This is a genomic window from Candidatus Pseudomonas phytovorans, from assembly GCA_029202525.1.
GTDB classification, from domain to species: Bacteria; Pseudomonadota; Gammaproteobacteria; order Pseudomonadales; family Pseudomonadaceae; genus Aquipseudomonas; species Aquipseudomonas phytovorans.
Genome location: CP119325.1, coordinates 2,259,643 through 2,490,328, shown reverse-complemented (window position 1 = coordinate 2,490,328; position 230,686 = coordinate 2,259,643). Strand labels below are relative to the sequence as shown.

Below are 230,686 nucleotides of genomic sequence, written 5' to 3'. Positions count from 1 at the left end.
GCCTGGGTTGGACCTGGCCGCTGGTTACACCTACGTGCACATCGAGGATGATGACGGCAACAAGACGCGTCGCTATGTACCAAGCCACAGCCTGCGTGGCAGTGTCACCTATCGCCTGCCCAGCCTGCCCCAGGCCCGAATCGGCACGCGCGTTCAATGGCAGAGTGCAACGCAGGCCGATGGCAACAGCCGGGTACGCCAGCAGGCCTACGCGCTGGCCGATCTGATGGGCAGCTACGAATTCGACGAACACTGGAGTGCGTCGTTGAACCTGAACAACGTATTCGACCGCAAGTATCTGCTGTCGCTGTACCAATCGGCGGGGTCGACCAACTATGGGGCACCGCGCAACCTCACGGCTTCGGTAACCTGGAAATACTGATCTGGGGTTGTGATGGGCCGAAGACCGCGCTGTATGGCACCGGCTGCGCCGGTGTTCGCGGGCATGCCCGCTCCCACAGGGATCGCGTCAGCTTTAAGATTTTGAGCAAGACCGTTGCTCCCACAAGTTCGCCTGCGCCTATGAGAGCAGTGCAACCTCTGTGGGAGCGGGCGCGCCCGCGAAGAGGCCAGTACAGGCTATTGCATAGGCGGCTGCTGCGCGGTATGGCGGCTCCACTCCAGCAGCAGGCTGTAACCGACTGCCAACAAGGTCGGCCCGATGAACAGGCCAATGAAACCGAAAGCCAGCAAGCCACCGAACACACCCAGCAACACGATCACCAGCGGCAGGTTGCCGCCGCGGCTGATCAGGTACGGCTTGAGCACGTTGTCCACGCCGCTGATGATGAAGGTACCCCAGATACCCAGGAACACCGCCATACCGTACTCACCCTTCCACACCAGCCACCCCGTGGCCGGGATCCAGGCCAGTGGCGGGCCCATGGGGATCAGGCTGAGCATGAAGGTCACCAGGCCAAGTACGATTGCGCCGGGCACCCCGGCAATCAGGAAGCCGATCAATGCCAACAGCCCCTGCGCAGCCGCCGTACCAATCACACCATTGACCACCCGCTGCACGGTACCGGCCACCAGTTCCAGGTAGTATTCGGCACGGTCGCCCATCAAGCGGTGCAACAAGCGCAACACGAACGCCGCCAGGCGGGGCCCGTCGCGGTAAAAGAAGAAAACGAACACCAGGCTCAGGGTCAGTTCCAGCACACCGCTGCCGATCTGTGCACTGCGCGCCAGCAGCCAGTTGCCCACCTGCCCGAAATAGGGCTTGGCCGAGGCAAGCAGGGCCGCGCCCTGCTGGTCCAGCGACTGCCACCAATTGACCAGGCGCTCGCCAACAAACGGAATGCCACCCAGCCAGTCCGGCGCTGCGGGCAGGCCGTCGACCTGCACGTCACGCACAAACGCCGTGGCATCGCGAATGTGATCGGCCAGGTTGAAACCCAGCCACACCAGCGGCAGGGCCACGATCAGGATCCAGGCAATGGTCAACAGGCTGGCAGCCAGGGTTTCACGCCCGCCTAGCACACGCGTCAGCAGGCGCATCAACGGCCAGCTGGCAAAAGCCAGGATAGCCCCCCACAGCAGCGCCGAAATGAACGGCGCCATCACCCACAGGCCGGCACCCAGCAACGCCAACAGCAGAATCTGGACCAGCAGGCGATCATTGTTAACCATGGTGATGCTCGTTCAACGGATCAATTCAAGGTGCAGGCCGTCTGTAGGTGCACTGCCAACCTCAAGGCGACCATTGCGCACACCGGCCTTGACCAGCGCCTCGCGCCAGGCTTCGGCCTGGGCGCCACTGAGGCTGGCGCGCAAGGTGCTGTCGAGGTTCAGGCTGCGGGCCAGCAGGTTCACCCACGTGTCTTGCGGCGCAGCAAGGTCAGGGTAGTCGAGCTTGCCGGTGTCGCGCATTTCGCGCAGCACTGTGGCGGCGGTGGGTAGCAGTTCACCCAGCGGGCTGCCGGCGACGAACTCTTCAACATGCAGGTAGGCGCGACGGTTGCCGCGGGTGACGCTGTAAAGCGCGACCAGCGTGTCGGCCTCTTCCGCCGAGCGGCGCAGCAGGATGAACGCCTGCTGCTCGTCGCCACCGTTGAGGCGGGCATTGGCGAACACATCGTTGGCCCACAGGCTGGCCTCGCCACAATCGCGGCCCTGGCACCAGAACAACGGGTAACCCCCGTCGCGCTGCAGGGCTTCGCGGGCACTGGTGAAGGCTTCACGGGCAGTGCGTTCGACCGGCAGTTCGTAGGTGACCGAACTGACCTGGCCGCGGCTCTCGACCTTGTCCTCGACCCGCAGGCGGCCACTGATCTTGCGCAGCGGGCCCATGGGGTAGACACGCTCCTGCTCCACGGCCGGGCGCTGGTCGACTACAGTTGCGTCCACCGGCACCGGCAGGCTGCCGGCCCACAATAAAGGGCTGGCCAGCGCCAGGCAGGCGACGACGGTATTACGGATGGCAGCAGGCGCGCTCATTGGCGGACCAGGGGGCGCGCTGCGCCGAGTTCAAGCTCCAGGATGTCTGGCAGTTGCATGGTTGTCTCCCTGTTCAACCCGCCAAGCCTCGACACTTGTCCGATGCAAGTCAAGCAAAGCCCAAGAACCGATTGATACAGTCTGCGACAAGGGCCGCGCCCTGCTCATCATTCAGGTGCAGGTGGTGGCCACCTGGCAGCGTCGCCTGCTCAAAGGGTAGCTGCTCCAGCAACGCGGCGTGGCGCGCCAGCATACCGTCGGCGGCCACCACCAACAGTGCCGGGCAACTCACCCGGCGTACATAGGCCATGGCCTGGGCTTCGCTCAAGCGCACCGGCGATGGCAGGGTGAGGCGGCTGTCACTGCGCCAGCTGTAGCCACCCGGCACCGGCATCAGGCCGCGTTGCGCCAGCAATTCGGCCGCCTCACGGCTGACCGCGACCATGCCTTTCATCCGGGCATGCACGCCTTCTTCCAGCGTTGCGTACACCGACTTGCGCTTGCCATCCAGCCGCAGCTGGGCTTGCAGTGCCATCCCCAGGCGCTCGCCTGCGTCCTGCTCGGCACCGGTCGGCGGGATGACGCCATCGATCAAAACCAGGTGGCTGACCCGGTCGGGCAAGGCTCCGGCCAGTTGTACCGAAATGATTGCGCCCAGCGAATGGCCCAGCAGGGCGAAACGCTGCCAACCCAGCTGCTCGGCAACCCGCAGCACGTCGTGGGCATAGTCGGCCAGGGCATAACCGGCGCCAGGCGGGCGGTGCTCCGAGTAACCGTGCCCGGCCAGGTCCAGGGCGACGATGCGCAGGCCCTTCAGTTGTGGCGCGAGGCGGGCGAAGCTGTTGGCGTTATCCAGCCAGCCGTGCAGGGCAATTACCGGCAGCCCGTCCTCGGGGCCGAACAGGTGAGCAGCCAGTTCGATATGGCCCAGGCTCAGGCGAACTTCCTCCACCTGCGCGCTCATGCCTGGCTCCAGCGGTCGAACAGGCCCTTGATCAGGCTGGCGGTGTCAGTCGGGCGCTCCAGCGGGAACATGTGCCCGCCGGGCACACTGTGGTATTCGCCCTTGGGCATGCCACGCACCGCGAAGGTGTGGTGACGGCGAATGACATTGCTGCGCTCGCCACGCACCATGGCCAGCGGCACCTGCAACTGCCGCGCGGGGGCGGGACTGGTGTGCGGGATGCTGCGGTAGATACTGATTTCAGTGGCAGGATCGAAGCGCAACTGCAGCCCCTGCTCCATCGCCTGCAGGCCATGCTCTACATAGGCTTCGAGGCAGTCGGGGTCAAAATGGCGAAACAGTGATTTGCCGGCAAAATAGTCCCGTGCACTGTCGCGGTCATTGAAGACTTCGCGGCGCCCGAGGGTGCGGCCAGCCGGGGTAATGCGGTCAATAAAGCCGAAACGCTTGGCGGTGCGCAGCAGCCACTGATCGGCACGGGTGAGCACCGGCGAGTCGAGCATCACCACGCCGCGGTAGTACTCGGGACGGCGCAAGGCAGCGTGCAGGTGCAGTACACCGCCGAGCGAATGCCCGACACCCCAGACGGGTTGGTCCTGCTGCGCCAGGTGATGCAACAGCTCATCTACCAGGCTCTGCCAGTTATCGTCCACCGGAAAGCGCGGGTCGTGACCGTGCTGGGCCAGGTGCTGTACCTGATAGTCCGGCGCCAGGGCAGCGAACAGCTTGCCATAGGTGGCCGAGGGGAAACCGTTGGCATGAGCGAAGAAGATCTGCTGCGACATGGCGCCTGGTCCGCACGGAAGATGATGGCTCATTGTCGGCATCGGCGCGCCATAGGGCAACATCCGGAAAGGTCATCGACGAGGGCTATCAGGTCACGCCGACCGGTCGAAGCTGGCCAGAGACCGGCGCAAACAGGCTTGCATGTAGGCCAACTGGCTTTCCAGCGCCTCACGGGCAAGGCGCTGGTCCTGAAAGTCGAGTTGCAGACGGCGCAAGGCCAGGCAACTGGTTTGCAGCAGGTGGGAGACGCGCACGCAGGCGTCCTGAAGCGTGCGCAGGTCCTGCTCGCTTTGTTGCCTGGCGATGGCCTCAAGGTTGTCGTTGCCGTTCACCTTGCGCATCAGCAGGTAGAGCTTGGCCTCGGCCGAGTCGCGCAGCAGGCTGTACTGGGCAAAGTCCAGTGTAATACCTTGCCCCACCTTGTCTACGGTGGGTTGCAGGTCCAGGGAACTCAATAATTCCCGCATCTCACCGCTCATCCGCTGCTCCCTGCCTGGTGGCTTTGGCGCAACGCTAGCAAGAGGCCAGCAAGTGCGGCAACTGACATAAATGCCAGTTGCCTTCGGGATTATGGGCCCGCGCAGCGGCCCCAGCAGATCAACCCGGTGAGTTGAGACTACGAAGTGTCATCAAGCCTGCCAGTGGCCACTCCCCTTCCAGCTCCGCCAGGCTGGCAGTGCTCATGGCCGCTGGCTGCTGTTGATGGCCATGCTCCAGCGCGCCTACCAAATTGCCCACCAGCGGCTGATGGCTGACCAGCAATACATGCTCCATGCCCAGCTGCTCGATCTCGCCGATGACCTGCTGCACATCACTCTCTGGCGTCAACCAGGGCACGGTACGCACCGGTTCCCTGAAACCCAGCGTGTCATGCACCAACGCAGCCGTTTGCTGGGCGCGCACGTAGGGGCTGGCGATAATCGCCTGCAGCGGCTGCCCCAGCAGGCGAGCAGCGCTGTGCAGCACCTGCTCGCGGCCATGGGCGGTCAGGCGGCGCTCGGCATCGGTATTGGCCCGCGGCTCAGCCTCACCGTGGCGCAGCACCCACAGCTTCACAGCTTGGGTTCCTCGTCCCGCACCGGATGCGGGGCCGGGGCCACGGCATGCGGCGCTTCGCCTTCCGGGGGGCGCGGTGCTGGCCAGTCGGCAAACGGCCAGGGCTTCTGCTCAGTGTGAAAGCTGCCATAGCGGCCAATCTGTGCCAGAAACTGGCTCAGGCTGTCGCCGAAGTTCATCAGGCTGGCGCTGGGCGCGCCATACACCAGGCGGTAGATCAGTTGCACCAGCACCAGGCCGCCAAGCAGCAACTCGGCCAATTGCCAGACCACCAGGAACACCAGCATCCACAGCACCCGCAGGATGATCGACTCGCGCTGGGCGCGTTCGGGCGTATCGTTCATGTGTTGCTCCTTGCTCGTGTCAGAGCCGCCAAGGGCTCAGTTGAAACCGCTGATGGAAATGAAATCGACATCGGTCTTGGGCTCGGCGCGCATCAGGTGCTCGATCACCTGGTTCAGCGTACGGCCTTCGAACAGGATGGCATGAAGGCCCGCCACCAGCGGCATGTACACCTGCACTTCCTGCGCCTTGGCCTTGAGCACCTTGAGGGTGTTGACGCCTTCGGCCACTTCGCCCAGGCGGTTGACCGCCTGGTCCAGGCTCAGGCCCTGGCCCAGCGCATGGCCCACCTGGTAGTTGCGGCTCTTGGGCGAAGAGCAGGTGACGATCAGGTCACCGACACCGGCCAGGCCAAGGAAGGTCATGGGGTTGGCACCCTGGCTGACGGCAAAGCGGGTCATCTCGGCCAGGGCCCGGGTAATGAGCATGCTCTTGGTGTTCTCGCCCATCCCAAGGGCCACGGCCATGCCGGCGATGATGGCGTAGACGTTTTTCAGTGCACCACCCAGCTCGACACCAAAGCGGTCGGCGCTGGCGTATACACGGAAAGTGCGCCCATGCAGCACCGCCTGTACTTGCTGGCAGAGGTTTTCGTCCTCGCTGGCGACCACCGTGGCGGTCAGCGCATGTTCGGCGATCTCGCGGGCCAGGTTGGGGCCGGACAGCACGCCAATGCGGGCGTCAGGGGCGATTTCTTCAAGGATCTGACTCATCAGTTTGAAGGTTTGCGCCTCGATGCCCTTGGTCAGGCTGACCAGGCCCTTGCCCCGCAACAGCTCGGCATGGGGGGCCAGCACACTGCGCAAGGCGCTTGATGGCAAGGCGACGAAGATCAACTCGCTGGCCTGCAAGGTGGCCAGCAGGTCGTTGACCGGCTCCACGCCATCATGCAGACGGATGCCCTTGAGGTAGCGCGGGTTCTCGCGATTGACGCGCATCGCCTCGGCCTGTGCCGGGTCGCGCATCCATTGGCGCACCGGCACTCCGTTTTCCGCCAGCAGGTTCGCCACGGCGGTGCCGAAGCTGCCGCCTCCCAGAACTGCAACAGGTTGCTGTTCAGTCATATCCAATCCGTTAAAGCCAAAAGTTAAGTGGCGACCCCGCCATTATACGGCTCGCCTGCCATGCGCCAAGGCTAACAACGCAGATGACACTGTCATGGCCACGTTGCAACAAATGTAGGAGCGAGCTTGCTCGCGATGCGCCGCGCGGGCGGCGCTCGATTTCTGCCCCCATCAAAGCGTCAAGACAGACACGCTGCAAAACCGCCGCAGATCACTGGAAAATGCGCCAAGGTCAGTTACCATGCCTGTTTCAATCCTGATACAAGGCCGCCCTGTGTTCCCTGGCACGCCCCCGTTCCCGCGCCTGCTGATACTGACTGCCCTGCTCGGTGGCCCGGCCATGGCCGACGACCTGTTCATTGACAACAGCGACCTGCCGCAGGTTCTGACCGCCACGCGTCTGAAACAATCCCCGGCGGCCGTCCCGGGCAGCATGACCGTGCTCGACAGCGAACTGATACGCGCCAGCGGCGCCCGTGACATCCCCGAACTGCTGCGCCTGGTACCGGGCATGATGATCGGCTACGGTGCCGGCAACCAGCCTACGGTCAACTATCACGGCAGCAACGCCAGCGAAGCGCGGCGTATGCAAGTGTTGATCGATGGCCGTTCGGTGTACCGTGCTGGCCTGGCCACAGTGGACTGGAGCGACATCCCGCTGGCCATGGAGGACATCGAGCGCATCGAGGTGTTCCGCGGCCCCAACACGGTCAGCTACGGCGCCAACGCGCTGATGGCGGTGGTCAACATCCTCACCCGTAACCCCGCTGACAGCCATGGCACACGGCTGAAGGTGACCCGCGGCGAGGACGGCATCAACGACTTCTATGCCAGCCATGGCTTCGGCTGGGACGGCGGCGACATGCGCCTGTCGCTGTCGGGCCAGCAGGACGACGGCTTCGACCACGACCAGTTCGGCCAGGATTACCGGGACAGCCGCCGGCTGACCCGTTTCAACCTCAGCGCCAGCCACAACCTGTCGTTCAACCAGACCCTGGAATGGCAACTGGCGGCAAAAGAAGGCAGCAACCAGCGGCCCTATACCTACCAGCCGGTATTCCCCTATGTCACCCAGCGCGGCGACAATGCCGACGTCAATGCCAAGGACTACGCAGGGTCGGTACGCTGGAACATCGATTTCAACCCCGACCACAGCCTGTACGTGCAGGGTTCGGCACAACACTTCGACCGCCAGCAGGTCTGGCGAGCCTGCGATGCCGCGCTGTCGTTCAGCCCCGAGCTGACCCGGCTGTGGCAGCTGAACCCCAATTACGCCGAACTGGTGGCACGGGGTGCCAACAACCCGCCGCCCAGCAACAACCCCGCAGAACAAGCGCTGGTCGATGCCATCAAGGATCAGTGGAACAACCAGGGCGGCAGCAATGTTGTGTGTGGCGATGTCGACCAGAGCACCCGCGAAACCCGCTATGACCTGGAAATCCAGGACACCCTCAGCCTGACCGACAGCCTGCGCCTGCTCAGCGGCGTGAACTACCGCTATGATCGTGCCGACTCGCAGACCTACTTCAACGGCAGCCTCGACGACCAGACCTGGCGCCTGTTCGGCCAACTGGAATGGCGCGCCGACGAACACTGGATCCTGCAGGGTGGCGCCATGCTTGAGGACTCGCGGCTATCTGGCAGTTCGCTGACCCCGCGCGTAGCGGTCAACTACCTGATTACCCCGCGCCACGGCCTGCGTGCCGTGTATTCCGAAGCGGTGCGCTCGCCCGACATGTTCGAGAACAACATCAACTGGAGTTACACGGTCAAGAACCTCAGCCCTAACGCGTTTGGCCAGCAGCACGGCGAATATTTCGTCAAAACCCGCGGCCCGGGCGACCTCGACCAGGAGCGCATGCGCTCGCGCGAACTGGGCTACAACGGCTACTTCAGCGACATCGACCTGAGCATGGATGTGAAGCTGTTCTACGACGAGATCACCGGCATGATCAGCGAGCCCTTGAAGAACAACCAGTACATCGCCAGCAACGCTAACAAGGCCCGGTTCAACGGTAGCGAGGCGCAACTGGACTGGCACCCCACCCAGCAAGACCGCCTCCGCCTGACTTACGCCTATGTCGATGCCTGGGCCAGCAACCCTGAAGATCGCCGCCTCAGTGCCCGCAACAGTGGCTCGGCCGGGTGGATGCGCGAATGGGGCGATGGCTGGTCGAGTGCGCTGTTCTACTACGGTGACGATGCGCTCAACCAGTACCGCTACGAGCGCCTGGACCTGCGCCTGGCCAAGCGCCTTCGGGTGCAAGGCAGCAACCTCGAACTGGCGGCGCTGTGGCAACAGCGCCTGGACGATGAGCCGACCACGACCGTGCAGAACCGCTACGACAGCCGCCACCGCCTGAGCTTCAGCGCGGAGCTGGCGTTCTGATGGCCTTGGTGCTGCGCCTGTTGCTACTGTGCCTGTGGCCCTTGGGGCCGTTGTCTGCCAGCGAGATTCTGCTGGTAGGCGCGCAAGACCAGCCTGGCATCCGCAGCTTTGTCGCCGCACTGGAAAACCGTCGGCCGCACGATCATGTGCAGTTCCAGACCACCGCCGACCTGCCACGCCCTGGCCAGCTTAAAGCCGACCAGCGCCTGATTCTGCTCGATAACGCCGCCCTGGAGTGGCGGCTGGGTGAAAACGCCGGCCCGCCAGCCCTGGCCATGCGAGTCAGCCGGGTGCAGGCTGAACAGCGCCTGGGAAAGTCGCGCCCCGCGTTCCTTACCCTGCTGTGGAGCGACCCGCCATTGGGCCGGCAACTGCGCCTGGCGCGCTACCTGCTGCCACAAGCACAGCGCATTGGTGTGCTGTACGGCGAGCACAGCGGTTTCCTGCTTGAAGAGCTGCGCCATGCGGCCCGCCCGCTGGGCCTGGAGATCATTGCCCAGGACTGGCCCGACCTGCGTGACAGCCGGCCCCTGCAGCACCTGCTGAGTAACAGTGATGTGCTGCTAGGCCTGGATGATCCGGACCTGTACAACCCCAAGACTGCAAAAAACCTGCTGTTGAGCAGTTATGGCCGGCAGATGGCGCTGATCGGCCCGAACGCCGGCTTTGTTCGCGCCGGCGCCCTGGCCAGCACCTACAGCGACCAGGATGACTGGCTGGCGGTACTTGACCAGTTGCTCGACCAGTCGCCCGGGCGCTGGCCACGCAGCCTCTACCCGGCACGCTTCGGCGTCAGTGGCAACCAGCAGGTGGCGCGCGCCCTGGGCCTGGAACCGATCGACCCGAACGCCGCCGCCAAGGCCTTGGCCGAAGGAGAACCCACCCCATGAGCAAAGGCCTGAGCTGGGACATTCACACCCGCACGCAAATCATCAGCCTGGGCCCTGCCCTGTTGCTGACCCTGCTGCTGATCAGCTTCTTCACATTCGTGCGCATCCAGGACCTGCGCCAAGAGCTCAACCACACCGGGCAACTGATCGCCAACCAGTTGGCCCCGGCCTCGGAGTACGGGGTGATCTCGGGCAACAACGAAGTGCTCGAAGGCTTGATGCGCGCCACCCTCAGTATCCCGCACGTGCGCTTTCTTGAGGTGCAGGACAGCCGCAACCACATCCTCGTGTACGTCGAGCAGTCCGACGAAAGCGCCAACCGCGCGCAACGCGTCGAGGTGTTCCAGGCGCCGATACGCCTGCAGCAAATCCGCCTGGACAGTGACTTCCTGCAGCAGGGCAAGGCCACCACACCCGCCATCGGCGATGACTACCTGGGCCGCGTGATCGTCGGCATGTCCGATGACGCCTTCAGCCAACGCCAACAGGAAATCGTGATCAAGGCCGGCATCCTGGCGCTGTTTGCCCTGCTGTTCACCTTTTTGCTGGCGCGCCGCCTGGCCCTGAGCCTGGCCAAGCCGATCAGCGACATGGGGCATGCGGTCAAGGCTATTGCGCAGGGCGAATACAACACCCCGCTGCCCGTGGTCGATGACAGCGAGCTGGGCCACCTGGCCCGGCACATCAACAACCTGGCCAGCGCCCTGGAGCAGGCCAGCGATGAACAGAAGCAGGCCATTGCCGAGCTGATCCAGGCCCGCGAGGACGCTGAGCAAGCCAACCGGGCCAAATCGGACTTCCTGGCAATGATGAGTCACGAGCTGCGCACGCCGATGAATGGCGTGCTGGGCATGCTGCAGTTGCTGGAAACCACGACGTTAAGCAACGAACAAGCCGACTACACCGCAGTGGCCAGCGAATCCACCGGGCATTTGCTGAAAGTCATCAACGACATCCTCGACTTCTCGCGTATCGAACGCGCCGCGCTGCAGCTGGAACACATCGACTTCAACCTGGGCGAGCTGATTACCAGCAGCGTGCTGTCGTTCCAGCACAGTGCCCAGCAGCGTGGCCTTGGCCTGCACCTGCAACTGCCGGCCGACATCGAGCGGTTGCAGGTGAACGGCGACCCCACGCGCATCCGCCAGATCTTGCTGAACCTGGTGGGCAACGCACTGAAATTCACCGAACGCGGCCAGGTACAGGTCGAGGCGCGCTGGCAGGTGCTCGACCGGCAGTTGATCTGGCTGACCTGCAGTGTGCGCGACACGGGTATCGGCATCGACAGCGACCGCCTGGAGATGATGTTCGTGGCCTTCCAGCAGGCCGACAGCTCGATCTCCCGGCGTTATGGAGGCACCGGGTTGGGCCTGTCGATCGCCCGCACCCTGGCCGAACGCATGGGTGGCAAGCTGCGCGGTGAAAGCCGCGTGGGCCTGGGCTCGACCTTCACCCTGGAGATGCCTCTGGCCCTCTCCAGCCCTGCCCCCAGCCCACGGACCTTGCCAACCCATGCGCCAATGGCAGTGGCCGACGGTGATCAGGTGCTGCTGGTAGAGGACAATCCGGTCAACCAGAATGTCATCGAGGCCATGCTGCGCAGCTTGGGCGTGGCCGTGCGAACGGCCGAAGACGGCCTTGAGGCGGTCGAACTGGTCAGCCGGCAGCGATTTGCCGCCGTGCTGATGGATTGCCGGCTACCGCACCTGGACGGCTATGAAGCCACCCGGCGCATCCGCCAGCTCGCCAATGGCGCCGGCTTACCGATCATCGCCCTGACCGCCAATGCCCTGGACGGTGACCGCGAGCGCTGCATGGCCGCCGGCATGGACGACTACCTCACCAAACCCTTGCGCCGCACCGAACTGCAGCGCGTGCTGCAACACTGGCTACCCGGTCAGACAACAGCGACTGGCGATAAATGCTAAAGTGCGGCAGTCTTAAAGACTGGACAGGACGTTCATCGAACCTGAAAATAGACGTTTCAGTGCACACCTGTACTTCTTTCACCAGGTGCGCTGTGACTTTCACCACAACGCAATAGTCTACCTGTAGGCTGCCGTCTTGAACGCGATGCGTATCGGGCCGGCCGGGAAGATTCATCCCCTGCCGCAGGGGGTTATTGAGGAGCTCGCATGACCAAACAACACGCCTTTACTCGGGAAGACCTGCTGCGCTGCAGTCGCGGTGAGCTGTTCGGCCCAGGTAATGCGCAACTGCCCGCGCCGAACATGCTGATGGTCGATCGCATCACCCATATCAGCGAAGAAGGCGGCAAGTACGGCAAAGGTGAATTGGTCGCCGAGCTGGATATCAACCCGGACCTGTGGTTCTTTGCCTGCCACTTCGAAGGCGATCCGGTCATGCCGGGCTGCCTGGGCCTCGACGCCATGTGGCAGCTGGTCGGCTTCTTCCTCGGCTGGCAAGGCCTGCCGGGCCGCGGCCGGGCGCTGGGTTCGGGCGAAGTGAAATTCTTCGGCCAGGTACTACCAACTGCCAAGAAAGTCACCTACAACATTCAGATCAAGCGCGTCCTGAAGGGCAAGCTGAACATGGCCATCGCCGATGGCTCGGTCAGCGTCGACGGCCGTGAGATCTACACTGCCGAAGGCCTGCGGGTCGGCGTGTTCACCTCCACTGACAATTTCTAAGGGTTATTCGCATGCGCCGCGTCGTTATCACTGGTCTGGGCATCGTATCGTGCCTGGGCAATGACAAAGCTACTGTCACCGAAAACCTGCGCAACAGCCGTCCGGGTATCCGCTTCAACCCGGAATACAAGGAAATGGGGCTGCGTAGCCAGGTTTCCGGGTCCATCGACCTCAACCTCGAAGAACTGATCGACCGCAAGGTCTACCGCTTCGTCGGCCACGCGGCTGCCTACGCCTACCTGGCGATGCAGGACGCGATCAAGGACTCCGGCCTGACCGAAGAGCAGGTTTCCAACCCGCGTACCGGCCTGGTGGCCGGCTCCGGCGGCGCCTCGACCCTGAACCAGATGGAAGCGCTGGACACCCTGCGCGAGAAAGGCGTCAAGCGCGTCGGCCCGTACCGCGTCACCCGCACCATGGGCAGCACCGTGTCGGCATGCCTGGCGACCCCGTTCAAGATCAAGGGCCTGAATTACTCGATCTCGTCGGCTTGCGCCACTTCGGCACACTGCATCGGTACCGCTCTGGAGCAGATCCAGTGGGGCAAGCAGGACATCGTCTTCGCCGGTGGCGGTGAAGAAGAACACTGGAGCCAGTCGTTCCTGTTCGATGCCATGGGCGCCCTGTCGACCAAGCGCAACGAAACCCCGGAACAGGCCTCCCGTGCCTACGACAACGACCGTGACGGCTTCGTCATCGCTGGCGGTGGCGGCATGGTGGTGGTCGAGGAGCTGGAACACGCCCTGGCCCGCGGCGCCAAGATCTACGCCGAAATCGTCGGCTACGGTGCTACTTCCGACGGCTACGACATGGTTGCCCCGAGCGGCGAAGGTGCCATCCGCTGCATGCAGCAGGCACTGTCCACCGTCGACACTCCGATCGACTACCTGAACACCCACGGCACCTCGACCCCGGTCGGTGACGTTGCCGAGATGAAAGGCGTTCGCGCGGTGTTTGGCGACAAGGCACCGAAGATCAGCTCGACCAAGAGCCTGTCGGGCCACTCGCTGGGCGCCGCTGGCGTGCACGAGGCGATCTACTGCCTGCTGATGATGGAAAACAATTTCATCGCCGGCTCCGCCAACATCGACGAAGTGGACCCGGAGGTCGCCGACCTGCCGATCCTGCTCAAAACCGAAGAAAACGCCAAGATCGACACGGTCATGAGCAACAGCTTCGGCTTCGGCGGCACCAACGCCACCCTGGTGCTCAAGCGCTGGGAAGGCAAGTAACACCCTGCCGCTGTAAATGAAAACGCCCCGACTGGTTCGGGGCGTTTTTATTTGTGAAGCTTGGGCAGGATAGAGAGAAAATTATCCTTGGCTACCTTATTGGCCACCTGCTCCGGCAAGGCATCCAAAAACGGCCTGAACCCGTGCAACTGCTCCCCCAGGCTGCCAAATCGCCCCACCACATCCGATCCCAGCATAAACCGCTCAGGGTATTTCTCGACCAACGCCACCCACGCCTTGCGCGGCACACCCTTGTCATCCAGCAGATAGGGTTCCAGCACACTCCACGACAGATCGACATACAGGTTCGGGTAATCCTCCAGCAACCGCGTCAGCACTGACAGCAGAAAGTCCATCTGCGTTTGATGCCGGTGTATCTCCATGCTGCTGCCAGCGTGCGCCCAGATGAACCGCGTGTGCGGGTGATTGCGCAGCGGCTCTTCGATCTCCGCCAGGTACAGCGGGTTACGCTCGCGCTTTGACGTGATGTTGGAATGCAGCAGCACCGGCAGGTCGCGCTCGGCCGCCAAGTGGTAGATGCGCGTCATGGCTTCGTTGTTGGCGCGCGGGGTATCGCCACTGGTCAGCGCTGTCAGGTCATCGTGACGGGTGAATACCTCGCCAATGCCCTGCCACAGCCCCGGATACATATCGAGCATGCGCTCGATATGGCTGACAGCGTTCTTGTCCACCGGGTTGAAGCCAGTCAGGAAAGGGTGAAAGCGTTTGCGCTGCTCAACCGGCAACTGCTGCAGGGCGGCGGCCACGTAGGTGTCGGTGGCGCTATACCAATAGGCATCGGCGTCGTCACCGGCGTAATAGCGCGGGCGCTTGGGCTCATCTTCGTGCCATTTCTTGGCCACTGGTATGCCGGAAATCATCGACTGTTCAATGCCTGCGGCATCCATGGCCTTGAGCAACGCCGGCATGCCTTCGCTTTCCTGGAAGAAGTCGACATAGTGCAGGTGAGCATCGCTGTAGCGGTAGTCGCGCGCCAGTGCCACCTGGCAAAGCCAGCCAGACAACAACACGCAGGCCAGCGCTCGGGCAATCATGGGCTGCTTCCTTCTACAAGTGTGGAAACAGTAGACCGGCCGGCCACCGAGGCGGTTCAGCCGCAGCGGGCAAACCGCTATGCTTAAGGCAATGCCACTTCGCCTGGAGCCATCCCCATGAGCAGCCCCTTGATCATCCGCCCCCGCGCCGAATCGGTCGAAGGGCAGCCGATCCTGCGCCCGCTGCCATCGGCCCAGTGCCGTAGCGTCGGCCCATTCGTGTTTTTCGACCATATGCTGGAAACCGACTATGCCCCGGGGCATGGCATGGACATCCGCCAGCACCCGCACATCGGCCTGTCGACCCTGACCTATCTGTTCGAGGGGGCGATCCTGCACAAAGACAGCCTAGGCTCAGAGCAGCGGGTACTCCCCGGCGAGGTCAGCTGGATGACGGCTGGCAGCGGCGTGGCCCATGTCGAGCGTACACCCGCCGATGCCTTGGCCCACGGCTCGCGGCTGCACGGGTTGCAGGTTTGGCTGGCCTCGCCACGCGAACATGAGCAAGGGCCGGCAAGCTATAGCCACCACCCGGCAGCAAGCCTACCCGTCAGTGACAGCCTGGGGGTGCGTATCTGCATGATTGCCGGAAGCGGGTTCTGCCTGGCATCACCGGTGCCGGTGCTGTCCCCTACCCTTTATGCGCATGTTCGGATGCAGCCGGCGACTACCCTGCTGGTGCCGAATGAGCATGCGCAGCGGGCGCTGTATCTGCTCGATGGTGAGCTGTTGATGGATGAGGAAGATGTAGAGCCGTGCAGCCTGGTTGTGCTGCCAGAGGGCCAAGAGGTGACGCTGTATGCAGAGGGTGAATGCCAGCTGGTGCTGGTGGGTGGCGCACCACTGGATGGGCCGCGGAGGATGAACTGGAATTTCGTGGCCAGTGACCCGGAGCTGATCGAGCGGGCCCGAGCCCGGTGGGCTACCGGGGATTGGCCGGTGGTGCCGGGGGAAACCTCGCGAATTGAACTGCCTCGTTGATCGAGGCCAGCCTTTCGGCCCATTCGCGGGTAAACCCGCTCCCACAGAGGGCGGTGCATTCCCTGTGGGAGCGGGTTTACCCGCGAATGGGCTGCGAAGCAGCCCCGTGCAATCTTAGCGCTGGAACACTTCACTCAGCAGGTTATGCATCGAGCGGAACGCCCGCTCCGAGGTGCGACGGTCGTACTGCATCTTGCCGGGCACGTTAGCATTCGGGTCGGTAAACGAGTGCACCGCCCCACCATAGCTCAGCAACTGCCAATCGACTTTGGCAGCATTCATTTCATCTTCGAACGCTGGCAACTGCTCTTTCGGCACCAACGGGTCGGACGCACCATGCAACACCAGTACCGAACCCTTGATCTGCTTGGCGTCCTCAGGGTGCGGCGTGTCCAGCGTGCCGTGGAACGAGACCGCCGCGCGCAGGTCGGCACCGGTGCGCGCCAACTCCAGCGCACAGCAGCCACCGAAGCAGAAACCGAACGTGGCAACCATGCCAGGTTCCAGCACCGCTTTCGACTGCCCAAGCAGTTGCGCCAGCGCTTCCTGCATGCGCTTGCGAAGTTCGCCGCGATCGTTCTTCAACGGCATCATCGCTGCGCCAGCCTCGTCAGCGCTGGACGGGCGCACCAACCGCCCGTACAGGTCGGCAATCAGCACCACATAGCCCTTCTCGGCCACTTCCTTGGCAATGCGCTCGGCACCTTCACCAATGCCCATCCAGTTCGGTGCCATCACCAGGCCTGGGCGCCCCGGCGCGCCGGGCTCATAAACCAAGCGGCTTTCGTAGGTTTTGCCGGACAGGTGATAAACCAGCGGTTCGACGATTACTTTGCTCATCAAGCACTCCTTTGGCACTCGTCAAAAAAAAGCCCGCCGAAGCGGGCTTTCCTGTGCATCAACTCAAGCAGATAGCTCGACCAACAGCTTGTTCAAGCGACGAACGTAAGCCGCCGGGTCTTTCAGGCTATCACCGGCCGCCAGGGCCGCCTGATCGAACAGGATGTGCGACAGCTCGGCGAAGCGGTCTTCGCTTTGCTCGTTGTCCAGCTTCTCGATCAGCGGGTGGCCGGGGTTGAACTCGAAAATCGGCTTGGATTCCGGCACTTTCTGCCCGCTGGCCTCCAGGATCTGGCGCATCTGCAGGCCCAGGTCCTGTTCGCCAATGGCGAGGATCGCCGGCGAATCGGTCAGGCGGTGCGAAACGCGCACTTCGGCCACGCTGTCACCCAGCGCACCCTTCAGGCGCTCGACCAGGCCTTCTTTGTCCTTGGCGACTTCTTCCTGGGCCTTCTTGTCTTCTTCCGAATCCAGGTTGCCCAGGTCCAGGTCGCCACGGGCAACGTCAACGAACGCCTTGCCATCGAACTCGTTGAGGTAGCTCATCAGCCACTCATCGATACGGTCGGTGAGCAGCAGCACTTCGATGCCTTTCTTGCGGAAGACTTCCAGGTGCGGGCTGTTCTTGACCTGTGCGTACGACTCGCCGGTGAGGTAGTAGATCTTGTCCTGGCCTTCCTTGGCACGGGCCAGGTAGTCGGCCAGGGCAACGCTTTGCTCGCCGCTGTCGTCGTGAGTGGAGGCGAAGCGCAACAGACCGGCGATCTTCTCCTTGTTGGCGAAATCTTCGGCCGGGCCTTCCTTCAGCACCTGCCCGAAGTTCTTCCAGAAACCCTTGTACTGCTCGGGTTCGTTCTTCGCCAGCTTCTCCAGCATGTCCAGCACGCGTTTGGTCAGCGCGGTCTTCATCGACTCGATGATCGGGTCTTTCTGCAGGATTTCGCGGGACACGTTCAGCGACAGGTCGTTGGAGTCGACCACGCCTTTGATGAAGCGCAGATACAGGGGCAGGAACGATTCGGCCTGTTCCATGATGAACACACGCTGCACGTACAGCTTCAGGCCGCGGGACGCTTCGCGCTGATACAGGTCGAACGGTGCGCGGGCCGGCACGTACAGCAGCGAGTTGTATTCGAGCTTGCCTTCGACCTTGTTGTGGCTCCAGGCCAGCGGGTTTTCGAAGTCATGGCCGATGTGTTTGTAGAACTCCTGGTATTCCTCGTCCTTGATCTCGGTACGCGGACGGGTCCACAGGGCGCTGGCGCGGTTGACGGTTTCCCACTCTTCGGCTGGCTGCTCTTCGCCTTCGGCGCCAGCCTGCTCTTTCGGCAGCTGGATCGGCAGGGCGATGTGGTCGGAGTACTTCTTGACCACGTTGCGCAGGCGCCAGCCATCGGCAAACTCTTTCTCTTCCTGTTTCAGGTGCAGGACGATACGAGTGCCGCGCTGTGGCTTGTCGATCGTGGCGACTTCGAACTCACCCTCGCCTTTCGACGACCAGTGCACGCCTTCGGCGGCCGGCTGACCGGCACGACGGCTGTATACGTCGACTTTGTCGGCCACGATGAACGCGGAGTAGAAACCTACGCCGAACTGACCGATCAGGTGCGAGTCCTTCTTCTGGTCACCGGTGAGGTTTTTCATGAAGTCGGCGGTACCGGACTTGGCGATGGTACCCAGGTGGGCGATGACGTCTTCGCGGCTCATGCCGATGCCGTTGTCCTCAAGGGTCACGGTACCGGCTTCCTTGTCGAAGCTCAGGCGAATCTTCAGGTCGGCGTCACCTTCGAGCAGCTCCGGCTTGGCCAGGGCTTCGAAACGCAGCTTGTCAGCGGCGTCGGAGGCGTTGGAAATCAGTTCCCGCAGGAAGATTTCCTTGTTCGAGTACAGCGAATGAATCATGAGGTGCAGCAGTTGCTTCACCTCGGTCTGGAAGCCCAACGTTTCTTTTTGTGTTTCCACAGTCATGGTCTTCGAAACTCCGATCTGATGGCAGTGGCGCCTGGCGGCCGGTTTGGCCTGCGTTAATGGCGGATGTCATTCAGATGGGGGCTGCCCGGATGATTTCAAGGGCTTTTCCGGCTCGATCTTGAAATGCGCACGGGCGGTGGCAATTGGCTCTTCCCTCTCGCCCTGCCAGGCGGTGATGGCCACGTTGGTCACCCGGCGGCCCTGGCGCCACAGCTGGCACTGGGCGTAGGTATCGCGAAAATGCCCGGCGCGCAGGTAGTCGATGGAAAAATCGATGACCTTGGGAATACTCGCGCTTTCACTGTAGATCAGCAGGTACAGCGCGGCAGACAGCTCCATGAAACCCGCAATCACGCCACCATGGATAGCCGGCAGCAACGGGTTACCGATGTTGTCCGGGCTGGCTGGCAGGCGGAACAACAAGTCATCACCCTGTCGCTCGCACTCGATACCGATCAGCCCTGCATAGGGGATCAGCGCCAGCAATGGCCGGTAATCACCGACCGCGTGAGCGGCGTTGAGTTGCTGACGAACCGCGTACGGAATCATGCCCCGCCCTCCTTCAGGCTGTTGCCGAAACGGATACCGCCCTTGATCTCCGTGCCCAGGCGCATGAACGTACCCACCACCTGGCAGATCGGCTGGCCGGGGTCGTCCTGATAGGCAGTGCCACGGGTGAAGATCACGTCGCGGGTAACCCGGTAGCACTGGGCGTGACCGTAGATGTCCTTGCCGGCTTGGGCCGGGTGCATGTAGTCGATGCGCAGGTCCAGCGTCGGGCACACCTCAAAGCGCGGCAGCACGCACAGGGTGGCCATGCCGCAGGTAGTGTCCATCAGCGTGGTCAGTGCCCCGCCATGCACGGCACCGGTTTGCGGGTTGCCGACAATGGCCGGCGACCAAGGCAACACCAGGGTCATTCCATCACCATCGGCCTGGGCCACACGCATGTGCAGCAACTGGCAATGTTTAAGGGCCGAAAGAAAACGCTCGGCCATGGCCATCAAGGTTGAATCGCTCATTCGCTGTTTCCACCCGTACTGCCGCAGCGGCATAAAAATGTTAAAAAGTCTATATAGAACGAGGCGTTATATATCTGTAACCTTCGTGGAACTTATTCCGCGTAGTTGCACTCGAAGGAACAAGTCACTTATTCCACCAAGGAGAATCACCCCCATGCGTAAACCTTTTGCTTTTGCTCTGATGCTGGCCGCTGCCATGGGCCTGGCCGCTTGCGATAAAGCGAGCGAAGACAAAGCCCAGGACGCACAGCAACACGCCGAGCAAGCCCAGGAAAAAGCGGGCGAAGCTCAGGATAAAATGAACGAAGCCGCCAAGGAAAACGCTGAAGCCGCCAAAGATCAGGCTGAAGCCGAGCAGAAGGCTGCCGAAGAAGCCGCTCCGGCTACTCCGGCTCCGGAAGCCGCGCCAGCTGCTCCTGCGCCAGAAGCTACTCCGGCTGAACCCGCCAAGCAGTAATTGGCTAAAACAAAAAAACCCGACACTGTCGGGTTTTTTTGTATCTGCGCATTAAAGATTAAACGTTTCAGTTACCCGGCACTGTCATTTCCTTTGCCGGTTCGCCAGGTACACTTTCGGTGGGTGTGAACACCATCACATCCAGCACATCGGAATGGAACTCTCGGCGATAGAGAATCAATACCACCCCGACACTCATGGTCATGAACAACCATGGGCTGATAAACCAGCTCAACATGGCCATGCCGAAGTAATACGAACGCAGGCCCAGGTTGAACTGGTTGGCGGCAAGTGACAATACCCGTGCCGCCCTTGAAGCGAACGCCTTGCGTTCCAGTTCATTGACCAGCCGTTCCCCGATCATTGGCGCTGACCCCACCAGCACCGCTGCAAAGTTGTACTGGCGCATGCACCAGCTGAACGTGAAAAAGGCGTAGACGAAAACCGTGGCCAGGCACAGCAGCTTGATTTCCGACATGCCCTGAGAGGTCTGCTGCACCAGCGGCAGGTCAGCAAGCAGCGACAGCGCCCGGTCGGAGGCACCGAGCACGGTAAGGATGCCTGCGAGGATGATCAGCGTGCTTGAGGCAAAGAACGAGGCGTTGCGTTCAAGGTTGCCGATCACGCTGGCATCGGCGATACGGTTGTCGCGCAGCAGCATGCGGCGCATCCAGTCTTCGCGGTACAGGTGCAACACGCTGGCCAGGCACGCCGTGTCGCGGCCCTTCCAGATGGCATAGCGGGTATAGCCACCCCAGCACAGGGCAAACCATGCGATGGCCAGCAGGTTGTTGAGGTTGCTTTGGATGAAGTTCATGCAGGGTTCCCGAATGGGCCAGGTGCCTAGAGGATAGGGACCGGATTTCGACGCTGGCAAGCGGCAAAAGGCACACATCTGCCGTGATTTTTGTACTGCTCATGCTGGCCTCTTCGCGGGCACGCCCGCTCCCACAGGTACAGCGCCAACTCTGAACATTGCGCTTAACCTGTGGGAGCGGGCGCGCCCGCGAAGAGGCCGGAACAGGCAAACAAAAAGCCCCGCATCCTTTCGGATACGGGGCTTTCCGGTTTCCACCCTTGGCGAGCACCCTTCGGCTTGTGGCCGGTGCCGCCCTCAGGCTTCAAACTAGCGGGTCAGGCCAGCGCCTCGCGCGGCTTGCCGAGCATGCGATCGCACGCCACGGCGCCGACCAGGGTCACCACCGAAGGTACCAGCCAGGCCATGCCAGCGTCGCTCAACGGCAGGTGCGCCATGAAGTCCGGCAGCACGTGGGCGATGCTGCTGCCCTTGATTGCGTCGACCATGCCGAACAACAGCGACACCAGCATCACCGGCGCCAGGATACGGGCCGGCGAATTCCACAGGTCCTTCACGAAGCTCAGGCCGACCACCACGATGCAAGGCGGGTAGATGGCGGTAAGCACCGGGATCGAGAACATGATCAGCTTGGTCAACCCGAGGTTGGAGATCAGCAGCGAGGAGCCGGCCAGGATCACCACCAGTGCGCGATAGGACAACGGCAGGATCTGGCTGAAGTACTCGGCACAGGCGCAGGTCAGGCCTACCGCGGTTACCAGGCAAGCCAGTGCGATCAGCACGGCGAGGAAACCGCTGCCCAGCGAGCCGAAGGTATGCTGCACGTAGGCATGCAGTACCGCCGCACCGTTGGTGGCATCAGCCGCGATGTCATGGCTGGTGGCACCCAGACGGAACAGGCTGATATACACCAGGGCCAGGCCGACACCGGCGATCAGGCCAGCGATGATTGCATAGCGGGTGATCAGCTTCGGTGACTCGACACCGCGCGAGCGGATGGCGTTGACGATGACGATACCGAACACCAGAGCACCCAAGGTGTCCATGGTCAGGTAGCCATCGGAGAAGCCTTTGGAAAATGCAGCTGCGGCATAGGCCGGCTGTGCTTCGCCAATAGTCCCGGCCGGCAGTGCGAAGGCGGCAATGCCCAGCACAGCCAAGGCGATGATCTTCAACGGCGCCAGGAAACGGCCCACCGTGTCGAGCAGCTTGCCCGGGTACATAGAGACAGCCAGCACCACGGCGAAGTACACCAGACTGTAGATGAACAGCGCCAGCGGGCTTTCACCGGTCAGCGGTGCAACACCCACTTCGAACGATACAGTCGCCGTACGCGGGGTGGCGAACAGCGGGCCGACCGACAGGTAGCAGACAGCCGCCAGCAGGCCGCCGAAAAACTTGCCGATCGGGCTGCTCAGGGCATCCATGCCACCACCGACCTTGGCCAGAGCCACCACGGTGATGACCGGCAGGCCCACGGCGGTCACCAGAAAGCCCAGTGCTGCCATCCATACGTGCGGGCCAGACTGCAGACCGACGATAGGCGGGAAGATGATATTGCCTGCACCCACGAAAAGCGCAAACGTCATAAAGCCAAGCGCCAGGATATCCTGGCCTTTGAGAACTTTCATTTAAGGTAGTACCACACTGCTGAAATCGGGATTCGAGAAGGGATTTCCCTATGGGTGAGGGAAATGCTGCCCGGCTTGATAGGCCAGACCCGTTTAGCGTGTCGTTCCCTTTTGGGGAGCGGGCACAGAGTGGCGCGTAGATTAACCGTTTTACCCAACAAACGCACTGTTACAGTGCTGCTTGTCCGATGTGCGTACATGTTTGTCGTCTGGATATCTGTGCCAAGCGATAATTTATTGCCAATTAGCGTGAATGTCTGGTGGAAAAACCTGATCGGACCCATCGAATTTTCCACGTCGATAAAATACCCCGCGCAGAAACGACAAAGGCCACCCGAAGGTGGCCTCTGTGCGCGTGGGGGGTGTAGCAGTATTACTTCTTGGCTTCCCAGCCAGTCAGCTCGGCCAGGGCCTTGCCGATGTCAGCCAGGGAACGCACGGTTTTCACACCAGCGTCCTGCAGCGCGGCGAACTTCTCGTCCGCAGTGCCCTTGCCGCCGGAAATGATGGCGCCAGCGTGGCCCATGCGCTTGCCCGCAGGTGCGGTAACACCGGCGATGTACGAAACGACAGGCTTGGTGACGTGAGCCTTGATGTAGGCAGCAGCTTCTTCTTCAGCCGAACCGCCGATCTCACCGATCATGACGATCGCTTCGGTCTTCGGGTCTTCCTGGAACAGCTTCAGGATGTCGATGAAGTTGGAGCCCGGGATCGGGTCACCGCCGATGCCGACGCAGGTCGACTGGCCGAAGCCGGCGTCGGTGGTCTGCTTGACGGCTTCGTAAGTCAGGGTGCCGGAACGCGAAACGATACCGACCTTGCCTGGCAGGTGAATGTGACCTGGCATGATGCCGATCTTGCACTCGCCTGGGGTGATGACGCCTGGGCAGTTAGGGCCGATCAGGGTAACACCCAGCTCGTCGCACTTGACCTTGGCATCCAGCATGTCCAGGGTAGGAATGCCTTCGGTGATGCACACGATCAGCTTGATGCCGCCGAAGGCCGCTTCCAGGATCGAGTCTTTGCAGAAAGGAGCCGGAACGTAGATAACCGAAGCGTCAGCGCCGGTAGCTTCTACAGCTTCTTTCACAGTGTTGAACACTGGCAGGCCCAGGTGGGTGGTACCACCCTTGCCTGGGGTCACGCCGCCAACCATCTTGGTGCCGTAGGCGATGGCTTGTTCGGAGTGGAAAGTACCCTGCGAGCCGGTGAAGCCCTGGCAGATAACTTTGGTGTCTTTATTGATCAGGACGCTCATTACTTGCCCTCCGCAGCTTTTACAACTTGTTGAGCAGCGTCGGTCAGGCTGGTGGCCGCAATGATGTTCAAACCGCTTTCTGCCAGTACTTTAGCGCCCAGTTCGGCGTTGTTACCTTCAAGGCGAACAACAACCGGAACTTTAACGCCGACTTCTTTCACTGCACCGATGATGCCTTCGGCAATCATGTCGCAACGAACGATGCCGCCGAAGATGTTGACCAGAACGGCCGCGACATTGCTGTCGGACAGAATGATCTTGAACGCTTCGGTAACGCGTTCTTTGGTAGCACCGCCGCCAACGTCGAGGAAGTTGGCTGGCTTGCCGCCATGCAAGTTGACGATGTCCATGGTACCCATGGCCAGGCCGGCACCGTTGACCATGCAGCCGATGTTGCCTTCCAGGGCCACGTAGTTCAGCTCGAAGCTGGCAGCGTGGGCTTCACGAGGGTCGTCTTGCGACGGGTCGTGGAAGGTTTTCAGCTTAGGCTGACGGTACATGGCGTTTGCGTCGATGTTGATCTTCGCATCCAGGCAGTGCAGGTCGCCGTCGGCCTTGATGACCAGCGGGTTGACTTCCAGCAGGGCCAGGTCGTGTTCTTTGAACAGCTTGGCCAGGCCTACGAAAATCTTGGCGAACTGAGCAACTTGCTTGCCTTCCAGACCCAGCTGGAATGCCAGTTCACGACCCTGGAACGGCTGCGCGCCGACCAGTGGATCGATAGTAGCCTTGATGATCTTCTCAGGAGTGTCGTGAGCGACTTTCTCGATGTCCACGCCACCTTCGGTGGAAGCCATGAACACGATGCGGCGGCTCGAGCGATCGACTACAGCGCCCAGGTACAGCTCTTTGGCGATGTCAGTGCAGGATTCGACCAGGATCTTGGTCACTGGCTGACCGTTGGCGTCGGTCTGGTAGGTTACCAGGCGCTTGCCCAACCATTGCGCAGCGAACGCCTTGGCGTCTTCCTTGCTGCGAACCAGCTTGACGCCGCCCGCTTTACCGCGACCACCTGCGTGAACCTGGGCTTTTACAACCCACTCGGAACCGCCGATCTTGTCGCAAGCTTCTGCTGCAGCTTCAGGGGTATCGACTGCGAAACCCTTGGAAACTGGCAGGCCGTATTCAGCGAACAGCTGCTTACCCTGATACTCGTGAAGATTCATGCTTTTTACCGTCTTCGTTAGGTACTGCGCTTCGGCGCTGCGCCATTACTGGCGCCGCACCACCTGTGACCGTTGACCCCGGGTTTTCCCGTGTGATCCGGTCCGGCGGACGTTCCGCGGTGAGTCATGCACGCAAGACTCACGACGGGCTGCCCGCCGTGGTTTCTTATAATTAACGCTTCTTACGGTTGGCCACGTGAATGGCGCCGCCATTCACCGCCAGCGCTGCTTCATGCAACGCTTCGGACAGGGTTGGATGGCTGAAGACCATCATGCCCAGATCCTCGGCACTGGTGCCGAATTCCATTGCGATTGCACCCTGCTGCACCAGTTCGGCAGCCGATGGGCCAATCACGTGTACACCCAGGACGCGGTCGGTCTTGGCATCGGCGATGACCTTGACGAAACCACCGGTGTCGTTGGCAGCCATCGCACGGCCGCTGGCCGCGAACGGGAAGGTGCCTACGTTAACCTCAACACCCTCGGCCTTCAAGGACTGTTCGGTCTTGCCGACCCATGCAATTTCCGGGTGGGTGTAGATAACCGACGGGATCAGGTCGTAGTTCATCTGGGCCTTGTGGCCCTTGATGCGCTCGACAACCATGATGCCCTCTTCCGAGGCCTTGTGGGCCAGCATCATGCCGCGTACCACGTCACCGATGGCGAATACGCCTGGAACGCTGGTGGCGCAGTGATCGTCAACGAAGATGTAGCCACGCTCGTCGATGGTCACGCCGCTGTCGGCAGCCAGCAACTCGGTGGTTACCGGACGACGGCCGACCGCTACGATCAGCTTGTCGAAGGTGATTTTCTGCTCGCCATTGGCATCGGTGTAAGTCACTTCGACTTCGTTGCCATTGACTTGCGAGCCGGTCACGCGAGCGCCCAGCTTGATGTCCAGACCTTGCTTGGTCAGCGTTTTCTGAGCTTCTTTGGCAACTGCAGTGTCAGCAGCCATCAGGAAGGTGTCCAGGGCTTCCAGGACAGTCACCTGGGCACCCAGGCGCGACCATACCGAACCGAGTTCCAGGCCGATGACGCCGGCGCCGATAACACCCAGACGCTGTGGTACGGTCTGGAATTCCAGGGCGCCGGTGGAGTCGACGATGACGTTCTGGTCGACCGGAGCCGGCGGAATGTCGATCGGGCGCGAGCCGGAAGCCAGAATCACGTTGTCGGCTTCGATGACTTCGGTGGTGCCGTCAGCCTTGGTGACTTCGACTTTCTTGCCAGCCAGCAGTTTGCCGTGGCCCTGGATCGAAGTAACGCCGTTGGCCTTGAACAGGGTGGCAACGCCGCCGGTCAGGTTTTTGACGATGCCAGCCTTGCGGCCAACCATCGCAGCGACGTCCATCTTCACTTCGCCAGTGGAGATACCGTGGACGTTGAAGCTCTCTTTGGCTTCCTTGTATTTCCAGGAGCTGTCCAGCAGCGCCTTGGAAGGAATGCAACCTACGTTCAGGCAGGTGCCGCCCAGGGCCAGTTTGCCCTCGGCGTCAGTGTATTTCTCGATACAGGCAGTCTTCAGACCAAGCTGGGCAGCCTTGATGGCAGCCACATAGCCGCCAGGACCTGCACCAATCACCACTACGTCGAATTTCTGGGTCATAAAAGATTCCTTATCAGCTACAAGCTACAAGCCGCGTACCAGGCGGCCACGCTTCTTTCGAAGACAGGCCGGCACGGTACGCAGCCAGAGGGTTAGATGTCCAGCAGCAGGCGAGACGGATCTTCCAGCAGGTTCTTGATGGTGACCAGGAAGGTTACGGCTTCCTTACCATCAATCAGGCGGTGATCGTACGACAGCGCCAAGTACATCATCGGGCGGATTACCACTTGGCCGTTGATGGCCATCGGACGCTGGATGATGTTGTGCATGCCGAGAATGGCAGCCTGCGGCGGGTTGACGATCGGGGTCGACATCATCGAACCGAAGGTACCACCGTTGGTGATGGTGAAGGTGCCGCCGGTCATTTCATCGATCGACAATTTGCCGTCACGGGCTTTCTTGCCGTAGGTGGCGATGCCGCCTTCGATTTCAGCCAGGCTCATCGACTCGGCGTTACGCAGTACCGGAACCACCAGGCCACGGTCGCTGGACACCGCAACACCGATGTCGGCATAGCCGTGGTAAACGATGTCGCTGCCGTCGATCGAGGCGTTGACGGCCGGGAAGCGCTTCAGCGCTTCGGTGGCTGCCTTGACGAAGAACGACATGAAGCCCAGGCGCACGCCATTGTGGGACTTCTCGAACAGGTCCTTGTACTTCGAACGCAGGGCCATGACTTCGGTCATGTCGACTTCGTTGAAGGTGGTCAGCATCGCCATGTTCGACTGGGCTTCGACCAGACGCTTGGCAACGGTGGCACGCACGCGGGTCATTGGCACGCGCTTCTCGGTGCGGTCGCCAGCGGCAACGACAACCGGGGCAGCAGCGGCAGCGGCAGGCTTGGCAGCCGGTGCAGCGGCAGGTGCCGACTTCTTGTTGGCAACAGCAGCAACCACGTCTTCCTTGGTGATGCGACCGCCTTTACCGGTACCGGCAACGGTAGCCAGGTCGATGCCGTTTTCTTCAGCCAGCTTGCGCGCAGCCGGGGCAGCAACCGGGTCGTCTTCACCAGCGTCAGCTGCAGCTGCAGCTGCAGCTGCAGCTGGAGCGCCAGCCGGGGCGGCGGCGGCAGGAGCGGCAGCAGCACCACCCTCAACGATCGAACCCAGCAGTTCGTCGGACAGGACGGTTTCGCCCTCGCCCTTGACGATCGCGCCCAGCACGCCGTCGGCGGTGGCCAGCACTTCCAGGACGACCTTGTCGGTCTCGATGTCGACGATCAGCTCGTCACGCTTGACGGCTTCGCCCGGCTGCTTGTGCCAGGTGGCAACGGTGCCATCGGCAACCGATTCCGGGAAGGTTGGGGCTTTGATCTCGATAGCCATTATCTGTGTTTCCTTAAATTCGGTTTCAGGTGCGCGAAGGCGTTAGACAGTGAAGGCGTCTTGCAGCAGTTTTTCCTGCTGTTCGGCGTGCTTCGAAGCGTAACCACAGGCTGGCGCGGCAGAAGCGTCGCGACCGGCGTATTCCAGGACCAGTGCCTTGTTGTGGCGGCCCAGGATACGGCGCATGTGGTGCTGGCTGCTGTACCAGGCGCCCTGGTTCATCGGTTCTTCCTGGCACCAGACGGCATGCTTGAGGTTGCTGTATTGCGCCAGGATTTCGACCAGGTCGTCCTCCGGGAACGGGTACAGCTGCTCGAGACGCAGGATGGCGATGTCTTCGCGGCCTTCGGCACGGCGTTTTTCCAGCAGGTCGTAGTAGACCTTGCCGCTGCACAGCACCAGGCGCTCGACCTTGGCCGGATCGATCGCGTCGATTTCCGGGATCACGGTCTGGAACGAGCCTTCTGCCAGGTCTTCCAGGGTCGAGACGGCCAGCTTGTGGCGCAGCAGCGACTTCGGCGTCAGGACCACCAGCGGCTTGCGCAGCGGGCGGATCACCTGGCGACGCAGCAGGTGGTAGATCTGTGCCGGGGTGGTCGGTACGCAGACCTGGATGTTGTGCTCGGCGCACAGCTGCAGGTAACGCTCCAGACGCGCGGAGGAGTGCTCCGGCCCCTGCCCTTCATAACCGTGTGGCAGCAGCATGGTCAGACCGCACAGGCGGCCCCACTTGTGCTCACCGCTGGTGATGAACTGGTCGATCACCACTTGCGCACCGTTGGCGAAGTCGCCGAACTGGGCTTCCCAGATCACCAGCGCGTTCGGCGTGGTGGTGGAGTAGCCATATTCGAAGGCCAGCACCGCTTCTTCGGACAGGAACGAATCGTACAGGTCGAAACGTGGCTGGCCCGGGAACAGGTTCTGCAACGGGATGTAGGTGCTGGCGTCCTTCTGGTTGTGCAACACCGCATGGCGGTGCGAGAAGGTGCCACGGCCGATGTCCTGGCCGGTCATGCGGATCGGGTGGCCTTCGAACTGCAGGGTGGCGTAGGCCATGGTCTCTGCATAACCCCAGTTGATCGGCAAGCCACCGGCCTGCATCTTCTGGCGATCTTCGTAGATCTTCGATACCTGGCGCTGAACCACGAAACCTTCCGGCAGCTCAAGCAGCTTGGCCGACAGGTCTTGCAGGGTCTTGAGGTCGAAACGGGTGTCGTGACGCGCGGTCCAGGCATGGCCCAGGTAGGGGCGCCAGTCGACGAACAGCTCGCGGTTCGGCTCCTTGACCAGGCTTTTAACCACGTGCAGGCCGTTGTCCAGCGCGTTGCGGTATTCGTCGATCTTGGCCTGAGCGCGTTCGGCATCGATACGACCTGCCTGAATCAGTGCCTCGGCATACAGCTCACGGGTGGTGCGCTGCTTGGCGATCTGCTGATACATCAGCGGCTGGGTGCCGTTTGGCTCGTCGGCCTCGTTGTGGCCGCGACGACGGTAGCAGACCAGGTCGACAACCACATCACGCTTGAACTGCATGCGGTAATCGATGGCCAGCTGGGTGACGAACAGCACGGCTTCCGGGTCATCACCGTTCACGTGCAGGATCGGCGCCTGGATCATCTTGGCAACGTCGGTGGCGTACTCGGTAGAGCGCGCGTCCAACGGGTTGCTGATGGTGAAACCGACCTGGTTGTTGATCACGATGTGCACGGTGCCGCCGGTCTTGAAACCGCGGGTCTGCGACATCTGGAAGGTTTCCAGCACCACGCCCTGGCCGGCGAATGCTGCGTCGCCGTGGATCGAAATCGGCAGCACTTTGTCGCCAACGGTGTCGTTGCGGCGGTCCTGACGGGCGCGCACCGAACCTTCGACCACAGGCGAAACGATTTCCAGGTGGGACGGGTTGAACGCCATGGCCAGGTGAACTTCGCCACCGGTGGTCATCACGTTCGAAGAGAAGCCCTGGTGATACTTCACGTCACCGGAGCCCAGCTCGTTCATCTTCTTGCCTTCGAACTCGTCGAACAGCTCGCGCGGGTTCTTGCCGAAGGTGTTCACCAGCACGTTCAGGCGACCACGGTGGGCCATGCCGATGACAACTTCCTTGGTGCCGTAAGAGCCGGAACGCTGGATCATTTCATCCAGCATCGGGATCAGGCTCTCGCCGCCCTCCAGGCCGAAACGCTTGGTGCCCGGGTACTTGGTGCCCAGGTACTTTTCCAGGCCCTCACCGGCCGTTACGCGCTCAAGCAGGTGGGCCTGCACGTCAGCGGAAAACTCCGGACGGCCGCGCACGCTTTCCAGGCGCTGCTGGAACCAGCTGCGCTGCTCGGAATCGACGATGTGGGTGAATTCGGCGCCAATGGTGCGACAATATGTCTTCTGGAGTGCATCGAAGATGTCGCGTAGGCTCGCCTCCTCTTTGCCGATGAACAGGTCGCCGGCACGGAAGGTCGTATCAAGATCGGCATTGGTCAAGCCGTAGTGATTGATCGACAGGTCTACGGGCGCAGGGCGCTGCCACAACCCCAACGGGTCGAGCTTGGCAGCCTGATGGCCGCGCATACGATAGGCCTGGATCAGTCGCAGAACTTCAACCTGCTTCTTCTCGTGTTCACTGCTCACGCTCCCGGCGGAAACCGGTTGGGCGCGGCGCTGGTTCTTTGCCAGCAATACGAAATGGTCGCGGATTGTCGAGTGCGATACATCAGTAGCGGTGCTGCCGTCGGCTGGCAACTTCTGGAAGTAAGTGCGCCACTCTTCTGGCACAGCGTTAGGGTCGTGCAGGTAGAGCTCGTAGAGCTCTTCCACATATGCAGCGTTACCACCTGAAAGGTGGGCGCTATCCCACATGCGCTGCATCACGCTTTCTTGCATGCTTGGTCACCCTCGATTAGGGGACTGATCGGCGAGAGCCACAGCAAACCTGGAAAAGTCCGAATAAAGCGACTGAACCACGCCACTTGGATCCTGCTGATTTTCCGGGTACCAGCCCGGAAAGCCCCTGCTGGTCTCATATCTTCATAGGTATGAACGCGGGCTTTGTGGGCCCTTGTTCGGGTTTACCTCAGTGCGGGCTCTCCACCCGCACCTCGGCTTACTGCAGGTACAACACTTTGTATCAGGTACCGCTTTGCAGCAGCATGTTACGTACGTGACCGATTGCCTTGGTCGGATTCAGACCTTTCGGGCAAACGTTTACGCAGTTCATGATCCCGCGGCAGCGGAATACACTGAACGGGTCATCCAGGGACGCCAGGCGCTCCTGAGTCTTGGTGTCACGGCTGTCGGCCAGGAAGCGGTAGGCCTGCAGCAGTGCGGCGGGGCCCAGGAACTTGTCCGGGTTCCACCAGAACGACGGGCAGGAAGTCGAGCAGCAAGCGCACAGGATGCACTCGTACAGGCCGTCCAGCTTGTCACGTTCTTCAGGCGACTGCAGACGCTCGATGGCCGGGGCCGGCGTGTCGTTCTGCAGGAATGGCTTCACCTTCTCGTACTGCTTGTAGAAGATGCTCATGTCGACGACCAGGTCACGAATGACCGGCAAGCCTGGCAGCGGGCGCAGAACCAGCTTGCCCTTTTTGACCACACCCGACAGCGGGGTGATGCAGGCCAGCCCGTTCTTGCCGTTCATGTTCATGCCATCGGAACCGCACACGCCTTCACGGCACGAGCGACGGTACGAGAAACCCTCGTCCTTTTCCTTGATCAGCGCCAATACATCGAGAACCATCAGGTCCTTGCCGCCGGTATCGACGTCGAACGACTCCATCTTGGGCGCCGAGTCGGTGTCGGGGTTGTAACGATAAACTTCGACTTTCAACATAGCAGCCACCCTTAGTAAGTCCGGATTTTTGGCTCGAAGGCCGGTACGGTCTTCGGCGCAAAGTTGACGCCGCGCTTGGCAACGCGCTTCACACCCGGGTAGTACAGGGTGTGGCACAGCCAGTTTTCGTCGTCACGGTCTTCGAAGTCTTCACGGGCGTGAGCGCCGCGGGACTCTTTACGGGCTTCGGCCGCGATGGCGGTAGCTTCGGCAACTTCCAGCAGGTTCTGCAGCTCCAGCGCTTCGATACGCGCGGTGTTGAAGGCCTGGGACTTGTCGTTGATCTTGACATTGGCGATGCGGTCACGCAGGCCGGCCAGCTGCTCGATACCCTTCTGCATGTATTCGCCAGTACGGAATACACCGAAGTAGTTCTGCATGCAGCTTTGCAGTTCGCGCTTGAGGCTGGCAACGTCTTCGCCAGTGGAGCGCTCGTTGAGCTTGTTCAGGCGGTTCAGGGCAACATCGATGTCGGTGTCGCTGGCGTCGAGGTGCTCGATGCCGTCGCTCAGCGCCTTCTCCAGGTGCAGGCCGGCAGCACGGCCGAACACCACCAGGTCGAGCAGCGAGTTGCCGCCCAGGCGGTTGGCACCGTGAACCGATACGCACGCCACTTCACCTACGGCGAACAGGCCAGGGATGATGTGATCCTTGCCTTCTTCGTCCATGGTGATGGCCTGGCCATGAATGTTGGTGGCAACGCCACCCATCATGTAGTGGCAGGTCGGAACGACCGGCACCGGCGCGACGACCGGGTCGACGTGGGCGAAGGTCTTGGACAGTTCGCAGATACCTGGCAGGCGGCTGTGCAGCACTTCCTCACCCAGGTGGTCCAGCTTCAGCAGTACGTGGTCCTTGTTCGGGCCCACGCCGTTGCCGGCGATGATTTCCTTGACCATGGAACGGGCAACCACGTCGCGGCCGGCCAGGTCTTTCGCGTTCGGCGCGTAACGCTCCATGAAGCGCTCGCCGTGGGCGTTGATCAGGTAACCACCTTCGCCACGGCAACCTTCAGTGACCAGTACACCGGCGCCGGCGATGCCGGTCGGGTGGAACTGCCACATCTCGATGTCCTGCACCGGCACACCGGCACGCAGGGCCATGCCGATACCGTCACCGGTATTGATCAGGGCGTTGGTGGTAGAGGAGTAGATACGCCCCGCACCGCCAGTGGCCAGAACGGTAGCCTTGGCCTTGATGTACATGGTTTCGCCGGTTTCGATGCAGATCGCGATCACACCGACAAAGGCGCCGTCCTGGTTTTTCACCAGGTCAACGGCGTAGTACTCGTTGAGGAAGGTGGTACCGGCCTTCAGGTTGCCTTGGTACAGGGTGTGCAGCAGCGCGTGACCGGTACGGTCGGAAGCGGCACAGGTACGGGCGGCCTGGCCACCCTTGCCGAAGTCCTTGGACTGGCCACCGAACGGACGCTGATAGATGCGGCCGGTTTCGGTACGCGAGAACGGCAGGCCCATGTGGTCCAGCTCGAAGACCGCAGCCGGGCCTTCCTGACACATGTATTCGATAGCGTCCTGGTCACCGATGTAGTCGGAACCCTTGACGGTATCGTACATGTGCCAACGCCAGTCGTCGTTCGGGTCGGCCGAAGCGATGGCGCAGGTGATGCCGCCCTGGGCGGATACAGTGTGCGAGCGGGTCGGGAAGACCTTGGTGACTACGGCAGTCTTGTGGCCGCCTTGAGCCAGTTGCAGCGCAGCACGCATGCCTGCGCCGCCGCCACCGATGATGATGGCGTCGAAAGAAATGGTTGGAATGCTAGCCATGGATCAGATACCCCAGAGAATCTGCACACCCCAGACGAAGTAAGCGAACATCGCAACGCCGCATACCGCCTGGAACAGGAAACGTACCGCAGTTGCCGACTTGCCCAGCGCCATTGGCGTCAGGTAGTCGGTTGCAATGGTCCACATGCCGACCCAGGCGTGAGCGCCCAGGGCGACCAGCGCCAGCAAACTGAAGATACGCATCGCGTTATTGGAGAACAGACCGTGCCACTGGGCATAATCGATGCCCGGGTGCGCGGCGAGGTAACCGATCAGGAAAATGAAGTAAGCCGCGAGAACGACCGCAGATACGCGCTGCGCCATCCAGTCATAGAGGCCCGAACGCGAAAGGTTCGTGACGTTAGTTACCATATCCAAACTCCTGCAAGCACGATCACCACTACGGAAACAGCGATGATGATTTTCGAGCCCAGTCTTCCGCCTTCCAGCGTCTCACCGATGCCCATGTCCATAATCAGATGGCGCACGCCGGCAACCAGGTGATACAGCAAGGCAGACAGGAGACCCCACGCCACGAACTTGGCCAGCGGGCTGGTCAAGCACGCCTTCACCTCACCGAAACCTTCCTCGGAACCCAGGGATTTACCCAATGCGTAAAGCATGAAGGCCAGGCCCAGGAAGAGGATGATGCCGGATACACGGTGGAGGAATGACGTTACGCCGGTAATGGGGAGTTTGATGGTCCTTAGGTCTAGGTTTACAGGTCGTTGGCTTTTCACGGCTTTTTTCACACTGAAGAGCCCCTAGCGAATCAGGGCAAAGTTGTTGGTAAGTGTACTGGTCAGGTACCCACCACCCAGGGAACGGCGACCCCAGCAGTTCGGGCTTGCAAGCCCCTGGCGGTCGGGTGCCGAGTATAGACAGTTAGGCTGCTTATGACAACGTGACGGGGTAGCCCAAATAGCGCATTGCCTTTAACGGACAAAAGGCGTAAATGGGCGACAAATTCGGGAAAAATCAGGCTTGAAAGCCTGTTTCAACAAGCCTTTAGGCAAATTGACATCTGAATTTATCCCTCTATAGTGGTGCGGGCCCTGCGTGGGGGGTCTGTCTGATGATTTCTAGCATTAATAGGAGGCCACATGGCTGACAAAAAAGCGCAGTTGGTCATCGAGGGCGCTGCCCCCGTCGAGCTGCCCATTTTAACCGGCACCGTTGGTCCTGATGTAATCGACGTCCGCGGGTTGGGGGCCACTGGTCACTTCACCTTCGACCCTGGTTTCATGGCGACCGCCTCGTGCGAGTCGAAGATCACCTACATTGATGGTGACAAAGGGATCCTGCTGCACCGCGGCTACCCGATCGAGCAACTCGCCGAACAATCGGACTACCTCGAAACCTGCTACCTGCTGCTCAACGGCGAATTGCCGAATGCCGAGCAGAAGGCCCAGTTCGTCAGCACCGTCAAGAACCACACCATGGTTCACGAGCAGCTGAAGTCCTTCTTCAACGGTTTCCGCCGCGACGCTCACCCGATGGCGGTGATGTGCGGCGTGGTCGGCGCCCTGTCGGCGTTCTATCACGACTCCCTGGACATCAATAACCCGCAACACCGCGAAATTTCTGCGGTGCGCCTGGTCGCCAAGATGCCGACCCTGGCCGCGATGGTTTACAAGTACTCCATGGGCCAGCCGATGATGTACCCGCGCAACGACCTGTCGTACGCGGAAAACTTCCTGCACATGATGTTCAACACTCCGTGCGAGATCAAACCGATCAGCCCGGTGCTGGCCAAGGCAATGGACCGGATCTTCATCCTCCACGCCGACCACGAGCAGAACGCTTCCACTTCCACCGTGCGTCTGGCCGGCTCGTCGGGTGCCAACCCGTTCGCCTGTATTGCCGCCGGTATCGCCGCACTGTGGGGCCCGGCCCACGGCGGTGCGAACGAAGCCGTACTGACCATGCTCGATGAAATCGGCGATGTCTCGAACATCGACACATTCATCGCCAAGGCCAAAGACAAGAACGACCCGTTCAAGTTGATGGGCTTCGGTCACCGCGTGTACAAGAACCGCGACCCGCGCGCCACCGTGATGAAGCAGACCTGCGACGAAGTCCTGCGCGAGCTGGGCATCAAGAACGACCCGCAGCTGGAACTGGCCATGCGCCTCGAAGAGATCGCCCTGACCGATCCGTACTTCATCGAGCGCTCGCTGTACCCGAACGTCGACTTCTACTCGGGGATCATCCTCAAGGCGATCGGCATTCCGACCAGCATGTTCACCGTGATCTTCGCCCTGGCACGTACCGTGGGCTGGATCTCGCACTGGAAAGAAATGCTCTCCAGCCCGTACAAGATTGGCCGCCCGCGCCAGCTGTACACCGGCGAGCCAAAACGCGACATCGCTGCACTGAAGGACCGCAAGTAAGCTTTAATCGCCGAACGCAAAAAGGCTGCCCTCGGGCAGCCTTTTTTATTCCCGCTTTTCCTGTACCGGCCTCTTCGCGGGCTTGCCCGCTCCCACAGGTACCGCACAGCGCTCAAAGGCTGTGCAGTACCTGTGGGAGCGGGCAAGCCCGCGAAGAGGCCGCTACAGGCAGTAGAAAACCTCAGTTTTTCTCGGCCCGCTCACGCAGCCCTTTCAGGGTATTGAACGGCGCATCCACCACGAACTTGTTGGCCACCATCGCCGGCACGCTACCACCCGGTTCGGTGTGCACCTGATAGGTTACTTCCGTGCTGTCACCCTTGGGCACCAGCTTCCAGAAGCCCTCAACTTTCGCCACCCGCACAAAGCCCTTTTCTTCCGGGACATAGGTCGGCTCTTCGACCAGGTTACGGGTCAGGCTGCCATCCGCGCCCTTGACCGTGGTGATGTGCAGCACGGAATCGCGCGGGGTCACCGGCCATGGCGTATTGAACTGGGTGTAGGTCCAGCTCTGGTCGCCTTCATGCTTGAGCAGCTTCTGTGACTTGCACTCGTGAATCCAGGCACAGGCACCGGTCACATCTTCCTGTAGCGCCTGCACCTTGGCCAGCGGCGCCTTGATCAGGGTAACCCCCTGGTAAGCCTTGTACTTGGAGCCGGCCACTTCGCTGAGGGAAATCTTGATGCCCTCCTCGTCCTTGGCCACCTGCCAGTTTTCAGCCCAGGCCGCAGGCGACAGCAGAACACCCACACCACACAGCAGTGCAATACGCTTGAACGATCTCATCATGTTTATCCTTGTTGTCGAAGATCCAGCCTGTCACGCCGCCGTCATCTGCTCCCACCAGCCAAGAATCCTGATTGCCTCGTCACGGTCACTGCCGCACACCTCGACATCCGCCTTGAAGCCGCCACACACCGCCGGCCGCTCAGCCTTGCCGAACAGATCGCAAAGGTTGGCAGCCGTCAGGTGCAGGCAGCGTTCGCCAGCCGGCTTGCCATTGGGCATGCGCGGCATCGCAGAAGTGATGGACGGGGCGATGCAGCAGGCACCACAGCCCTCACGGCAGTTCATGGCTATTCACCAAAATCAGGACTCCCTGGAACAAAACGGGACGAACGTCCCTGGATAGTAACCGCTCAAACAGTCGTTTGAAATTGCTGGCACGATGAAATCTGCCGTGACCAAGCAGTCAGCTCCCGGCTACTGCCGGTACTCGAAATCAATCGCTGCCCCTTCCACGTCATGACGGCTGTCATTGCGCAACTGCAGCTGCATTTCGTTATTGATCAGCCGGCCATTGAGCTGGAAGGGGCTGTCGCTGGTTTCCGGCTTTTCGGTAAACATTGGCGGCAGCAAAGGCTTGCGCCGCTGGATAGGCGACGGGGTGCCGACATCCGGCTCCAGGGCGTTGACCATATCGACGGGCAGGCTGAGGTCCAGCTTGGGCTTGGGCAGGGGCTTGGCCACCGCTTTGCTGGTCGGTTTATGCGCCTTGGCCTTGCTGCTGGCGGCCTTTTTTACCACCCGCTTCTGCGCGGGCTTGGCTGCCACCTTTTTTTGCACGGGCTTGCCTTGGGCTGCCTGCGCCTGGCTTGCCGGCTGCGCGGCCAAGGCTGGGCTGCCCGGGTAGCAGAGCGTTGCAAGGCACAAGATCAGGGCAAAACAGCGCAAGACATTCATGGCAAATGGACAGACTGGCAAGAAAGGTGCGTATGCTCCATGTTCCACAGCCGGCTGGCAAGCCTTACAAAAGTGTGAGCCCAGGCTCCCTGCACAACTGCTGAGCCAACAAACCGAGCGTAATCACGGCCCGCTCGGCTTCCTTGTTCCACGGGATGCCACAGTTAAGGCGGATGCAGTGGTTGAACTGTTCTGTATTACTGAATATTAACCCCGGCGCGATGCTGATGCCCTGCTCCAGCGCCCGCACATGCAACTCCTGAGTATTGACCCGCCCGGGCAGGCTTATCCAGAGGATGAAGCCGCCCGTCGGCCGGGTCATCTGGGTACCCTCGGGGAAGTGCTGCTGGACCGCCAACTGGTAGGCGCTGAGGTTCTTGCGATACTCCTGGCGGATATAGCGCAGGTGGCGGTCGTAGCCACCATTTTCCAGGTAAGCCGCTACACCCATCTGCGTCACGCTACAGGCCGAATGGGTGGTGAAGGTCTGCAGGCGCTGAATTTCGTCCTGGTAGCGCCCGGCGATCATCCAGCCAACACGCACACCCGGGGACAGGGTCTTGGAAAAGCTTGAACAGTAGATCACTCTGTCCAGCCGGTCGTACGCCTTCAACGCCTTGGTCTTGCCTTGCTCGAACATCAACTCGCCATAGATGTCGTCCTCGACGATCTGGATGTCGAAATCCGACGCCAGGCGTAACAGTTGCTTCTGCCGCTCTTCCGGAACAGTGCCGCCCAACGGATTGCTCAGCCGGGCGGTAAGCACCAAGGCCTTGATCGACCACTGGTTGGCCGCCAACTGCAAGGCTTCAAGGCTAATACCGGTGGACGGGTCGCTGGGGATTTCGATCACCTTCAGGCCCAGCAGGTCGGCCAGTTGCAGCAAGCCGTAATACGTCGGCGACTCGGCAGCGATCAGATCGCCCGGGCGGGTCAGCACACGCAGCGACATTTGCAGGGCATCAACGCAGCCATGGGTCACGATCACTTCACGCGGGTCGACCAGCACGCCGGCATCGCGCATGCGAATGGCGATCTGCCGTCGCAGCGGCTCGAAACCGGGGCTGAACATGTAACTAAAGGCGCGCGGGCTGTGAAAGCGGGTGACCTTGGCAATCTGCTGGTGCAAGGCACGGACCGGCAGGTAGTCGACATGCGGCACCGCAGCGCCGAACGGGAACACGCCATCACGGCGGGCCTCAGTCAGCACTTGCTGGATGATGCTGGCGCGAGTGACCAGGCCGGGGCGCTCCACCCGGGCAATGTCCGGGGTTTGCGCGGTCAGGGCCGGCGTCTGGTGCACGTAGTAGCCAGATTGTGGCCGCGCGCGGATCAGCCCTTGGTCTTCAAGGTTGGCATAGGCCTGCAGCACCGTGGCATGGCTGACATTGAGCTGGGCGCTCATCTTGCGCACGGAAGGTACCCGCTCGCCTGGCTGGTAGACACCGCGACGGATGTCATCGGCCAGTTGCTGGGCGATACGCTGGTACAGCAACAGGTTGGTCATGGCGGCAGGCTCGTTGTTCTTGTACGGCTCAGTGACGGTAGAGGATACCGTAACAGTTGCAAAGTGTACTGGGACAGATGGCGTGCTCGCCACAACATCTTAGGCGCCTGCCAGATCGAGCGCCGCCCGCGCGGCGCATCGCGAGCTGCGCTCGCTCCCACGTTTGTTTCGGGCCAATTATTCCTGAGGGATTTGTGCGCGAACGCTCTGGCGCACGGCTCGATATTGTGCCGTACACACCAGGCGGTCGCGCGCGCCTGCCACAAGCGTTACTGGCCCGAAACAAACGTGGGAGCGAGCGCAGCTCGCGATGCGCCGCGCGGGCGGCGCTCGATCTCATAGGCGCAGACAATGCCGAGGCAAACACCCCAGCCTCACCGCGCCGGCGCGAGCTTGCCCTTGTCGTCGGAGAACACGATCTCCACCCGGCGGTTCTGCGCCCTGCCCCGCTCCGAGGCATTGGCCTCGATCGGGTACTGGTCACCATAGCCCTCGACCTGCAGACGCTTTTCGTCGATACCCAGGTCCACAAGCATGTCGGCCACGGCCTGCGCCCGGTCGCGCGACAGCTTCAGGTTGTCCTCGGCCGCGCCAGTGCTGTCGGTATAGCCCTCGATCCGCACCACCCGCCGCGGGTTGAGCTGAAGGAACTGCACCAGCTTGAGCACGGTGCGGCTGGCCGAATTCTTGAGGTCGGCCCGGCCAGTATCGAACAGCACGTCACCCAAGGTCATTACCAGGCCACGGTCAGTCTGCTCCGAAGCCAGTGCAGCGATCTGCGACTCGACCCACTTGCCCTGCTGCTGCACGCTGGCCAGCTTGGCCTCGCGCAACGCCAGCTGCAGGCGCTGACGCTCAAGGTCAAGCTTGGCCTGGCGCTCCTGGCTCAGCGCCAGCTTGGCATGCTCACTGGCAATTTCGCTGTAGCGCTGGCTAAGGTAGGCGTAATGACGCACATCGGAACCGGTGCCGATGTAGCTGGACAGGCGCTCGGCACGGGCCAGCGACTCGCCTGCGCGGATAACGTCCCGTGGCGCACTGCGCAGCACATCGGAATCATCCTTGACCTTGGCGAAGGTGGCACTGGCTTCATCCAGCGCGGCAGAGCTGCGCTGGCTGGCGCAACCTTGCAAACCTGCGGCCAGCACCAGCAACGCCAGCGCGGCCAATGGCGTACGGCGGATCATGGCTGCACCTCCAGTTGCTTGCGCAAGCGCTTGACCCGCGACTGTAGCAGTTGCAACTGCTCTTCACTCTTCTGGTTCAGTACCTGCGCCTCGGCCAGACGAGCATCCAGTTCGGCCTGCTCGGCACGCATGCGCGCGTCGCGGTAGTCTTCAGTCAGCATATTGGCCCGGGCCCGGGACAGCTTGTCTTCAGCCAGTTTGAGCGTTTCGACCTGCTCGGTGGCACCTACGGCCTTGGCCTGTTCCAGTGCCTGTTCGGAAATGCGCATCTGCTCGTCAGGGGCCGGGTCGTTGGCGCAGCCAGCCAGGCCGAGCACGGCCAAGGCAAGGATTAGTGGTTGGGTTCTCACGCAATCTTCCTAGTGTTTGGGGGCGTCCGCCGGCACCTGCAACTGCGCTTTCCAGCGCTCGACATTACGTTGCAGGACGGCCTCGGACGCACCGGAGATCGGCAATTCTGTCAGTTTTTTCGCCAATTGCCCACGCAACCAGCTGTCATTGCATGCCGAGTTGTGCGAAAGGGCCAGGTACAGGCCTGGCCGATCCACCGGCAGGCCACGGGCGATCAGGTCATTGTTCATGCCCAGGCTCTGGGCCATGGCCATGCCCGAATAGCGGCCGGCGAGCACGTAGTCCACCTGGCCAAGCACCAGCTTCTGGAACGCCTGGGTCAGGTTCTGCGCCGGCACCAGCTTCAGCTGGGCCTTGGCAAACGCGGTAAAGGCCGGGGTCAGGCGCGCGCGCTCAGACAAGCTGCCCTGGTATTTGGCCAGGTCCGCCGGGCCATCGAAAGTCAGCTCGGCGTCGTGGCGTGTCCACACCAGGTACTCGTTGAGCTGAAGGGGTGGGTGGATGTAGTCCAGCGCGGTCAGCTGTTCGACCTGCATGGGCGTATCGAGCAGCAAGTCCATACGCCCGCTGCGCACTTCCTCCAGGGCCTGATCGCGACGGCCTGCATTCAGTACTTCTACCTTCACACCCAGCTCGCCAGCGACCTGGCGCAATAGGTCCACGTTGGCACCGATCAGGTGTTTCGGGTCTTTCGGGTCTTGCCACGAATAGGGCGGCGCATCGGGGCTGCCGGTTGCCACCAGGCGCTCGCATTTGCCTGCTGCCATGGCCAATGGCGAAGCCAACACTGCCATGCATGCCAGCACCCTGCCCGTTCCGCGCAACGTCATCCCTCACTCCTCAACCCATAAAAAAACCCGACCCTCAATGCGAGGGCCGGGTTCTTTATAAGTGAAGCAGGCGGATCAGACCAGCTTTTCCAGCTCCGGAACCGCTTCGAACAGGTCAGCGACCAGGCCGTAGTCGGCCACCTGGAAGATCGGCGCTTCTTCGTCCTTGTTGATCGCAACGATCACTTTGGAGTCTTTCATGCCGGCCAGGTGCTGGATCGCGCCAGAGATACCGACGGCGATGTACAGCTGCGGCGCAACGATCTTGCCGGTCTGGCCGACCTGCATGTCGTTCGGCACGAAGCCTGCGTCAACCGCAGCACGCGAGGCACCGACGGCAGCGCCGAGCTTGTCGGCCAGGCTGTACAGGTGCTTGAAGTTGTCACCGTTACCCATGCCACGGCCGCCGGAAACGACGATCTTGGCAGCGGTCAGCTCAGGGCGGTCGGACTTGGCCAGCTCTTCACCAACAAAGGCCGAAATGCCAGCGTTGTGCGCAGCGCCAACCGCTTCAACAGCGGCCGAGCCACCTTCGGCGGCGACTGGGTCGAAGCCGGTGGTACGCACGGTGATGACCTTGACCGAAGCGCTCGATTGCACGGTGGCAATGGCGTTACCGGCATAGATCGGGCGCTTGAAGGTGTCGGCGGACTCGACCGAGATGATCTCGGAAATCTGGTCCACGTCCAGCAGCGCGGCAACGCGCGGCAGGATGTTCTTGCCGTTGGTGGTGGCCGGGGCCAGCACGTGGCTGTAACCCTTTGCCAACTCGACAATCAGCGGCGCGACGTTCTCTGGCAGAGCGTGGGCGTAGGCGGCGTTATCGGCAACCAGCACCTTGGCCACACCAGCGATCTTGGCAGCGGCTTCAGCAACGCCACCAACGTTCTGGCCAGCGACCAGCACGTGTACATCACCACCGACCTTGGCGGCAGCAGCGACAGTGTTCAGGGTGGCCGGGGCTACGGCACCTTTCTCGTGTTCAGCGACAACCAGGATAGTCATTTAGATTACCTTCGCTTCGTTCTTCAGCTTCTCGACCAGTTCGGCCACCGATTTGACCTTGATGCCAGCGCTGCGGGCAGCCGGGGCTTCAACCTTCAGGGTCTTGTTGGTGGAGGCGAGGGAAACGCCCAGCGCATCTGGAGTAACGGTTTCCAGTGGCTTTTTCTTGGCCTTCATGATGTTCGGCAGCGACGCGTAGCGTGGCTCGTTCAGGCGCAGGTCGGTGGTGACGATGGCTGGCAGGTTCAGCGATACGGTCTGCAGGCCACCATCGATTTCACGGGTGACGTTCAGCTTGTCGCCAGCGACTTCGACCTTGGAGGCGAAGGTGCCCTGTGCGTAGCCGGTCAGCGCAGCCAGCATCTGGCCGGTCTGGTTGTTGTCGCTGTCGATGGCCTGCTTGCCAAGGATGACCAGCTGCGGCTGCTCCTTGTCGACAACGGCCTTCAACGCCTTGGCCACAGCCAGGGAGTTCAGCTCGTCAGCAGCCTCTACCAGGATGGCACGGTCGGCACCCAGGGCCAGGGCGGTACGCAGTTGCTCCTGGGCAGTGGTCGGGCCGACGGACACGACGACGATCTCGGTCGCAACGCCTTTCTCTTTTAGGCGTACGGCTTCTTCCACGGCGATTTCGCAGAAGGGGTTCATGGACATCTTGACGTTAGCAAGGTCGACGCCGGAGTTGTCCGCTTTGACGCGAACCTTGACGTTGTAGTCGACCACTCGTTTGACAGCTACAAGAACCTTCATGGATTCCTCGTTACTCTCCGGTGAATAGATAGTCGCCTGGGGCAGAGCCCGGCGATGCGCGTGGGTACAAGGGCACCTCTAAAAACGTATCGGGAGCCAGTATCTTCAGCGTGACCGAACAGTCTTGTCCGGACTCTTGCGACAAATACTCACGGGTCATTTTCTGTCGTGGCGTGTAAACTCCACTACAAACCGGCCCAAGGCCGCAAAACCCTGCTCCACACCTGGTCTTTAGAGGTGTACCTGCGCCCGGCTGCAAGCCTACGGCGAACGTAAAACCGCTCGTATCTTGACCGTAACACCCCATCCGGTCAATACGGCAAATCGGTCACCCTCCAGCCGCGTTCCTGTGATTTTACTGGCCTGCGGCAAATTCAAACAAACGTTTGTATTGGACCCGCCAAGTGGTGTAGATATAATGCGCGGCCAAGACAAAACGGTGTAGTCCGTCATTTGCGCAGCTACAGTTTCGCTCCCGTGATGAGCCACTGCGCGCAAGCACCCAATAAGACAAAGCAATAGCACGAGCCTTGATGAGTAGGAGAGAACCAGTGGAACGCGAATACATGGAATTCGACGTGGTCATCGTCGGCGCCGGCCCGGCGGGCCTGTCCGCCGCCTGCCGCCTGAAGCAGAAGGCCGCCGAAGCCGGTAGCGAAATCAGCGTCTGCGTGGTGGAAAAAGGCTCTGAAGTCGGCGCCCACATCCTCTCCGGCGCGGTGTTCGAACCCCGTGCGCTGAACGAGCTGTTCCCTGACTGGAAAGAGCTCGGCGCCCCGCTGAACACCGAAGTGAAGCGCGACGACATCTATGTGCTCAAGGATGCCGGCAGCGCCACCAAGGTGCCTGACCTGTTCGTGCCCAAGACCATGCACAACCATGGCAACTACATCATCTCGCTGGGCAACCTGTGCCGCTGGCTGGCCCAGCAGGCCGAGAACCTGGGCGTGGAAGTCTACCCGGGCTTCGCCGCCCAGGAAGCGCTGTTCGATGAAAACGGCGTGGTGCGCGGCATCGTCACGGGTGACATGGGTGTGGACCGTGAAGGCCACCCCAAAGATGGCATGTACACCCCGGGCATGGAGTTGCGTGGCAAGTACACCCTGTTCGCCGAAGGTTGCCGTGGCCACATCGGCAAGCAGCTGATCAAGCGCTTCGACCTCGACAACGAGTCCGATGTCCAGCACTACGGCATCGGCCTGAAAGAAATCTGGGAAATCGACCCTGCCAAGCACGAACAGGGCCTGGTGGTGCACACCGCCGGCTGGCCGCTGGATGTGGTGGCCAAGGACAACACCGGTGGCTCGTTCCTCTACCACCTGGAAAATAACCAGGTGGTGGTCGGCCTGATCGTCGACCTGTCCTATGCCAACCCGTACCTGTCGCCGTTCGACGAATTCCAGCGCCTCAAGCACCACCCGGTGATGAGCCAGTACCTCGAAGGCGGCAAGCGTATCAGCTACGGCGCCCGCGCCATCTGCAAGGGCGGCCTGAACTCGCTGCCGAAGATGGTCTTCAACGGCGGCGCCCTGATCGGCTGCGACCTTGGCACCCTGAACTTCTCGAAGATCAAGGGCAGCCACACCGCGATGAAGTCGGGCATGCTCGCGGCCGAAGCAGTAGCAGACGCACTGATCGCTGGCAGCGAGGGTGGCGATGCGCTGAACACTTACGTTGATGCCTTCAAGGCCAGCTGGCTGCACGAAGAACTGTTTGCCAGCCGCAACTTTGGCCCGGCGCTGCACAAGTTCGGCCCACTGCTCGGTGGTGCGTTCAACTATGTTGACCAGAACTGGTTCGGCGGCAAGCTGCCGTTCACCCTGCACGACACCAAGCCGGACTACGCCTGCCTCAAGCTCGCCGCCGATTCGAAAAAGATCGACTACCCGAAACCGGACGGCAAGCTCAGCTTCGACAAGCTCAGCTCGGTATTCCTCTCCAGCACCAACCATGAAGAGGAACAACCTTGCCACCTGAAGCTGACCGACCCGAACGTACCGATCGCCAGCAACCTGCCGCTGTACGACGAACCGGCCCAGCGCTACTGCCCAGCGGGCGTGTACGAGGTGGTCACCCAGGAAGACGGCAACAAGCGCTTCCAGATCAACGCGCAGAACTGCGTACATTGCAAGACCTGCGACATCAAGGACCCGGCCCAGAACATCACCTGGGTCACCCCTGAAGGCGCTGGCGGGCCGAACTACCCGAACATGTAACGCCCCTGCCCTTGTTGCAACAGAAAGCCCCCGGGTCTCATGAGCCGGGGGCTTTTTGTTAACTGCCACTATCAGGCAGTACGCACTTCCTCGAAGAGCTCTGGATGGCGATCCAGCAGTTTGAACAGTTTGACCAGCGCCACTGGCGGCGTGGTCTTGCCGTTTTCATAACGGGAGAATGCATTGACCCCACCACCGAAAATTTCCCCAGCCTCTCGCTGATCAAGGTCGAACTTCCTGCGCATGGCAACAATGAAACCTGGATCGACAACGGCCGCATTGACCTTGCGCTCAAACGCCGTCATCAGATCACTCATACGCTGTGCCTCGTCCATGCTCAGCACCGCTTCACCACAGGCCGGGCAGTAGTCACCCGAGATCTCCGGGATGACGGTCGACTCACCTTTGTAGCGATAAGGCATGTCTCGAGACTGCGCGACCAACTCTGCGCCTCCACACAGGGGACATTTCATTTCAAAGCTCCTTGAAAGATACGATGAGCAAATCGTCGATCACTGTCAGCTTGAGGTAGGCTCTGCCACCGGCGGTTTGCGCCCGATAGACATCCTGCCAGACCCGGTGATCGTGGTAGCTCGTCATGCTTTTATGGAAGTCGCGCGGCGATAGCCTGCGGACGACATCCAACATGTCATAGGGACGTAGCCCAAGTGACCGCGCCCCCAAGGCCGCCGCCTGGGTAGTACGGACCTTGCCCTGGCTCAACAAGGTTTGCAGCCGATCCAGCGGGCAGTGAGGCGTTCTCTTTTCCATGAGAAATTAACCTTCCAGGTTAAATTTGGCTAATAGGTTATTTCAATAACCCCCACCCGGAAGTCTGCTTCAGCCTGCAAAACCCCCTATCCAGTCATTTGTCACCGCACATGATCGGTATCGGCTCCGCCGCAAATACCAATGGCTCACGTCGCCCGAAATACAAGGCCGTCAGCAACCCTACCGCGCCCATGATCAGACAAAACCCGACACACACCCACGGGTTCCACGGCATCAGGGCAATCAGCGCCAAGGGCGTGGTGCTGGCCCACAGGGCGTAGGCCACGTTGTAGGTAAAGGAAATGCCCGACACACGGATTTCGGCCGGGAACAGCCCGACCATCACCGACGGCACCACCCCCACCACACCGCAGCTCAACCCCGCCAGCGCGTAGGCCAGCCAGTTCATGCCCCACTGCCCAATCAGGCTGGCGTACAACGCGCCGATACCCAGCGGCAACAGCACGCTGTAGAGCATCAGCGCACGCCAGGCGCCCACGCGGTCAACCAGCAACCCGGCCAGCACGCAGCCAATATTGAGGAAGACGATACCCACGCTGCTCAGGGCGAAGGTGTGTCCGGCGCTCATGCCGAAGCGCTGCTGCATCACCGTCGGGGTAATCACCACCAGCACCACCACCGCTGAGGTCAGCACACAGGTCAGCAATGCGGCCGGGATCAACGCCCGGCGGTGTTCGCTCAGTACCCGCCGCAACGGGAACTTCACCGGTTGCTCCTGACGTGCGCGCAGGGCCAGGAACACCGGCGTTTCGCTGAGCCAGCGACGCAGCCACACGCCAATCACGCCAAACACTCCACCCAGCAGGAACGGGTAGCGCCAGGCGTAGTCGAGGATTTCCTGCGGCGTGAACACCTGCGCCAACAAGGTCGCGGTCAGCGCCCCCAGCAGGTAGCCGAAGGTCAGCCCGGCCTGCAGGAAGCCCAGTGCGTAGCCGCGCCGCCCGTCTGGCGCGTGCTCGGCAACGAAGGTCCAGGCACTCGGCACCTCACCGCCCACAGCCGCACCCTGGAAGATCCGCAGCGCCAGCAGAATCAGCGGCGCGGCATAGCCGATGTCGGCATAGGTCGGCATCACGCCGATCAGCAGGCATGGCAGGGCCATCATCAGGATGCTCAGGCTGAACACCCGTTTACGCCCCAAGTGATCGGCAAAGTGCGCCATCAGGATGCCGCCCAGCGGCCGCGCCAGGTAACCGGTGACGAAGATGCCAAAGCTTTGCAGCAGGCGCAGCCACTCGGGCATTTCAGGCGGGAAGAACAGTTGGCTGAGGGTCAGCGCAAAAAACACGAAAATGATGAAATCGTAGATTTCCAGCGCGCCGCCCAATGCAGCCAGGCCCAGGGTCCGGTGATCGCCGCGGCTGAACCGGGGCGGGCGAGCGGTATCGATGGCAGTCATGGCAGGGTCCGCAAATCGGCAAAGGGCAAGAGGATAGCAAATAGCTGCCCCGTTGCCCTGCCCCTGCCCCTGCGCCGCTAGCGGTTGAACACCGTGTGCGCGAAATTGGCCCGCGGCCGTGGCCGCACCGCAGTAGCCGGCATGCTGCCCGGCAACGGCAGTTTGCCGATCAGCAGTGGCGCGTCGATGATTGCCATGAACGACTCCAGCGCCTCGTTATCAGGCACCTGCGGCAGGCTCAGGCTGACCGACTGGCGCTCGGTCTGCGGCACCGAGGGCACTTTCAACTGACTGGAGTGGTAAAGAAGCGCGTGCTGGATCTGCGTGCTGACGCGGCAGAAGCGCGCCAGGTCGACCCCGGCATGATTGGCCAGCTCGATATTGCCCAGCAGCAAGTGAAATGGCTGCAAGGCGCAATGCACCAGGCGCTGCAGCTCCTCGAAGCTCTCCACGGGGGCTATCCGGTAATAGCCCAGGCCGTTGAGCAGCCGTTCCAGCTGCAGCCGCTGGCATGGGTGTGCGTCGGCAATAAGGATGCGCAGGGTCTTGTTTGCCATGGTGGGACCTGGGCAGTTGGGTAATGGGTACGCTCCATGACCATACTGCGCCGGTAACGGCTACTGCCAAGGCCAAGCCTGGCAGCGGTCTTCTTTGATAGAAGTCGGGAAAAGCGCATAAATCAAGTGATTGAGTGACGGAATTTGCATTTTCCTTTAACCCTTGCGGGGTACACCACACCCTAAACCCAGGCGCTCGCGCTTCGTATAAAAAAGGCCCATGCCCCAAGGCATCGCCTCATATATTCTCGGAGTAGCATGATGTTTCGCCCTGCCCTAGCTTTTTTCGCCCTGACCTTGTCCAGCGTCGCATGGTCCGCCGAGCCCTGTTCGGTGGACATCCACAGCACCGACCAGATGACCTACGACCTGAAGACGATCACCGTACCGCAGGCCTGCCAACGCTTCACGGTGAACCTGCATCACACCGGCACGATGCCCAGGAACATCATGGGTCACAACTGGGTACTGGCCAAACAGGAAGACATCAAAGGCGTGACCACCGATGGCGCCACGGCAGGTGAAGCCAATAACTACATCCAGCCGGGAGACAAGCGCGTGCTCGCCCATACCCGGCTGATTGGTGGGGGTGAAAAGGATTCGGTCACCTTCGACACCGGCGCGCTGCAGGCAGGCCAGGCGTACACATTCTTCTGCTCCTACCCTTTCCACTCGACCATGATGAAGGGCGCTCTTGCATTTGGCACACCGTCGGGCAGCTGACGCGACCGGAACGCGGGCCGCGTAGCCGGGCATGCGCTCAGGCCTCGGCCCACTCGCGCATGCGCAGCCGGCAATGTTTCATGGCGTTGACGATGTGCTTTTCCACCATGGCCTTGGACAGACCCAGGCGCGTGGCAATTTCGCCATGCGACAGGCCTTCGAGCTTGCGTAGCAGAAAGCACTGTCGGCAGGTCTCGCCCAATTCTGCCACCGCACGTTGCAGCAACGCCAGGCGCTCTTCCTGGCGGCAGACGCCGTGCACGGGCGCGACAAAGAATCGCTCGTCGGTTTCCAGTATTTCCAGGGACTCGGCGCGACGGACCTTGCTGCGCCGATGGCCATCGGTGACCAGGTTCAGGGCGGTGCGATACAGGAAAGCGCGGGGATGGGAGATCTGCGTGTCGTCAGCCCGTTCGAGCACCCGCAGATAGGCTTCCTGAGCAATATCCTCGGCAGCATGCCGGCTGCCGAGGCGCGAACGAAGGTACCCGACCAGTTCACGGTAGTAATGCTCGAGCAGCACACCCGAAGACGGCATCGAAGCGCTTTCCCTGTTTTCCGATGATTTTAGAAATTCGATGCAGGCCATGTAATGGCACAGCAGGCGCACAAACTATAATAATTCTCATCAAGTTTAAAGACGTTGTTACATTTCCCCCGCCCGCAAGGGGCGCTACACGCTAAATCCGTCCGTAGCGCTTTCGTTTAATCGGCAGCCTCCCTAGCTGATCCCTGGTGACAGCGGCCCTCTCATGGTCGGAATCCTGCATGATCCCTAAACGCCTTACCCGTCGCGCCGTAACCCTCGCGCTGAGCCTGATCCCGGTGGCCGCCTTCGCCACGTGGCAATTGCTGCCCGGCGAGGCCGATCAGCGGCCTTCCGTCAGCGTCAGCCGCGGCAGCATCGAATCCAGCGTTACCGCGCTGGGCACCCTGCAGCCCCGCCAGTACGTCGATGTCGGCGCACAGGCCTCCGGGCAGATCCGCACCTTGCTCGTCGAGGTAGGTGACACCGTCAAGCAGGGGCAGTTGCTGGTGGAAATCGACCCTGCCACGCAACAGGCCCGGCTGGATGCCGAACGTTATGCCATCCAGACCCTGAAAGCGCAGGTCGAGGAACAGCGCGCCGAGCATGTCCTGGCCGGCCAGCAGTTACGGCGCCAGCAGCGCATGGCCAGCGACGGCGCCACACGCGACGAGGATGTGCAGACGGCGCAGGCCAAGGTGCTGACGACCCAGGCGCGTATCGCCATGTACCAGGCGCAGATCCTCCAGGCGCAGGCCACGTTGCGCAGTGCAGAGGCCGAGCTTGGCTACACGCGCATCTATGCCCCGATCGGCGGCACGGTGGTGGCTGTCGATGCACGTCAAGGGCAAACATTGAACGCCCAGCAACGCACCCCACTGATCCTGCGGATCGCCAAGCTGTCGCCGATGACGGTCTGGGCCGAGGTCTCGGAAGCCGACATCGGCCAGGTCAAGGTCGGCATGCAGGCCTACTTCACCACCCTGGGCAGCGGCGGCAGGCGCTGGACCAGTACCGTCAGGCAGATTTTGCCGATTCCGCCCAAGCCGCTGGATCAGCTCAGCCAAGGTGGCGGCAGCCCGGTTGCCGCCGGTGGCGCAAGCGGCACCGGCACCGGGCGTGTGGTGCTCTATACCGTGCTGCTGGACGTCGAAAACGATGACAACGCACTGATGGCCGACATGACCGCGCAGGTGTTCTTCGTCGCTGGCGCCGCCAAGGATGTGTTGACCGTGCCCATCGCCGCACTACAGGGCCGCACCCAGGGCGAGGGGCTGCAGACTGCCCACGTGCTGACCGGCAAGGGCGACGTTCAGACGCGCCAGGTGCGCACCGGGCTCAGCGACCGCCTGCGCGTGCAGATACTCGAAGGGCTTGATGAAGGTGACAAGCTGCTGATCGGCCCTGTCGGCGGCGAGGGTTGACATGAGCACTGCGCTGATAGAACTGGTCGGCATCCGCAAATCCTACGGCGGCGGCGACAGCCCCAAGGTCGATGTATTGCGCGGCATTGACCTGAAGGTGCATGCCGGCGAGTTCATCGCCATCGTTGGCACCTCGGGCTCCGGCAAGTCGACCCTGATGAACATCCTCGGTTGCCTCGACCGCCCAAGCGCCGGGCATTATCGTTTCGCAGGCCAGGATGTTGCTTCCCTGAGCAATGACGAACTGGCCTGGTTGCGCCGCGAAGCGTTCGGGTTCGTGTTTCAGGGCTATCACCTGATCCCGTCCGCCTCAGCGCAGGAGAACGTGGAGATGCCGGCAATCTACGCCGGCACCAGCGCTGGCCCGCGTGCCGAAAGGGCGCAGGCCTTGCTGCAACGCCTCGGCCTGGGAGAACGCACCGGCAATCGCCCGCGCCAGCTTTCAGGTGGCCAGCAACAGCGGGTCTCCATCGCCCGGGCGTTGATGAACGGCGGCCACATCATCCTCGCGGACGAGCCCACGGGTGCGCTGGACAGCCACAGTGGCACCGAAGTCATGTGCCTGTTGAACGAACTGGCCGAGCAGGGCCATGTGGTGATCCTGATCACCCACGACCGCGATGTTGCCGCCCAGGCGCAGCGCATCATCGAGATCCGTGACGGCGAAGTGATCAGCGACAGTGGCGCCCACCAGGCGCCGCCACAGGCCCGCTCAGGCGCACTGCAGGCAGATGAGCTGGCACGGCGCCTGGAGGGCGCCGACAGCCAGGCCAGCCCTTGGCTGGGCGAAACCCGCGACGCGCTGCAGGCTGCCTGGCGTGTCATGTGGAGCAACCGCACACGCACCGCACTGACCTTGCTGGGGATCATCATCGGCGTCGCGTCGGTGGTGGTGATGCTGGCGGTGGGCGAAGGCAGCAAGCGTCAGGTGATGGCCCAGATGGGCGCGTTCGGTTCGAACATTATCTACATGAACGGAGCCGCTCCGACACCCCGCGCCCCACCCGGCGACGTACGCCTGAGCGACGTGCAGGCGCTAGCCGAGTTGCCACAGGTGAAATCCATCATGCCGGCCATGACGGTGGAAGCACAGGTACGCTTCGGCAATCGCGACCTGGAATCGACCATCGGTGGCTATAGCCCGGTGTTCCCTACCCTGATGAGCTGGCCGGTCAGCCACGGCAGCTTCTTCACCGAAAACGACCTGGCAACAGCCGCTACCGTGGCAGTCATCGGCTCTGAAGTGCGCAAGAAGCTGTTCGAGGACGGCCAGGACCCGATCGGCCAGTACATCCTCATCGAGAACGTGCCTTTCCAGGTGATCGGCGTGCTGGCCAGCAAAGGCTCCAGCGGCGCCAACCAGCGCAACGACCTGCGCATTGCCGTGCCGTACTCGGCAATATCCATACGCCTGTCCGGCACGCAACACCCGGAATACGTGATTATCGGCGCCGCCGACAGCACCCAGGTGCATGAAGCCGAACGGGCGATACGCCAGCTGATGCTGAGCCTGCACAATGGCATTGAAGACTTCGAGATCGACAACAGCGCGGCGATGATCCAGGCCGAAGCCGCAACGCGCAACGGGCTGTCGCTGATGCTTGGCGCAATTGCCGCCATTTCGCTACTGGTTGGCGGCATCGGCGTGATGAACGTGATGCTCATGACCGTGCGCGAACGCACCCGCGAAATCGGCATCCGCATTGCTACCGGCGCCCGACAACGCGACATCCTGCGCCAGTTTCTGACCGAGGCCGTGGTGCTTTCGTTGACCGGCGGCCTGATCGGCGTCTGCCTGGCGCTGCTGATCGGCGTGGTACTCAGCCTGGCCCAGGTGGCCGTGGCGTTTTCCGCCTTGGCGATAGTGGGTGCCTTCGCCTGCTCGGTCGCCACCGGCGTCATCTTCGGCTTCATGCCCGCGCGCAAGGCTGCCGCCCTCGACCCTGTCGCCGCCCTGACCAGTGAATGACCATGACCAGAACCCCGCTTTTTTTCCTGCTGCCGTTGCTGCCCCTGCTGGGCGCCTGCAGCCACACCCCTGCGCCATTGGACAGCGGCATCGCCGCACCCGCCAGTTGGCACACTCCGGCGGGTGGCACGGTTGCCTCGACGCAATGGTGGACAAGCTTCAACAGTGCTCAGCTCAGTCAACTGATCGAGCAAGCCAGGCAAGGCAGCCATGACCTGCGCGCCGCCATGGCCAGGGTCAGGCAAGCCCAGGCCGACCTGCGTATTGCCGGTGGCCCGCTGCTGCCGAGCCTCGACGCCAGCGCTGACGCCTATCAGCAACGCTTGCTGCGAGGCCAGGGCTACAGCGAACAGGACGCTTCCAGCTACAAACGCACCTACCGCTACTTCAACACCGCCCTGACAGCCAGCTACGAGCTGGACTTCTGGGGTGGTAATGCCGCCGCCCGTGACAGCGCCCGGTTTGGCCTGCAAGCCACTGCACTTGATCGCGATACGCTCGAACTGAGCCTTACGAGCAGCGTTGCCGAGACCTACCTCAGCGCCCTCGCCGCTCGCGAGCAGGCCCGCATCGCATCGCTCAACCTGGAAAATGCCGACAAGGTCCTGAACCTGGTGCGCACGCGATTCCAGGCCGGGTCATCGACGGCGCTGGAACTGGCCCAGCAAGAGAGCCTCGTGGCCAGCCAACAACGACAGTTGCCGCTCTACCAGCAGCAAGCACGCGATGCGCAAATCACCCTGGCAACCCTGCTTGGTGTGCCGGTGCAGGCAGTCGAGCTTGCCGATCAGCCTTTCGATCAACTGAGCGGCCCGAGCATTGCCGCCGGCATTCCCAGCCAGTTGTTGACCCGGCGCCCGGACATCGCTGGCGCAGAAGCGCGCCTGGCTGCGGCTCAAGCGGATGTAACCGTTGCGCGGGCGGCGCTGTTCCCCACGGTGAGCTTGACGGCCAGCCTGGCCACCGGCGATAGAAAAGCCATCGACCTGCTGCGCAACCCGGCGCTTAACCTGGGTGCCGGCCTGACTGCGCCCATTTTCAACAATGGCGCATTGCGCGCCACACGTGATCGCGCCATCGCTCGCCAGGAAGAGCTGCTGGAAGCCTATCGCGGCGTGCTGATCACCAGTTTCGGCGAAGTCGAGAAAGCCCTGAACAGCGTCGACGGCCTGGACCGCCAGACGCGCTGGCAGAACGAAGAGCTTGCCCAGGCCCAGCGCGCCTTCGACCTGGCCGAGAACCGCTATCGGGCCGGGGCCGAAGACCTGCTCAGCGTGCTGGAAGCGCAGCGCAGTCTGTTTACAGCACAAGCCGAGCGGGTACGGCTGCGCGAGGCACGGTTGCAGGCCAGTGTGGCGCTGTACAAGGCATTGGGCGGGGGGTGGATGGCGGGTACGACGCTGGATCTTCAGCGCCGGTGAAATCGAGCGCCGCCCGCGCGGCGCATCGCGGGACAAGCCCGCTCCCACATTTGTTGCAACGTGGCCATGCCTGTGGGCGGGGCGCTGTTAGCCTTGGTGCATGCCTTCAGACAGGCGAGGCGGCGGCAGCGCCAGCCTTGAGCTCGAACCGGCCTAACAAGGCCGACAACCATGGCCTCACAGGCATGGCCACGTTGCAACAAATGTGGGAGCGGGCTTGTCCCGCGAAGCGCCGCGGGGGCGGCGCTCGATTTCACAGGCGCTGAAAATGCTGCGTCAAACACCCCGACAACCCCCGCGACCCACCCCTTACCATCCCCTTCACAACCCATCACGCCGCGGCCCTGGCGCCAGATGGCGCGCATACCACGGCCGCTGCGGCACTCTGCCGGCCAAGCGATCGCCGTCTTCTTCAGGGCTGAAGATGACCTGCAGCGCCAGTTTCATGGTCTCGATGTCCAGTTTCCCGCTGCCACCCCCATTGCCCAGCCCCCAGGCACCGCAACCGTCTCGGGTCGGCCCCAGCCAGGGCTCGGCCACGCGCACCCAGCGCCCCGGCGCAAACCACGGGATGCCGTCGATCATCCGCGGTTTCACTTCCCCCGGGTGCGCCTGCTGGTGGGCCAGGTACCAATCGTTCAGGCGGTCGTCGATCCAGCCATGAAAAGCCCAGAACACGGGGTTCACATGAGAGGAAAACGGGTCGCCAAGGAAGTCGTTTTCGGCGCGGAACCAGCGCTCGGAAAAGTCGTAATTGCGCCGGCCGTAAGGCATCGGGTAGTCCGAATTCGGATCTCGCCCCAACGATGCCCAGCGCATGTGCAGCCAGTCGTGGATACCCAGTTCGATGCGCGAACCCAACTCCCCCAGACACAAGGTACTGAGGTACTCCGGGTCATGCAGCTGGGCCTCCCATAGCTGGAAGTTGGCGTGCAGCCCCTGGCTGCTCTTGACGTAGTACAGCCACTGGGTGAAGGCATCATCGCCAGCCGCCTGCCAGTTGGGCGGGACGCTGTAGCCGTCGCGATTGTCGAGGTAATCGAAGAACGCCTGAGCCCCATGCCCGATCGAAGGCCGTGCCGCAGGCAGGCTGGGCCAGGAACGCAGGTCCTGGACCTTGCGCACGCCATGCAGCATGTGCCGATGCATGAACAGAAAGTCCTCGCCGGAGCCGTTGCGATGGCGGTCATGCCCGCGGGCGTTGCGCTCCTTGCCCAACGGGCCGACCTGCCAACCCAGCGCCCGCACCATCTGCCGCCGTGATTCATCGATACGGTGCCAGCGATCGCGGCTGGCATGCCAGAGCTGATGGTAGTAGCGACGCTGTGGCGAGATAAGGTCTTCGTGCAGCGCCGCCACGAACGGCAGCCGCTCACGCGCCAGCACGAACGGTCGGCGGACGGCGACAAAGCCCGCCTGTGCGCCGGAGCGCCCTGCCTGGGTGCCTGCCAGGCGTACTTGCCCGCTCAGGGTTGCGCTGCCTCCGCCCTCGCTCCAGTCGCCCCATATTTCATCCAGCACGGCGTCGCAGTCATAGGCTTCGCCAGAGCCGGATATCAGCTTCAGGCGCACCGCCGGCAAGCGGTCCACAGCCAGCTGCCCGTACACCTGCAAGCCCTGGTCGCCATACGGCGCCGTGCCCAGATAGCCGCGCACTGCGCGGGCACCCTGCCCGACGTCGAGCAACAGCTGCTGTGGGCGGGCCAGCTCGGCCAGTGCCGGGTGATCGCCCGTCAGGCGCCAGTCCCAGATCCCGACCAGGCGTTCACCCAGCAGCGCATTGGGCAGGTCATCGACCGGTACAGCAGGTTCGTCACTGCTCAGCTCCGCTTCCTGGGCCCGCTCCCACTCCTGCCATGCGTAATAGCCGGCAGGCAGTGCTACACCGGCGGCAACCAGGCCTGCGAGGATCTTTCGACGTGACACTTTCATCCACTGTACTCATGACATGACTCCTGCTGCGAAAACGAATGGTCGACGAAGCGATTTAGAGGGTTGCTAAATTCTCTTGGCCTCGGCTCGTTTCACCCAGCAAGTTCGAACGGCATGGGGCCGTCGTACAGGCGGTCGAGTACGCAATGAAGAAACAGGCTTTGTTTTCCCGCAGATGGCCATGGGCACTGGCACTTCTGCTCGTGCTGCTGGTGGCCGCAGGCGCCTGGTGGTACTGGGTGTACCTTGCCCGGCACCCCTACGGTCGCGAGATCGAGCAGCGGGCCAACGACCTGCAGGCGCGCATACCGGCCCTGGATGCGCACCTCGACGTGCCGCTGAGCTATGGCACTGATGGCGAAGAAGCGAACCGCGACGGCCCGACCCAGTTCGACCTGGTGAAAGCCGGCAAGGGCCGCCTGAGCGGCGCCTCGATCGCGATCTGGTCATGGCCGGAATTCTGGAGCGGGCCCAACTGGCCACACCGCCCCACACCCGGGTTCGAGGCCGCGATGGCCAACGAACTGGAAGTGCGCTACCGGATCATCACCAGCATCGCCAAGGACTTCCCTGCACAGGCCGGCATCGCCTACACCCCGGCCGACTTCCGCCGCCTGGTCAGTGAAGGCAAGTTCGCCATCATCATCAGCCTGCTCAACGCCGCGCCCCTCGGCGACGACATCGACAAGCTTGACCATTGGGCCGCACGCGGCATGCGGGTATTCGGCCCGGGCTACGTCGGCAACAATAGCTGGGTCGACTCGGCGCGCCCGCTGCCCTTCCTGGGCGATTCGGTCGACCCGCTGGGCGGGCTGTCCGACATCGGTCGCCGCGCCATCACCCGGCTCAATGACCTCGGCGTAGTCATCGACGTTTCGCAGATGTCCAGCCAGGCACTGACCCAGGTCACCCAGCTGAGCCGGGCGCCGGTGATGGCCTCGCACACCGGCGTGCAAGGCCTGATGGACATTCGCCGCAACCTCAGCGACGCCGACCTGGCGCACATCAAGGCCACCGGCGGGCTGGTCAACATCGTGGCCTACTCCCATTACCTGAAGCCGTTCTCGCGCCCGACCATCGAGAAGATGAACGCCTTGCGCGCCAAGCATGGCTTGCCGGACGTACAGAACCAGACCCAGATGGGCACCACCACCGACCCGGTGTTCTCGATCTGGTCAGAGAAGAAATTCGGGGAATACCTCACCCCCTTCTACGAAATCCTCGGCGCCGAGCCCGAGGCCACCCTGGCCGACTATGTCGACTCGATCGATTACGCGGTCAAGAAAATCGGCATCGACCATGTCGGCATCAGTTCCGACTTCAACGACGGCGGCGGTGTGGTCGGCTGGGATAACGTCAGCGAAAGCCGCAACGTCACTGCCGAACTGATGCAGCGTGGCTATTCCGATGAAGACATTGCCAAGCTCTGGGGCGCCAACTTCCTGCGTGTGTGGGAAGCCGCCCAGAAAGCTGCCAAGCCAGCCCCTCCTCCCGTCGCCCACAACCCGCAAGGAACCCCATGAAACGGCTGACCTCACTGATTGCCCTCGGCTGCCTCTCGCTGTCGCTCGACGCCCTCGCTGCCGACCCGGCTGCACCGGGCAAGGTGTTCAAAGACTGCAAGGATTGCCCGGAAATGGTCGTGCTGCCCGCCGGCAGCTACGTGATGGGCACCCCCGATGACGAGCTGGGCAAACAGGACGACGAAGGCCCGTTGCACACCGTGACATTCGCCAAGCCCTTCGCCATGAGCCGCTTCCATGTGACCGCAGGGCAATGGCAGGCCTATGCCAAGGACACCCATACCGTGCTGCCCGACGGCGACGACCGCCCGGGCCGCCTGTGCAAGAACGGCAAGCCCAGCTACCCGCAAGGCCCGACCCAGCCTGCAGTGTGCATGACCTGGGATGAAGCGCGCGGCTACATCGGCTGGCTCGCGAAGAAGACCGGCAAACCCTACCGCATGGTCAGCGAGGCCGAACGCGAGTATGCGGGCCGCGCCGGCTCTACCGGCCCCTTCCCGTTCCCCTTCGACGAGGAAGGCGAATACCAGATCAGCAAGCATGCCAATACCTACGGGCCCCGTGACGGCTTCACCTACACGGCACCGGTCGGCAGCTTCCCGGCCAATGCATTCGGCGTGTACGACACCCATGGCAATGTCTACGAGTGGGTCGAAGACTGCTGGCATACCGATTATGTCGGCGCACCCACCGACGGCAGCGCCTGGACTACCGGCGGCACCTGCACGCACCGGCAGATCCGCGGCAACGACTACCTGGAGCCGCCCATCTTCTCCCGCTCGGGCAACCGCAACGAGCGCGAACCCGACGTGCGCGGTGACTGGCTGAGCTTCCGTGTAGCCCGTGCGCTCCAGGACGGTGAACACAACTGACATTCCACAGGGAGAGTGACCATGTCCGCTTTGAGCAGACGCCGTTTCGTAGCTGCAGCCACCTTGACCGGCCTGGCACCCGCCATACCCGCCATGCCCGTCTGGGCGGCGGGCGCAACGAGCACCCCCAAGGTGGACGACGACATCATCCGCCTGGACTACAACGAGAGCCCGTATGGCCCCTGCCCTGCGGCGCTAGAAGCGATGAACCTGGGTACGCGCCAGAGCGGGCATTACTTTCCGGAACATGAATATCGCCTGGGCGCGCTGTTTGCCAGCCAGCATCAGGTGCCCGAAGACCATGTGGCCGTGTTCTGCGGCTCGCGCTCGCCATTGCAGTACGCCCTGGCGCGTCACGCCGAACAGCGCAGTGTGGTCACCGCCGCGCCGACCTACGATTCGGTGGCCAATGGCGCCAGAGCGGTCGGCGCGACCGTGCACGAGGTGCCGCTCGATGCCCGTCACGCTCATGACGTACGCGGCATGCTTGCCGCCCAGCCGCAGCCCGGGGTGCTGTACCTGTGCAACCCGAACAACCCCACCGGCACACTCACGCCCCGCGCCGACATCGAGCACCTGGTCAGCCACAAGCCGGCAGGCAGCCTGGCGATCATCGATGAAGCCTACATCCACTTTTCCGACGCGCCTTCCTGCCTGGACCTGGCGGTCAGCCATGACAACGTCCTTGTGCTGCGGACCTTCTCCAAGCTCTATGGCATGGCAGGTGCCCGCCTGGGGCTGGCAATCGGCAAACCGGCATTGCTCCAGGGCCTGCAACGCCTGAACGGCTACAACTTCGTGCCGCTTGCCGCCGCCATGGGCGGCATCGCCAGCCTGCAACAGCAAAGCCTGGTCGAGGAACGCAAACGCATCAACCGACGCGTTCTGCACAGCACCACCGAGGCCCTGCAAAAGGCAGGGTACCGCTGCACCGACGCCCAGGCCAACTGCTTCATGATCGACCTGGGTCGGCCTGCCAAACCCGTGATTGAAGCACTCGCACAACAGCGAATCCGGGTAGGACGGGTGTTTGAGGCATGGCCGCAGTGGATGCGTGTCAGTGTCGGCACGCCTGAGCAGATGCAGGCCTTCCTGAAGGCGTTTATTGACGTCATGCACGGCTGAGAACAGCCGCCTAAATCGCCCCCCTGCGGCTTCGTTTAACACCTACCCAATAGCAGCGCATGCAAGGCGCTGCTCCCCCGCCAGCGTCGGCTGATCTACTCAGGAGCACATCATGTCCCAGCCCAACCGCGGCGCCGTGCAGGACCTCTTCGCCCTGCTCAAGCCGTTCAAATACACCGTCGCGCTTTCCGTCATCCTGGGCATGGTCGGCGGCCTCAGCATCACCTTCCTGCTGGCCACCATCAACCAGGCCCTGCACAACGAAACCGGCCTGACCCAAGGCGTGGTCTGGGGCTTCGCCGGGCTGTGCCTGGTGGCCCTGACCAGCTCGGTGCTCTCCGACATCGGCAGCAACCGGGTAGGCCAGAACATCATCGCCGCCCTGCGCAAGGAGCTGGGCGAGAAAGTGCTGTCTGCCCCCATCGAGCAGATCGAACGCTATCGCAGCCATCGGCTGATCCCGGTGCTGACCCACGACGTCGACACCATCAGCGATTTTGCATTCGCCTTCGCGCCACTGGCGATCGCCCTGACCGTCACCCTGGGCTGCCTGGGCTACCTGGCGATGCTGTCTTTGCCGATGTTCCTGCTAATGCTGGCTGCCATCGCAATCGGCTCCGTAGTCCAGTACATCGCCAGGTCCAAAGGCATTCGAGGGTTCGTCGCGGCACGCGATGCCGAAGATGAACTGCAGCGGCACTACAATGCGATCGCCGGAGGCGCCAAGGAGTTACGCATCCACCGCGCGCGCCGCCAGCGCATGTTCAGCCGCAATATCCAGGGAACGGCCGACCTGATCCGCGATATCCAGATCCGCTCCATCAATACCTTTGTCATCGCCAAGACCTTCGGCTCCATGCTGTTCTTCGTGGTCATCGGCTTGGCGCTTGCCCTGCAATCCTTGTGGCCTAGCGGCGACAAGGCAGTGATGAGCGGATTCGTGCTGGTGTTGCTGTACATGAAAGGCCCGCTCGAATACCTGATAGGGACGTTGCCTATTGTCAGCCGGGCCCAGATCGCCTTCCGCCGGATTGCCGAGCTGTCCGAACAGTTCTCCTCCCCGGAGCCGCATTTGCTGCTAGAGGACAAGGCCAGCCAGTTGCCCGTCCTGCGCACCCTAGAACTGCATGACGTGCGCTTTGCCTTCCCGCCGGTCGACGACAATGTGCCGTTCACCCTGGGGCCGGTGAACCTGCAGGTCAGCCAGGGTGACATCGTTTTCATCGTCGGCGAAAACGGCTGTGGCAAGACCACCTTGATCAAGTTGCTGCTAGGTCTGTACACGCCGCAAAAAGGCGAGATACGCATCAACGACCAGCCCATTACTGCCCTCAACCGTGATGATTATCGCCAGCTCTTCACCACCATCTTTGCCGATTACTACCTGTTCGACGACCCCTTCCTGGGGGCCCAGCAGGTGCCGGAAAGCGCTGAAACCTATCTCCAGAGGCTGGAAATCGCCCACAAGGTCAGCATCCGCGACGGCAGTTTCACCACCACCGACCTGTCGACCGGGCAACGCAAGCGCCTGGCGTTGATCAACGCCTGGCTCGAAGAGCGCCCGGTACTGGTGTTCGATGAATGGGCCGCCGACCAGGACCCGACATTCCGCCGCATCTTCTACACCGAGCTGCTGCCCGAGCTGAAGCGCCTGGGCAAGACAATCATCGTCATCAGCCATGATGACCGCTACTTCGATGTCGCCGACCAACTGGTGCGCATGGAGGCCGGGAAAGTGGTGGTCGAGGCGTGCGTCGCCTGATGCAATAAAAGAGAAATATTTGCATTCCGGTTTTTCACCGACCGTGCGTCATACCCGTAGTCAACATAAAAAAAGATCTGCCCAGCCTACCCACTCAACGTCTACAACGAGCACCGAAATGCCCACCCACCTTCGATTGAATCATTTGACCAAGGCGCTTGGCCTTCGACGCGCTTTCAACGCACAGCTGCCGGCACTGGCCCTGAGCCTGGCCCTGCCGCTGGCCGCCCAGGCGCAAGCGCAGCAACTGACTTTGAATATCCCTGCACAGCCAATGAGCTCGGCACTGCAGGCATTTGCCGAGAAGACCGGCGTGCAGGTGCTGTATGAACCTGGCGCCGTGCAGAACCTGCGCTCAGGTGCGTTGAACGGCCGTTACAGCCTGGATGAAGCAGTACGCGTGCTGTTCCGGGACAGTGGCCTGCGCTATCAGTTGCGCGACAATACCCTGACCTTGCAGGCGGCCTACGAAGATGACAGCGCAATGCTCCTCGATGCCACCAACGTCCAGTCCGCTACATTGGGCGCAACCACGGAAAACACCGGGTCGTATACCACCGGCGTGACCAGCACCGCGACCAGGCTGGGGCTGTCACCCCGCGAAACGCCCCAGTCGGTCAGCGTTGTCACCCGCCAGCAGATGGACGACCAGAACATGCAGTCCCTGGAAGACGTGGCCATGGCCGCGACAGGGATCAACACCGTCAAGGGTTTCGGCACTGAGCGCCCGCTGTATTACTCGCGAGGCTTCCAGGTGGACGACCTGCAGGTCGACGGCCTGCCGACAAGCGTGACTGAAAGCTTCTCGATGGACGTCATGTCCGTGAACAACATGGCCATGTACGACCGGGTCGAGATCGTGCGCGGCGCCAATGGGCTGCTGCAGGGTGCGGGGAACCCGTCGGCAGCCATCAACATGGTGCGCAAACGGCCCACCCGGGAGTATCAGCTCAAGGCCGAGATAGGCGCAGGTTCGTGGGATAACTACCGGACCCAGCTGGATATCGGCGGCCCATTGAATGCCGAAGGTACCCTGCGTGGCCGGACGGTACTGATGTACAACAACCGCAACAACTACCAGGACTACGCCGGCAAGGAAAACCAGCTGTTCTATGCAATCGGCGAAGCGGACCTGAGTGACTCGACCACCTTGACCGTCGGTGGGTCGCTGCAGCAGGACAACAACAACGGCTATGACTGGGGCGGATTGCCGACCCACCAGGACGGAAGTTTTTACGACTTCTCCCGCTCGACCTCCCTGGCTGGCAAATGGGCGTATCTGGACAAGCTGAACCGCAACGTCTTCGCCGATATCAAACACACGTTCAACGAAGACTGGAACCTCACCGTCGCGACCAATCTCATCTGGTCCAACGCGGACTTTCTGGCACAGGTTGGCTATCACACCGGCGAGACCGACTCGACGATGCAGTACTACCCCAACAGCGCCAGATACGATGACGAGCAGTTCAACCTGGACGCAGCGCTGAACGGTGCATTCCACCTGATGGGCCAGAAGCATGAAGTGGTCGTGGGGACAAGCATGCGCCGCGATCGCCTGCAGTACGTGACCGGCTCACCGGCCATCTTCCCCATCGTCGACGTCCTCGACTTCGACTCATCGCAATTCCCCAAACCGGAAATAGTCGGCGATCTCACAGCCAGCCACCATGTGCGCAAGGACAAAGGGATCTACGCGGCTACCCGCCTCAACCCTACCGATGACCTCCACGTAATCCTCGGCAGCCGCTTGAGCTGGGTCGATTACGATACCCAGGGACCCTGGGAAACCGACGGTTTCAAGGAAGACCGCAAGGTCATTCCGTACGGCGGCATCGTCTATGACATCACCGATCAGACATCGGTGTACGCCAGTTACACTGAAATCTACAAACTGCAAAGCAACTACAATGTCGACAACAAGCCGCTCGCCCCCACGACGGGTAGCAACTACGAGATCGGCCTGAAGAACGAGCTGTTCGACGGCAGGCTAAACGCCTCTCTTGCGCTGTTCCAGGTGGATCTGACAGGCTTGCCTCAGGTCATTCCCGAAGCAGGTCGTGTCTGCGGGCCGAACCGCGATGCACGCTGCTATACCGAAGGCGCCAAGGTACGCAACCGCGGTTTCGATGCTGAAGTGTCGGGTGAGCTGACGCCGGGCTGGAATGCCTCCGCGGGTTACACCTACAGCCACCCCAAATACGTTGCCGGCCCTGACAAGGGTGATACCTACGGTACGGAAAACTCGCCTCAGCGCCTGTTCAAGGCGGCTACCACCTACCAGCTGCCGGGTGAACTGGACCAGTTGCGAGTGGGTGCCAGCATTTATCACCAGAGCAAGCTGTACCTGAACAACATTTCCCAGAGCGCCTACAACCTGGTCGATCTGAACGCCAACTATCGCGTCGACCACAACTTCAGCGTCCAGCTGAACCTCAACAACGTGTTTGACGAGAAGTACTACACCGCCATCTTCAGTGAAAACACTGGCAACTACTTCGGCGCCCCGCGCAATTTCGCCATTACCCTGCGCTACGAAAACTGATCCGCCCCTACGCCCGCCACCTCCAAACCATGGCTTGGAGGTGGCGGGCGTATTGCCCTCAAGACGTATACGAGACCACTTGCAGAAGAATACCCAGCCCTTTCGGGCTGGGAATCACTCAGACATTGGCGATCAGCACACTCAGCCTGTCGACCAACTGCTCATAAACCGCCGAAACCTCTGCAGTCACCGACATCATGCGCAACAGGTCATGGGTCATGTCCTGTGCCAGGATGATATCCACGCCCACTCCGGATGCTTGCAACCGCTCGGCGTAAGCCTGTCCTTCATCCAGCAGCGGATCCAGGCCAGCCAACAGGACGATGGCGGGAGCGACCCCGCTCAGGCTCTCGGCCCGCAACGGAGAGAAACGCCAGTCGTGACGATCCTGGGGTTCGCGGGCATAGAGGCCGTAGAACCACTCAAGCGTTTCATCCTCCAGCAGGTACCCCTCCCCGAACAGGGTACGCGAGGCGTACACGCCTCCCGCATCCGTGACCGGGTAGCACAACAGTTGCCCGATCGGCTGGACCGCGGCAGCCTCGCCTTGCCAGGCGGCATGCAGGGCCAGAGCGGTGGCCAGGGTTGCGCCCACGCTATCGCCCGCCAGCACAACCCGCTGCAGGTCAAGGCCGTGGGCCTGGGCCACAACTGGCAGTGCTTCGAGCACATCCCAGCCGTCCTCGAAGGCCGTTGGGAAGCGGTGCTCGGGGGCCAGCCGATAACCTACCGAAACCACCGCACAACCTGATCGTGCGCACAGCTCACGGCACACACCATCATGTGAATCCAGGCTACCGACAACAAAGCCACCGCCGTGGAAATACACCAGCACCGGCAGTGGCCGGCCATCGGCCTGCGCAGGTTTGTACACGCGCAACGGCAAAGCCACACCGTCGCGAGCGGTACAGGTCAACGAATCGAGCGCCAGGTCCTGCGGCGCTGGCCAGCGCAAACGCTGCGTGGCCAGCTCGAAACTCGTGCGCGCCTGCACCGGGCCAAGCCGATGCATGGCCTGGTCCTGTGGGTTCATTGCAACCATATCGAGAAACGCTTCCAGATCGTTGTTCAACTTGATATTCCTTGGAAAAAACTGCCTGGCGCTTGCCCTCAGGCAGCGCCAGTCACGCAGAGACAGTGGTCGATCAGCAGTTCAAGTTCGTCGCGGTAGCTTTCCATCAAGGCATCGATGGTCTGCGACCGATACCGGCGCTTGCTATAGACGCACCGCAATGAGAGCGAGCCATCGTAGACCTGGCCGACGATTTCCAGCCAGTTGGCCAGGCGCGCCCTGGGGCTGTAGCAGTCCCCCGAGCCTTCCGGCGCGGGCTCGAGCATGGCGTGTTCGTCGAAGCTCTGGTCGAACTGACCGAAATAGTTGAACGTCACGCGCGGTTGAGCTGCAGCCGCCAGGCGCTCGCGCATCCAGGGTTCGCCCAGGTAACGCAGCACACCGTAGCCCACACCTTTGTCAGGTACCGCCGCCAGCTGTCGTTGCGTCGCCTGGATCGACTCACCGACCGCCGCAGCATCTCCAGGCGCGAGGCATACCGGGAACATGCTGGTGAACCAGCCGACTGTCCGGGACAGATCCACACCGTCGTAAAGGTCTTCGCGGCCATGCCCTTCGAGCTGGATCAATGCGGCATCTTCGCCGCTCCAGCGGCATAGCACACGTGCCAGCGCAGCCAGAAGAATGTCGTTTACCTGGGTGCGATAGGCGGCAGGCGCCTGCTTGAGCAACTGCGCCGTCTTTTCCCGCGTCAGGTACAGATGGGCCGCCGCCTGCTCGCTGACCTCGTTGCGCCCGCGCGGGTTGTCGCAGGGGAACGCGTTCGACAGCGGTTCGAGCTGGGCAAGCCACCAGTCACCCTGCTGCGCGGCAATCGATGCAGCCTCTGTTCGCAGGCGCTCTGCCCAGGCCCGGTAGCTCGTGGTGCGAGCCGGCAATACCGGGGCGTTGGCCTGGACACAGGCCTGGTAAGCCTGCTGCAGGTCTTCAAGCAGTACCCGCCATGACACACCGTCCATGACCAGGTGATGAATGACCAGCAACAGCCGCGCCTGCCCATCGGCAAGCTGTACGTGCAGCGCTCGCCAGACAGGTCCATTGACAAGCCCCAAGCTGCGTTGAGCCTGATTGGCCAGGGCCATCAGCACCTGCTCGTCACACGCCTGTTCGCGCTGCAGCAGCGGTTGCCTGGCTTCATCGGGCGTCAGGTAGCGTTGCAGCCAGCGACCGTTTTCCTGGACGAAGCGCAGCCGCAGGGCATCATGGTGCGCTTCGATGCAGGCAAGCGCTTGCTCCAGCGCATCCAGGTCCAGAGCGGTGCGCGGCTTGAGCATCAGGGCCTGGTTGAAGTGCGCCGGGTCCGGAAGCGCTTCGGCGAACATCCACTCCTGAATGGGCAGCAGATTGAACAGGCCGTCGACCGCTCCCGTCTCGGCGGCCTGCACAGGCGCATGACCGGCCTGCTCCTGCTTGCCGAGAATCGCCTCGATAGTCTGGAAACGCAGCACATCACGCAGTTTCAAATCCAGCTCCAGGGTCGGGTGATTCCTCACCCGGGACACGACCTGCAGGCTGAGGATGGAGTCGCCGCCGAGCTCGAAGAAGTTGTCCGTGATGCCGATGGTATCGACCTGCAACACCTCCTCCCAGATCTGCGCCAGCACCCGCTCCTGTTCATTGCGAGGCGCAACATGCCCTGCCGACTCGAACACCGGTTCTGGCAGGCGTTTGCGGTCGAGCTTGCCGTTCGGCGTAACCGGGAATGCAGCCAACACGAGAACCTGCGACGGCACCATGTATTCCGGCAATTGCGCAGCCAATGCGGCTTTCAACGCTTTCCCCTGGCTTGCGTCTGCACCTACCACATACCCGATCAGTTGCTTGCCCACCGGCGACTCGTGTACCACCACCACAGCGTCCCGCACCCCATCCTGGGTGCGCAACACCGCTTCGACTTCACCCAGCTCGATCCGGAACCCCCTGATCTTGACCTGGTTGTCGATACGGCCAACATAGTCGACCGTGCCATCATCCCGTCGGCGTACCAGGTCGCCACTGCGGTAGACACGCGCGCCGTGGTTGCCCAGTGGGTCAGGCACGAAACGCTCCGCAGTCAGGGCTGGGCGGCCGTGATAGCCACGGGCCACACCGTCGCCGCCGATCAGCAACTCGCCCGCGAACCCTGCAGGCAGCGGGTTGAGCTCGTCATCGAGTACGCGCAGAGAGCGCTGACCTACAGCATGACCGATTGGCGCATAGGCAGCCGCGCAATGGCCGTCGCCAGGCACCTTCCACAGAAGCGGCGTCACCACCGTTTCGGTCGGGCCATAGCCATTGGTCAGCCACGAAGGCTTGAGCGCAGTCCTGACCTGCTCGAACGTTTGTTCGGGCACCGCATCGCCACCAAAGCAGTAGATCAGCACCGGTGGCGGCTGTTGGCCGCTCTCCTGCACCGACTCTGCCAACTGCTTCAGGTAGGCCGGCGGGAAACAGGCGATGGTGATGCGCTCGCGCCACAAGGCCTCCAGGGTCTGTTCCACGGTCCACAAATCACCGTCGCGGATAACCAACGTGCCACCGCTGAGCAGTGTGCTCAGCCAGCGCTCCTGGGCACCGTCGAAGGCGAACGACATGAAATGCAGCTCTCGGGTCGAGGGCCCCATTTCATATCGTGCCACGATAGCCTGGCAATGCCGGCTCAATGGCCCCTGGGCGACGGCTACCCCTTTGGGCTTGCCGGTCGAGCCTGAGGTATAGATCAGGTAGGCCAGGTTGCCATCTTCGATTGCCACAGGGGGCAGCACAAGCTGCGGGGCGTGCTGGTCGACACCAGGATCGATGACTTGCACGCGCTCCAGTGAGGGCAGGCGCTGCAGCAGCGAGTGGCGTGTCACCAGCAGCTGCATGCCCGAATCCTCGATCATCCATGCCAGACGATCAGCGGGGTATTCGAGATCCAGCGGTACATAGGCGGCACCCGTCTTCATGATCGCCAGCAATGTCACCACCAGCTCCAGCGAACGCTCCAGGGCCACGCCGACGATCACTTCGGGCGCGGCACCCTTTAGGCGCAGCACTGTGCAGAGCTGCTCGGCCTGCCGCTCCAGCTCGGCGTAGGTGAGGTTTTGCCCGGCGCATACCAGCGCGATGGCATCAGGTTGGCGCAGCGCTTGCGCTGTTATCGACTGAACCAATGTCTGCACATCGTAGCCTGTCGCAGGCTCGGCGCCCCATTGCACCGCCTGCTCCAGCTGTGCAGGCGGCAGACACTGGAGATTGCCGAGTCGCGCCTGAGGCTGGCTCAGCATGGCATCGAGCGTGGCTTCCATACTCTGGCGAATGCCTTGTACCGACGCTTCACTGAAACTGTTGCGCAGGTACAAATACTCGATCGACAAGGTGTCGTTAAGGTGTACGGCCAGGTCCATGGGAACGTTGGTGACGCCCACGCCACTGGATTCGCCAAAGCCTACTTCACTGTCGGACGACTCGCGCATGCTCTCGTCGATAGGGTAGTTCTCGAACACGATGATGCTATCGAACAGCGCTTGCCCTGGGGTACCTGACCACCGCTGCACATCGTTCAGTGGGGTATGCGACCAGTTGCGCAGCTCCAGGTTGTAGGCCTGCAGGTCACGGAGCCAGTCTTCCAGGCAGGCAGTCGGATCGATTGTCTGCGATACCGGCAGCGTGTTGATGAACAACCCCAAAGTGCTGTCGGCGCCAGGCAGCGACTCCGGCCGACCGGCGACGGTCGCACCGAAGGTGACGGCGGGCTTGGCCGTATAGCGTTGCAGCAACAGCAGCCAGGCACCCTGGATCAAGGTGTTAGGCGTGATCCTCAAGCTGCGGCAGTAATCCTGCAGGCGCGTCGTCCAGGCTTTATCCCAGCGCGAATAAAGGGCGTTGTGCCCGGTTTCAGTGGCGCTGTGCCGCGGGTGAATCGCCTGGACCAGCAAGGTAGGTTCGACACCTGCCAGGCTTTCACGCCAGAACGCCTCCTGCTGGCCTTTGTCCTGGGCTTGCAGCCATGCAATGAAATCGCCATAGCGACCTACCTCGCCGGCCACCGGTTTGCCGGCGTAGTGCTGCATGACCTCGGCAAACAGCCGCGATGTGCTCCAGCCGTCCATCAGGATGTGGTGACTGGTCCAGATCATGTGATACGTATTCGGGTCCAGCTTCACCAGCAACATCCGGTGCAACGGGGCCTGGGTCAGGTCGAAACCGTTCAGCCACTCTTCATGGGCAAGCGCCTGCAGGGTGGCTTCAGGCGCCTCGTTGCCCTGCAGATCGATTTCCCGTACCGGCATCTGTGCATGGGCATGCACCACCTGCAGCGGTTCGGCCAGGCCGGCCCAGTGGAAGCTGGTGCGCAGCACTTCGTGACGAGCGGTCACTGCGGCCCAGGCCTGGATGAAAGGTGCCGTCTTCAGGCCGGTCACCGGCAAGCTGACCTGATGGATGTACAGCCCTTCACCCTTCTCCTCGATGGAATGGAACAGCATGCCTTGCTGCATCGGCGAGAGCGGGTAGGCATCTTCGATGGCGTCGGCGGACAGGGGTAACAAGGCCCGCTGCTCGTCACTGACGACGATACGTGCCACGGCCGGCGCTTCGGATGCAGGCGCCTGACACGCCAGCGTCTGGGCCAACTGAGCGATGGTCTGGTGCTCGAATACCCGTTTCGGAGAAACGTCGTAACCTGCAAGCCGCGCCCTGCTGGCGATCCGGATGGACACGATCGAGTCGCCACCAAGCTCGAAGAAGTTGTCGTGGATACCTACCTGCTCCCGCTGCAACACGTCTTGCCAGATCAGCGCCAAAGCGCCTTCGACTTCGTTGCGAGGGGCAATGTACTGCTGCACGGTGGCCTTGAGCTGGGGCATCGGCAAGCGCTTGCGGTCCAGCTTGCCGTTGGGTGACAGCGGCATGCTGTCGAGCAGGACGTAGTGGTAAGGCACCATGTAATCCGGCAGCCGTCGGGCCAGAACGGCCTTCACATCGTTCAGTTGCTCTGCCTGATCGATGACGACAAATGCCACCAGTTGCTTGCCAGTCGCAAGATCGATGGCCAGGACCGCAGCCTCCTGCACGGCCGGATGCTCCAGCAGGCTCGCTTCGATCTCGCCAAGCTCGATACGCAGGCCGCGGATTTTCACCTGGTGGTCGATCCGCCCAGCGTATTCGATCACCCCGTCTTCACGCTGACGTGCCAGGTCACCTGTGCGATACAGACGCTCGCCGTCCCCGAAGGGGCTGACACAGAAGCGCTCTGCCGTCAGCATCGCGCGTTCATGGTAACCGCGGGCCAGGCCGATACCGCCCAGATACAGCTCGCCCGTGACGGGCGGCGGCACCGGATTGAGCTCATCATCGAGAATATAGGTGCGCAGGTTGGCGATCGGTCGGCCGATCGGAACGGTGTGGCTCTGTTCGTCCACACAGTGCCAATGGGTAACATCGATGGCCGCTTCGGTAGGCCCGTACAGGTTGTAGAACTGGGTACCAGGCAGCAATGCCATCGCGCTGCGTTGCAGCTCCAGCGGCAGTGCCTCGCCGGAGCACATCACTTGCCGTAGCGACGTACAGGCTGCCTGCGGGCTGTCGCCACTGATGAAAGCCTGCAGCATCGACGGCACGAAGTGCAACGTGGTGATGGCTTCGGCCTCGATCAGACGCATGAGAAGCGCCGGGTCGCGATGCTCGCCCGGTTGGGCAAGCACCAGGCGGGCCCCCGTCATCAAAGGCCAGAAGAACTCCCAGACCGACACATCGAAGCTGAAAGGGGTTTTCTGCAGGACCTTGTCATCGGTGCCCAGCACGTAGGCGTCCTGCATCCAGAACAGCCTGTTCAGCAGCGCTTCATGGGTATTGGCCGCACCTTTGGGCTTGCCCGTCGAGCCCGAGGTGTAGATCACATAGGCAAGGTTGCCGGGGTACCCTGCAAACGCCAGGTTGCCAGCCTCGCGTGGCAGGCAATCGTGCAATTCGTCGAGCATCATGATCTGGATGTGCGCGCAGGCAGGCAGTTGAACATCCCGATGGGTCAACAACAGCCGGATACGACTGTCTTCGATCATGTACGCCAGGCGGTCCTGCGGATACTCAGGGTCGAGGGGCACATATGCCCCTCCTGCTTTCAGGATCGCCAGCAAGCCCACGACCATGTCCACCGAGCGCTCCAAGGCTATGCCGACCAGTACGTCCGGCCCCACGCCACGCTCGCGCAAGCTGTGCGCCAAGCCGTTGGCGCGGGCATTGAGCTGCCCGTAGGTGAGCTGCTGCCCCGCGAATACCAGTGCGATAGCATCGGGTTGTTGCAGCGCCTGAGCTTCGAACAACTGATGCACGCAGCGCGAGCCCGGATAGCTGACCGACGTGTCGTTCCACGCCTCCACGATGCGACGGTATTCATCCGTGCCCAACATCGGCAGCTCGGCGATGAGGCGCTGCGGGCTCTGGATGATGGCATGCAGCAGGTTGGCGAAGTGCCCGGCGATGTGCTCGATGTCCCGGTCGCTGAAGCGCGAACGGTCATAGCTGTAGTGAACGGACAACTTCGCACCCAGGCCGATGGCCAAGGTCAACGGGTAGTTGGTCTGCTCATGAATGTGCGTGTCGATGAACGTCAAGCCTGCGGGAGCGCCTTCGCGCAGCGCCTCGGAGACAGGGTAGTTTTCGAACACCAGCAAGGTATCGAACAACCCGTCCGCAGCCACCCCCGCCAAACGCTGAACGTCATACAGCGCGGTGTGCTCGTACTCGCGCAAGGCCAGGTTCCGGCCCTGCAGCTCGGTGACCCATTGCTCAACAGTCATCGTCGGCTGCAGCCGGTTGATCACCGGCAAGGTGTTGATGAACAGCCCCAGCTGATGCTCCGAGCCGGCCACTTCCGCCGGTCGGCCAGCGACCGTGGCGCCGACAGCGACGCATTCCTGGCCGGTATGACGTTGCAGTAGCAACAGCCAGGCCGCTTGCACCAGCGTGTTGACAGTAACCCGGCGCTCGCGGGCGAACTCACTGAGCGACGGCTGCCAGTCCAGCACCTGATAATGATCGGCATAGCCGCTGTCTGTAACCGCCCTGCCTTGTCGGAACACCTGCGCCAGGTGTGTCGGCTCCTGCAGATCCTGTAACTGCTCCTGCCAGAAGGCCGCGCTGCGGTCCTTGCTCTGGGCCTGCAGCCACTCAATGTAGTCACGGTAGCGCCCTGCCTTGCGCTCGTCCGGTTGCCCTGCGTAGTGCTGCAGCACCTCGCCGAGCAACTGTGAGTTGCTCCAGCCATCCATGAGGATATGGTGGCTGGTATAGATCAGGTGATGGCTGTCGGGGCCGGTACGGACCGCGGTGATCCTGAGCAACGGGTCACCTTGCAGGTCAAAGCCTTTGTGCCGGTCTTCCTCCGTCAGCACAGCCAGCGCCCGTTGGAGGTCTTCGTGCCCCGACCAGTCCAGTTCGACGCAAGGTACATGCACCTGCTGGCGGATGATCTGCAAGGGCTGTTCAAACAGGGTAACGAAGCTGGCACGCAGCACATCGTGCCGCGCCGCCATCGCTTGCCAGGCCTGACTGAAGCGTGCAACGTCCAGGCCCTGCACGTCCACGCACATCTGGTTGATGTAATCCCCGGTCTGCTCATAGGCGCTGTGGAACAGCATGCCCTGCTGCATCGGCGACAGAGGATAGATGTCCTCAATGCCGCAGACAGGCACAGGCAACGCGTCAAGTTGCTCCTGGGTCAGGTTGCACAGAGGAAAATCGGAAGGCGTGCGGCCAAATGCACCGTCGGCCACGCAGTGATCGACCAGATCCTGCAATTCTTGAGCGTACTCGGCTGCCAGCTGTTCAATCGTCGCGACCTCGAACATGGCCTGGCTGAAGGTCCAGTTCAGGCTCAGTTCGCCTTTGAATACCTGCCCGTCAATCGACAACCAGTTGCCCAGTGGCGCCGTTTCGCCGCGGCTGGCACCACTGTGCTCGGCGGCCGGTACCAGGAAGGCTGCCTCGCTCAACTCGCCAGCAGGCTCGTCGAAGCTGGCATCGAACTGCCCGAGGTAGTTGAAGGTGATCCTTGGCGATGCCATTTCCGCCAGCGCCTGGCGGGCCTCCTGATCGCCCATGTAGCGCAGTGCGCCGAAGCCAAGCCCTTTATTGGGAACAGCACGTAGCTGTTCCTTGATGGTCTTGATCGATGTGCCCATCGCATCGGTGGTGCTGAGCCTGACCGGAAACAGGCTGGTGAACCATCCCACGGTACGGCTGAGGTCGACGGTATCGCTCAGTTCCTCACGACCATGCCCTTCAAGTTGCACGAGCACATCATCCTGCTTTGTCCAGCGGGCAATCACCCGGGCCAAGGCAGTCAACAACAAGTCGTTGACCTGAGTGCGATAGGCCCCTGGGGCCTGCTGCAGGAGCTGACGGGTGTAGTGCTGATCCAGCTGTGTGCGGGCGACAGCTGCATGCCTGGCTTGCAGTGAGCCACCAGCGTTGTCACAAGGGAGCGCGGCATCGACATGTGCTGACACTGCCTGCCAATAAGGCAGCTCATTGCGCAGTACCTCGCTGTTGGCATAGCCCTGCAGCGCCTCGGCCCATGCCTTGACGGAACTGGTCTTGGCCGGCAGGGCAATTGCCTGACCGAGCGCTGCCTGACGGTAAGCGGCCTGTAGGTCTTCGAGCAGAATCCGCCACGAAACGCCATCCACAGCCAGGTGGTGGATGACCAGCAACAGCCGTTGGCTACCGTCGGGCAGGTCTGCCAGGACGGCGCGTAACAGTGGCCCTTGCTGCAGATCGAGGCTACGTTGGGCCTCTTCGCACAGCGCCTGCAATTCGGATTGCTGCTGAAGTTGCGCGTGCCACAGGCAAGCAGCCTGGGCCGGCTCGCCAATCTCCCGGTAGCGGGCGAACCAACCGCCGTCTTGCTGCACGAAGCTCACGCGCAACCCATCATGATGGGCCAGCAACGCTTGCAGAGCGCGGTCGAGCACGTCGCTGGCCAGGGTTTGCCCGGGCTTGAGCAAAATGGCCTGGTTCCAGTGGTGACGCTCGGCGATGGCATCATCGAAGAATGCCTGGTGGATCGGCAGCAGCTGCATCTGCCCCTGTACGGCGCCCTGGTCGATCTGCATCGCCTGGGTCTGGCCATTGGCGATCACTGCCGCCAGCCCTTCGACTGTCTGAAGCTGGAACAACTGCTTGGGAGTGAAGGTCATGCCCTCGCGTCGTGCTCTGCTGACAACCTGGATCGAGATGATCGAGTCGCCGCCCAGCTCGAAGAAGTTATCGGTAACGCCTACCCGCTCAAGCTTGAGCACGTCGGCCCAGATCGCTGCGATCCGCTGCTCGAGCGCGTTGCGTGGCGCCACATGGTTTTTCTGCCGCTGACGTGCGTCAGGGCGTGGCAGTGCCTTGCGATCCAGCTTGCCGTTCGGGGTCAGTGGCAGGGCATCGACGAACAGCAGGTGGGTGGGCACCATGTAGTCCGGCAACGTGGCCATGAGGTGCCGGCGCAGGAGCTCTTCCAGCTCGCCATCCTGCACATCGACCACCAGGTAGGCAGCCAACTGCTTGGCACCTGGTCCATCGATATCGATCACCACGGCCTCGCGCACCCTGTCGTGCTCAAGGAGCCTGGACTCGATCTCGCCAAGCTCGATGCGCAGGCCGCGTATCTTCACCTGATGGTCAAGGCGGCCAGCGTATTCGATCACTCCGCCCGCGCGGTACCGCGCCAGGTCGCCGGTGCGGTACAACCGTGCACCACCCTGCTTGCTGCGATCGTGCGGGTCTGGCACGAAGCGCTCGGCCGTAAGCGCCGGGCGCTGATGATATCCACGCGCCAGGCCCACGCCACCCAGGTACAGCTCGCCCGCCACACCTTGCGGCACCGGCAGCAAGGCGCTGCTGAGGATATGCGTTTTCAGGTTGTCGATCGGTGTACCGATCGGCACGCTGCCATTGGCTTGCGCCTGGCAGGTCCAGTGAGTGACGTCGATTGCCGCTTCCGTCGGGCCGTAAAGGTTGAAAAGCCCGGCTTGTGGGAGCCTGGCCAATACCTGCTCCGAGAGGTCCGCAGGCAATGCCTCGCCACTGCACACCACGCGCTCGAGGGTTTCGCACAGTTCCACGTGCTCGCTGGTCATGAAGGCCTGAAGCATGGACGGAACGAAATGCAAGGTCGTGACCTTGTGCTGCCTGATCGTTTCAACCAGGCGTTCGGGGTCCCGGTGATCGCCAGGTCGGGCCACCGCCAGCCGCGCTCCGGTGAACAAGGGCCAGAAGAATTCCCACACGGATACGTCAAAGCTGAAGGGAGTCTTCTGCAACACGGTGTCGCCGGGACCCAGGCCGTAAGCCTTTTGCATCCACCAGAGCCGATTGACCAGCGCCTGGTGACTGTTGCCCGCGCCCTTGGGCCTGCCGGTCGAGCCCGAGGTGTAGATGACATAGGCCAGGTCAGCGGGCTGGCTGAGGTTGTCAGGGTCGGCGTCGCTGTAGGCAGCCAGCCAGTCATCTGCCCCGTCGAGCACGATGCAGGCGACGGCGGGGCCGATCGGCAGCTGGTCGCGCAGAGCAGTCTGAGTCAGCAGCAGACGGATGCCGCTGTCCTCCATCATGTAGGTCAGGCGTTCGGCCGGATACTCCGGATCGAACGGCACATAGGCGCCCCCGGCCTTGAGAACGGCCAGCAGCCCTACCACCATCTCGACCGAACGCTCCACCGCGATGCCAACCAGCACGTCCGGGCCTACCCCTTGTTCGCGCAATGCGTGGGCAAGCCGGTTGGCGCGCTGGTTCAGTTGGCGGTAGGTCAATACCTCCTCGCCGAACAACACCGCTGGGGCCTGTGGCGTCGCGCGGGCTTGCGCCTCGATCAATTGATGCATGCCCTGATCGGCAGGGTAAGACGCTTCAGTGCTGTTCCACTGTTCCACTATCTGGTGATGCTCTTGCGACCCAAGCATCGGCAACTCAGCGACAAGCTGCCCTGGCTGCGCGACGATAGCCTGCAACAAGTGGGTCCAATGCGAAGCCATGCGATCGATCGATGACGCTTCGAACAACGCGGTTGCGTAATTGAGCTCAACCGCAATCCCTTGCTCATGCTCGACAGTGTTCAGCGTGAGGTCAAACTGCGCGGTCTGTCGCGCCCAGTCGATGCCTTCGACCTGCAACCCCTGCAGGCGCCGGGCCTCTCCCCGGGCCTGCGTCTGGTGGTTGTACATGACCTGGAACAGCGGGCTGTGGCTGAGGCTGCGCTCCGGGTGCAGCGCTTCTACCAGTTGCTCGAAGGGAAGGTCCTGATGCGCCTGGGCGGCCAAGGTGGTCTGGTGCATCTGGCCAAGCAGGCCTGTGAATGTCAGCGCGTCATCGAACTCGGCCTTGAGCACCTGGGTGTTGACGAAGAAGCCGATCAGGCGCTCGGTTTCGACCCGGTTACGGTTGGCGATGGGAATGCCGACACGCACTTCATCCTGACCCGAGTAGCGATGCAGCAGGGTCTGGAAACTGGCCAGCAGCAGTGTGAAAAGCGTCACGCCCTGCTGTTGCGCCTGCTGCTTGAGCGCGCTGGCAAGCCCTGCGTCGAGCTCGCACTTAAGGCTCGCGCCTTCGAAGCGCTGGGTTGCCGGACGCGGCCGGTCGCTGGGCAGTTCCAGCACCGGATGTTCATCCCCCAGGTGCGCCTGCCAGTACGCCAGTTGGCGCTCCTGCTCGCCCGCCTCCATCCAGTGCCGCTGCCAGATGGCGTAGTCGGCATACTGGATGGGCAGTGGTGCCAGCGCCACGGTCTGGCCGCTGCACGTGCGGCCGTAATGCTCGATAAGCTCGTCGACCAGTACCTGCATTGACCAGCCGTCGGTAGCGATATGGTGCAGCGTGATGATCAGCACATGATCCTGCGCTTGCAGGCGCAGCAACCTGACTCTCGTCGGCCACTGGCGTTCCAGATCGAAGGGTGTCCCGGCCTCGGATTCGACCCATGCCTTGAGTTGTGCGTCAATTGCAGCGGTAGGCTCAAGGTCAACAGTTTGTGCTTCGAGTTCGAACGACTCCGGCGGGTGAATGACCTGCACAAGCTGCTCGTCGTCGAGCGCGAATGTGGTACGCAACGTCTGGTGCCGCACGATCAAGGCCTGGAAGGCGCTACGCAGGGCTTCAACATCCAGGTCTCCCTTCAGCCTCAGCGCGATCGGCAGGTTGTAGGCCGTGCTCTGCGGGTCCATCTGCCAGAGGAACCATTGACGCTGTTGGGCGAACGACACCGGCACGCGGTCGAACAGCGATTGCGTGCAAGGCACCGGCAAGTTGGCCGGAGAAATGTTCTCGGCGTACATCTTCTGCAGATACAGCTTGCGCTTGGCCAGCGGCAGCGTGACAAAACGCTTGGCGATATTCAGCGCGGCATCGTTACTCATTCATTCACCTCAAACTCTTCAAAAAGCATATCCAGACGCTGCAGCTTTTCGTCGAAAGCCGACGCGTCGCCGATGGATTCGATGTATCTGGCGAAATCGCCCAGCACCGGGTGCTGGAACAGCACGGCCGGTTCCACGGTCAATCCCAGCGAAAGTTGCAAGCGCGAGAGCACCGATAGCGCCAGTAGCGAATGCCCTCCCAGCTCGAAGAAGTTGTCATTCAGGCCGACCTTCTCCACGTTCAGCAGCTGTGCCCAGACGGCAGCGATCTGCTGCTCGACCTCGCTCTGCGGCGCGACATGGCCTTGCTGCGATACGCCCAGGTCAGGCTGGGGTAAGGCCTTGCGGTCGAGCTTGCCGTTGGGCGTGAGCGGCAGCGCATCGAGCCAGGTCAGGTACGCGGGCACCATGTAGTCCGGCAAGGCCGCGCGCAGCTGTTCGCGCAAGTGGCGGCGCAAGGCGCTGCGCTGCTCCTCGGTGGCAGCTGCTTCGCCGTGCGCGACCAGGTAGCCAGCCAGTTGCGTACCGCCTGGGCCATCAATGTCGATGACGACCGCCTCGCGCACTGCCGGGTCATCGATCAGCCTTGCCTCGATCTCGCCCAGTTCGATGCGATAGCCACGCACCTTCACCTGGTGGTCGATGCGGCCCACGTATTCCAACAGCCCGTCGCTGCGATAGCTGGCCAGGTCACCGGTACGGTAAAGCCTGCCACCGCCCTGCCCGCTGCGGTCGTACGGGTCCGGCACGAAGCGCTCGGCGGTCAATGCGGCACGGCGCTGATAACCCCGGGCCAGGCCATCGCCACCGATCATCAGTTCCCCGGCGGTGCAAATCGCGGCGGTCGAGAGGTCGTGCGCCAGCACCTGCAAGGTGGTGTTGGCGATCGGCTTGCCCAACAACGGCAAGGGGTGTTCATTGTCCAGGCAGTGCGCCGCCGACCAGATGGTCGTCTCGGTTGGCCCGTACAGGTTCCAGATGCGCCCGCACAGCGGTAGCAGTTGCTCGGCCAGGTCCACAGGCAACGCCTCGCCGCCACTGATGACCTTGCAGCCACGCAAGGCTTGCGCCGGCAGCGCCTGCAGCAGCATGCGCCAGGTCGACGGTGTGGCCTGAATGGTGGTAACGGCGTGGCGCTCGATCACCGCCTGCAACGCCGCCGGGTCCTTGTTCTGGCGCTCACCGAGCAGCACCACCGAAGCGCCGGCCAGCAACGGCAGGTACAGCTCCAGGCCGGCAATGTCGAACGACAGCGAGGTCAGTGCCAGCACCCGGTCGTGGGCGTCGATGCCGGGCTCTACCGCCATGCTGGCAAGGAAGTTGACCAGCCCCTGATGGCGCACCTCGACCCCCTTGGGTCGCCCGGTTGAACCAGAGGTGTAGATGCAATAGGCGAGATGCTCGGGGTGCTGCACGATGCCCAGGTTCTCGCCATCGAAGGCCTCAAGCTGATGCCAGTCGCTGTCCAGGCACCAGGTCTGCGCGCTGTGCGTGGGCAGGTGCGCCAGCAAATGGCTGAGGGTGAGCAACAGATGGGCGCCGCTCTGCTCCATCATGTAGCCCAGGCGCTCGCGGGGGTATTCCGGGTCCAGCGGCACATAGGCGCCTCCGGCCTTGAGGATCGCCAGCAGGCCCACGACCATTTCCACCGAGCGCTCGACCGCAATTGCCACCAGCACATCCGGGCCCACGCCCAGTGTGCGCAACTTGCGCGCCAGCCGGTTGGCGCGCTGGTTGAGTTCGCGGTAGCTCAAGGTCTGCTCGGCAAACAGCAGTGCCGGGGCCTCTGGCGTGCGCGCCACCTGCATTTCGAACAGCTCGGGCAGGCTGCGCTGGCGCGGGTACTCGGCCTGGGTAGCGTTCCAGTCGTAGACGATACGCTGTTGCTCTTCGGCATCGAGCATCTGCAGTTCACCGACAGAGGTATCGGCATGCTGCACCATCGCCTGCAGCAGATTGGCAAAGTGCCGGGCGATCTGTTCGACACCCGCGCCTGCGAGCTGGCTGCGGTCAAAGTGGTAATGGATCGTCAGGGCATTGCCCGACTCGATCATCAGCGTCAGCGGATAGTTGGTCCGCTCGCGGTTCTGCGTGCCGGTAAATGTCAGGCCTGCACTGGAGCCCTGCTCCAGCACTTCACCGACAGGGTAGTTTTCGAACACCAGCAGTGTGTCGAACATCTGCTCACCGGCCAGCCCCGCCCAGCGCTGGATGTCATAGAGCGGCGTGTGTTCATGCTCGCGCATGCTCAGGTTCTGCGCCTGCAAACCCTCGACCCACGCCCCCACACTCAGGTCAGGCTGCAGCCTGGCTGCTACCGGCAAGGTGTTGATGAACAGGCCCAGCTGATGCTCGACACCGCGCAGGTCTGCCGGCCGCCCGGCAACCGTGGCACCGAACGCCACGCCTTCCTGCCCGGTGTAGCGGTGCAACAGCAGCAGCCAGGCTGCCTGCAGCAGGGTATTGACCGTCACCCGTTGTTGCCGTGCAAACGCACTCAACGCTTGGAAGCAGGCTGCGTCGAGGGTCTGATGATATTCGCCATGGCCCGTGTCCGCGCGGCTGCGGTCCGCACGAAGCGCCTGGGCCAAACGGGTGGGCTCGCCGAGGTGGCGCAATTGCTCGCGCCAGAACGTCTCGCTTTGTTCGGCATCCTGGCGCTGTAGCCACTCGATATAGTCGCGGTAGCGCCCTGCAGGCCGCTCCAGGGCAACGCCTGCGTAGTGCTGCAACACCTCGCCCAGCAGCTGCGCATTGCTCCAGCCATCCATCAGGATATGGTGGCTGGTGAAGACCAGGTGATGCCGGCCGCTGCCTGTGCCGATGGCCGTCAGGCGCAACAAGGGTGCCGCCTGCAAGTCGAAACCGCGCAAACGATCGGTCTCGGCCCAGGTGTCCAGGCGCGCCTCAAGGTCAGCCTGCGCGGCCCAGTCAAGCACCTCGAACGGCAGTTCGACGTGCTTGCGAATCACCTGCACCGGGCGTTCCAGCTGGGCGACGAACGCGGCGCGCAGCACGTCGTGTCGGTCCAGCATTGCCTGCCAGGCGCGCTTGAAACGCTCGACGTCCAGGCCGGTGACGTCCACGCGCATCTGGTTGATGTACTCACCCTGGCCCTGCTCGAACACCGTATGGAACAGCATGCCCTGCTGCATGGGCGAAAGCGGATAGATGTCTTCGATTGCCCCGGCCGGGATCGGCAAGGTATCCAGCTGGGCCTGGTCCAGCGCAGCCAGCGGCACATCGGACGGGGTCAGGCCGACCGCGCCCTGGTTGACGCAATGGTCGATCAACGCCTGGAGTTCGCTGACGTAGTCATCGGCCAGGGCCTGGACCGTGGCACGGTCGAACATGTCCTGGCTGAAGGTCCAGGCCAGGCTCAGCTCACCTGCATAGACCTGCCCGTTGATGGACAGCAGATTTTCCAGCGGGGCCTCGGCGGACTGGCTGGCACCGCTGTTTTCACCGGCTGGCTGCAGGAACCGCTCCACGCCCGGGCCCGAGCCTTCGGCAAAGGTGCTGTCCAACTGCCCCAGGTAATTGAAGGTGATGGGTGGCACTGGCAAGCCCGCCAGCACACCACGCGCGTGCGCATCCCCCAGGTAACGCAGTGCGCCATAGCCAACGCCCTTGTCGGGGATGGCACGCAGTTGTTCCTTGACCTGCTTGATGGCGGCCCCGAAGTCCGCCGCCGATGTCAGCTTTACCGGGAAAAGGCTGGTAAGCCAGCCGACGGTGCGGGTCAGGTCGACCGCATCGAACAGGTCTTCACGGCCATGCCCTTCCAGTTGCACCAGCACGTCATCGCGCTGGGTCCAGCGGGCGATCACACGGGCCAGCGCGGTCAGCAGCAAGTCGTTGACCTGGGTGCGGTAGGCGGCCGGCGCCTGTTGCAACAGCCGCGACGTCTGCTGCCGGTCAAGGCGCGCATGCACTGTCGCGCCATGGCGGCCGTGCAGCGATCCATCCGCCTTGTCCTGAGGCAATCGCGCGTCGACCCCTTGCAACTGTGCCTGCCAGTAGCCGAGTTCTGCCTGCACTGCATCGCTCTGCGCGTAGGTTGCCAGCCGTTCGGCCCAGGCTTTGGTCGAAGTGGTCTTGGCCGGCAGCACCATTGGCTGACCTGCCAGGTGGCGGTCATAGGCGCTTTGCAGGTCTTCCAGAAGAATGCGCCACGACACGCCATCCACTGCCAGGTGATGGATCACCAGCAGCAGGCGCTGGCTGCCATCGGGCAGGGTCGCCAGTACAGCGCGCAACAGCGGCCCCTGTTGCAGGTCCAGGCTACGCTGCGCTCGCTCACAGAGCTCTTGCAGCGCTTGCGAATCGGTCAGGGTTTCTACCCACAGCAGACCGGGCTTGATGTCGCCCGGGGCGCAATGCGCGGCCAGCCATGCGCCAGTGCCCTGTGGGGGCGTGAAGCACAGGCGCAAGGCATCGTGATGCTCGACCAGTGTGTGCAATGCCTGCTCAAGCGCGACGCCGTCGATGGCCTTGGTCGAGGTAAGCAGCACCGCCTGGTTCCAGTGGTGAGGCTCGGCGATCGACTGTTCGAGGAACGCCTGCTGGATCGGCAGCAAGAGGGTCTCGCCGATCACCGCCGCCTGGTCGATCTGCGGGCCGCTGCCGTCCATGTGCGTGGCTACTGTGGCCAAGCCCTGCACGGTTTGATGCTGGAACAACGCCTTGGGGGTGAAGCGGATGCCGGCCTGCCTCGCCCGGCTGACGACCTGGATCGAGATGATCGAGTCGCCACCCAGCTCGAAGAAGTTATCCGTCACGCCGACCTGGTCCAGCTTCAGCACCTCGGCCCAGATCGTCGCGATCTGTTGCTCCAGTGCGCTGCGCGGGGCCACATAGCTGTCCTGCAGCACGCTGGCATCGGGCTTGGGCAGGGCTTTGCGGTCCAGCTTGCCGTTGGCGGTTACAGGCAGGCATTCCAGGAACAACAGGTGGGTCGGGACCATGAAGTCGGCCAGCCCGAGCCTCAGGTGCTCGCGCAAATCGCTGCGCAGCGCGTTCTGCTGCTGCGCATCGGCCGGGGTGTCGCCGGCCACCACCAGGTACGCGGCCAGCTGCTTGCCCGCCGGCCCGTCGATGTCCAGCACCACGGCCTCGCGCACCTGCGGGTGCTCCAGCAGGCGCGTCTCGATCTCGCCCAGCTCGATGCGCAAGCCGCGGATCTTCACCTGGTGGTCGAGGCGGCCCTTGTAGTCGATCACCCCGTCAGCCCGGTAACGCGCCAGATCGCCGGTGCGGTACAGGCGGCCGCCGCCCTCGGCGCTACTGTCGAACGGGTCCGGGACGAAGCGTTCTGCGGTCAGCGCCGGGCGCCGGTGATAGCCACGGGCCAGGCCCACGCCGCCCAGGTACAGCTCACCGGCGGCGCGTGGGGCGACACTCTGCAGCCCGGCGCCAAGGATGTGCGTTTTCAGGTTGTCGATCGGGCGGCCGATCGGCACGCCGCTGTCATTGCCCGTGCGGCAGGTCCAGTGGGTGACGTCGATGGCTGCTTCGGTCGGGCCGTAGAGGTTGTACAACTGGGCGCCGGGCAGCCGCGCCAGGGTCTGTTGCGCCAGTTCTGCCGGCAAGGCTTCGCCGCTGCACACCACCCGCTTGAGGCTACTGCAGCGCTCGACTTCGGCACTGCCCATGAACGCCTGCAGCATCGACGGCACAAAGTGCAACGTGGTCACCGCGTATTGCCGGATCACCTCGACCAGGCGCTCCGGGTCGCGGTGCTCGCCCGGTTGCGCCACGGCCAGGCGTGCGCCGACCAGCAGCGGCCAGAAAAACTCCCACACCGACACGTCGAAACTGAACGGGGTCTTCTGCAGCACCGTGTCGCCGGCGCCCAGGCCATAGGCCTGCTGCATCCAGCACAGGCGGTTGACCAGGGCGCGGTGGCTGTTGCCGGCGCCCTTGGGGCGCCCGGTTGAACCGGAGGTGTAGATCACGTAGGCCAGGTTGCCCGGGCTGGTGTGGTGCACCGGGTCGGCGTCGCTGTAGCCCGGCAGCGGCTCAAGCAGCAGCGGCTGCACGCCCTCGGGCACTGGCAATTGCGCAAGCAGGTGGGCTTGCGTCAGCAGCAGGCGGATGCCGCTGTCCTGCATCATGTAGGCCAGGCGCTCGGCGGGGTATTCCGGGTCCAGCGGCACATAGGCGCCACCGGCCTTGAGGATGCCCAGCAGGCCGATGACCATCTCCACGCTGCGCTCGGCGGCAATGCCGACCAACACGTCCGGGCCTACGCCCTGCTCGCGCAGTTTGTGCGCCAGCTGGTTGGCGCGCTGGTTCAGTTGACGATAGCTCAGCACCTGCTCGGCAAAGACCAGCGCCGGCGCGTCCGGGGTGGCGGCCACCTGTGCTTCGATCAGCTGTTGCAGGCCCTGGTCGAGCGGGTAATCGGCGTGGGTGCGGTTCCAGTCGTGGACCACCTGTTGCTGCTGTACGGCATTCAGCAAGGGCAGCTCGGCGATACGCTGCTGCGGTTGGGCGACCATGGCGGCCAGCAAGTCCTGCCAGTGCCCGGCAAGCTGGGCGATGGTGGCTGCATCGAACAAGGCGGTGGCGTAGGTCAGGAACGCACCGATGCCGTGCTCATGCTCGAGGGTGTTCAATGCAAGGTCGAACTGGGTGGTATGGATATCCCAGTCCAGTGCCTCCAGGGTCAGGCCTGGCAGGCGCCGGGTCTGGCCGCGCCCCTCGCTGCCGTGGTTGTGCATCACCTGGAACAACGGGCTATGGCTGAGGCTGCGCTCCGGCTGCAGGGCTTCGACCAGTTGCTCGAATGGCAGGTCCTGGTGCGCCTGTGCGCCGAGCCCGGCCTGGTGGACCTGCTCGACCAGTTGCTCGAAGGTGGTGCCCAGGTCGAAGTCTGCCTTGAGTACCTGTGTGTTGACGAAGAAGCCGATCAGCCCCTCGACTTCGCTGCGATTGCGGTTGGCAATCGGCACGCCGACGCGAATGTCGCTCTGCCCGCTGTAGCGGTGCAGCAAGGCCTGGAAGCTGGCCAGCAGCACGGTGAACAGGGTCACGCCCTGGCGCTTGGCCAACTGCTTCAGGGCGTCGGCCAGCGCATCAGCGATGGTGATGTCCAGGCGCGCGCCTGCATGGCTCTGCACCGCGCCGCGCTGGCGGTCCAGCGGCAGTTCAAGCACCGGTTGTTCGTCACCCAGCTGGGTTGTCCAGTAGCTCAGCTGCTTCTCGCGCTCACCCGCAGCCATGAATTGCCGTTGCCACAGGGCGTAGTCGGCATACTGCACAGCCAGCGGCGGCAGCTGCAGCGCCTGCCCGCCCTTGGCGGCCTCGTAGAAACGCACCAGCTCGTCGACCATGATCGGTGTCGACCAGCCATCGGAGACGATGTGGTGCAAGGTCAGGACCAGTACGTGGTCATCCGCCGCCAGACGCAGCAGCTTGACCCGTAGCAAGGGGCCCTGCTCCAGGTCGAAGGGTTGTTGAACTTCCTGCTCGACCCAGGCCTTGAGTGCGCTGCCGGGGTCGGCAGCGGTTGGCTTGAGAGTTTCGATGACCAGAGCGACCGGCGCCTGGGCATGAATAACCTGTACCGGTTGGTCAGCGTCCAGGTGAAAGGTGGTGCGCAGGGTTTCGTGTCGGGCGATCAGCGCATCGAAGCTGGCTTGCAGCGCCTTCAGGTCGAGGTCGCCCTTCAGGCGCAGGGCGACCGGGATATTGTAAGCGCTGCCCTGCGGGTCCATCTGCCAGAGAAACCACTGCCGCTGCTGGGCGTAAGACAGCGCCAGGGCCTCCCCCGGCGCTCTCGGTGGGATCGGCGCGACTCCGTACAAGTTGATTCCCTGACGCTTCAGGAGCATGGCCAGAGCGTGACGCTCTTTGGTGGACAACGATTTGACGGAGTCGAGCAACGCTTGCACTGATGTATCCCCTATGAAATCAGTTCATCAATTTCCTCCGTGGTTAGACGTTTGAGCGCCTCCAGCGATTTAGCCAGTTCTGCCTGAATCGGGTCGATTTGCTGATTTTTCTCTTCGAGGCGAAGGGAGAAGTCCGCCAACAGGGGATTTTCAAACAGCTCCTTCAAGGTCGCATCGATGCCTGTAGCCTCGCGAACCCGCACGATCACCTGGGTGGCGGACAGCGAATGGCCACCCAGGGCGAAGAAGCCGTCGCTCAGGCCCACCTTTTCGAGTTTCAGCACGTCTGCCCAGATCGCCGCGATCTGTTGCTCCAGTGCGCTGCGTGGGGCCACGTAGCTGTCCTGCAGCACGCTCGCGTCGGGCTTGGGCAGGGCTTTGCGGTCCAGCTTGCCGTTAGCGGTTACAGGCAGGCATTCCAGGAACAACAGGTGGGTCGGGACCATGAAGTCGGCCAGCCCGAGCCTCAGGTGCTCGCGCAAATCGCTGCGCAGCGCGTTCTGCTGCTGCGCATCGGCCGGGGTGTCGCCGGCCACCACCAGGTACGCGGCCAGCTGCTTGCCCGCCGGCCCGTCGATGTCCAGCACCACGGCCTCACGCACCTGCGGGTGCTCCAGCAGGCGCGTCTCGATTTCGCCCAACTCGATGCGCAAGCCGCGGATCTTCACCTGGTGGTCGAGGCGGCCCTTGTAGTCGATCACCCCGTCGGCCCGGTAACGCGCCAGGTCGCCGGTGCGGTACAGGCGGCCGCCGCCCTCGGCGCTGCTGTCGAACGGGTCCGGGACAAAGCGTTCTGCAGTCAGCGCCGGGCGCCGGTGATAGCCACGGGCCAGGCCCACGCCACCCAGGTACAGCTCACCGGCGGCGCGCGGGGCGACACTCTGCAGCCCGGCGCCAAGGATGTGCGTTTTCAGGTTGTCGATCGGCCGGCCGATCGGCACACCGCTGTCACTGCCTTTGCGGCAGGTCCAGTGGGTGACGTCGATGGCCGCTTCGGTCGGGCCATAGAGGTTGTACAACTGGGCGCCGGGCAGCCGCGCCAGGGTCTGTTGCGCCAGTTCTGCCGGCAAGGCTTCGCCGCTGCACACCACCCGCTTGAGGCTGCTGCAGCGCTCGACTTCGGCGCTGCCCATGAACGCCTGCAGCATCGACGGCACGAAGTGCAGCGTGGTCACCGCGTATTGCCGGATCACCTCGACCAGGCGCTCCGGGTCGCGGTGCTCGCCCGGTTGCGCCACGGCCAGGCGTGCACCGACCAGCAGCGGCCAGAAGAACTCCCACACCGACACGTCGAAACTGAACGGGGTCTTCTGCAGCACCGTGTCACCGGCGCCCAGGCCATAGGCCTGCTGCATCCAGCACAGGCGGTTGACCAGGGCGCGGTGGCTGTTGCCGGCGCCCTTGGGGCGCCCGGTTGAGCCGGAGGTGTAGATCACGTAGGCCAGGTTGCCCGGGCTGGTGTGGTGCACCGGGTCGGCGTCGCTGTAGCCCGGCAGCGGCTCAAGCAGCAGCGGCTGCACGCCCTCGGGCACTGGCAATTGCGCAAGCAGGTGGGCTTGCGTCAGCAGCAGGCGGATGCCGCTGTCCTGCATCATGTAGGCCAGGCGCTCGGCGGGGTATTCCGGGTCCAGCGGCACATAGGCGCCACCGGCCTTGAGGATGCCCAGCAGGCCGATGACCATCTCCACGCTGCGCTCGGCGGCAATGCCGACCAACACGTCCGGGCCTACGCCCTGCTCGCGCAGTTTGTGCGCCAGCTGGTTGGCGCGCTGGTTCAGTTGACGATAGCTCAGCACCTGCTCGGCAAAGACCAGCGCCGGCGCGTCCGGGGTGGCGGCCACCTGCGCTTCGATCAGCTGTTGCAGGCACTGGTCGAGCGGATAGTCGGCGTGGGTGCGGTTCCAGTCGTGGACCACCTGTTGCTGCTGAGCGGCATTCAGCAACGGCAGCTCGGCGATACGCTGCTGCGGCTGGGCGACCATGGCGGCCAGCAAGTCCTGCCAGTGCCCGGCAAGCTGGGCGATGGTGGCTGCATCGAACAGTGCGGTGGCGTAGGTCAGCGATGCTGCGATCCCGGCCTCGTGCTCCACGGTTTCCAGGGTCAGGTCGAACTGCGCAGTGCTGCGTTCCCAGTCCAGCGTCTCGACGGCCAGCCCAGGCAGCTGCCGACCTTGCCCGCGGGCTTCGGTCTGATGGTTGTACATGACCTGGAACAGCGGGCTATGGCTGAGGCTGCGCTCGGGCTGCAAGGCTTCGACCAGTTGCTCGAACGGCAGGTCCTGATGGGCCTGGGCGCCCGTGACGCGTCGATGGGTCTGTTCGAGCAAGTCGGTAAAGGTGGTGCCCAGGTCAAAGTCGGCCTTGAGCACCTGAGTGTTGACGAAGAAGCCGATCAGGCCTTCGGTTTCCATCCGGTTGCGGTTGGCCGTGGGTATGCCGACACGGATATCGTTCTGCCCGCTGTAGCGGTGCAGCAAGATCTGGTAGCTGGCCAGCAGCAGCATGAACAATGTCACCCCACGGTCACGCGCCATCTGCTTGAGACCGGCACAGAGTGCATCGTCCAGGTTGATAGCAAGGCTTGCACCTGCCCGGTTTTGCAAGGCCGGGCGCGGGTGGTCGAGCGGCAGCTCCAGCACCGGCTGCTCACCCCCCAGCTCGGCCTCCCAGTACGCCAGCTGGCGTTCCAGCTCGCCCGCTTCCAGGCACTGGCGCTGCCAGATGGCATAGTCGGCATACTGGATCGGCAGTGCCGGCAACGCCGCCGGTTGGCCGAGGCGATGGCCTTCGTAGCTGCGGATCCACTCGTCCAGCAGTATCGGCATCGACCAGCCATCGGAGACGATATGGTGCATGACCAGGATCAGCACATGATCGGCCTCGTTCACCTGCAGCAGCCTCACCCGCCACAGGGGCGCCTGCCCCAGATCGAACGGCTGATCGGCCTCTTGTTCGATGCGCAGCTTCAGGCGCTCGGCGAAATCAGCAACCGGCGCCTCTGCAAAGGGCTCCCGCACAACCTCCACCTGTACTTGAGCAGCAACGACCTGCACAGGCTGCTCGCCGTCCTGGGCAAAAGCGGTACGCAAGCTTTCATGGCGGCGCACCAGGTCTTCGAGGCTGCGCTGCAGCAACGCTGGGTCCAGGGTGCCCTTGAAACGCAGGGCCATGCTGATGTTGTAGGCCGCGCTTTGCGGCTCGAACTGCCAGAGGAACCACTGCCGCCGCTGGGCGTACGACAGACCGATGGCGCCCCATTCGTCGCGTATCTGCGGGATAGGCAGCCGAGCGAAGCTCATGCCCTTGGACTGCATCTTTTCAAAGAATTGCTTGCGCTGCTGCAGTGGCAGATGCAGGAACCGTTTTACCAGCTCGATGTTCTGGGCCATCATTTCAAACACTCTCCAGTTCTGCCAGGAAATCACTCAATTCATCGACATCCGCCGCGCTGGCAGGCGCCAGCTCAGCCATCGCCGCCACGTAGTCCGCCAACCGTCCAGCACCGAACAGGGCCGCCAGAGGCACCTCCAGGCCCAGCAGCAACTGCACGCGCTGGGTAGCCTGGACTGCCAGCAGCGAATGCCCGCCCAGCTCGAAGAAGTTGTCGCTCATCCCGACCCTTTCCAGCTTCAGCACGTCAGCCCAGATCGCCGCAACGTCCTGCTCGAGCGGGCTCTGCGGGGCGACGAACAACTGCTGCAACTGCGTGGCATCAGGGGCAGGCAAGGCGCGTCGATCAAGCTTGCCGTTTGCCGTAAGGGGGAGTGTTTCCAGGAACACCTGGTGCGCGGGCACCATATGCTCTGGCAGCGTCGCCTTAAGGTGCTCGCGCAGGCTCTCGCGCAATGCTGCCGTGGGCGCCTGGGCAGGGATCAGGTAGGCAACCAGTTGCGTACCGCTCGGGCCGTCCATGGCGAGCACCACCGCTTCGAGGATTTGCGAATGCTCCTTCAGCCTGGTCTCGATCTCGCCAAGCTCGATACGGAAACCGCGGATCTTCACCTGATGGTCGATACGACCGGCGTACTCGACCGCACCCTGGAAGCGATACCGTGCCAGATCGCTGGTGCGGTAGAGGCGACCACCCCCTTGCTCGCTATCATCGAACGGGTCGGGTACGAACCGCTCCGCCGTAAGCGCCGCACGCCGGTGATAGCCTCGGGCAAGCCCGGCGTGACCAACGTGCAGTTCGCCATGACATCCGGGAGCAGCAATGTCGAAGTCGGCATCCAGCAGGTACAACGACTGATCCGGGATTACTTCACCAATAGGGCTTACGCCCTCACGCTGCAGATCTTCGCGGCGCACGGGTCGGTAAGTGACGTGCACCGTGGTTTCAGTGATGCCATACATGTTGATCAAGGTCGGCTGGTGGTCGCCAAAGTGGTTGAACCATGGTGCCAGGCTCCCGACATCCAGCGCTTCGCCACCGAACACGATGTAGCGCAAGGCAAGGTCGGCCTGCCCCTGCGGCCGTGCGCAGGCGTGCGGGATGAGTTGCTTGAACGCCGAAGGTGTCTGGTTGAGTACCGTGACCTGCTCACGAATCAGTAGCGCGTGGAAGTCCGCCGGCGATCGGGCCACGTCCTTGGGCACGATCACTGCCTTGGCCCCATGCACCAGCGCACCGAACAGTTCCCAGACCGAGAAATCGAACGCATAGGAGTGGAAGACACTCCAGACATCCTGGCTGTCGAACCGGAACCAGTCCTGGGTTGCCTGGAACAGGCGCACAACGTTGTGATGGGGCAGCAAGGTGCCTTTGGGCTTGCCGGTGGACCCTGAGGTATAGATCACGTAAGCCAGGTTTGCCGGTTGCGTGAAGTTGATCGGGTTGGCTTCGCTGTAGCCCGGGAGTGGCTCCAGAAGCAGCGGCTCGACATCCTCGGGGAGCGGCAAGCGGGCGAGCAGATGTGACTGGGTCAGCAACAGGCGAATACCGCTGTCGCTCATCATGTAGGCCAGGCGATCCTCTGGATATTCAGGATCCAGCGGCACATAGGCGCCGCCGGCCTTGAGGATACCCAGAAGCCCGATGACCATTTCCAGACTCCGATCCACAGCGAGGCCCACCAGTACATCCGGCCCTACGCCCTGCTCTCGCAGCTTGTGAGCCAGTTGGTTGGCACGCAGATTGAGCTGGCTGTAGCTGAGTGTCCGCTCACCCGCCACCACGGCAATGGCCTGCGGCGTACGCGCAGCCTGAGTTTCGATCAGTTGGTGCAGACATTGATCGGGATGATGAACAACAGGCGCCCGATTCCAGTCATGGATGATTGCCTGCCGTTCTTGTGCTTCAAGCAAAGGCAGTCGGGCGACTACCTGCTGCGCATCCTCGATCAGCGCCTGCAACAGCGTGCCGAAGTGACGCGCGATCTGCGCAATGCTTTCCTCGGTGAAACACTCACGGTCGTAGCTGTAGTGCACCGACAACTGAGCACCGGCGCCGATCGCCAGGGTCAGCGGCACGCTCGACTGCTCATGGCCGTGCACGTTGCCGAACACAAGCCCGGCAGGCGCGCTCTGCTGCAACGCCTCGCCAACCGGGTAGTTTTCAAACACCAGCAAGGTATCGAATAACCCTTCCCCGCCCGACCCGGCCCAACGCTGGATGTCGTACAAAGGGCTGTGCTCGTATTCGCGCAACGCCAGGTTCTGCGCCTGCAACTGCTGCACCCACTGCGCCACGCGCTGCTGCGGACGGGGGCTGGCGACCACCGGCAGGGTGTTGATGAACAGCCCAAGCTGTTGCTCGACGCCGCGCAACTCCGCCGGCCGACCCGACACTGTCGCGCCGAAGCTCACGCACGATTGCCCGGTGTAACGCTGCAGCAGCAGTAGCCATGCCGCCTGCACCAGGGTGTTGACGGTCACTCGCTGCTGCCGGGCAAAGGCACCCAGCGCCTGCGTCTGCTGCTCGCTCAAGCGCTGCTGGTGTTCGCCGTAGCCCGTGCCCAGCCGGGCTTTGTCCTGACGCATGGCCAGCGCCAGGCGCGTGGGTTCATTCAGGTCCTGCAACTGCTGCTGCCAGAAGGCCTGGGCCTGCACGGGATCCTGGCGGTGCAGCCACTCGATGTAGTCGCGGTAGCGGCCCGTCAGCCCACCGTTCGGCAGCCCCGCATAGGCCTGCAGCACTTCACCGAGTAACTGCGCATTGCTCCAGCCATCCATCAGGATGTGGTGGCTGGTGAAGACCAGATGGCAGGTTTCGTCATCGGTACGAATCACCGCCAAGCGCAGCAAAGGATCATGCTGCAGGTCGAAGCCCTTGCGCAGGTCTGCTTCGGCCCAGCTGTCCAGGGCCGCACCCTGCTCGGCGATGCCCACCCAGTCCAGGTGCGTAAACGGCAGTTCGAGCTGCTTGCGGATCACTTGCAGAGGGGACTCGAAGCAGGTGACGAAGTTGGCCCGCAGCACTTCATGGCGGTCGACAGCGGCCTGCCAGGCGAGCCTGAACCGCGGCACATCGAGGCCTTTGACGTCGACGCGCATCTGGTTGATGTAATGCCCGCCGCCTTGCTCGAACAGGCTGTGGAACAGCATGCCTTGCTGCATGGGCGCGAGCGGATAAAGGTCTTCGACCTGCACCGCTGCGATCGGCAAGCTGTCCAGCTGCGCCTGGGTCAGCCCGGCCAGCGGCACGTCCGAAGGGGTCAACCCCGCCTGGCCATCTTCCAGGCAATGCTCGACCACTGCATTGAGCTCCGCGGCAAACTGATCGGCAAGGTGCTGCACCGTGTCGGCGGCGAACATGTCGCGGCTGTAAGTCCACTCCAGGCTCAACTCACCGGCATACACCTGGCCGTTGATCGACAACCAGTTGTCCAGCGGCGCCTCGCTGCTCTGGCTGGCGCCAGCGCTTTCTTCGGCAGGCACCAGGAATGCCGGGGCATCGGCGCCGGAGGCAGCGGTGAAGCTACCGTCGAACTGCCCCAAGTAGTTGAAAGTGATGCGCGGGGTTGGCAATTGCGCCAGGGCCGCGCGCGCCTGGTCATCGCCCAGATAACGCAGGGCGCCGTAGCCGATGCCTTTGTCCGGGATCGCCCGCAGTTGCTCCTTGATCCGCTTGATCGACTCATCAAGGGTCAGTTCCGGGCTCAGCCGTACCGGGAACACGCTGGTGAACCAGCCCACGGTCCGCGTCAGGTCGACGGTATCGAACAGGTCTTCGCGACCATGCCCCTCCAACTGCACAAGCACGTCGCTGCGCTGGGTCCAGCGGGCGATGACGCGCGCCAGCGCGGTCAGCAGCAGGTCGTTGACCTGCGTGCGGTAGGCGGCAGGCGCCTGTTGCAACAGTTGGCGGGTACAGGCAGCGTCGAGGCGGGTGCGGGCAGTGCCAACATGCATGCCGTGCAACGAGCCACCCGGGTTATCGCAAGGCAGGTCTGCATCAACCCCGCCCAGTTGCGCCTGCCAGTAAGCCAACTGCGCCTGCAACGCGTCGCTGCGTGCGTAGGCCTGCAGGTGCCCGGCCCACGCCTGGGTTGCGCTGGTTTTGCCGGGCAGGTCGAGTGGCTGGCCAGCGTGCAATTGGCGGTAGGCCGTTTGCAGGTCTTCGAGCAGTACCCGCCACGAAACCCCGTCCACCACCAGGTGATGAATCGCCAGCAACAAGCGCTGACTGCCATCTGCCAGGGTCGCCAGCAATGCCCGCAGCAAAGGCCCGCGCTGCAGATCGAGGCTGCCTTGCACCTCATCGCACAACGCTTCCAGTGCCTGAGCATCGGCCACCGTGACCTGCCGCAGCAGGCCCTGTTGTGTCTCGGGTGAACCGTAGTGGGCCGTCCACTCGCCCTCTGCCTGGTCAAAGCGCAGGCGCAAGGCGTCATGGTGGATCACCAGGGCCTGCAGGGCCTGTTCCAGTGCCTGGCTGTCGAGTGCCTGACCGGCCTTGAGCAGCAGCGCCTGGTTCCAGTGGTGGCGCTGGGCAATGTCCTGTTCGAAGAACGATTGCTGGATCGGCAGCAGCAGGTTCTGGCCAGTGGCAGGCCCCTGTTCGATCAGCAAGCCGCCGTCGTCCCCTTGCCTGGCAACTGCGGCCAGCCCTTGCACGGTCTGGTGCTGGAACAGCTCTTTGGGGGTGAAGCGGATACCCGCTTGGCGCGCGCGGCTGACCACCTGGATCGAAATGATCGAATCACCGCCCAGTTCGAAGAAGTTGTCGGTCAGCCCCACTTTGTCGACTTTCAGTACATCTGCCCAGATCCCGGCAATGGTCTGTTCCAGTGCGCTGCGAGGTGCGACGTACACCTGCTGCAATTGACTGACGTCGGGCTTGGGCAAGCCCTTGCGGTCCAGCTTGCCATTGGGCGTGAGCGGCAAGGTGTCGAGGAACACCAGGTGGGTGGGCACCATGTAGTCCGGCAAGCTTGCCTTGAGGTGCTCGCGCAGCTCACCGCGCAGCAGGCTCTGCCCCTGCAGGTCATCGGCCTGCACGTCCGCGCAGACCAGATACGCAGCCAACTGTTTGCCGCCAGGGCCCTGGATGTCGATGACCACGCTTTCACGCACTGCGGGGTGACCCTGCAAGCGCGCCTCGATCTCACCAAGCTCGATGCGGAAGCCGCGGATCTTCACCTGGTGGTCGATACGCCCCAGGTAGTCGACCACGCCGTCGGCCCGGCTGCGGGTCAGGTCACCGCTGCGGTAGACGCGCTCGCCGTTGGCGGCGAACGGGTCGGGAACGAAGCGCTCGGCGGTCAGCCCAGGGCGGTCGAGGTAGCCACGCGCCACGCACAGCCCGCCAAGGAACAGCTCGCCACTGTGACCCAACGGCACCAGGTTGAGGCTCGCGTCGAGCACATAACTGCGGCGACGCCCGACCAGGCGGCCGATAGGCGCGTAGGCCGCACCGCAGGCATCGCCTGGCGATGCGCGCCAGAGCAACGGCGTGACCACGGTTTCGGTCGGCCCGTAGCCGTTGAAGATGTATTGCGGGCGCAGGGCCTGCCAGGCCAGCTCGTAGCCGGCTTGCGGTACCGCATCACCGCCAAAGCAGTAGATGCGCACCGGCGGCGGGTTGCCCACGCGCAGGGCATGCTCGGCCAACTGTTGCAGATACACCGGCGGGAACACCGCAATCGTCACGCCATGCCGGTGCATCTCGGCGTAGGCCTGCTCGGGCAGCCACAGGCTGTCGTCGCGCACCAGCACACTGGCGCCGTTGATCAGCAGGTGCATCCACGCCTCATGGGCGCCATCAAAGGCGAAGGACATGAAGTGCAGCTCGCAATCCTGCGGGCCGGTTGCATAGCGTTCACCGTTGGCCAGGATGTGCGAGGCCAACGGCCCATGCGCCACTGCCACGCCCTTGGGCATGCCGGTCGAGCCCGAGGTGTAGATCACATAGGCAAGGTTGTGCTTGTCCAGCGCCACTTCAGGTGCCGTGTCCGGGCCTTGCTGCCAGGCGGCCGGCAAGTCCACCGCCAGCGTCGGCAAGCCTTCAGGGATCGGCAGGCTGCCCAGCACATCGCTCTGGGTCAGCACCAACGCCGCGGCGCAGTCCTGCATCATGTAGCGCAGGCGGTCCTGCGGGTAGGCGATGTCCAGCGGCACATACACGCCGCCGGCCTTGAGCACCGCCAGGAACGCCACCATGATCTCGGTGGAGCGGCGCATGGCGATGACGACCCTGACCTCGGGGCCGACACCTAGCTCGACCAGGCGGCGCGCCAGGCGGTTGGCCTGGGCATCGAGCTGACTGTAGCTCAGCCGCTGGTCGTCGAAACGGATGGCCACGGCCTCGGGCGCACGGGCGACCTGGTCGGCAAACAGTTGGTGGACGAAACGGTCGTCCGGGTGGTCGTCGCCGGTCTGGTCCCACGTCGCCAGCAAATGCTCGCGCTCCTGGCTGCCCAGCATCGCCAGCTCGGCGACGCGCTGATCGGGTTGACGCACGATATCGGCCAGCAGGTTGCACCAGTGCTGCGCCAGTGCCTCGATGCGCGGGCGATCGAACAGCGACGTGGCGTATACCAGCGAGGCACCCAGGCCTTCGGCATGCTCGAAGGTGTCCAGGGTGAGGTCGAACTGAGCGGTATAACGCTCCCAGGCCAGGCCTTCGACTTCTAGCCCGGGCAAACTGCGCGCCTGCCCGCGCAGCTCGGTCTGGTGATTGTAAAGTGCCTGGAACAGCGGGCTGTGGCTCAGGCTGCGTTCGGGGTGCAGGGCCTCGACCAACTGCTCGAACGGCAGATCCTGATGCCCCTGGGCCGCCAGGGCAGTCTGGCGGGTCTGTTCGAGCAACTGGCTGAAGGTGGTGTGCAGGTCGAATTCGGCCTTGAGCACCTGGGTGTTGACGAAGAAGCCGATCAGGCGCTCGGTTTCCAGGCGGTTGCGGTTGGCGATCGGCACCCCGACGCGGATGTCGTCCTGCCCCGAATAGCGGTGCAGCAAGGTCTGGAAACTGGCCAGCAGCAGCATGAACAGGCTGACGCCCTGCTGTTGGGCCAATGCCTTGAGCGCGTGCACCAGGTCGCGGTCCAGGTCGATGGCGAAACTGGCGCCGGCAAAGTCCTGGTTAGCCGGGCGCGGGCGGTCGGCGGGCAGTTCGAGCACCGGTTGGCGGTCGCCCAGCTGGGCCTTCCAGTAGTCCAGTTGGCGCTCTCGCTCACCGGCCTCCATCCACTGCCGCTGCCATACCGCGTAGTCGGCGTACTGCACAGGCAGCCCAGCCAGCTCGACCGGTTGCCCGGTGCGCAGCCCTTCGTACAGTTGCACCAGCTCATCGACCATCACCGGCATCGACCAGCCATCGGAGATGATATGGTGCAAGGTCAGTATCAGCACATGGTCATCCTCGGCCACGCGCAGCAGCTTCACCCGCAGCAACGGCCCGTGCTCCAGGTCGAAGGGGCGCTGGGTCTCTGCCTCTACCAGGCGCTTGAGCAGCGCTGCCTGTTGCTTACCCGCGCCAAGGTCAACCCGCTCGCTTGCCAGGTTGAATGGCTGCGCCGGGTGAATCACTTGCAGGGCATGGTCGCCTGCCTGGCGGAAGGTGGTACGCAGGGTCTCGTGTCGCGCGATCAGCGCTTCAAAGCTCAGGCGCAAGGCATCCTCGGCCAGATTGCCGCGCAGCCGCAGCACCGTGGCCATGTTGTAGGCGGTGCTTTCAGGGGCCATCTGCCAGAAGAACCACTGGCGCTGCTGGGCGTAGGACAAGGCCAGTGGCTGCGTACGGTCCACCGGCAGCAATGCCGGCGCGGGCGCCTGCGTACCCTGCCCTGTCAACGCGACGAAATCAGCCAGCACCGGGGCTTCGAAGAGCGTGCGCAGGGGTATTTCAAGGCCCAGGGCCTGGCGGATGCGCGAGGTCACCTGAGTGGCCAGCAACGAGTGCCCGCCCAGTTCGAAGAAATGATCGGTAAGGCCGATGCGCTCAACCTTGAGGACCTGGGCCCAGATGGCCGCAATCTGCTGTTCGCGCTCACTGCGCGGCGGCACATAGGCAGGCTGGTCAAGGTTCAGGTCGGGCCTTGGCAGTGCCTTGCGGTCCAGCTTGCCATTCGGCGTCAGCGGCAATTCGCCGAGGAACATCAGGTGCGCCGGGACCATGTAGTCCGGCAATGCCGCCTTGAGGTGGCTGGCCAGGTCAGTGCGCAGCGCATCCTGCTGTTCAAGGCCGCCCTCGATCACCAAGTAGCCCACCAACTGCTTGCCGGTAGGCCCGTCGATGTCGATCACCTGTGCCTCGCGCACCTTGGCATGCTCTTGCAGCCGCGCTTCGATCTCGCCCAGCTCGATGCGCAGGCCGCGAATCTTGACTTGATGGTCGATACGGCCGACATAGTCGATTACACCATCAGCACGGTAGCTCGCCAGGTCGCCGGTGCGGTACAGGCGGCCGCCGCCGACCGGGTCGAACGGGTCGGGAATGAACCGCTCGGCGGTCAACGCCGGGCGGTTGAAATAGCCGCGGGCGAGGCAGCCGCGCCCGCCGATCAGCAGTTCGTTCACCCAGCCGGCCGGGGCCAGGGCAAGGCCATCGTCACAGACGTAGGTCAGCCTGCCGCCCACTGCACGGCCGATCGGCACGATGGCCTTGCCACCAGCGCCGGGCTGCAAACCGGCACAGTCCTGCACGGTGGTGACCACGGTGGCTTCGGTAGGCCCGTAGGTATTGAGCAGACGAACCTGCTGCAGACCGCTGGCGTACCAGTCGCCGAGGCTTTCCATCGGCATGGCTTCGCCGCCCACGTGCACCTGACGCAGCGAGGCGCAGGCGCCGGCCGGCAGCTTTTCTGCAGCCAGCATGCGCCAGTAGGCGGTGGTCAGGTCGGCCACGGTGATGCCGTGGGTGACGATGGCCTGCTTCAGGGTCTCGATGTCCCATAGCTGCGGCCCACGCATGACCACCCGGGCACCGCAGCACAATGCCGGGTAAAGCTGCTCGACGAAGCCATCGAAGTTGACCGTGGCGAACTGCAACACCCGGTCACTGGCGTCGAGCCGCGAATAGTCGGCGGCCACGCTGCAGAACACCGACAGCTCACGATGGGCGACAGCCACACCCTTGGGCTTGCCGGTGGAGCCAGAGGTGTAGATCACATAGGCAAGGTTGTCGGCGACGGTCAGGCTCACCGGGTTGTCTGCGCTGCAATTGCCCAGCCACTGCTCATCCGCCTGCATTTCCAGGCAGGCCACTGCGGGTGAAATCGGCAGCGTCGGTGTCAGGTGAGGCTGGGTCAGGAGCAGGTGAATGCCGCTGTCCTGCATCATGAAACGCAAGCGTTCCTGCGGGTATTGCGGGTCGAGCGGCACGTAGGCACCACCGGCCTTGAGGATACCCAGCAGGCCTACCACCATGTCCAGGCTGCGCTCCACGGCGATGCCGACACGCATGTCAGGCCCCACGCCAAGTTCGCGCAGCTTGTGCGCCAGCTGGTTGGCGCGGCGGTTGAGTGCCTGGTAGGTCAGGGTCTGGTCATCGAGCACCAGTGCCGTGGCCTGCGGTGCGCGCAGCACCTGTGCCTCGAACAGCTGATGCACGCCAAGGTCTTCGGCGAAACGCAAAGGGGGCTGGTCGCCGGTTTCAAGCACCCGCTTGTGCTGGGCTGGCGTGAGCAGCGCCAGCTCGGCGACCGGCAATGTCGCCGCGCTGACCAGTGCACCCAGCAGGTTGACCCAGACCGATGCCAGGCGCTCGATACGCTCGACGTCGAACAGGTCCGATGCATAGCCGAAGGAAGCAAGCACCCCGTCGCTGCGTTCAAGGGTGTCCAGAGAGAGGTCGAACTGCGTGGTGTGCTCGACCAGGTCGACTTCCGTGACACTCAGGCCTTGCACGCTGTCGCCAGAGACCCGCTCGCCAAGGCTACTCAAGTGGTTGTACATGACCTGGAACAGTGGGTTGTGGCCCAACCCCCGCTCAGGCTTGAGCTCTTCCACCAGCACATCGAAGGGGATGTCCTTGTTCGCCTGAGCCTGCAGGGTGGTTTCCTTGACCCCCAGCAACAAGCCCTTGAAGGACTGCAACGGGTCGACATCCACGCGAGCGACCAGCGTGTTGACGAAGAACCCGATCAGGCCTTCCAGCTCAAGGCGATTGCGGTTGGTCACCGGGATACCGATGTTGAGCTTTTCGCGCCCGCTGTAGCGCGACAGCAGCAATGCGAACGACGCCAGGAAGACATGGAACAGCGTGGCATTGGCGGCAACTGCCAGGCCCTGCAGGTCGGCCGTAAGGGCGGCAGGCAGGAGCACATCCACGCGCCCCCCGCGGTAACTTTGCACCTGGGGACGGATACGGTCGGACGGCAGCTCAAGGACGGCAAAATCGTCTTCCAGGGTGGCTTTCCAGAATGCCAGCTGGGCCTGCAGCTCGCCTGCGGCCAGGCGTTCGCGCTGCCAGGCGGCGTAATCGGCGTATTGCACCGCCAGCGCATGGGGTTCCAGCCGCTGCCCGGTGGCGTGGGCGTTGTAGGCGGCGGCCAGCTCGCGAACCATGACGCTCATGGACCAGCCGTCCGAGACAATGTGGTGCAGCAGCACCGTCAGCACCTGCTCCTGCTGCTCCAGCGGGCCTGCCTGGAACAGTTTGACCCGGATCAGCGGGCCCTGTTCGAGATCGAATGGGGTGAGCGCTTCGTCTTCGATCCGCTGGCGCAGCGCCCCGCCGTCCGCCGCGCCGAGGTCATGGTATTCGATTGGCAGCGACGCAGCCGGCAGGATGCGCTGCTGGGGGATGCCATCGTGCTCTTCGAACACCGTGCGCAGAGATTCGTGACGCATCACCAGCGCGTCGAACGCGGCTTGAAGGGCCGACCGGTCGACCTCCCCTTGCAAGCGGATGGCCAAGGGGGTGTTGTAGGCGGTGCTCTGCGGGTGCAGCTTCCAGAACATCCACTGGCGGTACTGGGCATGCGAAACCTGCAGCGGCCCGGTGCGTTCCAGCGCCCGGATCTCGCCCCCTGCAACCTGCTCCAGCCCTTGCAGGGCCTCGGCGAAGGCGCACAGGTCGGCAGTGTCGAACAGCACCCGCAAGGCCACGTCCAGGCGCAACTGCTGCCTGATCCGCGAAACCACCTGGGTCGCCAGCAACGAATGCCCGCCCAAGGCGAAGAAGTTGTCGTCGAGGCCTACCTGGGCCTGTTGCAGCACGTCGGCCCAGATGGCCGCGACCTGTTGCTGCAGTGCGGTCTCGGGCGCGCGGTAAAGGGCGGTGACAGCGACCGGTTCAGGCAATGCCTTGACGTCGACCTTGCCGTTGAGGGTTACCGGCAGGCGCTCCAGCAGCATCAGGTACTGCGGCACCAGGTGCTCAGGCAGGGCCAGTTTCAGCGCCGCGCGAATGCCGTCGACCACGCCCTGGCGTGCCTCTTCCTGTGCAGCCCAGTGTTGCGGTACCAGGTAGGCGGCCAGCTGCCGATCGGCGCCTTCACCTACCACGCGCACCACGGCGTTTTCGATCCCCGGCAACTGTCGCAGGCAGGCATCGATTTCGGCCAGTTCGACGCGGTAGCCACGGATCTTCACCTGGCCATCAATACGCCCGGCGAAGACCCGTTCGCCATCAGCGTTCAGGCGTACCCAGTCGCCGGTCCGGTACATCCTCGCACCTGCGCTGCCATTGGCGTCGGGCACGAAGCGCTCGGCGGTCAGCGCCGCCTGGCCGAGGTAGCCACGCGCCAGACCTGCACCGGCAATATACAGCTCGCCCCTGGCCGTGCCGGGGACGGGCTGCAGGCAGCTGTCCAGTACGTGGGTGCGCAGGTTTTGCAGCGGCTGACCGAGCAGCGGCCGATCCTGCAGGGTATGGGTAAGCACGCCCACTGTGGTTTCGGTAGGGCCATAGTGGTTGATCACGTCGAGGCCGGGCGCCAACGCCTTGATCCGGCCCAGAAGCGCCGTACTGCAGGCTTCGCCGCCAACCACCAGGCAGCGCCGTGGCAAGGCCGCAGCGCCTGCGGCAAGCATGGCCTGCAAGTGCGAGGGGACGATCTTCAGTGCGTCGATGGCATGCGCTTGCAGATAGGCGGCGAAGGCCTCGGCATCGAGCACAGTCTCTTTGGCCAGCATGTGCAGGGTCTTGCCGTGGCACAGGGCACCGAAGAGCATGGTGTGGCCAAGGTCAGCCGCCGGCGTGGTGACCATCGCCAGGCTGCCGATCTGGCCCATTGGCAGGCGTTTGCTGACGCCGCGCACGTAGTTGACCAGGGCGCCATGGCTGACCGCGACGCCCTTGGGCTTGCCGGTGGTGCCGGAGGTGTAGATGACGTAGGCAAGGTTGTCGGCATGCACCGCCACCCTGGGCGCCGAGACCAAGGGGTACTCGCCCTCCACGTCGACTGCTGCCACGCCTTCCGGCAGGCTGATCTGCCCCGCTCGGCCCAGCACCCACTTGACCGCGCTGTCAGCAAGCATGAAGTCGATGCGCGCCTGAGGCTGTTCAGGGTCCAGCGGGAGGTAGGCGGCACCGGCCTTGAGCACGGCCAGGATGCCGATGAGCATCTCGCAGGAGCGGTCGGCGACCACGCCGACCCGCTGGTCCACCTGCACGCCGCGATCCAGCAGCGCCTGGGCCAGGGCATCGGAGCGCGCCTGCAAAGTGGCATGGCTGATCTGACCGGCGTCGCCGCTTGCCGCCAGGCCCTGCGGGTTGCGGTCAGCGGCCGATTCGATCAGGTGATGGATGCAAACGTCGGGTTCTGCTGCCCCGGCAGCCTGCCACTCCACCGCGTGCGCCGCCCGGGTCGCCAAAGGCAGCTCACCGACCGCAGTTGCAGACGCTTGGGTCAGCCCGTCGAGCAGGCGCAGCCAGTCCTCACCGAACGCAGTGATCGTGGCTTCTTCGAAGACATCCAGCGCGTAGGTGAATACGGCGTGCAGGCGCCCGGCACTTTCATAGGTATCAAGGGCAAGGTCGAAGCGGGCGCTGTGCTTGTCCAGGGCGACTTTTTCCAGTGTCAGCCCGCTGCCGAGACGAATCTGACCGGCGTCGGCGATGGCCGCCTGGTGGTTGAACAACACTTGAAACAACGGGCTTTGCGCGCTGCTGCGATCCAGCTCCAGCGCCTCGACCAGGCGCTCGAACGGCAGGTCCTGGTGCGCTTGGGCGCCCAGGGCGGTGTCCTTGACCCGGCCGAGCAGCTGGCTCACGTTCATGAGCGGGTCGATATCGGTATGCAGCACCTGAGTGTTGATGAAGCAGCCGATCAACCCCTCTACTTCGGTGCGGTGACGGTTGGCGACCGGAACGCCGACACGGATCGCGCGCTGGCCGCTGTAGCGTTGCAGCAGCAGCTTGAACGATGCCAGCAGCACCATGAACAAGGTGACCCCCTGGGCGCTGGCCAACGCCTTCAGGCGCTCGGCAAGCGCCGGGTCTACCTGCAGCTCACGGCGCGCCCCACGATGGCTCGGCGCGCCAACACGCGGGTGATCGAACGGCAGCTCCAGCACGGCATGATCATCGCCCAGCTTGTCGCGCCAGTAGCTCAGCTGACGCGCTTGCTCACCGGCTTCCAGCCAGCTGCGTTGCCACAGCGCATAATCGCGGTACTGGATGGGCAGCGCCGGCAGGTTCGCCTCGCTGCCCTGGCAGGCGGCGTCGTACAGGCGCACGAACTCGTCGATCAGTACGTTCAGCGACCAGCCGTCGGCAACGATGTGGTGCAGGGTCAGCAGCAACACGTGCTCGTCGGCGGCCAGTTGCAGCAGGTTCACCCGCAGCAGCGGCCCTTGCAGCAGGTTGAAAGGTGCCTGCGCTTCGGCTTCGGCCAGAGCGGCGACACGGGCTTCGCGTTGTGCCGCCGCCAAGGCAGTGAGGTCCTGCTCAACGATGGCGACCGCCTGTGCCGGGAGGACTTCCTGGTACAAATGATCGCCCTGGGCGCGCAGGCGCGTACGCAGGCTTTCGTGGCGCGCAACCAGGCGGTCGAACGCCTGCTGCAGGGCCGGCCGGTCGAGCTTGCCCTTCAGGCGCACGGCCATGGGCAGGTTGTAGGCAGCGCCTTGCGGGTCCAGCTGCCAGAGAAACGACATGCGTCGCTGGGCATAGGACAACCCGTCGCGGTCATCGCAGGCTACATCGGCAGGGATCGGAAACAAGGAGAAGTCGATGCCCTCTGCCTGTAGCCCGGCCAGGAACAAACGGCGTTTCTCCGGCGGCAGTTCGATAAAGCGGCGAGCGAGTTTCAACGAGTTTTCGGCATTCATGCAATGCGTCCTTAGCGATAGGAAGCGGGACCACAGGGCCCAGTCATCCCTCAAAGACGAAACAACCGCGAGCTGATTTAGCCAAAGCCCCGGCCACTGGCGAGCGCCCGGGCTGCGGGGTTAAATCGCCACGCGGGCAACTCGTCTCAACGTCATACCCATTCTCCAGAAGGCGGCCCTCGCGATGCTCTCCACCCTGGCCAACAACCTGCGCAAGCGGGTCACTCAAGCGCTCACCGGCAAACAGCCCAGCTATCGGCTCTTCGATGTACAACTGAAGCAGCGGATCGCGCTCAGCCCTTCACTCACGCGACTGGTATTCACCGGCCCGGATGTCGATGAAATGACCACCTTGGCGCCAGACCAACGGATCAAGCTACTGTTTCCCGCAGCCGATGGTTCACTGCCCAACCTGAGCAACGACCTGCACTGGAAGGCCGCACACAGCGCCTTGCCGCCAGCCCAACGCCCGCCGATGCGCACCTACACCATCCGCGCCCTACGCCGCGAGGCGCTGGAGGTGGATGTCGATTTCGTGCTGCACGGGGTCAACAGCCCCGCCTCGGCTTGGGCCACCCACGCGCAGGTGGGCGACGGCTTGCAGATGGTAGCCCCCAACCTGGCCTATGAAGGCGACCCCGGGGGCTATGAATGGAAGCCGCCGCAAGGCATGCGCAACGTACTGCTGGTCGGTGACGAAACGGCGCTGCCGGCGATTGCCGGCATTCTTGAGCAACTGGCCGATAACCAGCCCGGGTTGACGGTGCAGGCGTTCATCGAGGTGCCGCTGGAGGCTGACTGCCTGCCCATGCGCCACGGCAGCGCTACCCACCTTCACTGGCTGCCGCGCGAATTGCTCAATTGCAAACAGGGTGAGGCCATGCAGCATGCGGTGCGCGAACTGGCCAGCCTGCCACAGGGGCAAGCCACGCGGCGGGTAAAGCTGGAAGACGTGGATATTGACACGCGGATACTGTGGGAGCAGGCCAGCAGCGCCGACAGTGCGTTTCATGCCTGGGTGGCGGGGGAATCGGCCACGGTGATGGATATTCGCCGCTACCTGATAAAGGAGCGCGGCTTGCCGCGCGAGTGCCTGACCTTGATGGGCTATTGGCGGGCTGGCCGGACCTTCGATTGACTTGAGATAGCCGGGGCCGCAAAGCGGCCCCGGCTATTGGTCAGACTGCCGCGATCAACGCCTCGGCAAAACGCTGTGCCACTTCATCGACCTGCTCGCCGCTGATGATCAACGGCGGCAGGAAACGCACCACAGCACCATGCCGCCCGCCGAGCTCAAGGATCAGCCCGCGCTTGAGGCACTCACGCTGCACCTTGGCCGCCAGCTCACGGTTGGCTACCGGGTGGCCCAAGGCATCCAGCTTGCCCTGCGGGTCCACCAGCTCAACCCCAAGCATCAGGCCACGCCCGCGCACATCACCCAGCTGCGGGTAATCGCGCTGCAGCTGCAGCAGATGCTGACGCAAGCGCTGTCCCATAGCCTCGGCATGCTCACCCAGGCGGTGATCGACCAGGTAGTTGATCACCGCCGAGCCCGCCGCCATGGCCATCTGGTTGCCACGGAAGGTGCCGGCATGCGCGCCTGGCTTCCAGGTATCCAGCCAGTCGCGATACACCACCACCGCCAGCGGCAGGCTGCCGCCAATGGCCTTGGACAACGTGACCACGTCCGGCACGATGCCGGCATGCTCGAAGGCGAACATGCGCCCGGTGCGGGCAAAGCCGCTCTGGATCTCATCGATTATCAGCGCCACGCCGGCCTGCTCAGTGATCCGGCGCACACCCTTCAACCATTCGATATCGGCCGGGATGACCCCGCCCTCACCTTGCACCACCTCAAGGATGACCGCCGCCGGCAAGGGCACCCCGCTTTCCGGGTCGAGCAGCAGGTTTTCCAGGTAATGGAGGTTGGCCTTGACCCCGGCTTCGCCGCCCAGGCCGAATGGGCAGCGGTAATCATAGGGATACGGCATGAACTGCACGCCACTGCTCAGCAGCGCACCCAGCGGCTGCTTGGGGCCGTTGCTGCCCATCAGGCTCAACGCGCCCTGGCTCATGCCGTGATAAGCGCCATGGAACGCCAGCACGGTGCTGCGCCCGGTGGCGCCACGCACCAGCTTGAGCGCTGCTTCCACGGCATCGGTGCCGGTCGGGCCGCAGAACTGCACCTTGGCCTCGCGGCGAAACGCTTCGGGCAGGATGCCGAACAGGTCCTGGACGAAGCGGTCCTTGACCGGGGTGGTCAGGTCCAGGGTGTGCAGTGGCAGCTCGTCAGCCAGCACACGCTGGATCGCCTCGATCACCACCGGGTGGTTATGGCCCAGGGCCAGGGTGCCAGCCCCGGCCAGGCAGTCGATGAACTGGCGGCCCTCGACGTCTTCCACATAGATACCCCGGGCACGCTTGAGTGCCAGCGGGATACGACGTGGGTAGCTGCGGGCGTTGGACTCCTGCTGTTGCTGGCGTTGCAGCAAAGGGGAGTCGGTGAATTCGTACAAGGGTTGCGGCACGCTGGCCGGGGCGACCTGGGCAAGGCTGGAAGCGGTGGACATGGGTGAATCCTCGCAAGCAAGCGAATGGGCAGTTATCGCTTGGAAAACGCTTGAGTGCGGGGAGGATTTAGCAGTTGTTACTGGATTTTACTTCACCTGTGCCGGCCCCTTCGCGGGCTCGCCCGCTCCCACAAGGACCGCATGCACTTCAGGCCATGAGCAATACCTGTGGGAGCGGGCAAGCCCGCGAAGAGGCCGGCACAGGCATTGAAGGTCAACTGGCCGAGCGCGCCGGCACCTGCAACAGCACCCGCAGCCCATCACTGCGGCTGTCGAACCTCAGGCTACCGGCACAGCGCTGCACGATTGCCTGCACAATCGCCAACCCCAACCCACAGCCACCACTGTGCCCATTACGCCAGAAACGCTCGGTCAGGTGCTCAAGGTCGCCTTCGGCAATCCCCGGTCCATGGTCACGCACCATGAACCCCACCTGGCCGTCGGCCATCTGTACTTCCAGCTCAACGGCCGCTTCGCCGCCATGGCGCAGGGCGTTATCCAGCAAGTTGCGCAGCGCTGCCACTGCCAACGGTGCGGGCATGCCCAGGTAAATCTGCGTGGCCTCCTCGGGCAAACGCAAGACGATGCGCCGGTTATCACCCCCACCAGCGTCCTGCACGGCTTGGCGGGCCACCTGCTCCGCGCTGCACTGCACGCCATCCTCGAACGACAGGCTGCCTTCCACCCGCGCCAGCATCAGCAACTGCTCCAGCGTGCGGTGCATGCGGTCGGTACCCTGCTCGGCATGCTCCAGCGCCTGCTCGCGCACCGCGCCATCGGTCATGCGTGCGACCTGCAGGTGGGTCTTGATTGCGGTCAGCGGACTGCGCAGTTCGTGCGCGGCATCGTCGGTCAGGCGCCGCTCGCGCTCGATGGTCTGGGCAATCCGCAGGAACAGCTGGTTCTGGGTCTCCAGCAAGGGCTGCAACTCGCTGGGCATGCCCGCCACCTGCAACGGCTCGACACTGTCCGCGCGCCTGCGGCGCAAGGCGTCGCGCATGCGGTTGAGCGGCTCCAGGCCCTTGCCCAGGCCGATCCACAACAGCCCCAAGCTGCCGAGCAAGGCCATCAACACGGGTGCCGAAGCCGCCAGCAGGATCGACTGGTTCAGCGCCTCGCGCTCCATGTGCCGGTCGGCCGTGGTGATGCGCACATCGCCGTGGTTATAGGTGAAGGAGCGCCACAATGCGCCGTCGATGGTCTGGTCACGGAAGCCGCTGCGCTCGTCGTCCATCGTGCCATCGTGCTTGTGATTGCTGGCAAGGATCTCGCCACGCAGCGAGCTGACCTGGCAGGCCATGCCGTCCGGCACACTGAACTGGTCGGCGGAAAAGTGCGCCTCTTCGCCCTTGGCGGTCAACGGTTGCGGCAGCTGGTCGATCAGGCCGGCGACCATGCGCGCCGACGCCACCAGGCGCTGGTCGAGGGAAAACATCATCTGCTGGCGCAAGTCCCGCAGCATCCACGCCGCGGCCAGCGCCCAGATGATCACGAAGGCGCTGCCCAGAATCAGGCTCAGGCGTACCCGCAGGCTCATGAGGCGGCCTCTTCAGGTGCCTGTGCCGGGCCCAGCCGGTAACCCAGGCCACGCACGGTCTCGACGATGCCGTTACCCAGCTTGCGGCGCAGGTGATGAATGTGCACGTTCAGGGCGTTGCTCTCGACTTCGTCGCTGAAGCCGTACACGCAGTCTTTCAGTTGCTCGCTGGACAGCACCCGCCCGGGGTTCTGCAGCAGCGCCTGCAACAGCGCCTGTTCGCGGCGCGACAGGTCAACGTGCTGGCCGGCCAGGGTCGCCTCGCAGCTGCTCGGGTCATAGCGCAGCGGGCCGTGCTCGATCGCATTCACCGCCCGCCCGGCCACCCGCCGCAACAGGGTGTGCAGGCGAGCAGCCAGCTCACGCAGGTCGAACGGTTTGAGCAGGTAGTCATCGGCGCCGGCCTGCAGGCCATCGACGCGGTCGGTGACGGCATCGCGGGCAGTGAGCACCAGCACTGGCAGGTCCACACCCTGCTGACGCAGGCGGCGCAGCAGCTTGAGGCCGTCTTCGTCGGGCAGGCCGAGGTCGAGGATCATCACGTCGAACTGCGCGGCCTGCAGCATCGCCCGCGCAGCGGCGGCGTTACCCACCCGGTCCACGGTCAGGCCCTGGGCGGTAAGGCCGGCGCAGATGCCGGCGGCGATCAGGTCGTCGTCCTCGCAGAGCAGAACGTGCATGGTGGGGCTCCAAGTGTGGTGTGGCGGGTATTGCACCGTGGGCGGATTAAGGGGGGATTATGGACCTTTGTGGGGCGGTCAGGTGCTCGCCTTGAGGGTTTTGGGTGGGTCGGGGTGTTCGCCTATAGCCTTGCGCCGCCTGTGAGATCGAGCGCCGCCCGCGCGGCGCTTCGCAGCACAAGGCTGCTCCTGCATTTGTTTCGGGCCAGTTGTGCCTGTGCCTACGCGCGCGACCGCCTTGTTTGTTCGACACTATATTGAATTGAACGCCACGGGGGGGCGTGGCGCAGAAGAGACTGGCCCGAAACAAATGTGCCATTGGGCTTATGCCGGTACATCCGCAGCCAAGCGTTAACCTTGGGTTAATCAACCCCAGCCAGCATGGCCCCATTCCCAGATCTGCCAAGGCGAAGACATGCGCATCCTCCTGCTCTTCCTGACGTTAATTCTGGCTGGCCCGTTACAGGCCAACCCGTTCGACGTCAAACCCGACTTCCTGCCAGTCGACCAGGCCTTCGTGCTCACCCACGACCGCCAGGCCGACGGCCAGATGCGCCTGTACTTCCAGATCAAGCCGGGCTACTACCTGTACCAGAAACGCCTGAAGTTCGACGGCCTGCCGGCCGACCAACACCCGCAATTGCCACCAGCCCTGAACCACCATGACGAGTTTTTCGGTGACAGCGCGGTGTACCGCGACCAGCTTGAACTGCTGCTGCCGGCCAACGCCCAGGGCCAGTTGCGCCTGGGCTGGCAGGGCTGTGCCGACGCCGGCCTGTGCTATCCGCCGCAAACCACCTCGATAGACCTGGGCGGCAGCGTGGCACCCGCCGCCGAGCAAGCCAGCGACCAGGCCCTGGCCAGCGGCCTGCAACAGGGCCACCTGGCCTGGAGCCTGCTGGCGTTCTTCGGCCTTGGCCTGTTGCTGGCCTTTACCCCCTGCTCGTTGCCAATGCTGCCGATCCTTGCCGGGCTGGTGCTGGGCAATGGCGCCAGCGCCCGGCGCGGCTGGCTGCTGGCCGGGGTGTATGTGTTGAGCATGGCCCTGGTGTATGCCGCCCTGGGCGTGGTCGCCGCGCTGCTCGGTGCCAGCCTGCAGGCCTGGCTGCAGCAACCCTGGCTGCTGGGCAGCCTGGCGGTACTGTTCGTGCTGCTGGCATTGCCGATGTTTGGCGCCTTCGAACTGCAACTGCCCGCTGCCCTGCGCGACCGCCTGGACCGCGCCGGGCAAGGCACCCGTGGCGGCAACCTGTATGGTGCGGCGCTGCTGGGCGCGTTGTCCGGCCTGCTGCTGGGCCCGTGCATGACCGCGCCATTGGCCGGTGCGCTGCTGTACATCGCCCAGAGCGGCGATGTGCTGCAGGGGGCACTGGTGCTGTTCAGCCTCGGCCTGGGCATGGGCGTGCCGCTGCTGTTACTGGTGACCTTGGGCAACCGTTACTTGCCGCGCCCAGGCGCCTGGATGGACCGGGTCAAGGGCGTGTTCGGCTTCGTGTTCCTGGCCATGGCGCTATACACCGTGCGCAGCCTGTTGCCCGCCACACTGCTGCTGGCACTGAGTGGCGCCTGGCTGATTGCCCTGGCCTGGGCCACCTGGCCGGCCCTGCAGCGCCTGCCAGCGTTGCGCGCCGTGCCGCTGCTGGGCGCCCTGTGGGGCAGCCTGCTGCTGGTAGGCGCCGCCGCCGGCGGCGATGACCTGTGGCAGCCGTTGCGCCCGTTCACCGGTGGTAGTGCCGCGCCAGTTGCTGGCCAGCATGCCGAGGACAGCTTCGTCACGGTCAGCCGGCCCGAAGACCTGCAACGTGAACTGGATGAAGCCAAGGCCCGTGGGCAGTGGGTGATGGTCGACTACTATGCCGACTGGTGCGTGTCGTGCAAGGTCATGGAAAAACAGGTGTTCGCCCGCAGCGACGTGCAGGCCGGCCTGGCTGGCGTGCACCTGCTACGCCTGGATGTGACCGCCGACAGCCCGGCCAGCAAAGCCTTGCTGCAACGCTATCAGGTACCCGGCCCGCCCAGCATCATCTGGATCGGCCCGGAAGGCGACGAACGCCGCGCGCGGCGCATTACCGGTGAAGTGGATGCCGCCACATTCCAGCAACACTGGGCCCAGACCAGGAGCCAAGGCTGATGCTGACCGTAACCCTCGGGCCGCTGACCATGGCCCTCAACCACCTGCTGATGCTCAGCGCCTTACTGATCGCCAGCGTGGTCGGCTGGTGGGTCGCCCGGCGTGGCGGCGAAAACCCGGAATCGGCCCTGTTCAACCTGTTCCTCATCGGCCTGCTGTGCGCCCGCGCAGGCTTCGTGCTGGCCTACTGGCCGATGTACCGCGATGAGCCGCTGCAAATGATCGACATCCGCGACGGCGGCTTCCTGCTCTGGTCGGGCCTTGTCGGTATCTTCCTCGGTGCCGTATGGCAGGGCTGGCGTCAACCGGGCCTGCGCCGCCCGCTGGGCTGGGCGCTGTTCAGCGGCGCGCTGTTCTGGGGCCTGGCCAGTTTTGCCGGCCACCTGTACAGCAAGGGCACCGAGCTGCCCGAACTGAGCCTGCGCAATGCTGGCGGCCAGCCGGTGGCGCTGCACAGCTACCGCGGCAAGCCATTGGTGATCAACATCTGGGCCACCTGGTGCCCACCCTGCCGGCGCGAGATGCCGGTGCTGCAGCAGGCGCAAAGCGACTACCCGCACGTGACCTTCCTGTTCGTCAACCAGGGCGAGACGCCGGAAAACGTCAGCACCTTCCTCGCCACCACCGGCCTGAGCCTGACCCACGTGCTGTTTGACGGCACCGGCCTGCTGGCCCAGCACGTCGGTTCCATGGCCCTGCCTACCACCCTGTTTTATGACGCCGACGGGCGGCTGATCGGCAGCCACCTGGGCGAGCTGTCCCGGGCCAGCCTGCGCCACGCCCTGGAGCCTTTCGACCAGGCCACCGCGCCTGCCCCTGCCGCACAAGGAAACTGACATGCGACTGACTGCACTGCTGCCCCTGTCCCTGGCCCTGCTGGCCGCCCCTGCCCTGCAGGCCGAAGAACTGCCCAAGGCGGTTCAGCAATTGCAGGCCAAGGGCGCCGTGATCAAAGGCAGCTTCGACGCCCCCAACGGCCTGCGCGGTTACGCCGCCGAGTACCAGAACAACGCCCTCGCCCTGTACCTCACCCCCGACGGCAAGCATGTACTGGTCGGCAGCCTGTTCGACGAACAAGGCAAGGACCTTAGCGCCGAGCCGCTGGAAAAGCTGGTGTATGCGCCGATGAGCAAAGCCCTTTGGGCGAAGCTGGAGAAAACCGCCTGGATCGCCGACGGCAAGGCCGATGCACCACGCAAGGTGTACCTGTTCAGCGACCCCAACTGCCCGTACTGCAACATGTTCTGGGAACAGGCGCGGCCGTGGGTAGAGTCGGGCAAGGTGCAGCTGCGCCATATCATGGTTGGCATCATCCGCGAGGACAGCCCGGGCAAATCAGCGGCGCTGCTGGCCGCGAAAGACCCGGCCCAGGCCCTGCATGAGCATGAAAAGGCGGGCAAGGCGAGTAGCTTGAAAGCGCTGGACAAGGTGCCGGACGCCGTGCAGCAGAAGCTGGCGGCGAACATGGCGTTGATGGAAGAAATGGGGTTGCAGGCAACCCCGGCGATTTTCTATCAGGATGAAAAAGGCAACCTGCAGAGCCAGCAAGGGGCACCGCGGCCGGAGATGCTGGGCAAGATTCTCGGCAAGCGCTGAGATATTGGCTGCCTGAACGGGCCCTTTCGCGGGTGAACCCGCGAAAGGGCCCGTTCAGGCACCCCATCAACTCAGGTCACAACCCCTCCAGCTCGGCCATCAGGTCACTGAGCCGGTCAACCTTGTCGTCATCCAGCGCACTCCCCTGCAGCCCCTGCACATACTCGGCCAGCTCCTCCACCGTACTGCACTCGAACATCGCCCGCAGCGGCACGTTCAGTTGCAGCTGCTTCTGCACCCGCGAGGCGATCTGCGTGGCCAGCAACGAATGCCCGCCCAGCTCGAAGAAGTTGTCGTGCACCCCCACTCGCTCGGCCTTCAGCACATCGGCCCAGATACCCGCCAGCACACCCTCCAGCTCATTGCGCGGCGCCTGATAGGCCTGGCTGTGCTGGCCGCCGATGTCGATGGCCGGCAGCGCCTTGCGGTCGAGCTTGCCGTTGGCGTTGTGCGGCAGGCTGTCGAACCAGCCCCAGTGCAGCGGCACCATGTACTCCGGCAATTCGGCCCGCAAGCGTTGCTTGATCTGCTCCAGCAGGGCGGCATCGGCGGCAATACCCTGATGTGCCACCAGGTAACCGACCAGATGTTTGCCGTTGACGCCTTCCTGCACCCCCACCGCAGCGTCGCGAATCTCGGCCTGCTCGTGCAGGCGGGCTTCGATCTCGCCAAGCTCGATGCGGTAGCCGCGAATCTTCACCTGGTGGTCGATCCGCCCGACGTATTCCAGCACACCTTCAGGGCGCTGCCGCGCCAGGTCGCCGGTGCGGTACAGGCGCTCGCCCGGTGCACCGTAAGGATGAGGAATGAACGCCAGCGCCGTGCGCACCGGGTCGCCGACATAACCTCGGCCCACGCCGGTGCCGGCCACGCACAGCTCACCCACCGCGCCCAGCGGCACCAGCATCTGGTCTTCGCCAAACAGGTACAGGCGGTTGTTGTCGGTCGGTGTGCCGATCGGCAGGTAACTGCCACGGGTCGACTCGGCATCGACGCGGAAGAACGCCACGTCATCCGAACACTCGGCCGGCCCATAGGCGTTGACCAGGCCAACCTGCGGGTAGCGCTGCAGCCACTGCGCCGCCAGCTCCGGCGGCATGGCTTCGCCTGTCGGCAGCATCCAGCGCAGGCCGTCGAGCGCCTGGTGGTCGTTGGCCAGCATGCCCTGGATCAGCGACGGCACGCTTTCCAGTACGGTGATGCCGGTGGCTTGCACATGCGCCAGCAGGCCCTGCGGATCATGGGCGATGGCATTCGGCACAATTTCCACCTTGGCACCGAACAGCGGTGCAGCAAGGAACTGCCACACCGAAATATCGAAGCTTTGCGAGGCGGTCTGGGCGATCACGTCGTGCTCGCTCAGGGCCAGGTACGGCACCTTGCTCAGTTGGTTGTTGAGCATGCCACGCTGTTCCACCATCACCCCTTTAGGCAAGCCGGTGGAGCCCGAGGTGTAGATCACATAGGCCAGGTTGTCCGGCCCGCTGTGAATACCAGGGTTGTGGCTGGCAACCGGGCTGGCCTGGGTATCTTCCCACACCAGCAACTGCGGCCGTGCCGCCTGGTCCAGGTCGGCCAGCAACTGCCGGCCTTGCTCGGCACAGGCCGCGCTGCACACCAGCACCGGGGTACGGCTGAGCTGGATGATGCTTTGCAGGCGCGCAGCCGGCAGCCCCGGGTCCAGCGGCAGGTAGCCGGCGCCGGCCTTGAAGCTGCCGACAATCATGCCCAGCAGCGGCAACCCGCGCTCGGCCAACAGCGCCACCGGCTGGTCCACCTGCACACCGGCCGAAATCAAGGCGTGGCCAAGGCGATTGGCCGCAAGGTTCAGCCCGGCGTAGTCGTAGGAGGCGTCAAGGCAGCGGGCCACGGTACGTTCGGGGTGCGCAGCCACCTCGGCTTCGAACTGCGCGATGTAGCTCTGTTCCAGCGGATAAGTGCGCTCGGTGCGGTTGCAGTCTTCCAGCAGGAAACGCTGCTCTTGCATCCCCAGCAGCGGCAGCGCACTGACCTCACCGTCGAAGCCCTGCACCAGCGCCAGCAGCAGGCGCTTGAACTCGGCCAGCAGGCGCTCGACAGTCGGGAAGTCGAAGTAGCGTTGGTCGAACGACAGGTGCAGGCCCAGGTCATCACCCGGGTAGCACACCGCCGTCAACGGGAAGTTGGTGTGGGTACGGCCCGAGTCGGAGCTGGCCTTCAGGTGCTGGGCATGGTCGAGCACGGCGGTTTCCACCGGCGCGTTCTCGAACACGAACAGGCTGTCGAACAGCGGCTGGCCTTTGGGCAGGTCGCTGCACTCCTGAATGGCCACCAGCGGCAGGTATTCGTACTCGCGCAGTTCCATGTTGCTTTGCAACAGGCCCTGCAACCACTGGCGCACGCTGCAACGCTGAGCGGATACGGGCAACTGCACGCGCAGGGCAACGCTGTTGATGAACAGCCCGACGGTGCGCTGCATCTGCGGCATGCTCACAGGGCGCCCGGCCACGGTTACGCCAAAGGCCACGTCGCGGTCGCCGCTGCAGCGCGCCAGCACCAGGGCCCAGGCCGCCTGCGCGAAGGTGTTGACGGTCAACTGATGGGCCTGGGCCAGTTCGCGCAGGCGCACGCCGTCGCTCACATCCAGTCGGGTGTAGCAGTCGCCGACCACCATGCCGCTGCCGGCGTGGTCATGGCGCAATGGGCGGTCGCTGGGAATCGCCGTGGCACGCTCGAAACCGGCCAGGTTGGCCTGCCACCAGGCACGCGCGTCGTCCAGGCCCTGGCGTTGCAGCCAGCCGATGTAGTCGCGATAGCGCGGTGGCACCGGCAACTGCGCCTGGCGGGCTTCGCCTAGCGCCTGGTAGACCTCGAAGAAGTCGTTCATCAGCAGCGAGCGGCACCAGGCATCGATCAGGATGTGGTGGTTGCTCATCATGAACCAGTAGCGCTCGTCGGCCACGCGCACCAGTCGCAGGTGGAACGGCGCTTCGCTGAGCAGGGCAAAACCGGCCTCGCGCTCCTGCTTGTGCAGGGTTTGCAGGCGCTGCTCCTGGGCATCGTCAGCAAGGCCGCGCCAGTCCTGGTAGTCCACCGCCAGGTTGCCCGGTTTGTGGATGATCTGCAGCATCGCCTCGCCGCTGTTCCAGCTGAACGATGCGCGCAACGCTTCGTGACGCGCCACCACGGCCTGCCAGGCCTGGGCGAAACGTTCAGGGTCAAGTGCGCTGTTGATGCGGTAGCGGTCCTGCATGTAGTACAGGCCGGTGCCCGGTTCCAGCAGGGTGTGCAGCAGCATGCCTTCCTGCATTGGCGTCAGCGGGTAAACGTCCTCGATCTGCGCAGCCGGTACCGGCAATGCGTCGATCTGCTCCTGGCTCAGGTGCGCCAGCGGGAAGTCCGACGGGGTGAAGCTGCCGTTGCCATCGGCCAGGCAATGCGCGATCAGTGCCAGCAACTCCTGCCTATAGGTCTCGGCCAGGCGGGCAATGGTCTGTTCGTCATAGCGCTCGGCGCTGAAGGTCCAGCGCAGTTGCAGCGCACCGCCATACACCTGGCCATCGACGCTCAGCCAGTTGGGCAGCGGCGCGTCCAGGTCGTGAGCCAGGCCAGCCGGAGCATCCAGCGGCTGGAACAACGCCGCATTGTCGAACTGCTGGTCGAACTGGCCAAGGTAGTTGAAGGTGATGCGGGCCTGCGGCAACGCCGCCATCTGCTCGCGCCCGGCCTCGTCCGCCAGGTAGCGCAGCACGCCGTAGCCCAGCCCTTTGTGTGGCACCTGGCGCAGTTGTTCCTTGATGCGCTTGATCGAACCGGCCCGCGCCGCGTCGTCGTCGCCTGGCAGCGGGCGCAGGCTCAGCGGGTAGGCGTTGGTGAACCAGCCGACGCTGCGGGTCAGGTCCATGTCTTCGAACAGCCCGTCACGGCCGTGGCCTTCAAGCTGCACCAGCACTTCTTCATCACCGCTCCAGCGACTCAAGGCACGCGCCAGCGCGGTCAGCAGCAGGTCGTTGACCTGGGTGTGGTAGGCCGCCGGGGCCTGTTGCAGCAATTGCCGCGTCTGCTCCACGTCCAGGCCAATGGCCAGGGTTTGAGCGTGGCGGTGCAGGTTGCCACCTTGCGGGTGATCGCACGGCAGTTCGCGGCGCACGCTGCCCAGCTGGCCTTGCCACCAGCTCAGTTCGTCGCGCAGCGAATCGCTGCCCGCGTAGCTGGCCAGGCGCGAGGCCCAGTCGCCCATGGCATGGGTTTTGGCCGGCAGCGGCTGGCCTCGGTAAAGCGCCTGCAGGTCTTCCAGCAGTACCCGCCAGGACACGCCATCAACCACCAGGTGATGGATCGCCAGCAACAGGCGTTGGCTACCCTGCCCGTCACGCACCAGCAGCGCGCGCAGCAGCGGGCCTTGCTGCAGGTCGAAGCTGCGCTGCAGGTCGGTGTACATCGCCTGGCAATCGGCAAAGTCAGCGACGGTGGCCGTCCACAGCAATTGCCTGGCGTCCGGCTGGGCGTATTCGGCCTGCCAGCGGCCACGGGCTTCGCTGAAACGCAGGCGCAGGCTGTCGTGGTGCTGCACCAGCGCAGCCAAGGCTTGCTCAAGTACGGCCTCATCCAGCGGTTGACGCGCCTCCAGCAACACCGCCTGGTTCCAGTGCTGTGGCTGCGGCACTTCGCTGTCGAAGAACCAGTGCTGGATCGGCGTCAGGCCGGTTTGACCCTGGCGCTGGCCCTGATCGATGGTGCTTGCGGCTTCGCTGAGCTGAACCACACCCGCCAGGGTCTGGATGGTCTGGTGCTGGAACAGGTCGCGCGGGGTGAATTGCAAGCCGGCCTGGCGGGCCCGGCTGACTACCTGAATCGACAGGATCGAGTCGCCGCCCAGTTCAAAGAAGTTGTCCTGTACGCCAACCCGGGCAACGTTGAGCACATCGCGCCAGATTTGCGCCAGCTGCGCTTCCACTTCGTTGCCGGGGGCTTGGTACTGCTGGCGCGCCTGCTCAAGGTCCGGCAGCGGCAGCGCACGGCGGTCGAGCTTGCCGTTACCCATCAGCGGCAGGCTGTGGAGCAGCACCAGGTGTGCGGGCACCATGTAGTCCGGCAGGTGCTGGCGGGCATCGGCCTTCACCGCTTCACGCAGCAGGTTTTGCGCCTCGTTGTCGGCAGCGGCCTGTTTGCACACCAGATAGCCCACCAACTGCTTGCCACCTGGCAAGTCGAGGGCCAGCACCACGGCCTCGTCGACATCGACATGCGCCTGCAAGCGGCTCTCGATCTCACCCAGTTCAATGCGGAAACCGCGGATCTTCACCTGCTGATCGGCACGGCCGACGTATTCGACAAGGCCGTCGATGCCCAGGCGTACCAGGTCGCCAGTGCGGTACAGGCGCCCGCCTTCGGCGCTGAACGGGTCAGCAACGAAGCGCTCGGCGCTGAGGCCCGGACGGTCGTGATAACCCTGGGCCAGGCCAGCACCGCCGACATACAGCTCGCCAATGCCGCCCTGTGGCAGCAAGGCCAGATCTTCATCGAGGATGTAGGCAGTACGGCTACCAATGACGCGGCCGATTGGCACGCTGCCCAGCTCTGCCGGCAGCGTTTCTGGCGCCAGGCAGGCCAGCGGCATGACCACGGTTTCGGTCGGGCCGTAGGCATTGAAGAACTGCTGCGGCGCAAAGGCCTGGCGAATACGCTGCAGGTGCTCACCGGTCAGCGCTTCGCCACCGGTGATCACCAGGCGCACGGGCATTTGTTCGCCCTGCCCGCCCAGGTATTGCGCCAACTGGCTGCCGTAGCTGGGGGTGAAGCCCAAAATGCTTACCTGCTGCTCGCGCACCAGCTGGCAGATCTCCTCGGCGCCCCATTGCCCCTGGGCGCGCAGCACCACGCGGGCACCGCACAGCAGCGGCACCCACAGGCGCTCGCTGGCGGCGTCGAAGTTGATCGAATAGAAATGCAGCTCGCAATCATCGCTGCGCATGCCGAACGCGTCGATCACCGCCTGGCAGTGCATGGCGAACTCGCCATGGCTGACTACCACGCCCTTGGGCTTGCCAGTGGAGCCGGAGGTGTAGATCAGGTAGGCCTGGTGCTGCGGCAGGCTGAAGTTGTCCAGCGGCGCATCGCTGTAGGCCGACAGGCTGGCGGCATCGTCTTCCAGGCTCCAGCGGGCCACGCCCTCAGGCAGGTCGCCCAGGGTTTGCAGCAACTCGCGCTGGCTGAGCAGCAAGCCGATGCGGCTGTCTTCGATCATGTAGCGCAGGCGGTCGAGCGGGTACTCGGGGTCGAGCGGCACATAGGCGCCGCCGGCCTTGAGAATGGCCAGCAGGCCAACGACCATTTCCAGCGAGCGCTCCAGCGCCAGGCCCACGCGCACCTGCGGGCCGACGCCACGCTCGCGCAGGGCGCGGGCCAGGCGATTCGCCTGCTGGTCCAGTTCGGCGTAGGTCATGTGCTGGCCGGCGAAGGTCACCGCGCCGGCGTGTGGCGTGCGCGCCGCCTGGGCGGCGAACAGGCCGTGCAGGGTCTGGTCGAGCGCGAATGCGTGCTCGCCCTGCAACTGGCCCACCAGCACCTGCTGCTCGGCGCCGCTCAGCATCGGCAGGTCGCACAGGCGCTGTTGCGGGTTGTCGAGCAAGCCGACCAGCAGGTGCTGCCAGTGCTCGGCCATGCGCGCAATGCGGGGTTCATCGAACAGGTCGCGGCTGTAGGTCAGGCAGCAACCCAGGCGGCCGTCGAGGTCGGTGACCTCCAGGTAAAGGTCGAACTTGGTTGCACTGGCGTCGTTGACCAGGTAATCCACCTGCATGCCGGCCAGTGTGCGGCTTTGCTGGAAGGCCCAGCGTTGCACGTTGCACATCACCTGGAACAGCGGGTTATAGGCGCTGCTGCGCGGTGGTTGCAGGGCCTCTACCAGCTGGTCGAATGGCAGGTCCTGATGCGACTGGCCTTCGATGGCGGCCTGGCGCATCTGCTCCAGCAGCGCACTGGCGGTCATCTGGCCGTCCAGCTCGCAACGTAGCACCTGGGTATTGAGGAAGGCGCCGATCAGGCCTTCACTTTCCGGACGGATGCGGTTGGCCACTGGCGCGCCGATGCGCACGTCACGCTGGCCGCTGTAGCGGTGCAGCAGCGCGGCCAGGGTGGCGGTCATGGTCATGAACAAGGTCAGGCCGCGCTGGCTGTTGAAGGCGTGCACGCGGGCGACCAGCGCCGGGTCGAGCTCGAAGCGGTACAACTCGCCACGGTGGCTCTGTACTGCCGGGCGCGGGCGGTCGGCAGGCAACGCCAGCACCGGGTGCTCGTCGCCCAGGCGGTCCTTCCAGTAGGCCAGTTGGCGGGCGCCCTCGCCGCTTTCCAGCCACTGCCGTTGCCACACGCTGTAGTCCAGGTACTGCACCGGCAGCGGCGCCAGCGGCGATTCGCGATCATCGACGAAGGCCTCGTACAGCTCGCCAAGCTCGCGGGCGAAGATGTCCATGGCCCAGCCTTCGGTGACGATGTGGTGCAGGGTCAGCACGAAGAAGTGTTCACGCTCCTCGGCCTTGACCAGGCAGGCACGCAACAACGGGCCACGCTCCAGGTCGAACGGCCGGTGCGCCTGGTCGTCGGCCAGTTGTTGCAGGCGTTGCTGACGGGTATCGGCGGGCAAGGCGCTGAAGTCTTGCCAGTCGAGGTGCAGGCCGCTGTCTTCGGCCACGCACTGGTACGGCACGCCGTCGATGCTGGGGAAAGTGGTGCGCAGGGTTTCGTGGCGCACGATCAACGCCTGCAATGCCCGCTCGAAGGCCTCCACATGCAGGGTGCCGCGCAGGCGCGCCATGCCGCCCACATTGTACGCCGGGCTGTCCGGCTCCATTTGCCAGAGGAACCACATGCGCTGCTGCGAATACGACAGCGGCACCGCCTGGCGGCGGTCGACGCGGGCGATTGCGCCTTGCAGGTTGTGCTCGCCGGCCGCGCGGATGCGTGCGATCTCGGCACAGAAGGCGCCCAGTTCGCTGGCTTCGAACAGGGCCTTGAGCGGCAGCTCGACATCGCAGGCCTGGCGGCTGCGCGAGACGATCTGTGTAGCTAACAGCGAGTGCCCGCCCAGGGCGAAGAAGTCGTCTTGCAGGCCGACGCGCGGCAGGTTCAGCACCTCGCGCCAGATGGCGGCAACCTGTTGCTGCAACTCGGATTGTGGCTCGACATGTTCGCGTTGCTGCCACACCGGGGCCGGCAGCGCCTTGCGGTCAACCTTGCCGCTGGGGCCCAGTGGCAGCTGTGCCAACGGGATGAGCTGCGCCGGCACCATGTACGCGGGCAGTTGCTCAGCCAGCACAGCGAGGATGTCGGCTGGCTGCGCACTGCCACTGTAGTAAGCCACCAGTTGCGCGCCGACGGCGTCCTTGTGGATCAGCACCAGCGCCTGTTCCACTCCCGTTTGTGCCAGCAGGCAGGCCTGCACTTCCTCCGGCTCGACGCGGAAACCACGCACCTTTACCTGCTGGTCGAGGCGACCGAGGTATTCCAGGGCCTCCAGTTGCACCTGCCAGCGGGCGCGGTCGCCGCTGCGGTACAGGCGCTCGCCATCGCCGTCGGCCTGTGGCACGAAGCGTTCGGCAGTGAGGCCCGGGCGGCCCAGGTAGCCACGGGCCAGGCCCACGCCACCAAGGTACAACTCGCCCGGCACGCCGGGGGCGGTCAATTCCAGCTCATCGTCCAGCACGCGGCACAGCACATTGCCCAGCGGGCGGCCGATGGGCGAGCGCTCGCCGTCCGCCACCTGGCAGTGCCAGTGGGTGACGTTGATGGCGGTTTCAGTCGGGCCGTAGCGGTTGTGCAACTGCACCTGCGGCAGCACTTGCAGCACACGGTCGCGCAACGCGGCGGGCAATGCTTCGCCACCGGAGAACACTCGGCGCAGGCTGCTGCAGGCAGCCGCCTGCGGTTCCTGGACGAACACCTGCAACAGCGGCGGCACGAAGTGCAGCGTGGTCACGCCATGGGTCTGTACCAGTGCGGCAATGCGCTGCGGGTCACGGTGCTCGCCGGGGCCGGCAAGTACCAGCTTGCACCCGGTTACCAGCGGCCAGAAGCATTCCCACACCGACACGTCGAAGCTGATCGGCGCCTTCTGCATCAGCACGTCGCTGTCATTCAGCGCATAGGTCGCCTGCATCCATTGCAGGCGCTCGGCCAGTGCCGCATGGGTATTACCCACACCCTTGGGCTGGCCGGTGGAGCCGGAGGTGTAGATCACGTAGGCCAGGTTGTCGCCGTGCAGGTGCAGGCCGGGGGCATGGCTGGGCCAGCTGTCCAGGTGCAACTGGTCGAGGGCGATGGCGCTGACGCTGTCAACCTGGGGCAGCTTGCCCAGCAGGCTGCTGTGGCTCAGCAACAAGCCGGCGTTGCAGTCGGCTAGCATGTAAGCCAGGCGGTCGGCCGGGTAGTCGACGTCCAGTGGCACGTAGGCGCCGCCGGCTTTGAGGATGGCCAGCAGGCCAACCAGCAACTGCGGCGAACGCTCGATGGCAATTGCTACGCAGGTGTCGGGGCCGACGCCTTTGTCGCGCAGATAATGTGCCAGGCGGTTGGCCTGCTGGTGCAGTTCGGCGTAGTCGAGGCTGCCGCCGTCCCAGGCCAGGGCGGTGCGCTGCGGGGTCAGGCGGGCTTGTTCGTTAAGCTGTTCGACCAGCAGGCATTGCGGCACGGCAGTCGGTGCGCGGCCCCAGCCCAGCAGCTGCGCGCGGCCAGGTTCATCCAGCAATTGCACCTCGCCCAGCGCCCGCTGCGGCGCGGCGCATACTTGTTCCAGCAGCGCCAGCAGGTGATGGCCCAGACGTTTGACGGTGCTGGCTTCGAACAGCTCCGCGGCGTAGTCGAAGGCCAGGCTCAGGCGGCCCTGATGGTCTTCTTCACTGTGCAACTGCAGGTCGAACTTGGCTTCGCGGCTGTGCCACGGTAGCTCCTCGGCCAACAGCCCCGGAAGGCGGCGCAGGGCCGACAGGTCGCGTTGCTGGTGGTTGAACATGACCTGGAACAGGCCTTGTTCACGGGCATCGGGCAGGGCTTCGACCAACTGTTCGAACGGCAGATCCTGGTTGGCCTGCGCCTCCAGAGTGGCCTGGCGCACCTGGGCCAGCAACTGCGTGAATGACAGGCGGCCATCGAGCTGCGCGCGCAGTACCTGGGTATTGATGAAGAAGCCGACCATGCCTTGGGTCTCCAGGCGTGGGCGGTTGGCGTTGGGCACACCGACACGGATGTCCGCCTGGCCGCTGTAGCGCTGCAACAGAGCCTGCCAGCCGGCCAGCAGGACCATGAACAGGCTGGCCTGGTGTTCGCGGGCCAGGCCCTTGAGCGCTTCGGCAAGCTTGGCTGGCACCTTGAGGTTGAAACGCGCAGCACTGTGCTGGCGCTGGCTGGCGCGGGGATGGTCGGTGCACAGGTCGAGCACCGGCAAGTCATCGCCCAGCTGTGCCTTCCAGTGCTGCAATTGGCGTTCGGCCTCACCGTCGGCCAGCCATTGGCGCTGCCAGGTGCCATAGTCGGCGTAACCCAGAGTCAGCGGCGCCAGGTTGGCCTCCAGGCCCTGGCAGTGGGCGGCATACAGCTTGCCGAACTCGTCGAGCAGAATATTCAGCGACCAACCGTCGGCAACGATGTGGTGCAGGGTCACCCAGAGCTGATGGTCTTCGTCATCCAGGCGTGCCAGGGTCACGCGCAGCAACGGGCCCTGAGTGAGGTCGAACGGCTGACGGGCTTCGGCTTCAAGCTGGGCGGTGACCTGCTCGGGAGTTTGGCCCTCGAGGTCCAAACGGTGCAGATTGAACGGCTGTTGCGGCAAGATGCGTTGCAGGGCCTGGCCGTTTTCTTCGCTGAATACGGTGCGCAGGGATTCGTGGCGCGCCACCAGGCTCTGGAAGGCAGCTTCCAGCGCGCTTTCGTCCAGCTCACCGCGCAGCTGCAGGCCGGCCGGGATGTTGTAAGCCGCCGATTGTGGTTGCAACTGCCACATCAGCCACAAGCGGTTTTGCGCCAGCGACTGAGGCAAGGCCTGGGCGCGTTCCAGCGTTGCGATGGTGCCGGTGCCCGCAGCGCCTTCGGCGATGAGCGATGCCACGGCGTTACTGTAATCGGCCAGTACCGGCGCATCGAACAGGGTGCGCAGGCTCAGGTTGATGCCCAACTCATCGGCCAGGCGCGCAGTGGCCTGGGTGGCGGCGATGGAGTTGCCGCCCAGCAGCAGGAAGTGGTCGTCTGCCGCAACCGCCTCTACGTTGAGGGTGTCGCGCCATACAGCGGCGATACGCGCCTGCAGTTCATCGCCTGCTGCTTCAGCGGCGATCACCTCGTTCAGGTCAGGGAAGCGGGCGTAGCAGTCCAGGCTGCCATCGTCCATGCGCAGGCGGCAGGCCGAGCGCTGCAGCTTGCCGCTGGAGGTCTTCGGCAGCGCTCCCGGATTCAGCAGCAGGACCACGGCCGGGGCCTGGCGGCAGGCGTCGGCGATCACCTGGCGCAGGGTCTTGATCAGGTCCTGGGGTTTGATTGCCTTTTGCACGTTGCGGCTGATCTCCACCGCCACGCCGATGCCCTCCTCGCCCAGATGCTCGACGGCGAACACCGCCACCCGGCCTTTGCGCAGCACTTCGACTTCGCGTTCGAGGGTTTTTTCCAGGTCTTGCGGGTACAGGTTCTGGCCGCGCACGATCAGCATGTCTTTCAGGCGGCCGGTGACGAACACCTCGCCCTCGCGCATGAAGCCCAGGTCGCCGGTACGCAGCCAGGTCTGGCCGTCCATTTCAACGAAGGTGCGGGCGCTGGCTTCGGGGTTGCGCCAGTAACCCAAAGCGATGCTCGGGCCACCCGCCCAGATTTCGCCGACCTGGTTGTCACCCAGCACCTGCAGTTGCTGCGGTTCGACGACACGCACCGCGTGGCCGGGCTGCGGGTAGCCGCAGCTCATCAGCACGCTGCCTTGGCCCGGCTCGGCGCGGTTGGCGGCGAAGGCTTCGGCGTCCAGTTCCAGCGCCGGGATGCCTTGGCCACGGCGGCTGCCGCTGACGAACAGGGTGGCTTCGGCCAGGCCGTAGCTGGCGAAAAAGCTCTGCGGGTCAAAACCGCAGACCCGGAACTTGTCGGCAAAGGTCGCCAGGCTGTCCTGGCGGATCGGCTCGGAGCCGGAATAGGCCACGCGCCAGCGGCTCAGGTCGAGCCCGGCCAATGAGGCCTCGCTGACCCGCTCGCTGCACAAGCGGTAGGCAAAGTCGGGGCCGCCGCTGATGGTGCCGCCATACTCGCTGATGGCCTGCAGCCAGCGCTGCGGCCGGGCCAGGAAGTAACCCGGCGACATCAGCACGCACGGCACGCCGCTGAAGATCGGCTGCAGCAGGCCGCCAATCAGGCCCATGTCGTGGTACAGCGGCAACCAGCTGACAATCACGTCGTCAGGGTTGAGGTCGATGCCGAAGCCCGAGCGGATCAACTGCTCGTTGGCCACCAGGTTGCCGTGGCTGACCTGCACGCCCTTGGGCAGCGCGGTGGAACCCGAGGTGTACTGCAGGAACGCGATGTCATCACCTTTCAGCACAGGCTCGCGCCAGTCAGCGGCCAGCGCCGGGGCCAGGCTGTCGACCGCCAGAAGTTCAGGGCCGTTGTCCGCCGCCAGCGCCTCCAGGCCTTGCAGGCTGGCGTGCAACGCCGCGACGGTCAGCAGCAGGCGCGGCTCGGCATCGTCGATGATCGACAGCAAACGCTCCTGATGGTGCTGGCGGGCAGACTCTGGCGGGTAAGCCGGTACCGCAATCACCCCGGCGTACAGGCAACCGAAGAACGCCGCCACGTAGTCCGGACCACTGGGGAACAACAGCACCGCACGGTCGCCGAACCCGGCACGGGCCTGCAAGGCCGCGGCGATGGTGCGTGCACGCTGGTCGAGGTCCCGGTAACTAAGCACGGCCTGCTCGCCGGGCGCGTCGGCCAGAAAGCGCAAGGCGATCTTGTCCGGGGTCTGCTCGGCGCGTTGCGCCAATGCCTGGACCAGCGAGAGCGGGAGTTCGAAGGCGTGCGTCATGGGGTGTTCCTGCCAGTGTCTGTTGGGGCGTGCCGGCTGCTCCGCAAACAGGGCGGGCAGCGATTGGCGGCCGGGGATGTACACAGGGGAACGGATGGGCGAAGGCAGAAATTAGCGGGGATTGTGGGGTGCCACGTGGGCCGGGGAGTGAACGGTTTCACACCGTTGGCTTAGAACTGAAAGATACAGATACTAATTACGTTTCGTATTTGACAATCATTATCATTCTGAATAGCTTGTCGCACGTCGTAGGAAGCTTCCCACCTTGGGCGCTTCCTTTCCCCTCTGTGACAAGGTGATTTCCATGGCGGAACAACTATCCACAAGTAAGTGCGATTCACCATTACTCCAGGCCTTCGTCGACAACCGCAGCATCCTGGTCAAGATCGCTGCCCGCATTACCGGCTGCCGCTCCCGCGCCGAGGATGTGGTGCAAGACGCCTTCTTCCGGCTCAGCGCCGCCCCGCAGATCACATCGTCGTTCAAGGCGCAGCTCAGCTACCTGTTCCAGATCGTGCGCAACCTGGCGATCGACCACTACCGCAAGCAGGCGATGGAGCTGAAGTATTCGGGCACCGAAGAGGAAGGCCTGAACGTGGTCCTCCAGAATGCCTCGCCCGAAGCTACCCACATCAACCTTGCAGCGCTGGACGACATCGCCGAGGCGCTGAACGAACTGCCGCAGCGTACCCGCTATGCGTTCGAGATGTACCGCCTGCATGGCGTGCCACAGAAGGACATTGCCAAGGAGCTGGGGGTGTCGCCGACGCTGGTCAACTTCATGATCCGCGATGCCTTGGTGCATTGCCGCAAGACCGCCAATCGGCAGGCCTGAGTCATTATTTGAGATCCTTGGGGCCGCAGAGCGGCCCCGTGGGCCTCAGGCCAACTTGCAACGATCGAAGAACCGCTCCCGTCCCAGAATCATCAGCGCCGCCCGCTTGTGCGGGAAGTCGAACTCCTTGTCGCAATGGAAGCACTGGTCCTGCATGTAGCCAATCATCTTGCCGTTGTCGGCGCGCGGCTCGGCCACTACCCGTTGGGTACGCGGGTCATCCAGGAACAGGTAGTGCACCAGCGCTGACAGCCAGCTGGCCACCTTGTGCGGCCCTCGATGGCTCTCCTCCCCCACCAGCATGTGAATACCGCGGTCGTAGTCATCGGCCGGGTAAAACGGCGCAATGCGATCTTCCTTGGCCCAGTACGCCTCGAAGTAGGCAAACGGCTCATCATCAAAGCAGCCGATCAGCGTCAGGGTGTGCGGGTCGGCCTCGAGCTTGCCCAGGTACTCGCGGTGCTGCGCCAGCGTGCCGCCCTCCTGCCAGAACGCATCCACCCGCGGATTGTTCTGCCAGCGGTTGAAGCGCTCCAGGTCGTGGTCGATCTCCAGCGTGCGCAGCGACACCCAACTGCCCAGGCGCGCATCGAAGCGCCGGTACACCTCACCACGGGGCTTGGGCGGGCGGCGCGGGTGGCGTTTGCCGTTGCTGATCTGCATCTGCTGCGGATACACCGCAGCCAGCGCCTCACCCAGCCATGGCTGTGGCAACTGCCAGAACAACGCCCGCTCGCACAGGTACTGGCCGGGCTGTTCGGCCACCAACAGCAAGCCGCTGGCCAGGGCCTGAGGCTGGACCTCGGGCAAGTGCCAGACCAGGCGCTGGCAGGCCGTGTCGCGGGCCAGCAACCAGTAGCAGGCCGCCCACAAGGCTTGATAAGGCCGCTCGGGACACACACGTTCAAGATGAACGTGCAGGGTAGTACCCGCCTCCAGGCGCACCTGGATCAGGGGGCGGCCTTCGAGGGTGAGGCTCAGCCAGCTGTCACCCTCCTCGGCACTGAGGCTGCGCCAGCGTGGCGGGGACTGGGGCTGCGAAGCGGCATCGAACGGCATGGGCTGGACTCACGAAAATGAAGAAGAGGCTCACTGCTGAGAACGTTGCTGCGACGCATGAATTTAGTCCTGGGGGACCGACACTGTGATGCGGTAGGGCTCGAAGATCCGGCCCAGTTCACCGCTGTCACGCAGGTCACGCAGCAGGCCGGCGAACGACTGCTCGCCGATAGGCGCCCCCGGGCGCAGCAGGGCGTAGTGGTGATAGACCTGGTCGATGCGTTGTGAGGGCACCAACTGCGCCCTGCTGGCCGGGTTGCGCGCCAGGAAATCGCTGAGGTAGGAGCGCGTGACCAGGGCGATATCGGCGCGGCCGGCCTGGACCATCAGCAGGTTGCTGTCGTGCGAGTAGGTCAGGGTCGCGTTGTAGGTTGTGCGCAGGTAGTCCGGGTCGGAATTGAAGCGGGCGAACGCATAGTGATATCCGTTGAACAGAGCCAAACGTTTGCCGCGCAGATCGTCGAAGTATTGCGGAGCGCTGCCATTGGCCTGGCGGGCAACGAACACTTCGGCATCCTCCAGGCCCATGTCGACGGTCTGGTGGGCAATCTGCTCCCAGCCCCATTGCGGGTTCTCGAAAATCGCCATGTCGGTGCGCCCTTGCTGGAAGTCACCGAAACGCCGCTGGATGGAAGTGGGCACCAAAACAAAGTGATACCCCTGCTGCAAGCGGTTGAGCGCGTCGACCAATTGCGGCAGCAGGCCGGTGTCGGCCCCTTGTTCAGGGCGCACCGTGTAGGGCGGGAAATGCGCCGCACCAATCTTCACTTCGACGGCGTCGGCAGCCCATGCTGGCACCGCCAGCCAATACACGGCCAGCAACATCAGGGTGGACAAGGCCTTGAGGCCGGGTGCTGGAGTCAAGACGGACGCTCATCACGGTTCATGCCTGGGTTCGCCTAAGCTAGGCGTTTTCCGGATGCGGCACAACTGCTGGTGCCTGCTCTTTGCGCCAAAGCAAGAGGCAAAATGCCAGGGGGTGCCGTATGCGCGGAGTTTGGCTACGCTCTAGCAGGATCTGCAAGGGAGCCTGGTATGGGCCATTGGTTGGTGATCGACCTGGAAGCCACCACCGACGACGGTGGATGGCCGGTCACAGAGATGGAAGTCATTGAAATTGGCGCAAGCCTGGTCACCCGCGAAGGCCGCGAGATCGACCACTTTCAGCGTTTCGTGCGGCCACGGCGGCGGCCACAGCTGACCCCGTTCTGCCGCGAGCTGACCCACATCAGCCAGGCCGACGTGGACGGCGCTGCGCCGTTTCGCGAGGTGTGGGCAAGCTTCGAGCACTGGCTCGGGCAGCACCGTGAGCAGCTGCAGGCCTGGGTCAGCTGGGGCGACTATGACCGCCAGCAGCTGCATCAGGAGTGGCAGTTGCACGGGCTCGACAGCCTGCTGCGCACATTGGCGCACATCAACCTCAAGCAACGCTTTGCCAAGGCCCGCCACCTGCAGCGCCCCGCTGGACTGAACGGTGCCCTGCAACTGGCCGGCATGCACTTTTGCGGGCAGCAGCACCGGGCCCTGGAAGATGCGCGCAACACCGCGCGGCTGTTGCCGTTGAGCCTGCCCGCCGACAGCCCCTGAAAGCAGATGACGAGGCCTGTGGGCTTGGGCATACTGGCCAGCCCTTTTTCACCCCCCCTTTTTCAGGAGTCGCCCATGTTCCAGGTCAATGAGTACTTCAACGGCACCGTAAAGTCGATCGCATTTGCGGGCGAAGAAGGCCCGGCCACTGTCGGCGTCATGGCCCCGGGCGAATACGAGTTCGGCACGGCCAAGCGCGAGATCATGCACGTGGTATCGGGCGCGCTGACCGTGAAACTGCCGGGTAGCGACAACTGGGAAACTTTCAATGCAGGTGACAAGTTCAATGTTGCCGCCGACAGCAAGTTCCAGCTGAAAGTGGCAGTGGATACCGCCTACCTGTGCGAGTACCGCGACTAACTTTTGGCTATTGGCACGCTCATTGTAGGAGCGGCCTTGCGTCGCGAAAGGGCTGCGAAGCGGCCCCAAGGCCTCAGCTTCGCAGCCTGAATTGCCGGGGCCGCTATGCGGCCCTTTCGCGACACAAGGCCGCTCCTACAAAAATCAGCCAGCCAAGAAGTTTGCAACCCTTTCAGCCGCCGCCTGCATATGCTGCGCATGACTGAACCCCGAAGCCTTCAACGGTTTCAGATCATGGTCCCCCGCCACTAGCCAGCTCACCTCGATCGCTGGCGACAACGTATACCCCGCCACCGCCTCACGATTGCCCAGCGCATCGCGCTCGCCCTGCACGATCAGCGTCGGCGTCTTCAGTTCGGCCAGGTGCTCGACCCTTGGTTTCTCGGGCTTGCCCGCCGCGTAGAACGGATAACCCAGGCACACCAGCGAATCCGCACCCAACTCGTCGGCCAACAGGCTCGCCATGCGTCCGCCCATAGACTTGCCGCCCACGGCCAGCTTACCCGCGACCAAAGGTCGCACCTGCCGGTAGACCTCGCGCCAGCATTCCAGCAGCACCTTCTGCGGGTTCGGCGGCCGTTTGCCGCCGGTAACCCTGCGCTCGGCCATGTACGGGAACTCGAAGCGCACTACCGCGACCCCAAGCGCCGCAAGCCTTTGCGCCATTTCGTCCATGAACCCGCTGTCCATTGGCGCACCTGCGCCGTGGGCCAGGATCAGGCAGCCCTTGTAGTCGTCCTTGCCTTGAACCTGTGGAAGATCGCAGCGCAAGCCTGGGACATTTCCGACCTTCGCCCATTGATCCCCGTCAATACCGGCACTTTGCCCATTAATCATGCTTGCCTCGCTGTAAAGCCTGCCAAATAACCGTGGATGGGAACCCATACATGAACACAACCAGCAGTACCGCCTATAACTACAAGGTGGTCCGCCAATTCGCCATCATGACGGTGGTGTGGGGAATCGTCGGGATGGGGCTCGGCGTCTTCATCGCCGCCCAGCTCGCCTGGCCTTCCCTCAACTTCGACCTCCCCTGGACCAGCTTCGGCCGCCTGCGCCCCCTGCATACCAATGCGGTGATCTTCGCTTTCGGCGGCTGCGCGCTGTTCGCTACCTCCTATTATTCGGTGCAACGCACCTGCCAGACCACCCTGTTTGCTCCGCGCCTGGCCGCGTTCACCTTCTGGGGCTGGCAACTGGTGATCCTGCTGGCGGCCATCAGCCTGCCGCTGGGCTACACCAGCTCCAAGGAATATGCCGAACTGGAATGGCCGATCGACATCCTGATCACCATCGTCTGGGTGGGCTACGCCATCGTGTTCTTCGGCACGCTGATGAAGCGCAACACCAAGCACATCTACGTGGGTAACTGGTTCTTCGGTGCCTTCATCCTCACCGTGGCGCTGCTGCACATCGTCAACAACCTGGAACTGCCGGTCAGCCTGACCAAGTCGTACTCGGTGTACGCCGGCGCCACCGATGCCATGGTGCAGTGGTGGTACGGCCACAACGCGGTGGGCTTCTTCCTCACCGCCGGCTTCCTGGGGATGATGTACTACTACGTGCCCAAGCAAGCCGAGCGCCCGGTTTATTCCTATCGCCTGTCGATCGTGCACTTCTGGGCGCTGATCACCCTGTACATCTGGGCAGGCCCCCACCACCTGCACTACACCGCCCTGCCCGACTGGGCGCAGTCGCTGGGCATGGTGATGTCGCTGATCCTGCTGGCACCCAGCTGGGGCGGCATGATCAACGGCATGATGACCCTCTCGGGCGCCTGGCACAAACTGCGCAGCGACCCGATCCTGCGCTTTTTGGTGGTGTCGCTGGCGTTCTACGGCATGTCCACCTTCGAAGGCCCGATGATGGCCATCAAGACGGTCAACGCCCTGTCCCACTACACCGACTGGACCATCGGCCACGTGCATGCCGGCGCCCTTGGCTGGGTGGCGATGATCTCGATCGGCGCGCTGTACCACACCATTCCCAAAGTGTTCGGCAAAGAACGTATGTACAGCCTTGGCCTGATCAACGCGCACTTCTGGCTTGCCACCATCGGCACCGTTTTGTACATCGCCTCGATGTGGGTCAACGGCATCGCCCAGGGCCTGATGTGGCGGGCAGTGAACAGCGACGGCACGCTGACCTACTCGTTCGTGGAAACCCTGGTGGCCAGCCACCCCGGCTTCGTCGTGCGCTTCGTCGGGGGTGCGATCTTCCTCAGCGGCATGTTCCTGATGGCCTGGAACACCTGGCGCACCGTGCGTTCGCCGGCGCTCGATGTCGCCCCTGCGAACGCCCAGCTGGCTTGAGGAGAACCGCCTGATGAAACATGAAGTCATCGAGAAAAACGTTGGCCTGATGGCCCTGCTGATGGTGTTCGCCGTCAGTATCGGCGGCCTGACCCAAATCGTCCCGCTGTTCTTTCAGGACGTTACCAACAAGCCGGTGGAAGGCATGAAGCCCTACACCGCGCTGCAACTGGAAGGCCGCGATATCTACATACGCGAAGGCTGCGTGGGCTGCCACTCGCAAATGATCCGCCCGTTCCGCGCCGAAACCGAGCGCTACGGCCACTACTCGGTGGCCGGTGAAAGCGTGTGGGACCACCCGTTCCTGTGGGGCTCCAAGCGCACCGGGCCGGACCTGGCCCGGGTCGGTGGCCGCTACTCGGACGACTGGCACCGCGCGCACCTGTACAACCCGCGCAACGTAGTGCCGGAGTCGAAGATGCCGTCGTACCCGTGGCTGGTCGCCCAGCAGGTCGACAACAGCCACACCGACGTCAAGCTGCGCACCCTGCGCACCCTGGGCGTGCCATACACCGACGACGACATTGCCGGCGCCCGCGACGCGGTCAAGGGCAAGACCGAGATGGATGCGCTGGTCGCCTACCTGCAGGTGCTCGGCACCGCGATCAAGAACAAGAGGTGAGTGCGATGGAAATGGACATCGGCATGATCCGCGGCTTGGGCACCCTGGTGGTCATGATCGCCTTCATCGGCCTCTCGCTGTGGGTATTCAACCGCCGCCGCGACCGTGATTTCGCCGAAGCGCGCCTGCTGCCCTTCGTCGACGACCGCCTGCCCCCTGCCGGGCAGGAACCTGCTGCCACGACTGCTGCAAGGAGTAACGGGCAATGACCACCTTCTGGAGTACGTATATCAGCGTACTGACCATCGGTAGCCTGATCGGCCTGACCTGGCTGCTGCTCGCCACCCGCAAGGGCGAGAGCAAAAACAGCACTGACCAGACCATGGGCCACAGCTTCGATGGCATCGAGGAGTACGACAATCCGCTGCCCAAGTGGTGGTTCTGGCTGTTCGTTGGCACCTTGGTGTTCTCGGTCGGTTACCTGATCCTCTACCCGGGCCTGGGCAACTGGAAAGGCATTCTGCCGGGCTATGAAAATGGCTGGACCGGCGTTAACGAATGGCAAAAGGAAATGGACAAGGCCGACGCCAGATTCGGGCCGATCTTTGCCAAGTACGCTGCCATGCCCGTGGAAGAGGTTGCCAAGGACCCACAGGCGTTGAAAATGGGCGGCCGCCTGTTCGCCTCCAACTGCTCGGTGTGCCATGGCTCGGATGCCAAGGGCGCCTTCGGCTTCCCCAACCTCACCGACAACGACTGGCGCTGGGGCGGCGAGGCGGAAACCATCAAGGCCTCGATCATGAACGGGCGCCACGGCGTGATGCCGGCCTGGGCCGAAGTAATCGGCGAGCAGGGCGTGGCGGATGTGGCCGCGTTCGTGCTCACCAACCTCGATGGCCGTACCTTGCCGGAAGGGGCGAAGGCCGACGCCGCCAAGGGCGAGGAGATTTTCGCCAGTAACTGCGTGGCCTGCCACGGGCCTGAGGGCAAGGGCACCCCGGCCATGGGTGCGCCAGACCTGACCCACCCGCAGGCGTTCATCTACGGGACCAGCTTTGCCCAACTGCAACAGACCATTCGTTATGGTCGCCAAGGGCAGATGCCGGCACAGGCCGATATCCAGGGCAACGACAAGGTGCACCTGCTGGCAGCCTATGTGTACAGCCTGTCGCAGGATAGCACTGCTGAAACGGTGACCTCCAAGTAGTACCCCGGGGCCGCTTTGCGGCCCCCTCCCCGCTCTACCCCCTCCTTGCACCCCCTCCGAACAGAACTAAGCTTGTTGCCTCAGTGGGCTTCGCTCCGAAAGGACCGAAGCAGACGCGGCGCATAGCCTGTCGCCGTCCCGATAAAAGCCTGACCGATCGATCAGAAAAAGGTGAAAAACGGTACACATTACAAATATTTATTTGTGTACAATCGTTCAGACCCGATCACTGCGGGACATCAGTGAACGGGCCCGGACACGGGTCGGCGTACCAAAGTTGCGTTGCGGTAACCCGGGTGGTTATCAATACTGGCGCCGATTTTTCGACCAACAAGAACATTAAAACCGTGGAACCTTAGAATGAGCACAGCAATCAGTCCGACTGCTTATAACTATAAGGTGGTCCGCCAGTTCGCCATCATGACGGTGGTATGGGGGATCGTTGGCATGGGCGTCGGCGTCTTCATCGCCTCGCAGCTGGTATGGCCACAACTGAACCTGGACCTGCCCTGGACCAGCTTCGGCCGCCTGCGACCGCTGCACACCAACCTGGTGATCTTCGCCTTCGGAGGCTGTGCGCTGTTCGGCACCAGCTACTACGTGGTGCAGCGCACCTGCCAGACCCGGCTGATCTCCGACAGCATGGCCGCCTTCACCTTCTGGGGTTGGCAGGCGGTGATCGTCGGTGCGCTGATCACCCTGCCGATGGGCTACACCACCACCAAGGAATACGCCGAGCTCGAGTGGCCGCTGGCGATCCTGCTGGCCATCGTCTGGGTCACCTACGGGCTGGTGTTCTTCGGCACCATCGTCAAGCGCAAGACCAAGCACATCTATGTCGGTAACTGGTTCTACGGTGCCTTCATCGTGGTCACCGCGATGCTGCATATCGTCAACCACATCTCGCTGCCGGTCAGCCTGTTCAAGTCGTACTCGGCCTACGCCGGCGCCACCGACGCGATGATCCAGTGGTGGTACGGCCACAACGCGGTGGGCTTCTTTCTCACCACCGGCTTCCTGGGGATGATGTACTACTTCGTGCCCAAGCAGGCCGAACGGCCGATCTACTCGTATCGCCTGTCGATCGTGCACTTCTGGGCGCTGATCACCTTGTACATCTGGGCCGGCCCGCACCACCTGCATTACACCGCCCTGCCCGACTGGGCGCAGTCGCTGGGCATGGTGATGTCGATCATCCTGCTGGCGCCAAGCTGGGGCGGCATGATCAACGGCATGATGACCCTGTCCGGTGCCTGGCACAAACTGCGCACCGACCCGATCCTGCGCTTTTTGGTGGTATCACTGGCGTTCTACGGCATGTCCACCTTTGAAGGCCCGATGATGGCCATCAAGACCGTGAACTCGCTGTCGCACTACACCGACTGGACCATCGGCCACGTGCATGCCGGCGCGCTCGGCTGGGTGGCAATGATCTCGATCGGCGCCGTGTACCACATGATCCCGAAACTCTACGGTCGCGAGCAGATGCACAGCATCGGCCTGATCAACGCGCACTTCTGGCTGGCCACCATCGGCACCGTGCTGTACATCGCCTCGATGTGGGTCAACGGCATCACCCAGGGCCTGATGTGGCGCGCGATCAACGATGACGGCACCCTCACCTACTCCTTCGTCGAAGCCCTGCAAGCCAGCCACCCTGGCTATATCGTCCGCGCCCTGGGCGGTGCGTTCTTCGCCAGCGGCATGTTGCTGATGGCCTACAACGTGTTCCGTACCGTACGTGCAGCCAACCCGGTACAGGCTGAGGAAGCCGCCAAGATTGTCGTTGTGGGAGCGCACTGATGAAGCATGAAGCCGTCGAGAAGAACATAGGCCTGCTGGCCTTCTTCATGGTCATCGCCGTGAGCGTCGGTGGCCTGACCCAGATCGTCCCGCTGTTTTTCCAGGACGTCACCAACAAGCCGGTCGAAGGCATGAAGCCGCGCACCGCGCTGGAAGTCGAAGGCCGCGATGTCTATATCCGTGAAGGCTGCGTGGGCTGCCATTCGCAGATGATCCGCCCGTTCCGCGCCGAAACCGAGCGCTACGGCCACTACTCGGTAGCTGGCGAAAGCGTGTGGGACCACCCGTTCCTGTGGGGCTCCAAACGCACCGGGCCAGACCTGGCCCGCGTCGGTGGTCGCTACTCCGATGACTGGCACCGCGCGCACCTGTACAACCCGCGCAACGTGGTACCGGAATCGAAGATGCCGTCCTACCCGTGGCTGGTCGAGAACAAGCTCGATGGCAAGGACACCGCGAAAAAGCTGGAGGTGCTGCGCACACTCGGTACCCCGTACACCGATGCCGATATTGCCGGCGCGCGTGACGCGGTCAAGGGCAAGACCGAAATGGACGCCCTCGTCGCGTACCTGCAGGGTCTTGGCACCATCATCAAAAGCAAACGGTGACGCTGATGGATATCGGGATGATTCGCGGCCTGGGCACCGTCGTGGTGATGGTGGCCTTCGTGGGCCTTGCGCTGTGGGTGTTCAACCCACGGCGCAAAAAGGACTTCGACGAAGCGACCCAACTGCCCTTCGCGGATGACCCCGAAGCCACCCGGCACGTTGAGCAAGCAAAAGCTTCTGGGAGCAAAAAACAATGACAACCTTCTGGAGTCTGTACGTTACCGTCCTGACCCTGGGCACCATCTTCTCGTTGACCTGGCTGCTGCTGTCGACCCGCAAGGGCCAGCGCGAAGAGGTCACCGACGAAACTGTCGGGCATGCCTTCGATGGCATCGAGGAATACGACAACCCACTGCCGAAATGGTGGTTCTGGCTGTTCGTGGGCACCATCATTTTCGCCCTCGGCTACCTGGTGCTGTACCCGGGCCTGGGCAACTGGAAAGGCATCCTGCCGGGCTACTCGTACCTGGATACCGACAAGCAGACCGAGTTTTCCAACGGCCAGCCAGGCTGGACCGGCGTGCACGAGTGGGAAAAGGAAATGGCCAAGGCCGACGCCCGCTTCGGGCCGATCTTCGCCAAGTTCGCCGCCATGCCCATCGAGGACGTGGCCAAAGACCCTCAGGCGCTGAAGATGGGCGCACGGCTGTTCGCCTCGAACTGCTCGGTGTGTCACGGTTCGGACGCCAAGGGTGCCTTCGGTTTCCCCAACCTGACCGACAACGACTGGCGCTGGGGCGGCGAGCCGGACACCATCAAGACCACCATCATGGGCGGCCGCCACGGGGTGATGCCGGCCTGGGCCGAGGTGATCGGTGACCAGGGCGTGGCCGATGTGGCAGCGTTCGTGGTCAGCAAGCTCGATGGGCGCACGCTGCCGGAGGGCGCCAAGGCGGATTCCGAGAACGGGCAGAAGATCTTCGCCGCCAACTGCGTGGCCTGCCACGGGCCAGAAGGCAAAGGCACACCCGCCATGGGCGCGCCTAACCTGACCCACCCGCAGGCGTTCATCTACGGGTCCAGCTTTGCCCAGTTGCAGCAAACCATCCGTTATGGCCGCCAGGGGCAGATGCCGGCACAGGAGCAGCTGCAGGGTAATGACAAGGTCCACTTGCTGGCGGCTTATGTTTATAGCCTGTCGCACAAGGACCAGGAGCAGGCCAAGGCTGAGTAAGCAGGCCTGGCCCTTTCGCGGCTAAAGCCGCTCCCACATGATAATGCGATCCCTGTGGGAGCGGCTTTAGCCGCGAAGAGGCCGGTACAGCCCTGCATTTCTGGCAGGCTGATGACCTGGATCAATTGACACCCGCCATAACACGATTCACACCACGAACCCAACGCGACAAAAGGTCGCAGTGCGAACCCATACCGCTATCACCGGCGTATCATGGACCGCAGAGCGCTAGCAGATTGCGCGAGACTGCGGCCGGCACGCACTGGCCGCGGCGTTTCTCCACTGCCGTGGGACTAGATGATGAGCAAGCAAATTCCGGTACATGACGTCACCCCGCCTGCCAGCAAAGGGAAGGATTCCGTCGACCTCTACGCCTCCCGCGACAAGATTTACACCCGCGCCTTCACCGGCCTGTTCCGCCGCCTGCGCATAGTCGGTGGTGCAGTGCTGTTTCTGCTGTACTTCGGCACCGTGTGGCTGAACTGGGGCGGCCACCAGGCCGTATGGTGGAACCTGCCCGAACGCAAGTTCTACATCTTCGGCGCCACCATCTGGCCGCAGGACTTCATCCTGCTGTCGGGCATCCTGATCGTCGCCGCTTTCGGCCTGTTCTTCGTCACCGTATACGCAGGCCGGGTGTGGTGCGGCTACACCTGCCCGCAAAGCGTGTGGACGTGGATTTTCATGTGGTGCGAAAAGGTCACCGAAGGCGACCGCAACCAACGCATGAAGCTCGACAAAGCCCCCATGAGCGGCAACAAGTTCCTGCGCAAATTCGCCAAGCACAGCCTGTGGCTGCTGATCGGTTTCGTCACCGGCATGACCTTTGTCGGCTATTTCTCGCCCATCCGCGAACTGGCCATCGAATTCTTCACAGGCCAGGCCGATGGCTGGGCCTACTTCTGGGTCGGTTTCTTCACCCTTGCCACCTACGGCAACGCCGGCTGGCTGCGCGAACAGGTGTGCGTGTACATGTGCCCCTACGCACGCTTTCAGAGCGTGATGTTCGACAAGGACACGCTGATCGTGTCCTACGACCCGCGCCGTGGCGAAACCCGCGGGCCACGAAAAAAAGATGCCGACTACAAGGCCCAGGGCCTGGGTGACTGCATCGACTGCACCATGTGCGTGCAGGTCTGCCCCACCGGCATCGACATCCGCGACGGCCTGCAGATCGAGTGCATCGGCTGCGCGGCCTGCATCGACGCCTGCGACAGCATCATGGAGAAGATGAACTACCCCAAAGGGCTGATCAGCTACACCACCGAACACAACCTCTCCGGGCAGAAAACCCACATGCTGCGCCCGCGCCTGATCGGCTATGCGGCGGTGCTGCTGGTGATGATCATCGGCCTGGCCACCGCCTTCGCCACCCGCTCGCTGGTCGGCTTCGATGTGAGCAAGGACCGCGTGCTGTACCGCGAGAACGCTCAGGGCCGGATCGAGAACGTGTACAGCCTGAAAGTGATGAACAAGGACCAGCGCGACCACGTCTACGTGCTCGACGCCGCCGGCCTGCCGGACCTCAAGCTTGAAGGCCAGCGCGAGATCCGCGTGGCTGCCGGTGATATCGTCAGCCTGCCTGTGCAGCTGTCGGTCGCCCCTGAAAAACTACCATCGACCACCAACGAAATCACCTTCATCCTCAAGAGCGCTGACGACAGCGACGCCGAGGTTGAAGCCAAGAGCCGCTTCATCGGCCCACAGATCCGCTAAGAGAGATTACGCACAATGGCTGCCACCGCCGTCGACCCCTGGTACAAGCACCTCTGGCCCTGGATCATCATCGGTATCCTCACCACCTCGGTGTGCCTGAGCCTGAGCATGGTCAGCATCGCCGTGAACAACCCGGACAACCTGGTGAACGACAACTACTACGAGGCTGGCAAGGGCATCAACCGCTCGCTGGACCGCGAGCTGCTGGCCCAGCAACTGAGCCTGAAGGCCAGCGTGCACCTGGACGAGCTGACCGGCGAAGTGGACTTGCGGCTGAGCGGCAGCAGTGGCCCACAAAACCTGGAGCTGAACCTGATTTCGCCCACCCAGCCAGAAAAGGACCGCAGGGTGCTGCTGAGCCGGGTCGACTCAGGGCGCTATGTGGGGCAGCTGGAAGACAAGGTTGACGGCCGGCGCTTCGTCGAATTGCTGGGCAGCGAAGGTGGCAAGGTGTGGCGCTTGTTTGAAGAGGAAAAAGTGGAGCATGGTGTGACCTTGCAACTTGGCGATGAAGCCCTGCAAGGTGCCGAGCACCAACAATAGCAACACCGAAAATCCCTGTGGGAGCGGGCATGCCCGCGAATGCGACAGCTCAGGCAAAGGTGTTTTCAGGCCTGACGCTTTCGCGGGCATGCCCGCTCCCACAAGGTTTCCCACCTGCCTGAGCAGTGCTTGCCTTATGACCCAACCCACCCCCTGCTACCACTGCGCCCTGCCCGTCCCCGCCGGCAGCCGCTTCAACGCCGTGGTCCTCGGCCAGCCGCGGCAGTTCTGCTGCCCCGGCTGCCAGGCGGTGGCCGAGTCGATCGTCGCCGGTGGCCTGGAGCACTACTACCAGCACCGCAGCGACAACAGCGCCAACCCCGAGGCCCTGCCCAAACAGTTGCAAGACGAACTGGCCCTGTACGACCGTAGCGACGTGCAGCAAACCTTCGTCCGCCACCTGGGCGAGCTGGCCGAAACCACCCTGCTGGTCGAGGGCATCAGCTGCGCCGCCTGCGGCTGGCTGATCGAAAAGCACCTGCGCAACCTGCCCGGCGTCGCCGAGGCCCGCCTGAACCTGTCCAACCACCGCCTGCTGCTGAGTTGGGACGACAAGCAACTGCCGCTCTCGCGCCTGCTCGCCGAGTTGCGCCAGATCGGCTACGCCGCCCACCCCTACCAGCCCGACCAGGCCGCCGAGCAACTGGCCCGCGAGAACCGCAGCGCCCTGCGCCGCCTGGGCGTGGCCGGGCTGCTGTGGTTCCAGGCGATGATGGCGACCATGGCCACCTGGCCAGAATTCAACATCGACCTGTCACCCGAACTGCACACCATCCTGCGCTGGGTGGCACTGTTCCTGACCATCCCCATTGTGTTCTACAGCTGCACGCCGTTCTTCAAGGGCGCGGCGCGCGACTTGCGCACCCGCCACCTGACCATGGACGTTTCGGTGTCGCTGGCCATCGCCCTGGCTTTCGGTGCCGGCATCTGGACAGCCATCACCGGCAGCGGCGAGCTGTACTTCGACACGGTGGGGATGTTCGCCCTGTTCCTGCTGACCGGCCGCTACCTGGAGCGCCGCGCCCGTGAGCGCACCGCCGCAGCTACCGCGCAGCTGGTCAACCTGCTGCCGGCCTCGTGCCTGCGCCTGGACGCTTTTGGCTGCAGCGAACGCATCCTGCTCAGCGAGCTGCACTGCGGTGACACGGTACAGGTGCTGCCCGGCGCGGTGATCCCCGCCGACGGGCGAATCGTCGAAGGCCGCTCCAGCGTCGACGAGTCGTTGCTGACCGGCGAATATCTGCCACAACCGCGCCGGGTGGGTGAGCGAGTCACCGGCGGCACGCTGAACGTCGAAAGCACGCTGAACGTGGAAGTCGAAGCGCTGGGCCACGATTCGCGGCTTTCGGCCATCGTCCGCCTGCTGGAACGCGCCCAGACCGAAAAACCGCGCCTGGCCGAAATCGCCGACCGGGCCTCGCAGTGGTTCCTGCTGTTCTCGCTGCTGGCTGCCGTGGTCATCGGCCTGTGGTGGTGGTACCTGGACCCGGCACGGGCGTTCTGGATCGTGCTGGCAATGCTGGTGGCCACCTGCCCTTGCGCACTGTCGCTGGCCACGCCAACGGCGCTGACCGCTGCCACCGGCACCCTGCACAAACTCGGCCTGCTGATCACCCGCGGCCATGTACTGGAAGGCCTGAACCAGATCGACACGGTGATTTTCGACAAGACCGGCACACTGACCGAGGGCCGCCTGACCTTGCGCAGCATCCGCCCGCTCGGCAGCCAGGCCGCCGACCGCTGCCTGGCCCTGGCCGCCGCACTGGAAAACCGCTCCGAACACCCCATTGCCCGCGCCTTCGGCCGCACTGCCACGCCTGCCGAAGATGTGCAGACCGTGCCCGGGCTAGGGCTGGAAGGGCTGGTCGACGGCCAGCGCCTGCGCATTGGCCAGGCCACTTTCGTCTGCGCCTTGAGTGGTGCGGAAATACCCGGCGTGCCGGAACCACGCGGCCAATGGCTGCTGCTGGGTGACCGCCTGGGCCCGCTGGCCTGGTTTGGCCTGGACGACCGCCTGCGCGACGACGCCCCGGCCCTGCTCGCGGCCTGCAAGGCCCGCGGCTGGCGGACGCTGCTGCTGTCGGGCGACAGCTCGCCGATGGTTGCCGAAGTGGCGGCGCAACTGGGCATTGACCAAGCCATTGGCGGCCTGCGCCCGGACGACAAGCTGGACCGGCTGAAGGCGCTGCAGGCGGCCGGGCGCAAGGTGCTTATGCTCGGCGACGGGGTCAACGACGTGCCGGTGCTGGCCGCAGCCGACATCAGCATCGCCATGGGCAGCGCCACCGACCTTGCAAAGACCAGCGCCGATGCCGTGCTGCTGTCCAACCGCCTGCAGGCCCTCGTACAGGCCTTCGAGCTGGCGCGCCGCACCCGCCGCAACATCCTCGAAAACCTGCTGTGGGCCACGCTGTATAATGGCCTGATGTTGCCGTTTGCCGCGCTCGGCTGGATCACGCCGGTATGGGCGGCCATCGGCATGTCGGTCAGCTCGTTGATCGTCGTGCTCAACGCCCTGCGCCTGACCCGCATGCCGCTGGCATCGAGCCTGCCGAAAACCGAAGCACCCCTGCCCGGGAGGAAGCCGTCATGCCCGCCCTCTATGTCATGATCCCCGCAGCCCTGCTGCTGGTCGGCGTGGCCGTATACATATTCTTCTGGGCGGTGGATAGCGGCCAGTACGACGACCTTGAAGGCCCCGCCCACAGCATTCTGTTTGACGACCAGGACCCGCGCCACCAGGCTGCGGTGAAGCCTGACGACACCCCGGCCGACGCCGACAAGGAACCACCACCCCGTGCCTGACCTGCTTCCCCTGCTTGGCTCGGCACTGGTCCTTGGCCTGCTTGGCGGCGGCCACTGCCTGGGCATGTGCGGCGGCCTGATGGGCGCGCTGACCCTGGCCATTCCCCCCGAGCAACGTGGCAAGCGCCTGCGCCTGCTGCTGGCGTACAACCTCGGGCGCATCCTCAGCTATGCCTGCGCCGGCCTGCTGCTTGGCCTGGCCGGCTGGGCCGTGGCCAGCAGCCCGGCCGCCCTGGGACTGAGGGTGGTGGCAGCGCTGTTGTTGATCGCCATGGGCCTCTACCTGGCCGGCTGGTGGAGCGGGCTGACCCGCATCGAAGCCCTGGGGCGCGGGCTGTGGCGGCATATCCAGCCGGTGGCCTCGCGCTTGTTGCCAGTGTCCAGCCTGCCCCGGGCGTTGCTGCTGGGGGCGCTGTGGGGGTGGCTTCCGTGCGGGCTGGTGTACAGCACGCTGTTGTGGGCGGCCAGCCAGGGCAACGCCGGGTACAGCGCGGCGTTGATGCTGGCATTCGGGGCCGGGACCTGGCCGGTGCTGCTGGCCACCGGGTTGGCGGCGGAGCGGGTGAATGCCTTGTTGAGGCGGCGCAGTGTGCGGGTGGCTGGCGGGGTGCTGGTGATGTTGTTTGGCGTCTGGACCCTGCCTGGGCCCCACCAGCACTGGTTGATGGGGCATTGAATGGGGCTGCTGCGCAGCCCAATCGCCGGCAAGCCAGCTCCCACAGGTATTGCACAAGACTTGAGACTTGCACGGCCCCTGTGGGAGCTGGCTTGCCGGCGATTGGGCCGCACAGCGGCCCCCGATCGCACTGCCGATTCCCCTTGATGCAAATCAAAACAGATTCCTACAGACAGCCATAGACTCCGGTGCACTGCTGCTCTTTCCGGGGACCGCCCACATGCTCGACGACATTCGTTGGGATACCGACCTGATCCGCCGCTACGATCTGGCCGGGCCACGCTACACCTCCTACCCGACCGCCGTGCAACTGCACAGCGAGGTGGGCTCGTTCGACCTGCTCCACGCCCTGCGCGAGAGCCGCCGGGCCGTGCGCCCGCTGTCGCTGTACGTGCACGTGCCGTTCTGCGCCAACATCTGCTACTACTGCGCCTGCAACAAGGTGATCACCAAAGACCGCGCTCGCGCCGCGCCCTACCTGCAGCGCCTGGAGCAGGAAATCCAGCTGGTCGCCTGCCACCTGGGCCCCAAGCAGCGTGTTGAACAACTGCATTTCGGCGGCGGCACGCCCACTTTCCTCAGCCACGTGGAACTGCGCCAGCTGATGGCCACCCTGCGCCAGCACTTCCACCTGCTGGACGACGACTCGGGCGACTACGGCATCGAGATCGACCCCCGCGAGGCCGACTGGTCGACCATGGGCCTGCTGCGCGAGCTGGGGTTCAACCGCGTCAGCCTGGGCGTGCAAGACCTCGACCCGGCCGTGCAGCGCGCGGTCAACCGCCTGCAGAGCCTGGAACAGACCCGCACACTGATCGAGGCTGCGCGCACGTTGCAGTTCCGCTCGGTCAACCTGGACCTGATCTACGGCCTGCCCAAGCAAACCCCGGAAGGCTTTGCGCGCACCGTCGAAGAAGTGATCCGCCTGCAGCCCGACCGCCTGTCGGTGTTCAACTACGCCCACCTGCCCGAGCGTTTCATGCCCCAGCGGCGCATCGACAACAACGACTTGCCCAGCCCGGCCGCCAAGCTGGAGATGCTGCACGCCACCATCGACCAGTTGACCGCCGCCGGCTACCGCTACATCGGCATGGACCACTTCGCCCTGCCGGACGACGAACTGGCCATCGCCCAGGAAGAAGGCACCTTGCAGCGCAACTTCCAGGGTTACACCACCCACGGGCACTGCGACCTGATCGGCCTGGGCGTGTCGTCCATCAGCCAGATCGGCGACCTGTATTGCCAGAACAGCAGCGACCTCAACACCTACCAGGACAGCCTGTCCAACGCCCAACTGGCCACTCAACGCGGCCTGCTGTGCAATCACGACGACCGTGTGCGCCGGGCAGTGATCCAGCAACTGATCTGCCATTTCGAGCTGGACTTCGAACCGATCGAGCAGGCCTTCACCATCGATTTTCGCGGCTATTTCAACGATATCTGGCCAGAGCTGCTGACCTTGCAGCGCGATGGCCTGATCAGCCTGGACGACAAGGGCATCCGCATCCTCCCGGCCGGCCGCCTGTTGGCGCGCTCGGTGTGCATGGTGTTCGACGCCTATCTGGCGATGCACAACCGCCAGCGTTTCTCGCGGGTTATCTGAAAACCGAGACGTTCAACCGCATGGACAAGGCTCCTTGCCAGGCACACTATGGGCACACAAAAACTCCCGGCAGAACGCCTGCCGGGGTTTCGCCAGGGCGCACCATCAACGCGCACGCTGGCCTACACCCTCTGTCGTGGGTTACCCTTACGACTTATGTGTGCTTTCCCACAAGGATCGATTGAAATGTCCGAGCCAGTCAAACTGCGCCCACACAACCAGGCCCATTGCAAGGATTGCAGCCTGGCCCCCCTGTGCCTGCCACTGTCGCTGAACCTGGACGACATGGATGCACTGGATGAAATCGTCAAGCGTGGACGACCGCTGAAAAAAGGCGAGTTCCTGTTCCGCCAGGGTGACAGTTTCGGCTCGGTCTATGCAGTACGCTCCGGCGCCCTTAAAACCTTCAGCCTCAGCGACAGCGGCGAAGAGCAGATCACCGGCTTCCACCTGCCCAGCGAACTGGTCGGCCTGTCGGGCATGGACACCGAAACCTACCCGGTATCGGCCCAGGCGCAGGAAACCACTTCGGTGTGCGAAATCCCTTTCGAGCGGCTTGATGAGCTGTCGGTGCAACTGCCACAGCTACGTCGCCAGCTGATGCGGGTAATGAGCCGGGAAATCCGCGACGACCAGCAAATGATGCTGCTGCTGTCGAAAAAAACCGCAGACGAGCGCATTGCCACCTTCCTGGTCAACCTGTCCGCACGCTTCCGCGCCCGTGGCTACTCGGCCAACCAGTTCCGCCTGAGTATGTCGCGCAACGAAATAGGCAACTACCTGGGCCTGGCGGTGGAAACCGTGTCGCGGGTGTTCACGCGCTTCCAGCAAAACGGCCTGCTGCGTGCCGAAGGCAAGGAAGTGCACATCCTCGACCCGATCCAGCTGTGTGCGCTGGCCGGTGGCGCAATGGAAGCCTGAGGCCTGCGTTTAGCGGGTATACTTTGGCATTCGTTTTCCCAGGATACCCGCAACAATGTACAGCGACGCCTTCGACCTCAAAGCCCTGATCCGCCCGGTAGTTGACTTCCCCAAACCGGGCGTGATCTTTCGCGACATCACCCCGCTGTTCCAATCGCCGCGCGGGCTGCGCTATGTGGCCGACCAGTTCATCGAGCGCTATGTCGAGGCTGAGTTCAGCCACATTGGTGCCATGGACGCGCGGGGCTTCCTGATCGGCTCGATCATTGCCCACCAGCTGAACAAGCCGCTGATCCTGTTCCGCAAGCAGGGCAAGCTGCCGGCTGACGTACTGAGCGAGGGTTATCAGACCGAGTACGGCGAAGCTTTCCTGGAAGTGCATGCCGACAGCCTGTGCGAAGGCGATTCGGTGTTGATCTTCGATGACCTGATTGCCACTGGCGGTACGCTGCTGGCGGCGGCCAACCTGGTGCGTCGTACCGGGGCCCAGGTGTTCGAAGCGGCGGCGATCATTGACCTGCCGGAGCTCGACGGCTCGCGCCGGCTGCAGGCGGCGGGTGTGCCGACCTTCTGCCTGACCGAGTTTTCCCTCAGCGAATACTGAGTTCTTGGGGGCGCTTTGCGCCCCATCGCCGGCAAGCCAGCTCCCACAGGTACAGCGCTAGTTTGAGGCCTGTGGCAATCTGTGGGAGCTGGCTTGCCGGCGATGGGCTGCAAAGCAGCCCCAATGGATCAGAGCGAAATCGGCCGACGCCCCGCGAAGGCATGGGCCAAAGTCCCACCATCGACCATCTCCAGCTCACCGCCCAACGGCACACCATGGGCAATCCGCGACGCCACCAGCCCCTTCTCGTTCAGCAACTGCGCAATGTAATGCGCCGTCGCCTCGCCTTCCACCGTCGGGTTGGTCGCCAGAATCACCTCGGTGAATGTGCCCTGCTCCTCGATGCGTGCCATCAGCTGCGGAATGCCGATCGCCTCCGGCCCCAGGCCGTCCAGCGGCGACAGGTGGCCCTTGAGCACAAAGTAGCGGCCACGGTAGCCAGTCTGCTCCACCGCATACACATCCACTGGCCCCTCGACCACGCACAGCTGGGTATCGTCACGGCGCACGTCCGCGCATTGCGGGCACAGTTCCTGCTCGGTGAGGGTGCGGCACTGCCGGCAATGGCCAACCCCTTCCATGGCCTGGGTCAGGGCCTGAGCCAGGCGCATGCCGCCGCTGCGGTCACGCTCCAGCAGTTGCAGGGCCATGCGCTGGGCGGTTTTCTGGCCGACACCTGGCAGGATGCGCAGGCCGTCGATCAGTTGGCGGATGAGGGGGCTGAAGCTCATGGGGATGGCCTGACAAATCAATAAGAGGCGGTTTATACCCAGCGTGGGCAGCGGCGTCAAATCAGCTCTCTGCTCCCACAAAAACAGACCACGGCCGGGTTGGAATTTCTCCAAAAAAAAACCGCCGCTGGTATCAGCGGCGGTTTCAGTATCGCAATGCCCTTAGAACGGCATCTTGAAGCCCGGCGGCAGTTGCATGCCGGCGGTCATGCCGCCCATCTTGTCCTGGCTGCTCTGCTCGATCTTGCGCACGGCATCGTTCAGTGCGGCGGCGATCAAGTCTTCCAGCACTTCCTTGTCGTCTTCTTCAGTCGACATCAGGCTCTGGTCGATGCTGACGCGCTTGACGTCGTGACGACCGGTCATCACCACGCTAACCAGGCCGCCACCGGACTGGCCGGTGACTTCGGCGTTGGCCAGCTCTTCCTGCATTTTCTGCATTTTTTCCTGCATCTGCTGGGCCTGCTTCATCAGGCCGGCCATGCCACCTTTCATCATGGGGTATACCTCGATTGGGTCGTGTGATGCGGCCCGGCGCAGGGCCAGCCGCATGGTTATCCGTTACTGGCCCTGTTTGGCCAGGGCCTCTACAGGCTCAATAGTATCCTGCCGCACCTTGGCACCGAACAACTTGATCATCTGCTGGATCAACGGATCCTGCTCAATCGAAGTCACCGCGTCCTGCTGGCGCTCTGCGCGCCTGCGCGACGCGGCCTGGGCCGGGGTTTCCTGCTCGGGCAGAATCAGCTCGATGCGCAGGTTAAGTGTGCGCCCCAGGTGCTGGTTGAGCGCATCGTTCAAGCGCCGCTGCTGGGTCGTGTTGAACAGCGCACCCTGGCCAGGATCCAGGTGCAGCAGCCAATCGTCGCCATCAGCGGCAATCAGCGTACAGTTTGCCGCGATGTTGCCTGTCATCCCGGACACAGGCAACTGCGGGAATAATTCCAGCCATTGCAGGGCCAGCCCGGTGGCCGGCCTGGCGGCTGGCAGCGGTTCGGCAGCGGGCTTGGACACGTCTTCCTGAACATGTTCGGCCAACTCGTCCAGGTAGCTGAAACCCACCGGGTCGCTTTCACCGCCGTAATAATCTTCGTCCAACGGCGGCTCATCGTCGCGGTCCATGCCAACATCGGTGTAGGCGGATGGGTCGAACGGAGGTACATCGTCGTGCGCCGGGGCAGCAGTCTCGGGTGCGGGTGTGGGTGTGGGCACAGCCGCAGATTCAGCCGCTACCGGCGCGGGCGCATCTGCCGGCTCTTCCCACGGCAGGTCGACAACCTCCGCGACAGGCTCAGGTACGGAAATGGCCTCGATCTCGGCCTGCAGCTCGAGGTCTGGCTCGGCCTCCGGCTCATGGTCAGCTACCGCAGGTGCAGGCACCTCCAGCTGCGGGGCGGCCGCCACGGGCTCTGCCGGCACGGCGGCGATAGACGATGAGGGCTCGGTCGACGCCGAGGCTGCCACCTTCGCTGCAGGATCAGCTGTGGCCTGGCTGATCCCCACTGGCTTTAGCACCGGTTTCGGCGCGTCGTCGGTGTCGGCAGGGCGGAACGCCAGCATGCGCAGCAGGACCATCTCGAAGCCACCACGCGGGTCCGGCGCCAACGGCAGGTCCCGGCGGCCGATCAGGCCCATCTGGTAATAGAACTGCACATCCTCGGCCGGCAACGCCGTAGCCAGCGCCAGTACCCGCTCCCGGTCGCCCTGGCCGTTGTCCACCGCTTCCGGCAGCGCCTGAGCAATGGCCACACGGTGCAATACGTTAAGCATCTCGGCCAGCACGCCAGCCCAGTCCGGGCCCTGCTCGGCCAGGCTGCGCACGGCTTCCAGCAAGGCCCGGGCATCGCCTTCGAGCAACGCCTGCAACACACCGTAGACCTGGCCGTGATCAAGGCTGCCAAGCATTGCCCGCACATCGGCGGCCAGCACCTTGCCTTCGCCAAAGGCGATGGCCTGGTCGGTAAGGCTCATGGCGTCACGCATCGAGCCATCAGCCGCACGGCCCAGTAGCCACAGGGCATCCGGCTCGAACGGCACGTTTTCGGCCGCCAGTACGTGGCTGAGGTGCTCAACCACCCTTTCCGGGGTCATGTTCTTCAGAGAGAACTGCAGGCAGCGCGACAGGATGGTGGCCGGCAGCTTCTGCGGGTCGGTGGTGGCGAGGATGAACTTGACGTAGGGCGGCGGCTCTTCCAGCGTCTTGAGCAAGGCGTTGAACGAGTGCGTCGAGAGCATGTGCACTTCGTCGATCAGATAGACCTTGAAGCGCCCACGGCTCGGGGCGTACTGCACGTTGTCCAGCAGTTCACGGGTGTCTTCGACCTTGGTGCGGCTGGCGGCGTCGATCTCGATCAGGTCGACGAAACGGCCTTCATCGATTTCACGGCACACCGAACAGGTGCCGCACGGCGTGGAGGTGATGCCGGTCTCGCAGTTCAGGCACTTGGCGATAATACGGGCGATGGTGGTCTTGCCCACGCCCCGGGTACCGGTGAACAGGTAGGCGTGGTGCAGGCGCTGATTGTCCAAGGCATTGATCAAGGCCTTCAGCACATGGGCCTGGCCGACCATTTCGCGGAACGAGCGCGGACGCCATTTACGTGCAAGAACCTGATAACTCATCGAAAAACCATCGTAGCCTGATAGAGCGGAAGATCGCTAATGCTAGCGGAGCGGGGGCAAAATTGCACCCTGCGTGAGTCGTCTAAGCTGTGAGGCAGGCGCGTTGTTCAGGGAGGATACGCCTTTGCGAAGTTTACTGGCCCTGCTGTTGCTCTGGACCACCCACAGCCTGGCTGACCAGCCTGTGCTGCGCTTCTCTGTGGCCGAGAGCTGGAGCATGCCACTGGTACGCATCGAAGGCGATCAGCCCGTGGAGGGGTTGCTTTACGACCTCATACAGGCCGTTGCCAAGGAAGTGGGCGCACGCCCCGAGTACCACGTCATGGCCCGCTTGCGCCTGGAAGAGGCCATGAGCAGCGGCGATATCGATGTGCGTTGCTACGTCAGCACTCAATGGCTCAATGAGCGACCAGGGGATTACGTGTGGAGCATCCCGCTGATCCACCAGCGCGACGTGCTGGTGGGGCGCGTTGGCGACAGCAGCCCTATGCCCCCGGAGCAACTGCCGCCTCAGGCCATCGGAACGGTGCTGGGCTACACGTACTCGACCTTGCAACCGCTGCTGGACCAAGGTCACCTGCGGCGTGAGGACAGCCGCAGCCAGCAGCTGGTGCTGCAGAAGTTGCACGCCGGGCGCTACCGGCATGCGGTGAGCAACCAGCTCTCGCTGCAGTGGTTCAACCACGGCTTGCCCGCCGAGCAGCGATTGCAGGTGCTGGCGGTGCTGGAGGAACAGGACCTGGGGTGCATGGTGCGCAACGACCCGGCGATACCGACACAAGGGCTGTTGCGGGTGCTGGTGAGGATGAAGCAGTCGGGGGAGATCGAGCGGATTGTGCGGCGGTATGGGGGGATGGGGGTTTTGGCGACTGGGCCTTGATTTGATTGGGGCTGACAGCTGTACGTCGATAGTTTTTTATTGCCTGTTAGATCGAGCGCCGCCCGCGCGGCGCTCGATCTCGCAGGCACCAAACAACCCAAGCCAAGCACCTGGCAGCCAGCACGCGATCACCTGCAAGTCACCAGCGCCTACAAATTTACCGCCGCTCAACCGCCAGAGCTACAGCATCAGCCTGCCCCCAGGCTATCTGCATGGCCCGCAACCCATGCTCCAGCAACTGCCGCGTTTCCTCATCCTCAATACGCTCAAGCGCCCGACGGCTATCGCTGTAGGCAAACATCAGGTAGTGGGAAACATTCATCAGCGCGAACTCCATCGGCACGATGCCTTCGCTGATAGCGCGGGAAAGGGACTTACCTTGGGGAAGATCGAAGACGTGGGGTGGATCGGGGACCAGCTTTTTCATGACAGCTCCACATGTGATTGTGCTGCTGCCCTTTGTTTCCACACATTGGGTGGCAGCTGTACGCGGGGTGGAAAACCAGGCATGTGGAAACCCGGTAGGTCGAGGACCTCCCGCGCACAGCTGCCAAAACGACAACTTCCACAATACTACCCGGATTTCCACACCCGATCGCTGAACCGACAGCGACCGCAAAAGCCTAGTGGGCGGTGATCCCCGGGACAATCAGACGGGAGTCGACGCAGGTCGTAGGATAATTCGCTGCACTTACATGACCTGTAGGAGTTTTCTCAGAGTGATGTCAGATCCATCTAAAAACACAGCATGCCTGCGATTACCAAAGCCGTTGGAGGCATCATGCCCTTAGCCAAATTGCAGACTCGCCCTGAGCGGATCAACTGGCTCAGATCAAAGCCAGCAAACTCGCACTCATGAACAACCCCACACCAAACACAAAATGCGTTGCCAAACTCTTCAAGCAGTTACGCGCAGGTGTCGGCGTCCTGGATGCAAAGAACCCCGCCCCCATCGCCGGCTGCATGAAGCACAGCGGCGCCACGACTGTACTCACACCAACAACTACTGCCGGTAACAACGTAGGCGCCAGCAACCAGCCCTCCCCCACGACCGTAACCAGCAGCATCGCAAACAGCACGCCAATGGCGTAGTGAATCCCCCACCCCAACGCCAGCTCATGGCGCATCGGCTCCGCCCTGGCAATCGCCTGGTGCCGTACACGCCCCTGCAGCAAATGCCCCGCCCAACGCCCGACCATAGCAAAGTTAGGCGCGGCAACACCTAGCCGTCTCAGCAGCAGCCCCCAGAGGTCCATCACCACCGTGGCACCGATGCCAATCGGCAAAGCAGCTGAAAACATCGCAGTAAACGTCATTGAAAAGCCCTCGAAGATTGACGGTCATCACCCTGCCGCGCAGCATAGAAGTTGAAGTCAACTTCAAGTCAAGGGCCCAAAATGGACATTGCTGATGTCGCCAGACGCACAGGCGTACCCGCCTCGACGCTGCGTTATTACGAGAAGAAAGGTTTGCTCAAATCACTCGCCGGGCGTGGCCAACGGCGGCAGTTTGCAGCTGATGTCGCAGACCGGCTGGCCTTGATCGCCTTGGGGCAGGCTGCGGGGTTTTCGCTGGATGAGGTGGGGGCGATGCTGGTTGACCTGCAGGTCGACCGCCAGATGCTGATTGCCAAGGCTGATGAACTGGACGCAAAAATCAAACGATTGCAGGCGATGAGCAAGGGCCTGCGGCATGCCGCGCAGTGCCCGGAACAGGATCACCTGACCTGTCCAAAATTTCAGCGGTTGATGAAGCTCTCGGCAACTGGAGCGCTGGGGGGCAAGCCCAGGAAATGACTTTAGAACCCACGAAACACCTGTACTAGAGCCACTTCATCGAAAAGATGGCCATTTGACATGCATTGTAACGAATGGGTACATTTCGGGCCGCGCTCTGGATGGTGCACACAAAGAAGGTGCCATTCACTCCCGTGAAGCGCTGTGAAGACTAAGGACTGAAATGTATTTCAAGCAGAGCCTACTGGCGGTTGCAGTATCCATCGCCTACGTATCCGCCGCTTATGCCACCGATGGCAAAGTAATCACCTCTACCAACTTCCCCAATGGCTTCACCAACAGCACCGAAGCAACAGGTAGCGGAGACAACTCGATAGGCCTGCATTTGCTAGACGTTGTAGTCGGTGACAGGCAGGCCGAGAATGCAGGCCTCTACAACGGGAATATCATCAACTCGGCCACGGTGACAGCCAGCGGTGTTGACTCAAGTGCAATGACCATCGAGCAGACACCCCGCCCTGACTTCTACAAAGTCATGGCCGGCTCGCTCACCAACAAGTCCAACATCCAGGCGGTAGGTGAAGGCTCCACAGGCCTGCATCTCTCGGGTGCTGTGCTGGGTGGCGTCGTGCAGAATGATGGCGTGATTTCCGGCGGCGGCGTAGGCCTGGACCTGGACAGCACCCGCAACGCAGACCTCGACCCTAAAAACTCTCTGCCTTCCTGGGTCCAGAGCATCGACAATGCCGGCGTAATCGAAGGCGTCAGTGCAGACGGCCTTTCGGGTCGCGGTATTTTGGTAGACGGTGTCAACTTCACCAACCCGGAAAAAGGCATCACCAACTCCGGCACCATTCGCGGCGGTGAGATTGGCATTGATCTTGACCAGTTCACCATGAACCCCAGCGATTACAACCTCCCACCGGTTGACAACGAGCGCCTGCAAATCAATGCCGATTCCGGCTTGATCCAGGGCGGTAGCTACGCCATCTATGGCGCCGAAGGCCGGGCAGACCTGAACATTGGCGAAGTTGGCAGTGACGAACTGTCGAGCATCGTCGGCAATATCAATGGCATTGACCGGATTCTGGTCAGAGGCAACGGCCTGATCGACGCCAGCCTGATCGAAGCGGACAGGCTGCGGATCAGCGAGAACGCCACACTCACATTGGCAGCGGTGCACACCACCCTCGACGGCGATTTCAACCTCATGTCGGGCGCTACCCTGGGCCTGCCATTAAGCGTGGAAACTCAAACCGGCAAGCCAGTACTGACCGTGACCGGCACTGCGGACCTGGCCAGCGGATCGACCGTGGTGATCAACGCCAAGGGCACAGACTTTGCCCAGGGCGGCGCCAACTACGACCTGATCAGCGCGCAAACCCTGAACATTGCCCCCGACGTTGTGATCAAGAGCAGCTCATCGCTGCTGACCGTCAACAGCTCCACCCTCGCTGACGGCACGCTGAACATCAAAGTGACCGGCGTTGGCGACGAAGAAACCGGCAGCGTGATCGAGAGCGGCGGCGGTGACGCCACTGTTCAGGGCGCTGGCCAGTCCTTCATGTCGGTAGCCGAGTTGCTGGCTCAGAACAGCCCGAATGACCCGGTGCTCAAAGCCCTGATGGCGGCAGGCTCTGACGCCCAGGCCATCGCCAATGTGGCCAAGCAATTCACCCCTGAGGTGAACGGTGGCGCAGCCTCTGCCGCCAACTCGAGCATTACCTTGGTCAACAATGCTATCAGCAGCCGCTCCAGCAACCTGCGTGCGGGGCAGTCTTCGGGCGACCTGCTGTCGGGTACGGGCGCGTGGTTCCAGATTCTGTCCAGCCAAGCCAACCAGGATGTACGTTCGGGTGTCGAGGGCTACGACGCCAACTCCCGCGGCTTTGCCTTGGGCGCTGACCACAAGCTGAACGGCAACACCGTTCTGGGCGTGGCCTACAGCTATGTGAAAACCAATGTCGAGTCCGACAACGGCAACAAGACCGATGTCGAAAACAACACCCTGACCGCTTACGGCACCTGGACCGAAGGCAACTACTTCGTCGACGGCGGCCTGTCGTATGGCAAAGGCAAGAACGACTCGAAGCGCTACATCTCCGGCACCACTGCCAAGGGTAGCTACGACAGCGACATGATCGGCCTGAACGTGATGGCTGGCTATGGCTTCCATTTCGACCACAACCTGCTGGTTGAGCCACGCGTGACTGCACGCTACACCAACCTGTCCATCGACGGCTTCTCCGAGCACGGCTCTTCCGCTGCCCTGAAAACCGGCGACCAGCGCCTGGAAGTGGGTGAGTTGGGTGCCGGCCTGCGCGTGGCTGGCGCCTTCGACCTGGGCAAAGGCACCCTGGAGCCCGAATTCAAGGTCATGGCTTACCACGACCTGATTGCCGACAAATCCAGCACAACTTCGGCCTTCACCCTCGGCGGCAACTCGTTCGTGGCAACCGGCGTAACCCCGGCGCGCAACAGCTACGAAGCGGGGATTGGCGTCAACTACAAGCTGGGCGCTGTGACCATCGGCGGTAGCTACGAGCGCCTGATGAAGACTGGCTTCGATGCTGATGCCTTCACGGCAAAAGTGCGTTACGACTTCTGACCCTGAAAGCCTGCTGACCAATCAGCCCGCCATCTGGCGGGCTGATTCATTTTCACGGTGGCCCGACAATGCTCAAGCAACTGCTCACCTTTGCTGCAATCATGTCAGGGCTTGCAGGCTGTTCGAGCCAGCAAGCCAAGCTGAATGAATGGGCACGGGACCATGGGGCAAAGACCGAGGTGGTTCAGACCTCGCCGTTTCCCATCCTGGCCCTCACACCCGCCCAGTTCACACCAGGCCCCCGCCTGACCATTTATATAGAAGGCGACGGCCACGCCTGGTCGACCCCGTCACAACCCAGCCTGGACCCATCACCGCACGCTTTCGCAGTTGCCGAGCTGGCCACGCGCAGCCACCCCGGTATCTATGTGGCCAGGCCCTGCCAGTTCGTGATGGCAGAAGGCTGTGACACGTCTGTCTGGACCAACGCCAGATTCAGCCCGAAGGTTATTGAAGCCATGAGCGCAGCAGTCGACCTGTTCAAACGCCGGTATGGCGCAACCTCCATAGAGCTGGTCGGGTATTCGGGAGGCGCGGCAGTCGCCCTGCTGCTGGCCGAGCAGCGTAATGATGTCAACCAGATACAGACCATTGCCGGCAACCTGGACCCAGCCGCGTGGGTAAAGCACCATGGCTTGTCGCCGCTGACAGGTTCACTTGAACCGACCGTGGAGGGTGCAATACTTCGGGAGATACCACAGAGGCACTTCGTCGGGCGCGACGACCGCACAATAGAACCTGAATTGACGCGCGATTATGTAGAACATAGCGGTTCTAACTGTACGCAGCTGGTTACATTGCCTGGCGACCATGCCACAGTGTTGGCGGCGTTCGATTCGCAGCGGCTGAGTGGCCCTATTGCATGCGATTGAGCAGGATAGGATCTGGACAGGCAGAGGTTTTCGAACCCCTGAAATGGAGGCGGCCCCACCAGCCACACCCCGGCACTCGATGTTCCCGCTATGGCTGCTTCCTTCCGGATCTGACCAGGTCGCATGCAAGCATGCACGGGAATCAATGCGGGCCTTATGGGACAAGGGTTTCAGGCTGATGCGGTAGCAAGAAATCTCCCCGTGCGGACACCCCGCACAGACGCTCGGAGATCGGGGTGCGACCAGAATTGTTCCACTCAATTGGTCCACTTTACTGGTCCACTCTGGTGTTTTCTCATGACCTACATTGTCCGCCGCCAGTCCGTTTACTACCTCAACCTTCGACTACCCAAGCACCTATTCCCCAACCGACACACCCTTCGATTGTCCCTGCGTGTACGTGAACGTCAGGCAGCTCTCTTCCTTGCCTCGTCATTAGCTCAGCAGGTTAATCGCCACCTGAGCGAGCACCCGTTAACTGCCCCAGAAACGCTACGTACGCTGTGTGAGCAGTGGCGTGAAGCGACACCTCAAGTATCCGTCCCGACCGTTTCAGGGGGGGGTTCCAGCAGCCATACAGAAGCCAAGAGCCGAAGGCCCTACTCTGGCCACCCTTTCCAAGCTTTATATAGAAGAAGGGAAACGCGGTGGCACATGGCGACAAGGCAGCATCGATGACATTGAACGTGCCCTAGCCGATCTATTCGAGCTGGTGGGTGATATGCCTGCGATAGCCTTCGATGCTCAGCAAGCTCGTATCCTAAAGGAACGGCTCAGCCGCTGCCCCCAGTACTTCAGCCTACGTCCCGAGTTCAAGGGTAAGACGTTGAAGCAGGTGGTTGAGTCAGGCAGCACCTACAAGACCATCACTGCCGTCACGATTAATAACCGCTTACGTAAGCTCACTGCGTTCATGAACTGGTCCAAAGCGAATGGGTACGTCACTGACAATCCTCTCGCTGGCATGAAGGTCATGGCGGGGTCAGCAAAAGAAGCACGACTCTCATTCGACCGCAGCGACTTGGCGACACTGCTGAGTCATGAGGCGCTGCGGCAGGAAGCACGCAAGCACCCGTGGCGTTACTGGTTGCCTTTGATGGGTAGAGCTACAGGGGCACGACTGGAAGAGCTATGCCAGTTGCGGGTTGATGACTTCACTGAACACCAGGGTATTCAGTGCATTCGCATTGATGACAGCCGTGAAGGCCAGAACCTCAAGAACGCCAGCAGCCGACGAGTACTTCCCCTGCACCCTGTCCTGCTGGACCTGGGCCTGCTTCAGCATGTTGAATCGGTCAAAGCTACCGGCGCTGATCGTGTATTCCCTGAGCTAGAAGCAGTGCGGGGCAAGCTCGGCCATGCTCCGTCGAAGTGGTTCGGTCGCTACAAGACAAGACTTGGTATCACCGACCCCCGCAAGACCTTTCACAGCTTCAGACATACGCTCATCGATGACCTGCGTGACGCCGGGGTCCAGGACTCGCTTATCAAACGCATTGCTGGACACGAAGACGGAGCCGTAACGTTCAGTGTTTACGGCAGCCGTAGCCCGCTGAAGGCGATGCTGGAGGCTCTGATGCAGATAAATCTGCATGACGACATAGGACACTGAGGGTTTTACGATAGAACTTATATAGCAGTAGAGCGCTGGCGCTACATAAACTCTATAGCAACAAAGATTAGTTGCTATAGAAGTTCTATAGCAATTAAGAAAACAGCCACTCGAAAGCAAAAAAAAATACACTTCTACGGCTTGACTTCACGCAAAGAAACTGTACTCTTTTCGCAAGCCAGAGCCACTGGCTACCGCAATACCCTACCAGGCCCGCACCTCGCTTATTTACGTCTCTGGCCATTGAGCAGAACGGGTTTCGTGCTGCCCGAGGTAAGGCTAATAGCTCCCTTTTCTAACTGGGACATCGGAGGTTTGCACCCGCATAGAATTACACCAAGGAAGAACCATGAGCAGTAGTAGCGCCGCCCCCTTAACCCCAGCTGAACATCGAGTAATCGAGCTTCGCGAAAAGGGACTGTCTATAGAAAAAATCAAGAATGAGACCGGCGTACCCGAGCGTCGCATTAAGGCATTAACCAAGGGGATCGTGAAACCTAAGAAGGATCAACGATGGAAACCAAAGAACCTCAAACCGTTTGATAAAGCCTTCGAGAGAATATTCCCACTTGCTTGCCGACCAAGTGGCGTTAGGGACTACGAACTGCGCGACATCCTGCATGAAGAATATCGCAACACGTGGGGCACGACAAACGGCCACTACAAGAGCAACTATACTGCCGACACCATCAAGCGCATTAAAGCAAAGGCACGAGAGCGAGCCACGGAAGAAGACTCTAAGGTAGTATTTGTACCAGACTGGATTGATGGTTGTGCTCCCAAATCAAGTAACAGATTCATGATTAGTGCAGCCACGGACCTCCTCAGCAGGATTGATGAGTACGTGAACGAGTACATGGAAATCCATGCTACTTGGCAAGGGGATCAGTGCGAAAACGCTAGACTCGCCCGAAGAAAGCAACATTTTGCTGCGAAAGAGCATCTACTCAAACTCGCGGTTATTGGCTACAGCCCCGAACCGGTTGAGAAGCTGCTAAAACGAACTGCAAAAATTGTAGGTGATCTTGAAAAAAACCCAGAGCTCCGCCCCGTCGCAAGACCAAGCACGGAAGAAATGAAGTGCAATCAGATCAAGGACCACGCAGAGTCGCCTGGGATTGATTACGCTGAATATGAGGCGTGGTTCATTTAGGATCCACAGCCCACCAATTCAGAGCATTTCTCATTTGTCCGGAAATTATAAACCGCGCCTACCATACCTTAGGCAAACTAAATTCCAGACATGACGATCTAAAGTAAATTATGACTTACACCGTGGCGTATACGCCACAACGGATAGGCTGTGCCTGAGGCACGGATAGCACCTCTATGTAGCAGGGACAAGAGACGGGGCAAGAAAGCCCCTCTCTGCTCTTGATCTTAACCTTGCTGAGGACAGTAGACGTTATTCAACGTGACGTGGACGTCACCATATATCTGCAATGTGAAAGGAGAAGCATTAGGGGGCTTTCTTGCCCCTGCCCCCTTTTACTTAGGAGCTTGCCGTAAGGCAAGAGTAGAATTCTATGCAGTGGGAAGGAGCAAGGGCGAGCAGAGTCCCTTCCCGCTCTTCATCTTGCTGTGCAGAGCTACGCTGTGGCCTCAGCCACAATTGGCCCTCACTAAGAGCGTCTTTACGCCACCTTCTTAGAAATGAAAGCCGATAGCCGCATTAGCAACTCTACGGAGCGGAGACGGAGGTGGACAGCACCACCTCGCCTTTAGCTGAGTACGAACTCTAGAAATTGAACCATCAGTGGATGATGGCGTGCACAAATTAGCCTTCGAAAGAACATCAAGATTCTTGTGGAGCTATGCCTTCCTGCCCCACTATAAAAGTGTAGCCGTCAGGGGCAGCATCAACTCTAAGGGACAGGGTGAAGTGGTGCACCAACACCCTGCTTGAGTAAGCCCCCCTATCAGGCTTTCTTACACTTAGACCAGGGGCTTTACCAAAGATCCACAGTGCTTACACTTCACTGCTTGCATCTTGATCAACTCAGCACAGAACGGACATTCTCTCTGGCCACCTACACTCATTACTGGCTGGCCAGTAGACTGGTCCGACTCAACCACTACTTCTTGCCATCCTTTACGCAGGTAAGAGTTCGCGATGATGCTATTGATGCTGAAGGCGTACACCACAATCGCTATAGGCAAGGCGATAATTATCCCTGGACCACCGGTTGCCAGCGAGAAGCCACCAACCAGTAATAGCCATAGGAAGAAATGCCCCCAGAGACCCTTGCTGGCGAGGTACAACGGACCGAATAAAACGACCAAACCACTAGCCTCCCTACTAATGGACTCAGTGTGACCATTTGCTGGATTACGGAAGGTCCTTGCCATAGATATTCCTTGAAATTTTCGATAGTTAGAAATAACACATGCAACTTCAACCACTTGATACCATTAGGACTGATGCGGGCATCCTTGCCCTATTCAGCAGAGCTACTCGAAGCTCAACGGCCCTTCAATCCGTTTACATGTATTAGGCAAGAGAGGATTAAAGAACGCAATAAGAGCTTCGAAGTCTGAATCAATGAAGGCAGAGTGAACAACGCAATTCAGAAAACCACTTTGCAACGCTTGCTGCTCTACTGAATGTACCCACCCGTTTTTGATTACACCGGACAATGCGTAGTCAAATCGGTCACGCCTGATGGTGAAATAGCGGGGTAGCAAATCCGTATCGATCCTCACCACACGGTTGCTGTCCATCTTCATCAGCAGAAGCAACATGAGTCCGACGCTATCGTCCCCCAGAGGTACGTATGCTGCCAGTGCCTCAATTGCGTACGCTGGGACTTTTACCACTTCGTCCTGACGGTTCATCCATCACGCTCCCACTGCTACAAGAACGCGGTGAGAATGGTCAGTCCTTTCTGTACGGGAAGAGCTGGCGAAGGCGTCAACCGCATCTTGCTGAGAACTAGGGATGGTGCTGGTCGCTGAGTATCTGTTGATCATGGTTAAGCTCCTGTAAATCAGTAATAAAGTTTGTCTTACGGCCTTACTAGACTTACTAGACTTACTGACTTACTGACTTACAGGGCGCACCGGCGTACAACACGTGCTAAACGCTCTCCCCTACCTACAACATGGAAGACTCAACCTCTCACTGCAGAGTACGCCTGGTGGGCTCGGGCTGGATGGTAGCCTCGGGCGAGACCAATAATGCCATGCCATCGATGAAATTCACAGCATACTGTGAAGACCCGGCACGCCCTTGAACCGACAGTGCAACCTCATACAGAGGGGGCAAGGTTTGGACGCAGGCTTGGCATTCGGCAAGGTTCTCCGTGAAAGACGGAAGCAGGCAGGACTCACGCAGGAGAAGCTGGCGCTGGAGGCCGATGTGCAACGCAATTACGTCAGTCTTATCGAGAGGGGCATCCACCAGCCCACCATCAACATCATCTTCAAGCTAGCCTCTGCACTCGGGTGCAAACCATCTGACCTCGTTGCAGACGTTGAGACTCTCACGCACGATTGACCTCGCTCGCTACGACGGCCCCCGCCCTGCTTTACCCGAGGCCAAGTAACGCTCCTTTGCGCCACAGCCCCTACAGATCAAGCCTTCGACTACTAGACGCATAACTAATCTCGAACTAATTGCCCCAAGGCATCTTTTCTGGAGATGCTCTCCTCTGACTAGCGTCTAAGGCCCTAGTTACGTGGCATTGACGGTGACGGCGCTAAGCAAATGACGCTACACGGCCTTATCTCTCACAAATTGCTGGAGTTCTAGGCGCACGCTGTAGGGCTTCCCGCCATTGGCGGAAAAGTAAGCTTCTTCATTGCAGGGGCTAGTGTAGGGCCAGCGAATTTTCTCACCCCGTCCCCGTTAGCGGCCCTGTGCCCGATGGCTCGAATGTGAGCCCTGTCTTGCCCCGCCCCCGGTCGGCAAATCCATAGAGGTAGCCCTGGCAGGTTTTCGCGTGTCATTACGGGTGTACTTGAGGTACTACAGACGAAATGGGTGAGAACTCGCTTTAAGCGTCTTTGAATTCGTGTCATTAAATATCTTTACTGACCCTACGTGACACAGTACTATGTGACACATCCAAAGTGACACAGAGGGAACTACGATGTTCATCCGCGCTTACCTTCGGGCTTCAACTTCCGAACAGGATGCTACAAGGGCAAAGCAGTCGCTAATCGACTTCGCTGCGGAGCAAGGGCACAAGATCGCAGCCTTCTATATCGAGAACGCCAGTGGCGCTAAGCTCGAACGCCCTCAACTGTTCCGACTGCTGGACGATAGCCACGAAGGTGATGTACTGCTGATTGAAGGCGTAGATCGACTCTCCAGGCTCAGCCAAGATGATTGGGCGTTGCTGAAAATGAAGATCGCGGCACAGAAGGTGACTGTAGTGTCACTGGACCTGAGTACCAGCCATGCGGCGTTGAAAGCCACTCAGGGAATGGACGATTTCACCAAGGGAATGATCGCGGCAGTGAACGGTATGTTGCTCGACATACTTGCTGTTGTAGCTCGTAAGGACTATGAAGACCGTCGCCGTCGTCAGGCCCAGGGCATCGCTAAGGGTAAAGCAGAAGGTGTGTACAAAGGTCGTCCAGCAAACGTTGACCTCCATAATCGCATTATCGAGTTGCTGGCTGACGGGAAGAGCATTCGGAAGGTAGCCGATCTACTGAAGTGCAGTACTACGACGGTGCAGAAGGTGAGGCAGTTGAACGCGCTAGATGCGGCTCATGAAGCGTTTCGGAGCGAATACGCAATCCTCGATGAGAAGATTGACCGTTCCCTTAACGGCAACGGGCCTGACCTCACAGAGGCGGATTACCAGCCCTGGCTAGACAAGAAGGATGCCCTGGAGAAGGCCGGACAAGTACCCCAGATGTAAGGGAAGAGCTAGCAAAGCCCCAGCATCGGCGGGGCTTCGTTGCATCTGGACTCTGAGTCAGCGGCATCACCATCGGTGTTCACACCGGAAGATTAAGCCGCCTGTAGACGCCCGTTACCACTCTGGGACAGGATCACGCTGGATCAAGGGGCACGATTGTATTTCTGCCGGTAATCGTTCTCCATCTTTTCACAAACGCTCCTGATGAATCTGCGGGTTGAGCGTTCCTCCAGATCGTCCCGTACATCTTTCCAGCAGAGCTCTATCGCCAGTGCAGCACTTTTACGGGCTTTGTCTTCCGGGCTATCGGTCCCACTAATCACCGCTCCGAGCACCATCAGCCCAAGAAGACCAAGGATTGGGGTCAGGATTATCCACAGAATGATCTTCCCCGCTGAACTGCCTGACTTCGGCGCCTCTTTCACTTGCCGCGCTTCACGGCTCTGATTCAGCATCTCACCACAGTACCTGCACTTCTGGGCCTCGGCCTTGATCACCTCAGCACAGTAAGGACACTTTTTCTCGTCACTGCCTGCCACAATGCCACTCCATGATTTTTGGGTGGCACAATGCCATAACGGGGCCTGCTTCTCCAGTCCTCGCTTGCCTGCCAGCCTAGTAGCGTGTAAACCCTTAGAGCATTGCATCACCATCGGCAATGGAATCATGGATATGGAAGATCGGGACGCGGCAATAGCGAACGCCCTTGAGGCGCTGCATATGAACCAGACTGCCTTAAGGGCAGCGGTCGAGGAAGTTAGCACCTGGATAAGGCAGCGGGGGTCAGTCAGTGCCCACTGATAACGTGATGACCACACTGGAAGCACTAGACCTTCAGGCAAGCAGCATAGCCTCTGCAATAGAACGCCTACGCTCATAGCCGCCTTCGGGGCGGCGTTTCTTTGCCTGCCATATTTCAGGGAAATCATGCCGGATGCCCCTTCCACTAGGCAAAGGCGTTAAGCACCGACCCACACTTAGCCGATTCTGGCCGGTTGCCCAGTGCCCCGCTGCATATTTCGCCCCTGGAAAAGCCGGTGTCACTTGCGAAGAGTGAAGGGTACTTTTGAAAATTGGGGTGGCATGGCTGTGGAGAGACGCCTCCTCAAAGATGAGGCAGAAAAAACTGTTAGGAATCCCAGCCCTGAAAAAGTGCCCACCTCTAGCCAATAACGTCCTGTAAGCTTCCAGGACTGAGCATCACCGCCAGCAGGTACGCTAGCGATTTGCACCACCGCCCGAGAGCATAGCGAAATGAAGAGCTTCAAGTACCCTCTCACATTGCTGATCTTGATTATTGTTGCGGCATTGTTCAGCGCCCCATATGGCACCCCGAAAGTAGCGGCCTTTGCCAAAGACTTCTTGCCTGCGGTTGCCACGTTGATAGCAGCATACGCGGGGGCATGGTACGGGGCATCCTTACTGCGAGATGCAGCCCAAGAGGATGAGAAGAAGAGGCAAATTGGTGCAGGGGCCAGAGCCATGTTTACCCTGTGGCGCCAGGTGAATGTAGTTGCCCAGATACAGGTAGATTTTGTGGATGACTACCGAGGCAAACCCGAAGCAGTTATCTCGCTTCCACCGATTGACTACCCGCTGGACGATATCCCGAAGCTGGATCTCGACAGCCTTGCCTTCTTGCTTGATTTTGGCGATGCCGTGGTGCTGGAAACCTTGGTAATTGCTGAGCAGAACTTCCTTCATGCAGTCGAAGTAGTCAAGACCCGGTCTGCATTGCACCTTATGGATGTGCAACCGATTTTGGAAAAAATTATCCCGGACGGCGGCACCATTTCACATAAGCAGCTTGAGCAGACACTTGGCCCTAGATTGTTCTCTCAATTGATTGACCAAACAAAAAGGCTGATATTTAGGGTGGACAGCTCTATCATCGACTTGGATGGCGCGGCCCAGCAATTGTATGTTGCTTTGAAAAAGGCTTTCCCTGATACGAAGTTTCCTGCTCCATCAAAGTCGACCAGTGACTGACCATAGGGGGGGGGGACAATAGGCACCAACAGGCTGCTGGTCAGAGACGTTAAGCACTGGCCCACATCCGGCAGGGTATAGTCCACCTTTTGCTGCTGCATATTTCGCCTCAGGGGGACTTGCCGAGGGTGAACAACGTTCCCGGATTGTCGGGGGCGTGGGTGTGGCGCAAGCGTTCTGCGAAGGCGCCTAGCTATATTGCGGAAGGGTATATTCACCAACCACTTACCATATAGGGGTTACCCTATAGTTCAGACTTCAATCTGAACGCTGCGCATGGCCGTAGATTCCCGGCCCGCTAACTGCGCCTCCAACCTCTCCACAATGTGGGGGTGGGCCCAGACAGCAGCCGTCTCCAAGCCTTCTATCTCGGCAGTTGTCGCTGGTGTTTCAACACCCTCGAAGTAGATGCTAAGTGCCCCCGAGATGGCGCTTTTTTTAGCGTATCGCTGGGGCTGCGAAAATTCTTTCGGAATATCCGCTTTCCCCACCTTCTCCCAACCGTACCGACCAGGCGTGTCCTTGTAGATACAGACGCGAAAGGCGACTGGGAGAGAAGGGATTTCGACTACCGTCAGCCACTCAGCAGTTGCCGCTAGAAACACACGTGCCGTACCGTCAGCAAGCCACTGACAGTAACCATGGTAACCAGCTTCGGACAAAGGGAATCGCAGCAGGTCTCCCGGTTTTTTGATGATGCGGGCCATTCATTGGCACTCCGTTGCAGTGGGTGTCGCATATGGTGAAACTCAACATGGTCTGCCCAAGCCACCGGGTGCTTACTGTGTGGCGAGACTTTCCCTCAAAAGTGAGTGAAATGTGGTCCCAGGGGCTTGGGATACAGCTCACATTCTAAAGCCGCGCTGACGAGTCTCGTCTACTTGGGCATTGCTAACCACTGCATCCCCAACGACTTGGAGAAAGGCCTCCTTCGAAGCAGTCGCAGAGTCGAGCAGCCCACGCCTTGTTAGTGACACGTACAGTGCCACCGAGTAGGCCTGGCAATTGATGGAACGATTGGGGTTGAATTCAATGTCCGTAAACGCTGAGTAGCCCAGGAGCGCTTCGGTCACATCTGGAAGCTTTTTTAAGGCGTTGATGTACAACCAGTCGTAGAACGCTGTCTGTGGTTCCAACTCCCAATCAGTGCCAAAAAAGCGGAATCCAGTGAGCCGTCCCGAGGACTGTAAGCGCTCATCCTTCTTCGCTTCACGCGACGTCTTGCTGAAAAGGTCCACGTAGGGACCGCCGAACTCAAAGACCTTGCTTCCCTGGAAAGCACATTCGACGCTGAAAGTGCGGCCCTGCTTCAAGGTTGTAAACGTAAGATTGAAGGCGCTTAGCGCCACTCCAAGATCCGTTCGGGACTTACTTGAAACCTCCAGCACATTGGTAATACCTGGTAATTCCTGCGATGCCGCATGCAAAGAATCGATGGACTTTTGCTTTTGGGAAGCGGCCATGCCTGAGAACCAATGGAAATCGACGTACTCCGTCCGAACCAGTGCAGGGCCGTTTGGGGCCGGAATGAATAGAGGTCGAGCTGCCATCAAGTCACCTATGAAAATTTCCGCACATAATTCCGGGATGCAAACATACCCTTGCTATTCGGGTGAATGTACACCTTCCGTTCGCCCGTGTGATCCGCATAACGATCCCGAGCCGCTTCTGTTTGGAAAACCACAGCATAAATGAGGGATGGCTCAATCACATCGAAAACCAGCACCTCACCTTGAACGTCTGTGGGATCAAATGGCTTGAGCTTCTGATCAGATCGGGCCTCGAGCCCCTCGATCTCCTCAAACATCCCGATAAAGGCTTCAGGTGTGGTCAGGTCCGTAAGTTGCTGACTGCTGATCCGACCATCGGCAGCGTTGTGACGGCAAAACGCACACTCCTTCACCCAGAGCACCGCAGGGTTGATTACAAGGATCGCCCATTCTGAGGCTTCATCAGCCATGCGATACCGATACAACATCTGGCAGTTTGGGAAACCTATGGACAATGAGCTGCTATCTGTGTGCCCATCCCAACGGTATTGATCGTTCACAACGGGCGCAGCTCCCAACTCGGCAACTCGCGCTCTCGGGTACAGCCCGTGAGCCAGGATTGACGATAGGTTCTCCGTCCGAGTGAAGTGGAGTAGGTAGGGTACTTGTAAAGCGGTCGCGTGATTTTGGATCGCCTGCCGTGGCATCGTGCCTCCCGGTAAGTCGCCATATAGTCGTTTTCACTGCGCCAAATATAGCCAGTGGCTATTACCTAGCGTAGCAAACAGCCATCACGTTATCCAATAGGCTAATCCTTTAGCTCAAATCACATTCAGTGAAGGCCTTACAGACCGTCCCGCCTCCTTCACCAGCATCCAAGAGTAGCTGACCGTTTCGACCACAGGAGCCAGCACCTCGGGGCGGAAATTTTTCCATAACGACTTTGCACAAGCGAGGTCTACACCGGGCTTGGACGGAAGGAACTCTGAGAATAGAATGCTCATCACAGTGCACCACTAAGGTGTACTACAGCACTGGTCCACTTTGAGATTTTTGAGCGTAAAATCCTTGTTAAATCAAGGACTTATAGAATGGAGGCGGCCCCACCAGCCACACCCCGGCACTCGATGTTCCCGCTATGGCTGCTTCCTTCCGGATCTGACCAGGTTGACGGGTAATCAATGCGGGGGGACCGATGGGGCCACCACTACATGCCTCGCTGAGCAGCGAGTGGCGCCATTGTACCGGTCTTGGAGGCAGATACAACCTCTTAGGGAGAAAAAGTCATCATTTCTCAATGACTTGTCAGGGCTGGGTTAGCAGGGCCGGCCTATTCGCGGGTGAACCCGCTCCCACAGACATAGTGTTAACTCGAAGCAAGCACAGTTCCTGTGGGAGCGGGCGCGCCCGCGAAACAGGCAACGCAGTGTATGGCACCGGCTTTGCCGGTGTTCGCGGCGGTTCGACGCCTCGACTCGCCCGCTCCCACAGAGATTGCGCAAACTTTCAGACGGTGATGCCCTGTCCAGCCAGGAATGTGACGAAGGCATCTTCGTCCAGCACCTTCACGCCCAGCTCTGCGGCCTTGGCCAGCTTGGAGCCCGCCCCCGGCCCGGCCACCACGCAGTGGGTCTTGCCAGACACCGAGCCGGCCACCTTGGCCCCCAGGCTTTCCAGCTTTTCTTTGGCGATGTCGCGGCTCATGCGCTCCAGCGTACCGGTCAGCACCCAGGTCTGGCCGGCCAACGGCAAGCCTTCGGCTACCTTCTTCTCGCTGCTCCAGTGCATGCCGAACGCCAGCAATTGTGCTTCGATGTCCCGGGCCAGTTTCTGGTTCGCTTCATCTTTGAAGAATTCACGCACTGCTTCGGCCTGCTTGGCTGCCAAGGCCTGGCGCAGGTCGATGCCGTCGGCGGCGATGATCTTCTCCAGGCTGTCGAGTTTGGCCACCAGTTTCTCGGCGCCCGTCGGGCCGACCGAGGCGATGTCGAGTTTGGCGATCATGCCGGCCAAGGTGGTGCTGGCAGCAAATTCGGCAGCCAGTTCGCCTTCGTCCTGCAGTGTCATGCCGCTGGCCAGAAGCTGCTCAATGACTTTCTGGTTGTGCTCGTCTTCAAAGAAATTGTGAATCTCGTAGGCGACTTCCAGGCCGATGTCCGGCAGGTAAGTGAGCACCTGTGGCAGCGCCTGCTGCACGCGCGCCAGGCTACCCAGCGAGCGCGCCAGCACCTTGGCCGTCTCTTCGCCTACGTCGGGAATGCCCAGGGCGTAGATGAAGCGCGCCAGGCTCGGGCGCTTGCTGGCTTCGATGGCATCCAGCAACTTCTGGGTAGACACTTCGGCGAAGCCTTCCAGGCCAACGACCTGCTCGAACTGTAACTTGTACAGGTCTGCCGGCGAGCCGATCAGGCCTTCGTCCACCAGCTGCTCGACGCTCTTCTCACCCAGGCCGTCGATGTCCATGGCACGGCGCGACACGTAGTGAATGATCGCCTGCTTGAGCTGCGCGCCGCAGGCCAGGCGACCGACGCAGCGGTACACGGCCCCTTCGCTGGTGGTTTCCTTGCCTTTGCTGCGTTTGACCAGCTGGGTACGCTCGACCTGCGAGCCACACACAGGGCACTCGCTCGGCACTTCTACAGGGCGGGCGTCTTCGGGGCGGCGCTCCAACACGACTTGCATCACCTGCGGGATCACGTCACCGGCACGGCGGATGATCACCGTGTCACCAATGCGCAGGCCCAGGCGGGCGATTTCGTCCATGTTGTGCAAGGTGGCGTTGGACACGGTCACACCGGCCACCTTGACCGGCTTCAGGCGCGCCACAGGCGTTACTGCGCCAGTGCGGCCTACCTGGAATTCCACATCCAGCACTTCGGTCAGCTCTTCCATGGCCGGGAACTTGTGGGCGATTGCCCAGCGTGGTTCACGGGCACGGAAGCCCAGCTCGCGCTGGGCCGCCAGGTTGTTGACCTTGAACACGACACCGTCGATTTCATAGGGCAGGCTGTTGCGCCGCTCGCCGATGTCACGGTAGTAGGCAAGGCATTCATCGATGCCTGCAGCGTGCTTGAGCTCGTGGCTGATTGGCAGGCCCCAGGCCTTGAGCTGCTCAAGGATGCCGATGTGGCTGTCGCCGATGCTCTCGGACAACTGGCCGACGCCGTAGCAGCAGAACTCCAATGGGCGGCTGGCGGTTATCTTCGAGTCCAGCTGACGCAGGCTGCCGGCAGCAGCGTTGCGCGGGTTGGCGAAGGTTTTGCCGCCGGCTTCGGCCTGGGCGGCATTGAGCCGGTCGAAACCGGCCTTGCTCATGTACACCTCGCCACGCACTTCCAGCACTGCCGGCCAGCCCTCGCCCTGCAACTTGAGCGGGATGTTGCGCACGGTGCGCACGTTGGCGCTGATGTCTTCACCGGTGGTGCCGTCGCCACGGGTGGCGCCCTGCACCAACTGACCATCGCGATACAGCAGGCTCACGGCCAGGCCATCGAGCTTGGGTTCGCAGCTGTAGTCGACCGCACCGGGTTGGTCGAGGCCTTCCACCACACGGCGCCCGAACTCGCGCAGGTCGGCTTCCTCGAAGGCGTTGCCCAGGCTGAGCATGGGCACTTCGTGGCGCACCTGGCTGAACGCGGCCAAAGCCTTGCCACCGACGCGCTGGGTTGGCGAATCGGGGGTTACCAGGTGAGGGTTTTCAGCCTCAAGCGCCTTGAGCTCGTTGAACAGGCGGTCGTATTCAGCATCGGGCACGCTCGGCTCGTCGAGCACATAGTAGCGGTAGTTGTGCTGATCGAGCTCGGCACGCAGTTCGTGGATTCGGGTTTCGGCGGTCATATTTCTGGATCTCTTGCAAAGCAAAAGAGCAGCACTGGGCTGCTCTTGCACTTGAAACAGGGTGGACAGGACCAAGCCTGGCCTGCCCACTTGGGCACATCAGCGCTTCTGGGTCAGCGCACGGCGCTCGAACTCGACGATGCGCTGGCGGTAGTGCTCGATGGTCTGGGCGGTCAGCACGCTGCGCTGGTCGTCCTTGAGCTCGCCGTTCAGTTCGTGGGCCAGCTTGCGTGCCGCAGCGACCATCACGTCGAAGGCCTGCTTCGGATGACGCGGGCCCGGCAGGCCAAGGAAGAAGCTCACTGCACGGGTACTGAAGTGGTCGATATCGTCCAGGTCGAACACGCCAGGCTTGACCGCGTTGGCCATGGAGAACAGCACTTCGCCGTGGCCGGCCATGCTTTCATGGCGGTGGAAGATGTCCATTTCGCCGAAGCGCAGGCCGCTTTCCAGAATGTTCTGCAGCAATGCAGGGCCCTTGAAACCGCCCTCATCACGGGAGATCACGCTGATCACCAGCACTTCCTCGGCTGGTGGCAGCTCCTTGAGGCTGGTGGCAGGCGCTGTACCGCTGCTGCGGTTGTTGTCGGCGGCAAAGTCGTCATCGCTGTCGGCAAACAGGTCGGGCTCGCGCGAGTCGGCGCTCAGGTTCAGGTCACCCTGCTGCACCTCGGCCGCTGCGGTGGCGCGCCTGTTGCGCTTGCTGGCCTTGGCCGGCTTGGGCTCACGTTCACGATCACGCGAAGAAGCGCTGAGCGACGGCAAGTCGCTTTCGTCCAGCTCAGGCTCCTTGTGGGCATCCAGCACCCGCGACGGGCCGAGCACTTCGGCAGTGCCACCCTCTTCGTCCGGCTGGTTGGAATAACTGCGATCCAGACGGAATTTCAACTTGCCTTTACCGCCGCGCATGCGGCGCCAGCCGTCGAAAAGAATCCCGGCAATGACAATGATGCCGATGACGATCAGCCACTCGCGCAGACCGATTTCCATGTAATCCCGTGCCTCTATAAAAATATGCTTGAAAACAAAGGGTTCAAAGCCCTTTAACACGTGGCGCCAACTCTATGTTCTGACAGGCGTTTTACCCACGCAAAAAACGAGTGACATTAAGCTAGCACGACCAAAGACAACTTTACACCGTCTGTCGCACATGACGGGGGCATTTCGCTACAGAATGTGCCCCCATCGTCGCGCATCAGGCGTCGACCATGGCCATGGCCGCCTCCACATCAACTGCAACAAGACGTGAACAACCCGGTTCATGCATGGTCACCCCCATCAGTTGATCCGCCATCTCCATGGCAATCTTGTTATGGGTGATGTAGATGAATTGCACGCTTTCACTCATTTCCTTGACCAGGCGCGCATAGCGCCCAACGTTGGCATCGTCCAGCGGTGCGTCGACCTCGTCGAGCATGCAGAACGGTGCGGGGTTCAACTTGAAGATGGCAAACACCAGCGCCAACGCGGTCAGTGCCTTCTCGCCGCCGGACAGCAAGTGGATAGTGCTGTTCTTCTTGCCCGGTGGTCGCGCCATGATCGTCACCCCTGTATCGAGTAGATCTTCGCCCGTCAGTTCCAGATAAGCGCTGCCACCGCCGAAAACTTTTGGGAAAAGTGCCTGTAATCCGGCATTTATCTGATCAAAGGTATCCTTGAAGCGGTTGCGCGTTTCCTTGTCGATCTTGCGGATGACGTTTTCCAGCGTATCCAGGGCTTCGACCAGGTCGGCGTTTTGCGCGTCCAGATAGCGCTTGCGCTCGGACTGCTGCTCGTACTCTTCGATGGCGGCGAGGTTGATCGCCCCCAGGCGCTGGATGCGTGCTTCAAGCTGCTCCAGTTCCTGCTCGGTACCCTGCTCGCTGGCCTCGGCCTCCAGGGTGGCGAGCACGCCTTGCAGGTCGTAGCCATCGGCCAGCAACTGCTCCTGCAGGGTCTTGCGCCGCACATCCAGGCCCTGGCACTCCAGCCGCAGTTGTTCCAGCTGCCCGCGCAGCAGCTGGGCTTGCTGCTCGGCCTGGGTGCGGCGCTTTTCGGCATCACGCAGTTCGCGGTCGGCTTCGTCCATGTGCAGGCGGGCCTTGCGCATTTCCTCGTCGACGCTCATGCGCCGCTCCAGCAGCTCTTCGAGCTTGAGGCGCAGTTCCTCCTGCGGGGCCTCGCCCTCCTCCAGGTTCAGGCTCAGTTGCTCCTGGCGCTCGGTCAGGCGCGCGGCCTGTTGTTCAAGACGCTCCAGGGCCTGGCGGGTGGAGTCGTGCTGGGCGCGCAGCGAGCCCAGGCGCACGGCCAACTGGTGGGCGTGGTCCTTGTGCTGGCGGGCCTCCTGGCGCACCCGGTCGAGGCTTTCGCGCAGGGTGTCGCGGCGGGCCATCAATTGCTCACGCTGCTCGGTGTCCTGGGCCATCAGCTCCAGGGCCTCTTGCAATATCAGGCGAGCTTCGCCCAGTTGTTCGTGCTCCAGCGCGCGCTGCTCGTCCAGCTCGGTCAGTTCTTCCTGCAGGCGCCGCCGGCGCAACTCGACCTGCTCGGCCCGGGCGCGGCTGGCCGAGAGGTTGGCCTTCAGCTCACCGTGCAGGCGGTTCTCTTCCTGGCTGCGGCGGCGCAGTTGCTCGCGCTGTTCTTCCAGCTCCAACTGCTGTTCGCGCAAGCCTTGCAACTGTTGCTCAAGCTGCTCCAGCGCCGCTTCCTGCTCCAGTTGTTCCTGCCCCAGCCGTTCGATTTCCTGGCCGCGCGCCAGCACACCGCCTTCGGCCTCAGAGCCACGCCGAACCCGCAGGAAGTGCCGGCCAACCCAGTAGCCATCGCGGCTGACCAGGCTCTGCCCGTCGCCAAGCGAAGCACGTTGCGCCAGTGCCTGGGCCAGGTCTTCCACGGGTTTGACCTGGCCCAGCCAGGGCGCCAGGTCGACTCGGCCTTCGACCTTTTCCAGCAGGCTGCCAGGTAGCGACGCACCGTGTGCGCTGGCCAGCAGCAAGCGCAACTCGCCCTGCTCCAGGCCGGAAAAATCGAGGCGATTGAAGTCGTCGACCAGCACAGCCTGTAGGTCGGCGCCGAGCACGGTTTCCACCGCAAGCTCCCAGCCCGGCTCTACCCGTAACCCTTCAGCCAGCCGTGGCTGTTGCTCCAGCCCTTGGCTGTGCAGCCAATCGGCAGCACCGGCACCCGGTTCAAGCGCGGCCTGCTGCAAGGCTTCCAGCGATGCCAGGCGACCACCCAGACGCTGCAGGTCGCCCTGCGCCTGCTGCTGGGCCTGGGTGGCCTGTTGCAGCTGCGTCCGGGCGCTTTCCAGGCGCTCGACCACCTGTTCTTCGGACAACTGCATTTCTTCCAGCAACATTTCGCTGCTGGCCAGTTGCTCAGCCACATCGAGCATGGCGGCATCCTGCGGGTCACTGCCCAGTTGCTCGCGCTCCTCGCCCAGCTTGCGCTGGCGCTCGACCAAACGCTCCAGGCTGGTTTCCAGCTGTTGCAGGCGCGCCTGCTGCACTTCGGCCTGGCGGCGAGGCTCGGCGGAGCGGCTGTTGAAGCTGTCCCACTGCTCTTGCCAGCCGTGCATGCCCGACTCGGACTCTTCAAGGGCCGCGGCAGCTTCTTCGGCGGCAGCCAAGGTCATGTCCTGCTCAGGCTCGAGCATGGCCAGCTCTTCGCCCAGGGTGGCCAGCAAGGTTCGGTCGTGACCCAGGTGCGATTCGGTCTCCAGGCGCGTGCGCTCGGCTTCCTTGAAGTCGTCCTGCAACTGGCGCAGGCGCTGCTGGCCGTGCTGGATACTCTGCTCGACCCGGGCGATGTCACCGGCTACCGAGTAGAAGCGGCCCTGCACCTGGTTGAAGCGTTCAGACAACTCATGGTGGCCATCGCGCAGGCGTTCGATGCTGGCATCGGCATTGCGCTGCTCGGCCACCAATGCCTCATGGGACACATCCTGGTCGCCAATCACCGACTCGCGCTGGCGGACCTGTTCGTCCAGACCGCGCCAGCGCAAGGCTGACAGGCGTGCCTTTTGCTGGCGCTCCTGCGCTTTGTACTCGCGGTACTTCTCGGCCGCCTGGGCCTGGCGGTGCAGGCGCTCCAGCTGGCGTTCCAGCTCTTCGCGCAGGTCGGTCAGGCGCGCAAGGTTTTCCTGGGTGCGGCGGATGCGGTTCTCGGTTTCACGGCGGCGCTCCTTGTACTTGGAGATGCCGGCAGCTTCTTCGATGAAGTTGCGCAGCTCTTCGGGCTTGGCCTCGATCAGCTTGGAGATCATGCCCTGCTCGATGATCGAATAGCTGCGCGGCCCCAGGCCGGTACCCAGGAAGATATCGGTGATGTCGCGTCGGCGGCATTTGGTGCCGTTGAGGTAATAGCTGTTTTGCCCGTCGCGCGTGACCTTGCGGCGGATCGAGATCTCGGCGTAGGCGGCGTACTCGCCAACCAGGGTGGTTTCGCTGTTGTCGAACACCAGCTCGATGCTCGCCTGGCTGACCGGCTTGCGGCCGCTGGAGCCGTTGAAGATGACGTCGGTCATCGACTCGCCGCGCAGGTTCTTTGCTGAACTCTCGCCCATCACCCAACGCACCGCATCGATGATGTTGGACTTGCCGCAGCCGTTGGGGCCGACCACGGCTGCCATGTTGCTGGGGAAATTGACCGTGGTCGGGTCGACGAACGACTTGAAGCCGGCCAGGCGAATGCACTTCAGGCGCATCGGTCAGCCTCGGGCCAACGCCGCCAGCACCAGTTCGCAGCTGCGCTGGCCGTAGGCGGTAAGCACCTCGCGAATGCGCGGCAGGTCGCGGGCGACCACGGCGTCGAGCAGGCGGGCAAACAGGTCCAGGTAATCGATCATGTTGGCCTGGCGCTGGTCCAGCGACAGGTAGTAGGCACGGCTCATTGCCGGCTGCAGGTTTTCCACGGTTTCCTGCAGGAAGGGGTTGTCGGCGAACGGATAGGCCGCACGCATGACCGCGAAGCTGTCGGCGACGAACGCCTTGATGTCGAGCTGGTCATGGGCACGCTGCAGGCGCTGCTGAATATCCAGAAACGGGCGCAGGTCGGCATCAGTGCGCCATTTTTGCGCAACCGCGTTGCCCAACAGGATGTAGAACTCGCCCATCAAGGTACACAGGCTGCGCACACTGCGCTCGTCCAGCACGGTCACGTGGGCACCCCGGCGCGGCAAGATCGCCACCAGGTGCCGGCGTTCGAGGATCAGCAACGCTTCGCGCACCGAACCGCGGCTGACGTTGAGTGCCACGGTAACCTTCTGCTCCTGGATACGCTCGCCTGGCGCCAGCTCGCCGCGGATGATGCGCTCGGCCAGGTAATCGGCAATCTGCTCGGAGAGGCTGTCCGGGGCCTTGAACGTCATGGTTTTCCTTCAAAATCATTGAACTGGGCACAAGGGGCGGATTGTAGCGTACTTGGGCGGTAATCGCGCAGAGGGGCCAGGCGGTTTATTTGGCCTGCCAGACAGCCGCGCGCCCGGCGCGATCTATGCTTGTTTTATAGGCAATGTGCGTAGCCGGGCGTAGGTATGAGCAATTTCTTGACCTTTGAGTCAGAAAAATATTGACCTGCCAGACAGGTCTTGCTTAGAGTCCGCCCAACAACAATAAAACCATTGCGAGGCTATCCCCGTGATCCAGTTTCTCGTCAACCAGGAGCTGCGTAATGAGCACGCCCTGGACCCGAACATGACGGTGCTGCAGTACCTGCGCGAGCACCTGGGCAAACCTGGCACCAAGGAGGGCTGCGCCAGTGGTGACTGCGGCGCCTGCACCGTGGTAGTGGGCGAACTGAGCCAGGACGAACTCGGCAACGACAGCCTGCGCTACCGCAGCCTCAACTCGTGCCTGACCTTTGTCTCGTCGCTGCACGGCAAGCAACTGATCAGCGTCGAAGGCCTCAAGCACCAGGGCCAGCTGCACAGCGTGCAACAGGCCATGGCCGATTGCCATGGCTCGCAATGCGGCTTCTGCACGCCCGGCTTTGTCATGTCGCTGTTCGCCTTGCAAAAAAACAGCAGCGGCCCCGACCTGCACCAGGCTCAGGAAGCCCTGGCCGGCAACCTGTGCCGCTGCACCGGCTACCGGCCGATCCTCGACGCTGCCGAGCAGAGCTGCCGCCAGCCCTGCCGCGACCAGTTCGATGCTCAGCAGGCGCAGACCATCAGCCGCCTCAAGGCCATTACGCCGACCCAGACCGGCGAACTGAACAGCGGCGACAAACGTTGCCTGGTGCCACTGACAGTGGCCGACCTGGCCGACCTGTACAGCTCACACCCCGAAGCCCGCCTGCTGGCCGGCGGCACCGACCTGGCCCTGGAAGTCACCCAGTTCCACAAAACCCTGCCGGTGATGATCTATGTCGGCCACGTGGCCGAGCTCAAACGCATCGAAAAAACCGCCAGCCACCTGGAAATCGGCGCCGCCACCCCGCTCACCGACTGCTACGGCGCACTCCACGAGGAATACCCGGACTTCGGCGACCTGCTGCACCGCTTCGCCTCGCTGCAGATTCGCAACCAGGGCACCCTGGGCGGCAATATCGGCAACGCCTCGCCGATCGGCGACTCGCCTCCCCTGCTGATTGCCCTGGACGCGCAGATCGTCCTGCGCCAGGGCGAGCGCCAGCGCACCCTGGCACTGGAAGACTACTTCATCGACTACCGCATCACCGCCCGCCAGGACAGCGAGTTCATCGAGAAGATCATCGTGCCTCGTGCTACCAACGACTGGGCGTTCCGCGCCTACAAAGTGTCCAAGCGCCTGGACGATGACATTTCTGCCGTGTGCGCAGCCTTCAACCTGAGCATCGAAAACGGCGTGGTCAGCGGTGTGCGCATTGCCTTCGGCGGCATGGCGGCCATCCCCAAGCGTGCCCGCGCCTGCGAAGCAGCACTGCGCGGCAAGCCGTGGAACCAGGCCGCCATCGAGCGGGCCTGCCAGGCCCTGGCCGAGGACTTCACACCGCTCAGCGACTTCCGCGCCAGCAAGGAATACCGCCTGCTGACCGCGCAGAACCTGCTGCGCAAGTACTTCATCGAACAGCAAACGCCGCACATCGAAACCCGGGTGACCGCTTATGTCTAACCATCACGTAGCCAAGAGCCAGGCCGAGATGGCCGAGCTGTTCAGCCAGGACCTGACCACCGGGGTTGGCCGCAGCGTCAAGCACGACAGCGCCGACAAGCATGTGTCCGGCGAGGCGATGTACATCGACGACCGCCTGGAATTCCCCAACCAGCTGCACGTCTATGCGCGCACCGCCGACCGCGCCCATGCACGCATCGTGCGCATCGACACCACCCCATGCTACGCCTTCGAGGGTGTGCGCATCGCCATCACCCACGAAGACATCCCCGGCCTGAAAGACATCGGCCCCGTGGTGGCCGGTGACCCGCTGCTGGCCATCGACAAGGTCGAGTTCTTCGGCCAGCCGGTGCTTGCCGTTGCGGCCCGTGACCTTGAAACCGCACGCCGCGCGGCCATGGCCGCCATCGTCGAATATGAAGACCTGGAACCGGTGCTGGACGTTGTCGAAGCGCTGCGCAAGAAGCACTTCGTGCTCGACAGCCACACCCATCAGCGCGGCGACTCCGCTGCCGCCCTGGCCAGCGCCCCGCACCGCCTCCAGGGCACCCTGCATATCGGCGGCCAGGAGCACTTTTACCTGGAAACGCAGGTGTCGTCGGTGATGCCCACCGAAGACGGCGGCATGATCGTCTACTGCTCCACGCAGAACCCCACCGAAGTGCAGAAACTGGTCGCCGAAGTGCTCGACGTGCCGATGAACAAGGTGGTGCTGGACATGCGCCGCATGGGTGGCGGTTTTGGCGGCAAGGAAACCCAGGCCGCCAGCCCCGCGTGCCTGTGCGCGGTGGTGGCGCGCCTGACCGGCCAGCCGACCAAGATGCGCCTGCCGCGGGTCGAAGACATGACCATGACCGGCAAGCGCCACCCGTTCTATGTCGAATACGATGTGGGCTTTGACGACAACGGCCGCCTGCACGGCATCAACTTCGACCTGGCGGGCAACTGCGGCTATTCGCCCGACCTGTCCGGCTCGATCGTCGACCGTGCCATGTTCCACTCCGACAACGCCTACTACCTGGGCGATGCCACGGTGCATGGTCACCGCTGCAAGACCAACACGGCCTCCAACACCGCCTACCGCGGCTTTGGCGGCCCACAGGGGATGGTCGCCATCGAGCAGGTGATGGACCATATCGCCCGCCACCTGGGCCGCGACCCGCTGGCCGTGCGCAAGGCCAACTACTACGGCAAGACCGAGCGCAACGTCACCCACTACTACCAGACCGTCGAGCACAACATGCTCGAAGAGATGACCGCCGAGCTGGAGGCGAGCAGTGACTACGCCGAGCGCCGCGAGTCGATCCGCCGCTTCAACGCCAACAGCCCGGTGCTGAAGAAGGGCCTGGCGCTGACGCCGGTCAAGTTCGGCATTTCGTTCACCGCCACCTTCCTCAACCAGGCCGGTGCGCTGATTCACATCTACACCGATGGCAGCATTCACCTGAACCACGGCGGCACCGAAATGGGCCAGGGCCTGAACACCAAGGTGGCACAGGTGGTGGCGCAGGTCTTCCAGGTCGATTTCGACCGTATCCAGATCACCGCCACCAACACCGACAAGGTACCCAACACCTCGCCAACCGCTGCCTCCAGTGGTGCCGACCTGAACGGCAAGGCGGCGCAGAACGCAGCCGAAATCCTCAAAAAGCGCCTGACCGAGTTTGCCGCACGGCACTATCAGGTGACCGAGGAAGATGTCGAGTTCCGCAACGGCCATGTCCGCGTGCGCGACCAGATCGTCAGTTTCGAGCAACTGGTGCAGCAGGCCTACTTCGCCCAGGTGTCGCTGTCGACAACCGGCTTCTACCGCACGCCAAAAATCTTCTACGACCGCAGCCAGGCACGCGGTCGGCCGTTCTACTACTTCGCCTTTGGCGCCGCCTGCGTGGAAGTGGTCGTGGACACGCTGACCGGCGAATACAAGATGCTGCGCGCCGACATCCTGCACGACGTGGGCGACTCGCTTAACCCGGCCATCGACATCGGCCAGGTGGAAGGCGGTTTCATCCAGGGCATGGGCTGGCTGACCACCGAAGAACTGGTGTGGAACGCCAAGGGCAAACTGATGACCAACGGCCCGGCCAGCTACAAGATCCCGGCGGTGGCCGACATGCCATTGGATATGCGGGTGAGGCTGGTGGAAAACCGCAAGAACCCGGAAGACACCGTGTTCCACTCCAAGGCCGTGGGCGAGCCGCCGTTCATGCTCGGCATTGCGGCCTGGTGTGCGATCAAGGATGCCGTGGCCAGCCTTGCCGATTACCGAATGCAGCCACAGGTGGATGCCCCGGCGACGCCGGAGCGGGTGCTGTGGGGGTGTGAGCAGATGCGTAAGGCGGTGGCTGCCGCGCAACCTGCCGAACAGGAACTGGAAACCGTCACCCACTGACCACGCATGGCCCCTGTAGGAGCGGCCTTGCGTCGCGATAGAGTCGCGAAGCGGCCCCAGGATCTGTGCCACAACGAAGATTTCTGGGGCTGCTACGCAGCCCTATCGCGACACAAGGCCGCTCCTACAGGAACCGCGGCGCTGTTGAGAGAGGTTCAATCATGCACCAATGGATCAACGCCCTCGCCGACCACCAGTCCCGTGGCGAAGCCTGCGTGCTGGTGACCATCATCGAGGAGCGCGGCTCGACCCCGCGCAATGCCGGCTCGAAGATGGTGATAAGCGCCAGCGCCCTGTTCGACACCATCGGCGGTGGCCACCTGGAATACAAGGCCCTGCACATCGCCCGGCAAATGCTTGAAGAGCAACGCACCACCCCGCACCTGGAGCGCTTCAGCCTCGGCGCCAGCCTTGGCCAATGCTGCGGTGGCGTCACCGTGCTGCTATTCGAGCCAATGGCCGCCGTACAGGCGCAGATCGCCGTGTTCGGCGCGGGCCATGTCGGCCGGGCTCTGGTACCCTTGCTCGCCGCGCTGCCCTGCCGGGTGCGCTGGATCGACTCGCGTGAACAGGAATTCCCCGAACTCATCCCCAACGGGGTGACCAAGGTCGTCAGTGAGGAGCCGGTCGACGAAGTCGCAGACCTGCCGCCAGGCTGCTACTGCATCGTCATGACCCACAACCACCAGCTCGACCTGGAGCTGACCGCCGCCATTCTCAAGCGCAACGACTTCACCTGGTTCGGCCTGATCGGCTCGAAGACCAAGCGGGTCAAGTTCGAGCATCGCCTGCGCGAGCGCGGCTACGACGATGCCGTGCTGGCGCGCATGCGCTGCCCCATGGGCCTGCCAGAGGTAAAAGGCAAGCTGCCCATCGAAATCGCCGTGTCCATCGCCGGCGAAATCATCGCCACCTACAACGCCTGCTTCGGCCAGCACGACGCTGCCGCCAATGCCGGCCCCATTGCCCAATTGCTGCCGCCCTCCCGGCGCAGCCAAGCCATTTGACGAGTGTGTTATGACCGTTACCCGCAAAGCCTACCGTGCCGCCATCTTGCACAGCATCGCCGACCCGGCCGAGGTGGGCCTGGAGGCTTCCCATGAGTACTTCGAAGACGGCCTGCTGGTGGTCGACGATGGCCGCATCAGTGCCGTTGGCCACGCCAGCGAGCTGTTGCCGACGCTGGACGCCGGCATCCCGGTGGAGCACTACCAGGACGCGCTGATTACCCCGGGCTTTATCGATACCCACATCCATTTCCCGCAGACCGGCATGATCGGCTCCTACGGCGAGCAACTACTGGACTGGCTGAACACCTACACCTTCCCGTGTGAAAAGCAGTTTGCCAACAAAGACCATGCCGACCAGGTGGCGAAGATCTTCCTCAAGGAACTGCTGCGCAACGGCACCACCACCGCGCTGGTATTCGGCAGCGTGCACCCGGAATCGGTCAACGCCCTGTTTGAAGAGGCAGAGCGCCTGGACCTTCGCCTGATCGCGGGCAAGGTGATGATGGACCGCAATGCACCGGACTACCTGACCGACACAGCCGAGTCCGGCTATGCCGAAAGCAAGGCGCTGATCGAGCGCTGGCATGGCAAGGGCCGCCTGCACTATGCAGTTACCCCGCGCTTCGCCCCGACCAGCACGCCTGAACAGCTGACCCTAGCTGGCCAATTGCTCAAGGAGCACCCAGGTGTGTACATGCACACGCACCTGTCGGAAAACCTCAAGGAAATTGACTGGGTAAAGTCGCTGTTCCCAGAGCAAAAGGGCTACCTGGACGTGTACGACCACTTCGAGCTGCTGGGCGAGCGCTCGGTGTTCGCCCACGGCGTACACCTGTGCGACGACGAATGCCAGCGCCTGGCCGAAACCGGCTCGGCCGTGGCCTTCTGCCCCACCTCCAACCTGTTCCTAGGCAGCGGCCTGTTCAACCTGCCACAGGCTGAGCGCTTCAAGGTCAACGTAGGCTTGGGCACCGATGTGGGCGCCGGCACCAGCTTCTCGCTGCTCAACACCTTGAACGAGGCGTACAAGGTCATGCAGCTGCAAGGCGCGCGCCTGCACCCGTACAAGTCACTGTACCTGGCCACCCTCGGCGGCGCTCGCGCGCTGCGCCTGGACGACCGCATCGGCAGCCTGCGCCCCGGCAACGATGCCGACTTCGTGGTGTTGGACTACAAGGCCACGCCACTGCTGGACTACCGTATTCAGCAGTCCAACAGCATCGAAGAAACCTTGTTCGTGCTCACCACCCTGGGCGACGACCGCACCGTGCGTGAAACCTACGCTGCCGGGCGTTGCGTGCACCAGCGCTAAGGTTCTTTGGCAAGGCCCCGGTACAGCGCGCCGCCGATTGCAGCACCGATCAGCGGCGCCACCCAGAACAGCCACAGTTGCTGTATTGCCCAGCCACCGACGAACAACGCCGGCCCCGTGCTACGCGCGGGGTTGACCGAGGTATTGGTCACCGGAATGGAGATCAGGTGGATCAGGGTCAGGGCCAGGCCGATGGCGATTGGCGCGAAACCTGCCGGCGCGCGCGAATCGGTCGCGCCCATGATCACTACCAGGAACATCGCCGTCATCACCACCTCACTGATGAAACCCGCCCCCAGCGTGTAACCGCCGGGGGAATGGTCGGCGTAGCCATTGGAAGCCAATCCCGAAGACAGCTCGAAACCGGCCTTGCCGCTGGCGATGAGATAGATCACGCCTGCCGCCAGGATGGCGCCAATCACTTGCGCGATCACATAGGGCAGCAACTCTTTGGCAGGGAAGCGCCCGCCCACCACCAGCCCGAATGAGACAGCGGGATTTAGATGACAGCCAGAGATATGGCCGATGGCAAAAGCCATGGTCAGCACGGTGAGGCCGAAGGCGAAAGCGACGCCGAGAACGCCGATACCAAGCGGTGAACTGGCTGCGAGTACCGCACTGCCACAGCCGCCAAGAACCAGCCAGAAGGTGCCGATCAGTTCGGCACCCATGCGTTTACCGAGGGACATGCTCATAAACCCATTCCTCAAGAAGTTGAACGCAACGAATGCGCAAGCCCAACTGCTTGATGAAGGTTTGCTCACAAGAATTTAGCAGACCTTTGGCTATCGGCCAGAAATGACTGGGGCCGCAAAGCGGCCCCTTGGATCACCCAGGCAAACGATCAGCCCTTGGCGGAAGCCTTTGGCTTTTTCAGCAAATGCGAGAACACCGCATGCAGATCGTCCGAGGCGCTTTCCTCGTCCAGGTTCAGCTTGCTGTCGATGTGGTCCATGTGGTGCATCATCAGGCTTACCGCCTGCTCGGCATCACGCGCCTCGATGGCATCGATCAGCTGCATGTGCTCGTCATACGAGCAGTGCGAGCGGGTGCCGGTTTCGTACTGGGCAATGATCAGCGAGGTTTGCGACACCAGGCTGCGCTGGAAGCTGACCAGCGGCGCATTGCCCGCGGCTTCAGCCAGCTTGAGGTGGAACTCGCCGGAAAGGCGAATGCCCGCGCCACGGTCGCCACGCGAGAAGCTGTCGCGCTCCTCACGCACCATCTGCCGCAGTTCGTTGAGCTGATCCAGAGTGGCGTGCTGCACCGCCAGTTCGGTAATCGCCCGCTCCACCATGCGCCGCGAGAAGAACACCTGGCGAGCCTCTTCAACCGTCGGGCTGGCCACTACCGCACCGCGGTTCGGCCGCAGCAGCACCACACTTTCGTGGGCAAGGCGCGACAGGGCGCGGCGGATGATGGTGCGGCTGACGCCGAAGATTTCGCCCAGCGCTTCCTCGCTCAACTTGGTGCCCGGCGCCAGGCGCTGCTCGAGGATGGCCTCGAAAATGTGCGCGTAGACGATGTCGTCCTGGGTACCGCTGCGGCCGGCCTTGCCGACACGTGCAGGTTTCTTCAGAGGTTGCAGCTGTTCGTTCATGGGCTCTCGAAGCACGAAGAGAAAGTATGGCGCCATTGTACACAGGCTGAGGCGATTGAGCAGGGTACGTTTTACCTATATAGCCGTTGTACGACGCATTGCGCACACAAAACATAAAACATTATTTGCATTCTTTGTACACAAAAGCATAATCCACCGAGCGACTTCTTGACCCATGAGTCAACAAAACGGTCAGGCGTCTGCCTTCCCTCACGGAGCCGCCAAGTGCGTTGCGCAGGAAAACTGGCTCCATAACAACAAGAAAGACTTGAGGAGTACCCGCTGTGGAAAGCCGCAAATCCGAAGCCCCTACGCTGGATCTCGCCCCACCGCTCGAAACGAGCTGGCTGGAGCGGATTTTCAAACTCAAGCAACACGGCAGCACCGTCAAAACCGAAATGATCGCCGGGGTGACCACCTTCATCACCATGGCCTACATCATCTTCGTCAACCCCAACATCATGGCCGACGCCGGCATCGACCATGGTGCCGCCTTTGTCGCCACCTGCATTGCCGCCGCGCTGGGCTGCCTGCTGATGGGCCTTTACGCCAACTGGCCGGTGGGCCTGGCACCGGGCATGGGGCTTAACGCGTTCTTCACCTACACCGTGGTCGGCACCATGGGCTACAACTGGGAAACGGCGCTGGGGGCGGTGTTCGTCTCGGGCGTGCTGTTCATGTTCCTGACCTTGTCGAAAGTGCGCGAATGGTTGCTCAACAGCATCCCGGTCAGCCTGCGCCATGCCATGGGGGCCGGCGTCGGATTGTTTCTCGGGCTGATCGGCCTGAAGACGGCAGGCATCATCGTCGACAGCCCCGCCACCCTGATCAAGCTGGGCTCGCTGCATGAGCCGGGGCCACTGCTGGCGGCGGTGTGCTTCCTGCTGATCGCCATCCTCAGCTACAAGCGGGTATTTGGCGCGATCCTGATCAGCATCATCGGTGTCACCCTCGCAGGTTGGGGTCTGGGCCTGGTCAAGTTTGGCGGGGTGATGTCGATGCCGCCAAGCCTGGCACCGACCTGGATGGCCATGGATGTGGCCGGGGTATTCAACGTCAGCATGATCAGCGTGGTGCTGGCGTTTTTGTTCGTGCACATGTTCGACACCGCCGGCACGTTAATGGGCGTGGCGCAGCGGGCCAACCTGGTGGGGCCGGATGGACGCATCGAAAACTTGTCGCGGGCATTGAAGGCTGACAGTGCTTCGAGCGTGTTCGGCGCCGTAGTCGGCGTGCCGCCTGTGACCAGCTATGTAGAAAGTGCTGCGGGTGTTGCTGCAGGTGGCCGTACCGGCCTGACAGCGGTGGTGGTCGGCCTGCTGTTCGTCGCAGCGATGTTCTTCGCCCCGCTGGCCGGGATGATTCCTGCCTACGCGACTGCCGGCGCGCTGATCTATGTGGCGATGCTAATGATGGGCAGCATGGCGCACATCCATTGGGACGAAGCCACCGACAGCATTCCGGCGATTGTCACGGTCATCATGATGCCGCTGACGTTCTCGGTGGCTGATGGTATTGCCCTGGGCTTCATCAGCTATGTGGCATTGAAGGCGGGCACCGGCAAATACAAGGAAATCTCCGCCAGCCTGTGGGTGCTGTGCGCGATCTTTATTGCCAAGTTCGTGTTCCTCTGACCGTGACCGCACCGACAAAAGGCGCCTCAGCGCCTTTTGTCTTTTCAGGCCGCAGTCGGTGGCTTTTTCTTCGGGTTATATGGCGTCCGACGAAGTGTCACGTCCACAACGTCTGGTGGAGTTTCTTGTCGCACCATGACTGCCTCAAAGGCTGGTTGCCTGATCACCACCCCACCAAAGTCATCCTTTTTATATCCCACATTGGGAACCAAGCTAACATCTTCTCTCTGAAGTACGACAAAGACTTCGCCCTGTCCGGCGGCTTTGTCAGCGTACTTCTTGGCATGGTCGTAGGTGGTCGCGAAATAAAAACCAGGCCCTTGAGCCTTCCTGTGCACAGACCCGTCAGGCGTTGAAAACGATGGTGACAAACCCCTCTCCAACGAGCTTCGATGTGAAGCTTCCGTTCCATGCCACCCAAGCCTCTTGGTATATAGCTTTTCGCTAACAACTGGGGCTATGGACTTCGGTGCTCTGGCTTTTGTCAGGTTACCAATAAGCCCTGCCAATATTTTGTCTATTACATGACCGCTTGGATCACGGAAATTCACTGGATCGCCCTGGCAGTAAGCGTATGCATTCATGCCACCTTGAGCGAAGGGGCTTAAGCTGTCTGGACCATTAAACCGCATCACAGAGGGATTGTAGGCTCGATAGCCATTCCCCAAATGATAAAATCCAGTGAGCGGCTCCAGCGGCTCACCATTGAAGCCGACAACACTTTGCATGGACAGATGAAAACCGTAGGGTGAATAAGTATTCTTTGTGCCCATCGGATCGATCCTCAAGTGCAACGTGGCATTTGATAATCTCTGACGCACTACTAAACGTCTACTGACAAAAATGTCAGTCGACTGGTTGAAAGCACGTGAAAAACTGCAGGCGAAAAAAAGCCCGCCAGTGTGAGAGCGGGCCAAAGGACCTACGAAGATTCTTCTAGCGACCAACTAGCTTCCACGATAGGTCGAATAGCTGTACGGCGAGATCAGCAGCGGCACGTGATAGTGCTCCTGCTGCTCGTCGATGCCAAAGCGCAGCACTACAACATCCAGAAACGCCTGGGCCGGCAGTTGCACGCCACGAGCGCGGTAGTAGTCGCCGGCGCTGAACTGCAGCTGGTAAACGCCACTGCGGTAGTCGTCACCCTGCAGCAGCGGCGCATCGACGCGGCCATCGCTGTTGGTGAGGGCAGTGTTCACCAGCTCCAGCTGCTGGCCTTCGACACGGTACAGCTCGACCTTGATCGAGCTGCCCGGGCAGCCATGCGCGGCATCCAGTACGTGTGTGGTCAAACGTCCCATTGCGTGTCGCCTCTTGTTCAATCTGTGGGCAAAAAATACTCAGCCATCGCACCCACACAGGGCCTGCGATAGGCGGGAATGAGGTCATTAAGACATTCCATCGAGAAATTGTACACAATTTTTTGAACCCATCAGTCGCACGCGCCGTTTCTTGCCCATAAACGACCCATCGGTCGCAAATACAGGCGCCGTAACGAGGCAAACGTCATTAGCTGACCAATCAGGCAGGTTTCTTGCACTGTGTTTCCAGGTCGCTGCGAAGCGACAAAAGGGAAGAAATGCGGAAAAACAGGCTTACAAAAGATTTCAGAAGTTGTATACAATCAGCCCATCCGGTGGTGCGACATACCGACGCGGCCCGCCCACCCCCGCACAACGTACAAGAAGGAAGACTGCAGTGAGCGCTGACTACCCTCGCGACCTGATCGGTTACGGCAACAACCCTCCTCACCCGCAATGGCCGGGCAATGCTCGCATCGCGCTGTCTTTCGTCCTGAATTACGAAGAAGGTGGCGAACGCAACATCCTGCACGGTGACAAAGAGTCCGAAGCCTTCCTGTCCGAGATGGTCGCTGCCCAGCCGCTGCAGGGCCAGCGCAACATGAGCATGGAGTCGCTGTACGAGTATGGCAGCCGCGCCGGTGTGTGGCGCCTGCTGAAGCTGTTCAAGGACAGCGGCGTACCACTGACCGTGTTCGCCGTGGCCATGGCCGCCCAGCGCCACCCCGACGTGATCCGCGCCATGGCCGCAGCCGGCCACGAGATCTGCAGCCACGGCTACCGCTGGATCGACTACCAGAACATGGACGAGGCGCAAGAGCGCGAGCATATGCTCGAAGCCATCCGCATCCTCACCGAGCTCACCGGCGAACGCCCAGTGGGCTGGTACACCGGCCGCACCGGCCCGAACACTCGCCGCCTGGTGATGGAAGAAGGTGGGTTCCTGTATGACAGCGACACCTACGACGACGACCTGCCCTACTGGGAACCGAACAACACCACCGACAAGCCGCACCTGGTGATCCCCTACACCCTGGACACCAACGACATGCGCTTCACCCAGGTACAGGGTTTCAACTGCGGTGAGCAGTTCTTCCAGTACCTGAAAGACGCTTTCGACGTGCTTTACGAAGAAGGCGCCGAGGCGCCGAAGATGCTCTCCATCGGGCTGCACTGCCGCCTGGTCGGCCGCCCGGCGCGCCTGGCCGCACTGAAGCGCTTCGTCGACTACGCCAAAAGCCATGACCAGGTCTGGTTCGCCCGTCGTGCGGACATCGCCCGCCACTGGCACGCCACCCACCCGTACAAGAAAGAGAACGCCTGATGACCGCCTTCAACACCCTCAAGCCCTCCGCCCTGGACCGTGACGCCTTCGTCAAAGCCTTCGCCGACATCTATGAGCACTCGCCATGGGTCGCCGAAAAAGCCTATGACCTGGGTCAGCTGGGCGAACTGGACGAGATCGAGGCGCTGCACCAGCGCATGAGCGACATCCTGCTCAGCGCCAACCACGCCGACCAGCTGGCGCTGATCAATGCTCACCCGGATTTGGCAGGCAAGGCCGCCGTACAAGGCGAACTGACCGAATCGAGCACCAACGAGCAGGCCGGCGCCGGTATCCACCAGTGCACCGCCGAAGAGTTCGCCCGCTTCACCGAGCTGAACGACGCCTACAAGGCCAAGTTCCAGTTCCCGTTCATCATGGCGGTGAAGGGCAGCAACCGGCACCAGATCCTCGCCGCCTTTGAAAAACGCATCCACAACGATGCCGATGCCGAATTCAAGGAAGCCCTGGCGCAGATCAACCTGATCGCCCTGTTCCGCCTGCTGCAGTTGTAAGCGACAGCCGAACCTTTTTCAGTACAACGAACATATAAGAGAGACCCGCATGCGCACCCTGATGATCGAGCCCCTGACCAAAGAAGCCTTCGCCCAGTTCGGAGACGTGATCGAAACCGACGGCAGCGACCACTTCATGATCAACAACGGCTCGACCATGCGCTTCCACAAGCTCGCCACGGTCGAAACCGCCGAGCCTGAAGACAAGGCGATCATCAGCATTTTCCGCGCCGACGCGCTGGACATGCCGCTGACCGTACGCATGCTGGAACGCCATCCGCTGGGCAGCCAGGCTTTCATTCCGCTGCTCGGCAACCCCTTTCTGATCGTGGTCGCGCCGGTTGGCGATGCACCTGTATCAGGCTTGGTCCGCGCCTTCCGCAGTAACGGCAGGCAGGGCATCAATTACCATCGCGGCGTTTGGCACCACCCGGTGCTCACGATCGAAAAGCGGGATGACTTCCTGGTGGTTGATCGCAGTGGTTCTGGCAACAACTGCGATGAGCATTACTTCACCGAGGAACAGATGTTGATCCTCAATCCCCACCAATAAGAGAAGGTCGATCATCCGGGTTTCGACCTGAACGGTGATCGGCAGAGGTACATACTGTGGAAGCACACCTTCACGAATGGCTGAACCTGAGCATTCGCTGGGTTCACATGATCACCGGTGTCGCCTGGATCGGTGCATCGTTCTACTTCGTCTGGCTGGAGAACCACCTGAACCGAAGCAACCCGCGCGATGGGTTGTCGGGTGATCTCTGGGCGATTCACGGCGGTGGTATCTACCACCTGGAGAAATACAAACTCGCACCCCCGAAAATGCCCGAGAACCTGCACTGGTTCAAATGGGAAGCCTACTTCACCTGGATGTCCGGTATCGCCCTGCTGTGCGTGGTGTTCTACTGGAACCCGGCCCTGTACCTGCTGGCCCCTGGCAGCACCCTGAGCGGTGCCGAAGGCGTGGCTATCGGTATCGGCTCGCTGATTGCCGGCTGGTTCATCTACGACTTCCTGTGCGACTCGCCCCTGGGCAAGAAGCCAGCGTTGCTCGGCGGTGTGCTGTTCGTGCTGATCATTGCCGCCTGCTGGGGCTTTGCCCAGGTGTTCAGCGGCCGTGGTGCGTACCTGCACACCGGCGCGATCATCGGCACCATCATGGTCGGCAACGTGTTCCGCATCATCATGCCGGCCCAGCGCCAGCTGGTGGCAGCCATCGAGAGCAACACCACCCCTGACCCGCGCCTGCCGGCCAAGGGCTTGCTGCGCTCGCGCCACAACAACTACTTCACCCTGCCGGTGCTGTTCATCATGATCAGCAACCATTTCCCGAGCACCTACGGTAGCCAGTACAACTGGCTGATCCTGGCCGGTATCGCAGTAGCCGCGGTTCTGATCCGCCACTACTTCAACACCCGCCACGACAGCAACAAGTACGCATGGACCCTGCCCGTCGGCGCTCTGGCGATGATCTGCCTGGCCTACGTCACCGGCCCGAAACCGATGGCAGTCAGCCCTGAGCAGGCCGCAGCCAAGGTCGAGTACCAGCCGCTGCCGGCTACCGCTGTAGGTGGCAAGACCGCTGCGGAGCTGCGTGCCGAAGAGGCTGCCAAGCCTGCTGAAGCGCCTGCTGCTCCGGCAACCGCTCAGGTCGGCGGCGAGGCTTTTGACAAGATCCACAATGTCATCCAGGAACGCTGCACCGTGTGCCACTCGTCGAAACCGACCAGCCCACTGTTCAGCGCCGCCCCTGCCGGCGTGATGTTCGACACTCCGCAGCAGATCCAGGCCCAGGCCGCGCGCATTCAGGCGCAAGCGGTTGCCAGCCAGATCATGCCGCTGGGCAACATCACCCAGATGACCACCGAAGAGCGCAAGCTCGTCGGCGACTGGATCGCCAAAGGCGCCCAGGTCAACTGATAGCACCTCGCTAGCCAACCCGCTCCCAGGGGGATCACCTCCCCTGTAGGAGCGGGCTTGCCCGCGATGAGGCCGGCGTGTCCGGCCTCCGCTTCAAGGCATCACGCAACAAGCAAGCATCGAGCGCCCGGGCCTTATACCCGGCGCTTGGATCCGAGAATAAAAACAAAACTCGAGGTGCTGCATGTCCGAGTCCCGCAAGGCGTACATCCCTGTTGCGCCGCCGCGCGAACCCTTGCCCTTGTTCCAACTGATCCTGGTTGGCCTGCAACACGTTCTGCTGATGTACGGCGGCGCCATCGCCGTGCCGCTCATCATCGGCCAGGCTGCCGGGTTGTCCCGTGAAGAAGTCGCTTTCCTGATCAACGCCGACCTGCTGGTCGCTGGCGTCGCCACCATCATCCAGTCGTTCGGTATCGGCCCGGTGGGCATCCGCATGCCGGTGATGATGGGTGCCAGTTTCGCTGCCGTCGGCAGCATGGTGGCCATGGCCGGCATGCCCGGCGTTGGCTTGCAGGGGATCTTCGGCGCGACCATCGCTGCCGGGTTCTTTGGCATGCTGATCGCGCCGTTCATGTCCAAGGTCGTGCGCTTCTTCCCGCCGCTGGTCACCGGTACGGTGATCACTTCGATTGGCCTGTCACTGTTCCCGGTGGCGGTCAACTGGGCCGGTGGTGGGGAAGCCGCGGAAAACTTCGGTGCGCCCATCTACCTGCTGGTGGCCAGCCTGGTGCTGGCCGTGATTCTGTTGATCAACCGCTTCATGCGCGGTTTCTGGGTCAACGTGTCGGTACTGGTGGGCATGGGCCTGGGCTACATCCTGGCCGGCTCAATCGGCATGGTCGACCTGACAGGCCTGAACGAGGCGCCGTGGCTGCAAGTGGTCACCCCACTGCACTTCGGCATGCCGACCTTCAGCCTGGCACCGATCCTGTCCATGTGCCTGGTGGTGGTGATCATCTTCGTCGAGTCCACCGGCATGTTCCTGGCCCTGGGCAAGGTGACTGATCGCGAAGTAACCCCAGGGATGCTGCGTCGCGGCTTGCTGTGCGATGCCGGTGCATCGTTCATTGCCGGCTTCTTCAACACCTTTACCCACTCCTCGTTCGCCCAGAACATCGGCCTGGTGCAGATGACCGGGGTGCGCTGCCGCTTTGTCACTATCGTGGCCGGTGCACTGTTGATTCTGCTCAGCCTGCTGCCCAAGGCGGCCTTCCTGATTGCCTCGATCCCGCCTGCGGTACTGGGCGGCGCGTCCATTGCCATGTTCGGCATGGTCACCGCCACCGGGATCAAGATTCTTCAGGAGGCGGACATCGGCGACCGCCGCAACCAGCTGTTGGTGGCGGTGAGCGTCGGCTTCGGGTTGATCCCCGTGGTGCGTCCGGAGTTCTTTGCCCAGATGCCGCAGTGGATGGAACCCATCACTCACAGTGGTATCGCCATGGCCACGGTCAGTGCCCTGGTGTTGAACGTACTGTTCAACATCCTCGGTGGCGCCGACCGCGCAGCGCACAACGACGTCTGTCACGAGCACTGAGCCATAAGGGGCGGCGCATTGCCGCCCCTCACCCACATCTGCAGTAACCGCTACGCCGTCGACCCGCCGGAATGGGTCGCCCGGGGCGCCTGCGCGCCAAAAAAACCGCCAACAAAAACAATAAGTCCGGGAATCACAACATGAAGCGCATCACCACGTCCCTGTTGTTGGGCAGCAGCCTGCTGACCACCCTACCCTCGCATGCAGGCGAATGGCTGCAATGGCATGGCGAAAGCCTGACGTACCTGTATGGCAAGGACTTCAAGGTCAACCCTGATATCCAGCAGACCATCACGTTCGAGCACGCCAACAAATGGAAGTACGGCGACACCTTCATGTTCGTCGACAAGATTTTCTACAACGGCAAGGCCGACCCCAGCAAAGGCGTGACCACCTATTACGGCGAGTTCAGCCCGCGGCTGTCGTTCGGCAAGATCTTCGACAAGAAGCTCGCCTTCGGCCCGATCAAGGACGTACTGCTGGCCATGACCTACGAGCGCGGCGAAGGCGACAACGCTGCCTACCTGATAGGCCCCGGCTTTGACCTGGACATCCCTGGCTTCAACTATTTCACCCTCAACTTCTACGTGCGTAACACCGAAGGCAGCCGCCCTGGTGACAACGTCTGGCAGATCACCCCCGGCTGGTCGTATACCATCCCCGTGGGCAGGTCTGACATTCTGATCGACGGTTACATGGACTGGGTCACCGACAACGACCAGACACGCCGTGGCACCTATCACGCCAACCTGCACTTCAACCCGCAGGTCAAATACGACTTGGGCAAAGCGCTGAACCTGGGCGCCAAGCAGCTGTATGTGGGCTTTGAGTACAGCTACTGGAAGGACAAATACGGCATCGACAGCCGCGGCAACCTGGACAGCAACCAGAGCGTCGCCAGTGCCTTGATCAAAGTGCACTTCTAAGAAACTGACCAAACGCACAAGTTTGAACCACCCCGCTCCAGGACGGAGCACTTGAGGCGCGGCGCGCAAGCCAGTAATCTGCGCGCCCCCTCGATCAGGGCAGAACGGATTCTGCCTGCGTTTACTGACCGCTCAGTCAATGAATACGGGCGGTTGGCCAACGTGCTGCCAGCCTGAAAGACCCTTTTCATCCGTTCAGAACGTAGTCGAGCAGGAAGGTTGTGCCAACCCGGAAAAGTTGGCTCAACCCTTGCCAAACAGCTGTGGCCTATCGAAAAAAGCTGACTCGCAAGACAGAAAAAGCGCCAACACCGAGCGCTGACAACAGATCAATCAAGGGAGCGACACTCGCAATGCGTACCATCAACAGCCTGATCCTCGCCGGCGGCCTGCTGGCCTGCGGCGCCACCCAAGCCGACGACCTGCTGCAGTGGCAGAACAACAGCTTGACCTACCTGTGGGGCAAAAACTTCAAAGTAAACCCGGCAATCCAGCAGACGGTCACCTTCGAACACGCTGACGGCTGGAAGTACGGCGACAACTTCATCTTTGTCGACAAGATTTTCTACCAAGGCCAGAAAGACGCAGGTAACGGCCCGAACACCTACTACGGCGAGATCAGCCCGCGCCTGTCGTTCAACAAGATCTTCGACCAGAAGCTGGAGTTCGGCCCGATCAAGGACGTGCTGCTGGCGATGACCTACGAGTTTGGCGAGGGTGACACCGAGTCGTACCTGATCGGCCCCGGCTTCGACCTGGCCATCCCCGGCTTCGACTACTTCCAGCTGAACTTCTACAACCGCACCACCGACGGCAGCCGCGCTGGCGACAACGTGTGGCAGATCACCCCGGTGTGGTCGTACACCATTCCGGTGGGCGATTCCGATGTGCTGATCGACGGCTTCATGGACTGGGTAGTGGACAACGACGAGAACCGCCGTGGCACCTACCAGGCCAACCTGCACTTCAACCCACAGATCAAGTATGACCTGGGCAAGGCGCTGCACCTGGGCGAGAAGCAGTTGTACGTAGGTGTGGAGTACGACTACTGGAAGAACAAGTACGGCATCAAGGATAGCGATGCCTTTACCACTGACCAGAACACCATGAGCCTTCTGGTAAAAGTGCACTTCTGATGTACTGAAACGTAACAGCGCTGTTAGATATCGGCGCTGTTACGTACAAGATCATAAGCAATAACCTACACACTTTCTGGCGTTTTTCCACTGGCATGTCGGTTATCCGGCAAGCCTGCTGCCAAGCCTCTGCAGCCTGAGCCTGCAGGTTTCATAAGTACATCGCAAAATTTTGACATTTTTTTTGCAAGCGCTGAATTAGCCTGCTTTTCTTCGCATCAATCCAAAAAGAAAACAGGCCTACTTAATGCGCACTTCCCTCGCCGCCCCCTGGCGATATCTTCTTTTAGTCTGCTCACTGTGGTTTGGCATCTTCCTGCTGACCCGCCTGATACTGCTGGCTACCCACCTGGATGAAGTCAATGGCGACTACCTGTCATTGTTTTTCAGTGGAGCGCTGTACGATCTGAGCTTCCTCGCCTACGCCGCACTGCCGCTGGGGTTGTACCTGGCCTTGTGCCCGGCCTCCTTGTGGCGCACACGCTGGCATCGCCGGCTGATGAGTGGGGTACTGGTGGTCAGCCTGTTCGTGATGTTGTTTGTCGCGGTGGCCGAGTGGCTGTTCTGGGATGAATTCGGGGTGCGCTTCAATTTCATCGCCGTCGACTACCTGGTGTATTCCAAGGAAGTGCTGGACAACATCCGCGAGTCCTACCCCCTGCCAACCCTGCTGGGCAGCATCGCCGTCGTCGCCGTGCTGCTTACCCTGGTCATGCGCAAGCCCTTGGCACAAGCGCTGGCAGCACCGGGCGCGAACCTGCGCCAGCGCCTTGGCGGCGTTGCCGTGCTGGCACTTCTGGGTGGCCTGAGCGTGCTGCTGGTCGACCAACAATTCCCCCGCGGCCAGGGCGGCAATGCCTACCAACGCGAACTGGCCAGTAACGGGCCGTACCAGTTCTTTGCCGCGTTCCGTAACAACGAACTCGATTACACCCAGTTCTACGCCAGCCTCGACGCGGCAGAAGCCGGTGCGCAGATGCACCAGGAACTGGCCGAGCCCAACGCCAGGTTCCAGGCCAGCGAGCCCGAGGATATCCGCCGCCACATCAGCGCTAGCGGTACGCCGCGCAAACCGAACATCATCCTGGTCACCATCGAAAGCTTCAGCGCCAAGTACATGGGCAGCAACGGCGACCCACGCAACCTCACGCCTAACCTGGATGCCCTGCGCCACGAGAGCCTGTATTTCAGCAACTTCTACGCCACAGGCACCCGTACCGATCGTGGCCTGGAGGCCATTACCCTGTCGATCCCGCCAACGCCGGGGCGCTCCATTGTCAAACGCATTGGCCGTGAAAGCGGCTACGCCAGCCTCGGCCAGCAACTGGCTGCAGTCGGCTATGACCCCGTGTTCGTCTATGGTGGCCGTGGCTACTTCGACAACATGAACGCCTTCTTCAGCGGCAACGGCTACCGCATCGTTGACCAAAGCAGCGTGGATGAAAGCGAAATCAGCTTCAAAAATGCGTGGGGCATGGCCGATGAAGACCTGTATCGGCAGGCCCTGAAACTGGCTGATGCCGACCATGCCAAGCAGCAGCCATTCTTGCTGCAGCTGATGACCACCTCCAACCACCGCCCTTACACCTACCCGGACGGCCGAATCGACATCCCCTCGGGTGACGGCCGTGAAGGCGCAGTGAAATACACCGACCATGCCATCGCACAGTTCCTGCGCGAAGCCAAGGGCAAGCCGTGGTTCGACAACACCCTGTTCGTCTTCGTGGCCGACCACACCGCCGGTAGCGCCGGTGTCGAAGACCTGCCGGTGAGCAATTACCAGATTCCGCTGTGGATCTACGCACCCAAGCTGATCGCACCTCGCGAAGACGCACAACTGGCCAGCCAGATCGACCTTGCACCGACGCTGCTCGGCCTGCTCAATCTCAGCTACACCTCGACCTTCTTTGGCCGCGACCTGCTGCGTGAAGAATCCCTACCGCCACGAGTACTGATCGGCAACTACCAGCACCTGGGGCTGTTCGACGGCAAGGACCTGGCAATCCTCAGCCCACGCGGCGGCATGCGGGTGCACCAGGACGCACTGGGCAACAGCCGGGAAACGCGTGCTGACAGTGACAACCCGCTGGTTCGTCGGGCGATTGCCTACTACCAGAGTGCTGCCAACGACTTCAGCAAAGGCCTGTTGGCCTGGAAACCCCATGAGCAAGGCGCGGTGGCTGAACAGTAAACCTGTGCGCCGGCACCCGGATGGCACCGGCGTTGCCGGTGTTCGCGGGCTTGCCCGCTCCCACAGGTACATCGCAAACCCAAGGAATAGCGCATTCCCTGTGGGAGCGGGCAAGCCCGCGAACCGGGGCAAAGCCCCGGCCATGCAACCTAGCTGGCCGGCCGAACCAACCGCCACAGTTTCCCGCCCAGTGCGACCACCGCCAGCACCACGGCACCGGCCACCACCCCTGCCACGCCGTTGAGCAGCGCCCCGGTCAACGCACCACCGCGCCCCTCGCTGAACGCTTCGATGGCGTGATGCAGGGGCGCGATGCCATGCACCAGAATGCCGCCACCCACCAGGAACATGGCCGCGGTACCGATCACCGACAGGCTCTTCATCATGTAGGGCGCAGCACGCAGGATGCCGTTGCCGACTACCTGAGCCAGGCGCGATGCCTTGGTGGTCATCCACAGCCCCAGGTCATCAAGTTTGACGATGCCGCCCACCAACCCGTAAACGCCAATGGTCATGACAATGGCGATACCCGACAACACGATGATCTGTTGGGTCAGCGGTGCATCGGCCACAGTACCCAAGGTGATGGCGATGATTTCTGCCGAAAGAATGAAATCGGTACGTACCGCACCCTTGATCTTGGCGTTCTCGAACGCCACCAGGTCGACATTGGCGTCAGCCACGGCTTCCTTTCGGGCCTTATGCTGCGCATCGTCCTCATCCTTGCTGTGCAAGAACTTGTGCGCCAGCTTCTCGAAGCCCTCGAAGCACAGGTAGGCACCACCGACCATCAACAACGGTGTAACCGCCCAAGGAATGAATGCACTGATCAGCAGCGCGGCCGGTACCAGGATTGCCTTGTTGACGAACGACCCCTTGGCCACCGCCCACACCACCGGGATTTCGCGCTCGGCACGCACACCGGTAACCTGCTGGGCGTTCAGCGCCAGGTCGTCACCCAGCACACCCGCGGTCTTTTTCGCCGCCACCTTGGTCATTAGCGAAACGTCATCGAGCACCGTCGCGATGTCGTCAATCAATAAAAGCAGGCTGCTCGCGGCCATGTGCAACACTTCCCTGGCAGTCAAAAGCTGCAGCATAGCGCGCAGCGCTCAGGGTGCCCAGCCACCGCCCAGGCTCTGGATCAGTGCCACGCTGGCCTGGCTCAGTTGCCCCTGGGCATCGCGCAGGCTCTGTTCGCTCTGCAACAACAGCAGCTGCTGGGTCAGCACAGCCTGGCGGCTCGCCACTCCCGCCCGCTGCTGAACCTGCTGGCTGGCAAACAACTGCTGGTTGCGTTGGTGAATCTGCTCAAACGTCTCAGCCTGGCGCTGCAAGTGGTTCAACGCAGACAGGTTGTCCTCGACATTCTGCAACGCCGCCAAAACGGTGCCACGGTAGTTGGCCACATCCTGGTCATACCCGGCGTAGGCCTGGCGCAATGCCGACTCACGCGCGCCACCGTCAAACAGCGTCGCCGACAGCGACGGGCCAAGGCTCCAGATCCGGTTGGACGCGTTGAACAGCCCGCCCAGGGCACTGCCACGGAAACCGACTTCAGCGCTGAGGTCGAGGCTGGGGAAAAACGCCGCCTCAGCCACGCCGATCCGCGCATTAGCTGCGGCTGCAGTGCGCTCGGTGGCGATCACATCGGGGCGCCTTTGCAGCAACTGTGACGGCAGGCTCAACGGCGGGTGAGGCACGACAAATGCGTAGCCTGCTGTGGGCGGCACACTGAACTGCGCCGGTGCCTGGCCGACCAGCACGGCCAAGGCGTGCTCGAACTGCTCGCGGCTACGCTGGGCAACCTGCAGGTTGACCACTACCGCACTCAACTGGTCCTGGGCCAACAGCAGCTGGTCATTGGACGCTGTGCCGTGCAGGAAGCTGGCCTGGTTCATGTCGAGCAACTGTTGGTTCAGCTGTTGCTGCTGTTGCAGCAGGCCAATGTCCAGGTCCAGCTGGCGCAGGCCAAGGTAATTGCTGGCAACGCTACTGGCGATCGACAGCCGCACACCAGCCAATTGTGCGTCGGAAACCTCTGCCAGCGCCTGGCTTGACTCGATGGTACGGCGCACCTGACCCCACAGGTCCGGCTCCCAACTCGCCCCCAAGGTGGCGCTGACAGTTTGCTGCACGCCGCTGCCGGTGCCCTTTGACAAGGTCGCGCCGCCGCCGTCGACTCCCCGGCTCATGGAAAGTCCGGCGCTGACCGTTGGCCACAACCCAGCGCGGTTGATATCCACCTGCGCCTTGGCCTGACGCCAGGCCGCTTCAGCGGCCACGATCGACTGATTGGCCCGGGCGGCCTGCTCGACCAGGCCGTTGAGCTGGCTATCACCGAACGCCAGCCACCAGCGACTGTCCAGCGCCCCTTGCGGGTTGCTCACCGCGCGCTGCCACAGCGTACCCTCCTTGAAGCCCTGCGGCAGCGCCAGCACCGGGCGTTGATAGTCTGGCCCGACCATGCAGCCCGTCAGCAACAGGCACAGCAACAAGCCGGCAACGCGCATATTCATCAGCCAAGCTCCTTGGGCTTGCCAGCCAGGCGTGTTGCCAGGCGGTCCAGCCACAGGTAGATCACCGGCGTGCTGTAGAGCGTCAGCAACTGGCTGAACAGCAGCCCGCCGATAATCGAAATCCCCAAAGGCCGTCGCAGCTCAGCGCCGTAGCCATTGCCCAGTACCAGCGGCAATGCCCCCAGAATGGCCGCCAGCGTGGTCATCAAGATCGGCCGCACCCGCACCAGGCATGCCCGACGGATGGCGGTCCGGGCATCGCTGCCTGCGGCGCGTCGATCATTCAGGGCAAAGTCGATCATCATGATTGCGTTTTTTTTGACGATGCCGATCAACAGAATCACCCCCACCAAGGCGATGATCGACAACTCGGTAGCGGTCAGCAACAGCGCCACCAGTGCCCCCACGCCCGCCGATGGCAAGGTCGAAAGGATGGTCAAGGGGTGCACAAGGTTCTCGTAGAGCATGCCCAGCACGATATATACCGACAGCAGCGCGGCGGCGATCAGCAGAGGTTCGCCGGCCAGCGATGCCTTGAACACCTGGGCCGTGCCAGCGAACTCACCGACCACACTGGCCGGCATGCGCAACTGCGCCACGGCAGTATCGACCAAAGCAGTGGCCTGGCCGATAGAAACACCGGGGGCGAGATTGAACGATGCGGTGACTGCCGGGAACGTGCCCTGGTGGTTGATGGCGATGGCCGTGCCTATCAAAGACGGGGTAGCCACCGCCATCAGCGGCACCAGTGGCTCACCGGGTTGGCGACTGGGCAGGTAGATGGCCTGGAGTGCCGCCGGGTCGGCCCAATAGGCAGGCGCCAGGCCCATGACCACGTGGTACTGGTTGGTCGCCCGGTATAGCGTGGACACCTGGCGCTGGCCAAACGCGTCATACAGGGTCTGGTCCACCGCCGCCATGCTCACCCCCAGGCGGGCAGCGGCATCACGATTGACCTGCAGGTGGCTCATCAGGCTGGCATTCTGCTGGTCGGTATTGATGTCGGTCAGTTGCGGCAAACCACGCAGTGCAGCCACCACCTTGGGCACCCATTGGTCGAGAGTGTCCTGGTCGTCGGCGGTCAGGGTGTACTGGAACTGCGCCCCGCTCTGCCGGCCGCCGACGGTGATGTCCTGGGCCGACTGCAGGTACAGGCGGGTCCCCGGCATGCCGCTCAGGGCGTGGCGAATCTGCGCAATCACCTGGTCGGCCGTCGCCTGCCGCTCACCCTTGGGCTTCAGCGCAACAAACAGCTGGGCACTGTTGATCGCCCCCGAGCCACCGCCGCCGCCACCGACGAAGCCACCCACCGTGGCAACGTTAGGGTTGTTCACCACCTGGCGGTTGATCTCGAGAAAATCTGCCTGCATCGCCGCATACGACACGCTTTGTGAAGCGAGGATCGTGCCGCTCAGGCGCCCGCTGTCCTCCTGCGGGAAAAACCCTTTGGGCACCACGGCATACAGCACCACCGCCAGTACCAGCACCACCACGCTCAACAGCCCCATCAGTGGCGCGTGATCAATCACCCAGACCAGGCTCTGGTCATACAGCTGATGAAACCGCGAATCCGGCGTCTCGGCCTGATCGACGTGATGCGGCATCCGCAGCAGCACACCGGCCAGCACCGGGGTGACGGCCAGCGACACCAGCATGGAAATCACAATCGACAGCGACAGCGTGACCGAAAATTCGCGGAACAAGCGGCCGACGATGCCGCCCATCATCAGCAGGGGGATGAACACTGCCACCAGCGACACACTGATGCTCAGCACCGTGAAGCCCACTTCCTGCGCCCCTAGCAACGCCGCCTGTTGCCGGGGCACGCCCCGCTCGATATGGCGCAGGATGTTTTCCACCACCACGATGGCATCGTCCACCACGAAGCCGGTGGCAATGGTCAATGCCATCAGTGACAGGTTGTTCAGGCTGTAGCCCAGAAAGTACATGGCACCAAACGTGCCCAGCAGCGACAACGGCACGACTGTGGCTGGCACCAGCGTGCTGCGCCAGTCGCGGAAAAAGCCAAAGGTGACCAGAGTCACCAGCAGGATCGCCGCCAGCAGGGTCAGTTCCACATCACGCAACGAGGCGCGAATCGTGGTGCTGCGATCCATCAGCACACTCAGCCGAATGGTGGCCGGGATCGCCGCTTGCAGCAATGGCAGTTGCGCCTTCACGGCGTCGACCGTATCGATCACGTTGGCTCCCGGCTGCTTGAAAAGCACAAGCAGTACCGCGGGCTTGCCATTGAAAAGGCCGAAGTTGCGCAGGTCCTCGACATCCTCGCGCACCTGGCCAAGATCGGCTATGCGCACCGGGCTGCCGGCAACCTGCTTGACCACCAAGGGCGCATAATCGCCTGGGCTGTACAACTGGTCATTGGCCGCCAGTACGTGGCTTTGCCCGGCAATTTCGACCGCACCCTTGGGCAGGTTGACGTTGGCACTGGCAAGCGTCGAGCGCACCTGCTCCAGGCTGACACCATAGTGGTTGAGGCGGTCGGGGTTAAGTTCAACACGTACCGCTGGCAGTGCCCCGCCGCCCACCGTCACGTCACCGACCCCACGGGTTTGCAGCAGACGCTGCTCAAGCAAGGTCGAAGCCACATCGTACATCTGTGCCGGGGTGGCGCTGCCCGAGGTCAGGCCGATGATCAGGATCGGGGAGTCCGCCGGGTTGACCTTGCGGTAGGTCGGGTTGCCGACAAGGTCACTGGGCAGGTTGCTGCGCGCCGCGTTGATCGCCGCCTCTACATCGCGGGCAGCGCCGTCGATGTTGCGGTCCAGGTCGAACTGCAAGTTGATGCGGGTCGCGCCCAGGGTGCTGGCCGAGGTCATTTGGGTCACCCCTGCAATCTGCCCGAACTGGCGCTCCAGCGGTGTGGCCACCGAAGTAGCCACTGTGTAGGGGTCGGCGCCAGGCAGCGAAGCACGCACGCTGATGGTCGGGAAGTCCACCTCTGGCAGCGGGGCCACCGGAAGCAGGGTAAAAGCCAGGCTACCGAACATGGCCAGCCCCAAGGCCAGCAATGCCGTGGCTACCGGGCGCCGGATGAACGGTGCGCTGAGGTTCATGGCCTGGCACCCAGCAGGCCCTTGTGCCCACCGACGCGCTGGGCCAGGCCGCTCATCGCCAGGTAGATGACTGGCGTGGTGAACAGCGTCAGCAATTGACTCAGCAGCAGCCCGCCGATAATCGCAATGCCAAGCGGGTGACGCAGCTCGGAACCCACCCCGGTACCAAGCGCCAGCGGCACGGCGCCGAACAGCGAGGCCAGGCTGGTCATCAGGATCGGCCGCAGACGCAGCTGTGCAGCCCGACGAATCGCCTGCAACGGGTCGGCGCCCTCATGGCGCTGCAGCTCCAGAGCGAAATCGACCATCATGATGCCGTTCTTCATCACAATACCGATCAGCAGCACGATGCCGATCAGGCCGATGATGTCGAATTGCAAGCCGGTGGCCCACAACGCCAGCAGCGCTCCCAGCGCGGCCGAAAGCAACGTCGAGAGGATGGTTACCGGGTGCACGAAGCTTTCATAGAGGATACCCAGCATCAGGTAAACCACGACGATCGCCGCAGCCACAAGGAACGCCTGGTTGCCCAACGAGTCGGCAAAGGTTGCCGCAGCCCCTTCCAGCGATACCTGGACCGAGGCTGGCAGATCCAGTTGCGCCTCTATTGCCTTGAGCCGGTTCACCGCCGCACCCAACGTGTGCCCCGGTGCCAGGTTGAAGGCGATGTCCGCATAAGGGAATTGCCCCAGGCGGTTCAACGTCAGCGGCACCCGCTGCAGCTGCTGGCTGGCCATACTCGACAAGGGCACCACACCACCCGCCGGCAGGCTGACATACAGGCCAGTGAGCAAGTCGGCCAGGTTACGCGGCGGGCGGTCGCTGGCCATGACCACGTGGTACTGATTGAGCTGGGTATACAAGGTCGAAACCTGGCGCTGGCCAAAGGCATCGTAAAGGGCATCATCGATAGCCTGCGGCGTGACGCCCAGACGCGAGGCTGTAGCCCGGTCGAAATTCAGCTGTATCTGGTTTCCGAACTGCAGCGCCTGGCTTTGTACATCGCTGAACATCGGCTCTGCGCGCAGCGCCGCCAGCAACTTGCCGGCCCAGCGCTCCAGCGTTGCCATGTCGGCCGCTTGCAGCCCCAGGCGGTAGCTGGTGGTCGACACCGTGGCGTCCAGAGTAAGGTCCTGCACCCCGTGCAAGTACAGGCGAATGCCAGCATCATCGGCGTTGGCATCGGCCAACCGGCGAATCACCACGGCAGTGCTGTCGCGCTGTTCGTGTGGCTTGAGGTTGATCAGCAAGCCACCCTGGTTGAGCGTCGGGTTGTTCTGGTCGATACCCACGAACGACGACAGGCTCTGCACCGCCGGGTCGCGCAGGATACGTGCTACCAACCGCTGCTGTTGCGCCTGCATGCTGCTGAACGAAACCGTTGGCGCGGCCTGGGAAATGCCCTGGATCAGCCCAGTGTCCTGTTCAGGGAAGAAGCCCTTGGGCATCGCCATCAGAGTCAACAAGGTCAAGGCACCAGTCAGCAGTATCGACAGCAGGGTCAGCCCTCGGTGCGCCAGCACCCAGTCCAGGCTCCGCAAGTAACGGCCCTCGATCCGCGTGAACAGGTCACTGGCAGGCGCCTGCTGGTGGCCGCGCAACATGCGTGCGCACAACATGGGCGTCAGGGTCAGGGTGATCAATGCCGAGAGGACAATCGCCACCGCCACGGTCATGGCAAACTCGCGGAACAGGCGGCCCACCACATCACCCATGAAGAGCAGCGGAATCATCACGGCGATCAACGCGATCGACAGCGAGACGATGGTAAAGCCGATCTGCGCCGCCCCCTTGAGCGCAGCTTGCAACGGTGTATCGCCGGCCTCCAGGTAGCGAGTGATGTTCTCGACCATGACGATGGCGTCGTCGACCACGAAGCCGATCGAAATGGTCAGAGCCATCAACGTCAGGTTGTTCAGGGAAAAGCCCAGGGTGTAGATCACCGCCAGGGTACCGACCAGCGTCAGCGGCACGGTCAGCGCCGGAATCAGGGTGGCCGACAGACTGCGCAGGAACAGCAGGATCACCAGCACCACCAGTACCAGCGACACTGCAAGCTCGAACTGCACATCGCTGACTGATGCGCGAATGGTCTGGGTGCGGTCGGTCAGCACGGCCACTTTCAGCGTACCGGGCAGGCCGGCACGCAAGCTCGGCAGTAAGTGCTGCACGCGGTCCACCACCTCGATCACGTTGGCCCCGGGCTGGCGCTGGATATTCAGCAAGATGGCAGGTGTGGCGTTGGTCCAGGCGGCCTGTCGCGGGTTCTCCGGGCCGAGGATCGAGCTAGCCACCTGCGACAGGCGAATGGCCGCACCGTTGCGATAGGCAATGACCAGGTCGCGGTAGTCTTCCGGCTTCTGCAACTGGTCATTGGCACCGATCGAATAGGCCTGGAAGCGCCCGTCGATATTGCCCTTGGCCTGGTTGACATTGGCACTGCCAAGGGCCGTGCGCAGGTCTTCCAGCGACAGGCCGAGGCTGTTCAGTGCCGAGGTATTGGCCTCGACCCGCACCGCCGGGCGCTGCCCACCACTGATGGTGACCAGGCCGACCCCGGTGATCTGGGAAATCTTCTGCGCCAGACGGGTATCAGCCAGGTCCTGGACCTTGGTCAATGGCAGTACGTCGGAGGTCAGCGACAGAGTGAGCACCGGTGCATCGGCCGGGTTGACCTTGCTGTAGACCGGTGGGTATGGCAGGTTGGCCGGCAGAAAGGTACCCGCGGCATTGATCGCCGCCTGTACTTCTTGCTCGGCAACATCCATCGATAACGCCAGGTCGAACTGCAAGGTCACCACTGATACGCCATCGGAGCTGGTCGAGCCCATCGAGCGCAGGCCCGGCATTTCGCCCAACTGGCGCTCCAGTGGCGCGCTGATCGACGAACTGACCACTTCAGGACTGGCCCCGGGGTACTGGGTGAACACCTGGATGGTAGGGTAATCCACCTGCGGAAGGGCCGACACTGGCAGCAGGCGATAGCCAAGGATGCCCAAAAGCAACACTGCAAACATCAGCAGGCAGGTGGCCACCGGCCGCTCGATGAACGGGCGGGAAATGTTCACCAGGCACGCCTCATTGCGCCACGACCCTGACCGGTGAGCCGTCGTCGAGCTTGTCGGCCCCTTCCGTCACCACCTGTTCGCCCTGGCGCACGCCGTCGTCGAGAATGACGGTAACGTCACCGCGGCTGGGCCCGCTGCGCACATGGCGCAGCTGCACCTTGGCGCCCTGTACGATGAACAGGTAGTCGCCCTGGCTGCCATGCTGGATCGCCCGTGTAGGCACCACAGGAACCTGGGGCAGCGTATCGGCTTGCAGCCGCACATTGACAAACTGGCTGGGGAACAAGGCATTGCCGGCTTCGTCGAAGCGCGCCTTGACCTTGACTGTGCCGGTACTGACATCCACCTGGTTGTCCAGCGCCAGCAGCGTGCCCGTAGCCAACAGGCTGCGCTTGTCGCGGTCATAGGCCAGTACGCTGACCGGCCCCTTGAGCTGCGCCTGGTGGATCCTGCCCAGTTCATCCTCCGGCACGGCAAACACCACCATCGCCGGATTCAACTGGGTAATCACCGCAATCGGCGTAGTACTGGTGGTGCTGACATAGTTGCCCGGGTCGACCTGGCGCAAACCGACCACGCCGTCTACCGGCGAGGTAATGGTACAGTAGCTCAGTTGTACTTCCAGGTTCTGCACCGCCCCCAGGTCGGCGGCCACCGTACCAACCTGTTGCTGCACGCCAGAGGACTGGGTGTCGAGGGTCTGCTGGCTGACCGAACCGGCCTTGATCAGCTCCCGAAAGCGCGCAAGGTCGCGGCGGGTGTTGTCCAGCACTGCCTGATCGTGGGCCAGTACCCCGCGCGCCTGGGCCAGTTGTGCCTTCAGCGCACGGTCGTCGATGCGGGCGATGACCTGGCCCTGGCGCACCGCCTGGCCTTCGCTGAACTCCACCGTAGCAAGAATACCGTTGACCTGGGTGGTCACGCTGACACTGCGCGACGGCGTGACCGTGCCCAGAGCATCGATGTACACCGGCACATCCCGCAAGGCCACGGCCACCGCAGCCACCGGTTCGCCCACCGTCGCCGGGCGCGGCGCATGCGCTGGGGGCAGTAGCAGCCACCAGGCCAACAGGCCCAGCCCCAGCAACCCTGCCAAACCGATCAGAAGTCCGTGCCGAACCTTTGCGCCGTTGCCCACAACAGTGCTTCCATGAAGGCCAACCCGTAGAAACTGTAGCAGTGCCAACAGGCTAAAATGGGCAATCCGCGATTCGTTCAGGCAAGCGACAGCCTGTCATTCAGTGCTACCATCCGGGCTCGCAGCGCCAAAGGACCGCCAGCACCATGAGTACCATTCGCGAGCGCAACAAGGAGCTGATCCTGCGCGCAGCCAGTGAAGAGTTTGCCGACAAGGGCTTCGCCGCCACCAAGACCAGCGATATCGCGGCCAAGGCCGGCCTGCCCAAGCCGAACGTGTATTACTACTTCAAGTCCAAGGACAACCTTTACCGCGAGGTGCTGGAAAGCATCATTGCGCCGATCATGCAGGCATCGACGCCGTTCAATGCCGACGGTGATCCGAAAGAAGTATTGAGCGCGTACATCCGTTCCAAGATTCGTATTTCGCGTGACCTGCCGCATGCCTCCAAGGTGTTCGCCAGCGAGATCATGCACGGCGCCCCGCACCTGTCGCCGAACCAGGTGGAGCAGCTGAACGAACAGGCCCGGCACAACATCGAGTGCATCCAGGGCTGGATCGACCGCGGGCAGATCGCCCATGTGGATGCGCACCACCTGATGTTCAGCATCTGGGCGGCGACCCAGACCTATGCGGATTTTGATTGGCAGATCTCGGCGGTGACCGGCAAGGCCAAGCTGGCCGACAGTGACTATGATGCGGCGGCCGAGACCATCATTCGTATGGTGCTCAAAGGCTGTGAGCCCGAGGTAGCCTGACAGGGCCAGTGGGGCTGCTTTGCAGCCCATCGCAGGCAAGCCAGCTCCTACAGGGCCTCCACAGTTCTTGAATCCTGTGGTGTACCTGTGGGAGCTGGCTTGCCAGCGATGAGGCCCGAACAAGCAATACAAATTTAAGCTGCTACACCGGCATCCGCCTTCAACCCCACCTCCTCAATCGCACTGATCGCGCACTGCTCGTCGATATCCGACGTATCACCGCTGATCCCGACAGCACCCAGCACCTTGCCGTCCTGATCACGAATCAGCACACCACCCGGCGCCGGCACCACCGGCCGCTCCCCCATCCCGTTAAGCGCGGCAAAAAAAGCCGGCCGTTGCTGCGCATCCAGCGCCAGCAGGCGCGATCCCTTGCCCAAGGCAATTGCACCCCAGGCCTTGCCAGTGGCCACCTCAGGCCGGATCAGGCTGGCGCCATCCTCACGCTGAAGCGCCAATAGATGCCCGCCGGCATCCAGCACCGCCACGGTCAGCGGCGCAGCATTGATCTTGCGGCCCGCCGCCAGTGCGGCACTTACCAGGCTAACAGCGACTTTCAGGTTCAAAACGTTCATGGAAAGGTCCTCTTCTTGTTGTGAGAAGCCCTGAGGGCAGTTGAAAACCGATAGGACAAATAGAACACAACCAACTGCTTTTTTGTATACAATATTTTGAAACGATCGTATGCGATGGCGCAAATAGCCGTTTTCACGGCCGCTTTGACGAAAGCTAGCCCACCCGATGAAAACCCATTGACCTGAGCCGTCAGCCGTGAATACACTCTGTCGCAAAGCAAGTTGTATACAATTACAAAATCGATGAGGCACAACCCATGAGCAAAATGAGAGCAATCGATGCAGCCGTTCTGGTCATGCGCCGTGAAGGTGTAGATACCGCGTTCGGCATTCCAGGGGCTGCCATCAACCCGTTGTACTCGGCCCTGAAGAAAGTCGGTGGCATCGATCACGTCCTCGCTCGCCACGTCGAAGGTGCCTCGCACATGGCCGAGGGCTACACCCGTGCCAACCCGGGCAACATCGGCGTGTGCATCGGCACTTCCGGCCCGGCAGGCACCGACATGGTCACCGGCCTGTACAGTGCCTCGGCCGACTCCATCCCGATCCTCTGCATCACCGGCCAGGCGCCGCGTGCACGCCTGCATAAAGAAGACTTCCAGGCCGTCGACATCACCAGCATCGTCAAGCCGGTGACCAAGTGGGCGACCACCGTTCTGGAGCCGGGCCAGGTGCCTTACGCCTTCCAGAAAGCCTTCTTCGAAATGCGCAGCGGCCGCCCAGGCCCGGTGCTGATCGACCTGCCGTTCGACGTGCAGATGGCCGAAATCGAATTCGACATCGACGCCTACGAGCCACTGGCAGTCAACAAGCCGTCCGCCACCCGCGTACAGGCCGAAAAAGCCCTGGCCCTGCTCAATGACGCCGAGCGCCCACTGCTGGTTGCCGGCGGCGGCATCATCAACGCCAACGCCAGCGACAAGCTGGTCGAGTTCGCCGAACTGACCGGCGTACCGGTCATCCCGACCCTGATGGGCTGGGGTACCATCCCGGACGACCACGCACAAATGGTCGGCATGGTCGGCCTGCAGACCTCGCACCGCTACGGCAACGCCACCCTGCTGAAATCCGACCTGGTGTTCGGTATCGGTAACCGTTGGGCCAACCGTCACACCGGCTCGGTCGATGTCTACACCGAAGGCCGCAAGTTCGTGCACGTCGACATCGAACCGACCCAGATCGGCCGCGTGTTCACTCCAGACCTGGGTATCGTTTCCGATGCAGGTTTTGCACTGGACGTGTTCCTTGAAGTGGCCCGCGAGTGGAAAGCCGCCGGCAAACTGAAGTGCCGCAAGGCCTGGCTGGAAGACTGCCAGCAGCGCAAATCGAGCCTGCAGCGCAAGACCAACTTCGACAACGTCCCGGTCAAGCCACAGCGCGTGTACCAGGAAATGAACGAAGTGTTCGGCAAGGACACCACCTACGTCAGCACCATCGGCCTGTCGCAGATTGCCGGCGCTCAGTTCCTGCACGTTTACAAGCCACGCGACTGGATCAACTGCGGCCAGGCCGGCCCGCTGGGCTGGACCATCCCTGCCGCACTGGGTGTGGTGAAGGCAGACCCGAAACGCAAGGTTGTCGCACTGTCGGGTGACTACGACTTCCAGTTCATGATCGAAGAACTGGCGGTGGGCGCGCAGTTCAACCTGCCGTACGTCCACGTGCTGGTGAACAACGCCTACCTGGGCCTGATCCGTCAGGCGCAGCGTGGCTTCGACATGGATTACTGTGTACAACTGGCGTTCGAGAACATCAACTCGACTGAAGCTGCCACCTACGGTGTCGACCACGTTGCAGTGGTCGAAGGCCTGGGCTGCAAGGCTCTGCGTGTGTTCGAGCCGGCCGAGATCGCCCCTGCCCTGCTCAAGGCACAGAAAATGGCCGAAGAGTTCCGCGTGCCAGTCGTGGTTGAAGTGATTCTCGAACGTGTGACCAACATTTCCATGGGCACCGAGATCAACGCGGTCAACGAATTCGAAGACCTGGCGCTGGTCGGCAACGACGCGCCAACCGCCATCTCGATGCTGGACTGATCGCCTGACGCCCCCAGGCTAGCCCTGGGGGCCTTCATCGCAAGGAGACAACTCATGCCTCGCTTCGCTGCCAACCTGTCCATGCTGTTCACCGAACAGGACTTCCTGGCCCGCTTCAAGGCTGCCGCCGATGCTGGTTTCAGCGGCGTCGAATACCTGTTCCCGTACGACTTCAGCGCTGCCGAAATCAAGCAGCAGCTGGAGGCCAACGGCCTGACCCAGGTGCTGTTCAACCTGCCGGCGGGCGACTGGGCCAAAGGTGAACGCGGTATCACCTGCCACCCTGACCGCATCGAAGAATTCCGTGCCGGTGTCGACAAGGCCATCGAATACGCCAAGGTGCTGGGCAACACCCAGGTCAACGCCCTGGCCGGTATTCGCCCACAAGGCCAGCAGTGCGCCGACGTGCGCAAGACCTTCGTCGAAAACCTGCGCTACGCCGCCGACAAGCTCAAGGCCGCCGGTATTCGCCTGGTCATGGAAATGATCAACACCCGCGACATCCCGGGCTTCTACCTGAACACCACCCAGCAGGCTCTGGAAATCCAGGCCGAAGTGGGCAGCGACAACCTGTTCCTGCAGTACGACATTTATCACATGCAGATCATGGAAGGTGACCTGGCTCGCACCATGGAAACCAACCTGCCGTTGATCAACCACATCCAGCTGGCCGACAACCCCGGCCGCAACGAGCCTGGTACTGGCGAGATCAACTACCGCTTCCTGTTCGAGCACCTGGACCGCATCGGCTACCAGGGCTGGGTGGGCGCGGAGTACAAGCCCAAGACCACCACCGAAGCAGGCCTGGGCTGGCTGAAGACCCATAACGCAATCTGAGCGGCTGAACGCTAGCCCCTGTGAAACACAAAACCCTGTGGGAGCGGGCATGCCCGCTCCCACAGGGGCCGTGGCTCACTTGAGATATCACAAATACAAAGAGGCACATTCTCATGGCTAAAATCGGTTTTATCGGCACCGGCATCATGGGCAAGCCCATGGCCCAAAACCTGCAAAAAGCGGGTCACAGCCTGTTCGTTTCCACCCACCACGACGCCGCGCCAGCTGACCTGCTCGCCGCCGGCGCAGTGGCCCTGGCCAACCCGAAAGAAGTGGCCCAGGAAGCCGAATTCATCATCGTGATGGTCCCCGACACCCCGCAGGTCGAGGCCGTGCTGTTCGGTGAGAATGGCGTTGCTGAAGGTGTTGGCCCGAACAAGATCGTCATCGACATGAGCTCGATCTCGCCGACCGCCACCAAAGCCTTCGCTGAAAAAATCAAGGCCACCGGCGCGGCCTACCTGGACGCCCCGGTGTCCGGTGGTGAAGTCGGCGCCAAGGCCGCGACCCTGAGCATCATGGTCGGTGGCTGCCCGAAAGCTTTCGAGCGCACCCTGCCGCTGTTCGAAGCCATGGGCAAGAACATCACCCGCGTGGGTGGCAACGGTGACGGCCAGACCGCCAAAGTCGCCAACCAGATCATCGTCGCCCTGAACATCCAGGCCGTCAGCGAAGCGCTGCTGTTCGCCGCCAAGAACGGCGCGGATCCTGCCAAGGTGCGTGAAGCACTGATGGGCGGTTTTGCTTCGTCGAAAATCCTTGAAGTGCATGCCGAGCGCATGATCAAGGGCACCTTCGACCCAGGCTTCCGCATCAACCTGCACCAGAAAGACCTGAACCTGGCCCTGCAAGGCGCCAAGGAACTGGGTATCAACCTGCCTAACACCTCCAATGCCCAGCAAGTGTTCAACACCTGCCAGGCACTGGGTGGCGGCAACTGGGACCACTCGGCGCTGATCAAAGGCCTGGAGCACATGGCCAACTTCTCGATCCGCGGCGACAAGTAAATGTGATGTAGACCTCAATGGCCTCATCGCGAGCTGCGCTCGCTCCTACGGGATTTACACAGGCCCCGTAGGAGCGAGCAAAGCTCGCGATGAAGCCCACACCGATGAACCTGCGACCACAGGCCCATCGGTGGCACCGAGCAACACGCGCCCTTGGTTCGGCCTGCACGGAGGCAGTTCCAGGGGCGTTTTTGATTCTGCAGAACAACAATAATTGGGAGCCTGCCATGTCGGTCGATCCGCAAAAAATTCTCCGCGAACTGTTCGACACAGCCATCGCTGCCGCCCACCCCCGCCAAGTCCTCGAACCCTACCTGCCCGCCGACCGTAGCGGCCGGGTCATCGTCATCGGCGCCGGCAAGGCCGCAGCCGCCATGGCAGAAGTGGTCGAGAAGTGCTGGCAGGGCGAAGTCTCTGGCCTGGTCGTCACCCGTTACGGCCACGGCGCCAACTGCCAAAAGATTGAAGTGGTCGAAGCCGCCCACCCGGTCCCCGACGCCGCCGGCCTGGCCGTGGCCAAGCGCGTGCTGGAACTGGTCAGCAACCTCAACGAAGACGACCGCGTCATCTTCCTGCTGTCTGGCGGCGGCTCGGCCCTGCTGGCTCTGCCGGCCGAGGGCCTGACCCTGGCCGACAAACAGCAGATCAACAAAGCGCTGTTGAAATCCGGCGCCACCATCGGCGAGATGAACTGCGTGCGCAAGCACCTCTCGGCGATCAAGGGCGGCCGCCTGGCCAAGGCCTGCTGGCCGGCCACGGTCTACACCTATGCCATTTCCGATGTGCCAGGCGACCTCGCCACAGTGATCGCCTCCGGCCCCACCGTGGCCGACCCGAGCACCTCGGCCGATGCCCTAGCCATCCTCAAGCGCTACAACATCGAAGCGCCCAAGGCCGTCATCGACTGGCTCAACAACCCCGCATCGGAAACCGTCAAGGCCGATGACCCGGCCCTGGCCCGCAGCCACTTCCAGCTGATCGCCAAGCCTCAGCAGTCGCTCGAAGCCGCCGCCGTCAAAGCTCGCCAGGCTGGCTTCAGCCCGCTGATCCTCGGCGACCTGGAAGGCGAATCGCGCGAAGTGGCCAAGGTGCACGCCGGTATCGCCCGGCAGATCGTGCAGCATGGCCAGCCACTGAAGGCACCCTGCGTAATCCTGTCTGGCGGCGAAACCACCGTGACCGTGCGCGGCAATGGCCGTGGCGGGCGCAACGCCGAGTTCCTGCTCAGCCTTACCGAAAGCCTGAAAGGCCTCCCGGGCGTCTATGCCCTGGCCGGTGACACCGACGGCATCGACGGTTCGGAAGAAAACGCCGGGGCCTTCATGACCCCAGGCAGCTACGCCCGTGCCGAGGCCCTGGGCCTGTCGGCCAGCGACGAACTGGACAACAACAATGGCTATGGCTATTTCGCCGCGCTGGATGCGCTGATCGTCACCGAGCCGACCCGCACCAACGTCAACGACTTCCGCGCCATCCTGATCCTTGAGACTGCCCAATCATGACGCCTGATAAAAAAGTAAAGATCCTCGCCACCCTCGGCCCTGCGATCAACGGCATCGACGACATCCGCCAACTGGTCGAAGCCGGGGTGAACATCTTCCGCCTCAACTTCAGCCACGGCGAACACGCTGACCACGCCCTGCGCTATCAGTGGATCCGCGAAGTGGAGCTGCAGTTGAACCACCCGCTGGGCATCCTGATGGACCTGCAAGGGCCCAAGCTGCGCGTGGGCCGCTTTGCCGAAGGAAAGGTGCAACTGCAACGTGGCCAGGCCCTGCGCCTGGACCTGGACAAAACCCCGGGTGACAGCCAAAGGGTCAACCTGCCGCACCCCGAAATCATTGCGGCCCTTGAGCCGGGCATGGACCTGCTGCTGGACGACGGCAAGCTGCGCCTGCGCGTTACTGCCAAGCACAGCGACGCCATCGACACCGAAGTACTGAACGGTGGCGAGCTGTCCGACCGCAAGGGTGTCAACGTACCGCAAGCGGTACTCGACCTCTCCCCGCTCACAGAAAAAGACCGCCGCGACCTGGCGTTTGGCCTGGAACTGGGCGTGGACTGGGTGGCCCTGTCGTTCGTACAGCGCCCCGAAGACATCGTTGAAGCGCGCCAGCTGATTGGCGACCGCGCCTACCTGATGGCCAAGATCGAGAAGCCCTCGGCGGTCGAACACCTGCAAGCCATTGCCGAACTGGCAGACGCGATCATGGTGGCCCGTGGTGACCTGGGCGTGGAAGTACCGGCCGAAAGTGTGCCGCAGATCCAGAAGCGCATCATCGGCACCTGCCGCCAGTTGGGCAAACCGGTGGTGGTGGCCACGCAGATGCTCGAATCGATGCGCTTCTCGCCTGCGCCTACCCGTGCCGAAGTCACCGACGTGGCCAATGCTGTGGCTGAAGGTGCTGACGCGGTGATGCTGTCAGCCGAGACGGCCTCGGGTGACTACCCGCTGGAAGCCGTGCAGATGATGAGCAAGATCATCCGGCAGGTGGAGAACGGCCCGGATTACCAGGCCCAGCTCGACGTTGGCCGGCCGAAGGCCGAGGCTACCGTGTCGGACGCCATCAGCTGCGCCATCCGCCGCATCAGCGGCATCCTGCCGGTGGCGGTGCTGGTCAACTACAGCGAGTCGGGCGCCTCGACCCTGCGTGCTGCACGCGAGCGGCCACGGGCGCCGATCCTGAACCTGACGCCGAACCTGAACACTGCTCGCCGCCTGAGCGTGGCCTGGGGCGTGCATTCGGTGGTCAACGACCGCCTGCGCCAGGTTGACGAGGTTGTGTCTACTGCGCTGGAAATCGCCCAGGCGCAAGGCATGGCCAGCCGTGGCGACACGCTGCTGATCACCGCCGGTGTGCCTTTCGGCAAGCCGGGTTCGACTAATACCTTGCGGATCGAGACCCTCGTCTGAGACCGCCGGGGGCGCGTTGCGCCCCATTCGCGGGACAAGCCCGCTCCCACAGGATGCGCGCCGCTCCATGGCACAGCGCAGATCTTGTGGGAGCGGGCTTGCCCCGCGAATGGAGGGCGACGCCCTCCCCATGCACAGATTTACCAGAACTGCGGAAAACCGAGGCCCAAAGAGGCCCACCGCCCTCCCATCAACCTCACTGACTGCCCCATGTACAGCAAAAATTTCGTCAACCCGTGCCCCGACTGGGCCACGGCGTTACTCAACGGCTTCAGCCAGGTGCTGCTGCTGCGCAATCCCTTGTGCGGCCTGTGCTGCCTGCTGGCCATCCTGCTGACCGCGCCCAATCTGGTCGGCGGCGCCCTGCTCGGCGCTCTCGCCGGCCTGATCACCGCCCAAGCCCGCGGCTACGACCGCGCCGACCGCCAGGCCGGGCTGTACTGCTACAACGGCGTGCTCATCGGCCTGTTAATCAGCGCCGTGTTGCCCTGGTCGGCCATCCTGCCGCCACTGATCATCGCCGCTGGCGGCCTGTCCAGCATCATCACCCACCAATGGCGCAAGCGCGGCGGCAAACTGCTGATCGCCTATACCGCACCGTTCGTGCTGCTGGGCTGGACCGCCCTGCTGTTCGCCAGCCCCTCGCCCGGCGGTTTCGTCGAAGCCGACCCGCTGCACGCCCTGGCGCGTGGCGTCGGCCAGATCTTCCTGCTCGACCAGCCACTGGCCGGTTTGCTGATCATCATCGGCATGTTCATCGCCAACCCCTATGCCGCGATGTGGGCGGTGATCGGCTCGGCCATCGGCGGTGGTGTCGCGCTATTCGCCGACCAGGCGCAAGCAGCATGGCTGGGCCTGTACGGCTTCAATGCCGCGCTGGCAGCGCTGGCCTTCAGCCGACAGGGTGAAAAACCTTGGGTGACACTGCTGGCGATCGGCCTGGCCCTGCTGCTGCAACCGCTGTTCAAGCTGCTGCCGGTACCTGGCCTGACCGCGCCCTTCGTCGCTGCCTGCTGGCTGATGCACCTGGGCAGCCACCTGGCCCAGCCCAGGCAGCGCAACGCCGGCCGCTTGCACAGCTGAAACGCAGCCCCTAGGCTCTGCCCATCGCAATACGGAATGAGCCAATGAACAACCCTGCAAGCCTGCGCGAGCGGCTTTACATCATGGTCTTCCAGACCGACACCGTGGCTGGAAGACGCTTCGACAAGATCCTCCTGCTGATCATCCTGGCCAGCCTGGTCACAGTCATCCTCGACAGCATCGACGAGGTGCACCAGGGCTACGCCGGCCTGCTGGCCGCCATCGAGTGGGGCTTTACCGCAGTCTTTCTGGTCGAGTACCTGACGCGCCTGTACTGCTCGCCCAAGCCCTGGCGCTACGCCTTCAGTTTCTACGGCCTGGTCGATTTGCTGGCAATCGTGCCGGGGATCATCGCGCTGTACTACAGCGACGCCCAATACCTGCTGATCATCCGCGTGATACGGATGCTGCGGATCTTCCGCGTGCTCAAGCTCAGCCCTTACCTCAAGCAGGCCCATTACCTGATGGAGGCGCTGCGCGGCAGCAAGCAGAAGATCATCGTCTTTCTGGTGACTGTGTCGACCCTGGTAACCGTGTTCGGCACATTGATGTACGTGATCGAAGGGCCGGAGCATGGCTTTACCAGCATCCCCAAGGGCATCTACTGGGCCATCGTCACCCTCACCACGGTTGGCTTTGGCGACATCGTGCCAAAGACGCCGCTGGGGCAGGTGCTGTCGTCGCTGGTGATGATTACCGGTTATTCGATCATCGCCGTGCCGACTGGCATCTTTACCGCCGAACTGGCCAATGCCATGCGCGGGGAGCAGTTGCAGCATGATTGCCCGACCTGCCACAAGAAGACGCATGAGCATGGCGCGGCGTTCTGTTCTCGCTGTGGGAATGGATTGTTTCCCAAGCAATGATGTTGCCTGCACTGGCCTCTTCGCGGGTGAACCCGCTCCCACAGGGACCGCGCACAATTCAGGCCTGTGGTGATTCTGTGGGAGCGGGTTTACCCGCGAAGAGGCCAGCCCAGGCAGCGGAATAACCAAAGTCGTTTTTGTTCTTTAACCCGCACAAACCCACCCGCTATAGTCGCTGGCAATCTGCCCCAATAACCTTCAAGAACAAGGAAGCAACGTGAAAAAACTTTTCACCGCCTCGCTGCTCGCCGCAGGCCTGGCCCTGGGCAACATCGCCCAGGCCGCCCCGACCCTGCTCAACGTTTCCTACGACGTGATGCGCGACTTCTACAAGGACTACAACCCGGCCTTCCAGAAGCACTGGGAAGCCGAGCACAAAGAGAAGGTCACCGTGCAGATGTCCTTCGGCGGTTCGAGCAAGCAAGCCCGTTCGGTGATCGATGGCCTGCCGGCCGATGTCATCACCATGAACATGGCCACCGACATCAACGCCCTGGCCGACAATGGCAAGCTGGTGCCGGACAACTGGGTAACGCGCCTGCCGAACAACAGCGCGCCATTCACTTCGGCCACTGTGTTCATCGTGCGCAAGGGCAACCCGAAAGCCCTGAAAGACTGGCCCGATCTGCTCAAGGACGGCGTACAGGTGATCGTGCCCAACCCCAAGACCTCGGGTAACGGCCGCTACACCTACCTGTCGGCCTGGGGCTATGTGCTCAAGCAAGGCGGTGACGAAACCAAGGCCCGCGACTTCGTCGGCAAGCTGTTCAAGCAGGCTCCCGTGCTGGACACCGGTGGCCGTGCCGCTACTACTACCTTCATGACCAACCAGATTGGTGATGTGCTGGTCACATTCGAGAACGAAGCCGAGATGATCGCCCGCGAGTTCGGCCGCGATCAGTTCGAAGTGGTCTACCCAAGTGTGTCGGCCGAAGCCGAGCCACCGGTGAGCGTGGTCGACAAGGTGGTGGCCAAGAAGGGCACCCAAGCCGTGGCCGAGGAATACCTGAAGTACCTGTGGTCGCCCGAGGCTCAGGAGATCGCCGCTAACAATTACCTGCGCCCACGTGATGCGACGGTACTGGCCAAGTACACCGACCGCTTCCCGAAAGTGGACTTCCTGTCGGTGGAGAAAACCTTTGGTGACTGGCGCACCGTGCAAAAGACCCACTTCAATGATGGTGGGGTGTTTGACCAGATCTACACCGGCCAGTAACTGATGCAGGCCGTGCTGGCCTCTTCGCGGGTGAACCCGCTCCCACAGGGACCCCACAGTGTTCGGACCTGTGGCGATCCCTGTGGGAGCGGCTTTAGCCGCGAAGAGGCCAGCAAGGGCAACATCAAACCTGGCGGAACACCAAGGCCTTCAAGCCCCCAGCCGGGTCCGCATCCGGAAACTCCGGCGGGTTCTCCAGCCGCTCGACAAACGCCAGCCCCGGCGCCTGCTCGGCCATCCCCTCGATCAGAAACTCCGGCCCGATCCCCGGGTCGTTGACACACGCCAGCACCGTACCCCCTTCGCTCAACAACTCCGGCAAACGCCGCAGGATCTTCGCGTAGTCCTGGGTGAGCACAAAGCTGCCGCGCTGGAAGGTCGGCGGATCGATGATGATCAGATCATAAGGCCCGTACTTGCGCACCTTGCCCCATGACTTGAACAGTTCGTGCCCCAGGTACGCCACCCGCGACGCATCGTGGCAATTCAGCCGGTGGTTGTCCCTGCCCCGCGACAAAGCCGACTTGGCCATGTCCAGGTTCACCACCTGCTCGGCGCCACCGGCAATGGCCGCCACCGAGAAGCCGCAGGTGTAGGCGAACAGGTTCAGTACGCGCTTGCCCGCCCCCTGCTCGCGCACCCAGCGTCGCCCGTAGCGCATGTCGAGAAACAGACCGTTGTTCTGCCGCACCCCCAGGTCCAGCAGATACGACAGGCCGTCTTCGACCACTTCGCGTTGCTGGCACGGCTCGCCCAGCAGCCACTGGCCCGGGCTGTCGGGCAGGTAGCGGTGCTGGATGATGATGGCCTGGCCAGTCCACTGCGGGCGCTCGGCGAGGTTGCGCAGCATGGCCTCCAGTTCGGCCAGCTGGCCTTCGGGCAGCTCGCGGAACAAAGCGACCGACAGCACACCTTGCAGCCAGTCGACAGTGACCTGCTCCAGGCCCGGCCAGCAACGGCCACGACCGTGGAACAGGCGGCGGGTTTCCTGCGGGGCAGGGTCGAGCGCGGCGAGCAGGTGCTGCTCAAGGGTGTGGATTGGCGAAGTCATGGCGGGTCGCAGGCTGGCAAAACCGGCATTCTACCTTGCAGCCCGCTTCAATGCTTCACGGCAACCCGCGCCGGGCGAAACCACCACCCCTGCTGCATCCCCGCCGCCGCCAGCAGAATCAGCCCAACGCCCAGCCACTGCAACGGCGCCAGGCGGTGCCCGAACGCCACCCAGTCCACCACAATTGCCGCAATCGGATAGATGAACGAGAGCGCTCCGGTCAACGCGGTGGGCAAGCGCTGAATGGCGCTGTACAACAGCACATACATCACGCCGGTATGCACGATGCCCAGGATCAGCAGGCTGGCCAGCGCTGGCACTTCACCCGGCAATCCGCCGAGCTTGACCCACGGCGCCAGCAGCAAGGCACCGGTAGTTACCTGAATCAACGCAATCAGGTGGGGTGGCGTGCCACTCAGACGCTTGATGATCAACGCGGCAATGGCATACAAGAACGCCGCGCCCAGTGCCAGGGCAATGCCCAGCAAGTAGTCTTCACCACTCCCCTGGTTCGCACCGTGGGCACTGACGATGGCCAACATGCCGAGGAAGGCGATGCTCAGCCAGGTGACCTTGGCCAACGTGATCTTCTCGCCCAGGAACAGCGCCGCCAGCCCCACCAACATGAACGGCTGCACGTTGTATACCGCCGTGCCAATGGCAATGGACGCCCGCGAGTAAGAGGCAAACAACAGCAACCAGTTACCGACAATGGCCACGCCACTGACAATCGCCAGCAAGAACGCCGTGCGACTGATCACACCCGGCCGCAAGAAGCCGAAAACGGCGCAAATCACCAGCAAGGTCACGGCGCCGAACACGCAACGCCAGAACACCACCTCAAGCACCGGCTGACCGGACACCAGCACGAACCAGCCTATGGTCCCGGAAATCAGCATGGCGAAGACCATTTCCAGCGAGCCACGGCGCAATGAATTGTCCATCTCACACCTCCCGTTGACGATGGCAACAGTATGCAAAGGTTGCTGCTTAGCCTTCCAGCGGATAACCAAGGCAGATTTGCACCCTTACCTTTACTATCAAGGCAAATAACGCGAATCACCTGATGAGGTACCCATGACTGACACCATCGACCAGCTGTTGATCAATGCACTGATGGAAGACTCTCGCCGCTCGCTCAAAGCCTTGGCGCAAGTCAGCGGGCTGTCGGCGCCCAGCGTCAGCGAGCGCTTGCGCCGCCTGGAAGAACGTGGGGTGCTGCGGGGTTACACGGTGGAGGTCGACCCGCGCGCCTTTGGTTACCAGTTACAGGCCATCGTGCGCATTCGCCCACTGCCGGGCCAGTTGCAGGAGGTGGAACGGCAGATCATTGCCATCCCCGAGTTCACCGAGTGCGACAAGGTCACCGGCGAAGACTGCTTTATCGCCCGGCTGCATGTGCGCTCGATGGAGCAACTGGACACCCTGCTCGACCGCATCAATGTGCTGGCCGAAACCAATACCGCGATCATCAAGAAAAGCCCGGTGAAGCGGCGGTTGCCGCCGATGGATTGATTTCCTCCTGGAATGGCCCCTTCGCGGGCATGCCCGCTCTCACAGGTACTGCACAGAATTCTGGCCTGTGGTGATCCCTGTGGGAGCGGACGCGCCCGCGAAGAGGCCGGGACAGGAAAAGCTGACCATTTTTTGTACACATAAACGTCACCAAAAGTGCCATTTTTGTGTGCAACTTCCCGAGCAACGCCCTAATACGTTACACACTTCCTGTCGGATATTTTGACCAAATGATCAACTAATCAATCACCAAAAAAAATAAACCTGTTCATTTGGTCAATTTATATCCTCTGTATTTCATTACCTTATCTTTCAAAAAGATAATATCGAAACAAGCACTTGTTGAAACTCGCTTTTCCTTGGCATGGAACTCGCTCTTGTGTGTTCGTGTTTTGTATACAATTTAAACAAAACATAAATACACAAGAACCCGCGACGCCGGTCCAATATCGGCCGCCGCGCCCAGAACCCTGTGATGCCAACGCTGGACTGACGAGATGGCGAGCCCGTGCGCATGCCCGCTCATCGCAGTCCATGTGCATCAGGAGCCCGCCGGAATGAGTAGCAGCCTCGACCTTGCCCCTGAACTATCCGTCGCCAGCACCCACCCCGCTTCCACCCTTGCCGGCAGCGCGCCGGAACTTGCCCTTAGCCCGCGCCTGCATAACCGCGACCTGGCCCCGACCAAAAGCGAAGGCCGTCGTTGGGGCGGCTACAGTATCTTCGCGTTGTGGACAAACGATGTGCACAATATTGCCAACTATTCGTTCGCCATGGGCTTGTTCGCCCTCGGCCTGGGTGGCTGGCAAATTCTGTTGTCGCTGGCCATTGGTGCAGCGCTGGTCTACTTCTTCATGAACCTGTCCGGCTACATGGGGCAGAAAACCGGGGTACCTTTCCCGGTCATCAGCCGCATCGCCTTCGGCATCCATGGCGCGCAGATTCCGGCGCTGATCCGTGCAGTCATTGCAATCGCCTGGTTCGGCATCCAGACCTACCTGGCCTCAGTGGTGCTGCGGGTGCTGCTCACCGCCGTGTGGCCGCAAATGGCAACCTACGACCATGACAGCATCCTTGGATTGTCTAGCCTGGGCTGGGCGTGCTTCGTGTCGATCTGGCTGGTGCAGTTGGTGATTCTGGCCTACGGCATGGAGATGGTGCGCCGCTACGAGGCCTTCGCCGGCCCGGTGATCCTGCTGACCGTTGCCGCCCTGGCAGTGTTCATGTACTTAAAGGCAGACGCGCGTATCGCCTGGTCGGTAGCCGAGCCACTGACCGGCGTTGAGATGTGGCGCAACATCTTCGCCGGCGGCGCATTGTGGCTGGCGATCTACGGCACGCTGGTGCTGAACTTCTGTGATTTCGCCCGCTCTTCGCCATGCCGCAAGACCATCCGCGTCGGCAACTTCTGGGGCCTGCCGGTGAACATCCTGGTGTTTGCCGTGATCACCGTGGTGCTGTGCGGCGCGCAATTCCAGATCAATGGCCAGATCATCGACAGCCCGACACAGATCGTCGCCGCCATCCCCAACACGCTGTTCCTGGTACTGGGCTGCGTGGCCTTCCTGATCGTCACCGTGGCGGTGAACATCATGGCCAACTTCGTCGCCCCGGCCTTCGTGCTCAGCAACCTGGCCCCGCGCCACCTGAACTTCAAACGCGCCGGGCTGATCAGTGCCACCCTGGCCGTGCTGATTTTGCCGTGGAACCTGTACAACAGTCCGCTGGTGATCGTGTACTTCCTGTCCGGCCTGGGCGCGCTGCTGGGCCCGCTGTATGGCGTGATCATGGCCGACTACTGGCTGCTGCGCAAAGGCTGCATCAACGTGCCAGAGCTGTACACCGAGCACCCGACCGGCGCTTACCACTACAGCAAGGGCATCAACCTGCGCGCCGTGGCCGCTTTCGTACCGGCCGCGTTGCTGGCCATCGTTCTGGCCCTGATACCCAGTTTCCACAGCGTGGCGCCGTTCTCCTGGCTGATCGGTGCCGGCATCGCCGCCGCCCTGTACCTACTGATCGCACCACGCAACCGCCACTACCACGACGTCAGCGGCGAATGCATCGCCGTCGACCACAGCAGCCACTGACCGGGGAAAACTGCCCATGCGTATCCTGATTGCCAACGTCAACACCACCGAAGCCATCACCGAAGCCATTGCCGAGCAGGCCCGACTGGTAGCTGCGCCCGGCACCGAAATCATCGGCCTTACCCCTTGGTTCGGCGCCGAGTCGGTGGAAGGCAACTTCGAAAGCTACCTGGCCGCAATCGCAGTGATGGACCGCGTGCTGGCCTACGATGGCCCCTATGACGCCGTGATCCAGGCCGGTTACGGCGAGCACGGCCGCGAAGGCCTGCAGGAATTGCTGAACGTGCCGGTGGTGGACATCACCGATGCGGCGGCCAGTACCGCGATGTACCTGGGCCATGCCTACTCGGTGGTAACCACGCTGGACCGCACCGTGCCACTGATCGAAGACCGCCTGAAGCTTTCGGGCCTTTATGACCGCTGTGCGTCGGTACGGGCAAGTGGGCTGGCGGTGCTGGAACTGGAAGCCGACCCGCAGCGGGCCGTGGAGGCGATTGTCGAGCAGGCCGAACGCGCCGTGCGGGAAGACAAGGCTGAAGTGATTTGCCTGGGTTGCGGCGGCATGGCCGGGCTGGACGAGCAGATCCGCCAGCGCACCGGCGTGCCGGTGGTGGATGGCGTGAGCGCGGCGGTGACCATTGCCGAATCGCTGGTGCGCATGGGCCTGAGTACCTCCAAGGTGCGCACTTATGCCACGCCGCGGGCGAAGAAGGTGATCGGCTGGCCGATGCGGTTCGGCCACTAGTCCTTTACTTGCCAGTACCGGCCTCTTCGCGGGCACGCCCGCTCCCACAGGATAACCACAAGACTGAAGACTTAGGGATCCCTGTGGGAGCGGGCGTGCCCGCGAAGAGGCCGGTACAGTTCAACCCATCATCCGGGCCAACCGCTGCACTGCCACAGGCCATGACTAAAACCCTTATGTCGGGCAGCTATGTGCGCCGCCATTCAGGCCCTGGCGCACGTTGCGGCTGAGCAGGCTGGCCTTGCCGTCATGCCAGGTCAGGGTCAGTACGTAGAGGGTGTCGAAGTCATCGCCGCTCCAGTCCTCGGTGATCACTCGGTCTTCACCCAAAGCCTTGCCGGCCACAGTGTTGATCAGTTCCGGCAGGTAGCCGTGGGACCAGGCAGTGTAGATGGTCGCATTGCGGTATTTGTCGCTGAGCAACTCATCGGCCAGTTCGTCGGTGTCATTGGCGCCGTAGTCGATATTCACTGGCAAGCCGAGGCGTATGGCGCTGGGGGTGATGGTCATCAGCGGGCGGATGTAGCTATAGCTTTCGTCCTTGCTGCCTTCCTCGACATGCCGCGAAGGGTTGGCGGCAAACACATAGTCGGCATTCCCGAAACGCTCCGGCAGCAAGGTTGCCAGGTCCAGTGCGCGGTTGAGGCCCTGGCAGTTCAACTGGCCAAGGCCCTCGCCCGGTTTCTCTGCATGGCGCAGGAACACCAGGGTCTGGGTGCCATCCACCGGTTGAGCCCGGCTTTCGACAGCCTCCAGCGCCAGCGGCACGGCGACGACCGTGAGTGCCAGGCTCAGCAGCAAATGGCGGCGACGGCGGAAGAATGTTGGCAACTTCATCAAGGCAGGCTCGTGTGGCAGAGAAAATCGGGTAGACCCGCCACATCGCCCTCATCAGTCAAAGGGCGCCCTTGTAGTGAATGCCATCCTTGGCAACGAGTGAGGGTCAGAGTGCCCTGAACCCGTTTGGTTCCTTCCTGGAGGTGTATGCCGTTCCCTAGGCAAGGCCTAGGTTAGGGGATGGGTGTTGCTGAATTGTGTCCGTTCGTTCCTTGTCGCTCTCAGGAGTGACCGCTAGGGTGACCCTGCTGCTTCAACCAGAGAGGCTGTGTCGAGAATGGTTACATCGAAGACCTGTTCAATAACCTGCTTTGGGCCTTGATTCAAACTCCACGTGAAGAACACCAGAAAACCCAGCAAGAATACAAAGAGGATTGAGCCCACAAGGCTCTGCACCACACCCAACCAAAACCCTGGCTTGGCTTGCTTGATTTCGCTGCTTGCCTTGTCGGAATAGTACTGCTCAAGTTCCACTGCTTGCGCCGCAATCGAGGCATCTAGAAACCCCTGAGCCAGCTGGCTGGCTTGATTGCGGTAACCTTCGATCTGCGAAGGGCTGTTGCTTACATCGTGGAAATGTTCCAAATCTTCATCTCTCGGCTCTCGATCATGTTTTTCCTTGAAAGCCTGGATGAACTCGATTTTTTGCCTCTTGTACAACGAATAGGCAATGATACCGAGCGTGTCTTGCTCATTCTCCACGAGTACCGAGTAGATGTGGTTGTAACAGCCGTCAGCCATCGGGCTCTCACCCTTTGCGTAAGCGGGAGTAAGCAGCAGCGAATGCTGCCTTCAGTTCCGAGCGCGTTTTTCGGGTGTTGGTAACCACGCTCGTCAGTTCGCGCGGTAATGAAATTTCCATTCGCGCGCCTGATGCCACCAGCAACGCGTTTGCTTCGCGAACCACGCGTGATGAAAAATGCGATTTCATGGTAATGCTACCCTGCTCTCTCATAGAGACTGTAAGGTTAGCCGACCCTTAAAAGCGCCTCAATCAGGCGCCGGCCGACAGCGAGTGTAGTCCTTTTCCTCAATCATCCCGCGTCAGCACTTCCAGCAGTTCGATCTCAAAGGTCAAATCCGAGTTCGGCGGTATCGCCCCTACACTGCGCTCGCCATAGCCCAGCGATGCGGGTACCAGCAGCTTGCGCTTGCCGCCAACACGCATACCCATCAGGCCCTGGTCCCACCCCTTGATCACCCGACCGGTGCCGATCACGCACTGGAACGGCTTGCCGCGTGACCAGGACGAGTCGAACTCGCTGCCGTCGGCGAGCCAGCCGGTGTACTGGGTGGTGATCAGGGCGCCTTTGACGGCGGCTTTTCCTTCACCCTCGACCAGGTCGATGATCTGCAGTTCTTGGCTCACGGGCACACTCCAACGCTGGAAAACAAAGCCGCCCTTTTCTCAGGAATGCACCGGTTTGGCAAGTTCAGCTGGCATTTCATGATGGCGGGCCTGAGTCAACTGTTCTGCTCGAAGACCTCTTGGCCGGTCAGCTCTTTGGTCTGGTTGGCAAAACAGTACCAGGCCGGTTTCTGCTCGACGAAAATCTGCAGGTCGAACTCCCATTCCTGGTCACCGTCCAGCAGGCCTACCGGCACGGCATGGAAGTCGTTGGCCTTCAGCCGGTAATACAAGTGCGTGCCGCACTGGCCGCAAAACCCTCGCTGGGCCCAGTCGGACGAATCGTAGACACTAGGGGCACGTCCTTCGATCACTGGTGGCTGGCTGCAATGCACCACCAGCAACGGGCCGCCGGTCCACTTGCGGCACATGCTGCAATGGCAGGCGCTGATGTGGGTGTTGTCGACGGTGACCGTGAGCGTGGTGGCGCCGCACAGACAGGTGCCTTGTTTTTCCAGGGCCATGGCGGGCTCCTTCAGCAGAAGATGGGCAGGCAAGTATAGAAGAGCGCTTTTGTGGGGGCGGCCCGACCTGTCAGATGTATACAGTGCCGCGCAGGTACAACGCCGCCCGGCCACTGATGATCACCCGGCCGTTACCCGGCACCTCACATTGCAGTTGCCCTTTACGTGCACCACCTTGCTCGCAGCTCAGCACGCTTTTACCCAACCGCTCAGCCCACACCGGCGCCAGCGAGGTGTGTGCCGACCCGGTGACCGGGTCTTCATTCACGCCAACCCGAGGACCGAACCAACGGGTAACAAAATCAAAGCCACGCCCTGCCGCCGTCACGGCAATGCCGCGCACTTCGAAAGCCGACAGCGCAGCAAAGTCTGGCTTCAGGGTGTCGAGCAGCGTTGCATCATCGATCACCACCACATAGTCGTCGCTACGGTACACCGCCTGTGCCCGGCTCAGGCCCAGCGCTTGCAGCAGGCCTGCCGGGGTTTCCACGGTGGCCGGTTGTTTGGCCGGGAAATCCATGGCCAGCAGCCCGTCAGTGCCACGGCTGACGCGCAATTCGCCACTGCGGGTGTTGAAGCGCAGCACCTGCGCCTGCTCACCCAGCTGCTCAAACAGCACATAGGCCGACGCCAGCGTAGCGTGGCCGCACAGGTCGACTTCCACCGTCGGGGTGAACCAGCGCAGGTCGAAGGTTTCGCCGTTGCGCACGAAATAGGCGGTTTCCGACAGGTTGTTTTCTTCGGCGATGCGCTGCAGGACATCGTCCGGCAGCCAGCTTTGCAGCGCGATCACAGCAGCCGGGTTACCACCGAACGGTTCAGCGGAAAAAGCATCGACCTGGAAGAGTTCAAGTTGCATGCACACACTCCTTGTAGCCCGGACGTAGCCGGGTTGATGTCTGGAAAAGGGTTACTGGTGCACCGGGGTCAATACGGGTTCACCGGCAAAGAACGCCTGCAGGTTTTGCAGCACCAAGGCCACGGTATCGCGCGCGGCCTCCGGCGACTGGCCAGCCACATGGGGCGTGAGCACAGTGTTAGCCAAGGCCTTGAGCGCATCAGGCACCTCTGGCTCGTCGTCGAACACGTCCAGCGCGGCGCCGGCCAGTTGGCCTTGTTGCAGGGCTGCCACCAGGGCGTCGGTGTCGACCACGCTGGCTCGGGCGATATTCACCAGATAGCCGTCGCTCCCCAGCGCCTTCAATACCTCAGCATCGACCAGGTGCTGGGTGTGGGCGCCTCCGGGAGTGGCCACAACCAGAATGTCGACGGCAGCGGCCAGGCGCAGCGGGCTGTCGTACCAGGTGTAAGGCACATCTGCGCGCGGCGTGCGGCTGTGATAGCTGACGGGCATGTCGAAGCCCAGGTTGGCACGCTTGGCAATGGCCTGCCCCACCGACCCCAGGCCAAGAATGCCCAGGCGCTTGCCACTCACCGAGGGGCTGATCACCCGGTTCCACTCGCCGCGACGGGTGCTGGCATCAGCACGGGGAATGTCGCGCAGCAGCGCCAGCAACAGGGCCAGGGTATGGTCGGCGACCGCGCTGGCATTGGCACCCGCGCCGTTGGTAACGGTGATGCCGCGAGCTGCGGCGGCACCCAGGTCGACTTGTTCGTAGCCGGCGCCGATCACGCAGATGATCTGCAGGTTGGGCAACGCATCGATTTCGGCGGCAGTCAGGCCCAGCGGGCCGCGCGTGAGCACGGCGTCGATTTCACCGGCGTGGCGCTGGATGGCGTCGACGCGCAATTGCGGTGAGGGGGCGCGGATCAGGTGGTAACCGGCCTGCTCCAGCATGGGCAGGTAATCGTTGACGGTTTCCACCAGTACCAGGACTGTCTTGCGCATGCCACCTCCTTATTATGAAGGGGCATTATGCGGAATGACCGTGCAATACAGTCAATGGGTAATTACGCGATCAACTGTACTGTATCGGTAGCCTGTTCCGGCCCTTTCGCGGGCAAGCCCGCTCCCACAGGTTCACCACAAGTCTTAGGTGCTGTGATTTCCCTGTGGGAGCGGGCGTGCCCGCGAAGGGGCCGGATCAGCAATATCCATTACTACTGCGCAAACGCCCGCCCTAACCCACCCGGCACACCGCTGCTGTCAGTCTCCTGCCACGGCCCAGTAGGGCTCAGCGACCAGCTCCAGCCATTGTCGAACCGGTAATAGGTACGCTGGCGATAAAAGGTGTTGGGCTGCTTCTCCAGTACATACACGCCCAGCTTGGGGTCCCAGTGGCTCGCCCCGCCAGGCGGTGGCGCAAAGCTGGCCGAGGTACGCGGCATCGGCTTGGGAATTGCCGCCGGCTTGCTCGGCTGGGTGGACGGCTGCCCACCCGGCAAGGGCTTGACCACCGGCCCTTGCGGCGGCACCCGCTCTATCGGTGGCTCGGGCTGCTCATACGGCTGCTGCACCGTACACGCAGACAAACCCAGGGCCAGGGTAATCAAGGTCAGGCGGACGGTGCTGTGCATGGCATTGCTCTCTTACTGGTCGGGGCTGTCGATGGTCAGGCGCTGGGTAGCCTGGGTGGCGCTGGGCAGTGGCGCACCCTGGCCAATCCATTCGCCGTGGGTAGGCTGGCCAGCGCGCGATACACGTGCAACCAGTTGGACTTCGGCAAATTGCGACAGTTTCATCTGCGGCATCATTGCGTCAGCATCGGACAACTCCACCTCGATCGGCAACTGCGCCACCGTCACCCGCTTGGCCGCCAACGGCATGGGCGGGCCATTGCTGGCCCGCGCGAAGATGAACACCGTATCCTCCGGTTTGACCTTGTCCTGCAACGCCGCCGCCAGTTCCACCCGCACTTTCAGGCGCGCCGCCACCGGCGCAGTCTCGCCAGACTGCGCTGGCGCGCCACCCAGGCGCTCGGCAGCTCGATCGATACCACCTTGCAGGGCCGCACGCGAAGCATCGCCTTCCGGCAACTGCGCCAGCAGGCGCTTCCAGTAATCGATGGCCTCCTGGTAACGCTCACCCTCAAAGGCAGCGATACCGCGCAGGCCCAGGCTTGTGACTTCATTGGGGTCTGCCTTCAGCGCTTCGTCAGTCAGGCCCTGCACCTGCGGGCTCCACTGCTTGTCAGCGGCAAAATACAAGGCTTGCGCCCACTGCCCCAACAGCTCTGGCTGGCGACCGGCCAAGGCTACGGCACGCTCGAAGGTGCGCGCAGCATCGGTCGGGCGCTGTTCGGCCATGTAGGCACGGCCCAGGAAATACATGGCCTCAGCCGACTCAGGCTGGGCCTGGACCACACGCTCGAGGCGCGCGGTCATTTCTTCCATCGACTTGGGCGCCTCGGCAAACTCCTGGGTCAGCTGCACCTTGTCGGCTGCACCAAAATGCAGGTAAAGCCCCAGCCCCATCAGCGGCACCAGCACCGCCGCCAACAGCGGCAAGGCCTTGCCCAGATGGCCCTCGCGCGGGGCGTCAGCGCCTTCGGTATCGGCCAGCAGCTCGCGGGCAGCTTCGTCACGGCCTTTGGTCAACTGCGCCTCATCGAGCACACCGGCAGCCTGCTGGGCAGCCAGTTCGGCAACGCGCTCCTGGTACAGGGCCACGTTCAGGGCGGTGCGGTCTTCTTCCTGCTGGCGACGACGGCCACGCAGGATCGGGATCAGCAAAAAGCTGAGGGCGGCGAGCAACAGAAGGCCCGCGCTAAGCCAGAATTCAATCATGGTTCTGTTCTTTTTCCAGCAGTTTGGCGAGACGCTCGCGTTCTTCGGCAGACAACTCGTTGGCGCCTTGTACGGCCGTGCCACGGCGCCGGCGCACAATCACCGCCAACACCACGAAACCACCGGCCAGCAGAATCCCCGGGCCGAACCACAACAGCCAGGTGCGCCCGCTGAGCGCTGGTTTGTAGCGCACAAAGTCGCCATAGCGGTCGACCATGAAATCGACGATCTGCTCGTTGTTCTTGCCCTCACCCAGCATGCGGAAGATTTCCCGACGCAGGTCGGCGGCAATCGGCGCGTTGGAGTCGGCGATGTCCTGGTTCTGGCACTTGGGGCAGCGCAGCTCCTTGGTCAACTGCTGGTAGCGCTCGCGCTCGGCGTCATCGCGGAACTGGTAAGTATCGATGGCCGCCTTGGCCACACCGGCCAGGCTCATGCCCAGGACGGCAGCTGCCAGCCAGCGCTTCATGGCTTGGCCTCATCGACCAGGCCCTGGTACAGCGGCGCCAGCTGCTCACGCCAGACGGTGGCATCGACAATGCCCACGTGCTTGTAGCGGATGATGCCCTTGGCATCGATCAGGAAAGTTTCCGGCGCGCCGTACACCCCAAGGTCCAGGCCCAGGTTGCCCTGCTCGTCACGGATGTCCAGCTGGTAGGGGTTGTGGAAGTCGGCCAGCCACTTCTGCGCTGCAGCGTTGTCGTCCTTGTAGTTGACCCCGTGTATCACCACCCCTTGCTGGGCCAGCTGGTTCAGGTACGGGTGTTCGACCTTGCACGAGGGGCACCAGGTGGCCCATACGTTGACCAACGCCGGGCGGCCGTGCAAATCGGCCTGGGTCAGGGTGCGGTCGCCCTGGGTCGAGGCCAGGGAAAACGCCGGGAACGGCTTGCCAATCATTGCCGAGGGCAGCTCGTCAGGCTTGAGGAACAGCCCTTTGTAGAGGAACACCGCCACCAGCAGGAACACTGCCAGGGGGACTACCATGATCCAACGCTTCATGCAGCTGCTCCAGACACGCCCAAGGCATCACGCACCCGGGTCTTGACCTTGACGCGGTAGCGCCGGTCCAGCGCCGCCAGCAAGCCGCCAAGGCCGGTCAGCAGCCCCCCCAGCCAGATCCAGCGGACGTAAGGTTTGATATGCACACGCACCGCCCAGGCGCCGTTCTCCAGCGGCTCGCCAAGGGCGACGTACAGGTCGCGGGTAAAGCCGGCGTCGATGCCGGCTTCGGTCATCATCGACTGCTGCACGGTGTACAGGCGCTTTTCAGGGTGCAAGGTAGTCACTTCACGCCCATCGCGGCTGACCACGACGGTACCCTTGTCGGAGATGAAGTTCGGCCCTTCAAAGTGCTTGGCGCCCTGGAACAGGAAGTGATATCCCCCCAGCTCAACGCTTTCGCCCGGGGCCATGCGCAGGTCGCGCTCGGCGCTGTTGTTGCTCGACAGCACCACGCCCAGCGCGCACACCGCCAGGCCCAGGTGGGCCAGCTGCATGCCCCAATAGCTGCGGCCAAGGCCCGGCAGGCCCCTCAGCAGGCCCTTGTGACGGGTTTTGTCGAGGATGTCGCGCAACCCGCCAAGTACCACCCAGGCAGCCAGGGCGAAGGCGGTGAGGGTCGGCCAGTCGAAGTCGTCGACAATGAAGCCGGCAACCGGGGCAAGGATGGCGCTGCCGATCAGTACCGGGGTCATCATGCTGACCAGCCATTTGCCTGGAGTGTCCTTCCAGCGCACTACCACGCCAAAGCTCATTACCACCATCAGCAGCGCCATCAGCGGCAGGAACAACGCGTCGAAGTACGGCGGGCCGACCGACAACTTGGCCCCGGTCAGTGCGTCAAGCACCAGCGGGTACAGGGTGCCGAGCAGAATCATCGAGGCCGCCACCACCAGCACGAGGTTGTTGGCCAGCAGCAGCGTTTCGCGCGACCACAGGGCGAAGCCGACCTGGCTCTTGACCACCGGTGCGCGCAGGGCGAACAGGGTGAGCGAACCACCGACCACGAACAACAGGAAGAACAGGATGAAAATGCCCCGCGACGGGTCGGCGGCAAACGCATGCACCGAGGTCAACACGCCGGAACGTACCAGGAAAGTACCCAGCAGGCTCAACGAGAACGCGGCAATTGCCAGCAGCACGGTCCAGCTCTTGAACACCCCACGCTTTTCGGTCACCGCCAGCGAGTGGATCAACGCCGTACCCACCAACCAAGGCATGAACGAGGCGTTTTCCACCGGGTCCCAGAACCACCAGCCGCCCCAGCCCAGCTCATAGTAGGCCCACCACGAACCCAGGGTGATGCCCACGCCAAGGAAGGCCCAGGCAACAATGGTCCACGGCCGCGACCAGCGCGCCCAGGCGGCGTCCAGGCGACCGCCAAGCAAGGCCGCGATGGCGAAGGCGAAGGCCACCGAGAATCCCACGTAGCCCATGTACAGCATCGGCGGGTGCACGATCAGGCCAAAGTCCTGCAGCAACGGGTTGAGGTCGCGCCCGTCGGTCGGCACCTGCGGCAGCAGGCGCTGGAACGGGTTGGAGGTAATGATCAGGAAGCTCAAAAAGCCCACGCTGATCATGCCCATCACCGCCAGCACGCGGGCCAGCATCACTTGCGGCAACTGGCGCGAGAACACCGACACGGCAAAGGTCCAGCCGCCGAGGATCAGCGCCCAAAGCAACAACGAGCCCTCGTGGGCGCCCCACACGGCACTGAACTTGTAGTACCAGGGCAATGCGCTGTTGGAGTTGCTGGCCACATAAGCGACCGAGAAGTTGTCGGTCATGAAGGCATGGGTCAGGCAGGCAAAGGCGAACGCCAGGAAGGCGAACTGCCCCCACGCCGCCGGCCGCGCCAGGCTCATCCACAGGCTGTCGCCACGCCAGGCGCCAAGCAGCGGCACACTGGCCTGCACGACGGCAAAGCAGATGGCCAGGATCATTGCCAACTGGCCCAGTTCAGGGATTACCAGTGCTGCGTTCATGGCTTGGCCTCCCCGCCCGCAGCGGCCTGGCCGCTTTCCCTCAGGGCTTTGGTGACTTCGGGCGGCATGTACTTCTCGTCGTGCTTGGCCAGCACTTCATCGGCCACCACTACGCCTTCGGCATTGACTTTGCCCAGGGCGACAATGCCCTGCCCCTCGCGGAACAGGTCCGGCAAGATGCCGCGGTAGGTGATTGCCACCGATTTGTTGAAATCGGTGACCACAAAGCGCACGTCCAGCGAGTCGGAAGAGCGCTGCACCGAGCCCTTCTCGACCATGCCGCCCGCGCGGATGCGGGTTTCCAGCGGCGCTTCGCCGTTGGCGATCTGGGTCGGGGTGTAGAACAGGTTGATGTTCTGCTGCAATGCGCTCAAGGCAAAGCCGACGGCAACACCGACGCCGACCAGGAGGCCGACGATGAGCAACAGGCGTTTCTTGCGCTGCGGATTCACTGGTTGTTCTCCCGGCGCAAACGGCGCGCCTCTTCTTGCAAGTAGCGACGGCGGGCCAGCAGCGGCACGGCGACATTCAGCGCCAGCACCGCCAGGCAGATGCCATAGGCAGACCACACATACAGGCCATGGTGGCCCATGGCGAGAAAGTCACCGAAGGTGGCAAAGCTCATTGTGCGGCCCTCCGCCCCAGGCTGTTCAACACTTCGTCCTTGACCCAACTGGCGCGTGCCTCGCGCTTGAGCACTTCAAGGCGCATGCGCAACAACAGCACAGCGCCGAA

General features: G+C 62.5%; 166 protein-coding genes, 1 other RNA gene and 2 pseudogenes (2 of these 169 running past the window's edge). 76 read left to right on the top strand and 93 right to left on the bottom strand.

The window, feature by feature from the left end; genetic code table 11:
* Positions 1-382 carry the 3' end of a TonB-dependent siderophore receptor gene (locus P0Y58_10960; protein ID WEK32681.1) on the top strand. The gene continues 2,033 nt to the left of window position 1, outside the view, so 382 of the gene's 2,415 nt are visible here — the last part of the coding sequence; its start codon lies off the left edge, out of view; it ends in the stop codon at positions 380-382.
* A gap of 197 nt (positions 383-579) precedes the next feature.
* On the opposite strand, the gene P0Y58_10955 is transcribed toward P0Y58_10960, so the two are convergent.
* From P0Y58_10955 to P0Y58_10920, 8 genes are all read right to left on the bottom strand, one after another.
* A complete protein-coding gene (locus P0Y58_10955) occupies positions 580-1,632 on the bottom strand; it encodes an AI-2E family transporter (protein ID WEK32680.1) in 1,053 nt (350 codons plus the stop codon).
* A 12-nt stretch (positions 1,633-1,644) separates the two neighbouring features.
* Positions 1,645-2,439 (bottom strand): DUF4892 domain-containing protein, encoded by a 795-nt coding sequence (locus P0Y58_10950; protein WEK32679.1) that lies wholly within the window; start codon positions 2,437-2,439, stop codon positions 1,645-1,647.
* Between the two features lie 109 nt (positions 2,440-2,548).
* Positions 2,549-3,403 carry an alpha/beta hydrolase gene (locus P0Y58_10945; protein ID WEK32678.1) on the bottom strand — a complete coding sequence of 285 codons (855 nt, stop codon included), beginning with the start codon at positions 3,401-3,403 and terminating at the stop codon, positions 2,549-2,551.
* Complete coding sequence (locus P0Y58_10940) at positions 3,400-4,188, bottom strand: alpha/beta hydrolase (protein WEK32677.1); 789 nt, start codon at positions 4,186-4,188, stop codon at positions 3,400-3,402. Before P0Y58_10940 ends, P0Y58_10945 begins: the two co-directional genes overlap by 4 nt.
* A gap of 93 nt (positions 4,189-4,281) precedes the next feature.
* Positions 4,282-4,668: a hypothetical protein gene (locus P0Y58_10935; protein ID WEK32676.1), complete on the bottom strand. Its 387-nt coding sequence runs from the start codon at positions 4,666-4,668 to the stop codon at positions 4,282-4,284.
* A gap of 118 nt (positions 4,669-4,786) precedes the next feature.
* Positions 4,787-5,245 carry a phosphohistidine phosphatase SixA gene (gene sixA / locus P0Y58_10930; protein ID WEK32675.1) on the bottom strand — a complete coding sequence of 153 codons (459 nt, stop codon included), beginning with the start codon at positions 5,243-5,245 and terminating at the stop codon, positions 4,787-4,789.
* A complete protein-coding gene (locus tag P0Y58_10925) occupies positions 5,242-5,589 on the bottom strand; it encodes a DUF4389 domain-containing protein (protein WEK32674.1) in 348 nt (115 codons plus the stop codon). The genes sixA and P0Y58_10925 overlap by 4 nt, the downstream gene beginning before the upstream one ends.
* A gap of 36 nt (positions 5,590-5,625) precedes the next feature.
* Entirely contained in the window at positions 5,626-6,651 is a 1,026-nt protein-coding gene (locus P0Y58_10920) for an NAD(P)H-dependent glycerol-3-phosphate dehydrogenase (GenBank protein WEK32673.1), read from the bottom strand.
* Positions 6,652-6,892: 241 nt separating this feature from the next.
* Between P0Y58_10920 and P0Y58_10915 the strand changes: the two genes are divergently transcribed.
* The 5 genes from P0Y58_10915 to fabB all read left to right on the top strand — a co-directional run bounded on the left by P0Y58_10915 (position 6,893) and on the right by fabB (position 13,813).
* The gene (locus tag P0Y58_10915; GenBank protein WEK32672.1) at positions 6,893-9,040 is read left to right on the top strand and encodes a TonB-dependent receptor; all 2,148 of its coding nucleotides are present in this window, start codon (positions 6,893-6,895) and stop codon (positions 9,038-9,040) included.
* Positions 9,040-9,930 carry an ABC transporter substrate-binding protein gene (locus P0Y58_10910; protein ID WEK32671.1) on the top strand — a complete coding sequence of 297 codons (891 nt, stop codon included), beginning with the start codon at positions 9,040-9,042 and terminating at the stop codon, positions 9,928-9,930. Before P0Y58_10915 ends, P0Y58_10910 begins: the two co-directional genes overlap by 1 nt.
* Entirely contained in the window at positions 9,927-11,858 is a 1,932-nt protein-coding gene (locus P0Y58_10905; protein WEK32670.1) for an ATP-binding protein, read from the top strand. The genes P0Y58_10910 and P0Y58_10905 overlap by 4 nt, the downstream gene beginning before the upstream one ends.
* A 207-nt stretch (positions 11,859-12,065) precedes the next feature.
* Positions 12,066-12,581, top strand: coding sequence for a 3-hydroxyacyl-[acyl-carrier-protein] dehydratase FabA (gene fabA / locus P0Y58_10900; GenBank protein WEK32669.1), 516 nt, complete (start codon positions 12,066-12,068; stop codon positions 12,579-12,581).
* Between the two features lie 11 nt (positions 12,582-12,592).
* Positions 12,593-13,813 carry a beta-ketoacyl-ACP synthase I gene (gene fabB / locus P0Y58_10895; protein ID WEK32668.1) on the top strand — a complete coding sequence of 407 codons (1,221 nt, stop codon included), beginning with the start codon at positions 12,593-12,595 and terminating at the stop codon, positions 13,811-13,813.
* A 47-nt stretch (positions 13,814-13,860) separates the two neighbouring features.
* Here fabB and P0Y58_10890 read toward each other — a convergent pair whose 3' ends face one another.
* The gene (locus P0Y58_10890; GenBank protein ID WEK32667.1) at positions 13,861-14,868 is read right to left on the bottom strand and encodes an amidohydrolase family protein; all 1,008 of its coding nucleotides are present in this window, start codon (positions 14,866-14,868) and stop codon (positions 13,861-13,863) included.
* Between the two features lie 117 nt (positions 14,869-14,985).
* Here P0Y58_10890 and P0Y58_10885 point away from each other — a divergent pair, with 117 nt between their 5' ends.
* On the top strand, positions 14,986-15,849 hold the full coding sequence (locus P0Y58_10885; GenBank protein ID WEK32666.1) for a pirin family protein: 864 nt from the start codon (positions 14,986-14,988) through the stop codon (positions 15,847-15,849).
* Positions 15,850-15,963: 114 nt separating this feature from the next.
* Here P0Y58_10885 and P0Y58_10880 read toward each other — a convergent pair whose 3' ends face one another.
* From P0Y58_10880 to P0Y58_10865, 4 genes are all read right to left on the bottom strand, one after another.
* The gene (locus P0Y58_10880; protein WEK32665.1) at positions 15,964-16,689 is read right to left on the bottom strand and encodes a dienelactone hydrolase family protein; all 726 of its coding nucleotides are present in this window, start codon (positions 16,687-16,689) and stop codon (positions 15,964-15,966) included.
* A gap of 63 nt (positions 16,690-16,752) precedes the next feature.
* Positions 16,753-18,657, bottom strand: coding sequence for a molecular chaperone HtpG (gene htpG / locus P0Y58_10875; GenBank protein WEK32664.1), 1,905 nt, complete (start codon positions 18,655-18,657; stop codon positions 16,753-16,755).
* A gap of 69 nt (positions 18,658-18,726) precedes the next feature.
* Positions 18,727-19,209, bottom strand: a complete 483-nt coding sequence (locus P0Y58_10870; GenBank protein WEK32663.1) for a PaaI family thioesterase — start codon at positions 19,207-19,209, stop codon at positions 18,727-18,729.
* Positions 19,206-19,682, bottom strand: a complete 477-nt coding sequence (locus P0Y58_10865) for a PaaI family thioesterase (GenBank protein WEK32662.1) — start codon at positions 19,680-19,682, stop codon at positions 19,206-19,208. Before P0Y58_10865 ends, P0Y58_10870 begins: the two co-directional genes overlap by 4 nt.
* Before the next feature lie 154 nt (positions 19,683-19,836).
* Between P0Y58_10865 and P0Y58_10860 the strand changes: the two genes are divergently transcribed.
* Complete coding sequence (locus P0Y58_10860) at positions 19,837-20,139, top strand: hypothetical protein (GenBank protein WEK33311.1); 303 nt, start codon at positions 19,837-19,839, stop codon at positions 20,137-20,139.
* Positions 20,140-20,206: 67 nt separating this feature from the next.
* Here P0Y58_10860 and P0Y58_10855 read toward each other — a convergent pair whose 3' ends face one another.
* The 11 genes from P0Y58_10855 to sdhC all read right to left on the bottom strand — a co-directional run bounded on the left by P0Y58_10855 (position 20,207) and on the right by sdhC (position 34,304).
* A complete protein-coding gene (locus P0Y58_10855; protein ID WEK32661.1) occupies positions 20,207-20,956 on the bottom strand; it encodes a DUF599 family protein in 750 nt (249 codons plus the stop codon).
* Positions 20,957-21,273: 317 nt separating this feature from the next.
* The gene (gene brnQ, locus P0Y58_10850; protein ID WEK32660.1) at positions 21,274-22,587 is read right to left on the bottom strand and encodes a branched-chain amino acid transport system II carrier protein; all 1,314 of its coding nucleotides are present in this window, start codon (positions 22,585-22,587) and stop codon (positions 21,274-21,276) included.
* Between the two features lie 373 nt (positions 22,588-22,960).
* Positions 22,961-23,845: a succinate--CoA ligase subunit alpha gene (gene sucD, locus P0Y58_10845; GenBank protein ID WEK32659.1), complete on the bottom strand. Its 885-nt coding sequence runs from the start codon at positions 23,843-23,845 to the stop codon at positions 22,961-22,963.
* Positions 23,845-25,011 (bottom strand): ADP-forming succinate--CoA ligase subunit beta, encoded by a 1,167-nt coding sequence (sucC, locus tag P0Y58_10840; protein WEK32658.1) that lies wholly within the window; start codon positions 25,009-25,011, stop codon positions 23,845-23,847. The genes sucD and sucC overlap by 1 nt, the downstream gene beginning before the upstream one ends.
* Before the next feature lie 172 nt (positions 25,012-25,183).
* A complete protein-coding gene (gene lpdA / locus P0Y58_10835) occupies positions 25,184-26,620 on the bottom strand; it encodes a dihydrolipoyl dehydrogenase (GenBank protein ID WEK32657.1) in 1,437 nt (478 codons plus the stop codon).
* Positions 26,621-26,712: 92 nt separating this feature from the next.
* Positions 26,713-27,945: a 2-oxoglutarate dehydrogenase complex dihydrolipoyllysine-residue succinyltransferase gene (gene odhB / locus P0Y58_10830; protein ID WEK32656.1), complete on the bottom strand. Its 1,233-nt coding sequence runs from the start codon at positions 27,943-27,945 to the stop codon at positions 26,713-26,715.
* A 42-nt stretch (positions 27,946-27,987) separates the two neighbouring features.
* Positions 27,988-30,819: a 2-oxoglutarate dehydrogenase E1 component gene (locus P0Y58_10825; GenBank protein ID WEK32655.1), complete on the bottom strand. Its 2,832-nt coding sequence runs from the start codon at positions 30,817-30,819 to the stop codon at positions 27,988-27,990.
* A gap of 244 nt (positions 30,820-31,063) precedes the next feature.
* Positions 31,064-31,768: a succinate dehydrogenase iron-sulfur subunit gene (locus P0Y58_10820; protein WEK32654.1), complete on the bottom strand. Its 705-nt coding sequence runs from the start codon at positions 31,766-31,768 to the stop codon at positions 31,064-31,066.
* Positions 31,769-31,779: 11 nt separating this feature from the next.
* Positions 31,780-33,552 (bottom strand): succinate dehydrogenase flavoprotein subunit, encoded by a 1,773-nt coding sequence (sdhA, locus tag P0Y58_10815; protein ID WEK32653.1) that lies wholly within the window; start codon positions 33,550-33,552, stop codon positions 31,780-31,782.
* 3 nt (positions 33,553-33,555) lie between these two features.
* The gene (sdhD, locus tag P0Y58_10810) at positions 33,556-33,924 is read right to left on the bottom strand and encodes a succinate dehydrogenase, hydrophobic membrane anchor protein (GenBank protein ID WEK32652.1); all 369 of its coding nucleotides are present in this window, start codon (positions 33,922-33,924) and stop codon (positions 33,556-33,558) included.
* Positions 33,918-34,304: a succinate dehydrogenase, cytochrome b556 subunit gene (sdhC, locus tag P0Y58_10805; protein ID WEK32651.1), complete on the bottom strand. Its 387-nt coding sequence runs from the start codon at positions 34,302-34,304 to the stop codon at positions 33,918-33,920. Before sdhC ends, sdhD begins: the two co-directional genes overlap by 7 nt.
* Positions 34,305-34,655: 351 nt before the next feature.
* Between sdhC and gltA the strand changes: the two genes are divergently transcribed.
* Complete coding sequence (gene gltA / locus P0Y58_10800) at positions 34,656-35,945, top strand: citrate synthase (protein ID WEK32650.1); 1,290 nt, start codon at positions 34,656-34,658, stop codon at positions 35,943-35,945.
* A 181-nt stretch (positions 35,946-36,126) separates the two neighbouring features.
* Here the strand turns inward: gltA and P0Y58_10795 are convergent, their stop codons facing one another.
* From P0Y58_10795 to P0Y58_10755, 9 genes are all read right to left on the bottom strand, one after another.
* Positions 36,127-36,732: an START domain-containing protein gene (locus P0Y58_10795; protein WEK33310.1), complete on the bottom strand. Its 606-nt coding sequence runs from the start codon at positions 36,730-36,732 to the stop codon at positions 36,127-36,129.
* A gap of 33 nt (positions 36,733-36,765) precedes the next feature.
* Positions 36,766-37,020, bottom strand: coding sequence for a YkgJ family cysteine cluster protein (locus P0Y58_10790; GenBank protein WEK32649.1), 255 nt, complete (start codon positions 37,018-37,020; stop codon positions 36,766-36,768).
* Between the two features lie 129 nt (positions 37,021-37,149).
* Positions 37,150-37,629: a hypothetical protein gene (locus P0Y58_10785; protein ID WEK32648.1), complete on the bottom strand. Its 480-nt coding sequence runs from the start codon at positions 37,627-37,629 to the stop codon at positions 37,150-37,152.
* Between the two features lie 64 nt (positions 37,630-37,693).
* Entirely contained in the window at positions 37,694-39,136 is a 1,443-nt protein-coding gene (locus tag P0Y58_10780; GenBank protein ID WEK32647.1) for a PLP-dependent aminotransferase family protein, read from the bottom strand.
* Positions 39,137-39,510: 374 nt separating this feature from the next.
* The gene (locus P0Y58_10775) at positions 39,511-40,323 is read right to left on the bottom strand and encodes an OmpA family protein (GenBank protein WEK32646.1); all 813 of its coding nucleotides are present in this window, start codon (positions 40,321-40,323) and stop codon (positions 39,511-39,513) included.
* Complete coding sequence (locus P0Y58_10770; GenBank protein ID WEK32645.1) at positions 40,320-40,673, bottom strand: DUF4398 domain-containing protein; 354 nt, start codon at positions 40,671-40,673, stop codon at positions 40,320-40,322. The genes P0Y58_10775 and P0Y58_10770 overlap by 4 nt, the downstream gene beginning before the upstream one ends.
* 9 nt (positions 40,674-40,682) lie before the next feature.
* Complete coding sequence (locus P0Y58_10765; protein ID WEK32644.1) at positions 40,683-41,504, bottom strand: transporter substrate-binding domain-containing protein; 822 nt, start codon at positions 41,502-41,504, stop codon at positions 40,683-40,685.
* A 75-nt stretch (positions 41,505-41,579) separates the two neighbouring features.
* Positions 41,580-42,509, bottom strand: a complete 930-nt coding sequence (locus P0Y58_10760) for an FAD-binding protein (GenBank protein ID WEK32643.1) — start codon at positions 42,507-42,509, stop codon at positions 41,580-41,582.
* Entirely contained in the window at positions 42,510-43,259 is a 750-nt protein-coding gene (locus P0Y58_10755) for an electron transfer flavoprotein subunit beta/FixA family protein (protein ID WEK32642.1), read from the bottom strand.
* 533 nt (positions 43,260-43,792) lie between these two features.
* Here P0Y58_10755 and P0Y58_10750 point away from each other — a divergent pair.
* Positions 43,793-45,475, top strand: a complete 1,683-nt coding sequence (locus tag P0Y58_10750) for an electron transfer flavoprotein-ubiquinone oxidoreductase (protein ID WEK32641.1) — start codon at positions 43,793-43,795, stop codon at positions 45,473-45,475.
* A gap of 71 nt (positions 45,476-45,546) precedes the next feature.
* Here the strand turns inward: P0Y58_10750 and P0Y58_10745 are convergent, their stop codons facing one another.
* From P0Y58_10745 to P0Y58_10730, 4 genes are all read right to left on the bottom strand, one after another.
* Positions 45,547-45,948, bottom strand: coding sequence for a type II toxin-antitoxin system MqsA family antitoxin (locus tag P0Y58_10745; GenBank protein ID WEK32640.1), 402 nt, complete (start codon positions 45,946-45,948; stop codon positions 45,547-45,549).
* A 1-nt stretch (position 45,949) separates the two neighbouring features.
* A complete protein-coding gene (locus P0Y58_10740; GenBank protein WEK32639.1) occupies positions 45,950-46,246 on the bottom strand; it encodes a type II toxin-antitoxin system MqsR family toxin in 297 nt (98 codons plus the stop codon).
* 94 nt (positions 46,247-46,340) lie between these two features.
* Positions 46,341-47,666 carry an MFS transporter gene (locus P0Y58_10735; protein WEK32638.1) on the bottom strand — a complete coding sequence of 442 codons (1,326 nt, stop codon included), beginning with the start codon at positions 47,664-47,666 and terminating at the stop codon, positions 46,341-46,343.
* A 77-nt stretch (positions 47,667-47,743) separates the two neighbouring features.
* The gene (locus tag P0Y58_10730) at positions 47,744-48,223 is read right to left on the bottom strand and encodes a histidine kinase (GenBank protein WEK32637.1); all 480 of its coding nucleotides are present in this window, start codon (positions 48,221-48,223) and stop codon (positions 47,744-47,746) included.
* Between the two features lie 261 nt (positions 48,224-48,484).
* On the opposite strand from P0Y58_10730, the gene azu reads away from it, so the two are divergent.
* Positions 48,485-48,946, top strand: a complete 462-nt coding sequence (gene azu, locus P0Y58_10725; GenBank protein WEK33309.1) for an azurin — start codon at positions 48,485-48,487, stop codon at positions 48,944-48,946.
* A gap of 37 nt (positions 48,947-48,983) precedes the next feature.
* Here azu and P0Y58_10720 read toward each other — a convergent pair whose 3' ends face one another.
* Positions 48,984-49,484: a sigma-70 family RNA polymerase sigma factor gene (locus P0Y58_10720; protein WEK32636.1), complete on the bottom strand. Its 501-nt coding sequence runs from the start codon at positions 49,482-49,484 to the stop codon at positions 48,984-48,986.
* A gap of 230 nt (positions 49,485-49,714) precedes the next feature.
* Here P0Y58_10720 and P0Y58_10715 point away from each other — a divergent pair, with 230 nt between their 5' ends.
* The 3 genes from P0Y58_10715 to P0Y58_10705 are packed head-to-tail and all read left to right on the top strand — an operon-like array spanning position 49,715 to position 54,286.
* The gene (locus P0Y58_10715; GenBank protein WEK32635.1) at positions 49,715-50,896 is read left to right on the top strand and encodes an efflux RND transporter periplasmic adaptor subunit; all 1,182 of its coding nucleotides are present in this window, start codon (positions 49,715-49,717) and stop codon (positions 50,894-50,896) included.
* 1 nt (position 50,897) lies between these two features.
* Positions 50,898-52,865 carry a MacB family efflux pump subunit gene (locus tag P0Y58_10710; GenBank protein ID WEK32634.1) on the top strand — a complete coding sequence of 656 codons (1,968 nt, stop codon included), beginning with the start codon at positions 50,898-50,900 and terminating at the stop codon, positions 52,863-52,865.
* Entirely contained in the window at positions 52,862-54,286 is a 1,425-nt protein-coding gene (locus P0Y58_10705) for an efflux transporter outer membrane subunit (protein ID WEK32633.1), read from the top strand. The genes P0Y58_10710 and P0Y58_10705 overlap by 4 nt, the downstream gene beginning before the upstream one ends.
* A 321-nt stretch (positions 54,287-54,607) precedes the next feature.
* Here P0Y58_10705 and P0Y58_10700 read toward each other — a convergent pair whose 3' ends face one another.
* A complete protein-coding gene (locus P0Y58_10700; protein WEK32632.1) occupies positions 54,608-56,218 on the bottom strand; it encodes a PvdJ/PvdD/PvdP-like protein in 1,611 nt (536 codons plus the stop codon).
* A gap of 146 nt (positions 56,219-56,364) precedes the next feature.
* Here P0Y58_10700 and P0Y58_10695 point away from each other — a divergent pair, with 146 nt between their 5' ends.
* The 5 genes from P0Y58_10695 (at position 56,365) to P0Y58_10675 (ending at position 64,045) form a co-directional block, all read left to right on the top strand.
* Positions 56,365-57,741, top strand: a complete 1,377-nt coding sequence (locus P0Y58_10695) for a membrane dipeptidase (protein WEK32631.1) — start codon at positions 56,365-56,367, stop codon at positions 57,739-57,741.
* Positions 57,738-58,613 carry a formylglycine-generating enzyme family protein gene (locus P0Y58_10690; protein ID WEK32630.1) on the top strand — a complete coding sequence of 292 codons (876 nt, stop codon included), beginning with the start codon at positions 57,738-57,740 and terminating at the stop codon, positions 58,611-58,613. The genes P0Y58_10695 and P0Y58_10690 overlap by 4 nt, the downstream gene beginning before the upstream one ends.
* Positions 58,614-58,634: 21 nt before the next feature.
* Positions 58,635-59,738 (top strand): aminotransferase class I/II-fold pyridoxal phosphate-dependent enzyme, encoded by a 1,104-nt coding sequence (locus tag P0Y58_10685; GenBank protein WEK32629.1) that lies wholly within the window; start codon positions 58,635-58,637, stop codon positions 59,736-59,738.
* Positions 59,739-59,850: 112 nt separating this feature from the next.
* Entirely contained in the window at positions 59,851-61,500 is a 1,650-nt protein-coding gene (locus P0Y58_10680) for a cyclic peptide export ABC transporter (protein WEK32628.1), read from the top strand.
* A 118-nt stretch (positions 61,501-61,618) separates the two neighbouring features.
* Positions 61,619-64,045, top strand: coding sequence for a TonB-dependent siderophore receptor (locus P0Y58_10675; GenBank protein WEK32627.1), 2,427 nt, complete (start codon positions 61,619-61,621; stop codon positions 64,043-64,045).
* Positions 64,046-64,163: 118 nt separating this feature from the next.
* On the opposite strand, the gene P0Y58_10670 is transcribed toward P0Y58_10675, so the two are convergent.
* From P0Y58_10670 to P0Y58_10650, 5 genes are read right to left on the bottom strand one after another with little or no spacing between them, the layout of a single operon-like run.
* Positions 64,164-65,123 (bottom strand): alpha/beta hydrolase, encoded by a 960-nt coding sequence (locus tag P0Y58_10670; GenBank protein WEK33308.1) that lies wholly within the window; start codon positions 65,121-65,123, stop codon positions 64,164-64,166.
* Positions 65,124-65,155: 32 nt separating this feature from the next.
* Positions 65,156-77,482, bottom strand: coding sequence for a non-ribosomal peptide synthase/polyketide synthase (locus P0Y58_10665; GenBank protein WEK32626.1), 12,327 nt, complete (start codon positions 77,480-77,482; stop codon positions 65,156-65,158).
* On the bottom strand, positions 77,479-85,380 hold the full coding sequence (locus tag P0Y58_10660) for an amino acid adenylation domain-containing protein (GenBank protein WEK32625.1): 7,902 nt from the start codon (positions 85,378-85,380) through the stop codon (positions 77,479-77,481). Before P0Y58_10660 ends, P0Y58_10665 begins: the two co-directional genes overlap by 4 nt.
* An 11-nt stretch (positions 85,381-85,391) precedes the next feature.
* Complete coding sequence (locus tag P0Y58_10655) at positions 85,392-88,772, bottom strand: amino acid adenylation domain-containing protein (GenBank protein WEK32624.1); 3,381 nt, start codon at positions 88,770-88,772, stop codon at positions 85,392-85,394.
* A gap of 1 nt (position 88,773) precedes the next feature.
* The gene (locus P0Y58_10650; protein ID WEK32623.1) at positions 88,774-103,038 is read right to left on the bottom strand and encodes a non-ribosomal peptide synthase/polyketide synthase; all 14,265 of its coding nucleotides are present in this window, start codon (positions 103,036-103,038) and stop codon (positions 88,774-88,776) included.
* Between the two features lie 184 nt (positions 103,039-103,222).
* On the opposite strand from P0Y58_10650, the gene P0Y58_10645 reads away from it, so the two are divergent.
* Positions 103,223-104,176: a siderophore-interacting protein gene (locus tag P0Y58_10645; GenBank protein WEK32622.1), complete on the top strand. Its 954-nt coding sequence runs from the start codon at positions 103,223-103,225 to the stop codon at positions 104,174-104,176.
* Positions 104,177-104,216: 40 nt separating this feature from the next.
* On the opposite strand, the gene P0Y58_10640 is transcribed toward P0Y58_10645, so the two are convergent.
* The 3 genes from P0Y58_10640 to P0Y58_10630 all read right to left on the bottom strand — a co-directional run bounded on the left by P0Y58_10640 (position 104,217) and on the right by P0Y58_10630 (position 107,825).
* Positions 104,217-105,608 carry an aspartate aminotransferase family protein gene (locus P0Y58_10640; GenBank protein ID WEK32621.1) on the bottom strand — a complete coding sequence of 464 codons (1,392 nt, stop codon included), beginning with the start codon at positions 105,606-105,608 and terminating at the stop codon, positions 104,217-104,219.
* Positions 105,609-105,822: 214 nt separating this feature from the next.
* The gene (locus P0Y58_10635; protein WEK32620.1) at positions 105,823-107,145 is read right to left on the bottom strand and encodes an ATP-binding protein; all 1,323 of its coding nucleotides are present in this window, start codon (positions 107,143-107,145) and stop codon (positions 105,823-105,825) included.
* Positions 107,142-107,825 (bottom strand): response regulator transcription factor, encoded by a 684-nt coding sequence (locus tag P0Y58_10630; protein ID WEK32619.1) that lies wholly within the window; start codon positions 107,823-107,825, stop codon positions 107,142-107,144. The genes P0Y58_10635 and P0Y58_10630 overlap by 4 nt, the downstream gene beginning before the upstream one ends.
* A 415-nt stretch (positions 107,826-108,240) precedes the next feature.
* Here P0Y58_10630 and dsbD point away from each other — a divergent pair, with 415 nt between their 5' ends.
* From dsbD to dsbG, 3 genes are read left to right on the top strand one after another with little or no spacing between them, the layout of a single operon-like run.
* On the top strand, positions 108,241-109,956 hold the full coding sequence (dsbD, locus tag P0Y58_10625) for a protein-disulfide reductase DsbD (GenBank protein ID WEK32618.1): 1,716 nt from the start codon (positions 108,241-108,243) through the stop codon (positions 109,954-109,956).
* Positions 109,956-110,792: a TlpA disulfide reductase family protein gene (locus P0Y58_10620; GenBank protein WEK32617.1), complete on the top strand. Its 837-nt coding sequence runs from the start codon at positions 109,956-109,958 to the stop codon at positions 110,790-110,792. Before dsbD ends, P0Y58_10620 begins: the two co-directional genes overlap by 1 nt.
* A 1-nt stretch (position 110,793) precedes the next feature.
* The gene (gene dsbG, locus P0Y58_10615) at positions 110,794-111,552 is read left to right on the top strand and encodes a thiol:disulfide interchange protein DsbG (protein ID WEK32616.1); all 759 of its coding nucleotides are present in this window, start codon (positions 110,794-110,796) and stop codon (positions 111,550-111,552) included.
* A 76-nt stretch (positions 111,553-111,628) separates the two neighbouring features.
* On the opposite strand, the gene P0Y58_10610 is transcribed toward dsbG, so the two are convergent.
* Positions 111,629-124,582 carry a non-ribosomal peptide synthetase gene (locus tag P0Y58_10610; GenBank protein WEK32615.1) on the bottom strand — a complete coding sequence of 4,318 codons (12,954 nt, stop codon included), beginning with the start codon at positions 124,580-124,582 and terminating at the stop codon, positions 111,629-111,631.
* 304 nt (positions 124,583-124,886) lie between these two features.
* On the opposite strand from P0Y58_10610, the gene P0Y58_10605 reads away from it, so the two are divergent.
* Positions 124,887-125,417 carry an RNA polymerase factor sigma-70 gene (locus tag P0Y58_10605; GenBank protein WEK32614.1) on the top strand — a complete coding sequence of 177 codons (531 nt, stop codon included), beginning with the start codon at positions 124,887-124,889 and terminating at the stop codon, positions 125,415-125,417.
* A 45-nt stretch (positions 125,418-125,462) separates the two neighbouring features.
* On the opposite strand, the gene P0Y58_10600 is transcribed toward P0Y58_10605, so the two are convergent.
* Complete coding sequence (locus tag P0Y58_10600; protein WEK32613.1) at positions 125,463-126,476, bottom strand: GNAT family N-acetyltransferase; 1,014 nt, start codon at positions 126,474-126,476, stop codon at positions 125,463-125,465.
* A 63-nt stretch (positions 126,477-126,539) separates the two neighbouring features.
* A complete protein-coding gene (locus tag P0Y58_10595) occupies positions 126,540-127,340 on the bottom strand; it encodes a transporter substrate-binding domain-containing protein (GenBank protein ID WEK32612.1) in 801 nt (266 codons plus the stop codon).
* A gap of 171 nt (positions 127,341-127,511) precedes the next feature.
* Here P0Y58_10595 and P0Y58_10590 point away from each other — a divergent pair, with 171 nt between their 5' ends.
* The gene (locus P0Y58_10590; protein ID WEK32611.1) at positions 127,512-128,063 is read left to right on the top strand and encodes an exonuclease domain-containing protein; all 552 of its coding nucleotides are present in this window, start codon (positions 127,512-127,514) and stop codon (positions 128,061-128,063) included.
* 75 nt (positions 128,064-128,138) lie between these two features.
* Positions 128,139-128,423 carry a pyrimidine/purine nucleoside phosphorylase gene (locus P0Y58_10585; protein ID WEK32610.1) on the top strand — a complete coding sequence of 95 codons (285 nt, stop codon included), beginning with the start codon at positions 128,139-128,141 and terminating at the stop codon, positions 128,421-128,423.
* A gap of 144 nt (positions 128,424-128,567) precedes the next feature.
* On the opposite strand, the gene P0Y58_10580 is transcribed toward P0Y58_10585, so the two are convergent.
* Entirely contained in the window at positions 128,568-129,260 is a 693-nt protein-coding gene (locus P0Y58_10580; GenBank protein ID WEK32609.1) for an alpha/beta hydrolase, read from the bottom strand.
* 50 nt (positions 129,261-129,310) lie between these two features.
* Between P0Y58_10580 and ccoN (P0Y58_10575) the strand changes: the two genes are divergently transcribed.
* The 16 genes from ccoN (P0Y58_10575) (at position 129,311) to P0Y58_10500 (ending at position 144,957) form a co-directional block, all read left to right on the top strand.
* Positions 129,311-130,735: a cytochrome-c oxidase, cbb3-type subunit I gene (ccoN, locus tag P0Y58_10575; GenBank protein ID WEK32608.1), complete on the top strand. Its 1,425-nt coding sequence runs from the start codon at positions 129,311-129,313 to the stop codon at positions 130,733-130,735.
* Positions 130,736-130,748: 13 nt separating this feature from the next.
* The gene (gene ccoO / locus P0Y58_10570; GenBank protein WEK32607.1) at positions 130,749-131,357 is read left to right on the top strand and encodes a cytochrome-c oxidase, cbb3-type subunit II; all 609 of its coding nucleotides are present in this window, start codon (positions 130,749-130,751) and stop codon (positions 131,355-131,357) included.
* 5 nt (positions 131,358-131,362) lie between these two features.
* On the top strand, positions 131,363-131,566 hold the full coding sequence (locus P0Y58_10565) for a cbb3-type cytochrome c oxidase subunit 3 (protein WEK32606.1): 204 nt from the start codon (positions 131,363-131,365) through the stop codon (positions 131,564-131,566).
* The gene (gene ccoP, locus P0Y58_10560) at positions 131,563-132,504 is read left to right on the top strand and encodes a cytochrome-c oxidase, cbb3-type subunit III (protein WEK32605.1); all 942 of its coding nucleotides are present in this window, start codon (positions 131,563-131,565) and stop codon (positions 132,502-132,504) included. Before P0Y58_10565 ends, ccoP (P0Y58_10560) begins: the two co-directional genes overlap by 4 nt.
* Before the next feature lie 360 nt (positions 132,505-132,864).
* On the top strand, positions 132,865-134,307 hold the full coding sequence (gene ccoN / locus P0Y58_10555) for a cytochrome-c oxidase, cbb3-type subunit I (protein ID WEK32604.1): 1,443 nt from the start codon (positions 132,865-132,867) through the stop codon (positions 134,305-134,307).
* Positions 134,307-134,915: a cytochrome-c oxidase, cbb3-type subunit II gene (gene ccoO / locus P0Y58_10550; protein ID WEK32603.1), complete on the top strand. Its 609-nt coding sequence runs from the start codon at positions 134,307-134,309 to the stop codon at positions 134,913-134,915. Before ccoN (P0Y58_10555) ends, ccoO (P0Y58_10550) begins: the two co-directional genes overlap by 1 nt.
* Positions 134,916-134,920: 5 nt before the next feature.
* Positions 134,921-135,112, top strand: a complete 192-nt coding sequence (locus P0Y58_10545; GenBank protein ID WEK32602.1) for a CcoQ/FixQ family Cbb3-type cytochrome c oxidase assembly chaperone — start codon at positions 134,921-134,923, stop codon at positions 135,110-135,112.
* On the top strand, positions 135,109-136,089 hold the full coding sequence (gene ccoP, locus P0Y58_10540; GenBank protein ID WEK32601.1) for a cytochrome-c oxidase, cbb3-type subunit III: 981 nt from the start codon (positions 135,109-135,111) through the stop codon (positions 136,087-136,089). Before P0Y58_10545 ends, ccoP (P0Y58_10540) begins: the two co-directional genes overlap by 4 nt.
* A gap of 300 nt (positions 136,090-136,389) precedes the next feature.
* Positions 136,390-137,805 carry a cytochrome c oxidase accessory protein CcoG gene (gene ccoG / locus P0Y58_10535; GenBank protein ID WEK32600.1) on the top strand — a complete coding sequence of 472 codons (1,416 nt, stop codon included), beginning with the start codon at positions 136,390-136,392 and terminating at the stop codon, positions 137,803-137,805.
* A 15-nt stretch (positions 137,806-137,820) separates the two neighbouring features.
* Positions 137,821-138,348 (top strand): FixH family protein, encoded by a 528-nt coding sequence (locus P0Y58_10530; protein WEK32599.1) that lies wholly within the window; start codon positions 137,821-137,823, stop codon positions 138,346-138,348.
* Positions 138,349-138,484: 136 nt separating this feature from the next.
* Positions 138,485-140,959, top strand: coding sequence for a heavy metal translocating P-type ATPase (locus tag P0Y58_10525; GenBank protein WEK32598.1), 2,475 nt, complete (start codon positions 138,485-138,487; stop codon positions 140,957-140,959).
* Entirely contained in the window at positions 140,938-141,153 is a 216-nt protein-coding gene (gene ccoS / locus P0Y58_10520; protein WEK32597.1) for a cbb3-type cytochrome oxidase assembly protein CcoS, read from the top strand. Before P0Y58_10525 ends, ccoS begins: the two co-directional genes overlap by 22 nt.
* Positions 141,146-141,829 carry a sulfite exporter TauE/SafE family protein gene (locus P0Y58_10515; protein ID WEK32596.1) on the top strand — a complete coding sequence of 228 codons (684 nt, stop codon included), beginning with the start codon at positions 141,146-141,148 and terminating at the stop codon, positions 141,827-141,829. Before ccoS ends, P0Y58_10515 begins: the two co-directional genes overlap by 8 nt.
* Positions 141,830-142,049: 220 nt before the next feature.
* On the top strand, positions 142,050-143,432 hold the full coding sequence (gene hemN, locus P0Y58_10510; protein ID WEK32595.1) for an oxygen-independent coproporphyrinogen III oxidase: 1,383 nt from the start codon (positions 142,050-142,052) through the stop codon (positions 143,430-143,432).
* A gap of 186 nt (positions 143,433-143,618) precedes the next feature.
* Positions 143,619-144,353 carry a Crp/Fnr family transcriptional regulator FnrA gene (fnrA, locus tag P0Y58_10505; protein ID WEK32594.1) on the top strand — a complete coding sequence of 245 codons (735 nt, stop codon included), beginning with the start codon at positions 143,619-143,621 and terminating at the stop codon, positions 144,351-144,353.
* A 55-nt stretch (positions 144,354-144,408) separates the two neighbouring features.
* On the top strand, positions 144,409-144,957 hold the full coding sequence (locus P0Y58_10500) for an adenine phosphoribosyltransferase (GenBank protein WEK32593.1): 549 nt from the start codon (positions 144,409-144,411) through the stop codon (positions 144,955-144,957).
* A gap of 128 nt (positions 144,958-145,085) precedes the next feature.
* Here the strand turns inward: P0Y58_10500 and recR are convergent, their stop codons facing one another.
* The 3 genes from recR to dnaX form a co-directional block, all read right to left on the bottom strand.
* On the bottom strand, positions 145,086-145,688 hold the full coding sequence (gene recR / locus P0Y58_10495) for a recombination mediator RecR (GenBank protein ID WEK32592.1): 603 nt from the start codon (positions 145,686-145,688) through the stop codon (positions 145,086-145,088).
* Positions 145,689-145,850: 162 nt separating this feature from the next.
* On the bottom strand, positions 145,851-146,186 hold the full coding sequence (locus P0Y58_10490) for a YbaB/EbfC family nucleoid-associated protein (protein WEK32591.1): 336 nt from the start codon (positions 146,184-146,186) through the stop codon (positions 145,851-145,853).
* Between the two features lie 63 nt (positions 146,187-146,249).
* Positions 146,250-148,310, bottom strand: coding sequence for a DNA polymerase III subunit gamma/tau (dnaX, locus tag P0Y58_10485; protein WEK32590.1), 2,061 nt, complete (start codon positions 148,308-148,310; stop codon positions 146,250-146,252).
* A 124-nt stretch (positions 148,311-148,434) separates the two neighbouring features.
* Here dnaX and P0Y58_10480 point away from each other — a divergent pair, with 124 nt between their 5' ends.
* Positions 148,435-149,190 carry an ABC transporter substrate-binding protein gene (locus tag P0Y58_10480; GenBank protein WEK32589.1) on the top strand — a complete coding sequence of 252 codons (756 nt, stop codon included), beginning with the start codon at positions 148,435-148,437 and terminating at the stop codon, positions 149,188-149,190.
* 157 nt (positions 149,191-149,347) lie between these two features.
* On the opposite strand, the gene P0Y58_10475 is transcribed toward P0Y58_10480, so the two are convergent.
* Positions 149,348-149,617: a hypothetical protein gene (locus tag P0Y58_10475; protein ID WEK32588.1), complete on the bottom strand. Its 270-nt coding sequence runs from the start codon at positions 149,615-149,617 to the stop codon at positions 149,348-149,350.
* Positions 149,618-150,017: 400 nt separating this feature from the next.
* Positions 150,018-150,506: a DUF2938 domain-containing protein gene (locus P0Y58_10470; protein WEK32587.1), complete on the bottom strand. Its 489-nt coding sequence runs from the start codon at positions 150,504-150,506 to the stop codon at positions 150,018-150,020.
* 81 nt (positions 150,507-150,587) lie between these two features.
* On the opposite strand from P0Y58_10470, the gene P0Y58_10465 reads away from it, so the two are divergent.
* The 5 genes from P0Y58_10465 to P0Y58_10445 all read left to right on the top strand — a co-directional run bounded on the left by P0Y58_10465 (position 150,588) and on the right by P0Y58_10445 (position 157,171).
* Complete coding sequence (locus tag P0Y58_10465; protein WEK32586.1) at positions 150,588-150,986, top strand: helix-turn-helix domain-containing protein; 399 nt, start codon at positions 150,588-150,590, stop codon at positions 150,984-150,986.
* 163 nt (positions 150,987-151,149) lie between these two features.
* Positions 151,150-153,534, top strand: a complete 2,385-nt coding sequence (locus P0Y58_10460; protein WEK32585.1) for an autotransporter domain-containing protein — start codon at positions 151,150-151,152, stop codon at positions 153,532-153,534.
* Positions 153,535-153,602: 68 nt separating this feature from the next.
* Entirely contained in the window at positions 153,603-154,406 is an 804-nt protein-coding gene (locus P0Y58_10455; protein ID WEK32584.1) for an alpha/beta hydrolase, read from the top strand.
* 517 nt (positions 154,407-154,923) lie between these two features.
* Positions 154,924-156,018 carry a site-specific integrase gene (locus P0Y58_10450; protein WEK32583.1) on the top strand — a complete coding sequence of 365 codons (1,095 nt, stop codon included), beginning with the start codon at positions 154,924-154,926 and terminating at the stop codon, positions 156,016-156,018.
* A gap of 349 nt (positions 156,019-156,367) precedes the next feature.
* A complete protein-coding gene (locus tag P0Y58_10445) occupies positions 156,368-157,171 on the top strand; it encodes a hypothetical protein (GenBank protein ID WEK32582.1) in 804 nt (267 codons plus the stop codon).
* 1,298 nt (positions 157,172-158,469) lie between these two features.
* On the opposite strand, the gene P0Y58_10440 is transcribed toward P0Y58_10445, so the two are convergent.
* A complete protein-coding gene (locus tag P0Y58_10440; protein ID WEK32581.1) occupies positions 158,470-158,853 on the bottom strand; it encodes a hypothetical protein in 384 nt (127 codons plus the stop codon).
* 445 nt (positions 158,854-159,298) lie between these two features.
* Between P0Y58_10440 and P0Y58_10435 the strand changes: the two genes are divergently transcribed.
* Positions 159,299-159,514, top strand: coding sequence for a helix-turn-helix transcriptional regulator (locus P0Y58_10435; protein WEK32580.1), 216 nt, complete (start codon positions 159,299-159,301; stop codon positions 159,512-159,514).
* 595 nt (positions 159,515-160,109) lie between these two features.
* A pseudogene (locus P0Y58_10430) lies at positions 160,110-160,712 on the top strand (recombinase family protein).
* A gap of 320 nt (positions 160,713-161,032) precedes the next feature.
* Here the strand turns inward: P0Y58_10430 and P0Y58_10425 are convergent.
* On the bottom strand, positions 161,033-161,428 hold the full coding sequence (locus P0Y58_10425) for a zinc ribbon domain-containing protein (GenBank protein ID WEK32579.1): 396 nt from the start codon (positions 161,426-161,428) through the stop codon (positions 161,033-161,035).
* A gap of 715 nt (positions 161,429-162,143) precedes the next feature.
* Between P0Y58_10425 and P0Y58_10420 the strand changes: the two genes are divergently transcribed.
* Entirely contained in the window at positions 162,144-162,878 is a 735-nt protein-coding gene (locus tag P0Y58_10420) for a hypothetical protein (GenBank protein WEK32578.1), read from the top strand.
* 251 nt (positions 162,879-163,129) lie between these two features.
* Here P0Y58_10420 and P0Y58_10415 read toward each other — a convergent pair whose 3' ends face one another.
* The 8 genes from P0Y58_10415 to P0Y58_10380 form a co-directional block, all read right to left on the bottom strand.
* Entirely contained in the window at positions 163,130-163,585 is a 456-nt protein-coding gene (locus tag P0Y58_10415; GenBank protein WEK32577.1) for a hypothetical protein, read from the bottom strand.
* A gap of 138 nt (positions 163,586-163,723) precedes the next feature.
* Positions 163,724-164,341 carry a hypothetical protein gene (locus P0Y58_10410; GenBank protein WEK32576.1) on the bottom strand — a complete coding sequence of 206 codons (618 nt, stop codon included), beginning with the start codon at positions 164,339-164,341 and terminating at the stop codon, positions 163,724-163,726.
* A gap of 95 nt (positions 164,342-164,436) precedes the next feature.
* A complete protein-coding gene (locus tag P0Y58_10405; protein ID WEK32575.1) occupies positions 164,437-165,075 on the bottom strand; it encodes a DarT ssDNA thymidine ADP-ribosyltransferase family protein in 639 nt (212 codons plus the stop codon).
* Between the two features lie 394 nt (positions 165,076-165,469).
* An RNA gene (gene ffs / locus P0Y58_10400) (signal recognition particle sRNA small type) lies at positions 165,470-165,566 on the bottom strand.
* Between the two features lie 308 nt (positions 165,567-165,874).
* The gene (gene ligA, locus P0Y58_10395) at positions 165,875-168,205 is read right to left on the bottom strand and encodes an NAD-dependent DNA ligase LigA (protein ID WEK32574.1); all 2,331 of its coding nucleotides are present in this window, start codon (positions 168,203-168,205) and stop codon (positions 165,875-165,877) included.
* A 99-nt stretch (positions 168,206-168,304) separates the two neighbouring features.
* Positions 168,305-169,195, bottom strand: a complete 891-nt coding sequence (gene zipA / locus P0Y58_10390; GenBank protein WEK32573.1) for a cell division protein ZipA — start codon at positions 169,193-169,195, stop codon at positions 168,305-168,307.
* A gap of 205 nt (positions 169,196-169,400) precedes the next feature.
* Positions 169,401-172,889: a chromosome segregation protein SMC gene (smc, locus tag P0Y58_10385; protein ID WEK32572.1), complete on the bottom strand. Its 3,489-nt coding sequence runs from the start codon at positions 172,887-172,889 to the stop codon at positions 169,401-169,403.
* Positions 172,890-172,892: 3 nt separating this feature from the next.
* Positions 172,893-173,552: a GntR family transcriptional regulator gene (locus tag P0Y58_10380; GenBank protein WEK32571.1), complete on the bottom strand. Its 660-nt coding sequence runs from the start codon at positions 173,550-173,552 to the stop codon at positions 172,893-172,895.
* Between the two features lie 268 nt (positions 173,553-173,820).
* Here P0Y58_10380 and xdhA point away from each other — a divergent pair, with 268 nt between their 5' ends.
* The 4 genes from xdhA to guaD all read left to right on the top strand — a co-directional run bounded on the left by xdhA (position 173,821) and on the right by guaD (position 179,989).
* Entirely contained in the window at positions 173,821-175,275 is a 1,455-nt protein-coding gene (xdhA, locus tag P0Y58_10375) for a xanthine dehydrogenase small subunit (GenBank protein ID WEK32570.1), read from the top strand.
* Positions 175,268-177,667 (top strand): xanthine dehydrogenase molybdopterin binding subunit, encoded by a 2,400-nt coding sequence (xdhB, locus tag P0Y58_10370; protein ID WEK32569.1) that lies wholly within the window; start codon positions 175,268-175,270, stop codon positions 177,665-177,667. Before xdhA ends, xdhB begins: the two co-directional genes overlap by 8 nt.
* Positions 177,668-177,828: 161 nt before the next feature.
* Positions 177,829-178,674 carry a xanthine dehydrogenase accessory protein XdhC gene (xdhC, locus tag P0Y58_10365; protein ID WEK32568.1) on the top strand — a complete coding sequence of 282 codons (846 nt, stop codon included), beginning with the start codon at positions 177,829-177,831 and terminating at the stop codon, positions 178,672-178,674.
* A 10-nt stretch (positions 178,675-178,684) separates the two neighbouring features.
* A complete protein-coding gene (gene guaD, locus P0Y58_10360) occupies positions 178,685-179,989 on the top strand; it encodes a guanine deaminase (protein ID WEK32567.1) in 1,305 nt (434 codons plus the stop codon).
* On the opposite strand, the gene aqpZ is transcribed toward guaD, so the two are convergent.
* Positions 179,986-180,684 (bottom strand): aquaporin Z, encoded by a 699-nt coding sequence (aqpZ, locus tag P0Y58_10355; GenBank protein WEK32566.1) that lies wholly within the window; start codon positions 180,682-180,684, stop codon positions 179,986-179,988. The two genes, guaD and aqpZ, sit on opposite strands and share 4 nt — an antisense overlap.
* A 149-nt stretch (positions 180,685-180,833) precedes the next feature.
* Positions 180,834-181,589, bottom strand: coding sequence for a GntR family transcriptional regulator (locus P0Y58_10350; protein WEK32565.1), 756 nt, complete (start codon positions 181,587-181,589; stop codon positions 180,834-180,836).
* Positions 181,590-181,903: 314 nt separating this feature from the next.
* Between P0Y58_10350 and P0Y58_10345 the strand changes: the two genes are divergently transcribed.
* Positions 181,904-183,223, top strand: coding sequence for an NCS2 family permease (locus P0Y58_10345; protein ID WEK33307.1), 1,320 nt, complete (start codon positions 181,904-181,906; stop codon positions 183,221-183,223).
* A gap of 515 nt (positions 183,224-183,738) precedes the next feature.
* On the opposite strand, the pseudogene P0Y58_10340 reads toward P0Y58_10345, so the two are convergent.
* Together P0Y58_10340 and uraH are read right to left on the bottom strand one after the other, a co-directional pair.
* Positions 183,739-183,978, bottom strand: a pseudogene (locus tag P0Y58_10340) (RHS repeat-associated core domain-containing protein).
* Between the two features lie 192 nt (positions 183,979-184,170).
* Entirely contained in the window at positions 184,171-184,524 is a 354-nt protein-coding gene (gene uraH, locus P0Y58_10335; GenBank protein ID WEK32564.1) for a hydroxyisourate hydrolase, read from the bottom strand.
* 397 nt (positions 184,525-184,921) lie between these two features.
* On the opposite strand from uraH, the gene puuE reads away from it, so the two are divergent.
* The 8 genes from puuE to P0Y58_10295 all read left to right on the top strand — a co-directional run bounded on the left by puuE (position 184,922) and on the right by P0Y58_10295 (position 194,076).
* Complete coding sequence (puuE, locus tag P0Y58_10330) at positions 184,922-185,848, top strand: allantoinase PuuE (GenBank protein WEK32563.1); 927 nt, start codon at positions 184,922-184,924, stop codon at positions 185,846-185,848.
* A complete protein-coding gene (gene uraD / locus P0Y58_10325) occupies positions 185,848-186,363 on the top strand; it encodes a 2-oxo-4-hydroxy-4-carboxy-5-ureidoimidazoline decarboxylase (GenBank protein WEK32562.1) in 516 nt (171 codons plus the stop codon). Before puuE ends, uraD begins: the two co-directional genes overlap by 1 nt.
* Positions 186,364-186,412: 49 nt before the next feature.
* Positions 186,413-186,916 carry an ureidoglycolate lyase gene (locus tag P0Y58_10320; GenBank protein ID WEK32561.1) on the top strand — a complete coding sequence of 168 codons (504 nt, stop codon included), beginning with the start codon at positions 186,413-186,415 and terminating at the stop codon, positions 186,914-186,916.
* A gap of 56 nt (positions 186,917-186,972) precedes the next feature.
* Entirely contained in the window at positions 186,973-188,283 is a 1,311-nt protein-coding gene (locus tag P0Y58_10315) for a urate hydroxylase PuuD (GenBank protein WEK32560.1), read from the top strand.
* A 184-nt stretch (positions 188,284-188,467) separates the two neighbouring features.
* Positions 188,468-189,823, top strand: coding sequence for a nucleobase:cation symporter-2 family protein (locus P0Y58_10310; protein WEK32559.1), 1,356 nt, complete (start codon positions 188,468-188,470; stop codon positions 189,821-189,823).
* A gap of 140 nt (positions 189,824-189,963) precedes the next feature.
* On the top strand, positions 189,964-190,749 hold the full coding sequence (locus P0Y58_10305; GenBank protein WEK32558.1) for an outer membrane protein OmpK: 786 nt from the start codon (positions 189,964-189,966) through the stop codon (positions 190,747-190,749).
* A gap of 353 nt (positions 190,750-191,102) precedes the next feature.
* Positions 191,103-191,885, top strand: coding sequence for an outer membrane protein OmpK (locus tag P0Y58_10300; protein ID WEK32557.1), 783 nt, complete (start codon positions 191,103-191,105; stop codon positions 191,883-191,885).
* Positions 191,886-192,132: 247 nt separating this feature from the next.
* Complete coding sequence (locus P0Y58_10295) at positions 192,133-194,076, top strand: LTA synthase family protein (GenBank protein WEK32556.1); 1,944 nt, start codon at positions 192,133-192,135, stop codon at positions 194,074-194,076.
* 149 nt (positions 194,077-194,225) lie between these two features.
* On the opposite strand, the gene P0Y58_10290 is transcribed toward P0Y58_10295, so the two are convergent.
* Genes P0Y58_10290 through P0Y58_10270 form a run of 5 tightly spaced genes read right to left on the bottom strand, consistent with a single transcriptional unit; the run spans position 194,226 to position 203,878 of the window.
* Positions 194,226-195,140, bottom strand: a complete 915-nt coding sequence (locus P0Y58_10290; protein WEK32555.1) for a DUF808 domain-containing protein — start codon at positions 195,138-195,140, stop codon at positions 194,226-194,228.
* 48 nt (positions 195,141-195,188) lie between these two features.
* Entirely contained in the window at positions 195,189-196,595 is a 1,407-nt protein-coding gene (locus P0Y58_10285; protein WEK32554.1) for an efflux transporter outer membrane subunit, read from the bottom strand.
* A complete protein-coding gene (locus P0Y58_10280) occupies positions 196,595-199,672 on the bottom strand; it encodes an efflux RND transporter permease subunit (protein ID WEK32553.1) in 3,078 nt (1,025 codons plus the stop codon). Before P0Y58_10280 ends, P0Y58_10285 begins: the two co-directional genes overlap by 1 nt.
* A complete protein-coding gene (locus P0Y58_10275) occupies positions 199,669-202,740 on the bottom strand; it encodes an efflux RND transporter permease subunit (protein ID WEK32552.1) in 3,072 nt (1,023 codons plus the stop codon). The genes P0Y58_10280 and P0Y58_10275 overlap by 4 nt, the downstream gene beginning before the upstream one ends.
* Positions 202,741-202,750: 10 nt before the next feature.
* Positions 202,751-203,878 (bottom strand): efflux RND transporter periplasmic adaptor subunit, encoded by a 1,128-nt coding sequence (locus P0Y58_10270; protein WEK32551.1) that lies wholly within the window; start codon positions 203,876-203,878, stop codon positions 202,751-202,753.
* Positions 203,879-204,024: 146 nt separating this feature from the next.
* Here P0Y58_10270 and P0Y58_10265 point away from each other — a divergent pair, with 146 nt between their 5' ends.
* Positions 204,025-204,636, top strand: coding sequence for a TetR/AcrR family transcriptional regulator (locus P0Y58_10265; GenBank protein WEK32550.1), 612 nt, complete (start codon positions 204,025-204,027; stop codon positions 204,634-204,636).
* Between the two features lie 134 nt (positions 204,637-204,770).
* On the opposite strand, the gene P0Y58_10260 is transcribed toward P0Y58_10265, so the two are convergent.
* The gene (locus P0Y58_10260) at positions 204,771-205,211 is read right to left on the bottom strand and encodes a heme-binding protein (protein WEK32549.1); all 441 of its coding nucleotides are present in this window, start codon (positions 205,209-205,211) and stop codon (positions 204,771-204,773) included.
* A gap of 257 nt (positions 205,212-205,468) precedes the next feature.
* Here P0Y58_10260 and gcl point away from each other — a divergent pair, with 257 nt between their 5' ends.
* From gcl to P0Y58_10220, 8 genes are all read left to right on the top strand, one after another.
* Positions 205,469-207,244, top strand: coding sequence for a glyoxylate carboligase (gcl, locus tag P0Y58_10255; GenBank protein ID WEK32548.1), 1,776 nt, complete (start codon positions 205,469-205,471; stop codon positions 207,242-207,244).
* Between the two features lie 54 nt (positions 207,245-207,298).
* The gene (hyi, locus tag P0Y58_10250; GenBank protein ID WEK32547.1) at positions 207,299-208,081 is read left to right on the top strand and encodes a hydroxypyruvate isomerase; all 783 of its coding nucleotides are present in this window, start codon (positions 207,299-207,301) and stop codon (positions 208,079-208,081) included.
* A 113-nt stretch (positions 208,082-208,194) separates the two neighbouring features.
* On the top strand, positions 208,195-209,088 hold the full coding sequence (locus P0Y58_10245; GenBank protein ID WEK32546.1) for a 2-hydroxy-3-oxopropionate reductase: 894 nt from the start codon (positions 208,195-208,197) through the stop codon (positions 209,086-209,088).
* Positions 209,089-209,315: 227 nt separating this feature from the next.
* The gene (locus P0Y58_10240) at positions 209,316-210,590 is read left to right on the top strand and encodes a glycerate kinase (GenBank protein WEK32545.1); all 1,275 of its coding nucleotides are present in this window, start codon (positions 209,316-209,318) and stop codon (positions 210,588-210,590) included.
* The gene (gene pyk, locus P0Y58_10235) at positions 210,587-212,002 is read left to right on the top strand and encodes a pyruvate kinase (protein WEK32544.1); all 1,416 of its coding nucleotides are present in this window, start codon (positions 210,587-210,589) and stop codon (positions 212,000-212,002) included. Before P0Y58_10240 ends, pyk begins: the two co-directional genes overlap by 4 nt.
* 210 nt (positions 212,003-212,212) lie before the next feature.
* Positions 212,213-213,085: an urea transporter gene (locus P0Y58_10230; GenBank protein ID WEK32543.1), complete on the top strand. Its 873-nt coding sequence runs from the start codon at positions 212,213-212,215 to the stop codon at positions 213,083-213,085.
* Between the two features lie 44 nt (positions 213,086-213,129).
* Entirely contained in the window at positions 213,130-213,951 is an 822-nt protein-coding gene (locus P0Y58_10225) for an ion transporter (GenBank protein ID WEK32542.1), read from the top strand.
* Positions 213,952-214,168: 217 nt separating this feature from the next.
* The gene (locus P0Y58_10220; protein ID WEK32541.1) at positions 214,169-215,167 is read left to right on the top strand and encodes a sulfate ABC transporter substrate-binding protein; all 999 of its coding nucleotides are present in this window, start codon (positions 214,169-214,171) and stop codon (positions 215,165-215,167) included.
* A 124-nt stretch (positions 215,168-215,291) separates the two neighbouring features.
* Here P0Y58_10220 and P0Y58_10215 read toward each other — a convergent pair whose 3' ends face one another.
* Together P0Y58_10215 and P0Y58_10210 are read right to left on the bottom strand one after the other, a co-directional pair.
* Positions 215,292-216,218: a class I SAM-dependent methyltransferase gene (locus P0Y58_10215; GenBank protein ID WEK32540.1), complete on the bottom strand. Its 927-nt coding sequence runs from the start codon at positions 216,216-216,218 to the stop codon at positions 215,292-215,294.
* A 47-nt stretch (positions 216,219-216,265) separates the two neighbouring features.
* Positions 216,266-217,162: a DMT family transporter gene (locus P0Y58_10210; GenBank protein WEK32539.1), complete on the bottom strand. Its 897-nt coding sequence runs from the start codon at positions 217,160-217,162 to the stop codon at positions 216,266-216,268.
* 133 nt (positions 217,163-217,295) lie between these two features.
* Here P0Y58_10210 and P0Y58_10205 point away from each other — a divergent pair, with 133 nt between their 5' ends.
* From P0Y58_10205 to P0Y58_10195, 3 genes are all read left to right on the top strand, one after another.
* Positions 217,296-217,733, top strand: coding sequence for an Lrp/AsnC family transcriptional regulator (locus tag P0Y58_10205; GenBank protein ID WEK32538.1), 438 nt, complete (start codon positions 217,296-217,298; stop codon positions 217,731-217,733).
* Positions 217,734-218,290: 557 nt separating this feature from the next.
* A complete protein-coding gene (locus P0Y58_10200; GenBank protein ID WEK32537.1) occupies positions 218,291-219,823 on the top strand; it encodes an NCS1 family nucleobase:cation symporter-1 in 1,533 nt (510 codons plus the stop codon).
* Between the two features lie 16 nt (positions 219,824-219,839).
* Positions 219,840-220,568 (top strand): aspartate/glutamate racemase family protein, encoded by a 729-nt coding sequence (locus tag P0Y58_10195; protein WEK32536.1) that lies wholly within the window; start codon positions 219,840-219,842, stop codon positions 220,566-220,568.
* A 174-nt stretch (positions 220,569-220,742) separates the two neighbouring features.
* On the opposite strand, the gene P0Y58_10190 is transcribed toward P0Y58_10195, so the two are convergent.
* From P0Y58_10190 to P0Y58_10120, 15 genes are all read right to left on the bottom strand, one after another.
* Positions 220,743-221,405: a histidine phosphatase family protein gene (locus P0Y58_10190; protein ID WEK32535.1), complete on the bottom strand. Its 663-nt coding sequence runs from the start codon at positions 221,403-221,405 to the stop codon at positions 220,743-220,745.
* A 234-nt stretch (positions 221,406-221,639) separates the two neighbouring features.
* Positions 221,640-222,146, bottom strand: coding sequence for a hypothetical protein (locus tag P0Y58_10185; GenBank protein WEK32534.1), 507 nt, complete (start codon positions 222,144-222,146; stop codon positions 221,640-221,642).
* 7 nt (positions 222,147-222,153) lie between these two features.
* Complete coding sequence (locus P0Y58_10180) at positions 222,154-222,336, bottom strand: hypothetical protein (protein ID WEK32533.1); 183 nt, start codon at positions 222,334-222,336, stop codon at positions 222,154-222,156.
* A 99-nt stretch (positions 222,337-222,435) separates the two neighbouring features.
* Positions 222,436-222,774, bottom strand: coding sequence for an FKBP-type peptidyl-prolyl cis-trans isomerase (locus P0Y58_10175; protein WEK32532.1), 339 nt, complete (start codon positions 222,772-222,774; stop codon positions 222,436-222,438).
* A 95-nt stretch (positions 222,775-222,869) separates the two neighbouring features.
* On the bottom strand, positions 222,870-223,277 hold the full coding sequence (locus P0Y58_10170) for a GFA family protein (GenBank protein ID WEK32531.1): 408 nt from the start codon (positions 223,275-223,277) through the stop codon (positions 222,870-222,872).
* Positions 223,278-223,347: 70 nt separating this feature from the next.
* Positions 223,348-224,136: a PhzF family phenazine biosynthesis protein gene (locus tag P0Y58_10165; GenBank protein ID WEK32530.1), complete on the bottom strand. Its 789-nt coding sequence runs from the start codon at positions 224,134-224,136 to the stop codon at positions 223,348-223,350.
* Positions 224,137-224,187: 51 nt separating this feature from the next.
* Positions 224,188-225,126, bottom strand: coding sequence for a 2-hydroxyacid dehydrogenase (locus P0Y58_10160; protein ID WEK32529.1), 939 nt, complete (start codon positions 225,124-225,126; stop codon positions 224,188-224,190).
* A 212-nt stretch (positions 225,127-225,338) separates the two neighbouring features.
* The gene (locus P0Y58_10155; GenBank protein WEK32528.1) at positions 225,339-225,755 is read right to left on the bottom strand and encodes a hypothetical protein; all 417 of its coding nucleotides are present in this window, start codon (positions 225,753-225,755) and stop codon (positions 225,339-225,341) included.
* A 12-nt stretch (positions 225,756-225,767) separates the two neighbouring features.
* Positions 225,768-226,964, bottom strand: a complete 1,197-nt coding sequence (ccmI, locus tag P0Y58_10150) for a c-type cytochrome biogenesis protein CcmI (GenBank protein ID WEK32527.1) — start codon at positions 226,962-226,964, stop codon at positions 225,768-225,770.
* A complete protein-coding gene (locus P0Y58_10145; protein WEK32526.1) occupies positions 226,957-227,433 on the bottom strand; it encodes a cytochrome c-type biogenesis protein CcmH in 477 nt (158 codons plus the stop codon). The genes ccmI and P0Y58_10145 overlap by 8 nt, the downstream gene beginning before the upstream one ends.
* Positions 227,430-227,966, bottom strand: a complete 537-nt coding sequence (locus P0Y58_10140) for a DsbE family thiol:disulfide interchange protein (GenBank protein WEK32525.1) — start codon at positions 227,964-227,966, stop codon at positions 227,430-227,432. The genes P0Y58_10145 and P0Y58_10140 overlap by 4 nt, the downstream gene beginning before the upstream one ends.
* Positions 227,963-229,951, bottom strand: coding sequence for a heme lyase CcmF/NrfE family subunit (locus P0Y58_10135; GenBank protein ID WEK32524.1), 1,989 nt, complete (start codon positions 229,949-229,951; stop codon positions 227,963-227,965). Before P0Y58_10135 ends, P0Y58_10140 begins: the two co-directional genes overlap by 4 nt.
* On the bottom strand, positions 229,948-230,403 hold the full coding sequence (gene ccmE / locus P0Y58_10130) for a cytochrome c maturation protein CcmE (protein ID WEK32523.1): 456 nt from the start codon (positions 230,401-230,403) through the stop codon (positions 229,948-229,950). Before ccmE ends, P0Y58_10135 begins: the two co-directional genes overlap by 4 nt.
* A complete protein-coding gene (gene ccmD / locus P0Y58_10125; GenBank protein WEK32522.1) occupies positions 230,400-230,576 on the bottom strand; it encodes a heme exporter protein CcmD in 177 nt (58 codons plus the stop codon). Before ccmD ends, ccmE begins: the two co-directional genes overlap by 4 nt.
* Positions 230,573-230,686, bottom strand: partial view of a heme ABC transporter permease gene (locus P0Y58_10120; GenBank protein WEK32521.1) — the final stretch only. Its footprint extends 654 nt past the window's final position; 114 of the gene's 768 nt are visible here — the last part of the coding sequence; its start codon lies off the right edge, out of view; its stop codon occupies positions 230,573-230,575. Before P0Y58_10120 ends, ccmD begins: the two co-directional genes overlap by 4 nt.

Coding starts and splice junctions, on each gene's coding strand:
- P0Y58_10935 (WEK32676.1), bottom strand. CDS start 4,668: ATGAGCGGTGAGATGCGGGAATTATTGAGTTCCCTGGACCTGCAACCC.
- P0Y58_10705 (WEK32633.1), top strand. CDS start 52,862: ATGACCATGACCAGAACCCCGCTTTTTTTCCTGCTGCCGTTGCTGCCC.
- P0Y58_10905 (WEK32670.1), top strand. CDS start 9,927: ATGAGCAAAGGCCTGAGCTGGGACATTCACACCCGCACGCAAATCATC.
- azu (WEK33309.1), top strand. CDS start 48,485: ATGTTTCGCCCTGCCCTAGCTTTTTTCGCCCTGACCTTGTCCAGCGTC.
- P0Y58_10490 (WEK32591.1), bottom strand. CDS start 146,186: ATGATGAAAGGTGGCATGGCCGGCCTGATGAAGCAGGCCCAGCAGATG.
- P0Y58_10265 (WEK32550.1), top strand. CDS start 204,025: ATGAGTACCATTCGCGAGCGCAACAAGGAGCTGATCCTGCGCGCAGCC.
- P0Y58_10140 (WEK32525.1), bottom strand. CDS start 227,966: ATGAAGCGTTGGATCATGGTAGTCCCCCTGGCAGTGTTCCTGCTGGTG.
- ligA (WEK32574.1), bottom strand. CDS start 168,205: ATGACCGCCGAAACCCGAATCCACGAACTGCGTGCCGAGCTCGATCAG.
- ccoO (WEK32603.1), top strand. CDS start 134,307: ATGAAGCATGAAGCCGTCGAGAAGAACATAGGCCTGCTGGCCTTCTTC.
- P0Y58_10190 (WEK32535.1), bottom strand. CDS start 221,405: ATGAAGTTGCCAACATTCTTCCGCCGTCGCCGCCATTTGCTGCTGAGC.
- P0Y58_10415 (WEK32577.1), bottom strand. CDS start 163,585: ATGGCCCGCATCATCAAAAAACCGGGAGACCTGCTGCGATTCCCTTTG.
- P0Y58_10350 (WEK32565.1), bottom strand. CDS start 181,589: ATGAACGAACAGCTGCAACCTCTGAAGAAACCTGCACGTGTCGGCAAG.
- P0Y58_10650 (WEK32623.1), bottom strand. CDS start 103,038: ATGAATGCCGAAAACTCGTTGAAACTCGCTCGCCGCTTTATCGAACTG.
- P0Y58_10590 (WEK32611.1), top strand. CDS start 127,512: ATGGGCCATTGGTTGGTGATCGACCTGGAAGCCACCACCGACGACGGT.
- P0Y58_10945 (WEK32678.1), bottom strand. CDS start 3,403: ATGAGCGCGCAGGTGGAGGAAGTTCGCCTGAGCCTGGGCCATATCGAA.
- P0Y58_10760 (WEK32643.1), bottom strand. CDS start 42,509: ATGACTATCCTGGTTGTCGCTGAACACGAGAAAGGTGCCGTAGCCCCG.
- P0Y58_10780 (WEK32647.1), bottom strand. CDS start 39,136: ATGACCAACCTGTTGCTGTACCAGCGTATCGCCCAGCAACTGGCCGAT.
- P0Y58_10940 (WEK32677.1), bottom strand. CDS start 4,188: ATGTCGCAGCAGATCTTCTTCGCTCATGCCAACGGTTTCCCCTCGGCC.
- P0Y58_10795 (WEK33310.1), bottom strand. CDS start 36,732: ATGAGATCGTTCAAGCGTATTGCACTGCTGTGTGGTGTGGGTGTTCTG.
- P0Y58_10765 (WEK32644.1), bottom strand. CDS start 41,504: ATGACGTTGCGCGGAACGGGCAGGGTGCTGGCATGCATGGCAGTGTTG.
- zipA (WEK32573.1), bottom strand. CDS start 169,195: ATGGAAATCGGTCTGCGCGAGTGGCTGATCGTCATCGGCATCATTGTC.
- P0Y58_10640 (WEK32621.1), bottom strand. CDS start 105,608: ATGTCCACCGCTTCCAGCCTTGCCCAGGTCGCCCCGGCCAGCGTGCCG.
- P0Y58_10680 (WEK32628.1), top strand. CDS start 59,851: ATGTCCCAGCCCAACCGCGGCGCCGTGCAGGACCTCTTCGCCCTGCTC.
- P0Y58_10715 (WEK32635.1), top strand. CDS start 49,715: ATGATCCCTAAACGCCTTACCCGTCGCGCCGTAACCCTCGCGCTGAGC.
- ccoN (WEK32604.1), top strand. CDS start 132,865: ATGAGCACAGCAATCAGTCCGACTGCTTATAACTATAAGGTGGTCCGC.
- P0Y58_10170 (WEK32531.1), bottom strand. CDS start 223,277: ATGGCCCTGGAAAAACAAGGCACCTGTCTGTGCGGCGCCACCACGCTC.
- xdhB (WEK32569.1), top strand. CDS start 175,268: ATGTCTAACCATCACGTAGCCAAGAGCCAGGCCGAGATGGCCGAGCTG.
- P0Y58_10225 (WEK32542.1), top strand. CDS start 213,130: ATGAACAACCCTGCAAGCCTGCGCGAGCGGCTTTACATCATGGTCTTC.
- P0Y58_10740 (WEK32639.1), bottom strand. CDS start 46,246: ATGGAAAAGAGAACGCCTCACTGCCCGCTGGATCGGCTGCAAACCTTG.
- P0Y58_10300 (WEK32557.1), top strand. CDS start 191,103: ATGCGTACCATCAACAGCCTGATCCTCGCCGGCGGCCTGCTGGCCTGC.
- P0Y58_10165 (WEK32530.1), bottom strand. CDS start 224,136: ATGCAACTTGAACTCTTCCAGGTCGATGCTTTTTCCGCTGAACCGTTC.
- P0Y58_10410 (WEK32576.1), bottom strand. CDS start 164,341: ATGGCCGCTTCCCAAAAGCAAAAGTCCATCGATTCTTTGCATGCGGCA.
- P0Y58_10665 (WEK32626.1), bottom strand. CDS start 77,482: ATGAGTAACGATGCCGCGCTGAATATCGCCAAGCGTTTTGTCACGCTG.
- P0Y58_10195 (WEK32536.1), top strand. CDS start 219,840: ATGCGTATCCTGATTGCCAACGTCAACACCACCGAAGCCATCACCGAA.
- P0Y58_10470 (WEK32587.1), bottom strand. CDS start 150,506: ATGACGTTTACTGCGATGTTTTCAGCTGCTTTGCCGATTGGCATCGGT.
- gcl (WEK32548.1), top strand. CDS start 205,469: ATGAGCAAAATGAGAGCAATCGATGCAGCCGTTCTGGTCATGCGCCGT.
- P0Y58_10880 (WEK32665.1), bottom strand. CDS start 16,689: ATGAGCAAAGTAATCGTCGAACCGCTGGTTTATCACCTGTCCGGCAAA.
- P0Y58_10865 (WEK32662.1), bottom strand. CDS start 19,682: ATGAGCGATTCAACCTTGATGGCCATGGCCGAGCGTTTTCTTTCGGCC.
- ccoG (WEK32600.1), top strand. CDS start 136,390: ATGAGCAAGCAAATTCCGGTACATGACGTCACCCCGCCTGCCAGCAAA.
- P0Y58_10700 (WEK32632.1), bottom strand. CDS start 56,218: ATGAAAGTGTCACGTCGAAAGATCCTCGCAGGCCTGGTTGCCGCCGGT.
- P0Y58_10870 (WEK32663.1), bottom strand. CDS start 19,209: ATGATTCCGTACGCGGTTCGTCAGCAACTCAACGCCGCTCACGCGGTC.
- odhB (WEK32656.1), bottom strand. CDS start 27,945: ATGGCTATCGAGATCAAAGCCCCAACCTTCCCGGAATCGGTTGCCGAT.
- P0Y58_10655 (WEK32624.1), bottom strand. CDS start 88,772: ATGATGGCCCAGAACATCGAGCTGGTAAAACGGTTCCTGCATCTGCCA.
- P0Y58_10820 (WEK32654.1), bottom strand. CDS start 31,768: ATGTTGAAAGTCGAAGTTTATCGTTACAACCCCGACACCGACTCGGCG.
- ccoS (WEK32597.1), top strand. CDS start 140,938: ATGCCCGCCCTCTATGTCATGATCCCCGCAGCCCTGCTGCTGGTCGGC.
- P0Y58_10950 (WEK32679.1), bottom strand. CDS start 2,439: ATGAGCGCGCCTGCTGCCATCCGTAATACCGTCGTCGCCTGCCTGGCG.
- sucD (WEK32659.1), bottom strand. CDS start 23,845: ATGAGCGTCCTGATCAATAAAGACACCAAAGTTATCTGCCAGGGCTTC.
- P0Y58_10280 (WEK32553.1), bottom strand. CDS start 199,672: ATGAACCTCAGCGCACCGTTCATCCGGCGCCCGGTAGCCACGGCATTG.
- P0Y58_10910 (WEK32671.1), top strand. CDS start 9,040: ATGGCCTTGGTGCTGCGCCTGTTGCTACTGTGCCTGTGGCCCTTGGGG.
- P0Y58_10465 (WEK32586.1), top strand. CDS start 150,588: ATGGACATTGCTGATGTCGCCAGACGCACAGGCGTACCCGCCTCGACG.
- P0Y58_10755 (WEK32642.1), bottom strand. CDS start 43,259: ATGAAGGTTCTTGTAGCTGTCAAACGAGTGGTCGACTACAACGTCAAG.
- ccoP (WEK32605.1), top strand. CDS start 131,563: ATGACCACCTTCTGGAGTACGTATATCAGCGTACTGACCATCGGTAGC.
- P0Y58_10885 (WEK32666.1), top strand. CDS start 14,986: ATGAGCAGCCCCTTGATCATCCGCCCCCGCGCCGAATCGGTCGAAGGG.
- P0Y58_10645 (WEK32622.1), top strand. CDS start 103,223: ATGCTCTCCACCCTGGCCAACAACCTGCGCAAGCGGGTCACTCAAGCG.
- P0Y58_10730 (WEK32637.1), bottom strand. CDS start 48,223: ATGGCAAACAAGACCCTGCGCATCCTTATTGCCGACGCACACCCATGC.
- ccoP (WEK32601.1), top strand. CDS start 135,109: ATGACAACCTTCTGGAGTCTGTACGTTACCGTCCTGACCCTGGGCACC.
- fabA (WEK32669.1), top strand. CDS start 12,066: ATGACCAAACAACACGCCTTTACTCGGGAAGACCTGCTGCGCTGCAGT.
- gltA (WEK32650.1), top strand. CDS start 34,656: ATGGCTGACAAAAAAGCGCAGTTGGTCATCGAGGGCGCTGCCCCCGTC.
- P0Y58_10245 (WEK32546.1), top strand. CDS start 208,195: ATGGCTAAAATCGGTTTTATCGGCACCGGCATCATGGGCAAGCCCATG.
- P0Y58_10295 (WEK32556.1), top strand. CDS start 192,133: ATGCGCACTTCCCTCGCCGCCCCCTGGCGATATCTTCTTTTAGTCTGC.
- xdhC (WEK32568.1), top strand. CDS start 177,829: ATGCACCAATGGATCAACGCCCTCGCCGACCACCAGTCCCGTGGCGAA.
- P0Y58_10155 (WEK32528.1), bottom strand. CDS start 225,755: ATGCACAGCACCGTCCGCCTGACCTTGATTACCCTGGCCCTGGGTTTG.
- P0Y58_10955 (WEK32680.1), bottom strand. CDS start 1,632: ATGGTTAACAATGATCGCCTGCTGGTCCAGATTCTGCTGTTGGCGTTG.
- P0Y58_10210 (WEK32539.1), bottom strand. CDS start 217,162: ATGGACAATTCATTGCGCCGTGGCTCGCTGGAAATGGTCTTCGCCATG.
- P0Y58_10180 (WEK32533.1), bottom strand. CDS start 222,336: ATGAAATCGCATTTTTCATCACGCGTGGTTCGCGAAGCAAACGCGTTG.
- P0Y58_10790 (WEK32649.1), bottom strand. CDS start 37,020: ATGAACTGCCGTGAGGGCTGTGGTGCCTGCTGCATCGCCCCGTCCATC.
- aqpZ (WEK32566.1), bottom strand. CDS start 180,684: ATGAGCATGTCCCTCGGTAAACGCATGGGTGCCGAACTGATCGGCACC.
- P0Y58_10610 (WEK32615.1), bottom strand. CDS start 124,582: ATGACGCACGCCTTCGAACTCCCGCTCTCGCTGGTCCAGGCATTGGCG.
- P0Y58_10585 (WEK32610.1), top strand. CDS start 128,139: ATGTTCCAGGTCAATGAGTACTTCAACGGCACCGTAAAGTCGATCGCA.
- P0Y58_10420 (WEK32578.1), top strand. CDS start 162,144: ATGAAGAGCTTCAAGTACCCTCTCACATTGCTGATCTTGATTATTGTT.
- guaD (WEK32567.1), top strand. CDS start 178,685: ATGACCGTTACCCGCAAAGCCTACCGTGCCGCCATCTTGCACAGCATC.
- P0Y58_10200 (WEK32537.1), top strand. CDS start 218,291: ATGAGTAGCAGCCTCGACCTTGCCCCTGAACTATCCGTCGCCAGCACC.
- P0Y58_10920 (WEK32673.1), bottom strand. CDS start 6,651: ATGACTGAACAGCAACCTGTTGCAGTTCTGGGAGGCGGCAGCTTCGGC.
- P0Y58_10710 (WEK32634.1), top strand. CDS start 50,898: ATGAGCACTGCGCTGATAGAACTGGTCGGCATCCGCAAATCCTACGGC.
- P0Y58_10785 (WEK32648.1), bottom strand. CDS start 37,629: ATGAATGTCTTGCGCTGTTTTGCCCTGATCTTGTGCCTTGCAACGCTC.
- P0Y58_10320 (WEK32561.1), top strand. CDS start 186,413: ATGCGCACCCTGATGATCGAGCCCCTGACCAAAGAAGCCTTCGCCCAG.
- P0Y58_10695 (WEK32631.1), top strand. CDS start 56,365: ATGAAGAAACAGGCTTTGTTTTCCCGCAGATGGCCATGGGCACTGGCA.
- dnaX (WEK32590.1), bottom strand. CDS start 148,310: ATGAGTTATCAGGTTCTTGCACGTAAATGGCGTCCGCGCTCGTTCCGC.
- dsbG (WEK32616.1), top strand. CDS start 110,794: ATGCGACTGACTGCACTGCTGCCCCTGTCCCTGGCCCTGCTGGCCGCC.
- P0Y58_10160 (WEK32529.1), bottom strand. CDS start 225,126: ATGCGCAAGACAGTCCTGGTACTGGTGGAAACCGTCAACGATTACCTG.
- P0Y58_10500 (WEK32593.1), top strand. CDS start 144,409: ATGTACAGCGACGCCTTCGACCTCAAAGCCCTGATCCGCCCGGTAGTT.
- P0Y58_10605 (WEK32614.1), top strand. CDS start 124,887: ATGGCGGAACAACTATCCACAAGTAAGTGCGATTCACCATTACTCCAG.
- P0Y58_10750 (WEK32641.1), top strand. CDS start 43,793: ATGAGTAGGAGAGAACCAGTGGAACGCGAATACATGGAATTCGACGTG.
- P0Y58_10745 (WEK32640.1), bottom strand. CDS start 45,948: ATGAAATGTCCCCTGTGTGGAGGCGCAGAGTTGGTCGCGCAGTCTCGA.
- uraH (WEK32564.1), bottom strand. CDS start 184,524: ATGGGACGTTTGACCACACACGTACTGGATGCCGCGCATGGCTGCCCG.
- P0Y58_10600 (WEK32613.1), bottom strand. CDS start 126,476: ATGCCGTTCGATGCCGCTTCGCAGCCCCAGTCCCCGCCACGCTGGCGC.
- P0Y58_10230 (WEK32543.1), top strand. CDS start 212,213: ATGTACAGCAAAAATTTCGTCAACCCGTGCCCCGACTGGGCCACGGCG.
- P0Y58_10440 (WEK32581.1), bottom strand. CDS start 158,853: ATGAACCGTCAGGACGAAGTGGTAAAAGTCCCAGCGTACGCAATTGAG.
- P0Y58_10675 (WEK32627.1), top strand. CDS start 61,619: ATGCCCACCCACCTTCGATTGAATCATTTGACCAAGGCGCTTGGCCTT.
- P0Y58_10475 (WEK32588.1), bottom strand. CDS start 149,617: ATGAAAAAGCTGGTCCCCGATCCACCCCACGTCTTCGATCTTCCCCAA.
- brnQ (WEK32660.1), bottom strand. CDS start 22,587: ATGAAAGTTCTCAAAGGCCAGGATATCCTGGCGCTTGGCTTTATGACG.
- P0Y58_10720 (WEK32636.1), bottom strand. CDS start 49,484: ATGCCGTCTTCGGGTGTGCTGCTCGAGCATTACTACCGTGAACTGGTC.
- P0Y58_10685 (WEK32629.1), top strand. CDS start 58,635: ATGTCCGCTTTGAGCAGACGCCGTTTCGTAGCTGCAGCCACCTTGACC.
- ccoO (WEK32607.1), top strand. CDS start 130,749: ATGAAACATGAAGTCATCGAGAAAAACGTTGGCCTGATGGCCCTGCTG.
- smc (WEK32572.1), bottom strand. CDS start 172,889: ATGCGCCTGAAGTGCATTCGCCTGGCCGGCTTCAAGTCGTTCGTCGAC.
- P0Y58_10460 (WEK32585.1), top strand. CDS start 151,150: ATGTATTTCAAGCAGAGCCTACTGGCGGTTGCAGTATCCATCGCCTAC.
- fabB (WEK32668.1), top strand. CDS start 12,593: ATGCGCCGCGTCGTTATCACTGGTCTGGGCATCGTATCGTGCCTGGGC.
- P0Y58_10445 (WEK32582.1), top strand. CDS start 156,368: ATGAGCAGTAGTAGCGCCGCCCCCTTAACCCCAGCTGAACATCGAGTA.
- hyi (WEK32547.1), top strand. CDS start 207,299: ATGCCTCGCTTCGCTGCCAACCTGTCCATGCTGTTCACCGAACAGGAC.
- P0Y58_10855 (WEK32661.1), bottom strand. CDS start 20,956: ATGAACTTCATCCAAAGCAACCTCAACAACCTGCTGGCCATCGCATGG.
- sdhD (WEK32652.1), bottom strand. CDS start 33,924: ATGGTAACTAACGTCACGAACCTTTCGCGTTCGGGCCTCTATGACTGG.
- uraD (WEK32562.1), top strand. CDS start 185,848: ATGACCGCCTTCAACACCCTCAAGCCCTCCGCCCTGGACCGTGACGCC.
- P0Y58_10775 (WEK32646.1), bottom strand. CDS start 40,323: ATGATCCGCCGTACGCCATTGGCCGCGCTGGCGTTGCTGGTGCTGGCC.
- P0Y58_10620 (WEK32617.1), top strand. CDS start 109,956: ATGCTGACCGTAACCCTCGGGCCGCTGACCATGGCCCTCAACCACCTG.
- P0Y58_10285 (WEK32554.1), bottom strand. CDS start 196,595: ATGAATATGCGCGTTGCCGGCTTGTTGCTGTGCCTGTTGCTGACGGGC.
- P0Y58_10735 (WEK32638.1), bottom strand. CDS start 47,666: ATGACTGCCATCGATACCGCTCGCCCGCCCCGGTTCAGCCGCGGCGAT.
- P0Y58_10310 (WEK32559.1), top strand. CDS start 188,468: ATGTCCGAGTCCCGCAAGGCGTACATCCCTGTTGCGCCGCCGCGCGAA.
- fnrA (WEK32594.1), top strand. CDS start 143,619: ATGTCCGAGCCAGTCAAACTGCGCCCACACAACCAGGCCCATTGCAAG.
- P0Y58_10635 (WEK32620.1), bottom strand. CDS start 107,145: ATGAGCCTGCGGGTACGCCTGAGCCTGATTCTGGGCAGCGCCTTCGTG.
- P0Y58_10525 (WEK32598.1), top strand. CDS start 138,485: ATGACCCAACCCACCCCCTGCTACCACTGCGCCCTGCCCGTCCCCGCC.
- P0Y58_10205 (WEK32538.1), top strand. CDS start 217,296: ATGACTGACACCATCGACCAGCTGTTGATCAATGCACTGATGGAAGAC.
- P0Y58_10630 (WEK32619.1), bottom strand. CDS start 107,825: ATGCACGTTCTGCTCTGCGAGGACGACGACCTGATCGCCGCCGGCATC.
- P0Y58_10135 (WEK32524.1), bottom strand. CDS start 229,951: ATGAACGCAGCACTGGTAATCCCTGAACTGGGCCAGTTGGCAATGATC.
- pyk (WEK32544.1), top strand. CDS start 210,587: ATGACGCCTGATAAAAAAGTAAAGATCCTCGCCACCCTCGGCCCTGCG.
- P0Y58_10145 (WEK32526.1), bottom strand. CDS start 227,433: ATGAAGCGCTGGCTGGCAGCTGCCGTCCTGGGCATGAGCCTGGCCGGT.
- P0Y58_10215 (WEK32540.1), bottom strand. CDS start 216,218: ATGACTTCGCCAATCCACACCCTTGAGCAGCACCTGCTCGCCGCGCTC.
- ccmD (WEK32522.1), bottom strand. CDS start 230,576: ATGAGCTTTGCCACCTTCGGTGACTTTCTCGCCATGGGCCACCATGGC.
- P0Y58_10860 (WEK33311.1), top strand. CDS start 19,837: ATGCGTAAACCTTTTGCTTTTGCTCTGATGCTGGCCGCTGCCATGGGC.
- P0Y58_10290 (WEK32555.1), bottom strand. CDS start 195,140: ATGGCCGCGAGCAGCCTGCTTTTATTGATTGACGACATCGCGACGGTG.
- recR (WEK32592.1), bottom strand. CDS start 145,688: ATGAGCTTCAGCCCCCTCATCCGCCAACTGATCGACGGCCTGCGCATC.
- dsbD (WEK32618.1), top strand. CDS start 108,241: ATGCGCATCCTCCTGCTCTTCCTGACGTTAATTCTGGCTGGCCCGTTA.
- P0Y58_10260 (WEK32549.1), bottom strand. CDS start 205,211: ATGAACGTTTTGAACCTGAAAGTCGCTGTTAGCCTGGTAAGTGCCGCA.
- P0Y58_10545 (WEK32602.1), top strand. CDS start 134,921: ATGGATATCGGGATGATTCGCGGCCTGGGCACCGTCGTGGTGATGGTG.
- P0Y58_10825 (WEK32655.1), bottom strand. CDS start 30,819: ATGCAAGAAAGCGTGATGCAGCGCATGTGGGATAGCGCCCACCTTTCA.
- P0Y58_10405 (WEK32575.1), bottom strand. CDS start 165,075: ATGCCACGGCAGGCGATCCAAAATCACGCGACCGCTTTACAAGTACCC.
- lpdA (WEK32657.1), bottom strand. CDS start 26,620: ATGACCCAGAAATTCGACGTAGTGGTGATTGGTGCAGGTCCTGGCGGC.
- P0Y58_10565 (WEK32606.1), top strand. CDS start 131,363: ATGGAAATGGACATCGGCATGATCCGCGGCTTGGGCACCCTGGTGGTC.
- P0Y58_10455 (WEK32584.1), top strand. CDS start 153,603: ATGCTCAAGCAACTGCTCACCTTTGCTGCAATCATGTCAGGGCTTGCA.
- sucC (WEK32658.1), bottom strand. CDS start 25,011: ATGAATCTTCACGAGTATCAGGGTAAGCAGCTGTTCGCTGAATACGGC.
- P0Y58_10530 (WEK32599.1), top strand. CDS start 137,821: ATGGCTGCCACCGCCGTCGACCCCTGGTACAAGCACCTCTGGCCCTGG.
- P0Y58_10925 (WEK32674.1), bottom strand. CDS start 5,589: ATGAACGATACGCCCGAACGCGCCCAGCGCGAGTCGATCATCCTGCGG.
- hemN (WEK32595.1), top strand. CDS start 142,050: ATGCTCGACGACATTCGTTGGGATACCGACCTGATCCGCCGCTACGAT.
- P0Y58_10890 (WEK32667.1), bottom strand. CDS start 14,868: ATGATTGCCCGAGCGCTGGCCTGCGTGTTGTTGTCTGGCTGGCTTTGC.
- P0Y58_10580 (WEK32609.1), bottom strand. CDS start 129,260: ATGATTAATGGGCAAAGTGCCGGTATTGACGGGGATCAATGGGCGAAG.
- P0Y58_10915 (WEK32672.1), top strand. CDS start 6,893: ATGCCTGTTTCAATCCTGATACAAGGCCGCCCTGTGTTCCCTGGCACG.
- sdhA (WEK32653.1), bottom strand. CDS start 33,552: ATGGCTAGCATTCCAACCATTTCTTTCGACGCCATCATCATCGGTGGC.
- ccmI (WEK32527.1), bottom strand. CDS start 226,964: ATGATTGAATTCTGGCTTAGCGCGGGCCTTCTGTTGCTCGCCGCCCTC.
- htpG (WEK32664.1), bottom strand. CDS start 18,657: ATGACTGTGGAAACACAAAAAGAAACGTTGGGCTTCCAGACCGAGGTG.
- P0Y58_10305 (WEK32558.1), top strand. CDS start 189,964: ATGAAGCGCATCACCACGTCCCTGTTGTTGGGCAGCAGCCTGCTGACC.
- P0Y58_10240 (WEK32545.1), top strand. CDS start 209,316: ATGTCGGTCGATCCGCAAAAAATTCTCCGCGAACTGTTCGACACAGCC.
- P0Y58_10690 (WEK32630.1), top strand. CDS start 57,738: ATGAAACGGCTGACCTCACTGATTGCCCTCGGCTGCCTCTCGCTGTCG.
- ccoN (WEK32608.1), top strand. CDS start 129,311: ATGAACACAACCAGCAGTACCGCCTATAACTACAAGGTGGTCCGCCAA.
- P0Y58_10380 (WEK32571.1), bottom strand. CDS start 173,552: ATGACGTTCAAGGCCCCGGACAGCCTCTCCGAGCAGATTGCCGATTAC.
- P0Y58_10185 (WEK32534.1), bottom strand. CDS start 222,146: ATGGCTGACGGCTGTTACAACCACATCTACTCGGTACTCGTGGAGAAT.